The sequence below is a fragment of the Gallibacter sp. Marseille-QA0791 genome, assembly GCF_965119705.1.
Classification (GTDB): domain Bacteria; phylum Bacillota; class Clostridia; order Peptostreptococcales; family Anaerovoracaceae; genus Lentihominibacter; species Lentihominibacter excrementipullorum.
Window position 1 is genome coordinate 56,560 of sequence record NZ_CBCPMH010000001.1, and the last position, 230,686, is coordinate 287,245.

Below are 230,686 nucleotides of genomic sequence, written 5' to 3' on the forward strand. Positions count from 1 at the left end.
GCTGCCTACGGCCACGGCGAATATCTCATCGGTTATGGCGAAGCCCAGGATGGCACGCCATATCCCGCGAAATCTGCCGTCGGTCTTCTGGGAGAGGGATATCCCCATCAGTGCGTAGCGGGAGTTTATCACCAGTTGAGTCACGGCCATCTCGATGTACGAGCCCATGCCCGCTATCACTGTCACGCCGGCGAACTGGCCGGCTGAGGTCAGGTTGGTAAAGGATATGAGGAGCGCTTCGAACCATGTGAGGCCGCACTGGACGGCCATCAGTCCGAAGGCTATAGAGACCGAAAAATATCCCAGTGCTATGGGAATGCCGTCTTTCAGGCCTTTGGTGAAATTCATCGGGAGTTGTCCTTTCTTTCAGGTGAGCGAGGTGCTCCGGGCGGACAGAGCTGGTCTATGGTCGGGCTGACGTGGTAGAAATCGCGGAGGGCTTCGTACTGGCTCTCGGCCTTTTCCATGGCGGCCCGGCTGGTCTTTTCAGACATCACGGCCTTTATCATGATGTTCTTGGAGGTGTGCTCCAGGGACGTGAACTCCAGCATGTTGACGTGATAGCCGGCAGCTTCCAGCTTGAGACCGCGCAGGCCGTCTGTCAGCAGTTCGGTGAACTTGTCCTTTATTATGCCATGCTTCAGCATAGGTTCGTCGACATCGCACCTTATCTGGGAGAACAGCTCGTGCTGGCAGCAGGGTACGGAAAGTATGACCTTGCTGTGCCATCTGACTGCGTTGATAAGAGCAAAGTCGGTAGCCGTATCGCAGGCGTGAAGGGTCACCACCATGTCAGCCCCGTCGCTCTCGTAGTCGGCGATGTCGCCTGTGAGAAAGCTGAGTCTGTCGTAGCCCAGCTTCCTGGCCGTATCGCTGCAGAATCGTATCACGTCTTCCTTAAGATCCAGGCCGACGATCTCCACGTCGCGTCCTTTCATCACTCTGAGATAATAATAGAGGGCGAAGGTGAGGTAGCTCTTGCCGCAGCCAAAGTCGATAATGCGGAGAGTGCCGGTTCCCGGCAGGTTATCGAAGCAGTTGTCGGCTATCTCGAGGAATCTGTTTATCTGCCTGAACTTGGAATAGTGTTTCTTGTACACTTTGCCTTCCGGCGACATGACTCCCAGTTCCACAAGGAAATCACAGGGCACACCGTCTTCGATGATGTACTGCTTCCTCTTGTCGTGGGACAGGTCTCCCGCCTTACGCGATGCGGCGGAACGGGTGATCCTGGGCTTGTCCGGCTTCGCGGCCAGTATCTGGATATCTTCCGTTTCCGTCAGGATGTTCACCTGCTTGAAAGCATCGCGTATCTTTTCAGCAACGAAATCGATGGCTTCGTAGTACGGGATGTTTTCGTGAGTGACTTTTTTGTCGAAGTGGAATTCCGCCTGGTACATGTATTCGCCCTTTATATCCACAGGTCTGACTGTTATCTTTTTATATTGCAGTGACTTTTTCCTCTTTCCGGCGAGTATTATTTTTATCAGGCCGCCGCCGTTGATGGCGTAAGCCAGCGTTTCGATGATCTTTTCCATGGCAGTTTTCATCGTCCTTTCCCATGTGTTGTGACGACGCCCATGGGGTCCGGGCCGCAGAGAGCGCCGTCGTTTTCCATACAATATTAACACATAAAAGGCTCCGTTGGAAGGGCTCAGCCCTGATAGGGATCCACGAAGGGAATGCCGAAATATTCCGTCAGGGAAAGGACCAGGGTGCGGGCGATGAGCTGGATGTTGTCGATTATCCACAGGGCATCCTGGAGATTGTCGTGGTAAGCAAGCTCTATCAGATTGGTCGGGGCTTTCGTCAGGCGAAGCTCTCCCAGGGTAGTGTTGGCCACGGCTTTGACCAGGTCAGGATCCGGGTATATGACCTTCAGGTTTTCCGCGAAAATATCGGCGGCTCGCCGGCCTTCGGCGCTGGTAGAGTAGTAGTAGATGTCGGAGCCGCGGACCTGACCTGACAGATTTTCAGGAGCGGCATTGGAATGAAGTGCCAGATGAAAATCGTAGTTTCCGGCATTGGACAGGGCGATCGCCTGGGAGAGCGGAGCGTCGGGATCGTTGCGGGTGAAACTTATCCCCGACGTGTAAAGGTAGGGCTCCATGGCGTCAGCTATCAGGTTCATATAGTATTCTTCGCTTCCCAGTCCGTTGACGTAAGGATTGAACTGCTGGACGGACGGGCTGAGGAATAAACTGGGCATGATCGGTTCCTCCTTTTCATATGGGTAAAATCAAGTGAGCGGGACTGTCGCCCGCCATATGGTCTATCATATGCGTTCCATTTATTTTTTGACACAGCATAGCAATTGATTTACAATATAATGATGATGCCGTCGAGGAGGGCGGCGGAAACAGAAAACATCAGAAGGTGGTAGCAGAATGTCGGAAAAACAGAAGATAATAAACATCGCGGTTATAGCTCACGTAGACGCGGGAAAGTCTACGCTGGTCGATGCGTTCCTGAACCAGAGCGGAGTCTTCCGGGACAACGAGCAGGTGGTGGACTGCGTAATGGACAGCGATGATATAGAGAGGGAAAGAGGGATAACCATATACTCCAAGAACTGTTCGGTGATGCATGGAGACGTTAAGATAAATATCGTCGATACCCCGGGCCATGCCGATTTTTCATCGGAGGTGGAGCGGATCATAAAGACTGTGGATACGGTGATACTGCTGGTGGATTCCAGCGAAGGCCCAATGCCGCAGACAAGGTTCGTATTGAAGAAATCGCTGGAGCAGGGAATAAATCCTATCCTCCTGATAAACAAGATAGACAAGAAGGATGCCCGTATAGACGAGGTGGTAGATGAAGTCTACGAACTGTTCATGGATCTGGAGGCCAATGATCAGCAATTGGATTTCCCTATCCTCTATGGTATAGCCAGACAGGGGATCGTCGTCTACGATCCGGAGGACATCAGAGATATCCATGTGGAAAACAACGACGTCAAGATAAAGAAGAGCGCCAAGGGTATGAACGGACTGGACATAACGCCGCTCTTCGACACCATAATAAATCATGTGGCGCCTTATCCTGATTACAATGATGAGCCGCTGCAGCTGCAGATATCTGCCCTGGCATATGACGACTATATCGGCAGACTGGGTATCGGACGTGTCACCAAGGGTATCGTGAAGGCCGGAAGTACTGTGGCGGTAGCCAGGGGCGACGGCTCCATAGAACAGCGAAAAATAAATCAGGTATTTGTCTACAGGGGTCTCAAGAGGATGGCGGTAGATCAGGCGGAATCGGGAGATATCGTCGTAGTGTCAGGTATCGCCGATATTTCCATAGGAGAGACCATATGCGATCCGGAAGCTCCGGATCCGCTGGAGATGATACAGATAGAGGAGCCGACTCTTTCAATGTATTTCATGGTCAATAAGTCGCCCTTTGCGGGGAAAGTAGGCAAGTTCGTGACATCCAGACACATAAGGGAAAGGCTCAACAAAGAGCTGGAGGTCAACGTGGGGCTGAAGGTAGAGGAGACTGATTCCACAGACAGCTTCAAGGTGTCGGGAAGAGGTGAGCTGCACCTTTCCATATTGATCGAGAACATGAGACGTGAAGGCTACGAGCTGGCCGTGTCGAAGCCTGAGGTGATAATGCGCAGGGACGAAGCGGGCAAGGTGCTGGAGCCGGTGGAGGAAGTGGTGCTGTCGGTGCCTGACGAATATTCCGGTTCAGTCATTTCCAAGCTGAATGTGAGGAAGGGAATGATGCAGGAGATGAAGAGCGAAAATGGTTTCACACGTCTGGAATATCTGGTGCCTACGAGAGGTCTCCTGGGCTACAGGAGCGAGTTCATCAATGACACGAGAGGGGAAGGGACCATGGTCAGACGGTTCGCCAGATTCGACCATTACATGGGCGATATACCGGGTCGTGTCAATGGCGTGGCCATCGCCCAGGAAGAGGGAGTCGCCACTCCTTATGCCATATTCAACATAAGCGAAAGAGTACAGATGTTCATAGAACCGGGAACTCATGTGTATGAAGGGATGATAATAGGGATGAACGCCAGGAGCGACGATATGGTGGTAAACCCGTGCAAGGCCAAGAAGGCCAGCAATATGAGAGCAGCGGGAAGCGATGAGAACATCAAGCTGGCTCCGGCCAGGGTCTTTACTCTGGAGGAAGCGCTGGAGTTCATCGACGATGACGAACTGGTGGAGATAGTGCCTGACGATATCAGGCTCAGGAAGAAATATCTCAAAGAGCTGGACAGAAGAAGACTGGGAAAGAAGATAAAAACGGAGGAATAAAGGATGGAAGATCTTACGAGAGCCGAAAGGATAATACAGCGGTTCATGGATTCCGACAAATTGTGGGATCTGGGAATGACCGTCCTCAGCCTTGTTGTGATGATAGTCGTAGGACTGCTTATCCTGAAGGTGATCCTCAAGATAACGCGAAAAGCCCTGGACAAGAGCCGGCTGGATGAAGTCCTGTACAGTTTCATAGTCAACGCTATCAAAGCCGTAGGTATCATCGTCCTCATAACCATGTGTCTGGGTATCCTGGGTGTGCAGATGAGCACCATCATCACGGTGATCGGTGCCGCGGGAGCAGCCATCGCATTGGCTCTCAAGGACAGCTTAGCCAACATTGCCGGCGGTATCATGATAATAATCACTCAGCCATTCAGCCGGGATGATTATATAGATGTAGATGACGTGTCGGGAAAGGTGAAGGACATAGACTTGTTTCTCACTACTCTAAGGACTTACGATAACAAAACCATAACAATACCAAACGGCATCATAAACACATCCATACTGGTTAATCACAGTAAGGAGGGCATAAGGCGGGTGGACTGTCAGTTCAGGATAGGCTATGACAGCGATGTTTCTCTGGCAAAGGAACTGATGCATGGTATCTGTGAAGCTAACCCCATGATACTGAGGGATCCGGAGCCCAATATCGGGATCTCGGATCAGGATGAGAATGCCATCATCATGAATATGTTCGCCTGGTGTGCTACGGACGATTACTGGACCGTAAAGGATTATATGGAGGAAGAAGTCAAACGTCTTTTCGACGAGAACGAGATACGGACCCCGGCTCCTTGGGTAAATGTGCGTATAGAGGAAAGGAACGGCGGAAAAAGGTGAAGGAGCCTGCAAGCAGGGGTACACCCTTGTTCTCGCTGCCATATTGCAACCATATGTTGAAAATATCGCAAACAAGTACCGAAAAGGTTGCGTGCGCAGTTGACTTTTTTCGCTATTCCCTGATAAAATGTTATCAGAAGAACAAATGAATAGAGATCCGAGTCCTGGATTCCTTCGCTCTGGCAAAGCATGGAGACTGGACCGATAGGGTTCATGTGGAAACATATGGGCCTCCCGCATTTGGAAAGGATAGATGGCCGGCCTGTGAGAGTTCTGTGTAGACATCGGATATCACAGATATCACAGGAAAAATGTTCGTTCAACAACAATTTGTTCAACGATATGTTTTTTTGTGTCCTTTTCGCTTGGCGGAAAGGATTTTTTATTTGCCATTACGATTATCGCGCGATTCTGAGCTGAGGTCGCCGGATATAGAGACGATTATCGCGGAGCTGGGGAGACGGTGGGAAAAATGATGAAGTATTTAGGAACTGTTATAGACAGTGGGATTTTGGAAGGGATAAGCAGAGCGGAATATCTGCGCGCTTTTGAGGAATTGAATGTCATCGGCCAGAACATGAGGGAAAACGAGGTCATATTCAATGAAGGCGACGAGATAAACAAGATCTGCCTGATCGACAGAGGGAGCGTCAGGAGCGAGAAGGCGTATCCCAACGGAGAGCTTCACATAATACAGGTGTATGACGAAGGCTCAATATTCGGGATAGAGACGGCAGTATCGAAGACGAGGGTAGCGCCTATCGATTACATATGCAACGAGGACAGCACGGTAGTTTTCATCTCTCTGAGCAGTATCAGCAACTCCAAGTTCAGCAAGCAGATATATGAGGTGCTCATGCAGCAGCTGGCTGATGACAACATCAGGAAGATGCATAAGATAGAGATCCTTGCGGAAAAAGGACTTCGCAAGAGAGTGCTGATGTATCTGGAGATCCTCAGGAGAAAGGCCGGCTCAGATATCGTCAGCGTCAGGATGAGCAGGGAGCAGATGGCACAGTATCTGTGCGTCAACAGGAGTGCTCTTTCCAACGAGCTCAACAAGATGAAGCGGGAAAAAATTATAGATTTCGAAAAAGATAAGTTCAGGATTCTGTGAATCTACCACAAAAAAAGTAAAATAAATAGTGGAAAAAAAACGTAAAAAGTGATAAAATAACTTGATAGTCACTCTGTTAGTGTGCGAAAAATCAGTCGATGGAGTGACCTAAGAGCATCACCAGAAGAAAGGAGACTCGGAATATGAAGCGAGGCAGAAAATTCAAGCGAGTATTGGTAGCCAACAGAGGCGAGATCGCCATCAGAATATTCAGAGCCTGTAAAGAATTAGGAATAAGAAGCGTAGCTATTTATTCGGAAGAGGATAAAAACACGTTGTTCAGAACGAAGGCAGATGAGGCTTATCAGGTGGGAAGGGGAAAATCACCGGTGGACGCTTATCTGGCAATAGACGAGATAATCGAACTTGCCAAGGCCAAGGGTGTAGACGCCATCCATCCGGGATATGGATTCCTGGCTGAGAACGTCGAATTTGCGAAAGCGTGTGAAGAAGAAGGAATCGTCTTTATAGGACCTGACCATACGATGATGGACAGACTGGGAGATAAGGTGAAGTCCAAGATCGTTGCCAACGAAGTGGGCGCGCCGACTATCCCGGGCATCACTGAGACCATCCCATCGGAAGAAGTGGCTCTCAGGTTTGCCGAGGAATGCGGCTACCCTGTAATGCTGAAGGCGGCAGCCGGAGGCGGCGGCAGAGGTATGAGGATAGTCAGGAGCAAAGAGGAGATGCCGGATCAGTTCAGGAGCGCTAAGAGCGAAGCTAAAAAGGCCTTCGGCATCGACGATATCTTCATTGAAAAATATCTGGAGAGACCTAAACACATAGAGGTACAGGTACTGGGAGACAGCTATGGCAACGTGGTGCATCTCTACGAGCGTGACTGCTCCATCCAGAGAAGGCATCAGAAGGTCATTGAGTTTACCCCGGCTCTTTCCATAACGGATGAGCAGCGCCAGAAGATATGCGCCGACGCGCTGAAGATCGCCAAGGCGGTGAACTACAGGAGCGCCGGGACAGTGGAATTCCTGGTAGACCATGATGGGAACCACTATTTCATCGAGATGAATCCAAGGATACAGGTGGAGCATACTGTCACTGAGATGACGACCGGTATCGATATCGTCCAGTCGCAGATACTGATAGCGGAAGGATATAGCCTGGATTCCGATGAGATAAACATCAAGAGCCAGGACGATATAAAGCCGAGAGGCTATTCGATACAGTGCAGACTGACTACGGAGGACCCGATAAACGGATTCGCGCCTGATACGGGTGTCATCACCAAGTATACCAGCGCGGGCGGTTACGGCATAAGGCTGGATGCAGGCAACGCTTATGTGAATGCCAATATCTCGCCGTATTACGACAGTCTGTTGGTAAAGGTGACATCCTGGGCGAGAAGCTTTAAAGATGCCACTAATAAGGCCAAGAGAGCGCTCAAGGAAATGAAGGTGACAGGCGTAAAGACCAACAGGACTTTCCTGCTGAATGTATTGAATCATCCTACGTTCAGGGCGGGACAGTGCGATACGGGATTCATCGCCGACAATCCGGAGCTTCTCAATATCATGGTAAGGGAAGACAAGGAGATGAAAGTCCTCACGTTCCTGGGAGAAAAGTATGTAAACGGCAACAGAGGTATCAAGCCGCAGTTTGACGTGCCTGTATTCCCTAGATTGAAACAGGATGAGATAAACAAACTGAGAGGTACGAAGCAGATCCTCGATGAAAAGGGACCTGAGGGTCTGGTGAAATGGATAAAGGAACAGAAGAAGCTGTTGCTGACCGACACGACCATGAGAGACGCTCAGCAGTCGCTGATGGCAACCAGAGTCAGGACTGTCGATATGGAAAAGATAGCTCCGGCGGTAGCTCTGTACGGACAGAATCTGTTCTCGCTGGAGATGTGGGGCGGAGCCACGTTCGATACATCTTACAGGTTCCTCAAGGAATCGCCGTGGGAGAGGCTTGAGACCCTCAGGAAGAAGATCCCTAACATCATGTTCCAGATGCTGCTGAGAGGCGCCAATGGTGTCGGATACAAAAACTATCCGGACAATGTCATCAGGAGGTTCGTCAAGGAGTCGGCCGCATCAGGTATCGATGTATTCAGGATATTCGACTCTCTCAACTGGATAGAGGGAATGGAAATGGCTCTCGACGAGACTCTCAACCAGGGCAAGATCGCCGAGGCATGCATCTGCTATACCGGAGATATTCTGGATGACAGCAGGACCAAGTATAATCTGGATTACTACGTGAGAATGGCAAAGACTCTGGAAAAGAAAGGCACCCATATCCTGGGCATCAAGGATATGTCGGGACTCCTCAAGCCAGTAGCAGCCAAGAAGCTGATAGAGGCGTTGAAAAACGAGATTTCCATACCTATCCACTTACATACTCACGATACCAGTGGCAACGGCGTAGCGACACTGATGATGGCCGCTGCCGCAGGGGTGGATATCGTGGACGCGGCTTTCAACAGTATGTCAGGACTCACCAGCCAGCCTGCCCTCAATTCCATCGTAGCCGCGATGGACAGTACGGAAAGAGAAACAGGAATAGAGGCGGACGGCATACAGGAGATCTCCGACTACTGGGCAGCCGTAAGGCCTGTATATAAACAGTTCGAATCGGATATGATGACCGGTTCGGCAGAGATATACAAGTACGAGATGCCTGGAGGACAGTATTCGAATTTGAAGTCCCAGGTGGAAAGCTTCGGATTGGGGCACAAGTTCAACGATGTCAAGGAGATGTACAAGGCTGTAAACGAGATGCTTGGCGATATCGTCAAGGTAACGCCTTCATCCAAGGCTGTGGGTGATATGGCCATATTCATGGTACAGAACGAGCTGACGCCTGAAAACATCTATGAAAAGGCCAAGGATATAGATTTCCCTGATTCTATCGTATCCTATTTCGAAGGGATGATGGGACAGCCGGAGGGTGGTTTCCCTGAGGAACTGCAGAAGCTGGTGCTCCACGGCAAAAAGCCTATCACATGCAGACCTGGAGAGCTGTTGCCGGATGAGGATTTCGAAGCTATAAAGAAGAAACTGAGAGACGAGTTCGGCCTTAAGGGAACGGAGAAGGAAGCTCTCAGCTATGCGCTTTATCCTAAAGTATTTGAAGACTACCTCAAGAGTCTTGAAAAGGATGGTGACTTCAGGCTGATGGGAAGCGATATATTCTTCCACGGGCTGGCTGAAGGAGAGACCTGCGAGATCAAGATCGCAGAAGGCAAGGAGCTGGTGGTAAGGCTCGACAACGCCAGAGAAGTGGATGAGGAAGGCTTCATAAATGTCATCTTTGAAGTCAATGGCAACAGGAGCGCTGTAAAGATAAAGGACGCGGCGGCCAATATCGCAGCGACGGCATCTCAGATAGTATATGCTGACGCGGAAGACCCAAGTGAGATAGGAGCCAATATACCTGGGAATATCGTCAAGGTACTGGTGAAGGAGGGCGATGAGGTGGATGAAAAGCAGCCTATCGCCGTTATCGAAGCCATGAAGATGGAAACCAATATACTGGCGCCTTCCAAGGGCGTGGTCGACAAGATCTATATCAGTGAAGGACAGCAGGTGAAAGCAGGAGAACTGATAGCCAAGCTGAAGGCCTGATGACTGACTGCCGGACAATGACGACTCAATAAAAATAACCTCGCATATATCGTTAGTTTTGGTGAAAAATAATATCAAAAATATGCGAGGTTTTTTTAATGGATAAATACGAAGAACTGATAAGAGAGATGAAAAGGGAAGTCCCTGTGGGAGAAAGCTTCGATCTGCTGGAACGGAAGCTGAACATCGGCGGCAAGGAGGCAACTATGTTCTTCGCCGACGGTCTGGTAGACGGCGGGATGATGCAGAGAGTCATATTCAGTCTGTTTTCCCTGACTGCGGAAAAGGTGGAGAGAGCCAGGACAGCCAAGGACTTTCTGGAGTCAAACATGCCTTTTCTGGATGCCCTGGTGACGGAGGATCTGCAGCTTGCTATCAGACATATGTATTCGGGTCTGGTACCTCTGTTCATATCGGGATACAGTGGGATAATCATAATAGATTGCAGGAGCTATCCGCTGAGGGGAGTGGAGGAGCCGTCCAAGGAAAAATCTCTGAGAGGTTCCAAGGACGGGTTTGTGGAATCCATGATGACCAATATCGCGCTGATAAGGAGGCGTATCAGAGATAACGACCTGATCTTCAAGATATTTTCCATAGGCGAGATAAGCAAGTCGGATGTAGCTATGGCTTATATGAAAGGAAAGGCTGATATGGGCATGGTGAAAAAGCTGACTGACAGCCTCAATGAGCTGAAGATAGCCGGCCTGACGGTGACAGAGCAGACGCTGGTGGAAAAGCTGCTGGGAAAGAAGCTGGGAAAGCTGAACCCGTTCCCGAGAGTGCGGTATGCTCAGCGTCCCGACGTCATTGCAGCCCATGTGGAGGAAGGAAAGATCGCTATCATCGTTGACAACTCGCCGACGGTGATACTGGTGCCGGCAGGTATTTTCGATTTCGTCCAGGATGTGGATGATTATTATTTCCCGATGCTGACGGGCAATTATTTCCGGCTGCTGCGCATCGCTAACATATTGATAATACTATTCGCGACGCCTGTATATCTGATGTTTGCGGAGGGGACCATACCTGTCCACGATACTCTTCGGTTTTTCATAACCGATGAGGAATTTGCCATCAGCGTGTTCTGGCAGTTCCTGCTGCTGGAGCTGGCCATAGATGGCCTGAAACTGGCGTCTCTTAATACGCCTGAATCCCTCGGCATGTCTCTTTCTGTCATAGGAGCGCTGATACTGGGAGAATTCTCCGTATCATCCGGCTGGTTCATACCGCAGACGATACTTTGCATGGCTGTAGTGGCGCTGGCCAGTTTCACCCAGCCGAGCATCGAACTGGGATACGCTATCAAGGCCGTGAGGGTGTTGATGCTGGTTTGCGCTCATTTCTTTGGATGGATAGGGATGGCTGCGGCTTTTATCGTATCGGTGACGGCGATGGCCATGACGAAAACTCTGGTAGGGACTTCGTATCTGTACCCTGTCATCCCATGGGACGGGAGCAAATTGAAGAAGCTTATTTTTCGAACAAAAGAATGATATCCCGCATATGATATCCTAGCGATAATGGAAAGGTGGAACCAGAGGCAATGGATACGAGGGAACTTTTTGCGCGTCTCGTGCAATGTGAGGCCGGCGGTGAGGGGTATGCCGGGATGCAGGGGGTCGCGACGGTGGTGATGAACAGGGCGACGATCACTTACGGTGAATTCGCCAGGATCAATGATGGCGGCAACATCCGGAACGTGATAGAGCAATATAACCAGTTCACATGCATGAAGACAGCGGTAGGAGGCCAGTATAATCCGCAGAATGTATATAATATGACTCCGCTGCAGGAGCATTATGACATCGTCGACTGGGCAATGCAGGGGGGAAGACTGGCGGGAGTGGATCACTCGCTGTTCTTTCACAATCCTTACGATCCTGTATGCCCGACTTATTTCCCTACTCGAGTCGGCGTGATACACAACAGGATCAACGACCACTGCTTTTACATTCCTACCTCATATTACGCTCAGACTTGAACAGAGAGGTGATCAGATGGCAGTAGAGCAGAGGAGCGCCAGCAGGATAGAGCGCAGCGACATGACCCCGGTGATGGACAATACTGACAGAGCGGAGATGGAAGAGATATCGGAAAGCAACGCAGATGTCGACGAAGATGTGCGCGTCGGCGACATACCGGTGACCGATATAACAGGCAACGTGCTGGGAACAGGTAATCTGGATCAGGTAAGCCAGTTTCCGGTAGTGCTTCCCAACAACCCTATCTTCAAAGTCCCGGCCAATCCGCTTTTGCCCGATGAGTACAGTGAGTTGTTGGATTACAACTCCATCCAGTACATGAACGGCATATTCAGGACGCAGATAGGAAGATACGTGAGGGTACAGCAGCTGGTAGGCTCCAATACGACGGAGGACCAGGAGGGATTCCTCATAGGGGTGGGGATCAATTACATCATATTGCAGGATTATTCGGATGGTAATATAAGGATCATAGATATTTACGGGATAAAAAACATGTATGTCTACTATGTGGAAATCACGAATCCATATGATACGGACAGATAAGCCGATATCCCGGCAGAAGCAGATGGCGCGGCACTTGAGCCTAAAAGGCTCCGGTGCCGCGCTGTTGCTTTTTAGAAAGGGGTAAGTTATAATAATTGCATTGATCGACACAGCTTCGCCGGATGGAGACAGCTTGAGAAAAAACAAACGATCGGAGGAAATGATGAAGGGTAATGACTGGAACAATCTGGGGAACGATTTGAGCCGCATCATAGAAGATGCTGTGTATATGGGGAATTTCGGTCGTCTCAACGAAAATATAAATAACACGATACGCGAGGCGTTCCAGGGGATCGCAGGAGAAGAGTTCCGTGGAAATGACGGATGGGACTTTGACCTGAGCGGGAACGCCGGGACGAAAGGCGCCGCGCGGACTGCGGCGCAGGGGCATGGTGAAGGCCGGGAAGCGGATGGAGGCGGTGCGTCCCGGGAGACTTCGGGCGCGTCCACATCCCATGGACGCGGCGCAGGAACGTATAGCGGACATGGACAGCAGGCGGCAAGCCCCGTAGTGCTTTCCAACAGAGCGTTTTTTGCTGGAAGCAGCAAGCGCAAAGGTGGAGCGGTGGGCTTCCTGATAGGAGGTTGTGCGGCTGCGGCGCTGGGCCTGGTGTTTTTCATATTGTTTGTCATCGGTTCAGCCGTCGGCATAGAGCTGTTTGGAACAGGCTTTCTCGTGCTTTCGCTGATATTTGCGGTCGGAGGCGCAGGGATGATAGGCAGAGGTGTGTCCGGACTGAAGCTTTCAAAGAAGTTCGAACAGCATGTCAGGAATCTCGACGGTGATGCGTATGTGGATATCAGGAAGCTGTCTCTGTACTGTCACAGATCAGAAAAGGATGTCCTGAAAGAGATAAAGAAGATGCTGCAGAAGGGATGGTTCCCGCAGGGACATCTGGATGAGAGCGAAAAGTGCCTGATGATATCAAACGATGCTTATGAACAGTATCTGGAGGCTGTGAAGAACGCCAGGCTGCGAGAGGAAGAGAACAGAAGGCGGAAGGAAGAAGAGGCTGAGAAAAACGGCGGCCTTTCAGAGGAAGTGAGGGAGATACTCCGAAAGGGGAGCGAATACATAAAGAGCATCAGGGAGAGCAACGACGCTATTCCGGGAGAACTGATATCTGCGAAGATATACAGGATGGAGCTGTTGGTGAGGAGGATATTCCAGCAGACGGAGGCTCATCCGGAAAATGCCCAGGATCTGGACAGGTTGATGGAATATTATCTTCCCATGACTATAAAGCTGCTGAAAGCTTACGAGGAACTTGACGGCCAGCCTGTCCAGGGCGAGAATATCGTAAATTCCAAAAAGGAGATCGAAGATACGCTGGACACCCTCAATACGGCTTACGAAAAGATATTGGACAATCTGTTCCAGGATACGGCCTGGGATGTCTCGTCGGACATTTCCGTACTTCAGACGCTGCTGGCCCAGGAGGGCCTTATGGATGATGGATTCATCAAATAAAGAGATTGGAGAGAAAACATGGAAACCAAAGAAAACATGACGCCTACACTTACACTGGATCCTTTCAAGGAAGCGGAGAAGCAGGACATCATAGAACAGCGGCCTGCTGAGCCGGAGCCGATGGATGACAGTATACTGACACCGGAAGAGCAGAAGATGGTCGACGATTTCGCGCAGCAGATAGATCTGGATGATTCGACGACGATATTGCAGTATGGTGCGGGTACGCAGAAGAAAATGGCCGATTTTTCGGAATCGGCGCTTGAGAAGGTCAGGTCCAAGGATCTGGGCGAGGTTGGAGATCTGCTTTCCAGCGTGGTGACCGAATTGAAGGGGTTCGATACGGAAGAAGAAAAAGGGCTGTTCGGATTTTTCAAGAAAGGAAAGAATAAGATAGAGGCTCTTAAGACGCGGTACGCCAAAGTGGAGACCAATATCGAGAGCATCTGCAAGGTGCTGGAAGGCCACCAGATACAGCTTTTGAAGGATATCGCCGTGATGGACAAGATGTACGAGGCGAACCTGACGTATTTCAAAGAGCTGACAATGTACATTCTGGCAGGAAAAAAGAAGCTGGAGCAGACGAGGGACACGGAACTGGCCCGGCTGTTGGAAAAGGCTAAAGCAAGCGGTCTGCCGGAAGACGTGCAGGCGGCCAAGGATCTGGAATCCAAGTGCCAGCGGTTCGAGAAGAAGCTCCATGACCTTGAGCTGACAAGGACTATTTCCATACAGACCGCGCCTCAGATAAGGATGGTCCAGGGAAACAACACACTGATGGTGGAGAAGATACAGTCCACTCTGGTCAATACCATACCACTCTGGAAGAGCCAGATGGTACTGGCATTGGGTGTGGCTCATTCCGGCGAGGCGGTAAGGGCTCAGAGAGAGGTCACCGATATGACCAACGAGCTGTTGAGAAAAAACGCGGAAACACTGAAAATGGCCACCGTGGACACAGCCAGAGAGACAGAGCGAGGGATCGTGGACATCGAGACATTGCAGCATACCAATCAGACACTCATATCCACGCTGGACGAAGTGATGGACATCCAGCAGGAAGGCAGGAGAAAACGGGCTGAAGCGGAGACAGAGCTGAGAAGGATGGAAAATGAGCTGAAGGAAAAGCTGCTCGAAGTGGTCGAAAACAAATAGCTGTTTTTGTGAAAAAACAGCGGCAGTAACATCGCAAACGAGAAGTGAAATATAGTTTTATGGAAGATGATCTATAATTATCGGTGGACAGCCCATATGGACATTTCATGCCGGGATCAAAAATAACCGGTTGACATGGCAAAAAATATGTGGTATTTTACTAATCAAGTTAATACGTTAAACCGATGAGGCGGAGATCAAAGCAATGATGCGCCCACAGCGAGCCCGGGACGGTGGAAGCCGGGTGGAGATGCAAATTGCCAAATGGACCGCTGAGGGCGCAGTCAAAGGCGAAGAGACGCTGCCAAGGCGCGGAAGCTTGCAGGCGATGATGAGGATATGATGACGATGATGACGTCGCGGCAGGACGACCGGTGCGGAGCGGGGAATGCTGAGTATTCTGCGACGAAGGGCATGCGTCAGTTGCCGGGAATATGTTGGTATTCTGCAGAGAGCATGGGTCATACCATGAATTGAGGTGGCACCGCGGGTATTTTCACTCGTCCTTGATAGAAGTATATTCTATCGGGGACGGGTTTTTATTATGTCAGGAAATATCATTTTCGATATTTCCCCGTTCTGAGGCTCCCGTCTCCGATAGCAAGGAGATTCGAAGGCAGGGAGAAAGGAGATCATATGTATCCATCGTTGGAAAAGGTAAGGGAAATAGCAGCGTCGGGAGAATACAGGCGGATACCGGTGTGCATGGAAATGCTTTCCGACAGCTACACGCCGGTAGAGGTGCTGAGGATACTGAGGAAGGTCAGCAATCACTGTTATCTGCTGGAAAGCGCCAGCCGCAGGGATTACTGGGGAAGGTATTCTTTTCTCGGGTATGATCCGGTCATGGAGGTAACATGTACGGACGGTATCATGGCTATCAGAGAAGTGGAGCCCGATGGCACGGAGAAGAAAATGATCTGTGAGACGGATCATCCGGGAAAAGAGCTAAGAAAGATAACAGAAGAATTCAGGACGTTTGCAGTGGAAGGAATGCCTCCTTTCACAGGAGGATTGGTGGGATACTTCTCTTACGACTACATCAAATACAGTGAGCCGAAGCTGGAGCTTACGGGGGAGATGAGCGGTGAGGCACGGGATCAGGATTTCAGAGACGATTTCAGAGACATGGATCTGATGCTCTTTGACAAGGTCATCGTCTTCGACCATTACAGGCAGAAGCTGCTGCTGATAACGGGAGTCATGGCAGATGATGTGGAAGCGTCATATGAGAAGGCGGGAAGGCTGCTGGAAGATATGGCGGAGCTCATAAAGAGAGGCGAAAAAGCAGATTTCGCTCCGCTGGAGTTAAAGTCAGAGATAGGACCGCGATTTTCAAAGACGCAGTACTGCGGCATGGTGGAGAAAGCAAAGAAGTACATCAGAGAAGGGGACATATTCCAGGTGGTACTTTCCAACCCGATGACAGCGGAAGCGGAAGGAAGTCTTCTGGATACTTACAGGGTGCTGAGAGCTGAGAATCCATCGCCGTATATGTTCTATTTCACCAGCGATGACATAGAGCTTTCAGGGGCGTCGCCGGAGACCTTGGTGAAGCTGGAAGAGGGGAAACTGAGCACCTTTCCGCTGGCAGGGACCAGGCTCAGAGGCAGGACAGACGAGGAGGATGAGGCGCTGGAAAAGGAGCTGCTGCGGGATGAGAAGGAGCTGGCGGAGCATAACATGCTGGTAGATCTGGGGCGGAACGATATAGGAAAAATAAGCGAAGCAGGCAGCGTGAAGGTGGAGAAGTATCTTTCTGTAGAGAGGTTTTCCCACGTGATGCACATAGGGTCCACAGTGACGGGAAAACTTCGCCGGGATAAGGACGCCATAGACGGGATAGACGCAGTGCTGCCTGCGGGGACGCTGTCAGGAGCCCCCAAGTTCAGGGCGTGCCAGATAATCGATGAGCTGGAGGGCGACAAACGAGGTGTCTACGGCGGTGCGATCGGATATATAGATCTCACCGGCAATATGGATACATGTATCGCCATAAGGCTGGTCTACAAGAAGAACGGAAAAGTCTGCATCAGGGCGGGAGCCGGTATCGTGGCCGACAGCGTTCCCGAAAAGGAGTTCGGAGAATGCCTCAATAAAGCCAGAGCCGTGCTGGATGCTATGAAAAAAGCCAAGGAGGGACTCAGATGATACTGCTGATAGATAATTACGATAGCTTTTCATATAACCTTTATCAGCTGGCGGCTTCGGTCGAGGCGGATATAAAGGTGATAAGAAATGATGGATATACCGTCGAGGAGATAGAAAAAATGGGACCGGCCGCGCTGATATTGTCGCCGGGACCGGGAAGGCCTTCAGAGGCCGGGATATGCGAGGAAGCCATAAAGAGATTCGCGGGGCGGATCCCTATCCTGGGAGTGTGTCTGGGACACCAGGCCATATGCGAAGCTTTTGGAGGAACGGTCACTTATGCCAGGGAGTTGATGCACGGTAAGCAGAGTAAGGTGTATCAGGGCGGCCGGGGCAGGCTCTTCAAAGGGATGGGGCCTCAGTTCATGGCTGCGAGATATCATTCGCTGGCAGCTGAGGCCGGTTCGCTGCCGGAAGAGCTGGTGGTGACGGCAGAAGCTGACGATGGCGAAGTGATGGCGCTGGAGCACAGAGAGTATTCTGTATTCGGGGTCCAGTTTCATCCTGAATCGGTGATGACGCCTGACGGAATGAAAATGATGGAGAATTTTATGGAGGTGGTGAAAAAATGATAAAGGAAGCGATACTGAAGCTGGCGAAAAAGGAGGATCTGGCCTACGAAACGGCCCAGGAAGTGATGGATGAGATAATGAGCGGAAAAGCCAGCCCTGTGCAGATGGCTTCATATCTGACAGCTCTTTCACTCAAGGGGGAGACTATAGATGAGATAACGGCATCGGCGGCAGGGATGAGAGCTCACTGCATAAAGCTGCTCCACGATATGAATGTGCTTGAAATAGTAGGTACAGGCGGAGACGGCTCCAATTCGTTCAACATTTCCACGACAGCGTCTTTAGTCATCGCGGCAGCAGGGGTCCCGGTGGCCAAGCATGGGAACAGAGCAGCATCGTCAAAGTCGGGAGCCGCTGATGTGCTGGAAGCGCTGGGTGTGAATATCAACATATCGCCGGAGAGAAGCGCGGAGCTTCTCAGGACCATAAATATCTGTTTCCTTTTCGCTCAGAATTATCACGTTGCCATGAAGTATGTGGCTCCCATAAGGAAAGAGCTGGGTATAAGGACAGTGTTCAATATCCTGGGGCCTCTCAGCAACCCGGCAGGAGCCAATATGGAGCTGATGGGAGTCTTCGATGAAACCTTGGTGGAGCCGTTGGCTCAGGTGATGGCGAAGCTGGGGGTAGACAGAGGAATGGTCGTATACGGACAGGACAGCCTGGATGAGATATCCATATGCGCGCCCACCTCGGTGTGTGAGATAAGGGACGGATGGTTTCAGTCATACGAGCTGACTCCTGAGCAATTCGGATATGAACGAGCGGACAAAGATGCACTGAAAGGCGGGACGCCGGAGGAAAACGCTGCCATAACCGTGTCGATACTGAAGGGTGCGGAAAGAGGAGCAAAACGTCAGGCTGTATGCCTCAATGCGGGAGCGGCTCTTTATATAACAGGACAGGCGGAGACTATGGAAGAAGGCGTGAAGCTGGCAGAGCAGCTGATAGACGATGGTTCGGCGCTGAAAAAGCTTGAGCAGTTCGTCGATGAAAGCAACAGGTGAAGGAGGACGTGATGGGAGAGCGGAATATCCTGGACGAGATAGCCGCCAGGACACGACAGCGGGTAGCGGAGGCGAAAATAGGCAAGCCTTTGGCTGTAGTCAGAGCTGAAGCTGAAGAGGTGTGCCGACGCCAGTCCGGAACAGCCGGAGGCGGGGCATCGTTTATCGCGGCATTGAGGGCAAAAGGAATGTCATATATCTGCGAGATCAAGAAAGCGTCTCCTTCCAAGGGAGTCATAGCCTGCGACTTTCCATATATGGATATAGCCCGGGAATATGAGGAGGCGGGAGCAGCGGCTATCTCCTGTCTCACCGAGCCGTTTTATTTCAGAGGTTCCGACAGATATCTGGCGGAAATCGCGGCAGCTGTGGACATCCCGGTACTGCGAAAGGATTTTGTCGTCAGCGACTACATGATATACGAAGCACGAATGTTGGGAGCATCGGCGGTGCTACTGATATGCAGCCTGCTGGATGACGGAGAGCTGAAGGAATACCTGGCGCTGGCCAGGGCTCTCGGGATGGAGGCTCTGGTGGAGGCGCACGACGAGGAAGAGATCGGCCGGGCAGTAAAGGCCGGAGCAGGGATAATAGGTGTCAACAACAGGGATTTGAAGACTTTCCGGGTAGATATGACAAATAGTATAAGGCTGAAGGGCATCGCGCCTGAGGATACCGTATTCGTATCTGAGAGTGGGATACGGACGGCAGATGATATAGCGAGGCTGCGGGCAAGCAGGATAGACGCAGTGCTGATAGGAGAAACGCTGATGAGGAGCGGAGACAGGAAAAAGATGCTGGAGCAGCTCAACGGAGGAGGTCTCAGATGACCGGGGACCGGACCGTTAAGATAAAGATCTGCGGCCTGAAGCGGCCTGAGGATATCGGATATGTCAATGAGGCGCTGCCGGATTACGCCGGTTTCGTAGTGGAGGTTCCCGGCAGCCGCCGGAGCGTAGACAGAGATGCGGTGAGGAGGCTGTCAGCCGGATTGGACGACAGGATAATCCCGATAGGAGTCTTTGTTGACGCGCCGCCGGAGCTTCCGGCAGGACTGTTGAAGGAAGGGATTATCACTGTTGCTCAGCTTCATGGATGTGAAGATGAAAAATATATCGAGCAGCTGCGGGAGATGACGGACGGGACTGCAAAGATAATGAAAGCCTTTTCCGTGACGAGTGATCGGGATATAGAGGCGGCGTGGAAATGCAGCGCCGACATGATACTGCTGGATCAGGGGGCTGGCGGGACAGGCAAAGTCTTCGACTGGTCTCTGGCGCGAGGTATGGGCAGACCGTATTTCCTGGCGGGAGGTCTGGGGATCGGAAACCTGGCGGAAGCCATAAGGATATTGTCGCCATGGGCTGTGGATCTGAGCAGCGGAGTGGAGACTGACGGAAACAAGGACAGAAGGAAGATATCAGAGGCAGTGGCCATAGTGAGGGGAGCTGTCAGGGAAGCTGACGGCGAAAGCGGAGGAAACGATGAAAGGAAGTGATAGTGTGTCGAGAGGAAGATTCGGCATCCATGGAGGACAGTACATACCGGAAACGCTGATGAATGCTGTGAGAGAGTTGGAAGAAGCGTATCTGAGATACAAGGACGATCCGGGATTCAGACAGGAGCTGAAAATACTGCTGGACGAATATGCGGGAAGGCCGTCCAGACTGTATTATGCGGCTCATATGACAGAGGATCTGGGAGGGGCGAAGGTCTACCTCAAGAGGGAAGATCTGAACCATACAGGCGCGCACAAGATAAATAACGTGATAGGTCAGATGCTGCTGGCAAAGAAAATGGGAAAGACCAGGGTCATCGCGGAGACGGGGGCCGGACAGCATGGGGTGGCAACAGCTACTGTAGCGGCACTGATGGGGATGGAGTGTGAAATATTCATGGGGAGGGAAGATACGGAACGTCAGGCGCTCAATGTTTACAAGATGAAGCTGTTGGGAGCCAAAGTGAATGCCGTCGAATCAGGGACGGCTACACTCAAGGACGCGGTATCGGAGACTATGCGGGAATGGACCAGCCGTATAGCTGATACTCATTATGTCATGGGATCGGTGATGGGACCTCATCCGTTCCCTACCATAGTCCGGGATTTTCAGTCGGTGATATCCAGGGAGATAAGAGAACAGATACTGGAAAAGGAAGGCTGTCTCCCTGATATGGTCATAGCTTGTGTAGGCGGCGGCTCCAACGCTATAGGGACTTTTTATGATTTCATAGATGATAAGGATGTGCGCCTGATAGGTTGTGAGGCAGCGGGACGGGGCGTGGACACAATGGAGACAGCAGCCACGGTGGCTACCGGAAAGCTGGGCATATTCCATGGTATGAAATCTTATTTTTGTCAGGACAAGTATGGTCAGATAGCGCCTGTGTACTCTATTTCCGCAGGTCTGGATTACCCGGGCATCGGTCCTGAACACGCATATCTCCACGATATAGGGCGGGCCGAATACGTGCCGGTGACCGATGAAGAAGCCGTGGAGGCATTCGAATATCTGTCACGGATGGAAGGAATAATCCCGGCCATCGAGAGTGCTCACGCTCTGGCATACGCCAGGAAAATCGTGCCGGGAATGGGAAAGGAAAAGATCGTGGTGATAACGTTGTCAGGACGCGGAGATAAGGACTGCGCCGCCATAGCCAGATACAGAGGGGAGGATATACATGAGTAAAAGCATTGCGGGAGCATTTGACCATGGCAAAGCCTTCATACCTTTCATAACATGTGGAGACCCGTCTCTCGATGTGACGGAAAAAATCGTATACGCCATGGAAGAAGCAGGCGCCGATCTGATAGAGCTGGGGATACCTTTTTCTGACCCGACGGCAGAAGGCCCGGTGATACAAGCTGCCAACCTGAGAGCGTTGTCAGGAGGGGTAACTACCGATGAGATATTTGACATGGTGGAGAGGATAAGGCAAAACACAGATATACCACTTGCTTTCATGACTTATGCCAATGTTGTGTTTTCATACGGGATCGAAAGATTCCTGGAGAGGGCAGGAAAGGGCGGGGCAGATGCGCTCATCCTGCCGGATGTGCCGTTTGAGGAAAAGGGAGAGTTCGATGGCCCGTGCAGGAAATATGGAGTGGATCTGATCTCCATGATAGCCCCGACTTCTCAAGACAGGATATCTGCCATCGCAGCCGGAGCGACGGGGTTCGTATATTGCGTTTCATCGCTGGGAGTGACGGGCGTCCGATCTGAGATAAACACTGATATAGGAGAAATGGTGAAGCTGGTGAAAGAAGCAGGGAATATACCGTGCGCCGTAGGCTTTGGTATATCCACGCCTCAGCAGGCCGGGGAAATGGCCTGCAAAAGCGATGGCGTGATCGTAGGTTCGGCCATTGTGAAGCTGTGCGCTGAATATGGAGAAAACTGTGTAGCGCATGTAAAGAGATACGTCAGGGAAATGAAGGAGGCTGTGAGAAAAGCGGGCCGCTGACCGGTCGCCGCTTTACATGATTTCTTGCCGGATTTTAGAAAAATGATCGAAATCCGGCAGCGCTGACGCAAGAGTTTGCCGGATTTTGTTGTAGGGTAAAAAATACGGCAACAAAATCCGCGTAAAAGACGATGAACGAACCAATATGTACAACGAATTGTTTTATATGGAAAATAAGTACGCCGGGAATATTGGAATGAGAAAAAATCCGGCAGGCTGTTGCCGAATCATCTTGTAAAGCTAAAAATTCGGCAATAGCTCGTGTCAGCCTTGCCGAAAAATGTGATTTTTGATGGAATGCGGCAACGCTGCCTGAAAACCTTGCCGGATTTTGATTCAGAGAAGAAAATCCGGCATCGTCATCAGTAATGCATAACTACGGGCATCCCGACTTCTGCGGCGTTGAAGAGAGCAGGCATCTGGGCAGGCGGCATGTTGATACAGCCATGACTGCCGTCGGTTTTCCATATGCCTCCGCCGAAGGTATCTCGCCAATCGGCATCGTGGAGCCCCTGGCCGCCCCAGGTGACACCCAGCCAGTACTTTACGGGGCTGGCATATTCTGAACCGTCCACGTTTTCACCGCGGAGGACTACATCGCGTATCTTGTTGAGAACGTAATAGGTCCCGGTGTCAGTGGTAGTCCCGGTGGCTCTGTTGCCGGTGACGCAGCTGGCGCTGAACACGAGAGCGCCATTTTTATACATCTTCACTACCTGATTAGATATGTCCACGTCGATGTATGTATCGCCTACATCCCTGCTGTATTTACCGTAACCGCTCTCAGAGAAGACAGGTTCACGCGTCACATCCTTGTGAGAGTTTATATCGGCTGTCAGCTGCGCGGTCTCCTTTTCCTGGTCTATGATCCATCCGTAGGTGCCGCCGCTGACACTGATCTGTCTGCCGCTCAATGAGGTGAAATTCCTGTCAGTACCCACGTTGTCGTATTTTTCCGCCATACCGGCCACGAACTTTTTGACGGCAGCTTCGCTGGCTTCTCCGGACATGTCATCCTTCAGAAGATCGTTGAGCTGTTCCGCCGTCAATGTAAAAGTCTCGTCTCCCAGATCGTAGGTTATTTTCTGCTTCAGATATTTTCTGCAGTATTGCTGATATTCCTTCAGTTCTTTATCTTCCGCAGTGACCTTTGGCAGGGTGTAATACCGTTGCTCTTCATACATGAACTTTATCTCACCTGTCTGGATATGCTGAAGCAGGTCGTTGAAGAATTTTTCGGCATTAGGTTTGTCGCCGTAGATCTCCGGTATTATAGGGAAATCAGGGTCGCTGATGTCCACGTAAGCGTCCTGACTGGCACTGGCTTCGTTTTGTTTGAGAAACGGGGATGCGATGACTTGCTCCTTGAATTCCTCGTTGTAAGATTCCACCTTCATAGGGAATTCTATGATGAGAGGTGTCCCGGCAAAATGGTTGGCTGCGGCGAAGACCTTATATTGCTCCTTGGCCTTTTTCAGCTCATCCATGATGTCGTAAGTGCATCCGAAATCGGTGAAAGTAGCGATATCGTCGCTGAGAGGGCCTGTCACCATTATATGCTTGCTGTTCCACTGATCGGTGAGCCGTTCCCTGGCCTGTTCATAGGAAAGACCGGAACAGTCGATACCGTTTATCGTGGTCCCGTCAGGAAATCTGTCGCTCGCATAAGCGTCCGTATTGGAATAGGCAACAGTTGCGCATGTGAATGCGACGATGATTAGTAAGATTATTGTTGAAATGGTTATAGCGAATTTTTTCATAACTTCTCCTTGAATCCTCTATATTCTACTCTATTTATACTAGATTTGGAAGCGGAAAAATACTTTTTGAGCTGAAATCGCAAAAAAATTTTTCCATATGCTTCGATGGAGATTTAAGGTATAATTGATACATCGATATCGATGTGATTTATCGGTATCGCAGAAAGGAAATCATATGGCTTTCACACATTTGCATGTACATACGGAATACAGTCTGCTGGACGGGGCTTCACGGATAGGAGATATCGTTGCAAGAGCCGGGGAGCTGGGAATGGATTCGCTGGCGATAACTGACCATGGAGTCATGTTCGGCGTCATAGATTTTTACAAGGAGTGCCTGAAGCAGGGGATAAAGCCTGTCATTGGATGTGAGATATATACAGCGGCCAGGACGCTGTTCGACAAAGACTCGGAGAAGGACAAGCACATGGGGCACCTGGTGCTGCTGGCAGAGAACAATACGGGGTATAAGAATCTGATGAAAATAGTATCGGAGGCTTATCGCCACGGATTTTACTATAAGCCCAGGGCAGACAAGAATCTGCTGAGGAAATACCATGAAGGGATCATCGCTCTGTCCGCGTGTCTGGCGGGAGAGGTGCAGCACAGGCTCCTCAATGGCGATTACGACGGAGCCAAGCGGGAGGCACTGGAGATGAGAGACATCTTCGGTGAAGACAACTTCTTCCTGGAGCTGCAGGACCAGGGTCTGGAGGAGGAAGCCCGTATCCTGCCGGATATGAAGCGGCTCCATCAGGAGACGGGGATACCCTTCGTCGCCACCAACGACGTCCACTATGTGAGGCAGGAAGATGCGGAGGCTCAGGATGTGCTGATGTGCATCCAGACGGGGGCTACCATAGATGAAGAGGACAGGATGAGGTTTTCCAATGATCAGTTCTATCTCAAGTCGGAGGACGAGATGCGGAAGATCTTTGCCAATATCCCTGAGGCCTGTGACAATACGGCTAAGATAGCGGAGCGGTGTAACGTGATCTTCACTTTCGGGGAGCTGCACTTGCCGGATTTCCGAGCCCCTGATGGTCTGAACAACAGGGAGTATCTGAGGAAGCTGTGTCAGGAGGGTCTGGAACAGCGATACCCCGGAGCTGATGAAGCGGAGCGTGAAGAATTGCAGACGAGGCTGGATTACGAGCTTTCCACCATCGAGAGCATGGGGTACGTGGAGTATTTCCTCATCGTGTGGGATTTCATCAACTATGCCAAGAGCAACGGGATCATGGTAGGCCCGGGGAGGGGCTCTGCTGCCGGCAGCATCGTGGCCTACACTCTGAGGATAACCGATATAGATCCCATAAAGAACGAGCTGATATTCGAGCGGTTCCTCAACCCGGAGAGGGTCAGCATGCCCGATATAGATATCGACTTCTGCTACGAGAGGCGCGGCGAGGTGATAGACTACGTCATAGAGAAGTACGGCGAGGACAGGGTTTCACAGATAATAACCTTTGGTACCATGAAAGCAAAACAGGCCGTCAGGGATGTGGGAAGAGTCCTCAACGTCAGCTACCCGGAGACCGACGCTATCGCCAAGGCCATTCCTTTTTCACTGAAGATGACCATAGACAAGGCGCTGGAGACCAGCCCCGAGCTGAAGGAGAAGTACGATAACGAGGAAACTACGAGAAAAGTCATCGACATGGCAAGAGCCATAGAGGGGATGCCCCGTCACGCGTCGACTCATGCGGCCGGCGTGGTCATTTCCAAGGAAAACATAGACGAGTACGTTCCGCTGTATCTGGCGGACAAAGGACTTTCCACTCAGTTCAACATGACGACGATAGAGGAGCTGGGACTTTTGAAGATGGACTTCCTGGGGCTGAGGAACCTGACCATCATAAGAGACGCCCTGGAGATGATAGAGGAAAATCACGGCGTGAAGATAGATTTTTCGTCGATGGACTACGACGATCCGGCGGTGTACGACATCATCGCCAAAGGCAACACCCAGGGGATATTCCAGCTGGAAAGCGGCGGGATGACTCAGTTCATGAAAAATCTGAAGCCCGACTGCTTCGAGGATATCGTGGCCGGTATATCGCTGTACAGGCCTGGTCCGATGGCTTCCATACCGACGTACATCGAGAACAAGAAGCATCCTGAGTCCATAGAATATATCCATGAAAGCCTGAAGCCCATACTTTCCGTGACTTACGGATGTCTGGTGTATCAGGAACAGGTGATGAGGATAGTGCGCGATCTGGGAGGCTATTCTTACGGAAGGTCCGATCTGGTGAGACGTGCCATGAGCAAGAAGAAGATGGATGTGATGCTGGAGGAAAAGGAGTATTTCATCAACGGCAAGACGGCGGAAGACGGGACGGTGGAAATCGCCGGATGCGTCAGGAACGGCGTGCCGAAGGAGACGGCTGAGGAGATATTCAATCAGATGGTCAGCTTCGCCGAATATGCTTTCAACAAATCCCACGCGGCGGCTTACGCTGTGGTGGCTTACGAGACGGGATATCTGAAAGCTCATTATCCGGTGGAATTCATGGCAGCGCTGTTGACAAGCGTCATGGGAGACGCGGCGTCTACGGCTAAATATATAAGGAACTGCACGGAGATGGGTATAGAGGTCTTGCCGCCTGATGTCAATGAGAGCAGCAAGAAGTTTTCCGTCTCGGACGGAAAGATAAGATTCGGGCTCATGGGTGTGAAGAACGTGGGCGAAGGACCTATAGATGCCATCGTGGCAGCCAGGGAAGAGAAGGGCAAACCAAAGGATATATTCCAGCTGATCGATAACATCGACATTCATCAGATGAATAAGAAAGCGTTGGAAAGTCTGATAAAGGCCGGGGCGCTGGACTGTTTCGATGGGAACCGGGCAGCTCACATGGCAGTGTATGAGAGCCTGATGGAGTCGGCTCAGTCAGATGCCAGGAATACCATAGAAGGGCAGATCTCACTGTTCCAGACAAACGCCGAGACTATGGAGGAAAACCAGTCGGCCAGAAAGCTGCCTGACGTGAAAAATTTCGATAAGGAAGTGTTGATAGCTCAGGAAAAGGAAATGCTGGGAGTTTACATCACGGAGCATCCTCTCACGGAGTACGAGGCTGTCATAGAGCGGTCAGTCACCGTCACGTCTCAGGATCTGGCGGAGGTGCTGGAAAGCGAGGAGAGCGGCGAAAGCCACGATTTCATCACTGACGGCATGCACGTGGTGATGGCGGGAATAATAACGGGAAAGAAGAATCTGATAACAAGGAATAACAAGATGATGGCCTTCGTCGACATGGAAGATCTGTACGGCACGGTAGAAGTGGTGGTGTTCCCCAACGTCTACGAGCGGTATGGCTCACTGGTGGCCGAGGATAAGATCGTGGCCATCGCGGGAACGGTCAACTTCAAGGAAGGCGAGGTGCCGAAGCTGCTGGCCGACAGGATAACTGATATCAGGGAGCTTGCGGGCAGCGGTACAGCTCCGGCCGACCCGTCCACAGCTTCGGATACCCAAAACCGGGAGCCGGCCGGGCTTGTGAAGATAAAATTGCCGGAAGGCGGAGACGCGTCCGCAATGCTGGAAGAGATAAAGCAGGTGATGACGGCTCACAGAGGAATGTACCAGGCGATAGTTTACATGCCGACGGGAGGCTCATTCAGGACCGAGCGTGAGCTGTGGGTGGAGCCGAACATGGATTTTCGCAGAGCCATAGTTGATATAGTGGGAGAGGCCAATTACAAAGGATGACGGTATGAGGCCGGAAAACGAGCGGAAACAAGGAGGAGTGCGATATGAAACGGATAGGGGTGCTTACCAGCGGCGGAGATTCGCCGGGGATGAACGCGGCTGTAAGAGCGGCCGTCAGGACAGGACTTTCCATGGGCATGGAGGTCTTCGGTATAGAGCGGGGCTATGAGGGTCTGCTGGACGGCGAGATAGAAAAGATGGAGTGGCATTCTGTCGGTGATATACTTCAACGTGGCGGGACGATATTGAGAACAGCCAGGAGCGAGCGATTCAGGACCGGGGAAGGCCAGCGTCACGCCGTAGGTATCCTGGAGACTTTTGGTATCGAAGGACTGGTCATCATCGGAGGCGACGGTTCGCTCCACGGCGGGCTGGAGCTGGACAGCCGCGGCATAACGGTGATGGGAGTGCCGGGGACCATCGATAATGATCTGGCATATACCGATTACACCATCGGCTTCGATACGGCAGTCAACACGGTTCTTTCCATGATATCCAACCTGAGGGATACGGCTTCCGCCCATGAGAGGACCACCATCGTGGAGGTGATGGGAAGGCACTGTGGTGATATCGCCCTCTACGCGGGGCTTGCCGGTGGAGCAGATGTGATACTGGTGCCGGAGGTGGAGCCGGACATCAACATGGTGTGCAGGAGAGTGCTGCGGGGGCAGCAGTCGGGAAAGCTTCACAGCATCATCGTCAAGGCTGAAGGTGTAGATATCAGCTCAGCTGAACTGGCCACCATCGTGGAGGAAAGGACCGGCAGGGAAACGCGATCGGTAGTTCCGGGATATATCCAGCGAGGCGGCACTCCGTCGGGACGGGACAGGCTGCTGGCCAGCGTGATGTCGGCCAAGGCGGTGCAGCTGTTGTACGACGACGAGCCAAGCAAGGCTGTAGGGATAAACGGTAGCGAGATAGTCGCATACGATCTGGCGGAGGCGCTGAAGATGAAACGGGAGTTCAGAAAGGATCTGTACGACATAGCTGAGACATTGGCGTAGGAACAACAGTAAGTAGCAGGAGTAGCGCTATACAGAAGGAAGACGGCGCAGTAAGAAATTTATATGATACAGGGGAGCGATAGCATTCCGTTTGAACGGATGCGGTCTGCTCCTCTTTTTTTGTGGGGCAAGAGATCATGGACAAAAGGCGGCTTGGCGTATTGCCAAATCAAGATTTTTTAAGGCTTTATTTGGCATAAAAGGGCGGTTTGGAGTAAGTCTCATATCTGTTATATGCCAAGAATGATTGTTGATATGTTACTTGTTGGCATAAAATCTGCGGGAAGCATTTAAAATATGCCAAAAAACATTGATGCAAATCGGGTTATAGGCATTTAGCATCTGTAGGGCACATGGTTGACCTTCCGTTTGTAATAAAAGACGCTGGATATCTCAGGGAATTGGCATTCCGTACTGATGCGGTGGCGGGATGACGGAGAAGCTGATTTGTTTTTACTTACATTTAATGTAGGCCAGATAAGGATTTAACCGTAGTCGAATATAATTAACAAAGCAAAGGCGGATCTTAATATGAGAAATTGCCGGGAGACATTAAACCAAGGGGATTTTTTCCGGAATAACGACAAAAAGAGTCAGCCGGAAGGCAAGCGGAAAACGGGAGTTTTGTAGGAAAGGTACATCGAGGATATGAGTTCGGATTTTGTTCTTAAAATAAGGAAAGAGTACAGAATGCTGCGGCCGTCGGAGCAGAAGGTGGCGGACAGGATAATAGAAGGGGATTTTGACCCTACGGAACTGACCATAGAAGAGCTGGCGGAAAAGGCAGGGGTCAGTCAGCCGACGGTGATACGGTTCGCCAGGGCTATGGGTCTCAGCGGATTCAGGGAGATGAAGCGGATACTGATGAAGGAGAGCCTGATGGCGGAGGAGGAAGTTGAGATGACTGAGCTGATAACCTTCGACATCTCTCCCGACGAGAAGTCCGTGGACATTCCCATGAAAGTGGTCAACGCCAATATAAGACAGCTGGAGGATACCCTGAAGAACCTGTCGGTGCTGGAGCTGATGCGTGCTGCAAAGACCATATCGGACAGCGGTACAGTGCTGCTTTTGGCTGCCGAGAATTCGTCGACGGTGGCGGAGGACCTGGCCAGCAAGCTGATCTATCTGGGAATAAACGCCGTCTACTACCAGGATATCTACAGGCAGAACATGATGGCGGGAGACCTGACGGAAAAGGATACAGCTATAGGGATATCCTATACGGGGCTTTCGCGGAGCACCGTCAAGGCGCTGCAGAACGCCAAGGCGGCAGGGGCGGGGACCATATCGTTGACCAATTACGAGGATTCGGCCATCAACAGATACGCCGACATCATCCTCTGTACCGGTACGGAGCAGTATATCTACAGCAATGCGTTGTATTCGAGATGCGGACAACTGGCCATAGTGGACATGCTGTACGCCTGTATACTGCTGTCGGACTACGAGAAGTATTCCAGGAAGATAAAGAAGCAGAGCACCATATCGGACGGGTTCGCCATCGACGGCGACAATCCGTTGTAACTGCCGGTATCGAGCCGGCATCCGGCAGCAGTGGCCCAGTCACAGTACAGCAGGAAGCCAAGGCACAGGATGATGGGATGATGCGGACTGATTTGTAGAAAAGTTACAGAAATGAAGAGGTATACCGGGAGTGCCTTTCATGAGATTTTACACATCTGTGCTTGTTCGGCGCCGGGCGGGACGATAGAATGCGGGTGTGAAGCTGAGAGACATGCTGATGGTGAGAGCCTGGTCTACATACTCCGCTTCAGATCATGATTATGTACTTGAATATTTAGGAGGAAATCTGAAAATGAAGAAGAAATTAGTTAGCGCTCTTTTGATGATGACGATGCTTGTTTCGGCAGTGGTCTTTACCGGATGTTCTGGCGGCGACGAAAATGCTGAATCGGGCGATAAGGCCACGGAAGGTGAGATAACTGTCTACACCGCACTGGAAGACGAGCAGGTCAGCACATATCTGGAGGATTTCAATGAACAGTATCCTGATATAACGGTGAACATCGTCCGTGAATCCACTGGAATCATCACAGCCAGGTTATTGGCAGAGAAAGACAATCCGCAGGCTGATGTGGTATGGGGCACAGCGGCTTCATCCATGATGGTGCTGGATGATCAGGGAGGTCTTGAACCATATGCCCCTGAAGGAGTGGACAGGATACTTCCGGAGTTCAAATCGGATAAAGAGGTTCCTACATGGGTAGGCATCGACGCATGGGAGACGGCTATCGTAGTCAATACTGAGGAAGCCGAGAAGCTGGGACTGCCGGAGATAACATCATATCAGGATCTGCTGGATCCGGCTTTCGAAGGTCATATCGTCATGTCCAACCCTAATTCATCGGGAACGGGATTCCTCACGGTATCAGCCATACTGCAGCTGATGGGCGAGGACGAGGGATGGAATTATCTTGACGAACTGGATAAGAATATCGCTATGTACACTCATTCAGGTTCTAAACCTGCCAAGATGGCGGCTTCCGGTGAATGCGCGGTAGGGATCAGCTTTGGATATGCCGGTCTCAGCCAGCAGGAAGACGGAGCGCCTGTAGAAGTTATCTTCCCTGAGGAAGGTTCCGGCTGGGATCTGGAAGCTAACGCTCTTATCAAGAAGGACGAGATAAATCCTGCCGCGTACACGTTCCTCGACTGGGCTATATCCGACAGCGCGATGGCCATGTATAAGGAGAATTACCCGATAATAACGACTAACGATGTAGGTGAATACGAAGGGTATGAAGGAAATCCGCTGGATCAGCTGATCGAGAACGACTTCTCGTGGGCCGCGTCCAACAGAGAAAACATCCTCAACACCTGGATGGAAAAATATGACGCCAAATCAGAGCCGGAAGAGGAATAAGCAATAGACTTACAGACTTCTGTACCTGTATAAATGCAGATGACCGCCGCCTGGCGGTCATCTGGCTGAGTAAAATCAATCAACTGAAAGGAGAGCGATCGATACATGTTTTTATCTGTACAAGGTATAAATAAGAAATTCGATGATCAGACAGTTTTAAAGGATATTTCCATAGATATAGAAAAGGGAGAGATGGTCAGCATCCTGGGTCCTTCCGGGTGCGGCAAAACGACGCTCCTGAAGATCATAGCCGGGCTGGAGCAGCCTACGGAGGGAAAAATCGTCATCAATGGCAAAGACTGTACCAAGCTGCCTCCTTCAAAGCGGAACTTCGGGATCGTGTTCCAGTCATATGCGCTGTTTCCCAATATGACCGTGGAGCAGAACATAATGTTCGGACTGAACGAGCAGAAGGAACTGGACAAAAAGGAAAGAAAAGCCAGATGTGAAGAGGTCCTGAAGATGGTGGATATGTATGAACATAGAAAGAAGTACCCGTCGCAGCTTTCCGGCGGACAGCAGCAGAGGACGGCGCTGGCAAGAGCGGTAGCTCCAAAACCGGAGTATCTGCTGCTTGACGAACCGCTTTCAGCTCTTGATGCCAAAGTACGTGTAAAGCTCAGAGCTGAGATATGCCGTATCCAGAAGAAGCTGGGGATAACCACCATAATGGTGACTCATGACCAGGAAGAGGCCCTGACAATGGCTGATAAGATCGTTGTCATGAGGAACGCCATGATAGAGCAGATCGGCACGCCTCAGGAGATATACAACAATCCTAAGACCGTGTTCGTCGCCAATTTTATAGGGACTATGAATATATACAGGAAAAACAGAAACGAGCTGTATGGTGTAAGGCCGGAGAACATAGGCGTTTCCAGAGAGATGGGCGGCAATGGGACAGAAAACTGGGCAGGCAAAGTTACAGAGGTGGAATTCAGAGGGCCTGTCACCAGGATATACGGACAGCTGGAATCCAATGAGCCTATCTGTGTGGATATATCGTCTGATGCAGTCACAAAGCTGGATCTTCACAGGGAAGACAGGATCTTTTTCCAGATTCCTGAGGCCGGAATACTCAAATATGCTGATGATGAGGTGTGCTGACGATGACAAGGCTTGGCGATACCAGTAAGATAAAGTCTGTAAACATAGTGATGGGGCTGATGACCATATGCTTCGTAATAGTCCTGATCTGCCCTCTCTACAGCCTTTTTTCCAAAGCATTCATTTCTGCTGACGGTACCTTCGTTGGCCTTGGCAATTATGCGGAATATTTTTCCACGCCGGCCCTGTCGGTGTCCATCGGCAATACCATATACATATCGGTGTTCACAGCTATCGTGAGCACTCTGATAGGATTTGTCTATGCCTACGGTGTGACGAGGACCAACATAAAGGGGAAGCAGTTCTTCCGCTATGCGGCCCTCATACCGCTGTTTCTCCCTACCGTGGTCCACGGACTCAGCCTTGTGTATCTGTTCGGTGTGCAGGGAGTAGTTACCAACTTAGGATGGGACATTGGCCTCTACGGTAAGACGGGCATAATACTTTCCGAGATCATATATACATTTCCACAGTCTTTCCTGATGTTTTACATCGCGTTGAACTATGCTGACGGAAGATTATACGAAGCGGCGGAGACCATGGGGTGCGGCAATCTGAAAAAGTTCAGATATATCACTGTACCGTCGGTGAAGTACACACTGATAAATTCGCTTTTCGTATGCTTCACGCTGGCATTCACAGATTTCGGAGCTCCAAAAGTCGTAGGCGGCAGCTACAATGTCCTGGCTACAGATATATATAAGCAGGTGGCAGGTCAGTTCAACATGAACATGGGGGCAGTGGTAGGGACACTGCTCCTGATACCGGCCATCATCAGCTTCGCCGTAGACAGGATAACGTCCAGAAAGGAAAGCGGGGCGATAAGCTCCAAGGCCAGCGCTTTAAGGATAAAAGACTCAACGCCCAGAGACGTGGTGTTTTATGTGATATGCGGCGGTGTGACGCTGTGCCTGTTTATCATGGTGGCAGTGTTGTTCATGGGAGCATTTACGAAATATTATCCATATGAAATGGGGTTCACGCTGGAACATTTCAATTTCAGCGAGTCGACAGGAGGGATCCAGAGCTTTATCAATTCGGTTGTGATGAGTCTCCTGTCAGCTGTAGCAGGTACGGCTTTTGTGTTCATATACGTGTATCTGGTGGAAAGGAGCAAGAGCTCCAGGGTGCTGAAGGTGATAGGAAGACTGCTGTCATCGATCCCACTGGCGCTGCCGGGGATGGTCATAGGCCTCAGCTTCATATTCTTCTTCAACAGCCCTGATAATCCGCTGAATTTCATATATGGCACCGTGGCCATACTGGTGCTGGCCAACGTAGTGCACTTTTATTCGGTACCTTTCGTCACTGCCAGCAGCGCGCTGAAAAAACATGACAAGGATTATGAGAATGTGGCCGACAGCATGCGGATCCCGCTGTGGAAGAGCTTCACCAGAGTGATAGTGCCGCTGTCTCTTCCGGCCATACTGGAGATATTCCTCTATTATTTCATGAACTCCATGGTGACTGTGTCAGCGGTGGTGTTCCTTTACAGCGCTCAGTTCAAGGTGGCATCTATCGCCATAACCCATATGGAAGAAGCGGGGGACATCGCTCAGGCGGCAGCTATGAGCTTGCTGATACTGCTGGTGAACATCGTTGCCCGAGGGATATATGAGCTGCTGGTGTACAGGATAAAGAAGAGAAATGAGAGGAGGAAGACAGATGTGGTCGAAAGTGCCTGATAACCCTTACCTGTTACTGACACCGGGACCATTGTCCACGTCTAAGAAGGTGAGAGCAGCTATGCTTCGCGACTGGTGTACGTGGGACGATGATTACAATATAGATGTAGTTGAAGATATAAGAAGGAGACTGGTGAGATATGCCACATCGTCACCGGATGATTATACGGCAGTGCTGATGCAGGGAAGCGGTTCATTTGGAGTCGAGGCATGTCTGGGAACAGCGGTGCCAGGGAGCGGGAAGCTGCTTCTTATCGCCAATGGAGCCTACGGCATGAGGATGGTCAGATTTATGGAGACCATGGGACGTTCCTTCCGACTGCTCAGCTTTGACGAGACGGAACAGGCTGATCCGGAAGCGGTGAAAGGAGTGTTGAATGAAGACACGGCGATAACTCATGTGGCCGTAGTTTTCTGCGAGACTACCACAGGGATATTGAATCCGGTGGAAAGGATATGCAGTCTTGCCAAGAAAATGGGAAAAGCCACCATTGTGGACGCTATGAGCGCTTTCGGAGGTATCCCCATGGACATGGAAAAGATGGGGATAGACTACATGATAAGCTCATCAAACAAATGCGTCCAGGGAGTGCCGGGGTTCAGCTTTGTCATAGCAAGAAAGAGCGAACTGGAAAAATGCGAAGGTAACGCTCATTCATATAGTCTGGATCTGTATGATCAATGGAAAACCATGGATGGGAAGGGAAAGTGGCGATTCACATCGCCTACCCATACGGTGAGAGCTTTCCAGCAGGCCCTCAACGAGCTGGATGAAGAGGGCGGCATCGAGAAGAGATATGGCAGGTACAGCGAGAATCAGCGCATTCTCAGTGAGGGGATGGATGCGCTGGGGTACAGGCCGCTGTTGCCACAAAGCGTACAGTCCCCTATCATAACAGCATTTATGTATCCCTATGAGGATTTCGATTTCGGAAAATTCTACAGAGCCATGAAATCCAGGGGATTCGTCCTCTATCCCGGAAAGGTGTCGAAGGCGGAGACGTTCAGGATAGGGAATATAGGAGAGATATATCCAGAGGACATAAAGAGATTACTCAAAACTATAGAGGAGGTCAAGATATGAAAGTTTTTTGTCTGGGAGCAGCAGGTCGGATCAGCAGAGAATCTGTTCTGGATCTTGTGGAGCACTCGAATTTTGATAAAATAACCATAGGCGACTACAATGTGGAGGAGGCAGAAAAGGTGGCCCAATGGCTGGACGACGCCAGAGTAGACGTGGTGAAAGCAGATGTCAACGATGTAGCGGGAACGGCGAAGCTGATGGAAGGCTATGACGTGGTGATGGACGGGACGCAGATCACTCTCAACGGCAAGTCCACCGAGTGTATCGCCAAGGCGGGGTGTCACGGAGTCAATCTCAACGGTTTCGGTGACGAGAACCAGTGGGACGACCTGTTCGTAAAGGCGGGGAAGACATGTGTCCCAGGTTTTGGAATGACTCCGGGAACGACTCAGATGATGGCCATGCATCTGGCTAATCAGCTGGATACAGTGGAAGAGGTATATGTGTCGCATGGAGCATTCAGACCTTTCGCCTTTTCCAAATCGATAACGGAGACAACTACCTACGAGTACGATCCTGAGCTGGAGACCAGAGTGGTGTTCGAGGATGGCAAATTCATACAGGTACCGCCTTTTGCCAGGCCGCGAAAGGTGAAGCTGCCGGAACCTTACGGGGAGACAGTACAATACATAATTCCTCATTCGGAGACGGTGACGCTGGCTGAGGCGCTGGCTGATAAGGGCGTGCGTCTCATCGAGGTGAGAGGAACGTGGCCGCAGCAGAATATGACACTGGTGAGAGGCCTTTACGACTATGGGATACTGAAAAACCCTGAGGTGATGGTGGGAGACCGGCCGGCAAAGCTTATGGATATCATCGGCGACTACCTGGTGAACAGCCCGGAGGGAAAAACCACGAAGCTTTACGGATACAGTCTTCATATCGAAGTGATCGGTACAAAGGATGGAAAGAAGAAGCAGGGGATAATATACCATACCCATCCGGCCTCCGATGGTTCTGTAGAGGGCTGGGAGGGACTGAGAGCCTATACGAGGAACGTAGGGATCCCTCTGGCCATCGCCGCTGAACTGCTGGCCAAGGGCTGTGCTCCTCGTCCGGGGATACTGATACCTGAATACGCATTCCAGCCTGAAGTGATATTCCGGGAACTGGAAAAGAGACAGATATACATGCATGAGGAATGGACTGACCTGTAAGGAGACGGACGGAGGAAAACATGAAGAAAATAGAAGCTGTGATATTCGACTGGGCGGGAACGACAGTGGACTTCGGTTCCACTGCCCCCGTGCAGGCCTTCATAGAGGCTTTTGGGAAGTTTGGCATCGTACCTACTCTGGAAGAGGTGAGAGAGCCTATGGGCATGCCTAAATGGGACCATATCCATAAGATGATGCAGATGGACAGGATCGCCGGGGAATGGGAGCAGGTATACGGCTCACCATGGACGAGAGCTGATGTGGATCAGGTCTACAAAGTGAGCGAAGAGGCGATCATGGAGATACTCCCTGATTTTGCCGGGCCTAAACCCTATGTAACTGACACGGTGAAGATGTTGAGAGGACGCGGTATATCCATAGGCTCTACTACAGGATATACGTCTGAGATGATGGGGATCGTCGCTCCTGCGGCAGCAGCAAAGGGCTATGAGCCGGATGTATATATCACTCCGGATGACGTTGGCGGCAAAGGCAGACCATACCCGTATATGATCTTCAGAAATCTGGAAAAGCTGGGAGTTTCATCGGTGGCTGCCGCCATCAAGGTGGGAGATACTGTCGCTGATATAAAAGAAGGGAAAAATGCCGGACTCATATCGGTAGGCATCGTGGAAGGCAGCTCGGTGATGGGGCTGACGGAAGAGGAATATGAAGCGCTGCCGCAGGAAGAGAAGGTAACGCGGCAGAAGAATGCCACCGAGACATATTTCAGATGTGGCGCTGACCACGTAATACTGAATCTGAGCAGACTGGAGGAACTGATAGATCTTATCGAGAGAAGATAGCGTATGGATGAAAGCGCTGCGAAGCTTCGGAGCAGGCAGCAGTTTTACGATCTCAGTCATCTCTGTCCGGAGGAGTCCTGACGTCTGAAAATGCCGGATCTGTGCTCCCTGCGTCCAGTCCGATATCGTTGTTGATGATCGAACCGAAACTGATGGCTCCGGTCCCGAATTTTTTCCTGATATTATCCATGGCACGCTCGACTTTTTCTCCCTTTTCTGCCAGCACGTTCTCGTTGGAGAAGAGAGACAACTGCTGGGCCTGGTTTTCATCGCACAGATTGATGGCGGTGATGGTCAGCATCCTGATGGGATCTCTCATGCGCCACGACTTCTTTATGGTGTCTATGGCGCTGGAGGCGATGACCTCTGATACATTGGTGGGATTGTCCAGCTGCTGCTGCCGTGATATGACCTTGAGGGAAGGATCTTTTATATCGACTTTGACGCCGAAGGCTTTGAGCCCGTGCTTTCTCAGCCGTGTGGCTACTGTGTCGGACAGGCCTGTCACGGCTGTTTTTATATCTTCCATACCGTGAAGGTTACGTCTGAATGTGATGCCATTGCCGACGGATTTTATCTGTTCCGGCTGATCATAGCGGGCAACCGGCGTAGTGTCCAGACCGTTGGCGTAGTCGTGGATGGTGCTGCCCTGTTTTCCGAGCATACCGGATATCATTTTTTTGTCGGCGGCAGCCAGCTCGCCTATGGTCTTTATGCCGAAGTCGTGCAGTTTCTGAGCTGTCGCTTTGCCAACGAAGAACATGGCCCTCACGTCCAGCGGCCACAGTATTTCCTTGAAATTTTCCCTGGAGATGACGGTGGTGGCATCCGGCTTCCTGTAGTCGCTGCCCATCTTGGCGAATATTTTGTTGAAGGAAACACCGGCGGAGAGCGTGAGACCCAGTTCCTTCTTTACCGTTTCTCTTATTTCATCAGCCATATGACTGCCGGTACCGAAAAGATTGGTGCTGGCAGTCACATCCAGCCACGACTCGTCGATGCTGAAAGGCTCGACCATGTCGGTGTACCTCAGATAGATCTCATTTATCAGTCTGCTGTAATGCCTGTATTTGTCATGATGGGGCGGCACGACCTGGAGGCCGGGACATTTCTTCCTGGCCTGCCAGAGAGTCTCGGCTGTTACGACGCCGTATCTTTTAGCTATTTCGTTTTTTGCCAATATGATACCGTGACGGTTCTCAGGGCTGCCGCAGACCGCCATGGGTTTGTCCTTCAGGTGAGGATAGTCTATCAGCTCTACCGATGCGTAGAACCCGTTCATATCACAGTGGAGGATGACTCTGTCCATATATATGTTCCTTTCCTGATCCTTTGCCGGCTTGTCATCATTATTATATCACTGAAAGCTTCGAAGAACAAGCGTTCTTGATGCGTTTTGATACAGATGCGCGGAGAGCTGCCGGCACATGTCATCATGGATGAGATGGGGAGTGGAAGTTATACCTGTTATCAAACTGAATTTAATGTATCCACATGATAGGAAAGTATGGTATAATGACAACAGACTCTCAATGATTACGTTTTTACTGAAAAAAGGCTTACAGTAAGGAGTAACAATGAAAGTTCTGTTGATAAACGGCAGTCCGCACCAATTCGGATGCACCTATACGGCTCTCAGAGAAGTGGCCGGGTCACTGAATAAAAACGATGTGGCCACGGAGATATATCATATAGGCTCAGAGCCTATCAGAGGCTGTGTAGGTTGTGGAAGCTGTTTTACCACGGACAAATGTGTCTTTGACGATGGCGTCAACGAGATCTCATCAAGGCTGGTGGAATTCGACGGCCTGGTAGTGGGCTCTCCGGTCTACTATGCCAGTGCGTCCGGACAGCTGTGTTGTTTTCTCGACAGATTGTTCTACAGCAACATGCACAGTGGGCGCATGACCGGTAAGGTGGCTGCGGCGGTAGTATCCTGCCGAAGAGGCGGGGCCAGCGCTGCCTTTGACAGGCTCAACAAGTATTTCACCATAAGCAAGATGCCTATCGCCACATCCCAGTATTGGAACCAAGTCCACGGAAATAAGCCGGAGGAGGTCCTGGAAGACACGGAGGGGATGCAGACCATGAGGACGCTGGGTGAAAGTATTGCCTATGATCTTCGCAACAGGTATGCCGGGTTGAGACAGCATGTGAAGCAGCCGGAATATGAGAAACCTATCATGACGAATTTCATTCGGAAAGGATAGGTGAGACAGCATGTACGGCGGGATAGACATCAAGGAGTTTTACAACGGACTGGATGCCAGATTCAAGGCCAAGGACGCGGCGGAGACGAGGCGCTATCTGGAAGATTGGCTGAAAGAAGCGCGACACAGAGACGATACCTCCGGGATCGTTGCGGTGAGCAACGAGCTGGGAGGATTTTGTCGTGCTGTCGGCGAGATCGGCAGAGCCGAAGAGCTGTACAGAGATGTATTGGAAAAACTGGAGCGGATGGGGCTGTCAAAAACTGAACATTATGCTACGGCTTTAATAAACACGGGAGATGTATATATCAGCGCGGGTCGACAGCAGGAAGCTCTCAAGTATTTCCTGCAGGCCAGAGAATTGCTGAAGGAATGTGGCCTTTCAGGCGATTACAGGATGGCCGCGTTGTGCAACAATATCAGCATGGTGTATCGTGCCACCGGGGAATCGGACAAGGCAGAGCAGGCGCTGGACGTCGCATTCAATATAATAAAAGGACTGCCGCAATGCAGAGGAGAGCTGGCAACTACATATGTGAATCTTGGTCAGCTGCAGGTGTGTCAGAACAAACTGGAGATGGCCAAGGAAAGCTTTCTCCACGCCTGCCGGATATTTCAGGAGGATGGCGGTGGTGACGTCCATTATGCGGCGGCATGTGCAGGTCTGGGAGAGATATCGTATCTCAGAGGTGAAATGAAGGAAGCTGCGGAGTATTATGAAAAAGCGCTGCGGCTGATCGAGCGTGATTTCGGAAAGACGGAACAGTACAGAATGATGGAGCGGAACCTGGAAAAGGTGAAGGGGATGTGAGCGATGAAAGGGATGGAGCTTTCGAGACGGTATTTTGAAGAGTACGGAAGGACAATGATAGATGAAAAGCTGTCGCGGTACAGGGAATACATCGCGGCAGGGCTGGTGGGAGAAGGCTCGGAGTGTTTTGGATTTGATGATCAGCTGTCTGCTGACCATGATTTCGGCCCCGCTTTCTGCATCTGGATCCCTGAAAGCCTGTATGAGACTGCCGGGGCTGAGATACAGAAAGCGTATGACAGTCTGCCTCAGAGCTACATGGGGTACAGGAGGATAACGTCAGCCCAGGGTGGCGGCAGAGTGGGAGTCCTGACGACAGAGGGGTTTTACCGTAAGTTCACAGGGCTGGATCATGCTCCGGCTGATAATATGGAATGGTTCAGGATACCGGAGAGGTTTCTGGCCACGGCAGTCAACGGCCAGGTCTTTGTGGACAACAACGGACGGTTTTCACAGATAAGGAGCGAGCTGCAGAGATTTTATCCGGAGGACGTAGTAAAGAAAAAACTGGCAGCCAGATGCGCCATGATGGCGCAGACAGGCCAGTACAACTACGGCCGGTCTATGAAACGGAGAGATTTTCAGGCGGCGTATCTGTCCTGTGGTGAATTCGTCAAGACAGCCATGTCAGCTGTATATCTGCTGAACGAAACGTATATGCCGTATTATAAATGGGTGTTCCGTGGAGCGGAAGATTTCAATGTGCTCAGGGAAACGGTGGAACGTTTGAGGAATATAACGATGCTTCCCGATACAGCGGAAAACAGCGCAAAAAAAGAAATGCTCATAGAACAGGTGTGTGTGGACGTAGGGAGAGAGCTGAACCGCAGAGGGTTTACAAGGACCACGGAAGCTTTCCTGCAGGCCCATGGGGATGAATTGATGAGAGCCATAAGAGATGTGAGGCTGAGGAACCTCCACATCATGGCGGATTGTGACTAGATGAAGCTTTTCGGGAATTTTAAGGAGAATTGTCATGAGGGATGAGATAAAGCGGAGAGAGACGCCGAAAGACAGGATGATAGACGATATAATAGATATAGAATGGAATATGTTCGATAAGGTGAACAACGCGGGAGGGCGGGCTGCTTGCCAGGATGACTGGTGGACATTTTATGCCATGCGCTTCAGTCAATTTTCATCATTTCCGGAGAACGTGCTGGCCAGCTACAGGCAGGATCTGGAGGAAGCGAAAAACGCAGGACGGAATCTCCTTACCGAAAAATACGCCTATATGATGGAGTTCACCGAGCCGGATTATTTCGACAGCGTGCTGAAAAAAAATCTGCCCCCTGTATCGCCGATCAAAGAGGAGATGGTGGACAGGATCGCCAACATCCTGATAGGATGTGAGCAGGAATTCGTCAGGCGCTACCCCGGTCTGGGAAGCAAGAGCCGACCTGTCGTGGGGACCGGAGGCGGTGACGTCTCGTTTCATGTATATACCATAGGGGAGTTGAAGACATATTCGGAGAGGACTCTCAGTCTTATGTCCTCTTATCTCAGCGGCCTGGACACGTCGTCTGAACTGGAAAATCCTTCCTTCGTGATACACGCCGCGACGGTCGGTTTTTACGGGTATGAGAGTCTCGACTCCGCCGAGGCTGCGATCGTAAGATCCTGAAAGGCAGAAGGAAAAGGTGAGCGCTGTGAAAGATGAGAAAAAAAAGACGGAAACAGAGGATGAAAAACTGTACTCCATAGGGGAAGTGAGCAGCATATGTAATATATCGAAAAAGGCGCTGCGCTTTTACGATAAGATACATATAATTTCACCGGACTATATCTCTGAAGAAAACAAATACAGATATTACAACAGGCGGACGCTGCTGCTGGTGCCGGTTATCAAGTATTACAAGCAGATGGGCTTCAAGCTGGAGGAAATGAAAGAGGTGCTGGAAAGCGAGACCTATGAAGTGCATCAGGAGAGCTTTCGCAATAAAATAGACGAACTCAAGCGGCTGCGGGAGGATATAAATGTATCCTACATATCGGTAAATGACTGGTATGATCTTATAATGGAAGCTGTCAGCGTGATCGAGAACAAGGTCACAGAAGTTTCGGTCAAGTATATAGAATCCATGCGGGTCTGTTATATGGAGCAGGAATTCACCCACAACTACATGGATTCCATCATCAATATAGAGTGGACCAACTATCTGGAGGAAATAGGACATGCCATAACGGGGGCAGTGTATCTTGAGTTCCTCGACGTAAAGGAAAAGATGGAAGGGAAACCGACGAAAGTCCGCGTTTTCCAGCGGGGAGCGAAGGACATAGAGGACAGCAGGACCATGAACATAGGCGGGAAAATGATGCTGTCGGCGTATCACATAGGATCTCATGATAACATAAATGAAACGTATGAGAAGATATTCAGATGGGCGAAGGCTCACGGGTATAAATACGGGAACACATCTATAGAACGATATGTCACTGATTATTGGACCATACATAAGGTGGACGATTTCGTCACCGAGATACTGGTGGACATAATCAAGTAAGGAAGAGGGAGGCAAGAAGAAATGGTCGATATAAAAGATATACTGCCTCAGGACGCGGAAGGCAGGCTCAGGATAATACAGGAGCTGGTACCCGGCAAACAGATAACGCTGGCACATATCATCGGAGGACCGAGGCCGATAGTTTACAGGAAGCTGGGACTCAATCCCGATGTGGATTACGATAAATCCGCGATAGGCATAATAAATATGAGTCCCGCGGAATCGGCGGTCATAGCTGGCGACATCGCCACAAAGGAGGGAGACGTGTACCTGGGGTTCGTTGACAGGTTCAGCGGTACTCTGATAATAACAGGACTGATCGCCGAAGTGACCAACGCGGTGGAGGAGATCGTAAGATATTTCGGGCAGGATCTGGGTTATGCAGTCTGTGAGATCAGCAGAAGGTAAGCGTTATGAGAAAGATAATTTTCATGGGAAGGAGCGAGGCCGGCAAGACGACACTGACGCAGGCGATGAAGGGAGAAACCATTACATACCATAAGACCCAATACGTCAACAATTATGACGTGATCATCGATACGCCGGGCGAATATGCCGAGACGAAGCATCTGGGAGGCGCTCTGGCAGTGTATTCCTATGAGGCTGATGTGGTGGGCCTGCTGCTGAGCGCTATCGAGCCCTATTCTCTGTATCCTCCTAACGTCACTACCATGTGCAACAGAGAGGTGATCGGTATCGTAACGAAGATAGAGCATCGTCTGGCGGAGCCCGCGCAGGCGGCGGAATGGCTTAGACTGGCGGGATGCGAGAAGATATTCTTTGTCAGCGCTTATACAGGAGAGGGGATACCGGAGCTCCTGGAGTATCTCAAGGAGGATGGAGATGTGCTCCCGTGGGAAGAGGCAAAGGCCAGGGACGATGGATATTCGTGAAACAAGTATTCCCTTAAGGGGAATGTTTTTGAACCTGAAAAGGCATTATTTAACGACAAAATATTGCGGAGCACGGCGGAGAGCTTTCGAACGGATGTTTGAAATCTCTCCGCTTTTTCTTGCGGGCAAGTTGGGAAAACGGCGTGTTAAACAAATAACAAACTGGTGTGACGGTGAAAAACCTGAGTTCTTCCGCACAGAAAAAAGAGGAAAGACAGACTGCGTGCGAGCGCAAAAAAATCTGTCGATTTTGTAATTGACATTCCTCTTAGGTGTATAGCTTAAAATAGCAGTATAGCTTAAAATAGCAGTATAGAGAAGAAGTATACAGTATAAGGAATTTAACACGTTAAAGCAAAGACAGTGAGCAGGGAATTTTTTAAGTTTGTCATCCCATCCATGATCGCGTTTTCCTTTTCGGGGATATATTCGATAGTAGACGGATGGTTTGTAGGGAATTATTTGAATGAAACGGGCCTGGCTGCCATAAATGTGGCATATCCTATCACGGCGTTCATCCTGGCAACAGGAACGGCGTTGGGGATGGGCGGCTCCATATTCATATCTATCTCTCGCGGAAAGGGCGCGAGTGAGGATCAGAGGGTGTATCTGGGAATAACGCTGGCGTTGCTGCTGGTGGCCGGGATCGTGGAAATGCTCCTGATGTACGCTGTATTTCCGACGGTATTGAGGTTTTTCGGAGCATACGGAGAACTGTTCACCTTAGGGGAAGAGTATATCAGATGGATAATCTTCGGAACATTATTCCAGATTATTGGAAGCGGTCTGGTGACTGTGGTGAGAAATTACGACGGAGCACACATCGCCATGATTTCCATGATAACCGGTTTCATGGTGAATGTGGTGCTGGACTGGGTGTTCATAGCCCTTTTCGGATGGGGGATGATGGGAGCTGCGCTGGCTACGGTACTGGGGCAGGGATGCTCCATCGTTCCGAGCCTGGCCTTCCTGATAAAAAAGAAGAAGCTGGTCGGGTATGCGAGATTCAGGGGAGATATAAAAAAGATACGGGAGATACTGGCAGTTGCCGTATCGCCTTTCGGACTGACCTTCGCGGGAAGCGTAGTGATGATCATAATAAACAAGAATGCCATAATACATGGAGGAGAGAGAGCTGCGGCATGTTATGCAGTCATATCTTACGTGACTTATATCGTTCAAATGCTCATACAGGGTATAGGAGACGGTTCTCAGCCGCTGATAAGCCGTTATTTCGGCGCAGATCGCCAGGATATGGTGAAAAGGCTCAGGAACATGGCGTTCATAACGGCTGAGATCACAGCGGCGGTATCGGTGATACTGCTGATAGCCGGGAGTGAGGCGGTATCCGTATTCTTCGGGATGAGCGGCCAGGGAGTCTCTGATGTGGAGGCGACAATGCCGTATTTCGCGGCGGGGATGATATTCATGGCCATCGAGCGGGTCATGACATCGGTCTTCTACGCTATGGACAGGAACGGATATGCTTATACTCTTATATATGGAGAATTGATATTGATGGGGATATTGGCGACAGTCGTGTTGCCTCCATTTATGGGGGTAACAGGCGTATGGCTCTCAGTGCCGGTGGCGCAGGCGGTCCTGGCCGTGTTATCTGTGCTGCTTCTGAGAAAGTCTGTGGGGAACGCGGGCGATCCCGGAAGGGTAACGCTTCGCTGAAGTTATTACTATTTATTATCATTATTCAAAAGAGGAGGATTTATTTATGAGCGAAAGTTCAATGGCTGTGTCCGCAGGGGCGCTGGAAGCGAAACAGGCGCAGGAAAAGGCATATCGCAAAAAAGGATTGTTCATCGCCCTCATGTCAGGATTCCTGTATGGCGGATACACCGCGTTCATGACGCAGGGAATGGCAACAGGCATATGGGAAACTTGGTACGGAGGCGCGATAACAGGCTTCGCGCTGACATACACCCTCAGCGCCATAGGAGCGGCGACTAACGACATCTGCTCAGCTGTCTATACGCTGATACAGGCAGCTGTGCTGGGAAGACTGGGAGATTTCTTCAGGACTCTCAAGACCAAGCCGGGAAGGATACTCATCACAGTAGCCCTTATCGGAGGACCGCTGGCATCGACAGCTTATGCGCTGGCTCTTCAGACGGCTGGCTCGATCATCGTTCCTATCGCATCGCTGAATGCGGCACTGGGAGCTATCATCGGAAGGATAATTTACAAACAGGTACTGTCCAAGGGCATGGTACTGGGTATCGTTATCTGCCTGGCAGCCGCCACACTCATAGGAAGCACGGGAATGTCGCTGGACGGATTCGATCCTGTTATGCTGATAGGATTCATCGCTGCTTTCGTATGTGCTCTCGGATGGGGGATCGAAGGCGCCATGGGAGGATATGCCTGCTCCATGGTAGATACTGAAGTAGCCATCACTATTCGTCAGGTCACTTCCGGGATAGGCAACGGGATCGTCCTCGTTTCCATCCTGTCGCTGATAGGCGGAGACGGGATCGGTACAGGTATCTCGATGGTAGGACAGGCGCTGACCGACATGCCGTCAATCTGGCTGTTCCTTATCGGCGGTATATTCGCGTCATGGTCATTCAAGTACTGGTACAAGGGTGCCGCCATGTGCGGAGCTGCTCTCGGCATGGGATGCAACGGTACATACGCTTTCTGGGGCCCTGTATGGTGCTTCGTGATATGCGGACTGGTATTCGGTGTAGACGGATATGCTATTCCTTGGCAGGGCTGGGTAGGAGCTATTGTCATGGTTATCGGTATCTTCGTTCTCGCGATTTCACAGCAAAGAGCAACTGCAAAGGAGGCGTAAGGATATGAGACCATTATTCTTTTCGGTATTGAAATATTTCACATCAGGCAAGGAAGCCTGCAGGAAAGACGTGCAGGATGCTCTCAGAGACCAGTACGGCAGCTTCAAGGCCTTCAAGGACAAGGCTATGGACGAAGCTCTGATGACGGCCTGCTCCAACGGACTGATAGATGAAAGCAGATACGAGCTGGATGAGAAGGGCAATCTGGTCATCTATTATAAGGCCAATCAGGAGAGCATCGATACCATCAACAGTTACATAAAGTAATTTGTTTTAAATTCCAGTTAATAATATATCCGCATCGAGCCTGTGTCGACAGGCCGGTGTGGATATATCGATTTCAATTTGAAAGGAGAGTTTGGCATGAGATACTATGCAGAGGAAGCGTTGGGAATGCTGGAGACCGTGGGAATGGTCCCTGCTCTCGAAGCTTGTGACAAGATGCTCAAGGCCGCAGATGTAGAGCTGATCTCTTACGAAAATGTGGGCTCGACCCTGGTGACCATCATGATCAAGGGAGATGTGGCCGCCGTGACGGCTTCCATAAAAGCCGGAGCGGAAGCTGCCGAGGCTATCGGGAAGCTGACAGCGACGAAGGTCATTCCGCGGCCGATAAAACCGATAGGAGACATCGTTTCGATCTACGATGTCGATGAGTTATAAAGGAGGAGACTAAAGATGGCAAGAACAGAAGCGTTAGGCTTAGTTGAGACCTTTGGGATCGTGTTCGTTATCGAGGCTGCCGACGCCATGTGTAAGGCGGCGGATGTCGAGCTGGTCGGATTTGAGAACACCGCGTCAGGATATATTTCCGTGCTGGTGGAAGGTGATGTGGGAGCCTGTAAGACAGCGGTAGCGGCAGGAGTCAAGGCGGTCCAGGAAATGGGAACGGAGCCTTACAGCTCCGTAGTCATAGCAAGACCTCATGAGGATCTGCAGAAGATAACCAGACTGTATAAGCTGGAGAACCTGCTTCCATACAGCGATTGACGTGTCGACTGAGTTGACAGAAACAGAAAGGGAGAGAGGCAAATGAAGGTTAACATCATAGATAATGATTTGCTATCGATCCAGGAAGCCCGTATTCTGGCCGAGAACGCCTATGAAGCTCACAGGAAACTGGTCGAGTTCCCGCAGGAAAAGCTGGATGAGATCATGGAGTGTATGGCGAAGGAAGTATCGCGTCACACCAGAGAGCTGGCCATGATGTCGGTGGAAGAGACGGATTACGGCAGGTGGCAGGATAAGTACATAAAGAACAGATTCGCGTGCGAGTATTTGCCGGCGCATATCAGAGACATGAAATGCGTTGGCGTGATAAACATAGATCATGAGAGACAGATCGTGGATGTAGGAGTCCCGATGGGTGTTTTAGTAAGCCTTTGCCCTGCGACAAGTCCTGTGTCTACGACCGTGTATTCGGCGCTCATTGCGATAAAGTCGGGGAATTCCATCGTGTTTTCTCCGCACCCGAGAGCCTACAACACTATCTGCAGGGTACTGGATATCATGATCGAAGCAGCCGAAGGATGCGGCCTGCCTGAAGGCGTGTTGTCGTATCTTCCTACAGTGACTAAGGCCGGGACCAGAGAACTGATGAATCATCAGGCAACAGCCATGATACTCAATACAGGAGTTCCCGGTATGCTGGAGGACGCCTACCGTTCCGGGAAACCGGTGATATACGGAGGGACGGGAAACGGACCGGCATTCATAGAGAGGACGGCCGATATACGCCAGGCAGTGAGGGATATCATAGCCAGCAAGACCTTTGATAACGGAGTAGTTTCAGCGGCAGAGCAGTCGGTGGTAGTGGACAGCTGCATCGACGGCGAAGTGAGAAGGGAATTTGAAGCCAATGGGGCATACTTCATGACGGAGGAAGAAGCTGACAGACTTGGAAAGCTGTTTTACTTCAAGGATGGCAGCGCAAATCCGGAAATGGCGGGCAAAACAGCCAAAGATCTGGCGAAATGGGCTAAGATATCAGTTCCGGAAAATACAAGGCTGCTTATCGCAGAGCAGAAGTATGTATCGGAAAATAATCCTTATTCAAAGGAAAAGCTGTGTCCGGTGCTTTCGTACTTCATAGAAGACGACTGGATGCATGCCTGTGAAAAGTGTATCGAGCTACTGCTTTCCGAAAGACATGGACATACTCTGGTGATACATTCCAACGACAGGGATGTGATACATCAGTTCGCCATAAAGAAGCCTGTAGGCAGGATGCTGGTCAATACGCCGGCTGTCTACGGCAGCATGGGAGCTACCACTAATCTGTTCCCGGCTATGACGCTGGGAAGCGGCTCTGCCGGCAAGGGGATCACGTCCGACAACGTATCTCCGATGAACCTTATCTATATAAGGAAGGTCGGATACGGAGTGAGGAAGATCGAAGATCTGGGGATGGGCGTCCCGGAAAGTGTCGCAGCAGGGGAATGCAAATGCGATGACGATGGACTGCTCAGGCTTCAGAGGCTCCTGGAAGAAGCGTTGGCAAGCATAAAGTAAGTTATACAACTGTGTGATAAATTAAGAAAGTGAGGTAAAGGAGTTGGATATTCGAGAATTTTCAAATAAGATCGCAGAAGCGACGAAGAATATGTCTGATGAAGAACGCAACTCGCTGATGAAGATGTTCGAAACGGTTGCGGACGATATTTCCTCGGTAGTACCTCCTCATCAGCAGGAGCAGTCATCTGCGACAGGATGCGGAGATCGCCCTAAGTATTATTCATCCATCGCCGCGGCGACTACGGAGGTGGATGAGGATGGAGTTCCTCTGGGACCTACCGAGAGACTGGTGAAGCTGAAGGAGAACTTCCTGAAGCAGGTTCCGTCCATCACCACCTACAGAGCAAGGGCGGTAACGAAGATCACAAAGGAAAACCCGGGAATGCCGAAGATCGAGCTGAGAGCCAAGTGCTTCAGATACTGCTGTGAAACGGCGCCTCTCGTAATCCAGGATCACGAGCTGATCGTAGGTGCGCCTAATGGAGCTCCAAGAGCGGGAGCATTTTCTCCTGATATCGCGTGGAGATGGATGGTAGACGAGATCGATACTATCGGCAATCGTCCGCAGGACCCGTTCTACATTTCCGAAGAGGACAAGAGGATCATGCGTGAAGAGCTGTTCCCATTCTGGGAAGGCAAATCCGTTGACGAATACTGCGAGAGCCAGTATCGTGAAGCAGGCGTATGGGAGCTTTCGGGAGAGTCTTTCGTTTCCGACTGTTCATATCATGCTGTCAACGGAGGAGGAGACTCTAACCCTGGATATGACGTTATCCTGATGAAGAAGGGTATGCTGGACATCCAGCAGGAAGCAAGAGACCACCTGGCTCAGCTTGATTATGAAAACCCTGAAGATCTGGATAAGATTTACTTCTACAAGTCGGTTATCGATACGACTGAAGGCGTTATGATCTATGCGAGACGTATGTCGCAGTACGCTGCCGAGCTGGCGGCAAAGGAAACTGATTCGAAGAGAAAGGAAGAACTGCTGAAGATCTCTGAGGTAAACGCCAAGGTTCCTGCTCACAAGCCGGAGACTTTCTGGGAAGCTATACAGGCTGTATGGACTATAGAGTCGCTGCTGCCGGTAGAAGAAAATCAGACAGGAATGTCCATAGGCCGTGTGGACCAGTACATGTATCCGTACTACAAGGCTGACATCGATTCCGGACGTATGGATAATTTCCTGGCTTTCGAGCTGGCCGGATGTATGCTGGTGAAGATGTCCGAGATGATGTGGATCACAAGTGAAGGCGGTTCAAAGTTCTTCGCAGGTTATCAGCCGTTCGTAAACATGTGCGTAGGCGGACTGACCAGAGACGGGAGAGACGCTACCAACGAACTTACTTATCTGTTGATGGATGCAGTAAGACACGTTAAGATCTATCAGCCGTCACTGGCATGCAGGATCAATAACAAGTCGCCTCAGAAGTATATGAAGAAGATCGTTGACGTAGTTCGTTCGGGAATGGGATTCCCTGCGTGTCACTTCGATGATACTCATATAAAGATGATGCTGGCAAAAGGCGTTTCCATCGAGGACGCAAGAGATTACTGTCTGATGGGATGCGTTGAGCCGCAGAAGGCAGGAAGACTGTATCAGTGGACATCCACGTCCTATACTCAGTGGCCGATCTGTATAGAGCTGGTTCTCAACCACGGAGTACCTCTCTGGTACGGTAAGCAGGTAACTCCTGACTTGGGAGACCTGGATCAGTACACGACCTTCGAACAGTTCGATGCGGCTGTGAAGGAGCAGATCAAGTACGTAACCAAGTGGACGGCGGTGGCAACTGTTATTTCGCAGCGAGTTCACAGAGATCTGGCACCGAAGCCGCTGATGTCCATCATGTACGAAGGATGTATGGAACACGGTAAGGACGTATCGGCCGGCGGAGCTATGTACAACTTTGGTCCGGGCGTAGTATGGTCCGGGCTGGCTACATACGCTGACGCTATGGCAGCCATCAAGAAACTGGTATTCGACGATAAGAAATACACACTGAAGCAGCTGAATGAAGGACTGAAGGCTGATTTCGTAGGATATGAGCAGATGCAGGCCGATTGTCTGGCAGCACCTAAGTATGGTAACGATGACGACTATGTAGACCTTATCGCTGCTGATCTTATCAATTTTACGGAGATGGAGCACAGGAAGTACAAGACGCTCTATTCTGTATTGAGTCATGGTACGCTTTCCATTTCCAACAATACTCCGTTTGGTCAGATGACAGGAGCTTCCGCAGGAGGACGAAAAGCGTGGACACCGTTATCAGACGGTATCAGCCCGACTCAGGGTGCGGACGTCAACGGACCTACGGCGATCATCAAGTCGGTAGCCAAGTTGTCCAATGACAATATGAATATAGGTATGGTGCACAACTTCAAGCTGATGGCAGGACTTCTGGATACGCCGGAAGGAGAGAACGGCATAATCACGCTGCTGCGTACAGCCTGTGCTTTTGGAAACGGAGAGATGCAGTTCAACTACATGGACAACAATACGCTTCTTGAAGCTCAGAAGCATCCTGAGCAGTACAAGGATCTGGTAGTCCGAGTAGCTGGCTACAGCGCGTTCTTTACAGAACTGTGCAAGGACGTACAGGATGAGATCATAAGCAGAACGATGCTTACCAAGTTTTAACGGAGACTGATCGATTTTCGGACGGGAGACGAGACGGAATGAACGATAGGAATTTATTGGAAAGAAAAGCGTTCATATTTAACAAGCAGAAATACAACATGTATGACGGGCCAGGTGTCAGGACACTGATATTTTTCAAGGGCTGTCCTCTTCGCTGCAAGTGGTGCTCCAACCCGGAGGGACTTGAGAAGAAGTACCAGATCATGTTAAAGCCGACCATATGTGTCAGCTGCGGATCGTGTGTTCCCGTTTGTCCGCAGAAGATACACAGCATCTCCTCAGATGGCGTTCATCTGATAGACAGAAATGTGAATTGTATCGGATGCGGAGCGTGTGTCGAAGCGTGCATACCTGACGCATTGAAGGTGGCAGGCCAGCAGGAGTCGATTTCCTCACTGATGGAATATATAGAGCAGGACAGAGCTTTTTACGAGCAGTCCGGCGGCGGCGTTACTCTGGGGGGCGGTGAAGTGACCGCCCAGCCGGAGGCGGCCATAAACCTGCTGATGGCGTGCAAACAGGACGGCTTCCATACGGCTATCGAAACGTGCGGCTATGTGAAAAAAGACGTACTGATGCGATTTGCCGAGTTTGTGGATCTGTTCCTTTTCGACCTGAAACATATAGATCCGGATCGCCATTTCCAGCTGACTGGAGTAAGGAACGAGATCATTCTGGAAAACCTGGAGGAGCTGCTGCTTAAGCGACAGCATGTGAAGGTGAGGATGCCGATGCTGAAGGGTATCAACGACAGCAGGGAAGAGATCCGCGGAGTGATCGAATTCCTGGAGCCATTCAAGGAGTTCAAAAACTTTGAAGGTATAGACCTGCTGCCGTATCACAAGCTGGGGGTCAATAAATATTTGCAGTTGGGAATGGAATATCCGATAGAAGGCGATCCGAGCTTGTCGGATGAAGATCTGGACAGGATAGAAGGCTGGTTGAAGGAATACGATTTTCCGGTTTCTGTAATCAAACACTAGGCGCAAGGCAGAGAGGTGATGGATTGATATGGGCATAATGAATGAAAAGACCATGGATAGGATCATACAGGAATCCGTGCCGGGCAAGCAGGTGACCATAGCTCATGTGATCGCGTCTCCGATGTTCGATATATATGAACGTCTGGGTATAGATGACAAGGGCGCCATAGGGATATTGACGCTGTCACCCTATGAAACGGCCATCATAGCGGCCGATATCGCTACTAAGACCGCCGATGTGGAAATAGGTTTTCTCGATAGATTCACCGGTTCGGTAGTCATATCGGGAGATGTGCAGAGCGTGGAAACGGCTCTGAAGGCAGTGACCGATACCCTGTGCAACTTGTTGGACTTTACGACAGTGCCGATCACGAGAACATGAAGAGAAAAAGGATCATGGTCATAGGGCCGAGAGGATGTGGGAAGACGACACTGGTCAATTCCCTCAATGACTACGACGGCCCGTTAAAGAGAACGCAGGATACCATTTACGGTAAAAACACGATAGATGTCCCCAGCGCTTATATAGAGAACGCATGGATGTATAAACACATGATAGCGTTGTCCCAGGATGCGTGGTGCATGCTTTTGATGGTGGACCAATCCAGGACGGACGAAGTGTATTCTCACGGGTTTGCCAAAGCATTCCAATGTCCGGTCATAGGAGTCATAAGCAAAAGTGATATGGCTCCGGAAAACAGACCGGTGTGCGAGAGGCAGCTGGAGACTATAGGTGTAGACAGACCGTATTTCGATGTCTGTGTGCCCGAAGGGAAAGGGATTGGAGAGTTGAAACGTTATTTATTGGAATTGAGAGGAAGGGAAGGGCTCAAATGAAGTTCATAACAGAAGAAGATTTAAGAGACCTTTACAGAAAACAGCCCTTTACGAATTACGATCTGCAGGAGGGGGAGCGGCTCACTCCCGGAGCGAGACAATTTCTGGTGGACAGAGGTATCGATATGTATGATATAGGTGAACCGAAGGCCGGCAGGAACGTCGAAAGCTCCGGCAGAACAGGAAGCGGCGGCGGCTGTGGACGGAACGTCAGGAAGCTGCGCTGTCGGTTGGGCTCTCTGCGGGCGCTTTTCCTTCTTACCGCCAAGGACCTGTTGAAGGATGACGTGTGCGCCTCTCAGCAACTGATGCACCTTTACAGGCAGCTGGAAGGACTGAAGAATGCGCCGGAAGGCATCTGTGAGGCCGGTGATATGAAATGCGAGGCATGTTCCGGTATCAATGAAGAAAATTTCTCTCAGTCATTGGGAGAATGCTTCGAGATCACCGAGTTCCACATGCAGATGGATAACGGCAGAGTCATATTGCTGCTTGACAGGCTGAGAAGCGAGACTGAGATACTGGCCATCGAGGCGGAGGAGCTGACTGGCAGCGAAAGCGGAAGGCAGCTGGAAGCAAAACTGAACCAGATCATCAACATTCTTTCGCAGATGATATGTAAAGCTATGGGAGGTAAGGAATGTCAGAGAAAAGGTTAACGTTCGAGTATTGTGACAACATGGTGGCCGATTTCGAGAAAGTGATAGACAATCCCATACGTGAGAAATCATCAGTGTATTACACGGGAGTGGATCTGGGGACGGCCTGCGTCGTGGTAGCTGTCCTCGATGAGAACAAGAGACCTGTTGCAGGCGCGTACAGATACGCGGATGTGGTGCGTGATGGAATGGTCGTGGATTACATAGGAGCTGTTCAGATAGTGAGAGAGCTGAAGGAAAAAGTCGAAGAGGATCTTGACACAGAGCTCATTTATGCGGCCGGAGCCATACCGCCGGGAACAGACCTTCTCGATTCGGGAGCTGTAAAAAATGTTATCCAGGGAGCGGGCTTTGAATGTACTAATCTGCTGGACGAATCCACGGCAGCTAATCTGGTGCTCAGGATGAAGAACGGCGCCGTAGTCGACATAGGCGGCGGCACGACCGGCATCTCCATATTCAAAGACGGAGAGGTAGTGTATATAGCTGACGAACCTACAGGAGGGACGCATTTCTCTCTCGTAGTGGCGGGAGCTTACGGGAAACCTTTCGACGAAGCGGAGCTTTTCAAGAGAGATGAGACCAATCACAAAGAGCTGAGGCCGGTGCTGCAGCCGGTGATAGACAAGGTGTCATCTATCATAACAAATCACGTTTCCGGATATCCGGTGGAGGAGATCTCTCTGGTAGGAGGGACCTGTTGCTTTACGGGAATAGAGGAGATGATAGAAAAGCGTACCGGGATATACACCCATAAGCCTAAAAATCCGATGTTCGTGACACCGCTTGGGATAGCGCTGAGCTGCAGGCAGGAAGAGATGTAGAGAGAAAGGAGGTACCGATATGGAGATCAGGATAATAAAATCACCGTCCCAGGGGACGATAGACATTCTGATGAGGAGAAAAGGTTCTCCCCATTCGGAAACGCCTCCCGTCATCGACGCCATCGGCCTGGTACAGGGAAGGATGATAGAGATGGTCGTCGCGGCAGACATAGCGGAAAAGGCTGTAGGGGTAACGGTAGAAGATATTAGAGGGAGCTGCCCTCAGAACATGATCCTGCTGGCGATATTCGGCGACACGGCTTCGGTGGAGTCGGCGCTGGCACAGATAAAGCAGGAAGCGGAAGGAGGCAGATACCTGTGATAACAGCAAAACTGATAGACCATATATGGTCCACGAGAAAGGCTGAATCTCTCAACGGTCTCAAGCTGATGCAGGCTGAGATAATAGGGGGAGGGATAGATTCAGGAAAAAAGATCATTGTCGCCGATATCATAAGCGCCGGCATAGGTGACAGAGTTATCGTAACGACAGGATCTTCTGCCAGGCGTATGCTGGGAGACGATATGATACCAGTGGACGCGGTTGTCGTGGGAATCATAGATGAAAACTGTAAATTCGAATAGAGAGAGGTGGGGATAATGAATCTTTTAGATCAGATAAAAGACGCCGGCATTATCGGTATGGGCGGAGCAGGCTTTCCCACTCATGCCAAACTCACATCAGAGGCGGAATACATACTGTTGAACGGAGCTGAGTGCGAACCGCTGCTCAGGGTAGACCAGCAGTTGATGGCTATTTATCCCGACGAGATCATCAAAGGACTGGTGGAAGCAGGGAGGCTTGTAAAGGCAAAAAAAGCTATCATCGGCATAAAGAAGAAGCACGGAGAAGTGATAGAGCTGCTGCAGAGCAGGATAGACGCGCTGGGGCTTTCTCAACAGGCAGAGGTGAAGCTGCTGCCCGATATATATCCGGCGGGAGACGAGCAGGTGCTGGTGTATCAGCTGACGGGAAGGATCGTTCCGGAAACGGGCATCCCTATAATGGTAGGATGTGTCGTGATAAATTCGGAGACGGCTCTCAACATATACCGGGCTTCTCAGGGGCTTCCTGCCACGGAAAAATATATCACGGTGGCGGGAGATGTTCCTAACAGGCTGACGGTCAGAGTCCCGGTGGGGACACCGGTAAAAGACGTCCTCAGGCTGAGCGGTATAGATGATTTCAGCGATTACGCGGTTATCGGCGGAGGACCTATGATGGGGCCTGTACTGGCGGATATCGACGGGTTCGTAACGAAAAAGGATAAAGGCTTCGTCATCCTTAAAAAGGATCATTTCCTGATAAGGAAGAAGACCGTGACAAAGGAACAGGCAAGGCGTGTCAACAGGGCTACCTGCGAACAGTGCAGGATGTGTACCGATATGTGTCCAAGATATCTGTTAGGACATAACATGCAGCCTCACAAGATGATGAGGATAATGAATTATTCCATCGATGATACGGAGGCCATGAAGACAGCGCAGCTGTGCTGTCAGTGCAATATGTGCGAATTGTTCGCATGTCCTGCCGGACTCCATCCTAAGATGGCCAACCTCTACTTCAAGGATATACTGGCGGAGCAGAAGGTGAAATACAAGCCTGAGAAGACGGAATTCACCGCCAGGGCAGTCAGAGAGTATCGACTGGTACCGAGCAAGAGATTGATAGCCAGACTGGGACTGAGAGATTTTGACCTCCCGGCACCTATGACGGATGTGAAGCTGGAGCCTGACATGATACGCGTTTCGACGCGTCAGCATGTGGGAGCACCGGCTCAGCCGACAGTATCGGCGGGTCAGCAAGTACAGGCCGGACAGATGATAGGTACCATACCTGAAGGGAGCCTGGGGGCCTGCATACACTCCAGTATCGACGGTATGGTTTCGGAGGTCACTGAGGATTACATTGAAATAAGGAGGAGCTAGGATGGAAAAAGCGATAGGAATGGTCGAGTTCAACAGTATCGCCAGAGGCATATATGCAGCTGACCAGATGGTAAAGATATCCGAGGTGGAAATCGTTACGGCCTCCAGCACATGTCCGGGCAAGTATATCGCCATTGTTCACGGAGACGTGGCGGCTGTCGAGGATTCCGTCCGAATCGGAGAGCGTGTCGCGGAAGAGTTCTTCGTGGACTCCATCGTGATACCTAACGTAGATCCGGGCGTGTTTCCGGCCATAACCGGGGCGACGATGCCGAGCGAGATACAGGCTGTGGGCATCATGGAGTCCTTTTCACTGGCGACGATGATAATCTGTGCCGACCAGATACTGAAAGCGGCTGAGATAGAGCCTATAGAGCTTAGGCTGGGGAACGGACTGGGCGGTAAGGCATATTTCACATATACGGGAGATGTGGCTTCGGTAAAATCCGGAACGGATGCCGGAGAGGCCATCGCGAAGGAAAAGGGCCTTCTGGTAAATTCAGAGGTGATACCATCACCTTCGGAACTGATAGTACCATCCCTTTTGTAGGGTGTGTATTACCATAGATCATCAATTATTACTCAAGCAGTGCGATAGATGAAAGGATGTGGACACATGAAAAGACTGATTTGTGCAAAGGATGTCGAAGCTTTGGCACAGCAGAGTCAGAAAGTGATGTACATCGATGCGGACACACTGATAACGCCATCTGCACGTGACGCGGCAAGCGCGGCGGGAATAGAATTCCGCACCGGAGATCCTCAGGGTGAGTGCTGCGCCACAGAGACATCACAGGGGACTCACGCCTGCCAGCCTGCGGCAAACGGAGGCATAGACAGCGAAGTGATTTATAACGCGCTCAAGAAACTGATGGATAAGGGGATGCTGGGAAGCGTGATGAGCTCCATAGGCCAGGATGTCCCTTATGTATCGGAAGGCGACGGAAGCGGCATGCTGAAGCTGGTGAGAAGCAGCACCGCCAAGTGGGAGCCTCTCGACACGGGAAATCCTGCTGATAAAGTATTCTATAATGAGCTGATAGGAGCAGACGACGGCTCAGCCATGAACGCAGGGTTCATGACTATCGAAAAATGTAATTTCCCATGGGACGTCGCCTGTCAGGAAATCTACTATGTAGTTGAAGGGACATTGACGGTGGAAAAGGACGGAAGGGTATTTACGGCCAATCCGGGAGATTGCCTGTTCTTCCAGAACGGAGCAAAGCTCACCTTCGGGTCGCCTGACTACGTAAAGGTGTTCTACGCTACTCATTAATAATAAGGAGGTCAGTAAATGGAAGCATTGGGAATGATAGAGACTTATGGTCTCGTGCCTTCGATAGAGGCTGCCGACGCTATGCTGAAGGCTGCTGAGGTAAGGCTTCTGGAGAGAACTTTCGTCAAGGGCGGTCTCGTCACCATCACTGTCACGGGAGACGTGGCAGCCGTAAAGGCTTCGGTAGACGCGGGAGCGGCGGCAGCAGCCAGGCTGGGCGAACATTGTCTCGTGACACAGCACGTGATACCTAGACCGCATGTCGAGGTAGGTCAGACCATCGTCAATCCAATACCTCTTTCGGAACTGAGAGAGAAGGAAGAAGAATCTTCGGATGACGATGAGGAGGAGGGCCCCAAACGAGGCATAACGGAAGAAGCAAAGACAGAAGATATACAGGAAGATGAAGAAGCGCTGAATGCTGTAGCGGAAGCCGATCCGCTTTCAAAGGAAGAAGTGGACGCATTGGTGGAAGCTTACGGTGTGGAGAAGACCATGGACGCGTTGAAAAAATGCAGAGTGGTAAGGCTGAGAAATCTGGCAAGAGGCTATGATGATTTCGGAATAGCCGGAAGAGAGATATCGAAAGCCAATAAGACCATGCTGCTGGAGGGCTTTGAAAAGCACTACAGCGGCAGCGCTCAATAGAGGAGATAGTGATATTCCGCGAATAATTACAGAAAAGGAGGTGCCACAGTATGCAGAATATCGATTATGATTTGCGATCTGTCCAGGAAGCGAGAGATCTGGCCAGGCTGGGTCAAATAGCTACCGAGAAGATAGCAGGATATAATGAAGAGCAGATCGACAAAATCATACGAAACATGGTACGCGTTGCTGAAGAAAACGCCGTTTCACTGGCCCAGATGGCAGTGGAGGAAACGGGCTTCGGCAAAGTGGCAGACAAGACTTACAAGAACCATATGGCTTCGACTATGTTGTACGACGCCATCAAGGACATGAAGACTATCGGGATAATAAGCGAAGACCCGGTGGCCAGGACGATGGACGTAGCAGATCCTGTCGGACTTCTGATGGGTATCGTTCCATCTACTAATCCGACATCGACAGCCATATTCAAGGCTATCGTCGCTGTGAAGGCGAGGAACGCAATCGTATTTTCGCCGCATCCATCGGCAGCGAAATGCACTCTCAGAGCAGCTGAATTGATGCGTGACGCGGCTGTTGCGGCAGGAGCTCCGGAGAACATCATTGGATGCATGTCCATGCCTTCCATGCCGGCTACCGATGAGCTGATGCACTCCAAAGAAGTGAAAATGATCATCGCTACCGGAGGCCCGGGAATGGTCAAGGCTGCTTACAGCGCCGGGAAGCCGGCTTTGGGAGTAGGTGCCGGAAATTCGCCGGCGTATATCGAGAGGACGGCCAATATACAGCAGGCCGTTACCAACATAATAGCGAGCAAGACCTTTGATTATGGAACCATATGCGCGTCTGAGCAGTCGATTATCTGTGAGGAGTGCAACAAGGATGCCGTAATAGCAGAGATGAAGAAGCAGGGCGCTTATTTCATGTCACCTGAAGAAACGGATAAAGTATGCAAGCTGCTTTTCAAGAATGGTCACGCCATGAACGCCAAGTTCGTGGGAAGATCACCGCTGAGGATAGCCAGCGCTGCCGGATTTTCTGTTCCGGAGAACACGACAGTCCTGGTGGGGCCGCAGGGCGGTGTAGGAGAAGGATACCCGCTCTCATATGAAAAGCTTACCAGTGTGCTGGCCTTCTATGTGGTGAAGGATTGGCATGAAGCATGTGAGCTGAGCATAGAGCTCTTGCAGAACGGTATAGGACACACCATGAGTCTCCATACGGAGAACAAGAATATAGTACTGGAGTTCACCAGAAAACCTGCTTCCAGGATACTGGTAAATACGGGAAGCAGCATGGGAGGCACAGGTGCCAGCACAGGACTTCTTCCGTCTTTCACACTGGGATGCGGTACATGGGGAGGAAGCTCCATTTCGGAAAACCTGAGTCCTCTTCATCTGGTAAATGTCAAGAAGGTGGCTTACGGTATCAAGAACTGCTCGACGCTGGCGGCAGATGACGTTACATTCAATCATCCTGAGCTGAATAACATGGCTGCTCAGGTACCGGGGACGACAGCCAATGTCGCTCCTGCTCCATGCGCCGCCGCATCGTGCAATGCTGCGGCACCAACACCTGCTCAGACTGTATCATCGCCAGCCAACAGCGGCTCTATGTCAGCCTATCTGTCACCGGCCGACTATCAGAATCAGAACCAGAACAACAGCGGTATTTCATACGGAGTAGGCTGCAACAGCTGCAGCAGCAATGCGCAGGCTCCTGTTGCCAGCGATCAGCCGATAGATACCAATCAGCTCAACGATATGATAGAAGCGCTGGTAAAGGCGATGAGGGGAGAATAGGATATGGCAAGCAAAGAGTACGAAGCTGTCCTGAGGCTGCTGCTGGAAGCAGTGCAGACTGTAAACGACAGCAGGACCAAATCAACGGATGAAGTCCCGGTGGGTATTTCGAACCGCCATGTACATCTTTCGCAGGCTGATCTGGACACGTTGTTCGGTCAGGGCTATAAGCTGACACCGATAAAGGATTTGTCGCAGCCAGGGCAGTTCGCGTGTAAGGAAACGGTCACCATAGTCGGCCCGAAGGGAGCTATAGAAAAGGTAAGAGTCCTGGGCCCTGTCAGAGGAAAGTCACAGATAGAGATACTGGCAGGCGACGGATTCAAACTGGGAATAAAGGCTCCGGCCAAGCTGTCCGGAGATCTGACCGGGACGCCGGGGATCACTATAGTCGGCCCGAAAGGTGCTGTCCAGACAGCAGAAGGCGTGATCGTGGCTCAGAGGCACATACATATGACACCTCGAGACGCGGAGAACTATGGAGTGCACGATGGTCAGATAGTCAAGATCAGCGTGGAAGGACCAAGAGGCGGAGTCTACGGGAACGTAGTCATAAGAGCGACGGACACGTCAGCTCTCGAGTGTCACATAGACACTGAAGAAGCCAACGCTATGGGCGTTGATTCATCGACGATCGTTAAGATCATAAAATAAAATCAATAAGTTACATTTTTGAGAAATCAATTTTATATCAGGGAGGAAATCAAAATGACTAAGAACGAAGCATTGGGAATGATCGAAACTAAAGGTCTGGTAGGTTCAATCGAGGCTGCGGATGCTATGGTAAAGGCTGCCAACGTATATCTTATCGGTAAGGAATTCGTAGGTGGCGGACTGGTAACAGTAATGGTAAGAGGCGATGTAGGTGCTGTAAAGGCCGCTACTGACGCTGGTGCTGCTGCCGCTCAGAGAGTAGGCGAACTGCTGTCGGTACACGTTATTCCACGTCCTCATGCAGAGGTAGAAGATATACTTCCGCAGAAATAAGCTTATCGCTTACGAGACAGATTACCGGGAGGTGGATATATGGAATATCCACCTCCCGCTATATCATGAGAACAGGATGGTATGAGGGTTTATCGGAGGATTGGTAAAATGAACGGAAAACAGAAGATCTGCAACGATGCGGATATGAGTTTGAAGAATTACATAGAATGTCTTGATTGCAATACGTCGCATCATAGGATGGTAAACCAGGAAAATAAATGCGGCTACGGGCTGGAGGGAGTTTGCTGCAGATTGTGTTCCAATGGACCATGCAGGCTTTCGCCGGCAAGGCCTAAAGGCGTCTGCGGTGCGGATGCGGACACGATAGCGGCGAGAAATTTCTTGCGGCAGGTAGCCGCAGGCTCCGGATGCTATATCCATGTAGTGGAAAACGCGGCTATGGAGCTGGCGGAGATAGCGGCGAAAAGAGCGCCTATCAGGGGTGAAAAAGCGCTGGATCGCCTTGCGCGTGCACTTGGGATCGACGATTACAGCAATTGGGGAAAGGCAGGGAAAATCGCTGAGATGGTGCTGAAAGATCTCAGGAGACCAGTCGGAGAAAAAATGGAGCTTATCGAACGGATAGGATATCCTAAGAGGGTCGAAGTATGGAAGGATCTTGGCATAATTCCGGGCGGAGCGAAGGATGAGGTCTTTAACGCTGTTGTAAAGACGTCGACTAACCTCAATTCAGATCCGGTCAACATGCTTCTCCATTGTCTCAGACTGGGGATATCCACAGGAATTTATGGACTGGTTCTCACCAATATGCTGAATGATATAATTATGGGAGAAGCTGAAATAGGCTTTGATCCGGTAGGACTCAGGATCATAGACCCGGATTATATCAACATCATGACAACAGGGCATCAGCATGCTTTCTTCAGAGATCTGGAGGAGTATCTGGTGAGCCCTGAGGCGATGAAGGCGGCAGAACAGGCAGGCGCTAAAGGCTTCAGGATAGTCGGATGTACATGTGTAGGCCAGGATTTCCAGCTTCGTAAGGCAGCAGGCACAGGAGTCTTCTGCGGTCATGCGGGAAATAACTACACCAGTGAAGCGGTACTGATGACCGGATGCGTAGATCTCGTCGTCAGTGAATTCAACTGTACTCTTCCGGGGATAGAGCCGATCTGCGATGAGTTGAAAATACCACAGATCTGCCTGGACGACGTAGCGAAGAAGGCTAATGCCGAATATGTGAAATACAGCTACAGGGAGAGGAGAAATATCAGTGAAAGAATTGCCGGTGCTGCCGTGAATGCGTACAGCGCGAGAAAATCGGGGCGAAACAATCCGATGAGGGATCACGGGTACCCTGATGCTATAACGGGCGTGACCGAGATGACATTGAAGGATTTCCTGGGAGGCAGTTTCGGTCCATTGATAGAGTTGATAAAGCAGGGGAAAATCAAGGGTATTGCGGGAGTCGTGGGCTGTTCTAACCTGAGAGCCAAGGGACACGATGTATTTACTGTGGAGCTGGCAAAGGAGCTGATAGCCAGGGATATAATAGTACTGTCTGCCGGCTGCACTTGCGGAGGTCTTGAAAACTGTGGCCTCATGAGTCCGTCGGCGTCAGAGCTGGCAGGACCGGGGCTGAAAGAGGTCTGTCAGAGTCTTGGTATACCTCCTGTGCTGAATTTCGGCCCATGTCTGGCCATAGGCCGTATGGAGGCAGTAGCGGGAGAGATCGCTGCTGAGCTGGGGATAGATATACCTCAGCTGCCGGTGGTGATATCAGCACCTCAGTGGCTTGAGGAGCAGGCGTTGGCGGATGGAGCTTTCGCCCTTTCTCTGGGATTCACGCTCCATCTGGGGCTTCCTCCATTCGTTACAGGAAGTCCTGTGATCCTGGACGTCCTTACAGAGCAGATGAAAGGTCTTACTGGCGGACAACTGATAGTGGATACCGATATAAGGTCGACGGCTGACCGACTGGAAGCGGTGATAACGGATAAGCGCGCCGACCTGGGACTGTAGAAAGGCGGGATATCATGAACGGAGAACGATATGACAGATATGTAGCTGTTTCCGGTGATAATCCGGCTATCGTAAAAGACCTGGATCTGTGCGTGGCGTGCGGCCACTGCCTGGCCGTGTGTCAGGAACAAATAGGAGTATCGGGAAACACATGGGATGTACCGGGGGCTGAAGCTGAGGTAAACTGTATAGGCTGCGGTCAATGCAGTGCAGCATGCCCGGAGCAGGCCATAACTCTCAGGTCGGAGATAGACATGGTGAGACAGGCTGTGAATGATCCTTCAAAAATAGTGGTGTTTTCCACATCTCCATCGGTCCGGGTAGGCATAGGCGACGCATTCACCGATGTGGCGGGAACATATTCCGAAGGGAAAATGGTGTCAGCCATAAGAGCTCTGGGAGCCGATTATGTTTTGGACGTGACCTTTGCGGCTGATCTGACTATCATCGAGGAAGGATGCGAGCTGTTGAGCAGGCTGCTTGCGGGAAGCGGTCCGCTGCCGCAGTTTACCAGCTGTTGCCCGGCTTGGGTGAGATATGTGGAGGAATATTATCCTCAGTATATACCTAATCTTTCCTCGGCAAAAAGTCCTATCGGTATGCAGGGGGCTACTATAAAAACGTATTTCGCGGCGAAGATGGGGCTCAGTCCGCTGGATATCGTGACGGTCAACGTAACACCGTGTACGGCGAAAAAGGCGGAGATAAGGCGGCCGGAGCTCAACGACGCAGGTGAGCTGCTGGGGAGGCCTGACATGCGTGATAACGATCATGTCATCACTACCAAGGAACTGGCTCAGTGGATGGAAGAAGAAGGTATAGAATTTGCCAGTCTTCCTGACGGCAGCTTTGATTCCATGCTGGGAAAGGGAAGCGGAGCCGGGGTGATATTCGGTAATACGGGCGGAGTGATGGAAGCTGCGTTGAGGATGGCCTACGGGAGCCTGACGGGACGAAAGCCTCCTGAGGCTTTATTTGACCTGGAGCCGGTGCGTGGTATGAGGGGCGTGAAGGAAGCGACGGTAGATATAGACGGCACGGCTGTCAGGATAGCTGTGATATACGGTACGGCCAATGCGGCGGAGTTTCTTGACGGCGATATCTCCGGCTATCACTTCATTGAAGTGATGACATGTCCGGGCGGGTGCATAAGCGGCGCGGGACAGCCTCAGATGCACAGGATACCTGTCACCGATGATATAAGGCTCAGCAGGATGAAAAGTATGTATGAAGAGGATGAGTCTATGACATTGAGAAATTCCGTCGACAATCCGGAGGTAAACCGCGTGTATACGGAGTTCTACGGAAGGCCACTGAGTGAAATGGCCGAAAAGCTGCTCCACACGGAGTACACAGATAGAAAAGCAGGGAGTACAGAGAGATAGAGGAATCAGGGAGCTGATAGACGATGAAAAATTTCAACATAAGCACCAATGTATATTTTGGAGAGAATTCTCTGGGCGTCCTGGAGGATATAAAGGACAGGAATGTATTCATCGTATGCGATGAATTCATGGAAGCTTCGGGGATCCTGGATAAAGTCAAGGAACACCTCAAGGCGTGTCGTGTCAGTGTGTTTTCCAGGGTCGTACCGGATCCGCCAATCGAAATAGTATCGGAAGGGATAAAACAGTTATCGGAATGCAGTGCCGATGTGATGATAGCCGTCGGCGGAGGGTCGTCCATAGACGCAGCCAAAGCCATAAGGGAACTGGCGGGCCGCCTTGGTATAGCTGCCGTAAATGAGTGCTATGCTATACCGACAACCAGCGGTACAGGCTCGGAGGTGACCAGATTCTCAGTCATTACCGATGCCCGAAAAGGGGTGAAGTATCCACTGGTGGATGATTCACTGCTGCCGATGGTGGCGATATTGGATCCGGAGCTGGTGAGGAGCGTGCCGCCCGGTATCACCGCCGACACGGGTATGGACGCTCTTACTCATGCGTTGGAAGCCTATGTCTCGACGGATTCCAACGATTTTACCGATGCACTGGCTGAGAAAGCTGTGACGCTTTTGATGAAATTTCTTCCCTTCGCCTATGCCCATGGAGATGATCTGGAGGCCCGGGAAAAAGTCCATAACGCCGCGTGTCTGGCGGGAATGGCCTTTAACAAAGTGGGATTGGGTATTTGCCACAGTATCGCTCATACGGTAGGCGGGAAATTCCATGTTCCTCATGGCAGGAGCAACGCTATGATACTTCCGTATGTAGTGGAATTCAACGCTCACTTAGACGGGCCGGAAGAGACCGTGTGCGCCCGGAAATACCAGAGGATGGCAAAGCTGATAGGCTTGCCGTACAGCAACGTCCCACTGGCGGTCAATAATCTGGTAAGACGGATAAGAGAGATGAACAGGCTTTTCGGCATTCCGGAAAACCTGAAGAAGCTAAATATAAGCGGCGATGACGTGTTGAAAGTCCGGGAAGAAATGGTGGAGGCCGCCATGGGCGACGTGTGCACGAAAACCAATCCGAGGATCGTTGCCCCGGAGGATATCAGACAGATAATAAACAAGATCGCTTCTTTATAGAAGAAAAATTCACTGAGGTATCGGCAGCTTTGGCGATCGATACGATAACGGAAATCGACAGCATAAATAAAACACATAATCTCCTTTTTACAAAAAGGAGATTTATGTTATAATAAAAACATTGTTGGACACGGCGTTGCCGAGATGAAGTTTTTATTGAAACACGCTTCGCCAAGCTTGCGTGTTATAATAAAACATTGTTGGACACAGCGTTGCCGAGATGAAGTTTTTATTGAAACACGCTTCGCCAAGCTTGCGTGTTATAATAAAAACATTGTTGGACACGGCGTTGCCGGGATGAAGTTTTTATTGAAACACGCTTCGCCAAGCTTGCGTGTTATAATAAAACATTGTTGGACATGGCGTTGCCGAGATGAAGTTTTTTCGAGAGGTAGTAATTATGCTTAAGGCGCTTAGGAAGATAAACAGGGTCATGAGGGCCGTTATAATCATAGCAGGATCTGCAGCTGTGATCTTCACGCTGATAGAGGGAAGAAAGAAGAGCGGTAAGGACGAAAACGCCCAGTCGGAAGTTTTCGACGACATTTGGTAGATCATAATTGGTAAAGGAGTAGACGGTATATGCGAATATTGACGATAATAAGCGGCATCCTGATGGTCTTGACCGGAGCCTTCTGTCTCATGAATCCGGGGCAGACTTTTTTGTCGCTTGCTTTTGTGGTGGGACTGATAATGGTATTGAACGGGCTGATACATGCTCTGGCGTATTTTATAGGACGAGGCCTCCACAACAGGGGCGATAACAACGGATGGATATTGACTGACGCGTTGCTGACACTTTTACTGGGGATCCTGATCCTCTGTAATCAGCTGGTGGCAGATACCGCTATACCGCTGGTATTTGGCATGTGGATGTTAGTGGCGGGTATACTTCGTATAGAGGCCAGCACTCATATAGACAAAGAACGAAAACGTTCCAATTTCAGAACGACGATGATAACTGGTATCCTGACAGTGCTGGTAGGGCTCTTTGGATTCATAAATCCGCTGGTTCAGTGGATGACGACGGCTGTATTGCTGGGTATATTCCTGGTCATGCAGGGTGTCAATGTCATAGAGCTGGGAATACATATGCCACATGAGAAAAAGTCTTATGTAAAGATATATAAGAGAAAGAGAGAACCTGTAAGGATAACGGATGAAGACGAGACGCCGGAAAAGGTGATGGAACGCCTCAAGATGAAAGAGGCGGAGGAGAAGGGGATCGATCCGTCCGTTGCGGGAGTCCAGAACGATGAAAAAGTATGATGTTTGCATTATCGGAGCGGGAGCGTCAGGTTTGGCCGCTGCCGCTTCGATGAGTGATGGAATAAAGATATGTCTGATGGAAAAGAATGATATTCCGGGGAAAAAGGTCATGGCTACAGGCGGCGGACGTTGTAATATCACCAACGCGGCCTGTATCAACAAGGCTCTTACCCTGGAATTTTTTAAATCATTGGGACTGGAGACATATCAGGATGATGAAGGCCGGTACTTTCCATACTCGAATCATGCGCCTGATGTAGTGGGGATACTGATGAGAGCTGTGGAAGGAAAAGATGTGGATATCATTACGGGAACGGCGGCCAACGATATCAGACAGGTGAATGAGAAGGCGGGAGACGGCGAGCGCTTTCAGATAGAGTATACGGCACGGGGAGGAAAGAAGGGGAGCGTGGCAGCCGATAACGTATTGCTGGCCGCAGGTGGAAAGGCCGCGCCCCAGCTGGGGACCACAGGTGACGGATACGGCATGGCTCGGGCCCTGGGCCATCGGGTGGAGCGGGTATACCCTATCCTGACGGCCATCGAGTGCGGGGATCTCAGCGACATAAAAGGGGTGAGAGCCAAGTGCAGGATATCGCTTTACAGAGACAGAGCGCTTTTGATTTCGGAGCTGGGTGAAGTTCAGTTCACAGCTGATGGGATATCCGGGATATGTGTGTTCGATATCACGCCACATATAAGAGCAGAAGAAGGGGAATCTTTCATACAGGCTCTGAGACATTTTTCCGTAGAATTAGATCTGGCACCTGATTTTGATGAAGAGGAAATATTTCGCAGAGAAAGCACTTTCGGGATACTTTCGGAAAAGCTGGCGCAAAAGGTGGGGATCGATGAGCTGAAGCGATGGAGGCTCCCGGTGAAAGGTGTTAAGGGGTGGAAACAGGCTCAGTGCACCGCAGGCGGTGTGACGCTGGACGAAATAGATATGGAGACCATGGAATCCAGATTGGTAGAAGGACTTTATTTTTCAGGGGAGATAATAAATGTGCAGGGCCCGTGTGGAGGATATAACCTGCAGAACGCATGGGAGACAGGAATAAAAGCGGCTTCCGCGCTGAACCGGCGATATGGGGAAGAGAGACGGAGACAGTACAGATGACGAGATACAGGATAAATCAGGTGAAACTCGATGTCGGTGAAGACCATGAAGCTCTTGCCGACGCTATCAGGCGGAAGCTGAAGAAGCCGAGCCTGGACATAAGTGAACTGGAGATAGTGAAGGAGTCGGTAGATGCCAGACGAAAGCCGGATATAAAGCTGATATATACGGTGGATTTTTCATGCCCTCAGAAACTGAGACTGGACAAGGCGGAAAAGAGGGATTACGACGGACTGGAAAAAGAGATACCGAAGGATGACAGCCGGGAGAGACCTGTGGTAGTCGGTTTCGGACCTTGCGGCATGTTCGCGGCAATCATCCTGGCGGAAGCAGGCCGACGTCCTATCGTCATAGAAAGAGGTCAGCCTGTAGAAGAACGCGTCAGGACAGTGGAGCGGTTCTGGCGGGAGGGAACTCTGGATGAGGAGTCTAACGTCCAGTTTGGTGAAGGCGGTGCGGGGACGTTTTCCGATGGTAAACTGACGACAGGCATAAAGGATGTGAGGATATCGAAAGTCCTGGGGGAATTTGTAAAGGCGGGAGCCAGTCCGGAGATATTATACAGGCAAAAGCCTCACATCGGGACGGATAAGCTGCGAAGTGTGGTCAAAAATATAAGAAAAAAGATAGAGAGCCTTGGCGGCGAAATACTCTTCGATACGAAGATGGAAGCCATCGTTGCGGAAGAATGCGCGGACGGAAGGAAATTGAAGGGCGTGGAAACGGTAGCCCGGAGCGGTGAAAGACGGAGACTGGATACAGAGAGCCTGGTATTGGCTATAGGACATAGCGCGCGAGATACGTTCCATATGCTGCTGGAGGAAGGTATCAGCATGGAGCAGAAGCCTTTTTCCATAGGAGTCAGGATAGAACATCCCCAAAGGATGATAGATAAGGCCCAGTACGGCAGAGCCGATATGGCTCGATTGCTGGGAGCGGCTGATTACAAGCTGAGCCACAAATGCAAAAATGGCAGAGGTGTGTATACCTTCTGTATGTGCCCGGGCGGATTCGTTATAGACGCGTCTTCAGAAGTCCATACAGCGGTTACCAACGGGATGAGCAACAGCGACAGAAAGGGAGAGTATGCCAACAGCGGGCTTCTGGTGGATGTGAGGATCGAGGATTTCATGTCTGTCCATCCGCTGGCAGGTGTCGAGTTCCAGAGACGGTACGAGAGGATGGCCTGGGAAAATGGGAAGGGGCGCCTTCCAAGGACCAGTTATGGAGATTTTCTCAGTGACAGAGATGACAAGGTGAGGCGCAGCATACCGGAGTTTGCGTCGCAAGCGATCATAGAGGCCATGCCTTTCCTGGGAAAGAAGGTGGCCGGGTTCGACCGCGGCGACGCTGTCATGACGGCGGTGGAGACGAGGAGCTCGTCGCCGGTGAGGATACTGAGAGACAGGGAAGGCCAGGCCAGCGTCAGGGGTATATATCCGGCAGGAGAAGGGCCAGGGTATGCTGGCGGGATAGTATCGGCGGCAGTGGATGGGATAAAGGCTGCCGAGAAAATTTTGCATGTGATATTTCGCTGAAAACCGAATATAATTTACCATGCCGCGTCACAGCGGCAAATATCCGATGGAGGCGATATCATGTCCATCAAGGAAGAGCTGCTTTTCGACTTTGCGCTGAACATGCCCAGGATGTTGGTAACAGGGAATACTGCGGTGCTGGACAATGTGAAGAAGGTGATGCTGCTTACTGACAGCAAAATAGTAGTGTACAACGGACAGAAGTATACCTCCGTCGAGGGACAAGGGTTTATTGTGACCGAGCTTAAAGAGGGAAGGATGCTGGTTTCTGGTGAAGTGGAGGAGATTCGGTTTTTTTCGCCATCACATGAAGGTAAAGATAGAGGGGATAAATCTCAGCGATATCATCAACAAGTGCATCAGCAGGGAGATACGGCTGAGAAATCTCAAATGGAAGAACATGCTGGAGTCCACTGCGGAGGTGGAAGAGGATGATTTTGACGGCCTAAAAGCCGCAGCGGGACATTCGTACAAGGTCACGGTCCTGAAGGAAGGGGGAGTCATCCCATTTTTCAGGAGCTTGAGAGCAAATGTCCTGACAGTAGCAGGCGCCTTTTTACTGGGTGCTTTTCTTTTTTATCAGAGCTTGTTCATCGCTGAGGTAAGGATCGACGGATATAAAAGTATCAGCGAGGAACGCATCAGGGATGTTATCGCGGAAACCGGTCTTTATGAAGGGGCCAGGCGGCAGGAAAACTATGAAACGGTGAAGTCCGCGCTTTATGATGAATTTGAAGATATAACGTGGGTGGGGATATCGGAAGAAGGCAGACTGGTCAGAGTTTCCATAGCCGAAGCGTCCGGAAATCAGGAAGCCGAAGAGAACGACGAGACACCTGTGGATATAGTGGCGAAAAGATCGGCTATGGTGGAGCGGATACTTCCGCTCAAAGGCAACGCCGTAGTCCAGAAGGGTGATTATGTCAACGAGGGTGACATCCTCATAAGCGGAGCTTATGAATATCAGAGCAGTGATTACAGCCGGGGAGACGACGTGTTCACCATGTACAGTCACGCGTCGGGCCAGGTATTGGCCAAGACGCCCCGCAGGCTTACATATTATGTGGAAAAAAACATCAGGACTATGGAGGGGACAGGAAGGGCGATCCGCGGAATATACCTCAGGATAGGTGATGTGGAAATTGACACGGCGGCAAGCTTCAACGAATATGTGACCTCGCGCCGCAGTGAGAAAACACTTCTAAATACTGCGAAGCCTGTTCCCATAAGGCTGAACCTGGTGAAGATAGAGGAAGTGACGGTCAGCCAAAGGCATCGTGATATGGAGAAAGTGAAGGCTGTGGTTGAGGCAGCTGTGAGGCAGTACGCCAGAGAAGAGCTGAGCGGGGAGGAAGAGATACTCGGGAAAACTGTGGATTATCGGGAAAGTGCAGGCGTCATCAGAGCGGAAGTGCTTCTGGAAGTGCTGGAGGAAATCGGGATGGAGAGGGAAATAGCCGTTGAGGATGACGGAAAAGGGGAAAAAACCGTCCGGGAGGAAACGGAGCAGCGATAAACGCAATAAATAGTTTGAATTTTTATGCTGAAGAAAATATAATAATAGAAGACAGAAAAAGGCCGACGTGGCGAAGGAGAGAGTATTTGGAAAATCAAAAAAACGGAAAGATGAACATGATCAACGTCGATATAAGTGATACCATAGACAGAGGGGAGTTGTTCGGAGGACTGGACAAGAACCTGAAGCTCATAGAGGATAATTTCAACGTTGATATAATACAGCGGGACAATCAGCTGATACTCAAGGGAGACCGCACGTCCCAGGCAGAGAAGATAATAAAGGAAATGATGGGTGTGCTGGAAAAAGGAGAAAAATTGGACGAACAGAAGATAAGCTACATCGCTGATCTCAGCGATAAGGGAATGTCATACGGAAACGAAAAGGTGGGCAGCGACATAATATGCTTCACCCATGAAGGAAAACCGCTGAGGCCGAAAACTATAGGACAGAAGGTATACGTTGACTGTATCAGGAAGAAGGACGTGGTTTTCGGTATCGGTCCGGCAGGAACGGGAAAGACGTACATCGCGGTGGCTATGGCCGTCAACGCTTTCAAGAACAAGGAAATCCAGAAGATAATCCTGGCCAGACCGGCAGTAGAAGCCGGTGAGCGGCTTGGATTTCTTCCGGGAGATCTGCAGGAGAAGGTGGATCCGTATCTGAGACCGCTTTACGATGCTCTCTATGATGTGCTGGGAAGGGAGAGCGCGCTGCGTCTCAAGGAGAAGGAGATAATAGAGGTCGTACCGCTGGCCTATATGAGAGGCCGTACGTTGGACAACTCCTTCATAATCCTGGATGAAGCTCAGAACACGACTCCGGAGCAGATGAAGATGTTCCTTACCAGGATGGGATTCGGCTCCAAAGTGGTAGTGACCGGCGATGTGACTCAGATAGATCTGCCGAGAGGAAAGAAGTCGGGCCTTATTGAGGCGTCGAAGGCACTTAAAAACGTAAAAGAGATAAGTTTCTGTTATATGAAGGATGTGGATGTAGTCCGTCACAGGTTGGTGAAGAAGATAATCAACGCTTACGACGTGTATTACAAAGCCCATCCTCCGAAGGAGGAAGAGTAGACAGCCTATGAGGATATTGTGCAGCAGCGAGAAAGCTGTCGAAAATCAGCTGATGAAAACCTTTGAAGAGGCCGCGTGTCTGTGTCTGGAGAAGGAGGGATTAGACCCTCAAAGAGCTGAGATAAGCCTTTCCTTTGTTTCAAAGGAAGAGATACACAGACTCAACAGGATGTACAGGAATGTGGACAGACATACGGATGTGTTGTCCTTTCCTCTTATAGAGGACTTTAACGAGGTGAACGATGATGAAGAAATGCTCCTCGGTGATGTGGTGATATGCAGGGAGCAGGCCAGAGAGCAGGCTAAGGAATACGGTCACTCGGAGGAACGGGAAGTGGTATATCTGTTCGTCCACAGCGTGCTTCACTTGCTGGGATACGACCACATGGAGCAGGAGGAAAAGCAGGAGATGCGGGACCGTGAGGAGGAAGTCATGGCTCAGCTGGGCCTGGAAAGGGAATGAAGATGGGCGGAACGGACAGCAAGGCCATGGAAAGTGGCTACGAGGAAATGATGAAGGAACTGTACGATATGGCCGCGGCTGCGACGATCAATGCTTATGCTCCGTTTTCCGGTTTTCGGGTCGGAGCGGCGCTGTTGGCTGACAGCGGCAAGGTGTACACGGGAGTGAACGTGGAAAATTCGTCCTATGGAGCATCCATATGCGCTGAACGGACAGCTTTAGTGAAGGCTGTTTCAGAAGGGGAAAGAAGATTCACCGCCATCGCCATAGCAGCAGTGGCGGACGGACCGGTGGAATCATTGCCCTGTGGTATATGCAGGCAATTCATGTACGAGTTTTCACCGGAAATATACATCATCACCGGTACAGATCGTGAACGGCTCAACGTGCAGAGCCTGAAAGAGCTGCTGCCGCTGGGATTTGCGCTGGACGCGGCAGGAAGGTGATATCGCGTGCCGCGCGGCGGAGCAGGGGAAAGGAGGAAAACCATGAAGACAGGTTTTGTCAGCATCATAGGAAGACCTAACGTAGGGAAATCGACGTTGCTCAACGGGATATTGGGTGAAAAGATCGCCATAACCACCGATAAGCCTCAGACTACGAGGAATACCATCCGGGGCATCTATACCCATTATGCTGACGGTGAGCTGGATGAAGATGTACAGATAGTTTTCATAGATACACCGGGCATCCACAGGCCGCGGACGAAGCTGGGAGAGTATATGACTGACGCGGCTACCGGTACTTTGAGGGAAGTGGATGCTGTTGTGCTGATGGTGGACGAGGAGCTTTCAAAAGGACCGGGGGACAAGTATATCGTTGAGCTGCTGGATGACGTGACGACGCCTAAATTACTGGTGATAAACAAGATAGATAAAATGCCGCCGGACGTATTCGAGAAGATATACAAAGAATACGAAGCAGTGGGGATCTTTGAGGATATCATTGGTGTCTCGGCCAAAGAGGGAAAGAATATCGACGTTTTGATAAAGTCTGTCGTGGGCTTCATGGATGAAGGGCCTATGTATTTCCCTGATGATATGGTGACGGAAAATCCTGAGAGATTCGTCGTCAGTGAGATAATAAGAGAGAAGATATTGATGTATATGCAGGACGAGATCCCTCACGGAGTGGCTGTCAATATCGAGCTGTTCAGAGAAGAAAAGGATATGACCAGGATAAGCGCCGTCATCTATTGCGAGAAGAGATCCCATAAGGGGATGATAATAGGAAAAGGCGGAAGGAAGCTGAAGGGGATAGGAAAGAGCGCCAGGAAAGAGATAGAGGCTTTGCTGGGAACGAAGGTATTCCTGGAGCTGTGGGTGAAAGTGAAGGAAAACTGGAGAGACAGTGATGTGGCTCTCTCCGATTTCGGATATAAGGACTAGGTGGGAGATTTGCTGACCGATACAGAAGGGATCGTGCTGAGACAGGTGAAAACTTCATATGGCAGGCGGATGATACTGCTCTTTTCCAAGAAATACGGAAAGATAAGCGCGGGCACGGGGCTGAACGAAAGGGGAAAGGGAAAGAGTTCCCTGGCTCTCAGACCATTCACCTATGGCAGATACGAACTCTTCAAGAACAGGGATAGCTACAATATCAACGGAGCCGAAGTATTGAAGAGCTACTATGGTATAGGAGAAGATGTGGACAAGTACATGAACGGGGCGTACGTGCTGGAATTCACCGAGCGGGTGCTGGCGGAGGAAGTCCCGTCTCCAGGTATATTCAGCCTGCTGATAGATTTCTTCGATCTGCTGGAAAACAGAGACAAAGGTATCGGCACTCTGGTATTAGCGTACCAGACCAAGGTGTTCAGATACACGGGAGTGATGCCACAGCTGGAACGCTGTGCAATCTGCGGAGAGGAGAAGCCGGCGTTCAAATTCAGCGTCGAGGAGGGGGGAGTCATCTGCCGGGACTGTTTTCAGGCCATGGAAAATTTAGGACCCCATGCGTTGATTTATGACATAAAATTTGGTATATTAGATATATTAAAGTATTTTACAGTGAATCCACTGAAGAAACTGGAAAATATCGCGCTGAAAGAGGATGCCGGGAAGCTGCTGCAGGAGATAATAAGGGAGTATGCGGCTTATTACCTGGACGCTTCTGATCTTAAAAGCGAAAAGCTTATATAAATCTAAAGATTAACAGGAGGTAGAGTATGGAAATCACATTGGAAAAGATCGAACTGGTGAAAGACAGAACAGGTGTTACCTATGCTGAAGCCAAAGCCGCGCTGGAAGAAGCCGACGGCAGCGTAGTTGACGCGATAATAGCAATAGAAGAGACCATAAACGCAGGAGACAGGAAGAGAGGATTCGGTAAGAAAGGAGAAGCCCTTTTCGAGAGCATCAAGGAGCTGGTACAGAAAGGCAACGTGGCCAGGATACAGGTGAAGAAGGATGATGAGATGGTCCTCAATGTGCCTGTCAACGCTGGCATCGTGGGAGTGGTCATAGCGCCTCTCGCTTCTGTAGTCGCGGTAGTAGCGGCTTTCGGATTCAAGTGTACCATAGAAGTGATCAAAAATGACGGAACTATCATCGATGTCAGTGACGCGGTGACGGACGCCATGGGAACGGTGGTGGAAAAGAGCAGCACTGTCATGGATGAGGTCAAGGAAAAAGGCAACCAGATGTATCAGAAGGGGAAGGAAAAGGCAGAAGAAGCTGTCAACAAGATAAGGAAGGACTCTGAAGAAATAGATTTTTCCGAGTGTTTCGACGAGGATGATACAGATGCAGGCATAGAGGCTGAAGACGAGACTTCTATCGAAGTGGACGATATAGCTGAGGCAGCCGATATGGTAGCTGAAGAAGCCGCGGCGGAGGCTGGAGAAGAAAAGGAAGACGCCGCGGAAAAAGAAGAAAAATAAACAGCATAAAGGAAGAAAGAAAACATGAGCAGAGAAGTGACAATGGAAAAGCTGACAGCCCTCGCCAAGAACAGGGGATTCATATATCCCGGTTCGGAGATCTACGGAGGGCTTGCCAACACATGGGATTACGGTCCCCTCGGAGTGGAGTTCAAGAACAACATCAAGAAGGCCTGGTGGAGAAAATTCGTGCAGGAATCCAAGTACAACGTAGGTCTCGACGCGGCGATACTGATGAACCCGCAGACCTGGGTGGCTTCAGGGCACGTGGGAGGCTTTGCAGACCCTTTGATAGACTGTAAGAGCTGTAAGGCCAGATTCAGAGCCGACCAGCTCATCGAAGGCTGGCTCAAGGAAAACGGGATGGACGATGTCACCGTAGACGGCTGGTCCAATGAAAAGCTGCAGTCCTTCATAGAAGAGAAGGGGATAAAATGCCCTGAATGCGGCAAGAGCGATTTCACGGGAATCAGGCAGTTCAATCTGATGTTCAAGACGTTCCAGGGCGTTACCGAGGATTCCAAGGCGGAGATTTTCCTGAGACCGGAAACTGCTCAGGGCATATTCGTGAATTTTAAAAATGTGCAGCGTACTTCCAGGAAAAAGATCCCCTTCGGCATCGCTCAGGTGGGTAAATCCTTCCGAAACGAGATAACGCCGGGCAATTTCATCTTCAGGACGAGGGAGTTCGAGCAGATGGAGCTGGAGTTCTTCTGCGCGCCGGGGACTGATCTGGAGTGGTTCGCCTACTGGAAGGAGTACTGCGTGAATTTCCTCAAGTCGCTGGGAATGAAGGAAGAGAACATAAAGCTGAGAGATCACGATCAGGAGGAGCTTTCCCATTACAGCAACGCTACTACTGATATCGAATACAGATTCCCGTTTGGCTGGGGCGAGCTGTGGGGCATCGCCGACAGGACGGACTTTGACCTGAAGCAGCACATGGAGCATTCAGGACAGGATATGAGATATATGGATCCTGAGACCAACGAAAAGTATATCCCTTACTGCATAGAGCCGTCTCTCGGGGCGGACCGTGTGGCGCTGGCCTTCCTGACGGACGCCTACGACGAGGAAGTGCTGACGGACAGCAAGGGAAAGGAAGATGTCAGGACTGTGCTGAGACTTCATCCGGCGCTGGCTCCGTTCAAGGCGGCCGTGCTGCCGCTGGCGAAGAAGCTGGCACCTGTAGCTGAGCCGATCTACGAGGAACTGGCAAAATATTTTTCTGTGGATTACGATGTGACGGGATCCATAGGGAAGAGATACAGGCGGGAAGACGAGATCGGTACGCCGTTCTCCATCTGCGTGGACTTTGATACGGAAAACGACGGATGCGTGACTATAAGGGACAGAGATACGATGGAACAGATTCGAATACCTGTAGATCAGGTCAGAGAATATATAGAACAAAGGTTAATCTTTTAATGATTAAAGCGAGGAGAGTATAAGGTAATATGAAAAAGTTTGTTTATTCATTTAATGAAGGCTCGAAGGATATGAGAGATCTTCTGGGCGGAAAGGGCGCCAACCTGGCGGAGATGACCAAGATCGGACTGCCGGTGCCTTTCGGATTCACGGTAACTACGGAAGCTTGCAACAGATATTATGAAGAAGGAAAAACTATCGGCGATGATATCGTTGCGGCTATTTTCGAGAAGATGGAAGAACTTGAGAATGTTTCCGGAAAGAAGTTCGGCGATGTGGAAAATCCTCTTCTGGTTTCTGTTCGTTCAGGGGCGAAGATCTCGATGCCGGGAATGATGGACACCATTTTGAATCTGGGATTAAATGATGAAACAGTAGAAGGTCTGTCGGCTCTTACTGAAAATCCTCGATTTGCTTATGACAGCTACAGAAGATTCATCCAGATGTTCGGTGACGTCGTGATGGAGATCGACAAGAGAAAATTCGACGCCATATTTGACGGAAAGAAAGATGAGAAGGGCTGTACATCGGACGTTGATCTCACTACTGACGATCTGAAGGAGATCATCGTAGGATATAAAGCCCTCGTAAAGGAAGAGATGGGGAGAGAATTCCCGCAGGAGCCTAAGGATCAGCTGATGGAAGCGATAATGGCTGTATTCAGATCCTGGAACAACGACAGAGCCATCCTTTACAGAAAGCTCAATGATATCCCTGACAGCATCGGGACCGCGGTAAATGTGCAGTCGATGGTTTTCGGAAACATGGGAAATACTTCAGGTACAGGCGTTGCCTTTACGAGAAACGCCGCTACGGGAGAAAAGGCGCTGTTCGGTGAATTCCTGGTGAATGCTCAGGGCGAAGACGTGGTCGCAGGTATCAGGACGCCTCAGCCTATCGCAGAGATGGCGCAGGCTTTCCCGGATGTATATAAAGAGTTTGTAAGGATAGCCGAGCTTCTGGAAAACCATTACAGAGATATGCAGGATATGGAGTTTACTGTTGAGAGAGAAAAGCTCTATATGCTCCAGACAAGAAACGGAAAAAGAACGGCTCCGGCAGCTGTTAAGATCGCTGTCGACATGGAAGCTGAAGGACTTATAGATAAAGAGACTGCTGTGATGAGGATAGAACCGTCGCAGATAGATCAGCTGCTCCACCCGATGTTCGATGCTGATGAACTGGCTAAGGCGGAAAAGCTGACGAAGGGTCTGCCTGCTTCGCCGGGAGCCGCGACAGGAAAGATCTACTTCAACGCCGCCGACGCGGAAGCCGCCGCGGCAAACGGAGAGAAGGTAGTACTGGTAAGACTGGAAACATCGCCTGAGGACCTGGCGGGAATGGTAGCGGCTGAAGGTATACTTACAGCCAGAGGCGGCATGACGTCTCATGCTGCTGTAGTTGCCAGAGGCATGGGTAAATGCTGCGTATCGGGCTGTGCCGAAATAAAGGTGGACGAAGACAATAAGACTCTCGAAGTCGGTCAGTACAAGATGGTAGAGGGAGACTATATTTCTCTGAACGGAAGTACAGGCGATGTGCTCAACGGTCAGGTGAAGACTGTTCCTCCTGAACTGTCGGGCGACTTCGCTAAGATCATGTCGTGGGCTGACGAGATCAGGACCCTCAAGATCAGGACGAATGCCGACAACCCTAGAGACGCCAAGCAGGCCGTTGAATTCGGCGCTGAGGGAATAGGTCTCTGCAGGACAGAGCACATGTTCTTTGAAGAGGAGAGGATCCCGGCCATCAGAAGGATGATCATGGCTGATACGGAAGAAGAGAGAAGAGAAGCTCTCAAATTCCTGCTGCCTTACCAGAAGGGTGACTTCAAGGGTATCTACGAGGTGATGGGAGACAGACCTGTTACCATCAGACTGCTGGATCCACCTCTCCACGAGTTTATCCCACATACCGATGAGGAGCTTCACGAGCTGTCGGAACAGATAAACGTACCATACGAGAAGCTGGCCAAGAAGGCTGAAGAACTCCACGAGTTCAACCCTATGCTGGGACACAGAGGCTGCAGACTGGCTGTAACTTATCCTGAGATCGCCGAGATGCAGGCGGAAGCCATCATCAGGGCTGCTATCGAAGTCAGGAAGGAAAAAGGTCTCGATATCGTTCCTGAGATCATGATCCCATTGGTTGGGATAGAAAAGGAGCTGGCAGACGTAAAGGCTACCGTTGTGAAGACGGTGGAATCCGTAATGGAAGCTGAGGGTGTCAAGTTCGACTACATGGTAGGAACGATGATAGAGATCCCTAGAGCTGCACTTACGGCTGATGAGATCGCCAAGGAAGCCGAGTTCTTCTCCTTCGGAACGAACGACCTCACTCAGATGACATTTGGCTTTTCCAGAGACGATACCGGAAAGATCATCAAGGAATACCTCGATAAGGGTATCTTCGACGACGATCCGTTCCAGAGTATAGATCAGGTAGGCGTAGGAAAGCTGGTCAAGATGGCTGTAGAGCTCGGAAAACAGACAAGGCCTAACATCAAGCTGGGTATCTGCGGAGAACACGGCGGAGATCCGAAGTCTATCGCTTTCTGCAATGAGATCGGACTCCACTATGTATCCTGCTCGCCGTTCAGAGTGCCTATCGCAAGGCTCGCGGCAGCGCAGGCAGCTATAACTCAGAAGAACGCATAGGCGTGTGACACGCTGTTAATTAAAAGCATAGAGGGGGCTCTCGCATTAACGAAAAACGACCGTTAGTGCGGGGCTCCTTTTTTGGAGGCAAAGATAGCACTGTATAAAAACAGTTCTTTGCATGAAGGCATACAGGGGCTGCGATAAATGATCGTATGGCGCTTTTGTCAATATTCGGGCAGATGTTACCTACATTATTGAGTTTTGACGAAATGTAGGTATTTTTTTTAACGTTTGCGGGCCTTTACGACCATGATGAGTCCATTAAAGCTGAAAAAGCACTTTCTCAGCCCTTTACAAAAAAAGTCCAGATTACTCAAACCCATTGGATTTTACCTACATTTATTTGGAAATCAAAAATGTAGGTAAAAAGCAGGCGAGAAGGGCGACGGCGCGAGGGAGTAGACTGTTGGGGATTGTCTTCGGGCAACGGCTCCTGTATAATTAAGAAGATAAATACAGATATAGATGCAGGATTGTGAGGATTTATGGAAAAGGGAAAGGATATGATGAATGAACAGCGCGAGGGTTCGGCGCTGTTTTCGATTGCGATCATGGTGCTGACAGCGGTGGTATGGATGTCGTTGGACATATATCTGCCGGCGCTGCCTGTATTGCAGGAAGAGTTCAGTGTGTCAGCAAGTTATCTGAATCTGACTCTTACGGTGGGGATCGTGACGACGGCTGTGGGAACGCTGGTAGGAGGGCCTTTCAGCGACAAGTACGGAAGAAAGCCGGTATTTATGCTGGGAGCGCTGCTGAGTGTCCTGTTTACTTTTTTGTGTACTTTTGCGGGAGGTGTCGAATTCCTCATTGTGGTGAGGGGTGTTGCCGGATTGGGGAACGGGATAATACTGACGGTGACGACAGCCATGATAAAGGATTCGTTTTCGGGGATAAAGTTCAAGAATATCATGACGGTGTTGCAGTCGGCTGCTATAGCGGGACCGATGATAGCTCCATCTCTGGGATCTTTTATCATCAGCCATTTCAGCTGGCACTGGCTGTTCATTTTTATCGCGGGCCTGTCGGTGATCCCGTCGCTGTTCATCGCGGCGGCCAGGGAGACATGGCCGAAGGAAGGCAGGACGTCTGAAAGCACAACCATGGCCATAAAGGATACTCTGAATACTGCAAAGGACAAGCCTTTCGCTGTATTTGCAGGGATGATGGCTGTGCTTACGATACCGATGTGGGCGTACATCTCCGTGTGCTCTTATATATATTTTAACGATTTCGGTGTGTCCAACCTTGAGTACAGTGTATTTTACGCATTGGGAGCAGCCGTTTCCTGTGTGGCTCCGTTCCTGTACATGGTGATAACGAAGATATCGTCCACCGGCAGGGCATGTGAAGTGTGCTTCGGACTCATCCTGTTGTCGGGTATCATGCTGCCGACTGTAGGAGGGATGGCACCGGTGATGTTCCTGCTGTCGACGATACCTTTTATAATTGCGGAGGGCATGATAAGAGCACTGGGAATGGTAGTGCTTTTAGAGCAGTATTCACGTGTGGCGGGAGCCGCCAGTGCAATGGTGAATTTCATACTGAATATAGTGGGGACTGTCGGCGCGTCATTGGCTACACTGAGCTGGAACAGTTATCTGACAGGACTTTCTGTCATATGTGTCGGATGTGTCGTCGTCGCAGTGGTTCTGTGGATAGTCATCGTCAAACAGGGCATCATGGCAAGGAGGCTGTTCGGAAAGGCTGGAAGGTAGGACGTAAAAGTTCATAAAAACCTCTTGACTTTGATCTGAAAGAGTGTATAATTAAAAATAGAATAATTCTAAATCAAAAGAAGGCGATTTCATGACGAAAAACGGAAAAATGATAATGGAGATCATTTACGCGTCTGAAGAACATTTGACCGCCGAGCAGATTTTCTTAAGAGCGAAGGAACAGGCGCCAAGGATAGTTTTGGCTACCATTTACAATAATCTGAACGCTCTGGTGGCGGAAGGGATGGTGCGGCGTGTAAAGCTGGATGGAAGTCCTGATCGCTACGACAGGAACACTCGACATGACCATCTGGTATGTGACAGGTGTGGCAGGCTGACCGATGTACATCTTGAGGATCTGTCGGAAAAGCTGGAAAGGGAGACGGGACTCGCTATCGAGTCGTATGATCTCAACATCCATTATCTGTGCGACAAGTGCAGGAAGGAAATGTCATCGTAGACGTCTTCGAAAAGTGATCAATATCACGACGCGCGCAAAATCAGTGCTGCGATACGCGCGCCGTGTGGGGTAACAGCTGCAGCGCAGAAAAGAGGTTTGAAATGAGCAAGTATGCAGGAACACAGACGGAAAAGAATTTGATGGAAGCGTTTGCCGGAGAATCACAGGCAAGAAACAAGTACACGTATTTCGCGTCTGTCGCGAAAAAGGAAGGTTATGAGCAGATCGCCGCGTTATTCCAGAAGACGGCCGATAATGAGAAGGAACACGCAAAGATGTGGTTCAAGGAAATGGAAGGAATCGGTGATACGGCTGCTAACCTGAAGGCTGCTGCGGAAGGTGAGAACTATGAGTGGACAGATATGTATGACGGGTTTGCAAAGACCGCTGACGAAGAAGGATTCCCGGAACTGGCAGCTAAGTTCAGACTTGTAGCGGCTATCGAAAAACATCACGAAGAGAGATACAGAGCGCTCCTCAACAATGTTGAGACTGCGGCTGTATTCGAAAAGAGCGATGTGAAGGTTTGGGAATGCAGGAATTGCGGACATATCATCGTAGGAACGAAGGCTCCGGAAGTATGCCCTACATGTAAGCATCCTCAGAGCTATTTTGAGATCCACGCAGAGAACTATTAAAGCTAATCCGGGCGGGGAATGCCCCGGCCTGTAGTGAAGGATGAATAATTGCCCGCCGTGAATGAGATCCGTTCGCGGCGGGCAATTTTGCAATGTGCAGAGGTATGCCATTTTTGTTGAAATGGATCGTTACAGGCCCTCTTCCATTTCGGCTACCTTCAGCATTATAGCGCACTCTATACGCTTTTTGTGAAGCTGGCATCCCAGATCGTATACGCCGGTGATGGAGCCGGTAGTGTGATAGGCGTTGGCGGCACAGCCTCCGCTGCAGTACAATTTGGCAAAGCAGTCGGAGCATTCTTCGTGGGAATAGACGTTACAGCTCTTAAACTCGTCGCACACCTGACTGTTGGTGATGCCGTCGTAGATATTGCCCAGCAGGAATTTCTCGTCACCTACGAACTGGTGACAAGGATAGAGGTCACCTGCAGGCGTAACAGCCACATATTCAGTGCCTACGCCGCAGCCGGATACTCGCTTGACGATACAGGGACCGCCTGTCAGGTCTATCATGTAGTGATAGAATGTGAAATCACGTCCTTTACCCTCCCGTTTCCTTTCCAGCATCTCGCAGGCCAGGCGCTCATATTCCGACAGCAGCTTGGGGATGTCCGATTCCCGGAGCGCGTATGGAGCATCTGCGGGAGCAACGACCGGTTCGATGGAAAGCTCTTTGAATCCCAGATCTGCCATATGGAGGACGTCGCTGGCAAAATCGGTGTTGTAGTGAGTATAAGTGCCGCGGACATAGTAATCGCGCTGCCCCCTGGACTGAGCCAGTTTTTTGAACGCGGGGAGTATGATGTCATAAGTGCCTTCACCGCTGTGGGTCCTGCGCATATTGTCGTTGACGTCTTTACGTCCGTCCAGACTGATGACCACGTTGCTCATTTCCTCATTGAGGAAGTCGATGACCTCGTCACTCAGAAGCATACCGTTGGTAGTCAGGGTAAAGCGAAAGTTCTTGCCGCTTTCCTTCTCGCGGCTCCGGCCGTAGGCTACCAGCTTCTTGACCACGTCGAAGTCCAGCAGCGGTTCGCCCCCGAAGAAGTCCACTTCCAGATTCTTTCTTGTGCCGGAATTCTCGATGAGCCAATCAAGGGCCCGTTTGCCGGTCTCGTAGCTCATGATAGCGCGCTGGCCGCTGTATTCGCCATCGCCGGCGAAGCAGTATTCGCATGTCATGTTGCAAGCGTGAGCTACGTGGAGACAGATGGCTTTCACCACAGACTGCCTTTCCTTGAACAGCTCCGCGCTGCCTGAGAACAGATCCTCGGTGAACAGCTTGCGCTCTTTCTTCAGGGCCTCGATATCATCCAGTATCTCCTCCACCTCAGCTGTGCTGATGCTGTAACGGGAGGAGATCGTGGAGATTATCTCATCTGCAGGTTTCTTCTTCCCGTACAGCTCTATCGCGTCGTACGCCGCGTCATCCACAGTATGTATGCACCCGCTCTCGGAATCGAGAACGATGTTGTATCCATTCATCTTATATTGGTGTACCATTTATTCCTCCGAAAAATGTCATATACATGAAAACAGCTGCATCTCTCAGAAAGATGCAGCAGTCGTTATCTTGGTCGTGTCAGATATCGTTTGAAACGATTCCGCTAGTTCTTGCACTTCTCGCACTGCTGATTTGCAACGCTGCAGGAAGTCTTGCTGGCCGACTGACATGAAGTCTGGCATTCACCGCAACCGCCTGTCTTAGCGGATTTTTCCAGATCGCGCGATACTAAAGTTTTTATCCTCTTCACTTGTGGTCCCACCTTTCTGTTCTTGATTGTAATATTACCGCATTAAATGATACCATATTTCTTATAGATTGTAAAGCGCGGGAAAGTTTGATAATATATGGATATGAAAAGCAAAAAGGAAATGCGAAAGGAAATGCTGAAGGCAAGAGACTGCCTTACGCAGGAGGAAGTGCGGCGCTGCTCGGAAAGGATATGCGCCGTCATCGCCGAAACGGAAGCCTATGAGAAGGCGGGAAATATATGTCTTTATATGCCTGTAAGAAATGAGGTGGAGGTGACTCTCATGGAGAAACAGGCGAGGAAGGACGGAAAGACGCTTTGGATACCGAAGGTGGAAGGAGAGATCCTCACCTTTTATCGATGGGATGAGGATATGGAGATGACGACGGGGTCCTTTGGCATAAGAGAACCGGGCGGATCGGCGGCGCAGCCGTTGACAGCGTTGACGGAGCAAACGCCGGTCTTGGTGATAATGCCGGGGACGGTATTCTCTGAAAGACGCGACAGGATAGGTTATGGCGGGGGATATTACGATAGGTTCCTCACCGGACGTAAAAATGACAGGACTATAGCGGTGTGTTATGATTTTCAGATCATGAAGGAGCTGCCTGCGGAGGTACACGATGTCAGACCTGATATGATCGTGAGCGAGAAGCGGATGATAAAATAAAAAGGAAAGGTTAGAGATATGGATGATAAGCATTTGAGAAAACTGCTGGAGCAGGTGAAGAGCGGAGAAGTAGATGTGGAGGAAGCCTGTGAGGAGTTGAAGGATTTGCCGTTCAAGGATATGGGATTTGCCAGCGTCGACAATCACAGAGCGCTGAGAACAGGCTTTCCCGAAGTAGTCTTTTGTCAGGGGAAGACGTCGGAGCAGATCCGTGACATCATGGCTCAGCTGGCTGGAGGCGGTGGTAGCATCATGGGGACGAGAGCCAGCCGCAGGGATTTCGATGTGGTCAGGGAAATCCTGCCGGATGCTGTGTATTTTGAGACGGCACGGATAATAGCTGCGTTAGGGGATGATGACGGCAATGATAACAGAGAACGGAAAAAAGTCGCCGTAGTGACGGCGGGTACCGCCGACATACCGGTGGCCGAAGAGGCGGCTGTCACAGCGGATATCCTGGGCAACGATGTGGACAGGATATACGATGTGGGAGTAGCAGGGATTCATAGACTCTTCGCCAAACTGGACAGGATAAGAGCCGCCGACGTGGTGATCGTGGTCGCGGGAATGGAAGGTGCTCTGGCCAGTGTAGTTGGAGGATTGGTGGATACTCCGGTGATAGCTGTTCCCACCAGCATAGGTTATGGATCTAATCTGGGAGGTCTGTCAGCGCTCCTTTCCATGCTCAACAGCTGCGCCAACGGTGTGGGGATAGTCAATATCGACAATGGATTCGGAGCGGCGTATCTGGCATCAGTCATAAACAGGAAACGGTGAAGGATCAAGGCTCCGGAAAAGACGGAGCCTTTTTAGTTTTTTGTGCTTACAGGGCTGGACAAAGGTGATACGCTGGTGTATACTATACAACAGTAACGAAGTAATGCTTTAATGCAATAAAGCGTTGGCTGTGAAACAAAGCTTAAATGCGAATGAGGCAGAAGCCGGAAGGAGAATAGATATGAAGTACAATCTGAAGCCGGACGAGAGGGCTACTCTGGAGCTGAGAGGCCTTTATGAGAAGTACGGCTATAAGAAATACAAGATAAGCAAATTCGAGGAGTATTCCCTCTATGCCACTAACAGGGACTTTTTTACAGGCGATAAAGTACTGACTTTCACCGACCTGGACGGCAGGCTGCTGGCAATGAAGCCGGACGTTACGCTGAGCGTCATCAACAATACCGGCGCCACAAGGGATAAGAGCGAAAAGCTCTATTACATAGAGAACGTATACAGGGAGAACAGGGAAAGCCACTGCTTCAAGGAGATAAACCAGATGGGGCTGGAGTACATGGGCAGGATAGATAAGTACAGCATCCTGGAAGTCATGACGCTGGCCGCCAAATCTCTCAAGACCATAGACCCTGATTATCTGTTGGAGATCTCTCACATGCATTATACCGTCGACTTCCTGGATCAGCTGGGGCTGGAGGAAGGTCTGTACGGGGAGCTTCTCAATAACATAAGGCAGAAAAACATGACAGGGATAGAGCAGATAGCTGCCGCAGCCGGGCTGGATGAGGAAAGAGCCTCGGTGCTGAGGCAGATACCATTCTTGTATGGACCGATGAAGGAGACTATCAAAAAAGCAAGGGCCATGGCCGTCAACGATAAGATGCTGGCTGATCTGAAAGAGCTGGGAGAGTATTGTGACGCTCTCAGAAGCCTGGGGTATTCCAGGAACATCCAGCTCGATCTGTCCATGGTCAACGATATCGATTACTACAACGGCATAATTTTCCGCGGATATATAAGGAATCTGCCGGGATGTGTGCTTGCGGGCGGTCAGTACGACAAAGCGATGGGCCTCTTTGGCAAAGACGCCGGAGCTGTAGGCTTTGCCATATATCTGGATGAGCTGACAAAAGGAGAGACGGAAGTATCCCGATACGATGTGGACTCTCTGTTGCTGTATGATGAAGGAGAGCCGATAGCGGCGGTGCTCAAGGCTGTCCAGGGGCTGCAGAAGGAAGGTATGTCGGTAAGGGCTGAGACTGAAGCGCCCGCGTGTCTCAGGTACAGGTATAAGTACAGGCTCAGAGATGGGATGACGGTAAAGGAGGACGAATAAATGTTGAATATAGCGCTGCCTAAAGGAAGGCTGGGCGACCAGGTCTACGATATGCTGGCGTCAATAGGATATGATTGTCCTGGATATTATGAGCAGAACAGAAAGCTGGTGTTTGAAAGTCCGGAGAAAAATGTTAGATATTTGCTGGTAAAGCCCAGCGATGTGGCGATATATGTGGAGCACCGGGCAGCTGATGTGGGTATAGTCGGAAAAGACATATTGCTGGAAAATAAATCCGATGTATATGAATTGCTGGATCTGAAGATAGGAAAGTGCAGGATGGCTGTCGCCGCTCCGGAAGGATATGTGGAGGATCCGGACAGGACATTGCGGGTAGCTACCAAATATGTAAATATAGCTAAAGACTTCTATGGAAGCAGGAACAGAGACATAGAAATAATAAAACTCAACGGGAGCATAGAATTGGCGCCTATATTGGGTCTTTCGGATGTGATAGTTGATATAGTGGAGACGGGGAATACGCTGAAGGAGAATCATCTGAAAGTGATAGAGGAGTTCCGGGATATCAGCGCCAGATTCATTGCCAACAAGACCAGTTTTAAATTCGAAAACGAGATGATAAGCGATATGCTTAGGAAACTGGGGGAGAAGGTAAAATGAGCAGATTTTTGAGAGACAGATTTCAGACATTGGAGCCATATACTCCGGGGGAACAGCCGAAGACGCTGGGAAGATTGATAAAACTCAATACCAACGAGAACCCTTATGAGCCGGCACCGGGAGCAGTGGATGTCATAAACAGCGATGAGGCAAAGAAACTCAGGCTGTATTCGGAGCCGGCGGCATCGCTGCTGACAGAAGCCATCGCTGATTTTTACGGGATAAGACAGGAGCAGGTCATCTCCGGGAACGGTTCGGATGAGATCCTGGCTTTTATTTTCATGGCTTTTCGAGGCAAGACAGGCAAAGTGTGGTATCCGGAGATAAGCTACAGCTTTTACCCTGTCTATTGCGATATCTTCGGCGCGGAAGGTGTGAAGGTCCCGTTAGGCGATGATTTTTCCGTGAGACCGGAAGATTACTATGGTGCCGATGGTACGATAGTCATAACCAACCCTAACGCGCCGACGGGAATGGCTCTGGAGCTTTCTCAGATAGAGGATATACTGGAGAACAACAGAGACAACCTGGTCGTAATAGATGAGGCTTATGTGGATTTCGGAGCCGACAGCGCCGTGGGACTGATAGACAGATACGATAACCTGCTGGTGGTACAGACCCTTTCAAAATCAAGGAGCCTGGCAGGAGCCAGAGTAGGATTCGCTATGGGAAGCGAGGAGCTCATCGAGGATCTGAACAGGATAAAGTTCAGCTTCAATCCGTACAATCTGAACCGTTTGTCCATCCTGGCCGGAGCTGAGGCCATGAAGGACAGGGGATACTTTGAGACGACCAGAAAAAAGATCATCGATACAAGAGAACACTTCGTGGAGGAATTGAAAGGATTGGGGTTCAGGGTCCTCCCGTCAAAAGCCAATTTCGTGTTCGCTGCCAGCGACAGGATGAGAGGCGAAAGGTTTTTCAACGAGCTGAGGAAATATGATATAATCGTGAGACATTTTAAGGATGAAAAGATAGCCGATTATGTTAGAATAACCATAGGCACTCCGGAAGAAATGGAACTGCTGATATCAGCGACCCGGAAGATACTGGAAAGTATATAGGGAGACAGAAAGGGGTCGCTGGGCATGAAGGCCGGGGAGTGCGTAAAAACACGTAAAGGAGATTACCGATGAGAAGGAAAAAGATAGTCAGAGACACAAAGGAGACTAAAATAGCTCTGGCCCTCGAAATAGACGGGACAGGCGCTTATGAGATAGATTCGGGATGTGGTTTCCTCGATCACATGCTGGAACTGTTTACCCGTCACGGAAGATTCGACATAGCCGTGGAGTGCGAAGGCGATACAAAGGTGGATTACCATCATACGGTTGAAGATATAGGGATAGCAATGGGGAGCGCTTTCCGGGAAGCGCTCGGGGACAAAAGAGGGATATACAGGTACGGCAGTATGCTGCTGCCGATGGACGAGGCGCTGGTGTTGTGTTCTCTGGATATAAGCGGACGAAGCTGCGTGATCTTCGATGTGGATATACCGACCCAGAAAGTGGGTGATTTCGATACTGAGCTGGTGAAGGAATTTGTGGAGGCCATGGCCAGGGAGATGGGATTGACGATACATCTCAGGATGCTGGCAGGCGAGAATTCCCATCATATCATAGAAGCTGTTTTCAAGGGAATGGGCCGGGCGCTGAGACAGGCCTGTGCAATCGAGAAGGAATACGCCGACGAGATACCGTCGACAAAAGGAGTTTTGTGATGATAGCTATAATAGATTACGGTGTGGGAAACTTGTTCTCACTGACAGCCTCGCTGCGGTACCTGGGGGCTGAGACCAGGGTCACTGGTAAAAAGGAAGATATAGAGGCTGCTGACAGGATAATATTGCCGGGGGTAGGCGCCTTTGAGGACGCCATCGCCAAGCTCAGGGCCACAGGTCTGGTAGATACGATAATGGATGAGACGGCCCGGGGAAAACCATTGCTCGGGATATGTCTTGGCATGCAGCTGTTGTTCAGAGAAAGCCATGAGTACGGTATCCATCAGGGCCTGGGACTTATAGACGGAGTCATCGCGTCCATAGATGAAGATCTGAAGAAAGAAAGGATAGAGGGTCTCAAGGTACCTCACATAGGATGGAACGCGCTGAGATTCGCGCAGGAGGAGCCTCTGTTCAAGTACATAAAGCAGGGAGACTGTGTATATTACGTCCACAGCTACTATGGGAAGGACTGCGCCGACAGTGTTATCGCTGACTCCATGTATGGAATAAAGATAACAGGCGCCGTGAGGAACGGCAGGATCTACGGGACCCAGTTCCATCCGGAAAAGAGCGGAGATGTGGGACTGAATATATTGAGAGCATTTATGGAGGTATAATGTACTTATGAAGATTTTTCCCGCGATAGATTTGAGAGATGGAAAGGCCGTAAGACTTTTTCAGGGAGACTACGATAAGATGACAGTCTACAGCGATGATCCGGCGGATGTGGCGAGGGCTTTCAAAGCGAAAGGCGCTGACTGCCTCCATGTGGTCGACCTGGACGGAGCCAAGGACGGGAAGCTGGTCAATTACGAGACGATAAAAGAGATCGTTCAGGGTGTCGATATGTTCGTGGAAGTAGGCGGAGGAATAAGAGACGAGGAGCGAATCAGACAGTACCTTGACATAGGCGTGGGCCGGGTGATACTGGGGACTGTAGCCGTCAGGGATCCGGGATTCCTGGAAGAGATGGTGAAAAAATACGGAGAGAAGATCGCCGTGGGTGTCGATGCCAGGGATGGCTATGTGGCAGTCAATGGATGGAAGGAGATCACCGACAGGAAAAGCTTCGATTTCTGCCGTCATCTTTCGAGTATCGGTGTGAAGACGGTAATATATACTGATATTTCGAAAGATGGAGGTCTTGAAGGCACTAACATGGACGCGTATAGAAAATTGAAAGATATAGAAGGTCTGGAAGTGGTAGCGTCGGGAGGGATCAGTTTTGAAGAGGAGATAACAGAGCTTAAGGATATCGTATCGGCGGCTATCCTGGGGAAGGCCATATACAGCGGAAAGCTTGACCTGGAGAAGGCTGTGGAGCTGGCCCGGCAGAAGGAGGAAAGAGCGTGATTACCAAGAGGATAATACCGTGTCTGGATGTGAGGAACGGAAGAGTCGTAAAAGGCAAAAACTTTGAAGGGATAAGAGATGTTTCGGATCCTGTTGAGATGGCGAGGTTTTATAACGAGGAAGGCGCCGACGAGCTGGTTTTCTACGATATCACCGCCAGTGTCGAGGAAAGAAGTCTCTTTACGGATATATTGAAGAAAGTCGCTTCGGAGATATTCATCCCGCTGACCGTAGGAGGCGGGATAAATACACTGGACGATTTCGACAGGGTGCTCAAGTGCGGCGCCGATAAGGTCAGTGTCAACAGCGGAGCCATAAGGAACCCGGATATCATCGAAAAGGCGGCCAAGAAGTACGGAGATCAGTGCGTCGTTCTCAGCATGGACATCAAGAGGGTAGAGGGCAGCTTCCGGTTGTTTTCAAAGGGCGGCCGGGAAGATACGGGCATCGACGCTCTTCAGTGGGCGGTAGACGGAGTCAACAGCGGCGCCGGAGAGCTGGTAGTCAACAGTATCGATACCGATGGAGTCAAGGGCGGCTTCGACCTGGAGATGCTGGACGAGATAGCAGCCAGGGTCAATGTCCCGATAATAGCCTCGGGTGGTGCCGGAAAGATGGAGGATTTTTCGGAGCTTTTCAAACATGAGGGCATCGACGCGGGACTGGCTGCCAGTATTTTTCACTATAAGGAGATAAGGATAGCTGATCTCAAGGAATATCTGAGAAAACAGGGAGTGGAGGTAAGACTGTAAATGGATATGGATAAGCTTAAGTTCGACGAAAAGGGACTGATACCGGCGATAGTGCAGGATTACTACAGCAAGCAGGTGCTGACGGTAGCGTACATGAACAGGGAAGCTCTGGAGACAACGATCAGGGAAGGGAAGACGTGTTTTTACAGCAGAAGCAGACAGCAGCTGTGGAGAAAGGGAGAGACCAGCGGCAATACCCAGAAGGTGGTCTCCATAACTTCCGACTGCGACAGGGACGCTCTGGTAGTGGAAGTGATAAAGAAGGGGCCAGCTTGCCATACAGGAGCAGAGAGCTGTTTCTTCAATACGGAGTATGTGGCGGAGGATGAGACACCGTTTTCCTACAAAGGCCTCTATGAGATGATAGAAGGAAGGAAGACGGAGCCTAAGGAAGGCAGCTATACTACATATCTCTTCGATAAAGGGATGGATAAGATATTGAAAAAGGTCGGAGAAGAATCGACGGAGGTCATCATAGCCGGAGCCAAGGGCGATAAAGAAGAGACTATATATGAGATAGCCGATTTGGCATATCACATCATGGTGATGATGGTAGAACAAGGTATCGAGCTTTCGGACGTGACGGCGGAATTGGCAAAACGCCATGTGATAGATCACAAGGTGAAACAGGAGCGGATGAAGTAGCGTCAATTGAATAATTTGTCGAAAAATGTCTGAATAGAGTATAATATATAATAATATGATATAGTATGTCGATTAAATACCCTGTAGAAATTTTAGCACACCAGATAAAATATGTGTTGTAAATATCTGCGGCTCTTGTCGATCATGTCGAAGGAGCCGCCACAGGGAGAACGAAATGAAGAGTGAAGCAGAAAGGGCCAACAGAGCCAAGACGGAGTTTTTGTCCAATATGTCCCATGAGATAAGGACTCCGTTGAATGTGATAATCGGTATGTGCGATATCGCCAGAAATCACATCGACGACAGGGAAAAGGTGGAAGCATGTCTTTGCAAGATAAGCAAAGCGGGAGACCATATAACGCAGCTTGTCAACAGCGTTCTCGACATCACCAGGATAGAGCAGGGGAAAACGCTGATAAAGGAGCAGGATTTCGGTATAGCTGAGTTCATGGGCGAGCTGAAGAATATGCTCGAACCGCTGGCGTCGCAGAGGAGCACCGTACTTCGCATTTCTGACAGGGATGTCACCAACGGTCATGTCACCGGAGATTACAGTCATGTCATGCAGGTGATGATAAATCTCGGGACAAACGCTATAAAGTATACTCCTCAGGGTGGGTTCGTCGAAATAAAGGTCACGGAGCTGGAAAATCCGGACAACGATATGGTTACATACAGATTCACATGTCAGGATAACGGGATCGGGATGCCGGAGAATTTTCTGGACAGGATATTCGAGCCCTTTGTCAGGAATGATGACGCCAGGGTAAGCGAAGTGAGCGGTTCGGGTTTGGGAATGTCCATCGTCAGGAAGATCGTGGACGCCCTCCAGGGTGAGATATCCATAGAGAGCGCCGAAGGCAGAGGAACCAGAGTTACTGTGGATCTGGATTTCAGAATAGCCGACGGGGTGACAAAGATAAGTGATATCGAGGATTTCAAACGGCAGGAGCAGATCAGGCTGAAGGAAAGGAAGATAGTACTGGTGGCGGAGGATATCGTCGACAATAAAGAGGTGCTGGTCACATATCTGGAAGATCTGGGCTATGAATCCGAAACAGCGGCTAATGGCGAGATAGCGGTGGACCTGTTCATGGAATCGGAGGAAGGGTTCTATAAAGCGGTGTTGATGGATATAGAGATGCCAGTCATGAATGGGTATCAGGCGACACTGATGATAAGAGGGCTCAACCGATCAGACAAGGATATCCCTATAATTGCCATGACGGCCAACGCCTTCAAGGACGACAGGGCGAGGGCGGAGAAAGTTGGGATGGACGGATATCTGACGAAGCCTCTCAAGATGGAAGAACTCAGAAACATGTTGAAAGTGTGGATAGATTAAAAGCGTGGTAGCGTATGGAACTGATTTATGATATAATAATCCCACCAATGATAAAATCCACGTTAAGGAGTCAGTTATGGAGGCAAAATACAAGCGAGTACTGCTGAAGATCAGCGGAGAAGCACTTGCGGGAGAGGATCACTTTGGCATCAGCGAGGAAATGCTGAAGAAAGTGGCGCTCCAGATAAAGGAAATCACCCAGATGGGTGTCGAAGTGGCCGTGGTAGTAGGCGGCGGAAACTTCTGGAGAGGGCGTACCGGCAAGAGCATGGACAGGGCGACAGCGGACTATATGGGGATGCTGGCGACAGTGATAAACGCCATGGCTCTTCAGGATTCGTTCGAAGCGGAAGGTATCCCTACGAGAGTCCAGTCAGCTATTGAGATGCGGGAGGTCGCGGAGCCTTATGTAAGGCGAAAAGCCATGAGCCATCTGGAACACGGGAAAGTAGTCATATTCGGTGCCGGAACGGGGAACCCTTTCTTCTCTACCGATACGACAGCTGCGCTGAGAGCTGCGGAGATAGACGCGGAAGTGATTCTGCTGGCCAAGAAGGTCGACGCTGTGTATTCGGACGATCCGGAGAAGAATCCGGACGCTATCAGGTACGAGTCTCTTACCCACAGAGAGGTACTGGAGAAGGATTTGAAAGTAATGGATTCGACGGCAGCGTCCTTATGCAGGGACAACAATATCGCTATACATGTATTCGCTCTGGCGGAAGAAGGCAATGTGATGAAAGCCGTCTGCGGAGAGAAGATCGGAACCATCATTAAATGATAAATGATATTTGGAGGAAACAAGATGAGTGATTTTGATATCAAAACCATGGAAGAAAAGGTGGAAAAAAGTCTGCACGTATTGAAGGAAGAACTGGGAACGGTGAGAGCGGGACGAGCCAACGCGGCCCTCGTCGACAAGGTTACAGTGGAGTATTACGGTACGCCGACGCCGCTGAAGGCGCTGGCTAACATATCGGTGCCGGAACCCAGGACATTGATGATATCTCCATTCGATCCCAAGAGTATCCCTGAGATAGAGAAAGCTATCAATGCGGCCAACATCGGCATCAATCCTGTCAACGACGGAAAGGTGATCAGGCTCCAGATACCTCAGGTGACAGAAGAGCGAAGAAAAGAGCTGAACAAGACAGTAAAGAAAATGGGCGAGGACACGAAGGTGGCTATCAGGAACCTGAGAAGAGACGCCAACGACAAGGTCAAGAAGATGGAAAAGAACGGTGATTTCACCGAAGATGACGCGAAGGACACCATGGACGATATCCAGAAGGCTGTGGATAAAGCTATCAAGGATATCGACAAGATCGTGGCCGACAAGGAAAAGGAGATAATGGAAGTTTAATCAGTTGATAAATATGTGAGATGACAGATAGATGTGGCCCGGTGGTCACATCTATTTGCGAGATACAGGTTTTAATATGATCGATAAAGAGAGGATGCCCGTCCACGTAGCTGTCATAATGGATGGCAATGGGAGATGGGCCAAAAGCAAGGGCCTGCCGCGGCTGGCAGGTCATAACGCCGGGATGAAGGCCATGAAAAAGATCGTGGATCATTCCGATAAGCTGGGGATAAAATATCTTACGGTGTACGCCTTTTCTACCGAAAACTGGAAGCGCTCCATTACTGAGGTCACCGGTATATTCAAGCTGCTGGTGACGTATGTCAACAGCGATCTTCAGGAGCTGGTGGAAAATAATGTGAAGGTGAAGGTGCTGGGTAATTACAGCGAGCTGCCTAAGGATGCGGTGAAAAGCCTGGAAAAGACGCTGGCGGATACTGCTGACAATACAGGTCTGCAGTTCAATATAGCCCTCAATTACGGAGGACGCGGCGAGATAAAAGAGGCTGTCAGAGCGCTGGGCGAAAAGGTGGCGGCGGGCCAGCTGCAGCCGGGAGACATCACTGAGGAGATGATATCGGATGAATTGTCAACAGGACGGCTCCATGCCGATGTACCTGATCCGGAATTGATAATAAGGACCAGCGGAGAGCTGCGCCTTTCCAATTTCCTCCTGTGGCAGAGTGCCTACAGCGAACTGGTCTTTTCCGATGTGCTGTGGCCTGATTTCACTCCCGAGGAATACGAAAAAGCCATCGCTGAGTATCAGAGCAGAGACAGAAGATTCGGAGGTAGATGACAGATGAAGACAAGAGTTCTTTCGGGACTTATCATGCTCCCGCTATTGGTGATCCTGCTGCTGGGAGGATATGTACTTTTTGCCGCCTGCCTTCTCATAGGAATAATGGGCGTGAGGGAATTTTACAATGGATTCAGAGCGATGGGAGTGAAGCCCAGCTTCACCATTGCCGTAGCGGCGGCTGTAGTGTTGTATGCGGTGGAGCTTTTTGGCGATGGACGCGTTGAGTGGTATATGCTGTGGTCCTTCGCGGTAGTAGTGGCCAGTCTTCTGTATCTGTTCGACATAGAACATAGAAAGCTGGAGGACGCCATGGCGACCATTACCGGCATATTCTATGTGGTGTTTTTTTCATTCCATGTGACACTGGTGGAGCAGACTCAGTATGGCTTGATGGTATGGCTCATCGTCATCACAGCATTCGGGACTGATATAATGGCGTATTTCAGCGGGTACTTGCTGGGAAAACACAAGTTGTGTCCTCATATAAGCCCTAAGAAGACCATAGAGGGATCTGTCGGAGGTGTTATCGGAAGCGTGGTGCTCAGCGGACTGTTCGGATATTTCTTCATGGATGACGTTCTCGTCCACTGCATGATAATAGGCGTCCTTGGAGGGATCATTTCCCAGTTCGGGGACCTGACTGCGTCGGTATTCAAGAGGAAGATGGGAATAAAGGATTACGGCAACCTGATACCGGGTCACGGGGGTATACTGGACAGGTTCGACAGCGTATTGTTTACGGGGCCGATGGTATACTATTATATAGTTTTGGTGATGGGATATTTGGCATAGCTGTATTGATTCAAGAGGCTTATATTTATGAAAAGGATTTCGATTTTGGGGAGTACGGGATCGATAGGGACTCAGGCTCTCGATGTGATATCGAGAAACAGAGCCGCATTTTCTGTGGCGGCTCTTTCCTGTGAAAAGAACGTAGGGCTGCTGAGGCAGCAGATAGCTGATTTCAGACCGGAAGCAGTGTGCGTGGCCTGCGAGAGAGACGCGTCAGAACTGGCGGGAGAATTCCCGAAGGTGGAGGTCTTCTGTGGCGACGAGGGCCTGAAAGCCATCGCATCTATGGAAGGGTGCGATATGGTCATCAATTCTCTGATGGGCATGAAGGGGCTGGAGCCTACCATGGCAGCGATAGAAGCCGGTAAGGATATAGCTTTCGCCAATAAGGAGACGCTGGTGGTAGGCGGTCAGCTGGTGATGGAAGCCGTGAAGCGCAGAGGTGTGGCTTTTTTGCCGGTGGACAGCGAGCATAGCGCTATTTTTCAATGCCTGCAGGGCAATGATGTCAGGAAAGTGAAGAGAGTGATATTGACAGCATCAGGCGGGCCTTTCAGAGGCTGCAGCCGCAGTCAGCTGGAACATGTCACGCTGGAGCAGGCGCTGGCTCACCCTAACTGGTCCATGGGAAAAAAGATAACGATAGATTCGGCGACGATGATGAATAAGGGGCTGGAAGTGATAGAGGCCAGATGGCTTTTTGACATCCCTGTGGAGAAGATAGAAGTAGTGGTCCATCCTCAGAGCATCCTTCATTCGGCGGTAGAGTACAGAGATGGCAGCGTCATAGGACAGATGGGAGACCCGGACATGAGGGTGCCTATCGCATATGCGCTTTCATATCCTGACAGACTGGAAGCCCCGAAGGAAGAGCCGGGGCTGGATCTGACAGCGTTAGGTGAAGGGATGACGTTCTATAAGCTTGACAGGGACGTGTTCAGGACGGTGGATCTGGCTTATGAGGCATGCCGCAGAGGTGGAAGCTGTCCTGTGGCGCTCAATGGAGCCAACGAGATCCTTGTGGAAATGTTTCTGTCGGGAAAGATAAGGTTCGTAGACATACAAGATATGCTGGTGAGGGTCATGGAGGAGCATGTGCCTAAATACCATATGGATATAGAGGGGATATTGGAAGAAGATATGAAGATAAGAGATAAAATGAGGAAAATGATCTGAGTGGAGGAGACTGATGACGATAATATACGCCATTTTGATATTCTGTGTGCTGATATTCGTTCACGAGTTCGGACATTTCATCGCAGCTAAAGCCTGCGGTGTCAAGGTCAACGAATTTTCAATAGGGATGGGGCCGGCCTTTTTCAAACGGCAGAGAGGTGAGACGCTCTATTCACTGAGGATACTTCCTATAGGTGGATTCTGTGCCATGGAAGGAGAAGACGAGGATTCGGAGGACGAGCGGGCATTCAATAATAAGCCGGCATGGCAGAGGGCTATCGTGCTGGCGGCAGGGGCTTTCATGAACCTGCTGACGGCAGTGATACTGATGATAATCATCGCTTTCTGGTCAGGCCAGGCTACTACAGTGATAGATGAAGTCCAGACCGATTCTCCGGCATATGAAGCAGGACTTCAGGCAGGAGATGAGATCGTAGCTGTCAATGGAGAGAAGATCGACGACTGGGAAGAGATATTATCGCTGATAGGAGCCGGAGAAGGCGCGGAAACCGATATAACAGTCATGCGGGATGGACGGGAAGCGACGTTTTCGACTCAGCCTGAATACAATGAAGAGGCAGGCAGAGCTATGGTCGGGATAAGCGCCAGAGTGAGTCACAATCTGTTCACGGCCATAGGCGATGGCGTGAAGAACACCGGTGAGATGACGGTGATGATGTATGACATCATCAAGCAGCTCATCACCGGGCAGGTGTCTACCCAGGAATTGAGCGGCCCTGTAGGTATAGTATACATGGTCAACGACACGGCGAGAGCCGGAGTGATATATGTCGTATATCTGTCGGCGCTGCTGAGCCTTAACCTGGCGGTGATGAACATGTTGCCGTTCCCGGCCCTCGACGGAGGAAGGCTGTTGTTCCTGCTGATAAGGAAGATAACGGGAAAGAAGGTCACTGATGAGATGGAGGGAAAGATACACTTCATCGGCATCGTGTTGCTGATGGCGCTGATGGTCTACGTCACGTGGAACGATATCGTGAGATTCATCGTCCCGTTGTTCTCATAGGAGTGCAGGGCGCCGATCATCGGGGAAAGGAAGACGTGATATTATCATGAAAAAGAGCGTTTTATGCGGTGATGTGGAAATAGGCGGAGAAAGCCCTGTTTCCATACAGTCCATGACAAATACGAAAACATCCGATATCGTGGCCACCGTAGAGCAGATAAGATCGCTGGAGGAAGTGGGTTGTCAGATAGTCCGGGTGGCTGTGCCGGATATGGACGCGGCGGAGGCGTTGAAGGAGATAAAGAACAAGGCGCGTATACCGGTGGTGGCAGATATACATTTCGATTACAGTCTGGCTCTGGCGGCCATGGAGTCGGGTGCCGACAAGATAAGGATAAATCCCGGCAACATTGGCTCGGAAGAAGGTGTACGCCAGATTGTGAAGATGGCCAGGAGGTGCGGTGTTCCTATAAGGGTCGGCGTCAATTCAGGCTCTCTGGAAAAGGATATCCTGGAAAAGTACGGGCGTGTGACAGCCGAAGGACTGGCGGAAAGCGCATTGAGGAATGTGGCGCTGCTGGAAAAGTATGACTTCGATGACATAGTCATCTCCCTGAAATCATCTGACGTGAAGATGAACTTCGATGCTTACAGGCTGGTAGACGAAAGATCCGATTATCCTCTCCATATAGGAGTGACAGAGGCAGGAACACTGGAAATGGGCAAGGTAAAATCGGCAGCGGGTATCGGGGCGCTGCTGCTTTCAGGGATAGGGAACACTATGAGAGTATCCTTGACGGCAGATCCGGTGGAAGAGGTGCTGCTGGCCAAGAAGATACTGGCGGCTGTGGGGATGCGGCGGGAAAAAATAGAGATCATATCCTGCCCTACCTGCGGAAGGACCGAGGTGGATCTGCAGGCCATAGCCGATGAGATAGAGCGGCGGACCGAGGTGCTGAGAGACAGGATAAGCAGGCATCTGAGGATCGCTGTGATGGGCTGCGTGGTCAATGGTCCCGGAGAGGCCAAAGGTTCAGATATAGGGGTGGCCTGCGGCAAGGGAAAAGGAGTCCTCTTTACAGGAGGACAGATAGTGAAGACGGTGAAGGAAGAAGACATCGCGGATGAGATAGTGAAGATGGCGGAGGCATATGAGAGAGATACTGGAAAATTCCATTGATTTTTCGAAACTGGAAGGGTATTCGAAGGATGATATAAAGTTTGAGATGAAGAGAGCTGTGCTGTCCAGGGAAACGGGAGTATTGGAGCTGGAGGCAGAGCTCAATTTCGTGTTGCCATATGAGACCATAGACAGATTCAAGCGGACTCTTCAAGGACGGCTTCCGGAAATAAAGGATATATCGATCAGGCTGTCCTATGACGGATTGATACAGAGCAGGGACGAAGCCATCGGCGCTTACATAGAGCATATGATAGCGCTGGTCAACGGGCGGTACGCTCATGTGACCAAGACCATATACAGAGACAAGTGGCGTCTGGAGGAAAATCAGCTGGTGATATACGCTCTGGGTGAGCTGTCGGTGGAGATCCTCAACAGGGATGTCGCCGGGAAATTCCAGATGCTGTTGAAGCGGGATCTGAAGGAGGATATCAGCGTAAGGTTCGAGAACGACAGCCAGGAGTACAGGGATTTGGGAAGAAAGATGGAAGAGAAAGAACGTTCAGTGTTCGAGGAGCATCAGGAACGTGCGGCTGTGATGCGGAGCGACAGACAGGATCACGCTGCCACTCCGGGAGCATCTCCATCAGTCGAGAATTCCAGGTCGTTTCCGTCGCAGTCCGCTGGAGGCAGTGGAGGCAAAGGGTTCAAAGGCAGACGAAAGAAAGCGTACACACCTGTTAAGGGAAATCTTATAATGGGAAACCCGATCTCGGGGGTACTTACGTCTATCGGAGAGGTGACTTCGGAGAGCGGTATCGTGAGAATAGAGGGAGAGCTGTTCAGAAAGGATAGCAGGACGACCAGAAGCGACAGCAAGCTGGTAAGTCTTTATATTACCGATAAGCTGACAAGTATATGTGTCAAGGCATTCGTACTCAATGAGAAGTGGGAGGATATAGACACACATCTGTCAAAAGGAGACGGGATCCGGATACAGGGAATGGCTCAGTGGGACAGGTACGATAACTGCGTTACAATAATGGCCGATAGTATAGAGAAAACTGAGAAAAATGAACGGGTGGACACATATCCTGAGAAACGTGTGGAACTTCATGCCCATACGAAAATGAGCGCTATGGATGGTCTCAACGATATAAAGCATATGATAAAGACTGCTGAAAAGTGGGGCCACAGGGCTGTTGCCATCACGGATCACGGTGTCGTCCAGGCATTTCCTGATGCCTCACACGCGGCAAAGGATATCAAGATACTGTACGGCTGCGAGGGTTATCTGCTTGAAGACAAGGATCTGATAAGGGAAGATGGCACGATAGATTACAAGGGGAGGGGGACCAATCATGTGATAATATTCGCCAGGAACAGGGAAGGACTGAAGAACCTGTACAAGCTGGTTTCCATATCACATCTGGAATATTTCTATAAAAAGCCGAGGATACCAAAGTCGGTCCTGCAGCAGCACAGGGAAGGTCTTATCATAGGCTCCGCCTGCGAGGCCGGTGAGATATACAGAGCCATACTCAACGGGGAAAGCGAGGATGAGCTGAAGCGCCTTGTCGATTTCTATGATTATCTGGAGATACAGCCGCTCATCAATAACAAGTTCCTCATCGAAAATGGCCTTGTAAAAAATGAAGAGGAGCTGAAGGAGAACAATAGGAAGATAATAGCGTTGGGTGAGCGTTACGGCAAACCGGTAGTGGCCACCTGTGACGCCCATTACTTCGACGAAGAGGAGGCTTTGTACAGAAGGATACTGATGGCAGGTCAGGGATTTAAGGACGTGGAAGGTGACAAAGGCCTCTATTTCAGGACGACTCAGGAGATGATGGAGGAATTCATGTACCTGGGCGAGGAAAAGGCATACGAGGTGGTCGTTGAGAACACCAACAGGATAGCCGACATGATAGAGCCTATGATGCCTGTACCCGAAGGAAAGTTCCCGCCGAAGATAGCGGGCGCGGAGGAAGATCTGAGAAAGGCATGCGAAGAGAGGGCCGCCGCCATGTATGGCTCGCCGCTGCCGGAGGAGATAAGGGCGCGGCTGGACAAGGAACTTAACTCTATCATAGATAATGGCTACGCGGTGATGTACAGATCGGCTGAGATGCTGGTGAAAAAATCGCTGGCTGACGGATATCTGGTAGGTTCGCGAGGTTCAGTAGGGTCTTCTTTCGCAGCCACAATGTCGGGGATCACCGAGGTGAACCCGCTGCCGCCTCATTATCTCTGTCCTAACTGCAAACATCTGGAGTGGGGAGACAACGAGAAGTACGATTGCGGTGTGGATATGCCGGATAAGGTGTGCCCGGAGTGCGGCACTCCTTATAACAAGGAAGGCTTCACCATACCATTCGAGACTTTTCTGGGCTTCGAGGCCAACAAGGAACCGGACATAGACCTTAACTTTGCCGGAGAATATCAGGGGACTGCGCAGAAATACGTGGAGGAGATATTCGGAGAGAGGAACGTCTTTAAAGCCGGGACCATCGGTACCATCAAGGACAAGACGGCCTTTGGATATGTGGCTAAGTACTTCGAAGAAAGAGGGATCAATGTCAACAGATTCGAAATGGATCGGCTCACATCCTGCTGCGAAGGAGTCAGGAAAACGTCAGGGCAGCATCCCGGCGGCATCATCATCGTACCGGAGGGCCACGAGATATATGAGTTTTGTCCTGTCCAGCATCCGGCTAATGATGTAAAGTCAGATATAATAACCACTCATTTCGACTATCACTCCATAGACCAGAACCTGCTGAAACTGGATATACTGGGTCATGATGCCCCGTCAATGATAAGGCAGCTGCAGGACATGACCGGAGTGGATCCGACCAAGGTGCCTATAAAGGACGATAAAGTGATGACCATCTTCAACGGCATAGAAGGTCTGGACATAAAGAACCCTGATTACAGATTCACGCATGGAAGCTACGGCATACCGGAATTCGGCACAAAGTTTGTCCGCCAGATGCTGGACGATACGAAACCGGAAGCCTTTGCCGATCTGGTCAGGATATCCGGGTTTTCCCATGGCACCGACGTGTGGCTGGGTAACGCTCAGGAACTGATAACCAACGGGACAGCTACCATGAAGGACGCCATTTCTACCAGAGACGATATCATGAATTACTTGCGGCTCAAAGGGGTTCCAAACAAGGATGCGTTCACTATAATGGAGAAGGTACGTAAGGGCAAGGGCCTTACGCCGGAGCAGGAGGAACTGATGCGGGCCAACGATGTCCCTGACTGGTACATAGAGTCCTGCAAGAAGATTAAATACATGTTCCCGAGGGCTCATGCCGTCGCCTATGTGATGATGTCCAACAGGATCGCTTATTACAAAGTATATCATCCTGTGGAATTCTACGCCGTGTATTTCACGGCTAAGGTGGCTTATTTCGACGAAAAAGTAATATTGCGGGGAATAGAAGCTATAGAATCCAGGATGGACGAGATAATCAGGAAGGGGCAGGATGCTTCCAAGAAGGAAGAGGACGAATTGCCTGTCCTGGAAGTAGCCTATGAGATGTGTTCCAGAGGTTATGAGTTCGCTCCGGCCAGGCTGGGGATATCCGACAGCCTCAGGTTCCTGTCATATGAGGGGAAGGTGCTGCTGCCATTCGTCGCTATCACAGGCGTTGGCGAGGGGGCGGCGACTTACTTCGAAGAAGAGTACAGGAAACGGCCTTATGAGACTGTGGAAGATGTCAGTGAGCGTGGCAAGATAAACAGGACCGCGCTGGATGAGATGAGGCAGCACGGAGTTTTGGATGGATTGCCGGAGACGGCGCAGATAAGCCTGTTTGGATAAGATGAGAAGCATGAATGGTCATGAGGCTTTCGTCTGTTTATACGATCACAGCCGCGTCAGGAGTCTGACGCGGCTGCTGCTTTATATATGGAAAGCGGAAGTTACACGTAGTAAACGTAGTTTTCCTTTCTGGGTGCGGCCTCAGGCTGTGGACAGTCGACATATCCCAGCACGCAGTGACCGATACCTTCGTAGTCGCCTTCTATACCCAGGGATTTCAGTATCTCTTTTCCTTCCTCCGACTGGAATTCTTCCTTGGCCCGGTGTATCCAGCAGCTGCCGATGCCCTCGCTGTGAGCAGCCAGCATCAGATTGCCGATGACCAGACTGCCATCGTAGATGTATGTCGGGAATTTTCTGTCAGCCAGTACTACCAGCACTACCGGCGCGCCGTAGAATGGGTCGATATCGGTCCCCATTATTTTCGCGTTCATTCTGGAAAGTTTGTCCCGGAGCGCCTTGTCGGTTACGGCGATGATTATGGGAGATTGGTTGCCCTTTCCCGACGCCGCGTAAGTCCCTGCTTCGCATATTTTCCTTATGGTTTCTTCAGGTATCATGTCAGGTTTGTAGTTTCTGACACTTCGCCTTGTCTCCATTGCGTTTATGATATCGTTCATTTTTCTACCTCCTTCTATATATTTATTATAGTTGAGCCGCCGGGAAAGTACAAGGCGGCCATATTCTTTCTTCGGGCGGAGCGACAGGAAGGACAGCGGTTGTGAAAGTTTCAGCAAGCCATAAGTGTTCACATCAGTACCATGCCAAAATGCCGAAAAAATAATTGCCAAATCACCGAAAAAGGAATTTCTATTCTAAGAAATAAATTTGATATGATAAAATGAAGCCGCCCTCTTTTTTAATGGCTCTTATCGTGTGGGTGACTATGCATACAGGAGGCAGGATGGAACATATGTAGTTTGTACAATAGACAATCACCTTCTCTTGCGATTTACAGCTAAATTTGCCGCATTTTAAGAAAAAGTCATAAATTCGGCAGCGCTGACGCAACTTCGTGCCGGATATACGCTATAAAGAAGAAATCCGGCAGCCGAAACAGTAACGAACTGCAGTTGCAGCAGAGATGGAATGTTATATATGGAATATATTTATAAATAGTTGCCGGATAATCAACTTATACAAAAAATTCGGCAAGAGGCCGTGTCAAGCGTGCCGGATTCCGGGTCAGATTTAAAAATCCGGCAAGCCATCATGTCGGGCGTGCCGGATTTTCAAGAGGATAACGATATTCGGCAACCATCATTTGATTCACCACGGATTTTGCAAGGCTGGTCATGAGAGAATGCCGAAAAAGCGTTCTCGCGACGCCACTTTCGGCACATCCACCCCTGAAATTCGATTGCGGTAAGGGCGGGAAACGCTGTCAGAGGAGGCCCTGGAAGGTTCACTGCCTTTTCCCGTTTATTTCTGCCGGAGCAGATGGTATAATAGGAGCAGGCCGAAGGGAAGCGGGATGAAAGTGAGGTAAGGGAAATGTCGTGGGATACAGTGCTCATGATGGTGTCGGACATGCTGATACCGGTGATAATGGTTGGTATCGGGCTGCTTTTCGTCAAGCGACCGCCGAGGATCATAAACGGCGCTTTCGGATACAGGACCAGGATGTCCATGAAGAACGAGAAAACGTGGCGTTTCGCTCATCAGTATTTTGGAAGACTGTGGCTACTGATCGGGATACCTGTACTGATCCTGACCGGTGTGGTATTGAGCTGGATGGCAGTATCGGGTCTGGATGGCGACAGGATGGAAAACATAGGGCTGACAGTCCTGTTCTTGCAGATGATACCGTTATTGGCACCTATCGTACCGACGGAGAAGGCTCTTAGAAAGAAATTTGACACAAATGGAAACGGGAAGGAGAACTGATATGTCATTGGAAAAGGCAAAAGAATATCTGAAAGGCTTCGGTCTTGACGACAGGATAATGGAATTCGATGTTTCGTCAGCTACGGTGGCGGAGGCAGCAAAAGCGCTGGATTGTCAGGAGTGTGAAATAGCGAAGACGCTGTCTTTCATGGTGGGGGAGACCCCTGCGCTCATAGTGGCGGCAGGCGACTGCAAAGTGGATAACAGGAAGTACAAGGCGGAATTCGCTACAAAGGCCAAGATGCTTCCTTTCGATAAAGTGGAAGGGCTTATAGGACATGCCGTAGGCGGTGTATGTCCATTTGGAATAAATGATGGAGTTATCGTATATCTGGACGAGTCGCTTAAACGGCTGGAAAAAGTATATCCCGCATGTGGAAGCTCCAACAGCGCTATCGGAATGAGTCTTGAGGAGCTGGAAAAGACGACAGGGTATGAGAAATGGGTGGATGTCTGTAAAATAATATGATAAAAACCCTTGAAATTTCAATGATAGTATGATAATATAACAATGATATGACTAATGGCTTTAGTAAGAGTGGGTGTTCACCCACTCTTTACTTTTGTGAACGGGCAGGAAAGCGATTGCCCGATGGAGAGCGAAAGAGAGATTTTTATGTCGAAGAAAAAGATAACCGATGCGGTGGAGGAACTGCTGGCGGAATTCATGGATCAGGAAGGCTACGAGCTCTATAACTGTGAATTCATCAAGGAAGGCAGGGACTGGTTCCTGAGGGTGTACGTTGACAGACCTGCGAAGGACGAATATATAGGAACAGAGGATTGCGAAAAGGTCAGCAGATTTCTGAGCGACAGGCTGGATGAGGAGGACTTGATACAGCAGAATTACTATTTGGAAGTGTCCTCACCGGGGATGGACAGAAAGCTGCTCAGACCGGAGCATTATGAAAGGTATGCGGGAAGCGAAGTTGAGATCAGGCTCTACAAGGGTAAAGACGGAAAGAAGAGGATACAGGGCGTGCTGGGAGGCATAGACGACAACGGCATCGTATCGGTCACAGACCACGATGGCAGGGAATGGAAGCTGCCGCTGGATGAGATCGCAAAAGCCAACTTGGTTGTTTTGATATAGATTTAGGAGGATGTGAGAAAAATGAACAAGGAGTTTATAAACGCTATCGACGATCTGGTAAGAGAAAAGGGGATATCCAAGGATGTCCTCATAGAGGCCATAGAATCGGCGCTCGTTTCAGCATATAAGAAGAACTACGGCACGGCGCAGAACGTCAGGGTGAACATCGACAGAGAGGAAGGCGACGTGGATGTGCTGATGAGGAGAGACGTGGTGGAAGAGGTGGAGGACGAATTCACTCAGATCTCCATCGACGAGGCTCTGGAAATAGATCCAAGATATCAGGTGGGAGATGTGGTCGAGTATCGTGTCACACCGAAAGATTTTGGACGGATAGCGGCGCAGACTGCCAAACAGGTGGTGGTGCAGCGGATAAGAGAAGCGGAGAGAGGGATCGTATTCGACAATTATATCGACAGGCAGGGTGAGTTGATCACAGGCGTGGTACAGCGGATAAGCAACGAGACCATCTTTGTAAATATGGGCAATACGGAAGGCATCCTGGTGGCCGGCGAGAGGGCGTCAGGGGAAAGATACAAGGTCAACGACAGGATAAAGGCATATATCATGGATGTGCGAAAAAGTACTAAAGGACCGCAGATATTCCTTTCGAGGACCCACCCGGGTTTCGTAGAGAAGCTTTTTGAGCTGGAGGTGCCGGAGATAGAGGATGGGACTGTGGTGATAAAGAGCATAGCCAGAGAGGCCGGATCCAGGACGAAGATAGCTGTTTATACGGAGGATGAGAATGTGGATCCTGTAGGAGCGTGTGTCGGGACGGGAGGATCCCGTGTAAAGAATATCGTCGACGAGCTTTTCGGGGAAAAGATAGATATAACCACGTGGGACGATGATCCGAAAGTCCTCATAAAGAACGTCCTCAGTCCTGCCAAGGTGGAAGAAGTCATGGTAGATGAGGAGGAAAAGGCGGCTACGGTTGTGGTGCCGGACTATCAGCTTTCGTTGGCCATTGGAAAGTCCGGACAGAATGTAAGGCTGGCAGCCAGGCTGTGCGGCTGGAAGATAGATATAAAAAGTCACAGTCAGTACTTCGATGCTCCGGAGGATGAGGAGGAATATATCGAAGACGGTATAGAATATGTAGATGATGATGCAGACGAATATGGCATAGAATATGTTGATGATGAGTATGCTGATGACGCCGGTGAAGAGGGCGAAGAGGAGGCAGCAGAGGACGTCGATGCCGAGACTGACGAAGAAGTATCAGAAGATGAAGATATGAGTGAAGACAGGGGCGATGAACTTGAAGAATAAGAAGATCCCCATGAGAAGATGCGTAGGCTGTATGGAGTCCAAGCCGAAGAACAGCATGATAAGGATAGCTTGCTACGAAGGGGAGATATCCATCGATCCCGCAGGCAAGGCGAAAGGACGGGGCGTTTATATGTGTCCTGATAGAGAATGTATGGAGAAGGCCAGGAAGAAGAGAGCTCTTCAGAGAAATTTCGGCATTGCCATAAGCGAAGAAAGACTGGATGCGCTGTTCGGAGAACTGGAGGGCTATGAAAAAGAAAATAGATAGTTATCTTGGTTTCGCCAAGAAGTCGGGGAATCTGATGTCGGGGATAAATACCTGCTCATTTGGGCTCAGCAGAGGAAAGGTGAAACTGGTCATCCTGGCGGAGGACATCTCCGAAAACAGCGAAAAGAAGATGATGAAGGAAATCAGGAAACACGGTGTAAAACATGTGAAATACGGTAGAGGCGAAGAGCTTTCACATATCGTGGGAGAGTCGGGCAGAAGCGTATTTGCCATATGTGACGATAATTTTGCGAAAGTTATTTTGGATGAGATAAAGGGAGAGACAGAATAAAAGGAGGAAGTGCTTATGAAGATAAAGGAATTGGCGACCGAGTTGAGTCTTACCGGCGGGGAAGTTCTTGAAAAAGCCAAATCTATGGGTATCGCAGTGACCAATGAGAACGACGAGCTGTCGGACATCGATGCGACAGCAGTGAAGAATACGATCACGAAAAGCGGCGCCCACGCGGAAACCAAGGTAGTGAGAGTGAGGAATAAGAAATCCGAGAGCGATAAGAAGGACGGAGAACCGAAAGTGACTGTAAAGGCCGCCAATATCAAGCTTCCCGAGGTGAAGAAATCAGCCAAGGCAGCAGCAAAATCCTCCACGAAGAAATCGACGGCAAAACCGCCTGTAGGCAAGCCGATCGTATCAAAGGAAGTAGAGAGCAGGATGAAACCGCCTGAAGGAAAGCCGGTCGTATCGAAAGCGATGCTGGAGGAGCGCCTTGCTAAGGAGCAGGCTGAAAAGAAGCAAGCTGAAAAGAAGGCCGCCGTCAAACCGGAAGAGAAAAAGCCGGTCGGCGAAAGGAAACCGGCACCGGCGCAGGAGAAACCTGTGGAGAAAAAAGCGGCGGAGACAAAAGTCGCGGAGGCCGGATCGGCAGCAAAACCGACCGCTAAACCGGCTGCGGAAAAAGCAGAGCCGAAGAGGACGGAAGCGCCGAGAAGACAGAGCAGGCTCAAGGTCATCAAGAAGGCGGAAGATGTGAAGCGCGAGGAAGAGGAAGCCGCCGCCAGACGAGAGGCAGCCAGACGGGAAGCTGAAAAGAAGAAGGAAGAACAGAGGGCTTCCCAGAAAGGTGATGACGGAAAGAGACGCGGTGACAGGAGAAACAGTGACAGAAAGCATGGCGGAAGGCCGCAGGACAGAAGAAACGACAGAGGTGACAGGAACGAGCGCCAGGAGAGATCGCAGCGTCCGGCAGCAAGGAAGGACAGCGGAGCATCTGAAGTCATGGCTCAGAAACCTGGTTCCCACAGATCTGATAAGAAGAACAGGGACAGGGATAAGGAGCATGATAAATTCTCCAAGCTGGAAAGAGGCGGCGGAAAGAAGATGAAACCGGCCAGGTCTTTGGAAAAGCAAGTGCGAAACAAGAAACACAACAAGCCGAAACCGGCTCCGGAACCTGAGATCGAAGCTGCTCCACTGCCGGTAGGAACGGTCCTCATCAACGTCCCTATTACAGTAGCGGGATTCGCTGAACAGACAAAGACGACGGTATCGCAGATCATCATGACACTGATGAAGATGGGCGTCATGGCCAATATAAATCAGAATCTGGACGAGGATACGGTAGTACTGCTGGCTGATGAGATGGGGATACAGGTCGCCATAGGAAACGTGAAAGAAGAGGTCGAGGAAGAAGGCATAGAAAACTTCGAGGATAAGGAGGAAGATCTCAGACCTAGAGCACCTATCATCACAGTAATGGGTCACGTCGATCACGGAAAGACGTCGTTGCTGGACGCCATCAGGAAGACCAATGTCACGGCACAAGAGTCAGGCGGCATCACTCAGCATATAGGTGCGTCGGAAGTAGAGATAAACGGACAGAAGATAGTTTTCCTCGATACACCGGGACATGAGGCGTTCACTGCCATGAGAGCCAGAGGAGCTCATGCGACGGATATCGCTGTACTGGTCGTAGCTGCCGATGACAGTGTGAAGCCGCAGACTCTGGAGTCCATCAGCCATGCCAAGGCGGCCGGAGTCCCTATGATAGTGGCTATAAACAAGATCGATAAACCGGGAGCTAATCCGGATGTGGTAAAATCCGATCTGGCAAATAATGGCGTACTGGTAGAAGACTGGGGAGGAGACGTGATAAGCGTTCCCGTATCGGCCAAGACAGGCGAAGGTATCGTAAACCTTTTGGAAATGATACTGCTGCAGGCAGAAGTGCTTGAACTGAAGGCAAATCCTAACAGACTGGCTCTGGGAACAGTACTGGAGGCTCGTCTCGACAAGGCCAAAGGCCCTATCGCCAGCCTGCTGGTGCTCAACGGGACTTTGAAGGCAGGGATGAGTATCGTCGCGGGAACGTGCTCCGGTAAAATAAGGAGGATGACCAATTCCAAGGGCGAGACATTGAAACAGGCCGGCCCCGCGACGGCTGTCGAGGTGCTGGGACTTACAGAGGTGCCTCACGCAGGCGACGTGTTCAATGCTGTCAAGGATGACAGGCTGGCCAGAGAGATCGCTGAGAACAGGCAACTGAAACTCAGAGAAGAAGTACTGGCCAGAAATTCCAGCACTACACTTGAAGAGCTGTTCAGTCAGATTCAGGAAGGCGAAGTAAAAGAACTGAACCTCATCGTCAAGGGAGACGTGCAGGGTTCGGTAGGCGCTATCGTTTCGTCGCTGGAGAAGCTTTCCAATGATCAGGTGAGGGTGAACATAGTCCATACGGGAGTAGGTGCAGTCAACGAATCGGATATAATGCTGGCTGGGACATCTGATTCGATAATAATCGGATTCAACGTGAGACCAAGCTCCGCCGTCAGCACTATAGCGGAGCGTGAAGGCGTACAGATAAGGACATACAGAGTCATCTACGATATAATCGATGATGTGGAAAACGCCATGAAGGGTATGCTTGATCCTGAATTCAAAGAAGTGATACTGGGAACAGTAGAGATAAGAGATACCTTCAAGGTACCGGGCGTAGGCATAGTAGGCGGTGGATATGTCACCGATGGAAAGATAGTGAGAAACGAACAGATACGTCTCGTGAGGGATGGTATAGTGATCCATGAAGGAAAGATATCGTCTCTCAAGAGATTCAAAGATGATGTCAGAGAAGTGGCTCAGGGCTACGAGTGCGGTATCGGGATAGAGAATTACAATGATATCAAGGAAGGCGATGTGATCGAATGCTTCACTATGGAAGAGGTGGAGAGAAGCTGAGCACATCAGACAGGAGATTTAAATGGCGAGAGGATATAGACAAGGCAGACTGGGAGAGGAGATAAGAAGGATAATAAGCGAGATGCTTATCAGGGACATCAAGGATCCGCGTTTGTCAGCGATGATAAGCATAACGGCAGTGGAGGTGACCAGCGACGGAAGCTATGCTACCGTATATCTGTCTGTCTTGGGCGCTGATCCCGGTCAGGAGACGGCTGAAGAACAGCAGAAGGAGACTATTGCGGCTCTCAACAGGGCCAAAGGCTTCATAAGGAGTGAGATAAGTCATCAGATAAAGATGAGACATGTGCCGGAGCTGATTTTCAAGATAGATAAATCCATGGAGTATGGGCGGCACATATCGAATATAATAGATCAGCTGGAGATAGACCACAGTAACGATGATGAGGGAGAAGACAGATGATAAGCAATTCTTCTCTGAAGGATATAGGCAGGATGCTTATGGAGGCTGAAAATATCCTGCTTTTCCCACATACCAGCCCTGACGGAGATGCTATAGGCTCATGCGCGGCTTTGTGCCGGGCTCTGAGGGAAGCGGGGAAGACTGTGTGGATATTGCTGGATGAGCCGGTCACCGGCTATCTGGCTTTCATGGATACGGAATTCTGCACGGAAGATAAGGACATCATAGGAAAGCCTGACGTATGTGTATGCATAGACTGCAGCGAAGAGAGCCGGTTTCCGGACAGAGCTGCAAAATACAGGGAAGGCAGGATAAAGCTGTGTCTGGATCACCATGTGACATCGGGAAGCTTCGGAGACTATTACTATGTAGATGGTGATGAAGCGGCTACGGCTCAGATAGTATACAGACTTCTTGTAGAAATGGGCCTGGAGATAGGGAAGACGACAGCAGAATCTCTCTATATAGGGATAAGCACTGATACCGGCAGCTTCCGTCACTCCAACACAACTGCCGAATCCCATCTCATAGCGGCTCAGCTGTTCAAAAAAGGTATAGACCATACGCGCATCATCGTAAATCTGTATAACAGCGTCAGTTACAAACGCGTAAGAATGGAGAGCGAGATATTGAGCCGGATGGAGCTGCTGGCAGAGGGCAAGGCAGCTATTTCCTGTGTAACGGAGGAAATGCTGGCAGCGGAAAACGCTGCTCTGGAAGACTGTGAAGGCGTCGTGGATGCGCTGAGAGATATACGCGGTGTGGAACTGGCAGCCTTCCTAAAGGAAAAGAGCGGCGCGGTGAAAGTCAGTCTCAGAGCCAAGTCTTACGGCAATGTAGATGAGATAGCTGTGAAGTTCGGAGGAGGAGGTCATGTGAAGGCGGCCGGGTGTACGCTGTATATGTCCATGGATGAGGCCATGGAGGTCATGAAGAAGGAGCTTTGCGATTACTGGGAGAGATAGATGAAGGATGGCATACTTATAATAGATAAACCGCAGAACTGGACTTCTCATGACTGTGTCGCGGTGTGCAGGAGGGCTTCCGGTGTAAAAAAGACAGGGCACGGAGGCACGCTGGATCCTATGGCGGAGGGACTGCTGCCTGTCTTCATAGGCCGGGCGACAAAGATCATGGAATATCTGGATCTGGACTATAAGACGTATAGATGCAGGGCGAAGCTGGGCATCACGACTGATACCATGGATGTGTGGGGGACGGTCGTGGAGCAGAGGAGCACGGAAGGAATCACCGAGGAGGATATACGCGAGAAGATGGAGCTGTTTCGTGGAGAGATATCACAGTTGCCCCCCAAATATTCTGCTGTGCGAGTTAAGGGGAAGCGTCTCTACGAATATGCCCGCGATGGTCAGGATGTGGAGATAAAACCACGCAGGGTTCGGGTCAGCAGGCTGGAAATAAAGGACATCGATATGGAGGCATATACTGTGACTTTTGATGTCACATGCTCTAAAGGGACATATGTGAGAAGCATATGCCATGATCTGGGAGAAGCGCTGGGATGCGGGGGCTCCATGGAGGCGCTCAGACGAACGGCCAGTGGAGTTTTCACTCTGGAGAACGCAGTATCACCGCAAGAGCTGAAGACCATGGGACCTGATGAGATCGAAAAGAGACTTTTGGATATGGATCTGCCTTTGAGACATTTGGGGAAGGCGGAGATGAGTAGGGACAGAGCGAAATATTTCTGCAGCGGCAACGGTATAAGGTGGCATCAGATAAAGGTGCGCCGGGAACCTGATGAGAAGAACTGCGATAAGTACAATAGCAGAGGGAGACGTTACAGCGACATATATACGGTGTATGAGTCGGAAAGCGGAAGGTTCCTCGGCATAGGATACCGGGATCAGGAGAAAAATGTATTGAAGGCAGATAAGATACTGACCGCTGTGTGATTTGACTGGAAAAGACTTTGAAAGGCATAGAGGATGGAAATTTTCAATTCACTGGAAGAGATAAGAGATATAGAGCCGACTGTAGTAGCCCTGGGGAATTTTGACGGGGTGCACAGAGGACATCAGCAGATAATAGAGAGGACTGTCAGGAGTGCCGACGCCATGAGGCTGAGGAGCGCAGTTTTTACGTTTTCCAATCACACCAGTACCCTCATCAAGAAGCTTCCGGATGTGAAAAACATATTGTATCCGGAGGAAAAGGCAAGGATAATAGAAGACATGGGGATAGATTACCTTTTCAACATACCATTCACAGAGGAGATCCTGACCATGCCGCCGGCGCGGTTCGTCAAAGATATCCTGGTCGATAAGTTTATGATAAGGGAAGCTTACTGCGGCTTCAACTACAGCTTCGGATACAAGGCTGAGGGAACGCCGGAGGTGTTGATGCATGAAGGTATCAAACACGGTTTCGGTATCCATGTCCAGGAGCCGTACGAGATAGATGGCGTAGTAGTGAGCAGCACATATATAAGGAAGTTGATAGCTGAAGGAGATATGGAAAAGTGCACTCGATTTATGGGGCGTATGTATTCCATAGGAGGCGAGGTGGTGGTCGGTAATAAGCTGGGACGAACTATTGGGTTCCCCACTTCAAATATCATGATAGACGAGTCTATGGCCACACCGCCTAATGGGGTGTATATCACATACTGTACCTACAACGGTGTGAAATACCCGAGCGTTACCAATGTGGGAGTGAAGCCTACAGTAGGGACATATGCCAAAAATATCGAGACTCATATCTTCAATTTCGACAGAGAACTCTACGGAAAGAAGATAAAAGTAGAGTTCATAAAAAGGACGCGTGAGGAAAAAAAGTTCGACAGTATCGAAGCTCTCAGCAGACAGATAGAGAGCGATTGCATAATGGCAAAAGCATATCACAGGGAAAAGGGTTCGCTTTAAGCGAGCCCTCGGCAGATAACAACAGAAACAGGTACACCAATGACCATGATATATTGCAGTTCATTGGTGTTTTTTTATAGAAAAGCAGAAAAACCATAAATTGGCATGACTCCTTATATACTTTTGATCAATTTTGCCCATTTCCCGTATAATGAAGAGCTGGTTTTTTCGTGATTTCTATACTTGTTTAATCTGATGATGAAGAAACCCGTATAAAAACAACAGTGTTTTGAGAGAATGGAAGATAAATTATTATACTGAAAAATGTCGGGAAAGCTGGATTCAGTACAAATTGCAGAACATTGATTCATCTGCTGTATCTGTTGAGCAGATGGCGCACGTACAAAAAGAACACGCCGAACAGGTTTTTTATTTGATCAGGTGGGAATGTAGTACAGTCCCCGGCGGAATGCCGTTTTTTTAATTATATATGGTTGTAAAAAAGTTGTAAGATCGAGAAAATAAAAAACCTTTCCACGCTGGAAAGGTTGATTTGGTCGGGATGACAGGATTCGAACCTGCGGCCTTTGCGTCCCGAACGCAACGCTCTACCAAACTGAGCCACATCCCGAAACCGACTGATTTATATAATACATCACTTCGCCGAAAAATTCCACTGTTTTTATGAAAAAAGTGATAAGGAAAAGATTTATTGAGCGGAAAATGATAAATAATGACGACAGAGAGGATCGTACGGAAGGAGCTGACACCGATAGTGCCAGGCGCTCAGTATATTATTTGCTGCAGGAGTTGCTGCCGCCTTATTGTCGCCTGTCACGGATCTTATCTTCGGGGCCCAGTTCACCGCAGAGCAGCGGTGAAGAAGCATCGTAGATGCGGCGCTTTGCGGCGACTTTTCCGGCGGTGCCGCTGGCATAGCAGTAGACACAGCCGCAGGGGCATGTGTCGTAAGTACCGATGTCGATGCTTTCCATGCAGCCGCAGTAAGCCCTCTGTCGCGTATCTTTTTTAAAATCCAGAGGATGACCGATGATGGCTTCCGTCAGATGGCGGTCTATGCAGCTGCCGTGTTCTATGCCGCATGATGACAGGTCTATCGCTTCTGCGCAGCTGGTGACTGTTATACCGGATTTTTCAGCCGCAGAGCTTATCTTTTTCGCAAACTCCATCAGCTGTGATTGGCCGGGAAGATAAGACGATATTGCTTTCAGGGCTTTTTTGTTTTTCGCGTATTCATCGACGAAGCTGATGACGCACCGCTTTGTATAGCCGGACAGCCCGGCTGCCAGGCGGCTGAATGCGTGCAGATGATACTCCGGGGTATAGCGCTCCGTGAACATGATGGGATCGTATCGCCATATCACCCTGTGGGGTCCTGTCCGCGTCGACAATTTTTTGAAAGTGGTAAGAGCTTCATTCACAGGAGGTGCCCCGGGTTCCACATCTTTCCCGTAACCTGTCATCGTGAACTGGAAATAGTAGGAGTAGGATGAGAGCTCGTCCAGTCTTTCCAGCATGGGGCCGGGGTCTCTGCTCCAGAATACCAGGCAGTCCACCGCATCCGGCGAAAGATCTATCCTGCTTATCTGGCGGGGGTTCATGGGGTTCTTTACGAAGCAGAATCCTTTTTTTATCCTGTTGTAGAACCATTCCGAGTAATAACGGGGAATGTCCGTCCTGCGGCTCACGCTCAGTATCATCGTCATCACTTCCTGTATCAGTATGATCACAGTATACACCATTTCGATCAGTTCAGGAAACAGCGATGACGCTGGTTTTACAGACATTTTTCGTTTTTGAAGAAAAATATCTGTATTTTCCCGCCGGTCAAAAGCTCTGCAACAACTTGATGCTGACTGACGCGAGGAGAAGATTGAACCGGAGCAGGCGTCATGATATAATTAATCTACTTCAGAGCAAAGGAACATCGGACATGCAATACAGCGAAACTGTCAATTTTTTAATGATGCTCTCCAACGTGTTCATTGCGGCCTACGCCACGCTGTTGGTGGAGTTTCGCTCGCCCGAGAAGGTGTGGATGAGAAGGTGCGTGGTGATAACCGGGGGACTGATAATCGTCAATGCTTTTTTTCGGGCGGCTTTCGGAGGGGATAATTATCAATATGTAGCGGTGTTTCTGCTGACTCTTCCCTATACCCTTCTTATCTTATGGTGCTCCAGATACAGGGGATTCAAGATCGTTTTCAATGTGTGTACATGTCTGTGGATGGGCTGTACCGCAGATACCGCAGGTATATTGGCGCAGTCGCTTTTTCCGGGGCACGAGTGGGTGCGTCTCGTTGTCCGTGTGATAGGGTTCACGCTTCTTTACTTTCTCCTGAGGACTTTCAGACCGTATTACCGCCGCATGCTGCGTATACTGGAGCACGGATGGGGGATATTGTGCATACCTCCGATGGTGACATCCTTCACAATACTCTACCTCAACAACGAGCTGCTGCCGAAAGATCCGTTGCCTGTGGCGATCGCCCTCATATGTGTGACGGCCATATGCGCCGGTGCTTATGTGCTGATATTCCAGCTGTTTACGAAAGAGCTCCATGAGCATGAGCTGAAGAACAGCCGACAACTGATGGACGTGCAGATACACTTGCTGGAGAGGCAGATGAAGGCTATGAGCAATGCAGAGGAAGCCATGAAAGTCCAGCGCCACGATATGCGTCATCAATGGGCAGCGATTTCGGAGCTGGTGGAAAGTGGAAATAAAGAGGCGGCGCTGGGACTCATCGGGACGGCCAGGGAGCACCTGGAGGACAGCCGGACTCATCGATGGTGTGAAAATGATGTGCTGAACGCCATGTTTGCATATTATTTCGAACAGGCTGAAAGGGGCGGCATAGACATGAAGATTGAGATAGACTTTCCGGAGAAATTACCTGTCGGAGCCGTAGAGCTTTCCATGGTCTTTGCCAACGCTCTGGAAAACGCCATACGGGCATGTAAGGATGTGCCGGAAGGGAAGAGGAAGATCATGTGTCGCAGTATCCGCTACCCTAATCTTATGATAAAGATAGAGAACACATGCTCCGGGTACATAGAGGTTGATAGCGAAGGGCTGCCGGTGTCCTCCGGGGAGGGGCATGGCATAGGCTCGCGTTCCATCGCTGCTTTTTGCAAGAAGTACGGGGCGATGTACGATTATCAGGTAGAAGACGGTTGGTTCCGCCTCAGGATATCCATGCCAAAGGTGTCCTCGCAGAAGGATTTTCCACCGAAGAATTCATCCTGAGGGCAAATCAAATCGTCACAGAGAATCCCTATTTGTCACAGAAACATATGGCCGACGGCCTGTGTGATATAATCCTAAAGTTATCGTCGTATGTGCTGTGCGGAAAAGAGCGCGGCACCTCAATCGTGGAGAGGAAAAATGGAAAAGTTGTTTAAACTCAAGGAGAACGGTACTACGGTACGAACTGAAGCTGCCGCAGGTCTCACTACATTCCTGTCGGTAGTGTACATCCTGGCTGTTAATCCCGGGATGCTGGCTGCAGCGGGGATGGATGCCGGGGCCGTATTCACCGCTACGGCCATTTCGGCAGCGCTGGCCACGCTGTGTATGGCGTTTTTCGCCAATTATCCTGTGGCGTTGGCCTCCGGGATGGGGCTGAACGCCTACTTCGCTTATTCGGTCTGCGTGCCGATGGCGGAGGCAGGGATAGAGGATCCGTGGACTATAGCGCTGACGGCGGTGCTGGTAGAAGGCATCATTTTCATCATACTGTCCCTGTTCAAATTCCGTGAGACGCTGGTCAATAAGGTGCCGATGAACCTGAAGCTGGGTATCACGGTGGGGATAGGACTTTTCATCACCCTTGTCGGGCTGAAAAGCGCAGGTGCCGTCATTGGAGACGCTTCCACTCTCGTCGCCCTGGGTGATGTGGCCACGCCGCAGTTTGCGCTGGCCATGCTGGGCCTGATATTTATAGGGATCCTTCACCATTACAATGTCCCGGGCTTTCTCCTGTGGGGCATAATTTTCACCTGGGGGCTGGGGATCGTTGCTCAGCTGATCGGATGGTATCATGTGGATCCGGCGGCAGGTTCGCCTTCGCTGTTTCCTGATTTTTCCGGCTATCATTTCCTGCCGGATGCTCCGGCTTTGTTCAGCTTTGATTTTTCCTATGTGGCCAGTCATGTGACGGAATTCGCAGTCATCGTGTTCTCGTTCCTTTTCATGGATCTGTTCGATACGGTGGGGACGCTGATAGGCGTGGCGAAAAAAGGAAATCTGCTGGATGAAAACGGGAACCTGCCGCGTGCAGGCCGGGCTTTGATGGCTGATGCGGTAGGAACGGTGGCAGGAGCGTGCCTGGGTACCTCGACAGTCACCAGTTATGTGGAAAGCAGCGCCGGTGTGGCACAGGGAGGAAGGACAGGCCTTACGGCCGTATTTGCTGCGGCGTTGTTTTTGCTGGCCTTGTTCTTTTCGCCGATATTCCTGGCAATTCCGGGGTTTGCCACGACGCCGGCCCTCATTTTCGTAGGATGGCTGATGATGGGTTCTGTGAAAGAGATGACCTTTGAAGGAGACATTGCCGATGTGACAGGCGGGTTCATGGCCATAGTCATGATGCCTTTCACCTATTCCATCGCCAATGGCATCATGTTCGGCATCATCACGTGGGTGATACTGAAGGTGCTGACAGGGAAAGCCAGAGAGATACACCCTGTGATGTGGGTATCATTCGGGGTGTTCGCGTTGCGGATAATCACGCTGGTGATATGAAAAAGGCAGTGGATCGATATCGGAACGAATGATAAGTGAAAGGAAAGATGACATGAAAAAATTTTATGAAATGCAGGTGGCGGGGCTGACCAGGCGGTTGCCTCTCTGCCGGGTCAACAAAGATCTGAATATAGCCGCTTTTGTCATGTTCGGTGATGTGGAATTGACAGAGCGGTGCGCTGCCGCACTTCTGGAAAAGGCGCCGCAGTTCGATGTGCTGGTCACAGCAGAATCGAAGGGGATAATGCTGCTTTATGAAATGGCTAAGCAGTCAGGACATAATTATTACGTGGTAATGCGCAAAGAGGCCAAACTTTACATGAACGACGTGCTGACGACGGAGGTGGATTCTATCACGACAGATCACAGGCAGACCCTGTGCATGGGAGGAGACGATGTCGAGGCCGTGAGAGGTAAGAGAGTCTTGCTGGTAGACGATGTGATCTCCACCGGAGAGACGCTGGCGGCTATGGAAAAGCTCATACGCACTGCGGGAGGAGAGATCGCGGGAAGGATGGCGGTGCTGGCTGAAGGCGATGCTATCGGCCGTGAGGATATAATCTGTCTCGAAACGCTGCCGGTATTCGACGGGCAGGGAGAGCCTGTCCGGGAATAGGGCGAGATCTGCAGCATTAGATCAAGATGGAAGTGAGGCGAACGCATGAGTTTCAGAAAAACTGTTTCTGTCATCGCTGTTCTGGTGGTCATGGCATGTATATCGGGATGCGGAGCGGAAGAGAAAATGTCCGACGCGGAGTTGTGGCAGACCGCGGTGGAAGACGCTGTCATCAGTGATGACGATGAAGTGATGGAGCTGGTCACGTTGACAGCAGATGATGACCGTGTGATATGGGATGATGAGGGAGAACGGGTGCTGCTGCTGACGTGGCATGATTACGATGATGAATGCGTTCCGGGAAACGATATAGATACTGAAGCCTTCGGCGATATATGGGCGACTTCTTTTGGTGAGATGAAAGAATGGTATGAAGAAAACGGCGATGGTGTAGAGGATTGGGATCTCAGGTTCGCTCAGTTATTGGGGGTCCATAAGGACGAAGGATACACACGGTTCACGGCATTCTGGATATCGCCGGAAGACGCGATACGTCCCGCTTATGTGACTGATGTGACGGCTCAGATGAAAAACGATTACGGAAGGGTTGGAGATGGACAGTATAAGGAGTGGTTTGACGACAATATCATATGGTCGTATTTCGAGAGCGATTATCCGTGGACCAGGCTAGGCTATACTTACGATTGGAGCGGCGGTGAATCGGAGTATGGTCTTACGGAATTTCTCGTATCCGACGGAAGTAAGGCGGAGATAGCCTTCACATGTACGACTGAGGAGCTTGTAAATCGATTAGAGGGACGGACTGGATCCGGAGCCTCTGATGGAGCGGTCGGCCGGTCGGAATGATGATGCATGTGGATATGGAAAGGTGAAGATATGAAAAAGATAGTGATACTGTTTTTGGCGTTAGCGACAGTATTGTCGTTGACGGGCTGCGGCAATGAGGTGGAAGATAAGAAGAATGCGGATACGGAGACCTCTCCGCTGTACGGGAAAAAGGTGGCCTATGTCATGCAGATGGCGCCGTCGGAGATATTCCAGATGTGGTCGGCCTCCGCGGAGGAAACGGCCAACAGGCTGGGAATGGAGTACGAAGCCTTTTTCTGCAATGGTTCCGATGAGCAGTGGATGGAGACGGTGGAGCAGTGTGCCGGGGAGGGCTATGATGGGCTGCTTCTGAGCCACGGCGGCGAGGAATATTCGTATGGATTCCTCACGGGACTCATGGAACAGTATCCGAATTTGAAGATAGCTACCTTCGACACTTTTTTCGAGGATGACGAGGGGAACAGCGTGAAGATAGACGGCGTGACCCAGTTTTTCCAGCAGGATTCCCGGATGGCGGAAGATTTGTTGGATTACATCTGCAATGATCTTTATGGAGAGAAAGTGGAAGCCGGAGAGCCTGTGAACATCCTGAAAGTATGGGTGGGGCCGGACTACCTGGCTGCATTCGACAGGCGTGAAGCCGGTTACGCACGATACGAGGAAGAAGGCCTTATCGATACGGTGGAAACCATAGGGCCTTCCGATTTCGGGGATGCGGAGAGATCCATGAAGGAAGTGATGGCCGGGACTCTCGAAAACTATCAGGATGATGAGATAGACGCCATCTGGTGCTGCTACGACTTGTATGCACAAGGAGTATACGAGGCTCTGACGGAAGCGGGCCGCGATATTCCTATGGTCAGTGTAGATATCAGTGGCCGCGATATGGAAATGATGACAGCAGAAAATTCATCATGGAAGGCGTGTGCTACTACAAATTGGCATAATAACGGAGAATTCGGCATGCGGGTGCTGGCTCTGGAAATGACCGGAGACTATGGAGATATCGTTGACCCGTCTACAGGCGAAGCGAGCGACTGGCTGGAGATACCCGTAAGCGTCATCACTCAGGAGATGATATCGGAAAAGGATATCGATATCGACAGTCTGGAGAGGGTGGCGGGAGATGAGTACAGTGACCGCTCGTGGATGCCGGCGGCCGACTGGATGAAAGAATTTTTAGGAGATTAAAACATGAAGCTGAAGAAAGTAAAAGTATTGACCCTGTCGCTGCTGCTGGCGCTCCTTATCGGACTTATGGGAGGCTGCGGAAGCGACGATGGACAGCAGGACATCGTCGTTCTTTACACAGGTGACGTGTACTGTGCTGTAGATGAGAATATCGGCTATGCCGGACTGGCGGCCTATAAGAAGCAGGTGGAGGAGGAGACTCCTTACGTTGCGCTGGTGGACTGCGGAGATGCGCTGCAGGGTGACGCCATAGGAACGATTTCCCAGGGAGAGTATCTCGTGGATATCATGAACAAGGTGGGCTATGATTTTGCCGTACTGGGAAATCACGAGTTCGATTATGGGATGGAACGGTTGGCGGAGCTGATGGAAATGTCGGATGCTGCCTATCTGGGCTGTAACGTGGACTATACAGGCAGCGGCGAGAACGCGCTGTCGGCGCTGCAGCAGTATGAAATAGTCGACTACGGAGATACGAAGGTGGCCTTCATCGGGATATCGGCTCCCGAGAGTATAAGCTAATCGACACCGGCCTACTTCATGGATGAGAACGGAGACATCGTCTACAGCTTCTGCTCGGACAGCGGAGAAGCGTTGTATTCCAGAGTCCAGGAAACGGTGGACAGTTGCAGGGAGGAAGGTGCCGATTATGTCATCGCCCTTACCCATCTGGGAGATGACGAATCCTCGGCGCCGTTCCGTTCGACAGATCTGATAGCGGGGACCAGAGACATAGATGCTGTGCTGGACAGCGATTCTCACAGCGCGATAGACAGCGATATGGTGGAAAATGAAGAGGGAAGGGAGATCCCTCTTTCCTCCTCAGGGACAGGTCTGGAGAACATAGGGCAGCTTACCATAACGCCGGAGGGCGATATCACTACCCGGCTGATATCTGATTTCGAGGAAAAGGACAGCGATATGGAGAGCTTCATGGCTGACATACAGAGCGAATACGAGGAAGAGCTCCAGCAGGTCATAGCAGGCAGCGATGTGGAGCTTACGGCGGAGTCGGAGGACGGCGTGCGTCTCATAAGGAACAGGCAGACGAATCTGGGAGATTTCTGCGCCGACGCCTACCGTCAGATAGCGGGAGCTGACATCGCCTTCGTCAACGGCGGAGGCATCAGGGCGGATCTGCCCGAAGGTGATATAACGTATGAAGATATACTGGCGGTACATCTATACGGCAATCATCTCTGTGTAGTGGAAGCTACGGGACAGGAGATACTGGACGCGCTGGAGATGGGAAGCCGTTCGACCATGGCGGAAACGGGAGACGGTGAGAAGGCAGCGGGGGAGAGCGGAGGCTTCCTTCAGGTGTCGGGGCTCAGATATACGATAGATACATCGGTGGATTCTACAGTGAAAGTCGATAAAGACGGGATGTTTGTGTCGTGCGGACAGCAGCGCAGAGTCAAGAACGTGGAAGTGCTGCAGGATGACGGCAGCTATGAGCCTATCGATGTGGATGAGACATATACGCTGGCTTCCCATGATTACATGCTTCGTCAGAGCGGCGACGGCTTTACCATGTTCGCGGACAACGAGATGGTGGTAGAAGAGGGTATGGTGGATTATCAGATACTGATCACTTATATCAGCGACTATCTGGGCGGGAGTATAGGAGAACAGTATTCCTCTCCGGACGGAAGGATAACAGTAGAATAAAAGCGGAAGATATGCTTAGTATGAAAAAAGGGCTGCCCATTGACGTTTTTATGTCAATGAGGCAGCCCTTCGTTGTTGTCCGTCTGACGGTGCGCGTTCCTCTCCATCCAGTAGTCCATCCAGGCGCGCAGGATGTCGTTTTTAGCGCCTTTTGGGATGGGCAGGGTCGCTCCGTTGACGAAGATCAGCTCCTTCTTTTGGATCTCCTTTATATGATGCAGGTTGACCGCGAAGCTGGAGCCCAGCATCTTAAAGCTGATTGAAGACAGAAGCTGCGCCACCGCGTTTCTGAAAGATGTGTGGAGCTTCAGGCTGTCGATGATAGTCCCATCGAAAAGCCGATATCTGGCTGCGCGGGAGTACAGTTCAGCGTACAGGATATCCGAGACGCTGATGATGACAGTCCCGCTGGCGGTATTTACGGTGATCGTATCGGCCTTGTTTTTTTCTATGATCTTTTCAGCGCGGGCAAGAACAGTGAAGAGCTGTTCTCTGTCTACAGGCTTGACGAGATAGTGAAAAGCCTGGACGCTGTAAGAATCCACTGCGAAGTCTTTCGATGTGGTGATGTAGACTATGGGAGCCGAGACTCCACGGTCCCTCAGAGCGTTTCCCAGCTGGATGCCGGACATCTCCGGCATGATGATATCCAGAATATACAGGTCGAAAACATCGGGGCCGTTCCAGTCCACTATATCCAACAGCTTTCGGCCGTCGGAGTACATTTTCAGGTTTGCGTTGCCGTTGAAATATTCCGCTGTAAGCAGCGCCATCATATTTTGTTGTTCCATTTCGTCATCGCACAGCGCGATCTTCAGCATAATGTCACGTCCTGTTCTCCGCCGTCAGGACATCACCATGCAGTCCTGTCTTTTATATAAGGCAGCTTCGAAATGATGCGATTCCATACCAGCGGTATCAGCAGCAGGTGTATCGGGAGCATCACAACGCATTTCAGTATCCTGGTAGGCAGCAGCGCGATAAAACCGTCGCCCATAAGTATGGAAAGCCATACCGTATCGAGGACCAGGTTCAGACCGAGAACGATGATAAGGCTGGCGGGCAGCACTCGTTTCCAGGTGATATCCTTACCATGAAGGAAAAACCCGAAGACGAAACCGGTGATGAACGCGGTCAGTGTGAAGCCCGGGAAATACGCCCCTGTAGGGAAGATCATCATCCCCAGAAGGTCTCCTATGGTGTAGCCGACAGCAGCCCACCACGGTCCGAACATTATCCCAGCCATCGCTACAGGAAGAAATCCAAAGCCTATCCTCAAGATAGGCGTATTGATGGAACAAAATCTGGTCAGGATTATTTCCAGCGCGATGAGAAATGCCATGATGACAAGTCTGGTAGTGTTAGATTTGTTAGCCATTAAAAAAAACTCCTTTCCTCAAATAGTCGTAGATTAACTACACTAAAGAGTTACAGAAGTTTTCACTTGATTCCTTGGTGTAGTAGCGGACGCGATATTGCACCGCAGCATAGCTTTCGTTCATAAGCAACATCCCATCTTATGACACTTTACGCACAATATCTACTCTACGCGATTTTATTATATCATATAGGCGCGAGGTGTACAACGCTGCGGCCTAAAAATTTTGAAAATACCGGTACGTATGCCGGATCGAAAACATCGGCTCACAGCTGCTCAGAACAGGTTCCCCATATCGGGCAGTTCGTTTTCGTGAAGAAAGTTGAAACGATACAGAAGAAAAGCTGATTCGGCGGCTGAATTGGCCGGATCCTGCAGCTTTATATAGTAGTATGCTTTGGAAACATAACTGTCCACTTCATTGACAGACTGAGTATCGATGAAGAAGGCTGATACCTTTTTATAGTCATCCCAGTCTCTGGCGATGAAACCGAAGCTTTCTTCAGCAGTCTTCCAATCGCCGCTTTCCACTGCCGGGATCACCTGCTTTTCCAGGATATCTCTGTAGTTATCGACTGTTCTGGTCGAGTAAATATCGTAGAGGCTCCAGGGCACTATCAGCACCAGCATACAGGCTATGGAAATGATAAGATCTCTCATTGTCCCACCTCCGAAGCTGTTCTTCTCTTTGAGTCCGGCATATAGACGTGGAGCTTTCCTTTCCCATCACAGAAGACGAGAAAGACACTGCTCGTATCATCTATTCCCAGGCTGGCCAGCTTCATCAACATGCGTTCCGCCGTCCATCCGGAATTCCGTATGTTTTCATAATATATGATACCGTCCGAAATGAAGACAGAGGGCATCACCTCGCTGTCAGCAGCTATCGATGCATCTTCAGCGGTCAGAGGCCTTTTCTCAGCTTTTTGTATTATGGAAAGCTCCCCGTTGGATTCCATTACGGCGAAATCCACGTCATTTATGGAAGGAGCGCCGCCTATGCGGAGCTGTTCCATCAGATCGTTGATAGTTATCCTCAAAGCCCGCATTTCCTTTACATTGATTTCTCCCTTATCTATGAGCACGCTGGGTCTGCCGCTGAAGATTTTCTTGAATTTTTCGCTTCTGAGTGAAATGAAGGATATGAGTACTTGCAGGAACATCAATGTGAAAATAGCCGCCACTCCTGTTATCATGGATACGTCCGGCGATTCTATGGGGATAGATGCCAGTTCAGCTATCATGAAGACTACGATAAGCTGGAACGGCGACATTTTGGAAAGCTCTGCTTTCCCCATGATGCGGATGACGAACAGGACGATAAGATACAAGATGACTGTTCTGATAAGTACGATAGTCAATGTGCACACCTCCCTATGATCCTATGTTTATTATGGACATGTCCTCCTTCAGATATGCGTGAAAGGCTGTATTTGCAAGCGTTAAAATTAAATACAAAGAAAAACATGTAAAAGTTCGGTAAAATCATTGACAAGGCAAGTTAAATTTGGTAATATAAACGAGCTGTCGCGGCAGAGCGTTCTGAGAAAGGACGAAAAAAAGTCGAAAAAAGATGTTGACAAAAGCTGTGACATGCGATATACTAAAAAAGCTCGCCAAGAGCGGGCGAGGCCGGGAAGCCTGAGGGCGAAAGCGGCCGAGAACATTGAAAACTTCATAGTGTAGAAATTTGAGTCAATAAAAAGGATCTTAAAGATCCGGTCTTGAAAGAGACGATTGATTTGAAGGAAAACTGTACACAAACCTGAAAGGTGAATGTAAAGTTTCCGACAATTTCTTAAAAGAGATAATTCGGATAAAGAATTAGCGAGTAAGACGCTAAGCGTAGACGAGTTAGACTTCAAACTTGATTTAAGCTCGAGAGAGTTTAGATACCATTAATAAAGAGTTTGATCCTGGCTCAGGATGAACGCTGGCGGCGTGCCTAACACATGCAAGTCGAGCGAGAAGCTTTGAACTGACGCTTCGGTTGATGATCAAAGTGGGAAGCGGCGGACGGGTGAGTAACGCGTAGGCAACCTGCCCTTTGCAGAGGGATAGCCTCGGGAAACCGGGATTAAAACCTCATAACGCACAACTGAGACATCTTGGATGTGCCAAAGATTTATCGGCAGAGGATGGGCCTGCGTCTGATTAGTTAGTTGGTGGGGTAACGGCCTACCAAGGCGACGATCAGTAGCCGACCTGAGAGGGTGATCGGCCACATTGGAACTGAGACACGGTCCAAACTCCTACGGGAGGCAGCAGTGGGGAATATTGCACAATGGGGGAAACCCTGATGCAGCAACGCCGCGTGAAGGATGAAGGCCCTTGGGTCGTAAACTTCTGTTCTAGGGGAAGATAGTGACGGTACCTTAGGAGCAAGTCCCGGCTAACTACGTGCCAGCAGCCGCGGTAATACGTAGGGGGCAAGCGTTATCCGGAATTATTGGGCGTAAAGAGTACGTAGGTGGTTACCTAAGCAAGGGGTTTAAGGCAATGGCTTAACTATTGTTCGCCCCTTGAACTGGGCTACTTGAGTGCAGGAGAGGAAAGCGGAATTCCTAGTGTAGCGGTGAAATGCGTAGATATTAGGAGGAACACCAGTGGCGAAGGCGGCTTTCTGGACTGTAACTGACACTGAGGTACGAAAGCGTGGGGAGCAAACAGGATTAGATACCCTGGTAGTCCACGCCGTAAACGATGAGCACTAGGTGTCGGGGTCGCAAGACTTCGGTGCCGCAGTTAACGCAATAAGTGCTCCGCCTGGGGAGTACGTTCGCAAGAATGAAACTCAAAGGAATTGACGGGGACCCGCACAAGCAGCGGAGCATGTGGTTTAATTCGAAGCAACGCGAAGAACCTTACCAGGGCTTGACATCTTCCTGACAGACCCTTAAACGGGTCCTTCTTCGGACAGGAAAGACAGGTGGTGCATGGTTGTCGTCAGCTCGTGTCGTGAGATGTTGGGTTAAGTCCCGCAACGAGCGCAACCCTTGCTGTTAGTTGCCATCATTAAGTTGGGCACTCTAACGGGACTGCCGGGGATAACTCGGAGGAAGGTGGGGATGACGTCAAATCATCATGCCCCTTATGTTCTGGGCTACACACGTGCTACAATGGCCGGTACAAAGAGGAGGCGAGACCGCGAGGTGGAGCGAATCTCAAAAGCCGGTCCCAGTTCGGATTGCAGGCTGCAACTCGCCTGCATGAAGTCGGAGTTGCTAGTAATCGCGAATCAGAATGTCGCGGTGAATGCGTTCCCGGGTCTTGTACACACCGCCCGTCACACCATGGAAGTTGGGGGCGCCCGAAGTTGGCAGGCAAATATGTTACCTAAGGCGAAACCAATGACTGGGGTGAAGTCGTAACAAGGTAGCCGTATCGGAAGGTGCGGCTGGATCACCTCCTTTCTAAGGAGACGAAAGTTTCTGCACTATGAGTTTTATATTTATCTGTGACAGGGGCTTGTAGCTCAGGTGGTTAGAGCGCACGCCTGATAAGCGTGAGGTCGGAGGTTCGAGTCCTCCCAAGCCCACCATCATCATCACAGATGAGTAGCGCACATTGAAAACTGAATAAAAACTGTGAAAGAAGCAAGAAAAGAATCGAAGACGAAATCGAGAGAGGCACGAAAGTGTCATAAGAATAAGGTAATAGCAACCCGAGAGGGTAAGAATTACTACGATTTCAGAGAACCGAGAAAAGAAGCCGAAAGAGCCTGATAACGCTACATCAGGCGACTTGAGAGGTCAAGTGAATAAGAGCATAAGGCGGATGCCTTGGCACTGGGAGCCGAAGAAGGACGTGACAAGCTGCGAAAAGCTGCGGGGAGGAGCAAATATCCGCTGATCCGCAGATATCCGAATGGGGGAACCCGGCGGCGGTAATGCGTCGTCATCCACAGATGAAAAAGATAGTCTGTGAGAAGGGAACGGGGTGAACTGAAACATCTAAGTAGCTCCAGGAAGAGAAAGAAAGATCGATTTCCTAAGTAGCGGCGAGCGAACGGGAAAGAGGCCAAACCGAAGGACTTGTTCTTCGGGGTTGCGGACCACCGTGTGGAATTCAGGGAAGATAGTCGAATGGTTTTGGAACAGCCAAGCGAAGAGGGTGAAACTCCCGTAGACGAAATCGGAGATGATCCAGGTGGCACCAGAGTAGTACCGGACACGTGAAACCCGGTATGAAGCCGGAGGGCCCACCCTCCAAGCCTAAATACTACCCAGTGACCGATAGCGAATAGTACCGTGAGGGAAAGGTGAAAAGGACCCCGGGAGGGGAGTGAAATAGAACCTGAAACCTTATGCTTACAAGCAATGGGAGCGCAAGTGACCATGTACTTTTTGTAGAACGGGCCAACGAGTTATGGTATGCAGCGAGGTTAAGATGCTGGAGCATCGGAGCCGAAGCGAAAGCGAGTCTTAATAGGGCGAATAGTTGTATGCTGTAGACCCGAAACCGGGTGACCTATCCATGTGCAGGTTGAAGCGAGAGTAAAATCTCGTGGAGGACCGAACCCGTATACGTTGAAAAGTGTTGGGATGACGTGTGGATAGCGGTGAAATTCCAATCGAACTCGGATATAGCTGGTTCTCCTCGAAATAGCTTTAGGGCTAGCCTCAAGTTAAGATACACGGAGGTAGAGCACTGAATGTTCTAGGGGCCTTCACCGGTTACCGAAAACTATCAAACTCCGAATGCCGTGCAATCATACTTGGGAGTCAGACTATGAGAGATAAGTTCCATAGTCGAAAGGGAAAGAGCCCAGACCCACAGCTAAGGTCCCAAAATGTAAGTTAAGTGGAAAAGGATGTGGAGCTGCACAAACAGCTAGGATGTTGGCTTAGAAGCAGCCATTCATTTAAAGAGTGCGTAACAGCTCACTAGTCGAGTGACTCTGCGCCGAAGATAAACGGGGCTAAAACTTACTACCGAAGCTTGGGATACCGAAAGGTATGGTAGAGGAGCATCCTGCATTGGCAGAAGGAGAGCTGGAAGGCGATCTGGACGATGCAGGAGAGAGAATGTTGGCATGAGTAGCGAAAGGCAGGTGAGAATCCTGCCCACCGAAAATCTAAGGTTTCCTGAGGAAGGTTCGTCCACTCAGGGTTAGTCGGGACCTAAGCCGAGGACGAGAGTCGTAGGCGATGGACAACTGGTTGAGATTCCAGTACCACCGAAAGTTGTATGAGCGAAGTGGGGACACAGAAGGATAATCAGAGCGCGCCGCTGGTAGAGCGCGTCCAAATAGTGAGGCTGATGCGTAGGCAAATCCGCGCATCTTAAGGCCAGGCTATGATGGGGAGGGAAAAATAGTACCGGAAGCTGATGATTTCACGCTGTCAAGAAAAGCCGCTAGTGAGACTGTAGGTGCCCGTACCGCAAACCGACACAGGTAGATGAGGAGAGAATCCTAAGGTGAGCGAGAGAACTATTGTTAAGGAACTCGGCAAAATGACCCCGTAACTTCGGGAGAAGGGGTGCCATCGAAAGATGGCCGCAGTGAAAAGGCCCAGGCGACTGTTTACCAAAAACACAGGTCTCTGCTAAAGCGAAAGCTGAAGTATAGGGGCTGACGCCTGCCCGGTGCTGGAAGGTTAAGGGGACTGCTTAGCGAAAGCGAAGGCATGAACTTAAGCCCCAGTAAACGGCGGCCGTAACTATAACGGTCCTAAGGTAGCGAAATTCCTTGTCGGGTAAGTTCCGACCCGCACGAAAGGCGTAACGATCTGGGCGCTGTCTCAACAATAGACTCGGTGAAATTGTAGTACCGGTAAAGATGCCGGTTACCCGCAGCAGGACGGAAAGACCCCGTGGAGCTTTACTGCAGCTTGATATTGGATTTCGGCATTGCATGTACAGGATAGGTGGGAGACGAAGAAGCTAGGACGCCAGTTTTAGTGGAGTCACCGTTGGGATACCACCCTTGTAATGTTGAGGTTCTAACCATATACCGTGAACCGGTATTGGGACAGTGTCTGGCGGGCAGTTTGACTGGGGCGGTCGCCTCCTAAAGAGTAACGGAGGCGCCCAAAGGTTCCCTCAGTGCGGACGGAAATCGCACGAAGAGTGTAAAGGCAGAAGGGAGCTTGACTGCGAGACAAACAGGTCGAGCAGGGACGAAAGTCGGGCTTAGTGATCCGGTGGTACCGAGTGGAAGGGCCATCGCTCAACGGATAAAAGCTACCCCGGGGATAACAGGCTGATACCCCCCAAGAGTCCACATCGACGGGGGTGTTTGGCACCTCGATGTCGGCTCGTCTCATCCTGGGGCTGAAGTAGGTCCCAAGGGTTGGGCTGTTCGCCCATTAAAGAGGTACGCGAGCTGGGTTCAGAACGTCGTGAGACAGTTCGGTCCCTATCCGCTGTGGGCGTTGGAGATTTGAGTGGAGCTGTTCTTAGTACGAGAGGACCGGGATGGACATACCTCTGGTGCATCAGTTGTACTGCCAAGTGCATAGCTGAGTAGCCACGTATGGAAGGGATAAGTGCTGAAAGCATCTAAGTACGAAGCCCCCCACAAGAAAAGATCTCCTTGCCGCAAGGCGTAAGACCCGTGAGAGACTATCACGTTGATAGGTCGGAGGTGTAAGTGCAGTAATGTATTGAGCTGACCGATACTAATAGGTCGAACACTTGACCAAGGCAGAGCTTTGGAAGCAGGATTTATTCAGTTTTGAGTGTGCGGAGCACACTTAAAAAGAGAGGTTCAGGCTGTAGATACGGTTTGAACGGAGAATATGCGGTGACAATAGCAAGGAGGATACACCTGTTCCCATACCGAACACAGAAGTTAAGCTCCTTAGCGCTGATGATACTTGGTGGGAGACCGCCTGGGAAAGTAGGACGTTGCCGCTTATTTTAGTTCAGGAGCTGTTATGCTGAGAAGGCGTAGCAGCTCTTTTCTTTTTTGATGAGATTTTGATAAGATAAAGAAAACATGCCTGAGATATCGGTAAAACCGCAGCTTCAGGCATGTTTTTGATTTGGTCATAAAGGCATAGCTTAAAGGCATATCTTATCGGAGGAGGCATGTGTTTGGCGTTTTGGTTCCATCCTCATGATAGATGTAGAAACCAACGCCCGTTTTCTTGCCGAGAAAACCGGAATCCACCATGCGCCTCAGGGAGACCGCAGGTCTGTACTTGGGATCGCCGATCTCCTCGTGGAGGACTTCCATTACGGCCAGCTCTACGTCGATCCCTATCATGTCCATCAGCTCCAGCGGACCCATAGGGTGATGGAGCCCCAGCTTCACACCGCGGTCGATTTCTTCTATGGTACCTATTTTTCTCTCAACCAGTATGCAGGCCTCGTTGAGCATAGGGATAAGCATTCGGTTGACGATGAAACCCGGTTCGTCGTGGGCAAGGATGCAGGATTTTCCCATGAACTCTCCCAGCTCCTTGGCTTTGGCCAGGGCATCGTCGCCTGTTTGATATCCTCTTACGATTTCCATCAACGGCATCTTTGGAACAGGGCTGAAGAAATGCATCCCGACGAAGCGCGCCGGATTTTTGAAGATATTCCCCAAGGCCGTAATGGATATGGAGGAAGTGTTGCTGGCTATGATGGCATCGTCCTTGGCATATTTTTCAAGATCTTTCATTATGCTGACCTTTATATCTTTGTTTTCAGCTACAGCTTCGATGATGGCGTCTGCTTCAGCGCACTGGGATATATCGGTAGTGCAGCTGATACGTCCTATAGCTGCTTCCTTTTCATCTTCACTGAGTTTTCCTTTGGAAACAGATTTTTCCAGGTTTTTTCTTATGCCGGCTATGCTTTTGTCCAGCTGGTTCTGTGAGATGTCGTAAGCTGTGACAGCAAGTCCTTTTACTGCGACGTTTTCGACGATACCGGAACCCATGAAACCGGCTCCCACTACAAATACTTTTTTTATGTCCATAATATCTTTTTCCTTTCTCTTGTGATCTTATTGTTCACTGAATGATAAACACTTATGACACATCCTTGCGGTCATAGCAATTGTACATCGTCACAGTGAAAAAATCAATACTGTTTTAGTCCAGTAGCGGAGATATATTGCCGTGTGATTTCAGGGAGAATAAAGACGTATTTTTTGTCCGCGAGGCGGCTTATGTCGCTCTTGTGGCCAGTTGATGGAGTAATTAAGGAATTCTTAATGGTTTTACGTGTTTTTTCTCAATGGATTTCATGGCATAATATCATTGGAGGTTGAGATAATGTATAACATATTGATATGTGATGACGAAAAAGACATAGTTGCCGCTCTGAAGATTTATCTTTCCGGAAATGATTATAATCTTTATGAGGCTTATAATGGCAGGGAGGCTCTGGAAATCATAGAGAAGAATGAGATCCATCTCGTACTTCTGGATATAATGATGCCAGAGGTAGATGGGATAGAAGTGTTGACTACGATGCGAAGCATGTCCAATATCCCGGTCATTTTCCTGACGGCAAAGGGTGAAGACACTGATAAGATATTGGGCCTCAACATAGGGGCGGACGATTATGTGACAAAACCTTTCAACCCGGTGGAGCTGCTGGCCAGAGTAAAATCACAGCTCAGGCGATATATGGAGCTGGGAGCTGCTCCGACGAGAAAGAGCGCGCTCAAGATAGGAGATATCGAGTTGGATGACGATTCCAAAGAAGTAACGTTCATGGGAAACGCCGTGCGGCTCACGCCAAAGGAGTATGGCATCCTCAAGCTTCTCATGGAGAATATGGGCAAGGTCTTTTCTCCTAAAGAAATATACAGGCTCGTGTGGGAAGAGGATTCATTTGGAGCCGAGGGGACAGTTGCTGTACATATACGCCATATCCGGGAGAAGCTGGAGATAAATCCGGATCAGCCTAGGCATATAAAAGTGGTATGGGGACAGGGATACAAGATAGAATGAGGTGAAGAAGATGAACAAGATCGGAGAGAGCTTCGCCGCGAAATTCGTACTGTATATGCTGATGCTGGTGAGCATCATGACGATGGCTGCGGCTGGGACAGTGGTCGCCTGTAATCTCAATTATAACTGGTATTCCACGGATGAAGACGAGGTAGAACAGGAGATATATTCTGAAACGGCCGAACACATCGGGATGATATTAGCCAACTATGTATATTACAATGAGGAGAATGGATTTGAAGACCAGTCGACAGTGATATACGGAGAGGAAAGAGCGACTCAGTTCGGATATGGCATATATACCAACACGCTGGCTGGCGAAATATCGGATGACGCGGAATGGGAAGCTATAAGAGAAATAAATCCGCAGCTTAGAGATCAGGAAGACGTCTTTGTGATGACTGTGGAGCACAGCGACACTTACAGGATAGATGTGTTCCTGGGAGATATAGAAGGTGGAGGTGCTCCTAATGAAGTGGGTTATGTATATAATCTATATGACTTTTTATACCAATATAGAAATGTGGCGGCAGTCACGACAGCTGTGACTGTATTCGCTTCCTTCGTGCTTCTGGTCATACTGATATGCGCAGTAGGGAGAAGACGGGACAGGAAGTCATTTGCCGCCAGGATCCCGATGGATCTGATGGCAGCGGCAGCAGCCGTATTGCTGTTCGTATGCACGTCGGTTTCCATCGATTCAGGACTGTCGATAATGAATTATGTAGAGCTGCTTCTGGTAGTATGTCTGGTAGCATTGGTGTTCGCTCTGATAATCACCGGAACGATACTTGTTTTCGCGATCCAGGTGAAGGCAGGCGGATGGTGGAGAAACACGGTGATATTCAGGGTATGCGCCCTGGTGAAAAAGGGGATAAAGATACTCTTTAAGATATTCGGAAACGTAAATCTTGTCTGGAAGACGGGACTTGCGATCTTAGCGGCCGTGCTGATAAATCTGATCATTGTGATCATAGCTATAAACAGCTATGGTTCCGGGGCAGTCATCATCCCATGGGTGATAGGAGCCGTGATCACAGCGGCGTCAGTCTTGTACGTGGCTCTTTGCATGAAAAGGCTGCAGGAAGGGGGAGAACGATTGGCAGAAGGCGATATGGGATATAAGATAGATACCAAAGGGATGTTTCTCGATTTGAAAAAGCACGCAGAGAATCTGAACGATATAGGCAACGGGATGGCGAAGGCGGTGGATGAAAGACTGAGGAGCGAGAGATTCAAAACAGAACTTATCACCAATGTTTCTCACGACATAAAAACGCCTATCACATCCATAATAAATTACGTGGATTTCCTCAAAAAGGAAGATATAGAAAACGAAAAGGCGAGGGAATATATAGAAGTGCTGGATCGTCAGTCGCAGAGGCTCAAAAAGCTGACGGAAGATCTGGTGGAAGCGTCTAAGGCGGCTACGGGGAACGTCACTCTCAATCTCATGCCGTGCGACGCGGCAGTGATGATGACCCAGGCTATGGGCGAGTATAAGGAAAAGGCAGAAAGTCAGGATCTGGAAATGATAATGAATTTGCCGGAAGAAAATATAAGTATCATGGCCGATGGCAGGAGCATGTGGCGGGTGTTGGACAATCTGATGAACAACATATGCAAATACTCTCAGCCGGGAACGAGGGTGTACCAGACTCTCGAGGAAAAAGATGGAAAGGCTCTGATAACGTATAGAAACACTTCCAGATATGAGCTGAATATCACTGGTGAGGAGCTCACAGAGCGATTCGTCCGGGGGGACAGCTCCAGACACACGGAAGGAAGCGGCCTGGGACTTTCGATAGCTAAGAATCTTGTAGAGCTGCAAGGCGGAAGATTCGATATATATATAGATGGCGATTTATTCAAAACTATAATAGAATTCGATTTGATATGATGAAGAGACAGAGTGAGAGCGCGGAGCTTCCGGAGAGAAGAGCCGCGCTTTTGCTGTATCAAATTTTAAGTGAGACGCAGGTGATTTTATGGTATAATGGATGCATTGGTTGGAGGCGGACGAAGGAGTATACACGAGTTATAGACAAGAGGACAGTAATATATGGAAGTCATAAATTTTATATTCGTATTGGCTATCGTCGTTCCTCTGGCGGTGCTGATGATATATTTACTAAGCAACCTGAGCAATGATTTCAAGGAATCCTGTAAAAACGCAGAGGCTGAGCGGCAGGCGGAAAAAGAGGCGGGGATGCGGCCGGACAGGACTTACGGTGCTGATCGTGATAGAAGGGAGCGAACAGACGGGAGGCAGTATCCGCGTTGGGAAAGGGCTTCCGAAAGAGAGGATGAACGACGTCCGGAAAGAGGACAGGCTCTTTATCGACAGAAAAAAACGCGGGACGATGAAGAAAAGGCAGGAGGCTCGGGAAACAGGACGGAGAGGCGAAGGAAAGAGCACGGAACTGCGGAGAAGCCCGCTATGCAGCCCAGCAAGCGAAAACGCAGAAAGGAAAGAAAAAACAGGAGGAAGGTCGGAAGAGATCAAAAATGAAACGAGGCTATTTTATATCTTTTGAAGGCGTTGACGGCTCAGGAAAATCCACTCAGATAGAGCTGCTCAAGGATTTACTGGAAAGTCGGGGGTATGAGGTCGTACTGACAAGGGAACCGGGAGGTACGGAGATAGGTGAGAAGATACGAGATATCATATTGGATCCATCCAACAGCGGAATGGATCATATGACGGAAGCGTTGCTGTATGCCGCGTCTCGGGCCCAGCATGTGCGTCAGGTGATCGCGCCGGCTGTGGAAAGCGGAAAGGTCGTCATATGTGACAGATTCGTTGACTCCAGTATCGCTTACCAGGGATACGGCAGGGAGCTGGGAAAATGTGTGGAGGACATAAACAGATATGCTGTTTCAGGATATATGCCGGACATGACCTTCCTCATGAAGGTCAATCTCAATGTAGGCAGCGACAGGATAAAGGGAAGACGGCGAGACAGGATAGAGATGGAAGACAAGGATTTTTACAGCCGTGTATATGAGGGATATGAAATGATCCAGCGTGATTTTCCCGACAGGATTATTGGGATAGATGCCAGTGGCGAGATAGATGTTATCGGCAGCACCATCACAGATCATGTCCAGCGGTTGATGGAGGGCAAACGATAGATATGCGTTTCAAATATCAGAGTGACAATGAAAACCTGACGGAACGGCTGGAGCGCATGGTGAAAACAGGAACCGTTTCCCACGCGTATATCTTTGAAGGTTCGGGATATGTAGATAAGAAAGCTTTTGCCGAAAGCTTCGCCAAGGGTATCCTGTGCCCTATCGCTCGCGGTGATGGCTGCGGCTCTTGCGGGATATGCAATAAGGTGGATCACGGTAATCACGAGGATATCATGTATATATCGGCTTCGGGAGGATCTATAAAAGACGCGGATATCATCAGGATGCAGGAGGCTTTGAAGAGCAAGCCTTTTGGAGACAGACACATCGTTATCATCGAAAACAGCGATACGATGACGTTACGGGCACAGAACCGGCTTTTGAAGACGCTGGAGGAACCGCCAGGAGCCTCTGTCATCATGCTGCTGTCGGAGAACATGGAGAATCTCACTCAGACTATCCGTTCCAGATGTGTCAAATACAGGATAAATTGTTTCGGTAGTGAAGGATATGATTTTATGATGGAAAAGGCTGAAAAAGTAGCCGCCATGGTTCTGGAGCGGAAGCCTTTTTATCAGCTGAAAAAGGAAATCGACGATGTGACGGCAGGCAGCGAAGAGACGGCAGGATTTCTGGACAGCATGGAGATAGTGTTCAGAAACATGTTGCTGGAGAGCGGAAAAGGCATATCGCGATACAGTAAAGACGAGTTGACGGGAAATATATATGCGATCGAGGAAGCAAGGAGAAAGATCAAGAGCGGGATATCACGGCCTTACGCAATGAAGGATCTGCTCGTGAAAATCGGAGGATAGATAATGACAAAGGTAGTAGGGATAAAATTCAAGGATGTGGGCAAGCTGTATTATTTCAGCCCCGGTGATCTGCACGTGGAGGAAGGCGATAATGTTATCGTTGAGACAGCCAGGGGACTGGAGTTCGGTAAAGTGGTGATGGGTGAGACTGAGGTCAGGGAAAAGGATCTGGTCGCCCCGCTGAAAAACATCATCAGGGTGGCTGACGAAAAGGACAGAAAAAGACACGAGGATAATCTGGCGAAAAAGGGAGAGGCTCTCAGGCTGTGTCAGGAAAAGATAGACGCACATAAGCTGGAGATGAAGCTGATAGATGTGGAATATACCTTTGATAACAGCAAGGTGATATTTTACTTTACCGCCGACGGCCGGGTAGACTTCAGAGAACTGGTGAAAGATCTGGCTGCCGTATTCAGGATGAGGATAGAACTGAGGCAGATAGGAGTGCGGGATGAAGCCAAGATGTTGGGCGGCGTAGGGAATTGCGGCAGAGGACTGTGCTGCAGTACATGGCTTTCCGATTTTGAACCGGTTTCCATAAAAATGGCAAAGGTCCAGAATTTGTCCCTCAATCCTACTAAGATATCGGGAATATGCGGAAGGCTGATGTGTTGTCTCAAGTTCGAAAATGAAGTGTATACTCAGTTGAAAAAGGGGATGCCTACGGTGGGAGAGCGGGTGAAGACTCCCGACGGCATGGCCATCGTGACCGATATCAATATACTTGAGAATATAGTCAAGACCAGGCTGATCCTGGAAGAGGGATCTAAGGAAAAAGGTGTCGAGGAGAAGCTCAGTACGGAGCTTTACATCTACGGCAAGAATGATGTGAGACGGATGGGTAAAAAGGGAAGCAAGAGGAAGGATGACGATCTGGAAGATCTCGGAGAAGACGTACTGAAGGAGATAAAGGAGCTGATGAAGGACTGAGGCTGCCCATGGAACGAATAGAAGAAACGGGTTTTGGGAACATAAGGCTGATACAGGATACCGATGGGTTCTGTTATGGGATCGATGCTGTCATATTGGCCGATTTCACCTGCAGGATACGTCCCGATTTTAAAATGGCGGTGGATCTGGGGACCGGAAACGGTATCATACCTTTTATCCTCAGCCATAAAAACAAGGACGCCCGATTCATAGGTGTGGAAGTGCAGGAGGCTGCTGTGAGACTGGCGGAGAAAAGCTGTGCTCTCAATTGCCTGCAATCACGTATAAGCTTTGTCAACGGCGACGTATCGTCGCTGAATAGAATGGTGTATGAGAAGGAGGATGTAGATGTGGTAACATGCAACCCTCCTTATTTTGCCAGAGGCGGCGGGATACCGCCTGAAAATAAAGGCCGCTTCATCGCCAGGCATGAGACGACTGCGGAAGTGGGAGATTTTATAAAGACAGCAGCGGACATCCTCGATGGCAGCGGGGATCTTTTCATGGTCCATCGTCCTTCCAGATTGGTCGACATATTCTGCAGCTGCAGGGAATATGGTCTTGAACCGAAGACCATCCGATACGTGATACCGAGAGCAGGAGAGATACCAAACATCGTGTTGATACATTGTGTGGCCGGAGGCGGCAGAGAACTGAGGATGATGAGGGAGCTGCCGGTATACGGATCAAATGGGCAGTACAGTGATGAGATAATGGATATATACGAAAGAAAGACTTCGGAGACAGGAGGACCGGAAACCTGTTTGCGGTGAGGACTTCTGGTGATGACCTCTTATGTTACATGATCATACATATGTATACGGAGGCGAAGATGCCGACAATGTACCCTACCAGGCCGGCGATGAAGGAATGCCTCATTTTTTTTACGGAGGTGACACCGAAGTAGAGAGCAAGGACATAGAATATGGTCTCGCAGCTGCCGACCATTACTGAAGCCGCGCGGCCCACCAGTGAGTCGGGGCCGGAAGCATCCATTATCTGCTCTGCCACCACCAGAGAACCGCTGCCTGATACAGGCCTGAGGAATATGAGGGAGATCAGTTCTTCAGGTATAGAGAAAAAGTCGAATATGGGAGCGACGGCTTTTTCTATGAAATCCATGGCTCCAGATGATGTGAGAGCCTCTATGGCTATGAATATACCGATGATAAATGGGAGAATCTCGACGCATGTTCCAAGCCCGTCTTTGGCGCCTTCGATAAAAACATCGTAGATATCGGTCTTTTTCCTCAAACCGTATACCAGGATGACCGTTATCAGAACGGGGAGGAACATTGTGGAAAAAATGCTCAGTACGCTAGAGATCATCGCCTCTCCTTTCGAAAAATCTGCACACCAGCACGGAAACTATCATGGAAATCAGGCCGGCGATGATGGAAGGGACAATGATATCCTCGGGAGATGCCGAGCCCAGATCGCTGCGTATTTTTATCACAGCGACCGGGACCAGCTGTATCATCGACATATTGAGAGCCATGAACATGCACATAGTATCGCTGGCATACTGAGGTCTTGGATTTTCTCTGTCCAGCAGCTCCATGGCTCTGAGAGAAAATACGGTAGCACTGTTTCCGGCGCCGAATATGTTGGCCATGAAACTCATTATCATCACCGCCAGGGTCTTGTCATTCTTCTCTCCGGGAAAGAGGAACTTCATCAGCGGTTTCATAGTTTCGGATATCTTCTCTATGAGCCCCGACGCTTCGGCGATCTTCATCAGGCCACTCCAGACGGCCATGATACCTGCCAGAGAAAGCATAAACTGGACGGCCTCTCCGCAGCTGTTCATCAGGCCATCGGTGAACTGAGAGATCCTGCCGTTTACCACTGAAAAAACGATACCGATGATGAGCATGAAGCCCCATATGCGATTCATCATAAATTAACACCTCTAGTGTAAAAATATTCATTTAAGTGAAAAATATGTTGAAGCTGTTTCGATTTTATGTGATAATATAATAAGTATGTATGGGAGGACTTACCTATGAGCATAACCATTGATTTGAAAATGCTGTTGCTGATTATTATATGTATTGCCGTCGTACTGCTGGTGATATATCTGATCCGCTGCTTGAAGAGTCTGATGGTGACGTTGGAGCATACGAATGAGATCCTCAAAGACGTAGAAGTCATGACAGACCTGGCGGCCAAGAGAAGCAAAGATGTCGACAACATTATAACCAATGTGTCGGAAACGGTTTCGGATATAAGTGAAACGATAAGCGGAAAGCAGAATGCGATATCTATAATAACAGCCATAGCCAGGGCTATACTGGCAGTCAAGAACGCTGCTGACAAGGAAAAATAGAGACGATTCGATGTGAATGGGTAAGATAATGATGGACTTAGGGGATTGAAAGGAGTTAGTCATGAAAGCAACAGGTATAGTAAGAAAAGTTGACGAACTGGGCAGGATCGTGTTACCGATAGAGCTGAGAAGAACATTGAATATAGACATAAAAGATCCACTGGAAATATATGTGGACGGTGAATCGATAATGCTCAAGAAGTACCAGCCGGCTTGCGTATTCTGTGGAAGCTCTGACGGGATCAAGCAGATCAAGGGAAAGAATGTATGCAGCAAATGTATAAAGGAGCTGCAGAGTCTATAGTATCTTAAAAGCGATGCGGAAAAAGGGCTGATTTCATTGTCCTTTTTTTGCGTTAAAATCATATCTTTGGCAACAATAATAAGTAAGGAAGAGGTCTTGTCAATACGTTTTGCTCCCCTTATGTGTGAAACATGCAAGCCTCTTCCTTATCCTATGTATTCCTTGAAACTGTGGTAGAAAAACAGTATAATATACTGACTGAGAATTAAAGTGTACGGAGGAATAAAGTGGCAAAATTTCTGGTCCAAAAGAGTGAGCCGCTGACTGGTGAAGTGACCATAAGCGGTGCCAAGAACGCCGTGCTTCCTATCATGGCGGCGACACTTTTAACGGAGGAAAAATGTGAGATAAAGGATGTTCCGGCTCTCAGAGATGTGGACGTCATGTGTCAGCTTCTCGAGAGCCTTGGTGCGTCTGTGGACAAAAGGCTGGATGAAAATGTAGTTGAGATCAAAGCAGAAGGCGATATAGCGTTCGAAGCTCCTTTTGACCTGGTGAAGATGATGAGAGCGTCTATCCTCGTGCTGGGCGCGCTGTTGTTGAGAACCGGCAGGGCTGTGATACACCTTCCGGGCGGATGCGCCATAGGAAAGCGTCCTGTGGAGCTTCATCTGAAAGGATTGAAGGCGCTGGGCGTCAATGTGGACGAAGAACAGCTGAAGCGTGGTATCATTGATGCCAGAGCCGACAGCCTCAGAGGAACGACCATATACCTGGATTTTCCCAGTGTAGGCGCGACAGAAGTGATCATAATGGCCGCAGCGCTGGCTGACGGAACGACGATCCTGGAAAATGCGGCCCAGGAGCCTGAAATAGTGGATCTGGCCAATTTTCTCAACAAAATGGGAGCCAGGATAAAAGGCGCAGGGACTGACACTATCAAGGTGGATGGAGTGACATCGCTGAAAGGTGTGTCCCACAACGTGATACCTGACAGGATAGAAGCGGGGACATTCATGGTGGGAGCTGCGATGACGAGAGGAAACGTATTGATAAAGAATGTAGTTCCTGATCATCTGAAAGCTGTCATCGCTAAATTGAAAGAATGCGGAGCCAGCGTGGAAATGGGAGAAGACGGCATAAGAGTCAGGGGCGACGAGGCGGAGATAACATCGACTGATATCAAGACCCTTCCGTATCCGGGATTCCCTACCGATATGCAGTCGCCGTTCATGGCGCTGCTCACGGTGGCAAAGGGACCCAGCGTCGTGATAGAGACCGTATTCGAGAACAGATTCATGCATGTGGGCGAGTTCAATCGTATGGGCGCTAATATCAAGGTGAATGGAAACTGTTCCATCATACCGGGAGGAAAGAGTCTGAAAGGAGCGCAGGTGGTGGCTACGGATCTCAGAGCCGGAGCTGCGGTGGTGCTTACCGGTCTGGTGGCGGAAGGGACTACGGAAGTCTCTCAGATATATCATGTGGACAGAGGATATGAGAAATTCGTTGAAAAGCTCCGGGCATTGGGAGCCAACATAATGCGGGTGGAGGAGTGACAGGACGAGAGATCCGGAAAACGAAATAAATGTGTGCGGCAGGCATATCGCGGAGGGATAACGACGCGATATGCTTTTTTGTAAGTGAAACTTCCGTGCTTCGCACAGGAGTTTTTTTCGGAGAATATATTCCTGGTATGTGGCAATAATAAATATGACCATTAATGGATATGACTATCGATCGCATCAAGGAGGAAAACGGAATGACGGATCTTAAGGGAAGCAAGACTTATGAGAACCTGTTGATAGCTTTTGCAGGGGAGTCACAGGCAAGGAACAAATATACTTTTTTTGCGTCCAAGGCCAGGGAAGAAGGGTATATGCAGATTGCCAGCATATTTGAGGACACGGCAGCCAACGAAAAGGAACATGCTGAGCTGTGGTTCAAGCACCTCGGAGGGATAGGAACGACGGAGGAAAACCTTCTTTCGGCAGCGGAAGGAGAGCATTATGAATGGAGCGAGATGTATGCTGACATGGCAAAGGTCGCCAGAGAGGAAGGCTTTTCGGAAATAGCCAGACAGATGGAAGGTGTGGCGGCCATAGAAAAGAGCCATGAAGATCGATACCTGAAGCTGAGAGGTAACGTGATAGACGGAAAGGTGTTCCAAAGGAATGAGGAAGTCACCTGGATATGCGGCAATTGCGGACATAAGCTGACGGGCAGGGAAGCGCCGGAAATATGCCCGGTATGCTTCCATCAGAAAGGATATTTTCAGCTGGAGGCGAAAAACTACTAAAATTGTAAAGTTCTCCGTAAAAACATATTGACAAATGGGCGACCAGGTGGTAAGTTATACCTAACAAGGTTAGCAAGTGTTAACTAACTGATGGCTGACCTTGCCCTATCAAAGTAACTGAAGGAGAACGGCATGAACGTAAACGATGCTAACATCGGAGAAACATATATCGTGGAAGATATCCAGACGGATGACGAGGATCTCAAGGCATTTCTCTTTTCGCTGGGATGCTACAGCGGTGAGCCGATAACGGTCATCGCGTGTCGCAAAGGAGGCTGCACGGTATCGATAAAGGATGGGCGGTACAATATCGACAAGGGGATAGCGGCCGCTGTTCAGATAAGAAAATAGTGATATCCATCACTATTTTTTTGGGCGAGGGTTAGCGTAGATTAACCATATCGACTTCTCAATGATTTACTAATATACAGAGAGGAAATAGGAGGACTTTTTATGAGAATTGCTTTTGCCGGCAATCCCAACAGCGGAAAGACTACCATGTACAATGCGCTGACGGGTGAGAATGAAAGGGTCGGTAACTGGGCCGGGGTTACCATAGGCAAAAAGGAAAGCCCGATCAAGAAGGAGTTTTACGATTTCACGGAAGACCTGATCGCGGTGGACCTGCCGGGAGCTTACTCCATGTCTCCGTTTACACCGGAGGAGAGTATAACCAGCGGGTATGTACGGGATGAGAACCCGGACGTCATAGTCAACATTGTAGATGCCACGAATCTGAGTCGAAGCCTGTTCTTCACCACTCAGCTCCTGGAGCTGGGCGTCCCAGTCGTTGTAGCGCTCAATAAGAGCGATATAAACGAGAAGATGAACACCAGGATAGATACGGAGATGCTGTCAAAGAAGCTCAATTGCCCTATCATCAAGACGGTGTCCACGTCGTCCAGCAAGACAGGACTCAAGGAAGTGGTAAATGCAGCTGTGGAGCTTGCCGGGAACGGCCAGAAGGCACCATATCTGCAGGCGGACATCAATCTGCACGATAAAAATGCGGTAGAAGCTGAGGACAGAAAGCGATTCGATTTCGTGAACAAGATCGTCAGGGAGGTTGAGACACGTCAGGTACTGACTAAGGAAAGGAACAGTCAGGATACGATAGATGCTATCCTCACTAACAAGGTATCGGGCATTATCATATTCGCCGCGGTGATGATAGCGGTGTTCTGGATATCCCAGTCATGGCTGGGGCCGTTGATCGCCGACTGGCTGGTAGGCTGGATAGAGATGTTCCAGGGCTGGGTAGCAGCACAGCTTGAAAACGCAGCTCCTATACTCCAGGCCATACTGGCGGACGGTATAGTAGGCGGTGTTGGCGCCGTAGTAGGATTCCTGCCATTGGTAATGGTGATGTATTTCCTGATAGCTATACTGGAAGACTGCGGATACATGGCTCGTGTCAGCGTCGTGATGGATCCTATATTCAAGAGAGTTGGTCTTTCCGGCAAAGCTATAATACCTATCATAATAGGGACCGGCTGCGGCATACCGGGAATCATGGCGTGCCGTACGATACGCGACGAAAGGGAGAGAAGAGCCAGCACGATGCTGACCACTTTCATTCCTTGCGGAGCGAAGATACCGGTAATAGCTCTCTTCGCGGGAGCATTCTTCAGCGGCTCCACATGGGTGAGCGTCAGCATGTATTTCTCGGGTATCGTGCTGATATTCCTGGGAGCGCTGGTAATAAAGTGGATAACGGGATACAAGTACAGAAAATCCTTCTTCATCATGGAGCTTCCTACATATAAGGCTCCAAGCATAAAGAGAGCTGCCTACTCGATGATGGAAAGAGCGAAGGCATACATAAAGAAGGCTGCCACCATCATTCTGGTGTGCAACTGCGTGGTACAGCTGATGCAGACTTTCAACTGGCAATTCCAGCCTGTTGCCGAGAATGCAGCTGACACATCGATACTGGCGTCCATATCGTCGCCTTTCGCTGTGCTGCTGATACCTCTCGGATTCGGGACATGGCAGCTGGCTGCGGCGGCTATCACAGGATTCATAGCCAAGGAGAACGTAGTAGGTACGCTGGCGGTAGTTTACTCTATCACCAACTTCATCGATACAGATGAACTGGCACTGACGGGAGGAGCCAACGAGGTGGCGCTGGCCATGGGACTTACCACCGTATCGGCGCTGGCTTACCTGATGTTCAACCTGTTCACACCGCCTTGCTTCGCAGCTCTGGGAGCTATGAACTCGGAGATGAAGAGCGCCAGGTGGCTGTGGGGAGCTATAGGATTCCAGTTCTGCACAGGATATACGGTAGCGTTCCTGGTATATCAGGTTGGTACTCTGGTTACCGCGGGTCACCTGGGAACGGGCTTCATACCTGGCCTGATAGCTGTCCTGGTAATGGTAGCCGCAGTGATCGCGATAGGGCGAAGAGCAAACAGGAACTTTGAGAGAGAATATTCGCTTCATGGAAAAGGAGGCGTATCCGCATGATGGTCAATATCATTGTCGGAGCTATAATAGTAGCTATACTGGCAGCGGCTGTCACTCACATAGTGAGAGCCAAGAAAAGAGGTGTGAAGTGTATCGGATGCCCGGACTCGGGTTGCTGCTCAGCCAACGCGTCGGGTAAGGATAAGGATACAGGGTGCGGCTGCGGCTGCCATGGAGAGTGATGTGTGATATACGGATGGAGCCGGCCTCGTCGGGAAAACCGACGGGCCGGCTTGCTTTTTCGTTGCAGCATATGAACGCCGGGCCTGTAACCTTTGAGCGAGGCAGGTCACTCCTTTTCTACGGATCGTACAGTCTGATATGCCAAAAAGCAGATATTCAGAAGGCGTTATAGGCATAAATGGACGATTTTTTTTTGCACCGAGGATGATATGCTCATAAGTGTTCTATCATGGTTGTAAATTGGCATATTTTTATGGAAAGAAGGCGTTGGAATGCCAAAAGACCTGTGAATGTTGCGGGGATTTATTATATCGACTGGTGTAATGAGTGATGGGAGGCGGGTAATATGCCAAAGATGCGTTATGACAGCAGTGCTTTAGGCATATTTCAAATTTGCCGGGAGGCGGCCGGGGCAAGCCTTCAGTAGACCTCGGTTCCGCTGTAGTAGTGGGACAGTATCTCTTTATAGTCGTATCCTTTTTCCGCCATCCCGTCGGCTCCGTACTGGCTCATGCCGACACCGTGGCCGGAGCCGTTGGATGTGAATGTTACGGTATCGCCGGAGATGTTCACGGTGAAATTGGCGGAGGGCAGATCCAGTGCTTCACGTATCTGTCTTCCTGTCAGAGTCGCATTACCTATTTGTATCTCTTTTACCCTGTCGCCGGAGCTGCGGTCGAGTATCTTTATTGAGGATGGGGCGATGGCGCCGAAGCTCACGTCTGGATAAGCGGACATGAGGGCGGAAGCCAGCTGGTCTGTGGTGAAGGAGTGGGATTCGTTCTGGTGGGTAGCATCCTTTTCGTAAGGGCTGTCTACACTGACGAGATATGGAACGGCTGATGCGAATACGTCTTCAGAGTTTTCTGTTTTGCCTCCGCTGGAGGAATGGAACAGAGCCTGTTCCACCAACTGGCCTCTGTAGTAGAGCAGCTGTCCTTCAGTGTCGTTTACAGCCCGACATATCTTTTTCCATCCGTCATTCATCCATTGGTCTCCTTTCAGCTGAGCCAGCTCTGTCTCGCTTCGATAGACCTGACAGTGAGTAGAGTCGCATAAGGGTGCTCCCGGATGAGCCTGAGGATTTCCGCTCTCCTGGGCCCTGAGGACTCGTGCCAGCGAATAGGTGCGCGCCGCTACCGCCTGTGCTTTGAGTGCTTCCAGGTGAAATTCGGATGGCATTTCTCCGGAAACAACCCCTTTTATGTAATCTTCGAAATCTATTTGTTCTGTTTTGCCAGAATCCGTCCTGTAGACATCTATAGTCTCCGGCACCTCTGCCAGCTGGAAGTCGGCCTGAGGTATCAGAGTCTTTTTTGGCATATCCTCGTGGTGTGGAAGCTTCGTCAGGAAATATGGAGTGATGATGAGAAGAATGCATGCGGATATTATAGTCAGCAGGACAGGTACCAGAAAAGGAACGGCAAGTACATGCCTTATGGAACCCGACAGCTTCTTCAGGTGTTTTTTGAGCTTTCTGTTGTTTCTGTTTATGAACTTCATGTTGCAGTCTCCTAAAATATATTTGTACAAGTTTATGTCAAAAATTTCATGACTATGACTCAATATAGTGTATAATAGTAAGGCAACGGGAGAACAGTTATGAGAGTGATAAGTAAACAGAGAAACAGCAGGATGTGCATAATGTGCGGGCTCGACAATGAGTATGGTGTCAGGGCTCCCTTTTACAATATGGAGGATGGGAGTGTAGCTACACTGTTCTCATACAGATGCCAGCATCAGAGCTATCCCGGACGCGTACATGGAGGCCTTATCACTGCCATGCTCGATGAGATGGGGCTTCGGGCGCTGTGGGCGAAGGAGCTGTCGGAAGAATCATTTGGCGTGACGTTTTCCATAGACACCAAGTACAGGAAGCCTGTACCTTACGGTTGCAGGCTGGCGGGCAGGGGCAGAATCGTCAGAGATACAAGGAGGTATTTCATTACCGAAGCCTGTATCATGGACATGGCCGGAGATGTTCTCGCCAGCGGAACGGTGAAGTACCTCAGGCTGGATGTGGATCAGATAGCGGAAGGCGCCGAGACCCATGAGGAGCTGTGTTATCTGGATGAGGATGGCGTGAGGGAAATATCTTTTGACGGACGTATATACATAACGAGGTGAAGAAAATGGAAAAGATATTGTTTGTGAATGCTTGTGTGAGACCTGAATCGCGGACGGCGGGACTGGCCAGATATTTGCTTGAAAAGATGGAGGGGCAGGTAACAGAACTGAAGCTGGGGGATGAGGATATCAGAACTCTGGATCTGGAAAGCCTCAACAGGAGGAATGATCTGATAGAGAAGAAGGAGTTCTCAGACGATATGTTCAGATACGCGAGACAATTCGGGACTGCCGATACAGTGGTGATAGCGGCTCCTTATTGGGATATGTCTTTTCCCGCGATGGTCAAAGCATACGTGGAGGCAATAATGGTACAGGGCTTGACTTTCCATTATACGGAGGAAGGGATCCCTCAAGGTTTGACTAATATAAAGAAGGTGATATATGTCACTACTGCCGGAGGACCTATAGGCGATTACAATATGGGATTTGATTATATAAAAGCGTTGTTCGGCACTTTCTATAACGTTACTGATGTGACCTGCCATAAGGCGGAGATGCTGGACGTGATAGGGATGGACGTGGAATCCATACTGCAGGAGACCAGAGACGAGATCGATGAGGTCTATGGAGAAAAACGATGAGAAACGTGGATGTCAGTCTGATAAGGGACAAGATAGCCCAGCTTTGTATCGAGGCCAATCACTATTTGGATGGAGATCTCAAGACGTGCCTGTCGAAGAAACTTGAAGAGGAAACGTGGCCTGTGGCCAAAGATGTGCTGACAAGTATAGAGAAGAACATAGCCATAGCGGAGGAGGGCGTTTTTCCGCTGTGTCAGGATACGGGGATGGCGTGTGTGTTCCTTGAGATAGGGCAGGACGTCCATCTTACGGGAGGTTCGCTGAGGGAGGCTGTCGATGAAGGTGTGCGCCGGGGATACGGTGACGGATTCCTGAGGAAATCCATAGTGGCCGATCCGTTGAGGCGAGTGAACACCGGGGACAATACCCCTGCATATATCAACACGGAGATCGTCGACGGAGACAGGATAAAGATCATCGTTGCCCCGAAGGGATTCGGGTCGGAGAATATGAGCAGGATAAAGATGCTGCCTCCGTCGGCAGGAGAGGAAGGCGTGAAGGATTTTGTCGTGGAGACATGCGAGATGGCAGGCGCTAATCCATGTCCGCCCATAGTCGTTGGAGTTGGCATAGGCGGAACCTTCGACAAGGCGGCGCTGATGGCGAAGAAAGCGCTGTTGATACCAGTCGGCAGGGAAAACAGCGACGAATATTATGGACGGATGGAGCAGGAGCTGCTGAAGCGGATAAATGGGCTGGGAATAGGTCCTCAGGGATTCGGAGGCAGGACAACGGCACTTTCGGTTAAGATAATATCGGCTCCGACACATATAGCAGGACTGCCTGTGGCCGTCAACATAAACTGCCATGTCAGCCGCCACATGGAAGCGGTACTGTAGCAGAGAGGAGAGTCTATGGAATACAGACTGACAGAGCCTTTTACAAAGGATAAGCTGAAGGATTACAGAGCCGGGGACAGAGTGCTGATAACGGGAACGGTATACACGGCAAGAGACGCGGCGCATAAAAGGATAACGGAGATGCTGATGAGGGGAGAAAATCCCCCGTTTGAAATAGAAAATTCCATCGTGTATTATGTGGGGCCGACACCTGCGAAACCGGGAATGGCCATAGGCTCAGCAGGTCCAACTACCAGTTACAGGATGGATGCTTATGCGCCGAAACTTTTGGACCTGGGGCAGCTGGCAATGATAGGGAAGGGACAGCGATCGGATGAGGTACGCGATGCTGTGGTCAGGAACGGAGCTGTATACTTTGCGGCCATAGGAGGCGCGGCGGCACTGATGGCAAAGCAGATAAAGAGCGCGGAGGTGATAGCCTTTGACGATCTGGGAGCAGAAGCCGTGAGAAAGCTGTTTGTGGAAGAGTTTCCTGTCACGGTGGTGCTGGACAGCAGGGGAGGAGACCTCTATGCGGAAGGCAGAGCAGAATATTTGAAATCCGTCGCCAAATAGTGTATTATTAATGGAGCTGCGCAGCGGGACGGCAGTAAGCTGCCTTCAGCGCGGTGAAACGATATTCGAAAGGAAATGTGTGAGATGGGAATAGGAACAAAATGCGTACAGGATGGATATCGCCCGGGAAACGGGGAACCCAGACAGGTACCGATAGTACAGAGTACGACTTTTAAATACGATACGAGCGAATACATGGGCAGGCTGTTCGACCTGGAGGAAGCAGGGTATTTTTATACGAGACTCCAGAATCCGACCAATGACCACGTGGCGGCAAAGATAGCTTCTCTGGAGGGAGGAAGCGCGGCAATGCTGACATCGTCGGGACAGGCGGCCAATTTTTACGCCGTATTCAATATAGCGTCATGCGGCGATCATGTAGTGGCTTCGTCGGCTCTCTACGGCGGTACATATAATCTGTTCGCTGTGACTATGAAGCGGATGGGGATAGAATTCACATTTGTTTCTCCTCATGCCAGTGAAGACGAGTTGGAAGCGGCATTCAGGCCAAATACCAAGGCGGTGTTCGGGGAGACGGTAGCCAATCCGGCTCTGGTGGTGCTTGATATCGAAAAGTTCGCTGATGTGGCTCACAGACACGGAGTCCCGCTCATCATCGACAATACATTTGCGACACCTGTCCACTGCAGGCCTTTTGAGTTTGGCGCCGACATCGTGACCCATTCCACGACTAAGTATATGGATGGTCACGGAGCCGGGGTAGGAGGATGTATCGTGGATTCGGGAAAGTTCGACTGGACAAAGTATCCTGAAAGGTTTCCTGGATTGTGCGAGCCTGACGAGAGTTATCACGGCATCACATATACGGAGAAATTCGGTCTGGGTGGAGCGTTTATTACCAAGGCGACGGCACAGTTGATGAGGGATTTTGGATCCATACAGTCGCCGCAGAACGCGTTTTATCTCAACCTGGGATTGGAAAGTCTCCATGTCAGGATGAAAAGACACGCCGAGAATGGTCTGGCGGTAGCAAGATATCTTAGAGATCACGAAAAGATAGCCTGGGTCAAATACTGTGGCCTGGAGGGGGATGAAGACTATCAGTTGGCACAGAAGTATCTGCCTGACGGTTCGTGCGGTGTCGTCAGCTTCGGAGTCAAAGGCGGGCGAAAAGCGGCCGAGGCATTTATGTGCAGATTGAAGATAGCGGCTATCGAGACTCATGTGGCTGATGCCAGATCATGTTGTCTTCATCCGGCCAGCTCTACTCATCGCCAGATGAACGATCAGGAACTGGCAGCTGCAGGAGTTGCTCCTGATCTGGTGCGATTCTCATGCGGACTGGAAGATGCTGAGGATCTGATAGCTGACATAGCTCAGGCATTGAAATAGATAAACATGAAAGAAGGATACAGAATTATGCCCTTGATAATACCAAATGAGCTGCCGGCGGCGGAAGCCCTGCAGAGCGAGAATATATTCACCATGAACAGAGGCCGGGCTGTCACACAGGATATAAGGCCTCTTAAGATAGTTATCGTCAACCTGATGCCGACGAAGATCGCGACGGAGACTCAGCTGGCCAGAGCCCTTTCCAATACGTCGCTGCAGGTGGAAATGACACTGGTCACTATGGATTCCCACGAGTCCACACACATATCTCAGGAACACCTGGATTCTTTTTACAAGACCATAGACGAGATAAAGGACGAATACTTCGACGGGATGATCCTTACAGGCGCTCCGGTAGAGCAGATGCCTTACGAGGAAGTAGACTATTGGAACGAGCTGTGCGAGATATTTGAGTTCGCCAAGACTCACGTGTACAGCAACATGTTCATATGTTGGGGAGCCCAGGCCAGTCTCTATTACCATTACGGGATAGATAAACATTTGTTGGAAAAAAAGGTCTTCGGTGTTTTTGAACACAAGGTGGTAAGACCTCATAATCCGCTGGTGAGGGGGTTTGACGAGACGTTCTACGCTCCTCATTCCAGGCATACGGAGGTGCTCAGATCCGATATAGAAGCCTGCGACAAGCTGCGGATACTGGCTGATTCTCCTGAAGTAGGACCACACATCATATCTACGGAAAACGGACGGCAGATATTCGTCCTGGGACATCAGGAGTATGACAAAGGTACCCTGGCGGGAGAATATTTCAGAGACGTGAAGAAGGGACTGGATATACAGGTTCCGAAGAACTACTTCAAGGACGATGACCCGGAGGGGGAGATCATGTTCAGATGGCGCGCCCACGCCAGCCTGCTGTTCTCCAACTGGCTCAATTATTATGTCTATCAGAATACTCCTTACGACTTGGAAGAACTGAAGAAGCATCATCAGGACTGAATACGGGAGTTAGGATATTTATATGTATGAGAATCGAGGAGGAGATATCATGATCGATCAACGCCTGCTGAGACATCTTTCCAAGAAGTATCCCAATATAAAGGCTGCGACGGAAGAAATAGTCAACCTGAGCGCTATATTGGCCCTTCCGAAAGGAACGGAATACTTTCTCAGCGATCTTCACGGAGAGCACGAAGCTTTCATACACATGCTCAAGAGCGCGTCGGGCGTCATAAGGTCGAAGATCGAGGAATTCTTCGGCCCGGAACTCACCAGAGATGAACGGGATGAGCTGGCTGCCCTCATTTACAACGCTGAAGCGGAGATAAAAAGGCGTAAGAGGAGTGGGGAAGATTTTGAAAAATGGTGTAAGGTGTCCATATTCAGGCTGGTGGTGATATGCAAGTCGGTGACCAACAAGTACACCAGGTCAAAGGTCAGAAAGCGCCTTCCTAAGGAGTACGCCTATATCATAGACGAGCTGCTCCACAACTCCGATGATGAGAACAAGGGAAATTACTACGGACAGATAATAGCCACCATCGTGGAGTGCGGCATAGCCGAGGATTTTATCATTGCCTTCACAGATGTCATAAGCTCCCTGGCTGTAGACAAGCTCCACATCATAGGCGATATATGGGATAGAGGAGCGCATCCTGACGCCATCATGGACTTTCTCATGGGTCATCACGACGTGGATTTCCAGTGGGGAAACCATGACATCGTATGGATGGGCGCCGCTACCGGAAACTGGGCGTGCATCACCAATGTGCTGAGAATGAACATAAGTTACAATAATTTCGACATGCTGGAAATAGGCTATGGTATCAACCTCAGGCCGTTGGCTGTCATGGCGGAAAAGGTATACGGAGATGACCCTTGTCAGTATTTCATGCCTAAGAGGCTGGACGAGAATAAGTTCGACCCTATCGACGACAGACTGGCGGCTAAGATGAACAAAGCCATATCGATATGTCAGTTCAAGGTGGAAGGACAGCGGATAATGGCTCATCCGGAATATGGTCTGGAAAACAGGCTGCTGCTGGACAAGATAGACTTCGAGAAGGGGACGGTCCGACTCAGAGACGGAGAATTCCCGCTGAGAGACACTAATTTCCCTACGATAGATCCGGAAAACCCTTACGAGCTCACAGAAGATGAAAGAAACATGCTCAACGCCCTTGAAGCATCGTTTTTGCAGAGTGAAAAGCTGCAGGCACATATAAGATTCATATACAGCCACGGAGCTCTTTATACTATATGCAACGGCAATCTCATGTATCACGGGTGTATCCCGATGGATGAGGAAGGCAATTTCGAAAAGTGTACGGTCAACGGCATTACCGCGTCGGGGAAGGAATATATGGATTATTTGGATTCTCAGGTAAGAAAAGCTTATTTCGAGCCTGACGAATCAGAAGAGACGGGCAGGTCGGGAGATCTGATGTGGTATCTGTGGCTCAGCAGCAAGTCGCCTCTTTTCGGAAAGGATCAGATGACCACTTTCGAGCGATGTTTCGTGGCTGATAAGGCAACTCACAAAGAGCATACAGTTCCTTATTATAAATTGATAAACCGCAAGGAGATATGCGAGAAAATATTGCTCGAGTTCGGTCTGGACCCCAAGGATTCCATAATACTCAACGGGCACGTTCCTGTTAAGATAAAGGACGGAGAGAGCCCTGTCAAAGGAGAAGGGAAGCTCATCGTCATCGACGGAGGCATGTCAAAAGCTTATCAAAAACAGACGGGTATCGCAGGATACACGTTCATATTCAACTCCAGGTTCATGGCGCTGGCGGAGCACAAGCCTTACAGCCCGCTGAAAAAGGACGGTACACAGGAATTCCACACTCCTGTCATCAGAACGGTGAAGACGCTGGAAAAGAGGATGCTGATAAAGGATACCGACATCGGCGAGGAGCTGCAAAAGGAGGCGGATGAGCTTAAAGCACTGGTCAGAGCTTACAGAACGGGGCGTCTGAAAGAAATGTAAATATTCACGCATTTTTAACAAAGGAATAAAGTTGTTGTAGCTGAAGTACAAATAAAGGGAATGCTTGTAAATGGCGTAAATGTGGGGATTTAGCTAAAAAACAACTTGAAATACCCATGAAAAAATGGTTTAATGGGTATGTAGATTGTTACAAACATAACGACTTGCTGAGGCGCCAAACCACGGCAAGGTTATATTAAAAACGTTATTAGTAATTAAGGAGGCATGTACATGAACTTTCAACTGACGAAGGAGCAAGAATTCGTAAGAAAAATGGTAAGAGAGTTTGCCGAAACCGAAGTTGAACCTTTGGCAGCAGATATCGACAAGGAACACAGATTCCCTGTTGAGACTGTGGAAAAAATGGCAAAATACGGTCTTTTAGGAGTACCATTCCCGACCGAGTACGGCGGGGCAGGTGGAGACCATATCTCATATGCCATCACCGTTGAGGAACTTTCAAGAGTCTGTGCGTCGACAGGCGTTATCTGCTCGGCACATACTTCCCTCTGCTGCTGGCCTATTTTCAACTGGGGTAATGAAGAGCAGAAGAGAAAGTATCTCCCTGATCTGCTTTCAGGAAAGAAGCTGGGAGCGTTCGGTCTGACCGAGCCAAATGCAGGAACCGACGCGTCGGGACAGCAGACGAGAGCTGAGGATATGGGCGATCACTGGCTCATCAACGGATCGAAGGTGTTCATCACCAACGGCGGATATGCCGATGTATTCGTAGTAATGGCCATGACTGACAAATCAAAAGGAAATCACGGAATAAGCGCTTTCATCGTTGAAAAGGGAGATGAAGGCTTCTCCATAGGTAAGACTGAAGATAAGATGGGTATCTGCGCATCTTCAACTACAGAGCTGGTATTCCAGAACTGCAAGATTCCTAAGGACAGACTTCTGGCGGATATAGGACAGGGATTCAAGGTTGCCATGTCCACGCTGGACGGAGGACGTATCGGTATCGCGTCTCAGGCTCTCGGTATCGCTCAGGGCGCTCTCGATGTAACGGTTGAATACATGAAGGCCAGAAAGCAGTTCGGCATGAAGCTTTCCCAGATGGAAGCTCTGAGATTCACTGTAGCTGAGCTCGCTACACAGATCGAGGCCGCAAGACTTCTTGTTTACAAGGCTGCCAACATGAAGGATAAGCACCTTGCATACGGCCCTAACGCTGCTATGGCTAAGCTGTTTGCGGCAGAGACTGCAATGCACGTTACTACCAAGTGCGTACAGCTCCACGGCGGATACGGCTACACTAAGGATTATCCGGTAGAGAGAATGATGAGAGATGCCAAGATCACTGAGATCTACGAAGGTACTTCGGAAGTTCAGAAGATGGTTATCGCTGCATCGGTTCTCGGTAAATAGGAATTAAGGAGGAGAATATAACATGGCATTTAATATTATCGTATGTGCAAAACAGGTTCCTGATACGAATGTTATAAAGATCAACCCTAAGACTGGAACTCTGATCAGAGACGGAGTACCAAGTATCCTGAACCACGATGACGCTAACGCTTTGGAAGAAGCATTGATGATAAAGGATAAGTTCGATGATGTTCACATAACGGTCATCACGATGGGACCTCCACAGGCCAGCGATCTGCTGTTTGAGTGTATCGCCAAGGGCGCTGATGAAGGTATCCTGGTTTCCGACAGAGCAGTAGGCGGATCCGACACATGGGCCACTTCCAACACGCTGGAAGCAGCGGTAAGAAAGTGGGTAAAGGAAAACGGAGATTACGACCTTATCTTCACCGGAAGACAGGCTATCGACGGAGACACCGCTCAGGTAGGACCGCAGCTGGCTGAGAAGCTGGGACTCCCTCAGGTTTCTTATGTAGAAGAGTTTGAGATCTCCGATGACAGAAAGTCCGTAACAGTGAAGAGACAGCTGGAGGACGGATATGAGCTGATCGAAGTGCAGCTGCCTTGCCTCCTCACGACCATCAAGGAGCTCAATACTCCTAGATACATGAAGATCGCGGGAATCTACGGCGACAAGGATATCAAGACCTGGAACGCTAGAGATATCGAAGTAGACCTCACTAAGGTAGGTCTTGAAGCTTCTCCTACTAACGTATTCAGATCATTTACGCCTGCTCCGAAAGAACCAGGAATCAAGATCAAGGGAGATTCGGAGAAAGAACTTGCTAAGAATTTACTTATCAACCTTAAGGGTAAGCACGTGATCTAAGTTAAGGAGGAGGAAATATAAATGGCTATTAATATCATAAAAGAAAAATGTATCGGTTGCGGACAATGCTTCAGCGTATGTCCGGCAGATGCGTTTGAGTTCGAACCGTATGACGGTAATAAACTTGGAAAAGTCGCTAAGATCAATGCCAAGTGTACATTCTGTAATCAGTGCCTGACAGCTTGTAAGTTCGGCGCTATCGAAGAAAAGAAGATCGAAGTCCAGGCTGACCTGGGAGATTACAAGCACGTATGGGTATATGCAGAGCAGAGAAACGGCAAGCTGATGAACGTTGCTCTGGAGCTGATCGGTGAAGGCTACAGACTGGCAAAGGAAATCAGCGATGATACTGAAGTTTGCGCAGTTCTCATCGGTGCTGAAGAAGACATCGCGCCTCTGGCCAACGAGTGCTTCGAATACGGTGCTGAGAAGGTTTACAAGATCGCCAGCCCGCTGCTGAAGAACTATACTACGGACGGCTATACTTTCGCAATGAAAGAGGCTATCGATCAGTATAAGCCGGAAATCATCCTGTACGGCGCTACTCACATCGGAAGAGACTTCGCCCCAAGGATCGCAGCAAGATGCAACACTGGTCTGACTGCTGACTGTACGAGACTGGACGTAAGAGTATCAAGCTACATAGATTACGCAAAGAAGAATACTACTCTCGATACTTCTACGCTGGACCCTAACGATACATCCACAGGGATCAAGCAGACTCGACCTGCTTTCGGCGGAAACCTGATGGCTACCATCATCTGCCCAAGAACGAGACCGCAGATGTCCACAGTAAGACCTGGCGTTATGCAGAAGAGAGAGCCTGTTAAGGGCGCTACCGGCGAGATCGTGGAAGTGAAGACTGCTGTAAGCGCAGATGATATCCATATCACGCTGAAGGACGTCGTTAAGTCCGCTAAGGAACTGGTATCCCTTACTGACGCCGACATCATCTGCTCCGGCGGAAGAGGACTGGGAGACGCTTCCGGTTTCGAACTGATCAAGAAGTTCGCTGACAAGGTAGGCGGAGTCGTAGGTTCATCCAGAGCGGCTGTAGACGCTGGCTGGATCGATCATTCCCACCAGGTTGGACAGACAGGTACTACCGTTAAGCCTAAGATCTACTTCGCTTGCGGTATCTCCGGTGCTATCCAGCATCTGGCAGGAATGCAGACATCCGACATCATCGTTGCCATCAACAAGGATCCGGATGCCCCTATCTTCGAAGTTGCTGACTATGGTATCGTAGGAGACCTCTACAAGGTAATTCCTGAGATCATCGATGAGTGGGACAACGCTGAAGAGCTTTACGACGCATCGACTAAATAAGATAAGATCATGCAGATCAAAAGGGTTGGCTGAATACGGCCGACCCTTTTTTATATGATGAACATGCTGTCAGTCTGTGGTGAAAGTCCACAAAGGACGTAGTTGCCGACGAACCGGAAAGCGATTCTCAAGGTTCATATCGCGAGGTATGGGCGAGAAGAAAGGATAATAAAATCGTAGCCTGACGATGAAGGCCTGACGAACTTATACCCTAAAAGGCACAGGTCCCGAGAGATCTCATGAGCGACGATAGGGGAATGCATACAGTGACGAAATGGATTGAGAGAAAGCTGGGGTTAAAAGTAAACGCCGAAAAGACTAAGGTCACGAAGCCAAGCAGGCTCAAATACCTTGGATTCGGATTTTGGAAAGATAAGGACGAGTGAAAGGCAAGACCTCTGAGAACGCGCATGAGAATCGTCATCTGGAAGCAATGGAAGAAAGGCAGCAAGAGGTACTGGGGACTCCGAAAGCTTGGATGCCTGAATGGATGGTGAAACAGTCGGTAGGCTTTGGAGACCACTATCAGGCGGTCGTTAAAACAACAGGACTGCATTACATAAGCAAAGAAATCGTCGTAAGGCGAGGACTTCTCATATGTCTGTGGAACGGCCCAGATGCCAAAAATGACTAATATAAACGGATAATAGGCATAAATCGAGGGTTCGCGGCTTCTTGCCAAGGACTGATATGCCAATAAGTGATTGAAACAGATATGGAATTGGCATAGAAGCAGTTGTTATCTGCTTGAAAGTTGCCAAGAAAGCCGGAAAAATATAGAGGATATGGCATATTGACACGGCCTGAAGCTGCGGTATGGTATGTTTTATGCCTATTGCCGGGGAAAAATGCCGATATTAGGCATTTCGTTTTGCGATGGAACGAAGAGCTATTACTGCGTTGACAGCGATGCCGGAGCTATGAAGGATCTGGTGGAAATGCTGACTCACGCCAAGGAAATCATGGAATGCCTTCCGGAAAGAAGCGTTGAAGACTGGGAGCAGGATGGTCGGAATGGAAAAGACCGGGACAGAGATGAGAAAAAGGAGAATTTTCACTGGGCCTGAGGCTCGGGAAGGTAAGGCTCGATCTTTTTCCACGGCAGACCTACCACGTTGTCGTAGTCGCCGTCGATGTGATCGATATATTTGGAGAAAGTCCCCTGGATGGCATAGCCGCCGGCTTTGTCGTAGGGTTCGTCAGTTTTGACGTATGAGCGGAGCTCGCTGTCGCTGTAATCTTTAAAATAGACGGAAGTCACTTCGTGCAGACATTTCTTTGAGATGATGATATCGCCGGATTTTTCCAGCAGGCAGACGCCGGTGATGACGCGGTGACTTCTGTTCTTCATTTTCTTCAGGGTCTCGAAGGCTTCTTTCTGGCTCGAAGGCTTTCCCGTTATGCGGCCGTCGAAGACTACTACCGTGTCAGCGGCGATGATGAGACAGTCCGCGGGCTGTCCGCAGATCGCGGGATCCATGCTCATAGCTGTGTGAAAGGCTTTTTTTAACGCAAGATACATCGTAGATGATTCAGGTTTCATGGCGAAGGGGAGTGCTTCGTCGATATGGGCCGGGACGACACGAGGCTGGAATCCGTGGTTTATGAACATTTCTATGCGGCGCGGTGATGATGACGCCAATATTATCTCTTTCATGGTCTTTACCTCCGAAATAGATGATAGATCCATTATAGCATATCCGATAGAAGGAGTTACTGCGTATTTCATCCAAAACCATACTGTCGTTTTCTCAAGCTCCGATCCTGCGTACAGATCTTTATGATGGCGCAGACGGTTTCTAAAAATATTTTCTATCTATTTCCTTAAACATGGCAAAATGGTATAATTATCGTAACTTAAATGTTACAGTGTAGCTTTAAAGATACACATGTAAGAACCGTTGAAATCTAAGGGATTTCAAGGAAATTGGGTGAATGTAGCCTCAAGAATACACTTTAGCGATATAAAAATATACTGAAATTACAGGTAAATGGCTAATTTTCAAGCTTTTTTGAAAATTTTCGAAATGGCACACAATTTGCATTAGAATAGTGTATCAATCGTTATTGTCATTGTATCGAAAGGAGTGTGTTATGGAAGGAACATATGGAATGCTAAGTTTACTTCCGGTAATCGTGGTCATCGTAACGGCGATAATCACGAAGAGGGCGGTAGAACCGCTCATCCTGGGAACTCTGGTAGGCTATTTTATAATAGCGAAGGAAGGCTTCGTAGTCGCCTATCTGGATTCCCTGTATACTGAGCTTGGAGAATCGGCGTACTACGTGGTTATCTTCGGACTGTTCGGTATATTCATCAGAATGCTGGATGACTCCAACGCTGTATCAGGTTTCACGAAATTGGGATTGAAATTCGCCAAGACGAAGAAACGGGCAGGATTTCTCTCCTGGGTAATGGGACTCGTATTCTTTCTTGATAATTACTTCAGTGAACTGGCAGCGGGCGTATCTAACAGGGACATTGCCGACAAGAACAGGATGTCCAGAGAAATGTACGCTTTTTCAGTTAACAGTGTAGCATGTGCTATACCGGTACTGGTTCCGCTTTCTCTGTGGGGCGTATTCATGAGTGGACAGGTGGAGATGACTCTCGGACTCAATGCCGGAGAAGGTCTCGGTGAGATCGTAAGGGCTCTGCCGTTCGTATTGTTCGCATGGGTATTGCTGATATTCGTACTGCTGTATCAGTTCAGGATCATAAAGCCGTTCGGTAAGATGAAGGCTGCAGAGCTGAGAGCGGAACAGACGGGACAGGTGCTTCCTCCTGATCTGGCTGTGGAGCATGAAGAAGAAAGCGCTGAAGAGAAGCCTCCTACGAGCATCTGGAACTTCCTGATCCCGATGGTTGCTATCATCGCCGTGACTTTCGTCACTCAGGAACTGATGTACGGACTGCTGGTCGGGATCGCTCTTTGCTACATCCTCTACATACCGCAGAAGCTGGTGAAAGCTACTCAGGCCTTCGATAATATCTTCAGAGGATTTGAGGATATGTTCGTGGTAACGGCTATCGTTATCAGTGCTTTTGTTCTTCAGAACTGCAACGACGAGCTGGGACTGGCACCTTACGTTGTAAACAGCGTAGTTGATATTATCAATGGAGCTACTCTCCCTGTTATCGCATTCGTGATCATGCTGATACTGGGATTCGTAACAGGAAGCTTCTGGGGAATGGCAGCAGTATGCTTCCCTATCATGCTTCCGTTGGCAGAAGCTCTCGATGCTAACATGTACCTGACCATAGGCGCGGTAATAGCCGGTGCGGCTGCCGGAAGCGCTACATGCTTCTTCGGTGATTCCGTTACACTGGCATGCAAGATATCACAGATCAGGAACAATGACTTCCTCAAGACTGGCTTACCGATGGTAGTGCCGCCTATCATAGCCACGATGATACTGTATATCATATTCGGATTGGTATTATAGAAGCAGATCTGCTAAGAAGCTGGCGAGGGGGAAGATATGGATAAGATGGATTGCGAAAAGCTTGAACGGTATTTCAATCAGATCCCGGGGCTGATGATGATAGACATGGAAGGAACTGTGTTCTATATCAACGATCAGTGCCTGAAGTATTTCCAGGCAAAGAAAGAGGAGTTTCTGGGAAAACATGTAAAAGATGTTTTCCCGGAGACCAAGATGATGGAAGGCCTCGAGAAAGACGAACCATCCATTGTATTCTACAATTCATTCCTGGGGATAGGGATATCCATGCACGTCCCTCTGTATGAAGACGGGAAGAAAGTGGGGCTGGCTGAATACGACATGGTCCAGCATTCGGAACGGTTGTACGATTTTTCCGACAGCTACAAGGAATTCCTCGATCAGGAGCTGAAGCAGCTGGCTGGCGAGCTGATGACATCGGAAGGGACCAAGTACACTATAAACAGCCTCGTGGGAACGTCTGACAAAATGAAGGAGCTGAAGGAAAAGATAATCTCGACCGCTAAGACTTCTTCAACGGTGATAATAACCGGCGAGACGGGTACCGGAAAGGAGCTGGTAGCCCATGCTATACATAATCTCAGCAGTCGGAGAAAGGAGAGATTCATCAAGGTAAACGCCTCTTCGTTCCCGGAAAGTCTCATAGAATCGGAGCTGTTCGGATACGAAGGCGGGTCGTTCACAGGAGCCAACAGGGAAGGAAAGAAAGGCAAATTCGAGCTGGCGGATAAGGGGACGCTCTTCATAGACGAGATAAACCAGATGCCGCTGTCAGTGCAGCCTAAGCTCCTGAGAGTGCTCCAGGAAAAAGAAATCGACAGGATCGGCGGAGATGAGCCGATCCCTGTCGATGTCAGGATAATCGTCGCGTCCAACGAGAATCTGGAAAAGCTGGTGGAGGAAGGAAAATTCAGACAGGATCTGTATTACAGGCTCAATGTGATAGGATTGTACATACCTCCGCTCAGAGACAGGATAGAAGACCTGGAAGGGATAGCAGGTTCCATAATAGATGAACTGAATGCTCAGCTGGGCAAATCCGTCAACGGGATAGATAAGGGCGCGCTGGAAATGCTGAAGCAGAAGAGATGGCAGGGGAATGTGCGGGAGCTGAGAAACAGCATAGAACGGGCGATGAATTTCGCGACCGGAAACATAATTCACAGCGAAGATTTTCAATGGGGCTGGAATGGAAGGCCTCTGAATATAAAAATGCCTGATCTGTCAGAAACGAAGGGCGACAGGCTCATAGACAGGGCCAGGGATGAAGCTGAGCGGGAAGTTATCGTCAAAGTGCTGGAGCACTTTGACAACAACAAGAGCAAAGCTGCCGAATATCTCAATATAGCCCGGCCGTCCCTGTATAAGAAGATGAAAAGATTGGGCATCGATTAGAACACCGGAGGTGAATTTATGAAGCTAACATTAAAGGAGCAGGAACGCTTGATCATGTTCAACGTGGCAGAAGTGTCCAGAAGAAGATGGAAACGAGGGATCAAGCTTAATTATATCGAAGCCATGTCCATCATATGCGATGAGGTGCTGGAGAGAGCCAGGGAAGGAAAGAGTACGATATCAGACCTCATTGAAGTGGGTTCGAAGATAATTACCGAGGAAGACGTCATGGAGGGAACTCCGGCACTTGTACCTATAATACAGCTGGAGGTAATGCTCCCGGACGGAAACAAGCTGGTATCGATACAGGATCCTATAAGACTTGAAACACGGGAAGAAGCGGTTCCGATGTCAGAGCTGATAACGATGAATTATTAAGGAGGGCGTCATGAAATATCAAATTGGAGAGATAATATTCGCCGATGACCCCATCGTGGTAAATGAGGGCCTGCCGACCATAGACCTGATCGTCAGCAATTCGGGAGACAGGACCATACAGGTATGCTCTCATTATCACTTTTTTGAAGCCAATACGGCGTTGAGATTCGACAGGGAAAAGGCCTTTGGCTACAGGCTGGATATTCCGGCTGGCACGGCTATAAGGTTCGAGCCGGGCGAGGAGAGGAAGGTAACGCTGGTGCCGTATAAGGGAAAGGAAAATCTTTACGGGTTCATGGGGGCGACGATGGGCAATGTCCACGACCCTGAAGTGAAAAAAGCAGCCATTGAAAAGATGAACGCGATATTAAAGGAGTGTGAATGATATGGCAGTAAAGTTATCCAGACAGGAATATTGTGATATGTTCGGACCTACGGTCGGCGATAAGATACATCTCGCAGATACCGGCCTTATTGCGGAGATAGAAAAGGATTACGCGGCAGACTGCTACGGGGATGAAGTGCTTTTCGGCGGAGGAAAGACAGACAGAGACGGAATGGGAAATATGTCGGGCAAGACTACAGAGGACGGCGTGCTTGATGTCTGCGTGACCAACGCTATAATCATAGACCCTATGGTAGGAGTGGTGAAAGGCGATATCGGCATCAAGGATGGTGTCATCGTAGGAATAGGAAAGGCGGGGAACCCCGATACCATGAACATAACGCCGGGGCTCATCATCGGATGCGCTACGGAAGTAGTATCGGCAGAAGGTCTGATGGTAACGCCAGGAGGAATAGATGTGCACGTTCACTTCGAATCCCCCGCACAGGCATGGGAAGCTATGAGCAACGGCCTGACCACCATGCTGGGCGGCGGCTCGGGAGCCAAGACGACCAGTGTCGAGACACCGGGGCCGGAGCACCTGCTGATGATGATAGAAGCTCACGAAGAGCTGCCCGTTAACGCGGGCTTCCTGGGAAGAGGGAACTCAAGCCTTCCGGAAGCCATAGAAGAACAGGCGCTCAACGGGGCCATAGGAATGAAGATACATGAGGATTTCGGAGCGACACCTGCAGTCATCAAGTGTTGCCTCGATGTAGCCGACAAGTACGATTTCCAGGTGCAGATACATACGGATACTCTCAATGAAGGAGGGTTCGTAGAGACGACTATAGACTCCTTCGGCGGCAGGACCATACACACTTACCATTCGGAAGGAGCCGGTGGCGGTCATGCTCCGGATATCATGAGAGTAGTGGGAGAGCCTAACGTAATACCGTCGTCAACCAATTGCACCAACCCATATACGGTGAATACCGTGGCGGAGCATCTGGACATGATAATGGCGGTGCATCATCTCAACCCTAAGGTACCTGAAGATGTGGCTTTTGCCGATTCCAGAGTAAGAGGAGAAACAATAGCTGCCGAGGACGTGCTTCATGATATGGGCGCTATTTCCATTCATGGTTCCGACTCCCAGGGAATGGGAAGAGTTGGAGAGACCATACTGAGGACGTGGCAGATGGCTGCTAAGATGAAGAAGCAGAGAGGCCCACTTCCGGAGGAAACGGGCGATAATGACAACGAGAGGATACTTCGCTATATGGCCAAGTATACTATCAACGCGGCAAAAGTGTTTGGTATAGACGAATATGTAGGTTCGCTGCTTCCGGGCAGACTGGCTGATTTCTGCGTTTGGGATCCGGCCTTCTTCGGAGCCAAGCCTTGGCTGGTATTCAAATGTGGACAGGTGGCCTACTCATCATCAGGTGATGTGAACGCGGCTATAGAAGTAGCGCAGCCTATGATCTACAGGAAACAGTATGCGTCATGCGGGAGCGCTCTCAACAGGTACAGCAAGATATTCGTGACACAGGCAGCTATAGACGCAGGTCTGGGCGACAAGGTGCCTAATTCCAAACATAAACTGCTGCCTGTGAAGAATACGAGAAACCTGAGAAAATCGGACATGGTAAGAAACAGCTATTGTCCTGATGTGAGAATAGATCCGGAGACTTACAAAGTATATATCGACGGCGAGTATATAACTTGCGATCCGGAAGAGGTAGTATGCCTCAACCACAAGTATTTCTTCAGATAGATGACCGGGAGGGAACATGATCATTGAGAAAATCATCGGCAGTATAGCTGATTTCCAACACGAGGGACTCGAGACAGATAAAGTGTTGCTGGATCATCACGACATGGAAAGATCCCATCAGAAGATGATCAGCGAAGGCGGAGAAAAATTAGCCGTATCCCTGGATCACGGAGAAAAGCTGTTCCGCGGCGCGGTGCTTTACAAAGACGAGAAGAAGATGATAGTTGTCGATATGATACCGGAGGATGCCTTGGAAATACGGCCGGAGGGAAACCGGCAATGGGCGAAGGCAGCCTTCAATATAGGGAATATGCATCAGCCGGCATACATATACGATGATTGCATAGTGATCCCCTATGACGCGATCATGGAGAATCTCCTTAATTCCATAGGTGTGGCCTTTACACGATGTGAGCGGAAGCTGGACGGAGAGAAAGCGACTCACGTCGTGGGAGGTCAACATCACCATCACCACCATCATCACCACGATGACTGAGACCAGGAGTGTGCCATGATGAATGATAAGCAGTTGTTTTATCTGATGCAGATAGCCGGAGGGACATTTCCCTCCGGCGGTTTCAGCCAGTCCTGGGGCCTTGAGACTTATGTAGCCAATGGGAAAGTTTCCGATGAGGCGAGTTTCAAAAGGTTCATGGAAACGTATCTGGAGAGCACTGTAGCTAAATGTGAAGGGCCTGTGATGTGTCAGGCATACAGGCTGGCGACAGATGGAGACAACAGGAAAATAGAAGAACTGGAAGATCTGAGTCGTGCCGTCAAGGTGACCAAGGAAGGCAGAGAGTCCAGCCTGAGGATGGGCAAGGCATTCATGAGGATAATGGCGGATATAACGGACGATGAGAAACTGACAGAGATAAAGGACATGTGCGGACCGGAGGGGATAACATATCCTGTGATATATGGTCTGGTATGCGGAAGGCTGGGTCTGGACATAGGTGAATCTATGAAGGCGTTCGTGTTCAGCACGGTCAATGCTTTGGTTCAGAGCGCGGTCAAGCTGGTCCCGCTGGGGAACAAGCAGGCGCAGCGGATATTGCTGGAGCTTCATCCATTGATGGAAGCGACAGTGGAAGCCGGGATGGAGACACCTCTGGAAGATATCTCAAACTTCTGTCCCGGGCTGGATATCGCCGGGATACTGCATGAGTATCTGACTACGAGGCTGTACATGTCGTAAACAGTGGAGGATATAGTATGAGAAGGCCTGTAAAGATAGGCGTCGGAGGACCGGTGGGCTCCGGAAAGACGGCGCTGATAGAGAAGCTATGCAAAAATTTGAGAGACGAATATCAGATAGCAGTCGTGACCAATGACATATTTACAAAGGAGGACGCTCGCATCCTGACAGCGGCGGAAGCACTGCCGGAAGAGAGGATAATAGGTGTGGAGACGGGAGGCTGTCCTCATACTGCCGTCAGAGAAGACATTTCCATGAACCTGGACGCCATAGATGTGCTTCTGGACAGATTCGATGATCTGGATATAATATTCGTGGAGAGCGGAGGAGACAACCTGGCAGCCACATTCAGTCCCGAGCTGGTGGATGGCCTCATCTTCGTCATAGACGTGGGGGAAGGGGAAAAGATCCCGAGGAAAGGCGGCCCCGGTATAACTAAGTCCGATCTGCTGGTGATAAACAAAATAGACATAGCACCGTATGTCCATAGTGATCTGGGGGTCATGGACAGAGACACTAAGGTCCAGAGAGGAGATAAGCCTTATGTGTTCACTAATCTTTTCGACGGCACCGGCCTGGATGAAGTGATAAGATGGGTGAAGGAAGACATGTTGTTTGAGGAATAGGAAGTTGGATATGAAGAAGACGACCGGAGAATTATCTCTCCTGTTCAGAAAGAAAAAGAACGGGCAGACTTATCTTGCGGAGCAGTACTATAAGTTGCCGCTGCAGGTCATGAGAGCTCATTACCAGGACAGTGACGGGACGGCATTCATATATCTTCTGAATCCCAGCGGAGGAGTCCTGCAGCACGACAGACTTCTGACGGAAATAACCCTGGAGGAAGGAAGCAGGGTATATGTGACGACGCCGTCCAATACGAAATTCTACAAAATGGATGAAGGCTACGCAAGGGTGGAGAACGTGATCACTGTCGGCAGAGATGCGGTGCTGGAGTATTTGCCGGAGCATAATGCGCCTTTCGCCATGTCAGAGGCTTATCAGGAAAACGAATTCCATCTTTCGGGAAGTTCAGTGCTGATAGCATCCGATATGGTAAGCGCCGGAAGAGCTACGTGCGGAGAGAAGTTCGACTACAGGCTGTACGCTTCCAGAACGAGGATATATGTGGACGGAAAGCTGAAAATATACGATTGCAGTCATATAAAGCCTGACGAAACGGACATGGAAAGGCTGGGATATATGGAAGGCCATTTGACAAACGGGACCATATATGTGTACGCCGAGAGGATAGAAGACGCCTTGCCGGAGCGGCTGAACGCCATGGAGGCTCACGGCGATGTCGTTTTCGCGGCAGGTAAGATAGATGACAGCATGATGATCGTCAGGTTCGTGGGAGGTGACATGGTGTCCCTCAAGGAGACTCTCAATGACATATGGGGGCAGATAAGACGCGATGTGCTCGGAAAGGAACCTGTGAGGATAAGGAAGTACTGATTGGAGGGGATATGATGTTCAGAGAAGTCAGGAGAAACAAAAAACAGATACTAACGGCAGAGCAGTGTGAAGATATCCTGAGGCAGACTACGTCAGGAGTCCTGTCTGTCCTGGGTGACGACGATTACCCTTACGGCGTTCCCATGAGCTATGCTTATGATGACGGCAAACTGTATTTTCACGGAATGCCGGCGGGGCATAAGATGGATGCGTTGAAAAAGCACGACAAGGTGTCCTTCACGGTGATAGAGACGGATCATATCGTGCCGGATGAGTACACTACTTATTACAGGAGCGTGATCGTATTTGGCAGGGCGAAGATCATCGAAGACCCTGAGGAAAAAGTGGATGCGCTGCTGAAACTGGTGGACAAATATTCAGCCGATTATCGGGAAGGGAGTATGGAAGAGATAAATGGCAAACTGAAAGCTGTGTGTATATTCGTGGTAGACGCTGAACATATTTCAGGGAAGGAAGCGATAGAATTCGCAGAGGCACGGTAGCGGTGATCCCTCAATCCATGGAGACGAGGCCGTCGCGTCGGATCGGAAGTCTGATGTGACAGGCCTTTTTTTGATGCTACGGTCAGCGGGAAGGTAAAATGCGGACGGCAGCGCATTTTTTTCCATAAGCCGCGCATAATAATCGAAAGAAGAGTTTTAACTGGAAAAGAGGGATAGTTCATGGCTGATAACAGGAAAATAGAGAGTAAGGCCGACGAAGGGGAGAGGAGCGGACGCGGCAGTACAGATGATCTGCATGGTCGGGTAGCGAAAAAAGATGTGGCGAAGGCATACGAGAAGTATGCGGAACGATTCACGCCGAAACCTCGATATTTTTTCAATTCACTGAAGGCTTTCGCGACAGGCGGGATGATATGCACAGCGTCGCTGTGGCTGGAGCGGAAGTTCATGGCGGCAGGAGTACCGGAGCAGGATGCCGGTATCTGCGTAGTCATCATCCTCATCATGGCAGCTCAGCTCCTGACCGGACTGGGATGGTTCGATACTGTCGGCAAGCATGTGGGAGCTGGTGTCATCGTACCCATTACCGGTTTTGCCAATTCCATGGTGGCGCCTGCGCTGGAATATAAAAAGGAAGGTATCGTTCTGGGGGTAGGAGCAAAACTCTTCTCTCTGTCAGGGCCTGTGCTTGTTTCCAGTATAGCGTTGTCTACAGCCATTGGTCTCATTTATTGGGCTGTGGGCGTGATATGGTAGGGGGCGGCGATGACAGAGAGAAAAAGGAAGAAGCGGACACAAACGCTGATATTCAGGAACAGACCGTATGTGGTAAGCTCCTATTCCCTGGGCGGGAAGAAGGAAGGGGAAGGGCCGCTGGCGGGGTGGTTCGACTGCTGCCTTTCTGACGATACCTTCGGAGAGAAGACATGGGAAAAGGCGGAAAGCAAAATGTTGAAAACGGCCATGACTGAGGTGATGGCCAGGGCAGGCAGGGAGAGGGAGGAGGTAGGAGCCATGCTCAGCGGCGATCTTCTCAATCAGCTGATGTCATCGTCCTTTATGGCCAGGGACATGCATATCCCGTTCCTTGGCATGTACGGAGCCTGCTCCACCATGACGGAGTCGCTGATGTTGGGCTCTGTGCTGGTGGATGGAGGATACAGCGATAACGTCATCATAGGTGCTTCCAGTCATTACTGTACAGCGGAAAGACAGTTCAGGATGCCGCTGGAGCATGGCAACCAGAGACCTCCGTCAGCCCAGTGGACAGCCACGGCAGCGGGAGCCATGCTGCTTTCCATGGAGGATGAAGGAGAGAAGATGGAGGTCGATGAGAACGGCGATGTGAAGCAGCTCAGGAAGGTGAGAGTGGAGAGTGGGACAATAGGCAAGGTGATAGATGCCGGAGTCAAGGATGCGAACCAGATGGGGAGCGCCATGGCGCCCGCTGCCGTGGATACCCTTCTCAATCATTTGCAGGATACGGAAAGGACACCGGACTATTATGACGCTATACTTACCGGAGATCTGGGGTTCATAGGAAGAGATATCGTCACTGATCTTCTGACAGACGCAGGTATATCGGCGGAGGTATTGGAGAGAGTGTACGATGATTGTGGCGCCATGATATATGGGAAGCGGCAGGATGTCCACAGTGGAGGGAGCGGCTGTGGATGCTCAGCATCAGTCTTTGCCGGATACGTGTTCAAGAGAATGGCCAGAGGCGAGCTGAAGCGGGTGCTTCTGATATCTACAGGGGCTATGTTGTCTACCATAAGTCCGTTCCAGGGCGAATCCATACCGGGGATAGCGCATGCTATTTCCATGGAAGCGGAATGATTTGCGGAGGTAAATGATGGAGTATCTATATGCATTTTTGACAGGCGGTGCCATATGTGTCGTAGGACAGATATTGATGGATGCCACTAAGCTGACAGCTCCCCGGGTGCTGGTGCTTCTGGTGAGCGCCGGAGCTGTACTGCAGGCATTAGGCCTGTATGAGCACCTGGTGGAGTTCGCCGCCACAGGAGCGAGAGTGCCGCTTCCCGGATTCGGTTACAATCTGGCAAGAGGCGCTATGGAAGGCGCGGAGCAGGGACTTCTGGAGGCTCTGACAGGGGGAGTGAAGGCCGCTGCGGGAGGGATATCAGTAGCCATAGGATGGGGATATCTGATGGCTGTCATATTCAATCCGAAGTCTGTAAGATAAATGATCTGATAAAGCCGATAAAAATAAAAGGCCCACGGCACCGGGATATCCCAGCGCCGCGGGCTCTTTCGCATTATCGTCATATCTTCTTCCATCAATTCTCCGTGGATGGCACCGTAGGATCCGTGCCGGAGTCGGAAGAAGATCCTGTTGTAGGTACTGTCGGAGCTTCGGTAGGCGGAGCTTCGGTAGTCGGAGCCGCCGTCGTCGATTCCGGCGCTGTCGTCGAAGGTGTCAGACTGACTCTCGAATAAGTACCTTCGGTGTAGTATTCTCCTCCTGTGCTTATTACATTGTCCGGCCTGTCGCGGAAGGATTCGGTAGGGAGTCCTTCGCAGACTCTGCTCATGATGGCCGACCAGAATCTGGCCGACATGGCACTGCCGGAGGTGAGCTCTATATTGACGTCATTACCCATCCACAGAGCCATAGTGTACTGCGGCGTGAAGCCGGAGAACCAGGCGTCGTAGTTGTTGTCGGTAGTACCTGTTTTACCGCCGACAGGCTGTGAGCCGATGGCGGCACTGCTACCGATACCCTGCGTAACTACGGTGCGGAGTATGTCGGTCATTATCCATGCCACGCCTTCATCGTATACCTGTTCGCTTTCGGAAGTCTTTTCGAACAGGACTTCATCTTCCGAATTGAGGACTCTGGTGTAGCATATCGGTTCTTTGTATTCACCGCCGTTAGGGAAAACAGCGTATGCTGCTGTCAGCTCCAGCGGAGAGATACCGTTGGTCATACCTCCCAGAGCCAGAGCAGCAGGATTGAGATCGTTTACTTCACCTTCTTCATCAACGGAGGTGATACCTACCTTTTTCAGCATCGAGACTGAGTAATCGGCACCTACTTGCTGGAATGTCTTAACGGCGCAGGTATTTACCGACTGCTGGACCGCTCTGCGGAGAGTCATTTGGCCTCGATATCCCGAGTAGGCATTCTTAGGCCACGAACTGCCGTTGAGGTTTATCGGTGAATCGTTTATTATGCTGCCGGCTGTGATGTAGTCGCCCCAGTTACTTCCGTCGCTGTTGTCCAAGGTCATGGTCCTGCCGTCCCGTTCGTACTCGTAGCTCATCTGCAGCCCCGGGCCGTACACGGCGATAGGCTTGATCGAGGAACCAGGCTGCCTGGTGCTGGTCGCTCTGTTGAAGAGCTGTTCGCCGGTCGTGCCCCGGCCTCCCATCATGGCTTTTATCTCTCCCGTAGAGTTCTCCATGATGACCGTAGCGGCCTGCGGCTGGCGGGTTCGCTGTTTGAGACTGTAGTTGTTGCTGGAGACTACATAGCTGTCTCCGCTGGCGACGAAGAAATCAGGATAGTCCTCGAAGAACTGAGCCGATATCACGGCGTTCCCGTCACCGTCGACAGTTTTGTAGCCCTGAGGGATAGAGAGGGCGCCGCTTTCTATGAAGTAGAAAATGCCGTCTTCATTGACATACATGCCCTTGAACTCTATGCTGACATCAGGTTCGCCGTTGACTTCGGTTTCGTATATGTTCAGTCTGTTACCGGCAAGTATTTTCATACTTCCGTCGCTTTCCATGGTGTACTCGTCGCTGGAGAGAACGAACTGATCTTCATCGTTGAAGTAGTGGGAATAATCGTACAGCAGCACTTCACCGCTGTCGCTGAGCAGTGCTCCGTCGCTGTTGGTCCTCACGTAAGCGACTCCGGCGAAGTTGTCAGGGTCGTCGAATTCCTCCTCGACTATGGACTGGATCCTGGAGTCGAGAGTAGTGTATATCTGAAGCCCTCCCGTATATATCATGTCCTGAGCGGTAGCCTGATCCACCCCATACTCAGAGACGATGTCGTCCGTAAGCTGTTCGACGACGTAGTCGGTGAAATAGGAGGACATGCTGTCACTGGATGAGACTCCTACCTTTATGTAATTGCGAAGGTCATCGCTCAGCCATTGGTTCATCTCATCTTCTGTTATATAGCCTTCGCGCTCCATGTTCCGAAGGACCATATCACGCCTGTCCTTGGATATATCCCCATTGTACAGGTATGTGGCCGAATCGGTACTGGCCACAGTAGGCAGGGAGGAGGTCGTGCTGCCTTCGTAATCGGCTACAATGATGGAGTAGGTGTCAGGCGACTGCGGAAGAGCAGCGAGCGCCGCGCATTCCAGTGTGTTGAGATCCTGGACATTCTTGGAAAAATATGCCTGGGATGCTGCCTGGACACCGTATGAATTGAACCCCAGATAGATGGTGTTCAGGTATGCTTCCATTATCTCTTCTTTTGTGAGGTTCTTTTCCAGCACGATGGTACAATAAGCCTCTGATATCTTTCGGTTGAGGCTCCTCTGGCTCTTTATCTCCGACAGATATACGTTTCGTGCCAGCTGCTGGGTTATGGTGCTTGTACCGCTTATCTGTCCTCCGCCGAAGATGCTGTCTCTCACGGCCCCTATCATCCTGACGAAGTTGAATCCGTTGTGAGACCAGAAATTATTGTCTTCTATAGACACGACGGCGTTTACCAGATCTTCCGGCATATCCTCATAATCGACGATAGTCCTGTTGCCGTCGGAAAAATACAGATTATCGATCTCATTGCCGTCGGCATCGTACATTACGGAACGCTGGTTCAGCATGGAATAGATGTTGTTGGTGTCTACCTCAGGCGCTGTCATGAATATGACCCCTACATAGATACCTACGCCCAGGATGAGTCCCAGGCAGATGAGGCCGGCAGCTTTGAGCCATGTGTATTTACCGCCGGATGCTTTTGCTTTCTTACTGCCGCCCTGCTTCTTTCGCGATGCGGCGGCTGTAAGACCGCCCTTTCTGCGGGTTTTGCCTGATGATTCTGACGCGGCACCGGCGTTTCTGCGGCTTCGTGTCCCGGGGCGGGAGCCGCTTCGAGACGCGTTGCCCCTGCCGGACCTTCCCGCAGCGTCCGCAGATGAGCTGCCACTTTGCTTGCGCCTGTTCTGATCGACCGTAGCCTGATCGAACTGAGCGAAAAACTCATTTATATCGTCATGTTTGTTGTTATCGTTGCGTTTATCTGACAAGATCCCTTCCTCCTAGCAATTTGAATTAATCGAAATAATTATATCATTAAAAAAATGAAAAGTAAAAGAAAATAGAAGAACTTTCACAGTACCTTGACAAAAATGATTTAATGGAATAAAATTACATAAAAGGGATTTAAAGGTTTGAAAAGAGGCGGTGATCATGGTCAGAAGGCCACTTTTTTACATAGCGGCGGCTGTTTCAGCGTCAACAGCAGTCGCATATCATATGGGGACAGGCATAGCACTGGCCTTGTCGTTGATTTTCGGGGCTTTCATCCTTATATGGCGGGATAGAGCCGGGAAGAGGAGTTCCGCAGTCGTGCTGCTGGCTGTGGCATACGTCGCGGGAACCGCTAATTTCTGTATCTACAGTGCTGTGAATGGGGGATCGGAGGTTCCGGAAGGAAGGTCTGTGCAGGTCCTGGGAAGGGTGCTGCAGGCAGAAGAGAAGCGGCAGGACGATGATACGGTGAAGATCGCTGTGACGTTGTTGGTGAAAGATGTGAACGGGAAGGCCGTCAAAGCTCGTGAGAAGATCCTGGTGAATCTGTACATAGACGATGAACGGACGAAGGCCGGCGCAAAGGTCAATGCGGCAGGACTCGTCGCGGGGGACGAGATCAGGGTGTTTGGGACGGCGGAAGAGCCGCAGGGAAGACGCAACCCGGGATGTTTTGATTACAGACTCTATCTGAAGACTGTAGGAATAGAACGCGTGATGCAAGCCGACAGCATGGAGGTGGCGAAAGCGTCGGGTTACGGGACGCTGACAGGGAAGCTGCATGTGTTGAGAGAGGAGTTCATCTTTGGCCTTGAGCGGGAGATAGGCACAGAGACGGCGGCCATGATCGCAGGGGTGCTGTTCGGGCAGACGGAGGGGATGGATGAGGACACGCTGGAGGAGTTCCGCCGGAACGGGACTGCTCATATATTGTCGGTCAGCGGACTTCATATAGGGTTGATATACGGCATCATCTCCAGGATATGGATATGGAGGAAGGGATATCTTTACTTTGCGCTCACCATGTCGTTCTTCGGCTGTTATATGGTAATGGCTTCTTTTTCGCCTCCTGTGGTGAGAGCTGTATTTATGGTGGGCCTCCACCTGCTGGCAAAGGTGAAGAACAAACGATATGATCTGGAATCGTCGGCATATCTGGCCGGACTGTCGATGATGGCCTCCAACCCTATGACTTTGTTCAACACAGGATTCCAGATGTCTTTTATGGCTATTCTCTCCATAGCGGTAGTGATGCCTGTCGTGAAGCGGTTTTACAGTGGCGTCTTCCTGTCGGGGGCAGCGGTCCAGGCAGGGCTGCTTCCTTATACGGCCTATATGTTCAATTATGTATCGCTGGGAGCTGTCGTGGTCAATGTGCCCATCGTGTTCATCTCAGGACTGGTGGTCCCTCTGGGGCTGATCTCGATGGCAGTCTCTGGAGTTTCCGGGACGCTGTTTTCTCTTATGGCGGAGATGACAGGAGGGCTGTGCCGGATGATGGCGGCACTCAACAGTGTCACGACGGTGGACGGAGTGACCGTGTTCACGGTCACCAGTCCGGATATCAGTTTCCTGATGATCTATTACCTGTTGCTGGCGGTGTTTCTCAGGGAAGATGGCCGACTGCTTTTCATGAGGCGAAAGAGAAAAACGATAATTTTTCTGGCGGCGGTCGTGACGGCGGGTGCCATAGCTCTGGGAGGAGCCTGCGGCGATGACTTCGGAAGGGCGCGGGCGGTCTTCGTGGATGTAGGGCAGGGCGACTGCCTGCATATAAGGACTGAGGACGGGAGCAATTACATGATCGACGGAGGCGGGAGCATGGGATACAGTGTCGGGAAGCAGGTGCTGAAGCCTTATCTGCTGAAGAATGGCGTAAGGAAACTGGATGGGATCTTTGTCACTCATCTTCACACCGACCATTACCGGGGAGCGGCGGAGCTGTGTGGTGAAGGGATGGCCGACAGACTGTTCCTGTACGAAGGGAATAGAATAAAAGAAGAACAGGTGTTGGAGGAGACAGGGCTGGATGCCGGTCAGCTGACATATCTTTATGGCGGGCAGACGGTGAAGCTTTCGGAGAATGTGGGGGTAGAGGTCTTGTGGCCTGACAGGAGGACAGAGCCGGAATACCGGAAACTGGCGGAGGATGAGGAAGACGAAAACGGCTCCAGTCTGGTTCTGCGAGTGCTGGTGGAGGAGAAGACCTTGCTGATGACGGGGGATATAGATGAGGAATGTCAGGAGGAACTGGCGGCAGTTCATGGCAGCAGGCTTGAAAGCGATATATTCAAGGTACCTCATCACGGCAGCAAATACAACTATTGTCAGAAGCTGATAGATGAGGTGTCGCCTCGGTATGCCGTGTTCCAGGTAGGAAAGAACAATTTCGGTCATCCCGACAAAGGTGTTGTTGAAAATTACCTGGGACAAGGTATAATTGTATATAGGAACGATAAGGACGGAGCTGTGGCTTTTGAGTTTACGAAAGACGGCGGGACTCGCGTCATGACAGTGAGGCAACGACAGCAAAAACGATAAAAGGAAGGTAGGACGATGGCAGCGGATCATTACAGAGAGAAGGAACACGCTTTCGTGACCATAGGCAGGGATATGAAGGAGGGAAGAATCCCTCCTCTCGTTTTGCTCTGCGGAAGTGAGGAATATCTGATAGAGTGGTATGCTGACGCGTTGATAAGAAAATACGTGTCCGAGGCGTGCAGAGCTATAGATCTGGTGACTTTGGAAGGAGAACAGGCAACCATCGACAACATCATCGAGGGACTGGAGACATTGAGTCTGATGTCGGAGCGTAAAGTGGTCTTGCTGCCGGATTTCGCTCCTGCGGCAGGGAAGGAAATGAAGGGCTTTTCTCAGGCAGACATAAAAACTTTGACGGAGTATCTGGCAGACATCCCGGAAGGGAGCATGTTGATCATGACGGCCGCAGATCCGAAAGAAGGAAAGGTAAAGAAAGGAAAAGTGCGGACGGCCGTAGAAAAATACGGGAAGGTTTACGATTTTCAGCCGCTGAGGGACGGTCAGCTGAGAAGCTTCATAGAAAAGCGGTTCAGATCGGCGGGAAAAAGCTTTTCGAATTCCGTCGTGGCGCTGATAATGTCGGAGAGCGGCTATGGGAACAAGGCAGTGGATTACGGTCTGTACAATCTGGAAAACGATCTGAGAAAGATCATCGCTCACAGCGGAAAGGCCGTAGAGATCACTGTCGACGACGTACGGGGGATCATTTCTGTGAGCCCTGAGAACAATGTATTCGCCATGCTGGACGCTATAGGACGCAACAGAAAGGACGAAGCTTTCAGACTGCTTCATAATCTCCTGGATTCAGGGACTCCCGTATACAATCTGCTGAGACTGATAACGGGCCAGCTGGAACTGATTCTGTCGGTGAAGGAGATGAAGGATGAAGGAAAGACGCTGGTCCATATGCAGAAGACGTTGGGAGTCCATCAGTTCAGGGTAAAAAAGGCGATGGCGGTGACAGGGCTTTATTCGATGGAGGATCTGAGGAAGGCGCTGTCGGCGGCTTATGAGGTGGACGAGAACATCAAGACCGGACTGATGGATGACGATCTTGCGCTGGAATATTTCATAGCGAGACTTTAAGGTTGTAATATATTTACTATATTGCTTTTCATCCTCAGGTTTGATAATATTAAAATGTTAGGTTATGCGCGATCAGGCGCATTCTGAATCTAGCTAGTAGATTTACAGGAGGAACTGAAATGAGTGAAAAAAGTTGTAATTGCGATTGCTCAAAAAACAGGGAAGCACAGTTTAAGGATCTGGCTCCCGTATTGGAGCAGTACGCAAAGGTACCGGGTAGTTTGATCACTATTTTGCAAAAGACTCAGGACATATATGGCTACCTTTCCATGGACGCCATAAACTACATATCCGAAGTCACTGGTATTAAGCCTGCAAAAATCTATGGAGTAGCTACGTTTTACGCGCAGTTCAGACTCAAACCAATCGGTAAGTACCTGATAATGCTGTGTCAGGGGACCGCATGTCATGTAAACGGTTCGGAGATGATAGAAGAAGCCGTATGCGAGCATCTCGACATCAAGGATGGGGAGACGACGGAAGACGGACTTTTCACCTTGAACAATGTGGCATGTCTCGGCTGCTGTTCACTGGCGCCGGTCATGATGGTAAAGAGCGAGGAAGGCGACGAAACATACGGTAACCTTACAAAGGATTCCGTTAAGCAGATCCTTTCCGAGATCAGGGAAAGAGCGTAGGAGGTAACGAAATGAAAGTAGTAATTGGACAGGGAAGCTGTGGTGTCGCTACAGGCGCCAAGAAGACGGCTACCGAATTCGAAAAACAGATAGCTGACAGGAACCTGGACGTGAAGGTGGATATCACCGGATGCGTGGGGACATGCTATCTGGAGCCTATCGTCGATATTTACGATGATGACGGAGGCATGACGAGATATGTCAAGGTACAGCCTGACAAGGTCGAGAAGATTGTCGAGGATCACCTCGTTGAAAAGAAGGTCTCGGAGGAATACGCCATATCCGACGAAGACAAGCAGTTCGTGGAAAAGCAGCAGAGAGTAGTGCTGAGGAACTGCGGCGTGATAAATCCTGAGAACATCGATGAATATATCGCGGCTGACGGATACAAGGCCATAGAGAAGGTCCTGACTTCCATGACGCCTGAGGAAGTAATCGAGGAGATAAAGATATCGGGCCTCAGGGGCAGAGGCGGCGCAGGGTTCCCTACATGGTTCAAGTGGAATGCGGCAAAGCAGAGCCCGGGAAATGAGAAATATCTGGTATGTAATGCCGACGAGGGAGACCCGGGCGCGTTCATGGACAGGTCGGTCCTGGAGGGCGACCCTCATTCCCTGCTGGAAGGTATGATAATAGGCGGATACGCCATGGGCGCCAGCCAGGGTGTCATATACTGTCGTGCCGAGTATCCTCTGGCCATCAAGAGGCTGGAGATAGCTATGGCGCAGGCCAGGGAAAAAGGATTCCTCGGAAAGAACATATTCGATTCGGGTTTCGATTTCGATATATATATCAAAGCGGGAGCAGGAGCATTCGTATGCGGAGAGGAAACGGCGCTGATAGCGTCCCTGGAAGGCGAGAGAGGTATGCCTAGACTGAAGCCTCCTTTCCCTGCGGCGAAGGGCTTCTGGCAGAAGCCTACCGATATAAATAACGTTGAGACGCTGGCCAACGTACCGTGGATCATCTACAACGGCGGAGCAGCCTTCGGAGCCATGGGAACCGAGAAGAGCAAGGGAACCAAGGTATTCGCGCTGGCCGGAAAGATAAAGAAGGGCGGCCTTGTGGAAGTTCCTATGGGACTTACGCTGAGAGACGTCATCTACGGTATCGGCGGCGGCATCAAGAACGACAGGAAGTTCAAGGCCGTACAGATGGGAGGACCTTCCGGCGGATGTATCCCTGCGGAGCTGATAGACACTCCTGTAACGTATGAGGATATCAACAAGACAGGCGCCATCGTAGGCTCCGGCGGTATGATAGTAATGGACGAGGATACCTGCATGGTGGATATGGCCAGATACTTCCTCAACTTTACGCGGGATGAGTCCTGCGGCAAGTGCAACTATTGCAGGATAGGGACCAAGAGAATGCTGGAGATCCTGGAGAGGATAACCAATGGCGAAGGCAAGGACGGAGATATAGAACTGCTGGAAGAGCTGGCCATGAAGATAAAGGATGGCTCCATGTGCGGCCTGGGTCAGACTGCCCCTAACCCTGTCCTGACGACGCTGAAATATTTCAGAAACGAATATGAAGACCATATTTACAACAAGAAGTGTACTGCGGGATCATGCAAAGCCCTTATCACTTACACTATCACCGATGATTGTAAAGGCTGCACCCTGTGCGCAAAGAAATGTCCGGTGGACGCTATTTCCGGCAGCGTGAAGGAAAAGCACGTCATAGACCAGACCAAGTGCATCAAGTGCGGCAAATGTCTTGAGACATGCAACTTTGGCGCGATAGAGAAGAAATAAGGGAGGTGGAAGAAAGATGAACAAGTTCAGACTTAATATAAACGGAAAAGAAGTCACCGGTGTTCCGGGACAGACTATTCTTGAAGTCGCCAGAGAAAACGACATTTTCATTCCTACTCTCTGTTACGACGAAAGAACGAAGATATACGGCTCCTGCGGCATATGCATGTGCGAGGTGGAGGGAAACCCTAAGCTTTGCAAGGCATGCGCCACGGAGATAGCCCCTGGTATGGTCATCAGGACCAATACGGAGAGGGTAATTGAATCGAGGAAGACCAATCTGGAGCTGCTGCTTTCCAATCACGTGGGAGACTGCAGACCGCCTTGTGTGCTGGCATGTCCCGCTCAGACAGATTGCCAGGGCTATGTGGGGCTCATCGCCAACGGCGAGTATGAAGCGGCGCTGGAGCTGGTGAAGGACAAGATCCCTCTCCCTGCATCGCTGGGAAGAGTATGTCCGCATCCTTGTGAAGACGAATGCAGGAGAGGCCTCATCGACGAGCCGATCTCCATACAGTGGCTCAAGAGATTCGCGGCCGATCAGGATCTGATGAGCGAGGACGCTTTCATACCTGAGTGTGAGCCTGATACGGGCAAGAGCGTTGCCATCATCGGCGGCGGTCCGCTGGGACTTTCCGCCGCATATTTCCTGAGGCAGAAGGGCCACGCGGTTACCATCTTCGAAGCCATGCCTAAGGCAGGCGGTATGCTGAGATACGGTATCCCTGAGTACAGACTTCCTAAGGAAGTGCTGGATGACGAGATATTGACGATACAGAAGATGGGCGCTGAGATAATCACCGACACCAAGATAGGCAAGGATATCCCGTTCGAGACTATAAGGGAAGATTTCGATGCCGTGCTGATAGGTATCGGAGCATGGATATCCACCGGTGTGGGATGCAAAGGTGAGGATGCTGAAGGCGTCATCGGCGGTATAGACCTGCTGAGGAAGGTCGTAAGGAACGAAGAGATAGAGCTTGGCGAGAAGGTGGCCATCGTCGGCGGCGGAAACACCGCCATGGATGCCTGCAGGACGGCTGTAAGGCTGGGAGCCAAGGAAGTATACAACATCTACAGAAGGACCAAGGACGAGATGCCTGCCGACATGGTGGAGATCGAAGAGGCCGAGGAAGAAGGCGTTATCTTCAAGAACCTGAGGAACCCTCTGGAAGTCATCAAGGACGAGAACGGCCACGTCAAGGAAGTCGTACTCCAGGTGATGGAGCTGGGCGAGCCTGATGAGTCGGGAAGAAGGAGACCTGTTCCGGTGGAAGGAAAGACCGAGACTGTCGCCATCGACACCATGATACTGGCCATCGGTCAGGCTGTAGACGCTGAGATCTTCGACTGTGACAAGACCAGAAAGAACGCCATCGCCTACGACAAGGATACATTCATGACCAGCATCCCTGGCGTATTTGCCGGCGGAGACTGCGGTAACGACAAGATCTCTATCGCTGTTGAAGCCATCGCCGACGCCAAGAAGGCTTCCGAGATAATAGACGCTTATCTCTACGGAGAAAAGGTGAAGTATGAAAAGCCTTACTTCGTCCAGAGAGACGATATAACGGAGAAGACATTCGAAGACAGAGAGAGGATGTGCAGACCTGAGATGCCTCAGCTGAGTCCTGAGGAGAGAAGGGACAACTTCAGCGAGGTGATCCCTGACGGATATACTGCCGAGCAGGCCGAAGCGGAGGCCTCCAGATGTCTCGAGTGCGGATGCCACGATTACTTCGAGTGCAAGCTGATAGATCTGGCTCATCAGTACGACGTACATCCTGAGAGGTTCGACGGCGACAAGCATACTACAGAATACGAGGACGATCATCCGTTCATCGTGAGAGACCCTAACAAGTGTATACTCTGCGGCCTCTGCGTGAGAGTGTGCGACGAGGTGATGGGCGTTGGAGCTCTTGGTCTCGTAAACAGAGGATTCGATACTGTCGTAATGCCTAACATGGAGAAGCCGCTGATCGAATCGGGATGCATTTCCTGTGGTCAGTGTGTCAGCGTATGCCCTACGGGAGCTCTCCAGGAGAGGACTACCATGATAAAGGAGACTCCTGTGGATACTGTAGAGACAGACACCACATGCTCCTTCTGTTCGGTAGGATGCAGCCTGAAGCTGGAAAGCTGCGGCGATATGCTGATAAAGGCCAATCCTGATAAGGAAGGGACTGTCAACGCCGGACTGGCTTGCGGCAAAGGCAAGTGGGGATTCGACTGCGCTATGCTGGAAGACAAGCTGGAAGAGCCTCTCATCAAAGATGTGGAAGGTTTCAGAGAAGCGGATTATCACGAGGCTCTGGTGATGATAGCCAAGAAGTGTCAGTCAGTCGGAGCCAGATATGGTAAGGACACTATCGGTGTTTCTGTTTCTGACCGATACACCAATGAAGAAGCATATGCCATAAAGAAGATGGCTGAAGCCATGGGCGCCAGGATATTCTGCATGAACAACAGGAAGAGCGGTATAGCTCAGGTCATCGGACACGACGCTTCGCCTAATACGATAGACGAACTGCTTTCGACGGAGCTGATACTGGCTGTAGGCTTCAACGCCACAAACAATCCTGTTATACAGCTGAAGATGAAGCAGGCGGCAGAAAGGGGAGCACAGGTAGTTCTCGTGAACCCTGAAGGCTTCGAACAGATGAATATGCCTTACCTGGCTAAGGAAATCTACACGCCGAACGATCTGGGATTCGTGAAAGCCATCGCAAAGGCCATCGTCGACAGCGGCAAGGGCAAGGATATCGCCGGATACGATGAGTTCGCAGCCAGCCTCAAGGATGTGACTGTAAGCGAGGAAGCCAAGGAGATAGCTGACATGTACATGGGCGCCAGGAAGGCTATGATCGTGTTCACACAGAATGTGATAACTACTGACGCAGCTGCTTTGCTGGCTGATATCGCTATGGTCAGCGGCCATATCGGAAGCCCTAGAGACGGTATCCTTCAGGTGAAGGCAAAGAACAACTCTCAGGGTCTCATCGATATGGGTATCACGGATGGAGCCGAGGCGCTGGAAGGCGTGAAGGCACTGGTGGTATTCGGCGAGGAAGCTGACATCGATACAGATGCCCTCGAATTCCTGGCAGTATGTGACACTCACATGACTGCTCTGGCTGCAAAGGCCGACGTGGTGATACCGGGAACTGGTTTCGCGTCCACGGATGGTACCTTTACAAACACTGAGAGAAGGATGCAGCTGGTACTGGCCGCTATAGATGAAGGAGTTGCCCTCAGCAACTGGGAAGTTGCAGCGGAGATCGCTCACGTATTCGAGGTGGATCACGACTGGGAGGACACTGAGGATATTTCTGAGGAAATGAACGATACTGTGCCTGCTTATAGATATGCTCAATTGGATGAAGTATATGGAGGTGTTCTCACACCTGCGGAAGACGCCGGGCTGGTAGCCGTAGGAGATGGCAAGTTCGCTGATCCTGTGGCATGCACTGACAGCCTGATGAACGTCATCGTGGAGAGACTGCCGAAAGCGGCAAATCCGACTGCGTAGGATAATATCCGCTGGTGGTAAAAGAGAATAATAACAGTCAAGGGGCTGTTCCTCGGTCGACCTGACGGTCGGCTGAGGGGCAGCCCCTTGTTTCTTTAGGCTCAATTGCCAGCACGTCTTTATAAAAAAGTGGTGGTAGCGAGTGGTAGTTGCCGGATTTTTTCTTTTTAGCGGAAATTCGGCACAAGGCCGTGTCAGCGCTGCCGAATTCTGTTCGTTGTCTCGGAATTCGGCAGCGTCGTGTGTAAAGGACTGGAGAACCTTCGGTGAAGGTCGAGGCTCTGTAGATATCGGTTATGGATCCATCCTCTCTATGGGAAGGCCCAGCTTCACAGCATATCCATCGAGGCTGGAGCGTGATACGCTGTCCAGAAGTACGTCCTCGAAGAAATGATCGCCGGGCATCAGGTGGTTTTCGCGGGCGAATTCCATCAGACTAGTGAACATGGAAAGGATCGGGAGGAAGCCTTCGGTGCTGTAGATGACGGCGTAGGTCCTGGGCGGGATGACAGTTATATTGGCGTCAGAGTAGGCCACATCGTCGGGATCCAGTTTTGTGTACAGGTGGGAGTAATAGTAATCCTTGTCGTCATAGCCTCCGTCTACGTCGATAAGGCCGCCTGTCACATATGGGCTGTATATCTGGTTCTGGTGACAATGGGCTATATGGGCGGCAAAAGCCGCGTATTCATCGACGCCTTCGGTACCGCCGCTGTATTTGGTAAATATATAGTACTCTTCAGGACGTTGTTCCAGCTTTATTTCCCCATGCCGGGCGGATATGCCTTCTTCTGTTATGGCTATCTTGCCGTTGACGAATGATTTGAGCCATTGAAGCTCGGCTATCTTTTCGTCGATCAGTGTGTCATGTTCTTTCAGGAGAGTGAGGAATGAGACGGGAGAGCGGTTTTCCAGAAAGTCCTTGATATAGGAAAGGGGGATATCCAGTTCTTTCAGCATGGAGATGGTGTTGTAGGTATCGAATTGGAATATGGAATAATAACGGTATCCGTTGTCGCCGATCAGTTCGGGCTTCAGTATACCGATCTGATCGTAGTGAAAGAGAGTCTGCTTTTTTACTCCGCAGAGTCTGGCGAATTCGCCGGTGGTGAAGTACCCTTTAGGCTTTTTTCTGATTTTTCTCATTATATTACCTCGAAGTGGAAAAAGGTTATTGACTATACGGTTACAGTATACTTTATTATATAGCCGGAGGTCAATGATATGGATGGTATTTTTTCGGGAGAGGTAACAGCCAGGAGATTCATACATTTCGTATGGCCGTCTGTGCTGATGATGGTCATAATAGGACTGTATTACAATATGGATTCGGTATTCGTGGTGAATCTGGTGGGAGAAGAGGCTTTGGCCGGACTTTCCATAGCTTATCCGGTACAGGGCATAATGTGGGGCTTTGCCGTGATGCTGGCATCAGGATCCAGCGCTATCGTCGCCATAAAGATGGGCGAGGGAGATCAGCAGGGGGCCAATGAAAAGTACACCCTCATATGTATCGTTTCCATCATAACAGGTATCATATTTTCGATAGTCTGTATCATCTTTATGGATCCGCTGGTGGAATTCCTCGGAGCAACGGAGACGCTGAAGCATTACTGCCATGATTTTCTTGGTATCATGGTGTGGAGCTTTCCGGCGGCATTCCTGGGGCAGCTGTTCGAATATTTCATAAGGGTGGACGGCAGGCCTGTATTCACCCTGTGCCTGTATCTTTCGGGCGGATTTGTCCATCTGGCTCTCGATTACATATTGATGGGGCCTATGGGAATGGGAATAGAAGGCGCGGCATATGCCAACCTGGGAGGCATAGTTGTCATCATGATAGTAGGCGGAGCATATTTCATATTCGCTGATACGAAGCTGAAATTCGTCAAATTCAAGAATGACTGGAAATATATAGGACACTGTTTCCTCAACGGTTCGTCGGAAATGGTCAGCGAAGCGTCGTCGGGGATAACGACTTTTTTCTTCAACATAGTCGTGATAAAGCTTGCCGGTGATATAGGGGTAGCGGCTATGAGCATCATACTCAATGTCCATTATCTGCTTATATCAGTACACCTGGGATATATAATGGGCGTAGCGCCACTCATAAGCTATTTCTATGGAGCTAAGGATTATGACAAGGTGAATATCTTCATAAAGTATTCCAAGCGGTTCATAATCGTCACATGTCTGGTCAGTGCCGTATGCTGTCTGCTGTTCGGTCAGTATATCGTGATGATATTCGAACGTCCGGGAAGCGAGCTGTTTGAGATAGCTCTGACAGGCGTGAGGTTCCTGTCTGTAGCGCTTCTCTTGTGCGGTATCAACATATTTGCGTCCGGCTTTTTCACCGCTTACGGGAACGGTCCGGTATCGGCGCTCATCTCCATGTCGAGAGCGCTGATAATGAATATCATAGGAGTGATGATACTCAGCTGGCTCTTCGGGATGACAGGTGTTTACCTGACTCTGGCTTTTGCGGAGCTGACGACTATGGGATTGTCCTTCTTCATGTTCAACAGGTACAAGGACAGGTATCATTACAGTCTAAGGTAACGCCGCGGACAGGAAAGCGTCCCGCCGGAGAGAGTTGCCAAAGAGAACAATATAGTACGCGGCATAAAGCCCGGAATGTAATGTGATAAGACATATGTGACAAAAGAAATAAGAAAAGAGAGGAATACTCTGATATAATTAATTCACCACAAAAAAACATATCAAAAGGAGTATCCTCTCATGGCTATTGTAACAGAAGAAATGAAATATCGCCAGCGTTTATGTGAATATGCGATAAAGTATGGAGTAACAAAGGCAGCAAAAAGATATCACACATATAGACAGTTTGTTTACAGACAGCTTGAAAAATATGATGGAAGCGCTCGGAGTCTTGCGCTGAGGTCAAGGAAGCCTCAGCGCAGCCCGAACGCGCATACAGAAGATGAACTGAAACTGATAAAAAATATGCTGCGAAGAAACGGGAAATATGGGCTTGCGGAAGTATATGTAAGATGTCAAAGCAAAGGGTATACCCGAAGTTTTGGCAGCATGTGCAGACAGATAAGAAAAAAAGGATACAAAAAAGTAAAGAGTAAGAAGAAAAGCTATACGAGATATGAGAACATGCAAGGGATATATCCGGGAGAGAAGGTACAGGTAGATATCAAGTATGTACCGCAGGAATGCATCAGATTTCCGTGCTATGGAGATAAGTATTACCAGATAACGGCGATAGATGAATACAGCAGGAAAAGAGTACTGAAGATAGTGAAAGAGAAGAGCACCCATGAGACGAAGAAATTCATAAAAGAGCTGGAAAAGAGGATGGGATTCAAGATAAAGATTATCCAAGTGGATAACGGAACAGAATTTGTAAACGATGGCGATAAGACAGACAAAGACAGCGCATTTGAGAAAGCAGTAAAAGAAGAGGAAATGGAAATAAGGAGGACGAGACCGTATTCACCGTGGCAGAATGGCAAGGTAGAGAGAAGCCATAGAGAAGACGGAAAGATCCTATATAGCAAAGAAGTGTTTAGAAGCGAAAAGGAACTTAAGGCAAAAGTAGCGAAACACGAGAAGAGATATAACAGGACAGCGAAGACAGTATTAGATTTCAAAAGTCCCGATCAGGTAGTAGCAGAGTATTTCTCAAAGTGTAACATATGTCTTGACAACTAAGAATAGTACGCGGCATAAAGCCCGGAAGCTGTTGGCTGGTCCGGGCTTTTCTGATATAATCATATACAATATGAATCCAGGAGGAGAGAGATGAAATATATAGAATTCAAAGTACACGCCAGCAGGCAGGGCGTGGAGCAGCTGACGGCCATGTTCATGTCCAAAGGGATATATGAGCTTTCCATAAAGGATCCGGCCGACATGGAGGACATCCTCGACAAGAAGGTATCCTATGAGTGGGACTATGTCGATGACAGTCTCAGGGAGACCGTGGACAAAGAACCTGTCGTATCGGTATATTTTGAGGATACGCCGGAAAACAGGGAGCGGATACAGGACTTGAAATTATCGGTCATGATGCTGAAAAGCAAGGAGCTGGAGGGCCTGTACGGCTGGGATGTGGACTTTGGCAGATTATACGCGGAGACTGTGGATGTAGATGATGTGGACTGGAAGGATAAGTGGAAGGAGAATTTCAAGCCTCTGAAGGTCACGGACAGGTTGGTGATCAAGCCTACGTGGGAAGAATATACTGCGGCCGGAGATGAGCTCGTGCTGGAGCTGGATCCGGGTATGGCTTTCGGGACGGGGAGCCATGAGACTACATCACTTTGTCTGAAACTGCTGGAGGAATATCTGGGAGAAGAGCCGGCGGACAAGAAGATCCTGGACGTGGGCTGCGGTTCAGGCATCCTTTCCATAGCGGCAGCGCTGCTGGGCTGCGGCCCCGTCCTGGGTATCGATATAGACGAGGATGCGGTAAGGGTCGCCAATGAGAACGTTCGACTTAATGGCGTCGATGATGTCGTTGAAATAACACATGGAGATTTGCTGCAAGGAGTGGATTTCAAGGCGGATATCGTGGTGGCCAATCTGATGGCAGACCTGGTAGCCATGCTTTCGGAAAGCGTAGCTGATCACATGGAAAAGGGCGGCGTTTTCATTTCCTCGGGTATCCTGACGGAGAAGAAGGAAATGGTGGAAAATGCTCTTGAGAAAGCCGGCTTTGAGATAAAGGAAATAAGAGAGGATGACGAATGGTGCGCAATAGTCGCAGAGGTCGGTAAATGAGAAGGTTTTTCGTTTCGCCTGAGGATGTTGGCGAGGAGACGATAGTCATAGATGACAGAGAAGACATACGCCACATGAAAAAGGTGTTGAGGTTGTCAAAGGGTGATGAGATAGATATTTCCGATTCTACGGAGTGGGAGTACAGGACGAAGATCATTCTGTTGGATGATGAGAAAGCGGAGGCTCGGATACTGGATAAGCAGCGGTTTACAGCGGAGCCGAAAGTCAGAGTGACATTGTTCCAGGGGATCCCGAAGCAGGGAAAGATGGAGACTATCGTCCAGAAATCAGTGGAACTGGGTGTTGCTGCCATAGTTCCAGTCTTCATGGCAAGGACTGTAGTGACCGATAAAGGGAATTTTGAAAAGAAGATACAGCGGTGGCAGAAGGTGGCTGATGAAGCTGTCAAACAGTGCAGGCGCGGAGTGATACCGCAGGTCTCCCGGCCGATGAAGCTGCGGGAGATGATCGATAAGCTGGAGGATTTCGATATGGTACTCTTCCCTTATGAGAACGAAAGAGGGATCACCATAAAAGATGTGCTGCGGGGAGACCGCGCAGAGGAGTGCGGCAATTGTGAAGCTGCGAAGAACAGTGATGCCGCTGAGAATATCGCTGTCATCATCGGGCCGGAAGGCGGGTTCTCTGATCAGGAAGCGAAGGAGATCGTCGCCGCGGGAGGTATCTCTCTTTCTCTGGGGAAAACGGTCCTCAGGACCGAGACCGCGGGGATGGCCGCTATAGCTATGATAATGTATGAAAAGGAGCTTTGAGTCATGAAAAGTGTATTTCTCGATTGCGCCATAGTCAATCCCGGAGATATTTCCTGGGAAAAGATACAGGAGCTGAGCGACTTCACCTGGTATGAGAGGACGGCCAGGGAGCAAGTGACCGGGAGGATCAGGGGAGCCGAGGCTGTTTTCATAGATGCGGTGGCGATGGATCGAAAGACGATGGAGGATTGCCCGGAGCTTAAATTTATAGGCATTGCCGCCACAGGGTTCAACCATGTGGATCTGGATGCGGCAAGGGAGCTGGGCATCGCTGTGGCAAATGTGCCGTCCTATGCGGGAGACGCTGTGGCTCAACATGCCATAGCGTTGTTGTTGGCGGTGACCAATAAAGTCCAGGTATATAATGACGCCATAATCGATGGGCAGTGGCAGGGAAGTCAGGATTATACTTTCGTGAAGGCGCCTCTGACTTTGTTGGCGGGAAAATCCATTGGCATCATGGGATATGGCGCTATTGGCAGACGAGTGGGAGAAATAGCGGAAGCGCTGGGAATGACGGTCAACGTCTACAGCCGTGATCCGGAAGCGGCGGTGACTTCTGATGTCCTGTCCCTCAATTGTCCGTTGACGAGGGAGAACACCGGGATAGTGGACGCCGACTTCATCAGTAGGATGAAGGACGGCGCTGTCCTGATAAATACCGCCAGAGGAGGGCTGGTGGACGAGAAGGCTCTGGCCGATGCGCTGAGATCCGGAAAGCTGGCCGGAGCAGGTCTGGATGTGATGGCTCAGGAGCCGCCTGAGGAAGACAATCCTCTCATTGGCCTGGAAAATTGTTATATCACACCTCATATAGCCTTCATACCTATAGAGGCAAGAAGGACGGTCGTCGACACATGTGCTGACAATCTCAGGAGCTTCATAAACGGTGGGATGCTCAACAGGCTGGTGTAGCGGTATCGGAGGAAAGCTGTGTTTATGAGCCGCATCAGCGGGAAGCGTCGGGCCGCGTCCATTCAGTTGAGAAAAGTGAAAAATTCCTGTGGCGAAGAGCCGGGAGGTCTCAGATGTCTCTTCAGCTTGTAGAGACAGCCGGGGTCTCCCTTTTTTATGGTGCTGACGCCTTCAGTGCAGCTGAGGGTGGCTTTGAAACCGATCTCCTTCAGTATCGTATCGGTGTTCTCGTTGAAAGCTCCGAAAGGGTACGTGAAGGTAGTGGGAGCCACTCCCGTCACGTAGGCTATCTTGTCCTGGAGGCGACAGATATCGGAAGTCAGAAAGGTACGGTAATCTTCGTCGCTTTCGTTGGATACCTGGGAGACGCCGTTTCTCGCATCGTAAGTGTGGCAGTCGTAGGAATGATTCTGTATCTCCCAGTATCCTGATAAGTGCATGTCGAGGATGTCGTCCCACGTCAGATGTGAATAGTTGAGATTCCTGTCGCCGCTGCCGGTGAATTCGTCGGACATCTTACCGACTACCGAGATGACTGCCTTCATGTTGTACTTTTGAAGAAGAGGATAGACATAGTAGTAATTGTTATAGTAGCCGTCGTCAAAGGTGATGACGATGGGCCTTTCCGGCAGCTTTCCCTTGCCTTCGGCGAAGGCGATGACTTCCTTCATGAAGACGGGAGTATATCCCTTTTTCCTGATATAGGCCAGATCTTTTTCCAGGAGGTCAGGTGATACTATGTATTTGCTGGACAGCTTGTTGTCCTCCAGTATGGCATGATACATGATGATGGGGAGCTGGATCTCGTCAGCGTCGGACATTTCAGCAGAAGCCCGCATCTCTTTCAGATAGTGGTTTTCCTCGATAAACGGATATTCGCGGCTGTATTGACCTGTGTTATCGTCTTTTACCACTGTGGATCGGTGGGAAGACAGGAGCCTGGTGATGGCGTACAGGTCTATCCATATCTGATCGGGACTGTCCTTTTCATCCTCGTTGAATATCAGCTGCATGCCGAAGTGGAGATGGGGTGTATTTATGTTGTTTGTGTTTTCCTTCAGACTGTAGCCCGTCTGTCCTGTGTATCCGATCACATCACCGGCTGTCACGCTGGCTCCTATGTACAGGTTTTCGGCGTAAGGGGTATCTTTTCGCAGATGAGCGTAGTAATAATATCGCTGTTTGTCATAGCTTCGTATGCCGAGGCGCCAGCCACCATACTGGTTCCATCCCATGGCTTCTACCGTGCCGCTCTCTATTGCCGTCACAGGGGTGCCTGTGGCAGTTATCATGTCATGACCCAGATGCGTCCTGCTGTAGCCATAGCTGCGCGATTGGCCGAAGTCGTCGAAATGGGAGTAGTCGAATCCTTCTGCGATGGGAGAAAATGCCTTGAGACCGTAGGCTTTTTTCCAGACAGACTGGCCGGTCGCTTTATCAGGGATCTTTATCTGATATTCACCGAGGAAGCCATTCAGAACAGCTCCGTAAGCTTCACGGTAATAGCTGAAGCTTTCCATGTCTTTCGTCAAAGTGGCGACAGATTTTCCGCTTTTGACGCCGGAGACGAAGCTGTCCATGTGATGCCGGTCGTAATTATCGAAGTTGCCGCCGTATCTGGATCCAAGGTATGCCAGTATATCTATCCAGTCAACATGTATTTTCTCATCGTAAGTATCTATGTCTGTATCCATGGCCGCTTTCAATACATGGTATGGCACATCGAAATCGACCCATTCTATGGTTCCACCGGCACCGCCTGTTTTCCTGTCCGTAAGGATCGCCGGATCGTGGATCAGCGATGACAGCATCAGAGACAATATCGTACAGGCGACCATGGCACAGGTCGCTGTTTTGCTTGCTTTTTTCCTTTCCGTTTTTCTTTTCATGAAAACCTCCGCGATGATTTAGTTAAAGATATGAAAGTTTCTCTTATTTTATGTAGAGGGCTGCTGTGCTATAATTATCAAATACCGATAAAGAGGAGGTAGACGATGAAAGTCGCGTTTCATACGCTGGGCTGCAAGGTCAATCAGTATGAGACTGAAGCCATGGCGGAGAAGTTCAGAAAAGAAGGGTATCAGGTAGTGGGCGAGAGGGAGTTGGCCGATGTCTACGTCATAAATACGTGTACGGTCACGGCTGTAGCCGACAAGAAATCCAGGCAGTATATAAGGAAAATGAAAAAGATCAATCCTGAAAGTGTGGTAGTCGTCACCGGATGCTACGCTCAGATAAAGCCGGATGAGGTGTCGTCAGTAGAAGGGGTAGATATCGTTACCGGTACCAACGAAAAGGGGCGGCTGCCGGAATACGTCAGCAGATATATGGACGATGGAGTGAAGCAATTACACATAAAGGGATATGATGAGCTGGACGTCTACGATGAGATGGGTGCTGTCGCCAGTGCGGAAGGCAGGACCAGAGCATATATCAAGATACAGGAGGGATGTAACAGGTTTTGCTCATATTGTGTCATACCGTATGCCAGAGGGAAGGTCAGGAGCAGGGCTCTCCGGGAAATAATCGCCGAGGCAGAGGGGCTGGTGGCGGCCGGGTATAAGGAGCTGGTGCTGACGGGTATAAATACGGCGCTGTATGGGATGGAAAATCGGAGCGGAGCCGGCGGAGCGGACGAAGACGGGGAGGGCGGGATTTACGGTGTGGAGGCTATTATCGCCAGAATGAATGAGATCCCGGGCGATTTCAGGATAAGGCTCAGTTCTCTGGAGCCGGCTGTAGTCAACGCCGATTACGTGAAACGATTATTGAAATATGATAAGCTCTGTCACCATCTCCATTTGTCCGCTCAGAGCGGCAGCGACAATGTCCTTTCAGCCATGAACAGGCCCTATGGAAGGAAGGAATACATGGATATCGTCGAAGTGCTGAAGGCTTTTAATCCGCTTTACGGAATATCAACTGATATCATAGTGGGATTTCCGGGAGAACGGGAGGCTGATTTTCAGGAAAGTGTCAGTCTGGTGGAAAAGTGTGGATTTTGCAGGACTCATGTTTTCAAATATTCCAAGAGGCCATTCACCAGAGCAGCCGGGATGAAAGGCCATATAGCTCCCCAGGTGAAAAACCGCCGCGGCGACGAATTGAGCAGGGCCGGGAAGGAGGCGGCGCGTAGATTTTTCCAGATGAATCTGGGGACATCAGAGAAAGTTTTGCTGGAGGAGATACATCAGGAAAAGATGATGATCACCGGCTATACGGGAAATTACATACGCGTTTATATACCATTTGATGATGAGGCAGCGGCGGAGAGGCTGTTGGGAAAAGTGGTCAGCGTCAGACTCACGGGCCTTTTTGCCGACGGTATGACAGGGGAGATCCTCTGAAAGAGGTGTGACATAAACGTGTTCGAGGCCTGCTTCGGGTCACGGGCGTTGGACTGAGAAAAGTGATCTGCATACATTTTCGTAAAATACGGAAATGTATGCTTTTTTGTTGACAAAATATGGATATTACCATATAATGGATATATGGTAATAAATTACAAAAAAGAAAGGGGCGTGAAACAATGAAGGAATGGTATGAAAAGAGCGAAAGGAGAGCTTTTCTCAGAAATGGTGTGGTCGTATCGGCTGCTGTGGCCATCATAGCCGTCGGGACGGCGACGGCGTTTTTTACAGACAGAGATGGTGTATCAAATATCTTCACTGTAGGCAATATCGATATTTCTCTTGAGGAGCCGGGATGGGATCCGGAAAAGGGCAAGGATATGACTCCTATGGAAGAGGTGGACAAGGATCCGACGGTGGTCAACGAGGGCGCCAATGAAGCCTATGTATTCGTGAGAGTGTCGGTGCCAAGGGCATTGGCAGCTACGGCAGGACAGAACGGAGAATATGTGAAAGCCGAGGTACAGGATCTGTTCCGGTATGATCTGAATCAAGGATGGACTCAGGTAAAAAGTGAGACAGAAGATGGAAAGAGCATATATACATATGGATATACAGGGGATGACGGAAAGATGAGATCGCTGGCCAAAGCCTCCAGGACCGAGCCGGTATTCGACAGTGTGTCGCTGATAAACCTGATAGAAGGACAACTGGATGGGAGCCAGCTGACCATAGAAGTAGAGGCGCTTGCCATACAGACCCGGGATGTAGGGGAAGGAAGGCCTGAAGAGGTGTTGAAGCTGTTGGAAGCCGGATCATAACAGACAGGAGTGGTGATGAGAATGAAGAAGATGGGAAGAAGAGCCACATGGCTGACTGTGTCTTGTCTGGCAGCTGTGACCATGGCTGTTCCTGCGGCGGCTGCGTTTTTCATATCCGCGGAGGAAGGAGTAAACCGCTTTTCCGTCGGAGCAAACGCCAGTCGCATAGAGGAGGAGTTTGGCAGCTACGAGGCATTTGAGAAGGGCAAAAGCTACGGCAAGGAAGTAGCCGTGAGAAACGAAGGAAGCGTCAGTTGTTATGTCAGGGTCTTCGCGGAGATAGAAGATCCGGATGCAGCATCGGTATTGTCTGTAGACTTTAACGAAACGCAGTGGACGGACAGGCAGGAGGACGGGTTTTATTATTACAGAGAGCTGCTGAGGCCTGGGGAGAAGACTGCTCCGCTGTTCACTGAGCTGAGGGCCGGGGCGGATATAGAGAGATTCAGGATGATAGTCATGAGCGAAACCGTGCAGGCAGATGGAGAGGAGGATCCTATCACGGCTTTCGATCCGGTCGGACAAGGAGGAGAACATGAATAGGCGGTGTTCGGGAAAGCTGGCGGCAGTCGCCGGGACGCTGACAGCCATTATTCTCTATCTGTCCATCGGAGCATGGGAGGCCGGCGCCATATCGACAGGAAGAGTGCCGTCCAACAGCACTATCGTTCCTGCCGGCTATGTATTCTCGACAGGCTACAGCAATGCCACATGGATTATAAACAGCGCTTATAAGGACTCGATAAGGGTGATGGACAAGAGATCCGGAGAGGGCTGTATAAGTTTCGTAGTGACGAGAAACAGAGGCGGCACCAGGACTTATACTGATCCGCTGACGGTGATCTACAGCAACGCAGGACAGATCAACGGCAGGAGCGTGGATGTCAGGCTCAAGGTGGAGAAGCTGGTGCAGACGGGGAGCAGCGACAGCAATATCGCCAACTGCGACGGTGAATTTCTCTGCCTCTGGTATTCCGTCAGCGATGTGTCCTCCATGAAGACTACGGGGACACGATACAAGCTGACGCACACGACGGACATATCGTATGAGATAACATACGCAGACAACGGAGCTGTGGTGGAGCTGCCGTGTTTTCAGGCGGTAGCAGATCTGGACACGTTCCAGAACGTAGCATCCGTAGCAGAGGGATTCGTACCTGTATCAGGATACGATACGGCTTATCTTTACCCGGGCAGCGTGTTGGTGCAGAAGAGCGGGGGATTTTTCTCCCCGTCTCAGCTGGAAACCGATGGCAACGATTCGTATATCAAGACCGGGCTTTACATCACGACCGACAACGGCCGGTTCAAAGGGAGATATTACGCGACAAACTGTCGGACGAGACTTCTGGTATACAGTCAGTACAGGGCGGGGATGCTGCCTGAGCCGTCGCTGGAGATAGACGGGACGAAGCCATACGAGCCGGGAGATACAGTGACGATAGATGTGAAGCAGAAGATCGGGACATTTTTCGTGGATACGGTCACAAGATATCCGGAAATGGTCATTGCTGATGACATCCCTGAAGGTCTTTCATACAGATCGGCGAAGGTGCGGGACGCATCCGGGAGAGATGTAACGGCAAAGGGGGATCTGACCTATGATGACGCGTCGAAGAAAGTAACATTCCGGTTTGACGACAGCTTCCTGAAGGATCAGGGAAACTACGACGGCAGCCTTTATACACTGAGGATAATTACGGTGGCGGAGCCTTTAGACGAACCGGTCAGGACTATCGACGACACGGCCTTTTCTGTCATATCGGGGATAGAACAGACCACCAACAGGCAGGAGATAAGTGTAAGGAAACCTTTCAGAGTTGAATACACGTATGTGAGCGGTACAGATGGCAGGAGGCTGCCGGAGGAGATAAGTGCTGAGAGAGGAGCATACGCCGTTTCTGATGAGTCGGTCTACTATCACGGAGATGTCGTTGTAAGAAAAGCCGCACCGGCGGAAGGGACAGCGCTGGAAGTGAAAAACAGAGACGGGACAAGGAAGGGCAGATGGGTGTTGTCATGGGACGCTTCACGGCAGACAGTGGAGAACGGCGATGTGACGTTTACCGGAACGTGGCGGTATGTACCGGAACCGAAGCTGGTGATAGTGAAGCGGCTCAAGGCAGATGCGGAGCAGTTTACGGCATCACACGGAGAACCGACATTCCTGTTCAGGGTGAGCGGAGAAAAATCGGGGAAGACCTGGTATAAGTCGGTGACGTTCAGTGAGGAAGTGATGGAGGCTGTCAAGGAGAACGCAAGATTCGTGGACGAAGATGGTACGTGTTTCACCTTCGGAGACGGATATGTAAAGGCGGAATGCGTCGCCATGCGTTTGCCGGAAGATGACTATACCGTGGAGGAAATTGAAACATTGAGATTTGAAAGCAGAAGCGTTTCAGCCAGGTATCACAGCGATGACAGCAGTGGCGGGGAGATCGCCGCCGCGGCTGACGGCGCCTGTCTGACGATATCGCTCGAACCAAGCGCCTGTGAGCCTGAAGATCCAGGATTCGATGCGGCATATGTCAGCGTATTGTTCGATAATATCAAGACGAGATGGGACAGGTTCTCCCATTGTGATGTGGTGATAAACAAGCTGGAAGGAGGCAGGAGATGAATGGCAGGATGAGGAGAACGTTCGTACCGTTGGTGTTGGGCGCAGTCCTGGCGGCCGGAAGCGCTGCCTCGGCATGGGGTGTGTTGACGCCTTTCTGGGAATCAGGCCGGCGCATCTCTACAGGAGGCATCGATATATCGGTGAAAGCCTGGACAGAGGATGATGGTCATAGGAAGGACGCCGCCGCAGCGACAGTCATCGACGCGGAAAAGATGGTGTCATATGTACCTCAGGTGGAGAACAAAGCAGACAAAGCGTATGTAAGGGTGTCGCTGTCGGCCGACGCGGGAGCGGAGGGAGTGGATCTGACTGAGCACATCTGTGGCGTGAAAGAAGATTGGAAGAAAATCGGCGGATATATGTATTGTACGAAGGTGATGAGTGCCGGGGATATGCTGGATGTGTGCGACGGGTTTACGGTCCCTGAAGAATGGGATTATATGAAAAGCAGAGAAATGGCGGTGAGGATCAGCGCGGATGCCATACAGGCTGAGGGCTTCAGCCCTGATTTCGATTCAGAGGAGCCGTGGGGTGAAGTATCCATAACGGATTCTAAAAAGACTGGCGGTCATCTTGTCAGTGAAGCCGTCTCCGGGAAAAGGCAGGGCGTGCGGGTCATCTGTGATGAAGCGGCGGGCATATGCGTAGGAACAGATGACTTTTCGGATCTGACCTGTCTCATGCCGGGAGATACGAAGACAGGGGTCATCACTGTGAGAAATGACAACCGCGAGGATGTGAAGCTGTTTTTTAAAACCGAGTGGGAGGGTGACGATCTCTCGAAGGTGATGAGGATGAGGGTGGACAACGGGGCGACGGTATACAGCGGAACAGTGGCAGGCGGCAGCTTTTCCAGTTACAGACCGGTGGCAGATCTGAAAGCGGGAGAGGAGAAGGATATCGCGGTGATGATGAGTCTCCCGCCGGAAGCAGATAACAGGTACAGTTTCCAGGAAAGCTGCCAGACCTGGTATTTTGCCGTAGAGGATGAGGCTGTCGGGACGGGAGATGGCAGTACAGTGCTGTGGGCGGCTGCGGTGTGTCTGGTAAGCGGTATATCAGTGATATGCGCAGTGAAGATGAAGAGGAAAAGAGATGAGGAGCTTTAACAGCAGGCGTTTTCCGGCTGCAGCGCCGGTCCGCGTCCTGGCCGCGGTCGTGATATTGACTGCGATGGCGGTAATGGCAGGGATAAGACCTGTAGTCATCGTTTCAGGCTCCATGGAGCCTGAGATACCGACGGGCAGTCTGTGTTTCGTGGATACCCGGGACAGGGCTGCGGCGGAAGGGGATATCGTGATGTATGAGATGGCAGGAGTCTCTGTAGTCCATCGGGTAGAGGACATCGATTTTGACGGAAGATATGTAATGAAGGGAGACAACAACGATACGGCTGATCCGGCTCCTGTGAAAAAGGGAAATATCAAGGGGACAGTGATATCAAGGGTGCCGGGATTGGGGTACGCGGTCTGCATTCTGAGAGAGCCGATGGTTTTAGCGGCGATGTCAGCGGTGCTGTCGATCATTCTTTCACTGGGCTTTGGCAGGAGGCTTCCTGTGGCATCAAAATCATCGAGAAAGTTGTCCGTGAGGATAGCAAAAAAATCAAAGAGGCATTATAATATAGCTGTCGATAATTTTATGAGAGGAGTGAGAAAATGAGCGACTGCGTATTCTGCAAGATAGTATCGGGAGAGATCCCGTCCAACAAGGTATACGAGGACGATGATATCCTCTGCTTCAGGGATCTGGATCCGCAGGCTCCGGTGCATGTGCTGATAATCCCCAAGAAGCACATCGCGTCTCTTGACGATGTGACGGAAGAGGACAAGGAGCTTTTGGGTCATATCATGATAAAGGTCAGGGAGATAGCTGAGACGCTGGGACTTGAAAACGGGTACAGACTGGTCAACAACTGCGGTGAGGATGGCTTTCAGACTGTAAAGCATCTTCATTTCCATCTTTTGGGCAAGAGAAAGATGACATGGCCGCCGGGCTGATGGAAGGGATATCTCTATCATGAAGGTGGTTCATTGGGTCATAGGTATGATATTCTCATTTTCTCTGATAGCCGCGCTGTTGTTTACCAGCTGCGAAATAGCTATATACTCGGATTTTGACGTATATGAGAGAGAATATGAGAAATACGATGTGCTTTCGGAACTGGATATGACCATGGATGATGCCATGTATGTCACTCATGAGATGATGGATTACCTCAGGGGTGACAGAGAGACGTTGTCGGTGGTCACAGACGTGGACGGCAAACGGCAGGATTTCTTCAATCAGCAGGACAGATTCCACATGTCTGAGGTGAGAGGACTCTTTCTGGGAGGCATGGCCATCAGGGCAGGAGCCTGCGTGTCGATGGTCGTATGCATCATCCTGCTCCTGTTGATGAAAGCAGATGTCAGGAGGATATTACCGTCCTCATATCTGATCGCGCTGGCAGCGGTGGGACTGTCCCTGGCAGTGGCAGGGGTCATGGCTCTGGTGGATTTCAACGCGGTATTCGTGATGTTCCACCATCTGTTCTTCGATAATGACCTCTGGATATTCGATCCGGCGGAAGATTACATGATAAGGATGCTGCCGGAAGGACTGTTTGCGGACATGGCCGCGAGGATAGGCGTGATATTCGCGGCAGGGCTGGTGATATCGCTGATTTTGAGCATAGCAGCAAGGAGATCCTCGAAGCGGGATAGGAGAAGGGCGTTGCGAGAGCCGGAGGACGCGCATTGAAAAAGCGCCGGCACATCAATGATGGACAGGCGCGTTAAAAGTCCGGATATATCAAAGTAGTTTGAGATTTTTAAGGGAAAGGTCGAGGATGGGAGCTGAATGAGTAAGCGCGCCGCTGGAGATGTAGTCTACACCGATGTCGGCCAGCTGTTTGATATTCTCTCTTGTCACGTTGCCGGAGCATTCCGTCACGGCTTTTCCTTTTGCCATTTCTACGGCTTTTCGCATGTCGTCGACAGACATGTTGTCCAGCATTATTATCTCCGCTCCGGCATCGATGGCCTCCCGGACCATCTGCAGGTTTTCCGTTTCAACTTCTATCTTTATTACGAAGGGAGCATATCGGCGGGCCATTTGTATGGCCTGAGTGATACCGCCAGCGGCGTTTATATGGTTGTCCTTAAGCATGACGCCGTCTGACAGATTGTATCGGTGGTTATATCCTCCGCCTACCTTGACAGCGTATTTTTCAAAGATCCTCATATTAGGAGTGGTTTTGCGGGTGTCCAGCAGTTTTGTGCCGCTTCCCTCCAGGATATCAGCCAAGGATCTTGTGTAGGTGGCGATGCCGCTCATGCGCTGGAGGAAGTTGAGGGCGGTCCTTTCACCTGACAGGATGGCTCGCGCGTCTCCCGTAACTGTGGCTATGAGCTGACCTTTTGCGATGCGGTCTCCATCTTTGACGCAGGCGTCTGCAGTAGTGTCGGCATCCAGCAGCTGAAAGACGCGTCTGAATACATCGAGTCCTGCTATAATCCCATCCTCCTTGCAGAGGAGTTGAGCGGAAGCGCGGCGCGGTTCTTTTATTACTGAATTTGTGGAGATATCCTCGGAGGATATGTCTTCCCTAAGAGCCGCCTGTATGAGGTGATCCATATTGTTTTTCATAGTTATATCGTTTATCATGCTGACTCCTTTTTATCGTTTTCTATAGCTGTGAGTATTTTTTCCTTATTGTCCTTCATATATTTTTCTTTATCGCTGTATCTGTCAAGCTCCAGGTCGTATATATCGGAAAGCTGCTCTGTGGTCATGTCCAGGAATTGAGTGTAGCGGTCTGTCCCGTCCGCGCCATCCGTGCGGCTTTTCGTGATGTGGATCGCGGCGCTTCTGGCGAAGACGAGGCTTTCCAGAAGTGAATTGCTGGCAAGTCTGTTGGCTCCATGGACTCCGTTGCAGCACGTTTCGCCGGATGCGTAAAGATGATCCATGGATGTGTGACTGTTGAGATCGACATCTACACCGCCCATGAAGTAGTGCTGGGCGGGAACGACAGGGATCCATTCCTGGGTGATATCGTAGCCATGCTCCAGACATTTGCTGTAGATGTTAGGAAAGCGTTTCTTTACATCTACATCCTTTATGGTGAGAAAGGACAGCCAGACGTGATCCGTACCGTCCTTTTCCATCTGACGGAATATGGCATTGGATACCACGTCTCTTGGCAGCAGTTCGTCGATGAAACGATCTCCGTCTTTGCCGTAGAGCTGCGCACCCTCTCCACGTACTGATTCCGATATGAGAAAGCGCCTGTCTTCATCTTTTGAAAAGAGCGTGGTGGGATGTATCTGGATGTAGCTGATGTTTTTGAGCTTTATATTCCTCCTGAGAGAAATGGCCAGCGCATCTCCCGTCAGGTGGGCGAAATTTGTCGAGTTGTCGTATATCCCGCCTATCCCTCCGCAGGCCCACATGACGTTGTCGGCGAAGACAGCTTCCAGCTGTCCCTCCTGAGAAGCCATGAGGATGCCGTCGCAGCATCCATTCCGGCAGAGTATGTCCAGCATGGTCGTATGGGTGAGGATCGTTATGTTATTTTTTTCTTTTACCCGGTTCAGAAGCTTGCTGGTGATCTCCTGTCCGGTTATATCCTCGTGGTACAGTATCCTGTTGGTGGAATGAGCGCCTTCCCTGGTGAAGGCCAGGTGACCGGAATCCTTTTGAAATTCCACGCCGTATCCTATCAGTTCCCCGATGACGTCCCGGGAGCTTCGTATCATGAAGTCGACGGATTCGGCTCTGTTTTCATAATGGCCGGCCCTCATGGTATCTTCGAAGAAGCTGTCATAATCGTCTTCGTCCTTCAGGACGCATATGCCGCCCTGAGCCAGGAAGGAATCGCTTTCTTCCAGGTCTCCTTTTGTTATCATCAGGATATCCATGTCATCGGGAAGGTGGAGGGCGGTGAAACATCCGGCTACACCGGTGCCGACGATGATGATATCGTATTTGTTTTTCATGACAGTTAACGCCTTCTTTCTATCTGATATATATGATCATATGGACAGCTCGAGCATTCTTTCCATAGGCTTGCGGGCAGCTTCCTCCAGGGCTTTATCCATGGAAATGCCCTCATTGTCGTTTTCCAGGACTGAGATGATATTATCCAGGGTTATCTTTTTCATACCGGAGCATATCTGGGGAGGTTCGGTGGTGAAGAATTCTTTGTCGGGATTGTTTTTCCTCAGTTCATAGAGGACGCCCGCTTCGGTCAATACTATGAATTGACTGCTGCCGCTCTTCGCCGCGTGATTTATGATACCGGAGGTGCTTCCGACATAGTCTGCCAGAGCCAGGACTTCCGGCCGTGATTCGGGGTGAGCCATGACGATGGCCGCCGGATATCTTTTCTTCAACGCGGATACCTCTTCCTTCGTCACGTTATGGTGGACATGGCAGAATCCGTCGTTGAATATGAAGTCCTTTTCGGGAAGCTGCTCCGCGATGAAATGAGCCAGGTTTGTATCGGGGATAAAATAGATGTTCCTGTTGGGCAGAGAGCTTACTATTTTGAGGGCGTTGGATGATGTGACGCATACGTCGCTGCAGGCCTTAAGCTCCGCAGTCGAGTTCACATAACAGACGACAGCCACATCGTCATACTTTTGCCTGATGGTCTGTATCTTATCAGCATCGGCCATGTGAGCCATAGGGCAGTCGGCGGTCATGTCCGGAAGGAGGACTCTCTTTTCCGGATTGAGGATCTTTGCGCTTTCTCCCATGAACGAGACACCGCAAAGCACTATGGTGTCGGCGGTCACTTTTGTGGCTGTTTCACTGAGATAGTAGGAATCGCCTACATAGTCCGCCAGCTGCTGTATTTCGTCGGCCACATAGTAGTGAGCCATGATGACCGCGTTTTTTTCTTTTTTGAGCGCTTCTATCTTATTGATTTTTTCATTCATTTTCAAACTCCTTTGCTGTGCCGTACCGGTCGTGTGCCGGTCGGTGAGCTGTATGTCAAATTGTATTGAGTATAACATTTTTGACGGAATTTAACAAGACAAATGTCTTTTATAGTGTCATGACATATCGAGGGGGCGAGGAGAAGAGATATGATCTGCTTCATACAGTCAGACTTGTGGAAAACCGAAGGTCTTGTTGTAATCCGGCGCTTACAGTGGTATCATGTATACATAAGGATAAAAGTTGAACGGGAGGAGGATCGAGATGGATCTCAGAAGCTCTAAAGAATTCCCTTTTTCTGCGGAAACGGCATGGAAGGCGCTTCATCAGACGAGTCGGCTCGATGTCGAGCCGGGAACGGTCATAAAGGATATCTCCGAGACTGAGTGGGAAACTTACAATAGTGAGACGGGTTCTCAAACGAAATATGTCGCTGAGTTTGATGACGAAAACAGACGAGTTACCATCGAGGGCGCCAGCAATAAGAAGAGCAACCATGACTTCATATACCTGACACTGAAGGAAATCGCGGAAGAACGTGTGGAACTGATCCTTGAGATAGAGATAAATACAGGAACACATTTCCTCGCGAAAGCTTTGGGAGCGATGATCGCGAAACCGGCTCAGGAGATAATTTCCCGTCACATCTATCAGAATTTCGAGGCGTTATGTACCGGAGCGGGGACGAGGACTATGTCATCTGATGATTTGAAAGCAGAGGCAGCAAAAGTGTATAAGAAGTGAGTAGAAAGGGAAGACGGCTGAGATAAAAAAATCTTGCATAAATCCCCATAAAATAGTATAATAGCAACGTTATAGGCGAGCCGTTTTTAGGTTTACAAAGATTTCTGTAAAGTCAGGAGGTGAAATGGGAAATGGCACAGGTAATAGTCAGAGAAAATGAAAGCCTGGAAAGCGCTTTGAAGAGATTCAAGAGATCTTGCGCGAGAGATGGAGTTATGTCTGAACTGAGAAAGAGAGAACATTACGAAAAACCTAGCGTAAAGAGAAAGAAGAAGTCTGAAGCTGCTAGAAAGAAGGCTAAAAAGTATTAATGGGAACAGACTTAAAAGATCAGAGGTGTTTTGATTGACCTTAAAAGAAAGATTGAACGCTGACTTTAAGGAAGCGATGAAGAACAAGGAAAAGGTGCGTAAGGACACCATAAGCTTCGTAAGAGCTGCCATCAAGCAGTTCGAAGTGGATAACAGGGAAGAAATCGACGATGCCGGGATTGCCTCCATCTTAGCCAAACAGGTGAAGATGAGAAAAGATGCCCTCGCTGATTTTGAATCGGCCGGAAGAACGGATCTCATAGAAGCCTATAACGCGGAAATCGAAGTCCTTACGGAATACATGCCTAAACAGCTTACCGATGAAGAGATAATGGATGTGATCCAGAAAACCGCGGCGGATCTGGGTATAGAGAAAGGCAGCGGAAAGGCATCCATGGGCAAGCTCATGGGAGCGACGATGCCTAAGGTAAAAGGCGTTGCGGACGGTAACAATGTAAAGGCAGCGGTAGAGCGATTCCTTGGATAGCGATGACATATGGACAGGATCAAAGAGCGATGCTGATTGAAAGATATCGGCACCGCTTTTTTGTATAAAGAAAACCCGGTTTTTATCGGCTCTGTGAGGATCGAAAATACTGCGGCAACCGGGTCTTATCGGTTTTTTACCTATATTTTACTTTTTTTATTGAATGTAGATAAAATTTTCAACGTTCGTGGTCTCTCATGACCATGACGAGTCCATTAAAGCCGGCAAAAGGCCACCCCGGCCCTTTACATAAAAAGTCCGGATTGCTCAACCCCATTGGATTTTAGCTACATTTTTCTTTTTTCGTGAAATGTAGGTACTTTTGCTGTTGGCTGTGGGATCAGCGTGAGAAGCTTTGGAGCTGCCTGCGTAAAAACGCCAGTTGACATTGCCTGATGGAAGTGACACAATTATCCTATATATGTAGCGAGGGCAGGAAAGTCAGGTGATGGATTTGTTTTTACCGATAGATAAAAGAGATATGGAAGCGAGGGGATGGGAGCAGGCTGATTTCGTCCTGGTGACGGGAGACGCTTATGTGGATCATCCGTCTTTCGGTACGGCCATCATAAGCAGATTGTTGGAGTCTCATGGCTTCAAGGTGGCGATACTGGCTCAGCCGGGATGGAAGGACTTTTCGGATTTTAAACGGTTCGGCAAGCCCAGGCTTGGCTTCCTTATCAATAGCGGCAATGTGGATTCCATGGTAAACCACTATTCTGTCTTCAGACACAGGAGAAAGCGGGATGTTTATTCACCGGGCGGCAAGGCGGGCAGGCGGCCCGACAGGGCAGTCATCGTTTACTGCAACAGGGCCAGGGAGGCATACAAGGATGTGCCTGTGATAATAGGTGGTCTGGAGGCCAGCCTCAGGAGGCTGGGCCATTATGATTACTGGGACGATAAGGTAAGGCGTTCCATAATGATGGACTCCCGGGCCGATATACTGATTTATGGGATGGGTGAACGGGCCATGGTGGAGATCGCTGAAGCGCTGGATGCCGGGATAGATGTCAGGGATATTACGTGGATAAATGGGACTTGTGTACGGATGAAAGACCCGGGCATCCAGGAGGACGATGTGATCCTGCCGGATTTCCGGGATATCGTCTCGTCCAAAGAGGAATATTGCCGCAGTTTTGCGATGCAGTACAGAAGCAACGACGCTGTGACAGGAACCCGGCTCATAGAGAAGTATGACGGAAGCAATTTCGTAGTGCAGAATCCGCCTCAGCCGCCGTTGGAAAGGGATGAATTGGACGAGCTGTACAGTCTGGACTATATGAGGGATTATCATCCATGCTATGAGAAGGACGGCGGCATCCCGGCCATAGAAGAGGTGAAGTTCAGCATAACGGCCAACAGAGGTTGCTTTGGCGGCTGCGCGTTCTGCGCTATAACATATCATCAGGGCAGGGAGGTCAGGAGCCGCAGTCAGGAGTCCATAGTGGAGGAAGTGAGAAAGCTGACGAAGATGAAGGGGTTCAAAGGATATATCCACGACGTGGGAGGCCCTACAGCCAATTTCCGCCATCCATCCTGTGCCAGGCAGCGGAAGCATGGTATGTGCCGCAACAGAGATTGTCTCTATCCTGAACCGTGCAGGCAGTTGGATACAGATCATGAAGAGTATCTGCGGGTCTTGAAAGCTGTTCGTAACGCAGAGGGCGTCAAAAAGGTATTCATAAGATCAGGGATAAGGTACGACTACCTGTTAGCTGATGGGAACGAACGATTCATGGAGGAGCTATGCAGCCATCACGTCAGCGGGATACTTAAGGTGGCGCCGGAGCACGTATCACAGCGGGTGCTGAAAAACATGAGAAAACCTCCTATAGAGGTGTTCGAGCGGTTCGGGAAGATATATCGGGAAACAAACAGGAGACTCGGGAAGAAGCAGTATATGCTCCCTTATTTCATATCATCCCATCCGGGGAGCAGTCTGGAGGATGCCATAGAGCTGGCGCTGTACATGAAGAAGACGGGATTCGTCCCCGATCAGGTACAGGACTTCTATCCGACACCAGGGACGCTGGCCACATGCATGTATTATACGGAGAGAGATCCATTTACCATGGAAAAGGTGTATGTAGCTAAGGACGTCGAGGAAAAGCGGATGCAGAGGGCATTGATGCATTTCAATAAGAAGGAGAACAGGGAAACGGTGAAGAAGGCGCTGAAAAAAGCAGGGCGCCAGGATCTTATGGGGGTGCTGCTCAAATGATAGGTACTGCTAGATTCGATGAGATCGGAGAAGCTTTCAGGGAAGGCTACAGACAATATGAAGAAGCCTTGTCTTCTGTCGATGGAGGGAAATTCCAGGTCTCGGAAGAATATGGAGGAGCAGCTGAAAACAGGATAGCTGTCGGAGACAATCTGCGATACATGGCGTATCTTCTGAGAGAGGGAGCCATGGAAGGGAAAATACAGCTCATTTATGTGGATCCGCCGTTTTTTTCCAACAGCAAATACGAGGCGTCCCTCAGGCTGTGCTCCGAAAAGCTGGGGACATCAAAGGTGCTGAAGGTGGGAGCATATGACGACAGGAAGAAATCCGGGTTGGCTGGATATCTTGCCATGCTCACCGCCAGGTTTTTCATGATGAGAGACCTGCTTTCAAAATCGGGATGTTTGTGGGTCCATCTGGATTGGCATGTAGTCCACTATGTGAAAGTGATATTGGACGGTATCTTCGGGGAAGAGAATTTTATAAACGAGATAATATGGACGTATAAATCAGGCGGATCCAGCAAAAAAAGCTTCGCCAGGAAACACGATAATTTGCTGGTCTACGCCGGAGGGGAGAAATACAAGTTCAGGCCGTTGAAGGAAAAATCCTATAACCGGGAGATGAAGCCTTACAGATTCAAAGGGGTGGAGGAATTCAGGGATGAAAACGGATGGTATACCATGGTCAATATGAAGGATGTGTGGAGCATCGACATGGTGGGGAGGACTTCCTCCGAGCGGAACGGCTATGCTACTCAGAAGCCGGAAAAGCTGCTGTATCGCATAATAGAGGCCTGCAGCGACGAAGGTGACATATGCGCTGACTTTTTTGCGGGATCGGGGACCTTGGGAACAGTGTGTCAAAAGACCGGCAGGAACTGGATCATGTGTGACCAGAGCAGTCTGGCGGCTGCATCTCAGATAGAGCGTGTAGGCGCTTTGAAAGGCGGGAGTTTTGTCGTGGAAAGGGAGCATCGCGAAGGGTGCGAAGAAGCGATGGGAAAACCGGAGGTCTCTGTGAAGTTAAAGGGCGGCGAAGGCCCGGTCGCGGTAACGCTGGACAGGTACAGACTGCCCGTCGGCGGCTTGGTGACAGCGGAGGGCAGAGGCTACGGGGGCGGTGAGGTCCAGGCGGAAGTAGAGCGGTATCTGGCCGACGATCCTCTGTGTCTGGTGAAGTGCTGGAGCGTGGACTGGGATCATGACGGGCAGATCCACAGAGCGTCAGCTCTGCTGCCGGGGATGGAGCGGAGCTGTCAGATGGCTTGCGAGGAGGCTGCATCGAAGGCTGCGTCCGATGGAAATGGCGCCGGCAGGATCGTCAGCGTTGTCGGATACGATGTGTTCGGAGGCCGGTTCGAGACGGTGGCGCGGAGATAAGACACAGGTGCGGGTCGTTCACGCCAAAGCGGGCCCGGAGCTTATCAAAACATGAAAAGACGAAAAAATGTCCTGGAGATGTGTCAAATGACATTTCCGGGATTTTTTTATAACCAGGAAAAATATTGGGCTTTGATTCTAAAACTATTGTTTTTACAAGATATATATATTGACAAAATAAAACAGGGGGGGGGTATAATATACGGGATAAAAGCCAATGTCGAGTTTAAATTGATCTAGGAGGAAAAACATTATGAAAAAGGCTTTAGTGATCGCATTGACCCTGCTGATGACGGTCGCGTTCTCTTCTACTGCCTTCGCGGCGACTGTGACGGAAGGATGGACGACACGAGATAACAACACGCCTATAGAGCCTGTAGGAAAAACGATAACGATTCCGGATACAGCAATAGGCGGAGCAAGTACCTACGCAATCAGAGGTGATGCTATCGATGGCACGAAAACGTATGAGGCGATAGTAGATCTGAGCAAAGAGTATCAGCATGGCGAACTTTTCTGTATCAGTTTGGGGTTCGGTACTGATGCGGATACATATAATACTGAATTTTCAGTATGTACTCAGAAGAGCGGTGATGATTTCATTGTGTCGGCAGGCGTTGCCGGAGCAGATAGTATCACGGTAACAGAACCAGGAATCTATACGTATCAGTGGACCGTTTCCAAATCAGCGGATGAAATCAGTGCAAGCTTTGAAATCGCCGAGCTTGGACAGACTTTGGAATTCGCTGATGAGGGGGAACTCGCGAAACTTCAAGATTCGACAGTTGTAAGATATCTGTGGGCATTTGGAGGCGGCGCTGATCCTTCATCGTATCAGTTGGATAGAGATCTGGTGCTCTATACTGCAAAGCCTGAAATCCAGGGTGTCAGCGTAGTTGACGGGACTGACGGATATACTCCGGTTGAGATACCTCAGGTGGGACAAAAGCTTACTGCCAATGTGACTGTTGACGAAGGTACGGTAGGTTCGTATCCTGTGGATGAGAATATTTCTTATGTATGGTCCTATGAAGATTCGGATACTGTTCTTGGGACAGAGCCCGTTTATACTGTAACAGAAGATAACCTGGGCAAGAAGATCGTCCTTACGGTCAGCGGCGGTAACCACGGATATGCCGGAATAGCAAGCTGGTCTGCAACTGACGTTGTAGGCGCTGAACCTGGTGAAGAGCCTACTGAGCCGGGCACGGATGATCCGACGACCGGAGACAGCCAGGATGGTACTGCTGTGGGGAACACTGACAAGGGCAACGGACAGCCGAAGACAGGAGACAGCAGCAATGTGCTGCCGTTTGTGGCTCTCTTGACGCTGGCCGCGGCAGCAGGAACGGCTGTAGCTGTTAAGAGAAGAACAAATCAGTAGGATCCAGGGAAAAACTGAGATAAAAGAGGTACAGGACTCGGCGCGATAGGGGCTGAGAACTGGAATCTGGATGTTGAAGAGGCTTCGGAGCATAGCAGCAGGGATGATCCGGGCCTCTTTGATTTTTCCATTCGGCTGTGCGGCGTGACTAACGGTCTTGACAGAGATGGGCCAGCCAGTTCGCGGCTCTTGTGCCGGATCTTTACTTTTTCTCTGAGATCCGGCACCTTTGACACAAATTGTTGCCGCCTTTTCGATTATTGAAAGAGATACGGCAAGCCTATTGCCGTATCCTCTTTGCGAAGCAAAAATTCGGCAAGTTTATTCAAAAAATTTCCGGGGCAATGCGGTTTGATGTCGTTAAATCAACAGATATATTCATTTGCGTGCCGGATGATCTTTGATCAAAAGGTATTCGGCAAATACTCGTGTCAACACTGCCGGATCATTGTCTGTTTCATGAAATTCGGCAAATGCTTGTGTCGGTACTGCCGGATTTTCTAAAGCTGGTAAAAATCCGGCACGAAAGCCTGCCACGAAAGCTTGTCGGGAAAGTCTGCCAGGTATCTCAACAAGGCTCGCGGACTCGCGCACAGGAGTCGCATGCCAATTTACCACAAAAAACATCTTGCATGGCATATTCATTTGGTGCTATAATATCAGAGTAATTTTTGTGCGCAAAAGATATGAGAATAAGGAAGACGGCAATGAGTTGGGGTCTGGTTTATCCTTCTCACCCAAAACGCCCGAGACCTTATCTTTTTTCTTTTTTGCGCATTTTTAAATGATTTTCGGTGGGCTTGGTGTGCGATGATAAGAGGTGGAGTCATGAAGAAGTACATATTTGTTACAGGTGGAGTAGTTTCAGGACTGGGAAAAGGGATAACGGCAGCGTCGCTGGGAAGGCTGCTGAAGGCCAGAGGGCTTAGGGTCTCTGCTCAGAAGCTGGATCCGTATATCAACGTAGATCCGGGGACCATGAGTCCGTATCAGCACGGAGAAGTGTTCGTGACAGAGGATGGCGCAGAGACAGATCTGGATCTGGGCCATTATGAGAGATTCATCGACGAGGATCTCAACAAGTATTCGAATCTGACGACGGGGAAGGTATACTGGAATGTGCTCAACAAGGAGAGGAAGGGGGAGTATCTTGGCAGCACGGTGCAGGTGATACCACATATAACTAATGAGATAAAAGATTTCATATACAATGTGGGAAAGACCAGCAATGCTGATGTGATAATAACGGAGATAGGCGGGACCGTGGGAGATATAGAAAGCCAGCCGTTCCTCGAGGCCATAAGGCAGGTCTCGCTGGAGCAGGGAAAGGAAAACTGTCTGTTCATCCACGTCACGCTGGTACCGTACCTGAAGAGTTCAGGGGAACATAAATCGAAGCCGACTCAGCATTCGGTAAAAGAATTGAGGACAATGGGCATATCTCCTGATATAATAGTGATGAGATCAGACGAGCCTATCGATGAGGGCATTGCGGAAAAGATATCTCTGTTTTGCAATGTCAAGCCGGACTGTGTCATAGAGAACAAGACTTTGCCGGTCCTGTATGAGGCGCCACTGATGCTGGAAAAATCCAGATTTTCATGGATCGTGTGCAGGGAACTGGGGATAAACGCAGGGCCTTGCGAGATGACTGAGTGGGAAGCTATGGTAGACAGGATAAAGGCCAGAAAAGAGTGCGTACGCATCGCTATCGTAGGTAAGTATGTCAAGCTTCACGACGCCTATCTTTCCGTAGCGGAGGCCCTTAAGCACGGCGGATATGAGAACGGTTGCCATATCGACATCAAGTGGGTGGAAGCGGAAGATGTGAACGGGGATTCCGTTTCACAGCTATTGGGTGATGTGGACGGTATACTGGTCCCGGGCGGCTTTGGCGACAGAGGTATAGAAGGAAAGATAACGGCGGCCAGGTATGCCAGGGAAGAAAGGATACCGTATTTTGGCATATGTCTGGGGATGCAGATCGCAGCCATAGAGTTCGCACGCGGTGTGCTGGGCCTGGATGATGCCGATTCGGGAGAGTTCAGCGAAACTTGCGATCATAAGATAATAGATTTCATGCCTGACCAGTACGGTGATATCCCCAAGGGCGGGACTATGCGCCTGGGTGCTTATCCGTGTGTCGTGACAGCGGGGACCATAATGGAAAGAGCCTATGGTACCAGAGAGATATCAGAACGTCACAGACACAGATACGAGTTCAACAATGAGTACAGGGAAGCCTTCGAAGGGAACGGCATGAGGATAGCAGGGACATCGCCTGACGGCAGGCTGGTGGAAGCCATCGAGCTGGAGGATCATCCGCATTACGTGGGTGTACAGTACCATCCGGAGTTCAAAAGCCGGCCTAACAAAGCCCATCCGCTGTTCAGAGAATTCATAAAGTCCGCCTTCGAGAACAGAAAAAGATAAGACGACAGGAGGAAATCAAAGGGACATGTACATAAGGAACAATACGCTGGCGGTCATATTCAGAGTGATATTCATCATAGTATGCGGAGCCGGGATAGTGATGAGACTGATGGGAACCGGTTCGATCATAGGAACGGTCCTGGGCGAGTTCGCGCTGGTAGCCAATGCCGCGGCACTGATATATTTCGCATATCTGATAATAGCCAGACCGGGATACGAGAGAGGCGCGCTGAGGGGAGCAGTGACCATTTACATGGTGATAACGTTCATCGTCTACTATTTCATGTATTTCGGGACGGCGCTGTCGCGTCCGGAACAGCTGTCGGTGGCGGGTTACCTGTTATACTTTGTGGCGCCCCTGATGGCGTTGGCTGATTATCTGTTGTTTTGCAGGAAAGGAGAATTTACGGCATACAGCCCGGTCGTATGGGCTATAATACCAGTGCTTTTCAACATTGCCGTCTTTATTGTCAACAGGTTGGGATTTGCTATGGATACCATCCCGTATTTCAATCTGATGGGAATGAATCTGATCGCTACGTTGTTCATCTTTCTGGGTATAAGCTACCTGCTTTTCGTCATAGACAATATGATGGCCGGGAGGAGACGTTAATGCTCGCGTCATGTATTCCAAGGAGGCAGTCTCATGGGAACGAGGCAGCCTCCTGCTTTTTATCTCTTTTTATGTAAATACTTTTCTCTGGTAGCAAGACCACCTCTGATGTGGCGTTCAGCCTTGTTGTTGTCCAACACCTCTTTTACCTCAGCGGCAAGTCCGGGATTGATCTCATGGAGCCGCTCGGTGATATCCTTGTGCACCGTGGATTTGGAGACTCTGAATTTGGCCGCAGTGCTCCTGACCGTCGCGCCGGTCTCCACGATGTAGCGGGCCAGTTCCAGTACCCGCTCCTCGATGTAATCTTTCATAGTATTGACAGTTCACCACCCCTTGATTTATTAACTTTTCAGTCAAAACAATATATGTCGGAATTTAAAAAATATACTTGCTTTGGATTTTCGGTGTAAATTTCTTTTGTGTGGTAAAACTAAGCGATAACTGATAAAATGAAAGGAGCAGGCGATGTTTCCCATATCGCGTTTTAATGATATGATGTTCAATGAAGAAGTGGGGATAGACCTGGGTACGGCCAATGTGCTCATATATGTAGACGGAAAAGGAATAGTACTGGAAGAGCCGTCGGTGGTGGCTATAAACAGGGACACCAAGGAAATACTGGCAGTTGGCAGCGAGGCCAAGCGGATGATAGGCAGGACGCCGGGCAATATTTCCGCCGTAAGACCGCTGCGGGACGGTGTGATCTCAGATTATGACGTTACGGAAAAGATGCTGCAGTATTTCATAAAGAAGACATGCGGCGGCAATCGTTTCTTCAAGCCGAGGCTGGTGGTATGTGTGCCCAGCGGAGTCACCGAGGTTGAAAAACGGGCGGTGAAGGAGGCGGCGCTCCAGGCCGGCGGCGGAGCGGTATATCTGATAGAGGAGCCGGTGGCTGCAGCCATAGGTGCGGGGATAGATATCACCGCGCCGGAAGGTATCATGATAATAGATATAGGTGGAGGCACTACCGATATTGCCGTCATTTCCATGGGCGGCATAGTGACAAGCACTTCGGTCAAGATGGCCGGTGACAAGTTCGACGACCACATCGTCAAGTACATGAGAAAAAAGTACAGACTGTTCATAGGGGACAGGATGGCGGAGAAGTTGAAACGGGAAGCCGGAATGGCATCTTCGGAGGAGGAATCGCTCATTACGCTGTGCAAGGGAAGAGACCTTGTGACGGGCCTCCCAAGGACAGTAGAGGTAAGGTCAGAGGAGATCCTGGAGGCTCTGGAGGAGCCTCTGGACATCATATGCGAGGCGACTCATGGAGTGTTGGAGAAGACGCCTCCCGAGCTGGCGGCTGATGTGGGTGAGCGAGGTATCGTCATAACAGGCGGAGGCGCTCACCTGAGAGGGCTGAACAGGAGGATAGAGGAGCGGACAGGGATCAGGACGGTAATAGCTGACGACGCGGATCTGTGTGTAGTGAGAGGTACCGGTGAAGCGCTTAAATTCATAGATGTGATAAGCAGGAACAGTTTGAACAGGAGAGAGACGTATATATGAGACTGGAACTTATAGCGACGGCCACATTCGGGCTGGAGGCCGTAGTGAAGCGTGAGATAGAGCAGCTGGGGTACAGGATACTGAAGACAGAGGATGGCAAGGTGACCTATATGGGGGATGAAAGAGCCATAGTCAGATCCAATCTGTGGCTGCGGAGTGCCGACAGGGTACTGCTGAAAATGGCAGAATTTGAGGCCAGAGAGTTTGAAGAACTGTTCCAGCGAACCAAGGCTCTGGACTGGGAACAGCTCGTCCCGCTGGACGGAAAGTTCACCGTCACGGGAACATCGGTGAAATCCAGGCTTCACAGCGTGCCGGCATGTCAGAAGATCGTCAAGAAGGCTATTGTGGAAAAGCTGAAGGAATTTTACGATGTGGAGACTTTCCCCGAGACTGGAGCCCAGTACACGGTCAAGGCCACTATATTGAAAGACAGAGTCACACTGACCATAGATACCAGTGGGGCGGGTCTTCACAAGAGGGGATACAGGCAGGCTGATGTGGCGGCGCCTATAAAGGAAACGCTGGCGGCAGCGCTGGTACAGCTCTCCTTCTGGAAAGCCGGGCGTATACTGGTGGATCCATGCTGCGGCTCAGGTACTATACCAATAGAGGCCGCCATGATAGGCAGGAACATCGCGCCGGGGCTCAACAGGAGCTTTGCCTGCGAAGAATGGGAGCTGATAGAAAAGGATATCTGGAGGGAGGAGAAGAAGGCGGCGTTTCAGGCTATCGACTATAACGCAGAGCTGGAGATATACGGATACGATATAAATGGCAGAGCGGTCAGAGCCGCTATGGAAAATGCTCAGGAGGCGGGCGTCGATGACTGCATAGTATTCAGGCGGCAGGATGTGGCGAAGCTGGAACCCACAGGAGAAAACGGTATCATCATCGTCAATCCTCCTTATGGTGAGAGGATAGGCGAGGAGGCACAGATCAAGGAGATATACAAGGCTCTTGGCGGATTTTTAAAAGATTATCCCGACTGGTCACTCTTCATGATAACGACGGATAAGGAGGCGGAAGAAAGGGTGGCGGGCCGGAAGGCCGACAGGCGCAGGAAGCTGTATAACGGCAGGCTGGAAACGTGTTACTACCAGTTCCATGGTCAGAGAAGGACATTAGAGGGAAGATAAGGCATCTCACATAAAAAAGCTCCTCCGGGAGATAATATATATCATATTTACATAGCACTTATAATCAAGTAAAGGAGAACATAAAATGGCGGTTAATTTGAAAGGAAGAAGTTTTTTGACGCTGATGGATTTTACCCCTGAGGAGATCAGGTATATGCTGGATCTGGCCAGAGATCTTAAAGCAAAGAAGAGAGCCGGCATCAGGACGGAAGCTCTCAGAGGAAAAAACATCGTGCTTCTGTTCGAGAAGACGTCCACCAGGACAAGATGCTCATTCGAGGTGGCATGCCACGATGAAGGCGGGCATGTGACGTTCCTGGACGCGAAGAGTTCACAGATGGGGAAGAAGGAGAGTCTGGAGGATACGGCCAAAGTACTGGGAAGGTTTTTCGACGGGATAGAGTACAGGGGCTACGAGCAGTCGGTAGTGGAAGATCTGGCCAAGTATTCCGGAGTACCTGTCTGGAACGGACTCACCGACGTGGATCATCCAACTCAGATACTGGCGGATATGCTGACTATAGAAGAGCACATCGCCAAGCCTCTCAGCAAGGTAAAGGTGATCTTCTGCGGTGATATAAGGAACAATATGAGCTATGCCTGGATGTATGGCTGTGCCAAGATGGGGATGCACTACGTGGCTTACGGGCCTGATGTGCTGGCTCAGCAACTGGATCAGGATATAATGAAGAAGGTGAGGACGGTAGCTGACGAGACGGGAGCCGTCATCGAAGTGTCTTCTGATCCGGCATGCCTCAAAGGAGCGGACGTGATATACACCGACATATGGGCTTCGATGGGAGAAGAAGATCAGATAGAGGAAAGGGTGAAGCTTCTGTCGCCTTACAAGGTGACCATGGAAATGCTGGAAAAGACAGAAAATCCGGACGTTATTTTCCTCCACTGCCTGCCGTCCTTCCATGATTTTGAAACGGATATGGCCAGGGAGCAGAAGGAAAAGGGCCTTGATATAAGGGAAGTCACCGATGAAGTATTCAGGAGCAGGCATTCCAAGGTGTTCGACGAAGCGGAGAACAGGATGCATACAATCAAGGCCGTTATCGTGGCGACGATGGGATGACGATGAGGCGATGACTATATGACTCGGAGGGATTTATGAAAAAAGGGGTAAACAACTATTCGGAAATAGGCAGGCTGAATAAAGTCCTGCTCCATCGCATAGGCGATGAGATAGAAGGACTGGTGCCAGACAATTTCGAGCGGCTGTTGTTTGACGATATACCGTATCTTGCGGTAGCGCAGCAGGAGCATGACAGGTTCGCTGATCTGCTGAGGGAGAATGGCGTGGAAGTCATCTATTATGTGGACGAGTCAGCGAAAGCTCTGAAGGACAGGAACGTAAGACAGATGTTCGTGAAGCGGTTCATAGACGAAAGCGACGTGCATTCCGACGCGGTCAGGGAAGCTCTGGAAGATTACCTGCTGAGGATGGAGCCGAGGAAACTGGTGGAGAAGGTCATCTCCGGCGTCAGGAAAAGCGAGCTGGATGTCAAGTCAAATTCGCTGGCCGACTACATTTCCGCCGGTTATCCTTACTATACGGATCCGATGCCTAACCTGTATTTTACCAGAGACCAGGGCGCGTGTATCGGCAGCGGTGTCAGCGTCCATCATATGAGCACCTCGGCCAGGAGGCGGGAAGCGTTGCTGCTCCAGTATATGTTCAGGTATGACGAAGATTTCGCCCCTGAGGGAACGGAGCTGTGGTACGATTACGATCAGGCTTATTCCATAGAAGGCGGAGATGTGCTGGTGCTGTCGGATGAGATCGTCGCTATAGGTCTGTCTCAGCGGACTACGGTGGCAGGGATAGAGCAGCTGGCCAGAAACATTCTGGATAATTCAACGTTCAGGAAGATACTGGTGTTCGACATACCAAAGAGAAGAGCGTTCATGCACCTGGATACGGTGTTTACCATGGTTGATTTCGACAAGTTCACCATCCATCCGGAGATAGAGGGGCCGCTGCAGATCTATGAGATAACCCTTGACAGGAGCGGGGAAACTCATTTCAGCAGCGTACAGGATCAGCTGGCCAGCATACTGAAGACAGAGCTGGGACTTCCGGCGGTAGAGCTGATAAGATGCGGCGGCGACGATCCTCAGGCAGCGCAGAGGGAGCAATGGAACGATGGTTCCAATACGCTGGCCATAGCGCCGGGAGTGGTGGTGACTTATGAAAGGAACTACGTGACCAATGAGCTGCTGGACAGGAAGGGGATAAAGGTGCTGACTATACCCAGCTCCGAGCTTTCAAGAGGCAGAGGCGGCCCAAGGTGCATGAGCTGCCCTGTAAACAGGGACGACATATAGGAGGGTCAAGGTATGAGCGCGGAGAGAATAGTAGTGGCGTTGGGCGGCAATGCTCTCCAGTCGGGAGGCGGGCCGGCGACGGCCCAGGCGCAGCTGGAAGTAGTGAGGAAGACGTGCGAGCATATCGCTGCCATAAGTGGCAGGGGGTATGAGATTGCTGTAGTTCACGGCAACGGGCCGCAGGTGGGACGGATAGTGATGGCATCGGAGGCGGCTGAAGATGTGACGCCTGCCATGCCTTTTGATGTGTGTGGAGCCATGTCTCAGGGATATATAGGTTACCACATACAGCAATGTCTCAAATATGCTCTCAACAGAAGCAACAGGAATATCCCGGTGGTGACGGTGGCTACTCAGGTCATAGTCGATGCCAACGATCCTGCTTTCCAGGATCCCGCCAAGCCGATAGGGCCATTTTATACCGAAGAGGAAGCCAGAAAGCTGGAGCGGGAGAAGGGCTACACTATGAAAGAGGACGCGGGAAGAGGGTACAGACGAGTGGTGGCATCGCCGTTGCCGCGGAGGATAGTGGAGATAGAGGCAGTCAGACAGTTATGGGATCATTCCATCGTGATAACGTGCGGCGGCGGAGGGATCCCGGTAGTGGAAAATCCCGATGGGACGCTGGAAGGAGTGGCAGCTGTCATCGATAAGGATTTCGCAGCGGAGCTTCTGGCGGAAGAGGTGAAGGCCGATATGCTGATGATCCTGACTGAAGTAGAGAAGGTGGCCGTCAACTTCAATGAGCCTGACCAGCGGGATCTGTCCTCCATGACATTGGCGGAAGCGGCAAAATATGTGGATGATGGTCAATTTCCGGCAGGAAGCATGCTGCCAAAGGTGGAAGCAGCCATGAAATTCGTGAGAAGATTTCCCGATAAGAAAGCTGTCATAACGTCGCTGGATAAGGCTGTAGATGCGCTGGAGGGCAAGACAGGAACGGTTATCACCTTCAACTAGTTCCCCGGCATGTCCCGGCGATGGATTTGTTAAAAAATTAATTACTTGACTTGCTGTATATTAAGCGGTATCATCTATAAAGTCGATTTTCATAGATTTGACAGACCAGAACAAATAATATAAACGGGAAGGTTTAATGTATGGAGATAGAGTTGAAATACAGGATACCGACGCCTGAAGTGGCGGACGATATTTGGAATGACAAGCTGTTTTTCAGCTACGAGGAGGACGGATCCCGAGAGGAGCTGTGCTTCATGGCTAAATATTTCGATACGTCCGACTGCGATCTGGCAAAGCATAGCATAGCCTACAGAGTCAGAAAGGAAGGGTGCCGCTGGGTGGCGGCTCTCAAGTGGAGCGGTCAGAGTGACGGCGCACTGCACACGAGGGAAGAGATCAACGTACCGGTACAGGATGACAGACCGGATCCTTCGGTGTTCCGTGAAAGCGAGATGGGAGCAGTCCTGGAGGAGATCATAGGAGACAAAGCTCTCATAGGTTTGCTGGAGACCAGGTTCATGAGGAGACGGTTCAGGATCGACACAGGAAAAGGCATATTCGAGCTTTCCATCGACCAGGGAAAGATAGTGACTCCTTACGGTGACGAGCCTATATCGGAGGTGGAGATAGAGCTGTTTTCCGGTGAGTCAGAAGAGCTGGAATGCCTGGGGAGAAAGCTTTGCGGCCAGTACCATCTTGAGAAGGAATCCAGAAGCAAATATTCGAGAGGCATAAGGATAATAAAGGACAACAGATGACAAGGCCGTTCAGAGATCGCGGCGAAGAAAAGGAACACGGAGCTGTTCCTTTTTTGTTGCCTTGGGTATACATTATACAGCCGGCGCTTTGATGTGAGCTCTCCAGGGTATGGACACGGTCATCTGCCGCCGGTCTTTTTCGTTATGAGCAGCAGCTCAGGAGGCTCGTTCCTCTGATTGAGCATATTGACGTATGCTGAATGGTATGTGCGAGGGTCGAGAGCGGAGGCCATTCCCAGCAGTGCTTCCTTTTCGCGTTGGCCTTCAGGGTGACCGCTGTACATTGTGATACAGAGAAGGCCATCTTTAGCCAACAGCGTCAGTGATGTTTCTGCTGCTTTGCGGGTAGATATTTCTCCGGTGGTGATATGCTTATCGCCGCCCGGCAGATAACCAAGATTGAAGATGATGACATCGACAGGCGCGGCGGTATGAGCCGATTTGCCAATATGGTCCCGCATGTTCTCGTGAGAATCTCGTATCAGCTCTATGGTGCCGTCCTTCAGTTGGGGTCCGAATCCTTCTGAGATGAGAAGGCGTCTGGTATTCTCTATGGCGTCTGACTGGATGTCGAAGGCGTAAAGCTTCGAAGGCCCCATTTTGGCCAGCCGCAGGGTATCGTGGCCATTCCCGCATGTAGCGTCTGTAAAAACCCCGCCCTTCTTCGCGTATCCTGATACCATATGGATGGCCAGCTCTGTTGTGGTCTGTATTATGTTTGACATGATGCTTTTCTCCTTGGTTGGAAGTATACAGGGATACTATAGATCAAGGAAAGAGTAAAATCAAGAGTTTTGGAGCTGCTGGGATCCGGTGGTCAACGGGAGTGGCGCGGAAGGTACTGCTCAAGCCCCAGCCGGATGAGTTCCGCTCCGCGTTCAAGGTCATGCGCGTTGAGAACGCAAGCGATACGGATCTCATCTTCACCCAGGCCGGGCGTCATATAGAAGCCCTTTGCGGGAGAGAACATCACCGTTTCGCCTCGATCCTCGAAATCGCGCAGGAGGAACATGAGAAAATCTTCGACATCGTGAACAGGAAGCTTTGCCATGATATAAAACGAACCGTTCGGCTTGGAACATACGATTCCGGGTATCCGGCTCAGTTCTCTGTATCCCGCGTCACGCCGTTTTTCGTATTCCTGACGCATTGTATCGAAGTAGGAAGCAGGCAGCCTGTATAGGGCGGCCGAGCCTGCCTGTTCCAGAGTAGGGCAGGAAAGCCTTCCCTGGGCGAGTTTCATGGCGCAGTTCATGAATCCCGGGTTTTTGCTTATGAGAGCGCCTATCCTTGCGCCGCAGGCTGAGAAGCGCTTCGATACGGAGTCGGTTATTATCAGCCTGTCCTGTATCCTTTCCAGAGATCCGAAGGAGATGGCTTCGCTGCCGTCGTACGTGAATTCTCTGTAAACTTCATCGGCAAGCAACCACAGATCGTGTTTTATCGCGATGTCGCCGATAAGCTCCATATCGGCGAGCGAGAGCGTTTTGCCTGTAGGATTGCCGGGATTAGTGCAAACGATAGCTCTTGTCATTTCGTTTATAGCGGATTCGATGAGGCTGACATCGGCGTAGGAATAACCTGTTTCGGCAGTCGTCGTTATGGGAGAGATCTCGCCGCCTGCCGCAGCTATGAATGTGCGGTAGTTGGTATAGAAAGGCTCGGCTATGACAACGTTATCTCCCGTATCCAGTATACACGAAAAGGCCATACTCAAGGCTTCGGAGCCGCCGGCCGTGATGATGATGTCGTCCCGCGTGAGGCTGACGTCATATCTTCGGAAATAATCTATCATGGCATCCTGGAGAAGTGTGTCGCCGCCTGATTCGGAATAGGCGATGATATCGCTGCTGCAGGATCTGATGGCTTCCATAAAGCAGCCGGGCGTTTTCACGTCCGGCTGTCCTATGTTGAGCCTGTATACTTTTACGCCTCTGCGTTCAGCTTCCAGGGCGTATCTGTTGAATTTCCTTATGGGAGAATGTTCGATTTCAGATATTTTTTTTGATATATACATGGCTTTCTCCTTACCGTTTAAACGGTCGCGTTTTCGTCAGACTTCAGGGCTTTTTCGGTCGATGCTAAGTTTTTCTTCAGCTGTACCTGAGGTTCCTTCGGAATCGCAAATTTAGGTATGAACCTGTCCAGACCTGTAAGGGTCAGTATCAGCAGGGAGCCTATGGATATCCAGGCGAAGAAGTTGAGGGTGATCAGATCTACCGCGGTAAAGGACGCGAGTGGATAGACGGCAGCGCAAAGTCCTACGTAATACACGTTGCACACGTGCCATGGTATCAGTTCGCCTGTCAGTACGCCGATGGCGTCGCCGTACATGGCGTTCCTGCACCTGAGATCGTACATGTCTTCTTCGCTTCCTTCCACGTTTTCGTCGACGATGTCCCTTATGATAGGTCCCATCGTGGCCATCTGGGCCTGGTCATCCGACAGCAGCATGTTGCCGATGATGCATAGGATGGAGTTCCAGAACATCAGGTGGCGCACTTTTTTGGATGCTCTCAGGCAGAAGAGAGCCAGCGGACGGAATGCGTCCATTTCTCTCATAACGCCTCCGAAGGCGATCACCCACATGACGAATATCACGATCCAGCTTCCGGCATCGGCGAAGGAGTCGTAAAGCTGCTGCATGAAGTCACCGAAGGATGTCAGCGTGCCTATGAAGGCGCCCATGATGGCTGCGCTGACTATGCCGACTGCGAGGCATACGAAAGTAGATACGCGGAGCACCGCCAGGATGACGATGAGCGCTACAGGTATCATCATCCACAGAGGGATATTGCCGGCTTCCACCTGATGAAGCAGGTCTATGGCGTCAGGACGTTCGACCTCCAAAGCTGCCCAGGCGTTCTCAGGTATGTTCTGTATGGCATGAGCAGCACTGGATGAGGTTGTCGGAAGATCCATTACAAGTCCTGCCACGAAGAAGCATATGGATGCCAGGGCGACGCAGCTCAGCGACCATACAAGCTGTTTCCTGAATCTGTCTACAGCCTGTACTCCCTGGATACCGCATGTCATGATGGTGGTGTCGGATATCAGGGCAACGTTGTCACCGAAGCCTGCTCCGCCGGCGCAGGCACACATGGTAAGGACCGGATCGCCGCCCACGATATGGCTCATCCAAATGAAAATAGGGATGGTGGCTGCATATGTTCCCCAGGAGGTACCTGTACCGAGAGACAAAAGACAGCTGACGAGGAAGGCGATGAGGGCAACATTCTGGCCGTTGATACCCAGCTTGAGAGCGGCCATGATGACGGCGGCTCCGACTCCCGTAGTCATGAAGAAGGCAGCGACGCCGTATGCCATCATGAATATGAAGAATATCATTATTGCATCTTTTACGCTGCCGAGCCCTCCTTCGATAACGTCCATGACCTTGCGTTTCGTTACGATCCAGCATACGAATACTGCGTAGCAAAAGGCAAGAGGCGCAGCCATCAGCATATCGAATCCCGACATGACAAGGCCGCAGAGGACGAAAATAGGTGAGATTTTGAAAATCATGATCAGTGCTTTCATTTTCATTTCTCCTCTCTTTTAAAAACACCTTGCTTTTTAATTTCTATATTTACATATCTGCTTCCGGTGAGATACATAAGTGACGGATAGCTCAGGTCGAATTCCAGTATATCTCCGACGAGGATATCCTGACGGCAGTCTTCGATATCGAGAATGCAGTGGTCGCTGCTGCTTCCGATGACCTCGACTCCGTCGATCCGGGGGAATATCTTGTCGTTCAGCGCGAAATCCAGCTTTCCCATGGCCAGTATGGCGCGTTTTCGTATGCCCCGGTCTTCGTATTCCGGCTTGCGGCCGAAGCAGTCTATGAAAATCTCGCCTACCGGATGGGACGGCTTTTCTCTGACCTCGACTACCTCCGCCTTCAGCGTGAATACATCCTGTCTCATACCGCTCATGTCCAGGCCCCATATCTCCTTGAGATCATAGGCCAGCAGGATTCCCTCGCCGATCCTCAGGTGATTGATCCGCGGCGGCATCGCGCCCTCCAGGACGAGCGGGTAGGAGCTGGTAGCTCCGCCGGAAATGATCTCAAGCTTTCGTCCGATGGCGGACTCCACGGCCTCGGCAATACTGACCAGTTCGTTCATTTTCTCTACATTTGGCTTTATGGAGCCGTAGCAGCCGAGATTCGTTCCCACACCTCGAAGATCGATGTTATCAAGCGAGTTTTCGATACAGAGAGCTGCTTCGACCAGTTCGCTCTTGTCCCAGAAGCCTTCGCGAAGGTCTCCGAGATCAGCCATCAGTATCACATCGTGATGCGTACCGAATTTTCCGCAGGCGTCGTTTACAGCTCTTATGACCGAAAGCTCGCTCTGAAGACTGATATCGGCGTAGGCTGCCACCTCTTCAGCCTCGGAGAGCATCGGTATCCTGACGAGAAGATATTCCACATCGTCCATACCTCGGCTTTTCATATCGATGATCTGATCCATTCTCGATGTGCCCAGCTGAGTGCAGCCTGCCCGCAGCATGGTTTCGCCGACTTCAGGTATCCCGTTGCAGCCTTTGACGATACCGGCGACGGTTATTCCGTCTTTGCGGCATGCGTCCGTCACCAGCTTCGTATTGTCGTAGAGCTTATTGAGATCGACTGTAACGGAAGGATAACATGTTTTGCGTATATCGTTGATATTTGTATTCATCGTCTACTCCTCAAATGAATCGTATTCGCCGGCAGCGATGGAAACTACTGTACTCAGGACTCTGTCGATATCGCCTTCGGTGCAGTATGGAGCCAGACCCAGTCTGATGACTCCGCCGCTTTCGGAAAGGCCTATGGCCTTGATGGCTTTTATAGCATAGAAATCTCCGTTCCAGGAGTTGATGGCTTTGGAGCCGAACACCTTTGTCACGAATTCGGGACTGTAGTTATCCATGGTGAATACCACGGTAGGGGTCCGCGGCTGTCCTTCTGCCGGACCGTATACGTTGACACCCTCGATCCTGCGCAGACCTTTTCGCAGCTTCTCGGCCAGCGGAGCCTCATAGGCGTCGATGGCCAGCATGCCGGCAACGACGTTTCGTCGGCGCCCCTCAAGTCCCTCCAGCTCGTCAGCAAAATCGGATACGTATTTCTCACCGATGGAGGCGATGAAGTCGATGGCGGCGCGGATCCCGCAGAGATGCTCGTACTGCGGAGTACCCATGTGGAATTTTCTGGCGCCCTCGCTGATGTCATCGGCTCCCGCGTTGTTGAAGTCCAGGCTGTCGATGAGTTCTTTTCTCAGATAGATGACGCCCATGTGAGGACCGAACCACTTGTATGAAGAACAGAGAAGGGCATCGGTGCCGATAGCTTTTACATCTATAGGCAGATGAGCTGCGTAGTGGACCGCATCGATAACTGTCAGTGCGCCGTATTTGTGGGCTTCATCGATGAATTTCTTGACATCGGTAATAGTGCCGAGGCCATTGGACGCCCAGTTGACAGCAACAACCTTTGTCTTGTCCGACAGCTTTGATTTGAAGTCTTCGAAGTCCAGCTGCTGAGTCTTCGTATCGAGCTTGACGGTCTTTACGACGCAACCCATCCTCTGGAGAGATTCCCACGGAGCGATATTGCATTGATGGTCGATCTCCGTGATGATAAGCTCGTCTCCCGGTTTGAATGTCTTTGAAAGGTTGATGGCCAGATTGTAGCAGTTCTGGGTAGAAGCGCAGTTGAAGCCTATTTCTTCGGGATCGCATCCGAGAAAATCGGCGGCAGCTTCTCTGGCTGCATCCTCGACCTGCCTTGCCTTATAGCTGGCCGTGAAGTTCCCGTCTTCGTTGGCGTTATCGTTTACCAGGTAGCCTGTTATGGCATCCAGCACCTGCTGAGGGACTTGTGTTCCTCCCGGGCCGTCCAGATAGGCGATGGGAGTTCCGTCTATTTCAATGCTACATGCAGGGAACTGCTTTCGCACCGCTTCAACATCAAATTTAAAACTCATTGTGATACCTCCTTGCTGTTAAAACAGATATGCATATAAATAATGATTTATGGATATTATAGAAAATTATCAAAATATTGCAATTATTTAAAGTACCAAAATGGAGGATACAAATTTGGATAAAATACAAATCCTGTTTGCCATTTGATGAAAAAAGGGGTAGAAATAGTGTATAATGATTAACAGGCAGATAACAGATGATAACGGATTTAGAGGAGGCCGGATATGCTCACTGTTTCAGATCTGATGTTGTCTCCGCTTTTCGCCACGGTAAGGCTGGTGGCCGGGAAAAGCGGTCTCAGCAACAATGTTCTGTATATCGGATTTTTGGACTGGGAAAGCGCGGAACAGATACCGCAGTATTTCAATGCGGGCGAGATCGTCATCACGACGCTGATGGGAGCGAAAGATGACAGCAGAAAAGCTGACAAGTATCTTAAAGCGCTGATAATGAATAACAGCTCCGCGATAATGATAAAGGAGATATATTACAGCGAAATATCAGACGAAATAAAGGTGTTCGCTGAGGAACGGCACGTCCCGATTTTTTTCTTCAGTGAGGTTTACGTCGATGAGATAATTCATGAAGTCAAGAAGCAGCTGGAGATCGACAGCGAGGAGGCCGGTTATGAAAGCATATTGGACGGGATCTTCAACGAGACAGATATGACGGCCGACGAGTTCCGTTTCTCCATCACTCAAATTAATCCGTATTTTTACGATAACGCTTTTATGGCTGTATACATATCCGACAATGAACCGATCCGCTCGGACAGCATCAGCCGGCTTTACGAATACATACATAATAACAGGAACCTTCTGGAAAACATAAAGCGTGAGGAACTCAATATCGTATATTCACGTCTTATGTATAAGAGGGGGATCCTGTTCATAATATCTTTTGATACCGAGGGAGAAGACCGGGTAAAAGAATATGGGATGGCGCTGATAGATCGTATGCTGGCTGATGACAGCTTCAGAGGGATGCGGATAGGCGCAGGATACAGTTGCCGAAGTGAAGAGGCTCCGTTCGTCATAAGAAGGTCGATATTGGCTAATGTGAAATGTATCTTAGACGGAGAAGCATTTGTGTTCTTCGACAGTCACGAATGTGACTATGCCGTGTTTTCATCAATGGATGAGAGGAGCGTCAGAGAATGGAGCCGGGTGACTGAGGCGGCGTTGCTGCGGCCGGCAGCCAAGCATATGCCGCTCCTGGAGACGGCACTGGCCTTCGCGGAATGGGGCGGTAACGTGGAAAGGACGGCGGAGGTCCTGTGTCAGCATAAGAATACGGTAAGGTACAGGGTGGAAAGGATCAGAGAGATCTTTGGCGCCGGCAACAATATGGAGCTGTATGGCAGACTATACATGTTCGTGAAGATCTATAAGGCGTGGCCTTATTTAAAAATGTTTTTCAGAAGTCCTGTTTCGTAGTGGCGCGGACGGGAAAAGGCCCGGAGCCGCAGTGTTTTAGGGAGGACGGTCATGATCAGAGGAGTTGACAGGGAAGTGGTGAAGGCGGAAGCAAAGAAATATGCTATCGTTTGCGTAAGCGCGTTTCTTTTCGCGGTCAGCGTGAATATGTTCATAGTACCTCTGGGGCTTTACAGCTCCGGAGTGCTGGGGATATCCCAGGTGACAAGAAGCGTGCTCATATCGCTCTTTGGAAGCTCGCTGCCGCACCATATAGATATAGCGGGAATGATAAATTTCATCGTGAATATACCTCTTTTCATCATGGCATTCAGGACCATATCGAAGAATTTTTTCTTCAAGACCCTGCTTTCGGTGGCGGCTCAGACAGTGTTCATGACGTTGATATATATCCCCGCAAAGCCGATATTGGACGATGTGCTGGCTAATTGTCTCATAGGCGGCCTTCTGGGCGGGGTGTCCATGGGTATGACGCTCAGAGCTTCGGGCTGTGGAGGGGGACTCGACATACTTGGAGTGTATTTTACAAAGAAATTTGAAAACTTTTCAGTCGGCAAATTGAGTCTCATGGTAAATGCGGGACTTTATTTCATATGCGCCATACTCTTCGATATCCCTACGGCCATATATTCCATCATCTATACAGCCTGTCTTACGCTGGCTATAGACAGGACTCACGCTCAGAACATAAATGTGACGTGTCTGATTTTTTCCAAGAAGCACAATCTGCGCATACAGGATGAGATAATGGAAAAGCTGCACCGGGGAATAACCCACTGGCACGGATACGGGGGATATACGGACGAGGCTACCGACGTCATGGCGGTGGTGGTGAGCAAGTACGAGATAAACCGGGTGAAACAGATAGTCAGAAAAAACGATCCGAACGCTTTCGTCATCTTCTTCCAGGGGACTCATGTGAGCGGACATTTCGTGAAAAGGCTGTGACGCGGCGGAAAAAGTCATTTATACCCAATGTTTAGAGAGTAATATACTTTACTTTTATAGGCAAAGGAGGTATAATAATATGAACTATGTGTTTATAATCGAGGAGGATATATATTCATGAAATCAACATTAATCTCAAAAGAAAACAACGATGCGAAGTTCACAATGGAGTTTACGCCGGAGGAATTCGAAAACGCGATAATAAATGTTTACAAAGCACAGAAGGACAGGTTCAGCGTAGATGGTTTCAGGAAGGGCAAGGCGCCTAGGAGCATCATAGAGAAGAAGTACGGAGAAGGAGTGTTCTTCGAGGACGCCATCAACAATCTTTTCTCTGCAAATTATCCGTCGGCTCTCGATGAACTGGAGCTCAACGTGATAGACAGCCCTAGGGCGGAATTCAGCCAGATAAAGAAGGGCGAAGGCTTTACGGTGACCATAACCGTGGAATGCTATCCTGAGATCGAGGTAAAGGATTACAAGGGAGTGGAGATCGAAGCGGTAAGCTCTGAAGTGACCGACGAGGACGTGGAAAACGAGCTGAAGGCCAGAGCCAGGAGAAATTCCAGGATGGTGACAGTGGACAGACCGGCGAAAGAAGGCGATACAGTCCTCATCGATTACGAGGGTTGGGTAGGCGACCAGCAGTTCGAAGGCGGTACGGCTGAAAGACAGCCTCTTAAGCTGGGATCAGGCACTTTTATCCCGGGATTCGAGGAGCAGCTGATAGGCGTAAGCACAGGCGAGGATAAGGACGTGAAGGTAACGTTCCCTGAGGATTATCATGCCGAGGATCTGGCAGGCAAGGAAGCCGTGTTCAAGTGCAAGGTACATGAAGTTAAGGAGGAAGAGGTCCCTGAGATCAACGACGAGTTCGTGAAAGATGTCAGCGAGTTCGACACCCTCGACGAGTATAAGGCGGACATAAGGAAAGAACTGGAAAAGTCCAAGGCGTCCAGAGCAGAGAACGCCATGAAGAACAAAGTCATCGAGAAGGTTTTCGAAGCTAACGACATAGACGTCCCTGACGTGATGGTGGAAAGCGAGATCGACAATATGATCTCCGAATTCGACCAGCAGCTGCGTTCCCAGGGTCTGGATCTGAACACTTATATGCAGTATCTCGGGAAAGACCCTAAGGAGATGCGAGACGAACTGAAGGATGAGGCGTTCAAGAAGACCAAGACCAGGATGATCGTCAGCGCCGTGGCGGAGCAGGAGGATTTCCAGGTGACGGAAGAAGAGGTCAATGCAGAGCTGGAGAGAATGGCTAAGCAGTACGGTCTTGAGGTCGATAAGCTGAGGGAGATTATAGGAGAAGCTAACCTCAGCATGATCGAAGGCGACATCAAAGTGAGAAAGGCTGTCGACATGATGTACGACAGCGCTGTGAAGAAATAGACTTGAAACAAGGAGGTCCGGATTATGGCATTAGTACCATATGTTATTGAGCAGACGAGCAGGGGAGAGCGATCCTACGATATATATTCCAGGCTTTTGAAAGACAGGATAATCTTTCTGGGAGAGGCGATAGATGATCACATCGCCAGTCTGGTGGTGGCTCAGCTGCTGTTTCTGGAAGCGGAAGATCCGGATAAGGATATAAACATATATATCAACAGTCCCGGCGGTTCTGTGACCGCCGGAATGGCTATATACGACACTATGCAGTATGTCAAGCCCCAGATTTCCACCATATGCGTGGGGATGGCGGCCAGTATGGGAGCCTTTCTGCTTTCGTCAGGCGCTAAGGGAAAGCGTTTCGCGCTGCCTAACGCCGAGATAATGATCCATCAGCCGCTGGGAGGAGTCCAGGGACAGGCTGAGGACATAAAGATACATGCGGAGTGGATCCTGAAGACAAGAGAAAAGCTCAACAGGATACTCAGTGAAAATACCGGCCAGCCTCTCGGCATCATAGCCAGGGATACCGACAGAGATAATTTCATGTCGGCAGATGAGGCGATGAGATATGGTCTCATCGATAAGGTAATAAAAGACAGATAGACAGGGGTGGATAATCAATGAGCAAATACGACGAGAACAATGAATTGAGGTGTTCTTTCTGCGGAAAGCCTCAAAGTCAGGTGAAGAGATTAATCAGCGGATCAGGGGTTTACATCTGCAACGAATGTATAGAGCTTTGCCAGGAAATACTGGCTGCGGAAGACAAGCGGTATGCAGGCGAAGGCGGTCAGCTGGCGGAAAGTCCTGAAAGGCTGCCTAAGCCGAAGGAAATATACGACATATTGTCGGAATATGTGATAGGTCAGGAGGACGCCAAAAAGGCCCTTTCAGTGGCTGTCTACAATCACTACAAGAGGATAAACTATGTAGCGGCGGCCGACGATGACGTAGAGATACAGAAGAGCAATATCATAATGGTGGGGCCTACAGGCTCGGGGAAGACGCTGCTGGCTCAGACACTGGCAAAGATACTCAATGTGCCTTTTGCTATCGCTGACGCGACAGCCCTCACGGAAGCCGGGTATGTGGGAGAAGATGTGGAAAACATACTTCTCAAGCTTATTCAGGCTGCTGATTATGATATAGATAAGGCCCAGAGAGGCATAATATATGTGGACGAGATAGATAAGATATCGAGAAAATCGGAAAATCCGTCCATCACCAGAGATGTCAGTGGAGAAGGCGTACAGCAGGCTTTACTGAAGATACTGGAGGGTACGGTGGCCAATGTTCCTCCGCAGGGCGGCAGGAAGCATCCTCATCAGGATTTTCTCCAGTTCGATACCACCAATGTGCTGTTCATCTGTGGAGGCGCTTTCGATGGCCTGGATAAGGTGATACAGAACAGGATAGGAGAGAAGACCATAGGCTTCAATTCCAATATCGAGGCGGATAAAGTAAAGCAGGCGGATCTGCTGAAGCACATACAGCCGGAGGATCTTCTCAAATATGGGCTCATTCCTGAATTCATAGGAAGGCTGCCGGTGCTGGTGACTCTCGAAGAGCTTTCCAAGGAAGCGCTGGTGGAGATAAT

Annotated in this window: 219 protein-coding genes, 2 tRNA genes, 3 rRNA genes and 2 riboswitches (2 of these 226 running past the window's edge); of the genes, 192 read left to right on the forward strand and 32 right to left on the reverse strand. The window is 50.1% G+C overall.

Annotated elements, in window-relative coordinates; translation table 11 throughout:
- From ACQY69_RS00295 to ACQY69_RS00305, 3 genes are all read right to left on the reverse strand, one after another.
- A protein-coding gene (locus ACQY69_RS00295) for an AzlC family ABC transporter permease (RefSeq protein ID WP_428257632.1) crosses the window boundary here: on the reverse strand, positions 1 to 348 show its 5' end (the start). 351 nt of this gene lie to the left of the window's left edge; the window shows 348 of its 699 coding nt (coding positions 1-348); the start codon lies at positions 346 to 348; its stop codon lies beyond the left edge, outside the window.
- On the reverse strand, positions 345 to 1,550 hold the full coding sequence (locus tag ACQY69_RS00300) for a class I SAM-dependent methyltransferase (protein WP_428257634.1): 1,206 nt from the start codon (positions 1,548 to 1,550) through the stop codon (positions 345 to 347). The genes ACQY69_RS00295 and ACQY69_RS00300 overlap by 4 nt, the downstream gene beginning before the upstream one ends.
- Positions 1,551 to 1,654: 104 nt before the next feature.
- A complete protein-coding gene (locus ACQY69_RS00305; RefSeq protein ID WP_428257636.1) occupies positions 1,655 to 2,209 on the reverse strand; it encodes an N-acetylmuramoyl-L-alanine amidase family protein in 555 nt (184 codons plus the stop codon).
- Positions 2,210 to 2,387: 178 nt separating this feature from the next.
- Between ACQY69_RS00305 and typA the strand changes: the two genes are divergently transcribed.
- The 18 genes from typA (at position 2,388) to trpA (ending at position 22,185) form a co-directional block, all read left to right on the forward strand.
- On the forward strand, positions 2,388 to 4,277 hold the full coding sequence (gene typA, locus ACQY69_RS00310; RefSeq protein ID WP_428257637.1) for a translational GTPase TypA: 1,890 nt from the start codon (positions 2,388 to 2,390) through the stop codon (positions 4,275 to 4,277).
- 3 nt (positions 4,278 to 4,280) lie between these two features.
- Positions 4,281 to 5,126 carry a mechanosensitive ion channel family protein gene (locus tag ACQY69_RS00315; RefSeq protein ID WP_428257639.1) on the forward strand — a complete coding sequence of 282 codons (846 nt, stop codon included), beginning with the start codon at positions 4,281 to 4,283 and terminating at the stop codon, positions 5,124 to 5,126.
- Positions 5,127 to 5,269: 143 nt separating this feature from the next.
- Positions 5,270 to 5,393, forward strand: a riboswitch (molybdenum cofactor riboswitch).
- A gap of 205 nt (positions 5,394 to 5,598) precedes the next feature.
- Positions 5,599 to 6,243, forward strand: coding sequence for a Crp/Fnr family transcriptional regulator (locus ACQY69_RS00320; RefSeq protein WP_428257640.1), 645 nt, complete (start codon positions 5,599 to 5,601; stop codon positions 6,241 to 6,243).
- Positions 6,244 to 6,386: 143 nt separating this feature from the next.
- Positions 6,387 to 9,833, forward strand: coding sequence for a pyruvate carboxylase (locus ACQY69_RS00325; RefSeq protein ID WP_428257641.1), 3,447 nt, complete (start codon positions 6,387 to 6,389; stop codon positions 9,831 to 9,833).
- 98 nt (positions 9,834 to 9,931) lie between these two features.
- Complete coding sequence (locus tag ACQY69_RS00330; RefSeq protein ID WP_428257643.1) at positions 9,932 to 11,329, forward strand: spore germination protein; 1,398 nt, start codon at positions 9,932 to 9,934, stop codon at positions 11,327 to 11,329.
- Between the two features lie 50 nt (positions 11,330 to 11,379).
- Positions 11,380 to 11,817 (forward strand): cell wall hydrolase, encoded by a 438-nt coding sequence (locus ACQY69_RS00335; protein WP_428257645.1) that lies wholly within the window; start codon positions 11,380 to 11,382, stop codon positions 11,815 to 11,817.
- 16 nt (positions 11,818 to 11,833) lie between these two features.
- Positions 11,834 to 12,364 (forward strand): hypothetical protein, encoded by a 531-nt coding sequence (locus ACQY69_RS00340; RefSeq protein ID WP_428257647.1) that lies wholly within the window; start codon positions 11,834 to 11,836, stop codon positions 12,362 to 12,364.
- A gap of 163 nt (positions 12,365 to 12,527) precedes the next feature.
- A complete protein-coding gene (locus ACQY69_RS00345; RefSeq protein ID WP_428257649.1) occupies positions 12,528 to 13,835 on the forward strand; it encodes a 5-bromo-4-chloroindolyl phosphate hydrolysis family protein in 1,308 nt (435 codons plus the stop codon).
- Between the two features lie 18 nt (positions 13,836 to 13,853).
- Positions 13,854 to 14,990, forward strand: a complete 1,137-nt coding sequence (locus ACQY69_RS00350; RefSeq protein WP_428257651.1) for a toxic anion resistance protein — start codon at positions 13,854 to 13,856, stop codon at positions 14,988 to 14,990.
- Between the two features lie 205 nt (positions 14,991 to 15,195).
- A complete protein-coding gene (locus tag ACQY69_RS00355; RefSeq protein WP_428257652.1) occupies positions 15,196 to 15,333 on the forward strand; it encodes a hypothetical protein in 138 nt (45 codons plus the stop codon).
- Positions 15,330 to 15,467, forward strand: a complete 138-nt coding sequence (locus ACQY69_RS00360; protein WP_428257654.1) for a hypothetical protein — start codon at positions 15,330 to 15,332, stop codon at positions 15,465 to 15,467. The genes ACQY69_RS00355 and ACQY69_RS00360 overlap by 4 nt, the downstream gene beginning before the upstream one ends.
- A gap of 159 nt (positions 15,468 to 15,626) precedes the next feature.
- A complete protein-coding gene (locus tag ACQY69_RS00365; RefSeq protein ID WP_428257656.1) occupies positions 15,627 to 17,141 on the forward strand; it encodes an anthranilate synthase component I family protein in 1,515 nt (504 codons plus the stop codon).
- Entirely contained in the window at positions 17,138 to 17,713 is a 576-nt protein-coding gene (locus ACQY69_RS00370) for an anthranilate synthase component II (protein WP_428257658.1), read from the forward strand. The genes ACQY69_RS00365 and ACQY69_RS00370 overlap by 4 nt, the downstream gene beginning before the upstream one ends.
- Positions 17,710 to 18,720 (forward strand): anthranilate phosphoribosyltransferase, encoded by a 1,011-nt coding sequence (gene trpD / locus ACQY69_RS00375; RefSeq protein ID WP_428257660.1) that lies wholly within the window; start codon positions 17,710 to 17,712, stop codon positions 18,718 to 18,720. Before ACQY69_RS00370 ends, trpD begins: the two co-directional genes overlap by 4 nt.
- 11 nt (positions 18,721 to 18,731) lie before the next feature.
- A complete protein-coding gene (trpC, locus tag ACQY69_RS00380) occupies positions 18,732 to 19,550 on the forward strand; it encodes an indole-3-glycerol phosphate synthase TrpC (RefSeq protein WP_428257661.1) in 819 nt (272 codons plus the stop codon).
- Positions 19,547 to 20,218, forward strand: coding sequence for a phosphoribosylanthranilate isomerase (locus ACQY69_RS00385; protein ID WP_428257663.1), 672 nt, complete (start codon positions 19,547 to 19,549; stop codon positions 20,216 to 20,218). Before trpC ends, ACQY69_RS00385 begins: the two co-directional genes overlap by 4 nt.
- A 4-nt stretch (positions 20,219 to 20,222) precedes the next feature.
- Positions 20,223 to 21,407, forward strand: coding sequence for a tryptophan synthase subunit beta (trpB, locus tag ACQY69_RS00390; protein WP_428260975.1), 1,185 nt, complete (start codon positions 20,223 to 20,225; stop codon positions 21,405 to 21,407).
- Positions 21,400 to 22,185 carry a tryptophan synthase subunit alpha gene (gene trpA / locus ACQY69_RS00395; protein WP_428257665.1) on the forward strand — a complete coding sequence of 262 codons (786 nt, stop codon included), beginning with the start codon at positions 21,400 to 21,402 and terminating at the stop codon, positions 22,183 to 22,185. Before trpB ends, trpA begins: the two co-directional genes overlap by 8 nt.
- A 362-nt stretch (positions 22,186 to 22,547) precedes the next feature.
- Here trpA and ACQY69_RS00400 read toward each other — a convergent pair whose 3' ends face one another.
- On the reverse strand, positions 22,548 to 23,945 hold the full coding sequence (locus ACQY69_RS00400) for a L,D-transpeptidase family protein (RefSeq protein ID WP_428257667.1): 1,398 nt from the start codon (positions 23,943 to 23,945) through the stop codon (positions 22,548 to 22,550).
- 175 nt (positions 23,946 to 24,120) lie between these two features.
- Here ACQY69_RS00400 and ACQY69_RS00405 point away from each other — a divergent pair, with 175 nt between their 5' ends.
- The 9 genes from ACQY69_RS00405 (at position 24,121) to phnX (ending at position 37,393) form a co-directional block, all read left to right on the forward strand.
- A complete protein-coding gene (locus ACQY69_RS00405) occupies positions 24,121 to 27,663 on the forward strand; it encodes a DNA polymerase III subunit alpha (protein WP_428257669.1) in 3,543 nt (1,180 codons plus the stop codon).
- Between the two features lie 44 nt (positions 27,664 to 27,707).
- A complete protein-coding gene (pfkA, locus tag ACQY69_RS00410) occupies positions 27,708 to 28,667 on the forward strand; it encodes a 6-phosphofructokinase (protein WP_428257671.1) in 960 nt (319 codons plus the stop codon).
- A gap of 648 nt (positions 28,668 to 29,315) precedes the next feature.
- Positions 29,316 to 30,194, forward strand: a complete 879-nt coding sequence (locus ACQY69_RS00415; protein WP_428257673.1) for a MurR/RpiR family transcriptional regulator — start codon at positions 29,316 to 29,318, stop codon at positions 30,192 to 30,194.
- Positions 30,195 to 30,486: 292 nt separating this feature from the next.
- A complete protein-coding gene (locus tag ACQY69_RS00420) occupies positions 30,487 to 31,554 on the forward strand; it encodes a putative 2-aminoethylphosphonate ABC transporter substrate-binding protein (protein ID WP_428257675.1) in 1,068 nt (355 codons plus the stop codon).
- Between the two features lie 105 nt (positions 31,555 to 31,659).
- Positions 31,660 to 32,661, forward strand: coding sequence for an ABC transporter ATP-binding protein (locus ACQY69_RS00425; protein ID WP_428257677.1), 1,002 nt, complete (start codon positions 31,660 to 31,662; stop codon positions 32,659 to 32,661).
- Positions 32,662 to 32,663: 2 nt separating this feature from the next.
- Positions 32,664 to 34,346, forward strand: a complete 1,683-nt coding sequence (locus tag ACQY69_RS00430) for a putative 2-aminoethylphosphonate ABC transporter permease subunit (RefSeq protein ID WP_428257679.1) — start codon at positions 32,664 to 32,666, stop codon at positions 34,344 to 34,346.
- Positions 34,327 to 35,430 (forward strand): 2-aminoethylphosphonate--pyruvate transaminase, encoded by a 1,104-nt coding sequence (gene phnW, locus ACQY69_RS00435; protein ID WP_428257680.1) that lies wholly within the window; start codon positions 34,327 to 34,329, stop codon positions 35,428 to 35,430. Before ACQY69_RS00430 ends, phnW begins: the two co-directional genes overlap by 20 nt.
- Positions 35,427 to 36,587 carry a saccharopine dehydrogenase family protein gene (locus ACQY69_RS00440; RefSeq protein WP_428257682.1) on the forward strand — a complete coding sequence of 387 codons (1,161 nt, stop codon included), beginning with the start codon at positions 35,427 to 35,429 and terminating at the stop codon, positions 36,585 to 36,587. Before phnW ends, ACQY69_RS00440 begins: the two co-directional genes overlap by 4 nt.
- Before the next feature lie 20 nt (positions 36,588 to 36,607).
- Entirely contained in the window at positions 36,608 to 37,393 is a 786-nt protein-coding gene (gene phnX, locus ACQY69_RS00445; protein ID WP_428257684.1) for a phosphonoacetaldehyde hydrolase, read from the forward strand.
- Between the two features lie 52 nt (positions 37,394 to 37,445).
- Here phnX and dinB read toward each other — a convergent pair whose 3' ends face one another.
- The gene (dinB, locus tag ACQY69_RS00450; protein ID WP_428257685.1) at positions 37,446 to 38,702 is read right to left on the reverse strand and encodes a DNA polymerase IV; all 1,257 of its coding nucleotides are present in this window, start codon (positions 38,700 to 38,702) and stop codon (positions 37,446 to 37,448) included.
- Positions 38,703 to 38,970: 268 nt separating this feature from the next.
- On the opposite strand from dinB, the gene ACQY69_RS00455 reads away from it, so the two are divergent.
- From ACQY69_RS00455 to rbr (ACQY69_RS00690), 48 genes are all read left to right on the forward strand, one after another.
- Positions 38,971 to 39,603, forward strand: coding sequence for a flavodoxin family protein (locus tag ACQY69_RS00455; RefSeq protein WP_428257687.1), 633 nt, complete (start codon positions 38,971 to 38,973; stop codon positions 39,601 to 39,603).
- Positions 39,604 to 39,613: 10 nt separating this feature from the next.
- A complete protein-coding gene (locus ACQY69_RS00460; RefSeq protein ID WP_428257689.1) occupies positions 39,614 to 40,414 on the forward strand; it encodes a tetratricopeptide repeat protein in 801 nt (266 codons plus the stop codon).
- Between the two features lie 3 nt (positions 40,415 to 40,417).
- The gene (locus ACQY69_RS00465; protein ID WP_428257690.1) at positions 40,418 to 41,356 is read left to right on the forward strand and encodes a DUF4037 domain-containing protein; all 939 of its coding nucleotides are present in this window, start codon (positions 40,418 to 40,420) and stop codon (positions 41,354 to 41,356) included.
- Positions 41,357 to 41,390: 34 nt separating this feature from the next.
- Positions 41,391 to 42,038 carry a DUF4125 family protein gene (locus tag ACQY69_RS00470; RefSeq protein ID WP_428257692.1) on the forward strand — a complete coding sequence of 216 codons (648 nt, stop codon included), beginning with the start codon at positions 41,391 to 41,393 and terminating at the stop codon, positions 42,036 to 42,038.
- A gap of 25 nt (positions 42,039 to 42,063) precedes the next feature.
- Complete coding sequence (locus ACQY69_RS00475) at positions 42,064 to 42,918, forward strand: MerR family transcriptional regulator (protein ID WP_428257694.1); 855 nt, start codon at positions 42,064 to 42,066, stop codon at positions 42,916 to 42,918.
- A gap of 21 nt (positions 42,919 to 42,939) precedes the next feature.
- Positions 42,940 to 43,326 (forward strand): BMC domain-containing protein, encoded by a 387-nt coding sequence (locus tag ACQY69_RS00480; protein ID WP_428257695.1) that lies wholly within the window; start codon positions 42,940 to 42,942, stop codon positions 43,324 to 43,326.
- Positions 43,327 to 43,331: 5 nt separating this feature from the next.
- A complete protein-coding gene (locus ACQY69_RS00485; RefSeq protein ID WP_428257697.1) occupies positions 43,332 to 43,811 on the forward strand; it encodes a EutP/PduV family microcompartment system protein in 480 nt (159 codons plus the stop codon).
- 363 nt (positions 43,812 to 44,174) lie between these two features.
- A complete protein-coding gene (locus ACQY69_RS00490) occupies positions 44,175 to 45,491 on the forward strand; it encodes an MATE family efflux transporter (protein ID WP_428257699.1) in 1,317 nt (438 codons plus the stop codon).
- Positions 45,492 to 45,537: 46 nt separating this feature from the next.
- Entirely contained in the window at positions 45,538 to 46,620 is a 1,083-nt protein-coding gene (locus ACQY69_RS00495; protein ID WP_428257701.1) for a hypothetical protein, read from the forward strand.
- Between the two features lie 4 nt (positions 46,621 to 46,624).
- Entirely contained in the window at positions 46,625 to 46,888 is a 264-nt protein-coding gene (locus tag ACQY69_RS00500) for a hypothetical protein (protein ID WP_428257703.1), read from the forward strand.
- 96 nt (positions 46,889 to 46,984) lie between these two features.
- Positions 46,985 to 47,284, forward strand: coding sequence for a BMC domain-containing protein (locus ACQY69_RS00505; protein ID WP_428257705.1), 300 nt, complete (start codon positions 46,985 to 46,987; stop codon positions 47,282 to 47,284).
- A 15-nt stretch (positions 47,285 to 47,299) separates the two neighbouring features.
- Positions 47,300 to 47,611 carry a BMC domain-containing protein gene (locus ACQY69_RS00510; protein ID WP_428257707.1) on the forward strand — a complete coding sequence of 104 codons (312 nt, stop codon included), beginning with the start codon at positions 47,300 to 47,302 and terminating at the stop codon, positions 47,609 to 47,611.
- A 42-nt stretch (positions 47,612 to 47,653) separates the two neighbouring features.
- Positions 47,654 to 49,132, forward strand: a complete 1,479-nt coding sequence (locus ACQY69_RS00515; protein WP_428257709.1) for an aldehyde dehydrogenase family protein — start codon at positions 47,654 to 47,656, stop codon at positions 49,130 to 49,132.
- A 43-nt stretch (positions 49,133 to 49,175) separates the two neighbouring features.
- A complete protein-coding gene (gene cutC / locus ACQY69_RS00520) occupies positions 49,176 to 51,779 on the forward strand; it encodes a choline trimethylamine-lyase (RefSeq protein WP_428257711.1) in 2,604 nt (867 codons plus the stop codon).
- 38 nt (positions 51,780 to 51,817) lie between these two features.
- Entirely contained in the window at positions 51,818 to 52,762 is a 945-nt protein-coding gene (cutD, locus tag ACQY69_RS00525) for a choline TMA-lyase-activating enzyme (RefSeq protein WP_428257713.1), read from the forward strand.
- A 28-nt stretch (positions 52,763 to 52,790) separates the two neighbouring features.
- Positions 52,791 to 53,144 (forward strand): ethanolamine utilization microcompartment protein EutS, encoded by a 354-nt coding sequence (eutS, locus tag ACQY69_RS00530; RefSeq protein ID WP_428257715.1) that lies wholly within the window; start codon positions 52,791 to 52,793, stop codon positions 53,142 to 53,144.
- Positions 53,141 to 53,599 (forward strand): EutP/PduV family microcompartment system protein, encoded by a 459-nt coding sequence (locus ACQY69_RS00535; RefSeq protein ID WP_428257717.1) that lies wholly within the window; start codon positions 53,141 to 53,143, stop codon positions 53,597 to 53,599. The genes eutS and ACQY69_RS00535 overlap by 4 nt, the downstream gene beginning before the upstream one ends.
- Positions 53,596 to 54,258 carry a cobalamin adenosyltransferase gene (locus tag ACQY69_RS00540; protein WP_428257718.1) on the forward strand — a complete coding sequence of 221 codons (663 nt, stop codon included), beginning with the start codon at positions 53,596 to 53,598 and terminating at the stop codon, positions 54,256 to 54,258. Before ACQY69_RS00535 ends, ACQY69_RS00540 begins: the two co-directional genes overlap by 4 nt.
- Entirely contained in the window at positions 54,240 to 55,082 is an 843-nt protein-coding gene (gene eutJ, locus ACQY69_RS00545; protein ID WP_428257720.1) for an ethanolamine utilization protein EutJ, read from the forward strand. Before ACQY69_RS00540 ends, eutJ begins: the two co-directional genes overlap by 19 nt.
- Positions 55,083 to 55,101: 19 nt before the next feature.
- Positions 55,102 to 55,404 carry a BMC domain-containing protein gene (locus ACQY69_RS00550; RefSeq protein ID WP_428257722.1) on the forward strand — a complete coding sequence of 101 codons (303 nt, stop codon included), beginning with the start codon at positions 55,102 to 55,104 and terminating at the stop codon, positions 55,402 to 55,404.
- The gene (locus ACQY69_RS00555) at positions 55,401 to 55,667 is read left to right on the forward strand and encodes a EutN/CcmL family microcompartment protein (RefSeq protein WP_428257724.1); all 267 of its coding nucleotides are present in this window, start codon (positions 55,401 to 55,403) and stop codon (positions 55,665 to 55,667) included. Before ACQY69_RS00550 ends, ACQY69_RS00555 begins: the two co-directional genes overlap by 4 nt.
- A gap of 15 nt (positions 55,668 to 55,682) precedes the next feature.
- Positions 55,683 to 57,011, forward strand: a complete 1,329-nt coding sequence (locus ACQY69_RS00560) for a 4Fe-4S dicluster domain-containing protein (protein ID WP_428257726.1) — start codon at positions 55,683 to 55,685, stop codon at positions 57,009 to 57,011.
- Between the two features lies 1 nt (position 57,012).
- Positions 57,013 to 57,561, forward strand: a complete 549-nt coding sequence (locus tag ACQY69_RS00565) for a BMC domain-containing protein (RefSeq protein ID WP_428257728.1) — start codon at positions 57,013 to 57,015, stop codon at positions 57,559 to 57,561.
- A gap of 66 nt (positions 57,562 to 57,627) precedes the next feature.
- Complete coding sequence (locus tag ACQY69_RS00570) at positions 57,628 to 58,287, forward strand: cupin domain-containing protein (protein ID WP_428257730.1); 660 nt, start codon at positions 57,628 to 57,630, stop codon at positions 58,285 to 58,287.
- 18 nt (positions 58,288 to 58,305) lie between these two features.
- Complete coding sequence (locus tag ACQY69_RS00575; protein WP_428257732.1) at positions 58,306 to 58,935, forward strand: BMC domain-containing protein; 630 nt, start codon at positions 58,306 to 58,308, stop codon at positions 58,933 to 58,935.
- A 50-nt stretch (positions 58,936 to 58,985) separates the two neighbouring features.
- On the forward strand, positions 58,986 to 60,698 hold the full coding sequence (locus tag ACQY69_RS00580; RefSeq protein ID WP_428257733.1) for an acetaldehyde dehydrogenase (acetylating): 1,713 nt from the start codon (positions 58,986 to 58,988) through the stop codon (positions 60,696 to 60,698).
- Between the two features lie 3 nt (positions 60,699 to 60,701).
- Entirely contained in the window at positions 60,702 to 61,352 is a 651-nt protein-coding gene (locus ACQY69_RS00585) for a phosphate propanoyltransferase (RefSeq protein WP_428257735.1), read from the forward strand.
- A 54-nt stretch (positions 61,353 to 61,406) separates the two neighbouring features.
- Positions 61,407 to 61,685: an ethanolamine utilization microcompartment protein EutM gene (gene eutM, locus ACQY69_RS00590; protein ID WP_428257737.1), complete on the forward strand. Its 279-nt coding sequence runs from the start codon at positions 61,407 to 61,409 to the stop codon at positions 61,683 to 61,685.
- Between the two features lie 108 nt (positions 61,686 to 61,793).
- Positions 61,794 to 63,668: an anaerobic carbon-monoxide dehydrogenase catalytic subunit gene (gene cooS, locus ACQY69_RS00595; RefSeq protein ID WP_428257738.1), complete on the forward strand. Its 1,875-nt coding sequence runs from the start codon at positions 61,794 to 61,796 to the stop codon at positions 63,666 to 63,668.
- 14 nt (positions 63,669 to 63,682) lie between these two features.
- Entirely contained in the window at positions 63,683 to 65,053 is a 1,371-nt protein-coding gene (locus ACQY69_RS00600; RefSeq protein WP_428257740.1) for a [FeFe] hydrogenase, group A, read from the forward strand.
- A 23-nt stretch (positions 65,054 to 65,076) separates the two neighbouring features.
- Positions 65,077 to 66,204 (forward strand): 1-propanol dehydrogenase PduQ, encoded by a 1,128-nt coding sequence (locus ACQY69_RS00605; protein ID WP_428257742.1) that lies wholly within the window; start codon positions 65,077 to 65,079, stop codon positions 66,202 to 66,204.
- A 400-nt stretch (positions 66,205 to 66,604) separates the two neighbouring features.
- On the forward strand, positions 66,605 to 66,757 hold the full coding sequence (locus ACQY69_RS00610) for a hypothetical protein (RefSeq protein ID WP_428257744.1): 153 nt from the start codon (positions 66,605 to 66,607) through the stop codon (positions 66,755 to 66,757).
- A gap of 29 nt (positions 66,758 to 66,786) precedes the next feature.
- Entirely contained in the window at positions 66,787 to 67,473 is a 687-nt protein-coding gene (locus ACQY69_RS00615; RefSeq protein WP_428257745.1) for an HdeD family acid-resistance protein, read from the forward strand.
- Positions 67,460 to 68,593 carry an NAD(P)/FAD-dependent oxidoreductase gene (locus ACQY69_RS00620; RefSeq protein WP_428257747.1) on the forward strand — a complete coding sequence of 378 codons (1,134 nt, stop codon included), beginning with the start codon at positions 67,460 to 67,462 and terminating at the stop codon, positions 68,591 to 68,593. Before ACQY69_RS00615 ends, ACQY69_RS00620 begins: the two co-directional genes overlap by 14 nt.
- On the forward strand, positions 68,518 to 70,131 hold the full coding sequence (locus tag ACQY69_RS00625) for an NAD(P)/FAD-dependent oxidoreductase (protein ID WP_428257748.1): 1,614 nt from the start codon (positions 68,518 to 68,520) through the stop codon (positions 70,129 to 70,131). The genes ACQY69_RS00620 and ACQY69_RS00625 overlap by 76 nt, the downstream gene beginning before the upstream one ends.
- A 60-nt stretch (positions 70,132 to 70,191) precedes the next feature.
- Positions 70,192 to 70,566 (forward strand): YabP/YqfC family sporulation protein, encoded by a 375-nt coding sequence (locus ACQY69_RS00630; protein WP_428257750.1) that lies wholly within the window; start codon positions 70,192 to 70,194, stop codon positions 70,564 to 70,566.
- Complete coding sequence (locus ACQY69_RS00635) at positions 70,478 to 71,647, forward strand: sporulation protein YqfD (RefSeq protein ID WP_428260977.1); 1,170 nt, start codon at positions 70,478 to 70,480, stop codon at positions 71,645 to 71,647. Before ACQY69_RS00630 ends, ACQY69_RS00635 begins: the two co-directional genes overlap by 89 nt.
- A 116-nt stretch (positions 71,648 to 71,763) precedes the next feature.
- Positions 71,764 to 72,726: a PhoH family protein gene (locus tag ACQY69_RS00640; protein ID WP_428260979.1), complete on the forward strand. Its 963-nt coding sequence runs from the start codon at positions 71,764 to 71,766 to the stop codon at positions 72,724 to 72,726.
- Between the two features lie 52 nt (positions 72,727 to 72,778).
- A complete protein-coding gene (ybeY, locus tag ACQY69_RS00645; protein WP_428260981.1) occupies positions 72,779 to 73,189 on the forward strand; it encodes an rRNA maturation RNase YbeY in 411 nt (136 codons plus the stop codon).
- Positions 73,186 to 73,635, forward strand: a complete 450-nt coding sequence (gene cdd, locus ACQY69_RS00650) for a cytidine deaminase (protein ID WP_428257751.1) — start codon at positions 73,186 to 73,188, stop codon at positions 73,633 to 73,635. Before ybeY ends, cdd begins: the two co-directional genes overlap by 4 nt.
- A gap of 42 nt (positions 73,636 to 73,677) precedes the next feature.
- Positions 73,678 to 74,577: a GTPase Era gene (gene era / locus ACQY69_RS00655; protein ID WP_428257753.1), complete on the forward strand. Its 900-nt coding sequence runs from the start codon at positions 73,678 to 73,680 to the stop codon at positions 74,575 to 74,577.
- Positions 74,578 to 74,586: 9 nt separating this feature from the next.
- Positions 74,587 to 75,333, forward strand: coding sequence for a DNA repair protein RecO (gene recO, locus ACQY69_RS00660; RefSeq protein ID WP_428257755.1), 747 nt, complete (start codon positions 74,587 to 74,589; stop codon positions 75,331 to 75,333).
- Positions 75,334 to 75,359: 26 nt separating this feature from the next.
- On the forward strand, positions 75,360 to 76,073 hold the full coding sequence (locus ACQY69_RS00665) for a DUF4342 domain-containing protein (RefSeq protein ID WP_428257757.1): 714 nt from the start codon (positions 75,360 to 75,362) through the stop codon (positions 76,071 to 76,073).
- A 24-nt stretch (positions 76,074 to 76,097) separates the two neighbouring features.
- Positions 76,098 to 77,501: a glycine--tRNA ligase gene (locus ACQY69_RS00670; protein WP_428257759.1), complete on the forward strand. Its 1,404-nt coding sequence runs from the start codon at positions 76,098 to 76,100 to the stop codon at positions 77,499 to 77,501.
- 29 nt (positions 77,502 to 77,530) lie between these two features.
- Positions 77,531 to 80,158 (forward strand): pyruvate, phosphate dikinase, encoded by a 2,628-nt coding sequence (ppdK, locus tag ACQY69_RS00675; RefSeq protein ID WP_428257760.1) that lies wholly within the window; start codon positions 77,531 to 77,533, stop codon positions 80,156 to 80,158.
- A 488-nt stretch (positions 80,159 to 80,646) separates the two neighbouring features.
- Positions 80,647 to 81,879, forward strand: coding sequence for an MFS transporter (locus tag ACQY69_RS00680; RefSeq protein ID WP_428257762.1), 1,233 nt, complete (start codon positions 80,647 to 80,649; stop codon positions 81,877 to 81,879).
- A gap of 91 nt (positions 81,880 to 81,970) precedes the next feature.
- Positions 81,971 to 82,339, forward strand: coding sequence for a Fur family transcriptional regulator (locus ACQY69_RS00685; RefSeq protein WP_428257764.1), 369 nt, complete (start codon positions 81,971 to 81,973; stop codon positions 82,337 to 82,339).
- 101 nt (positions 82,340 to 82,440) lie between these two features.
- The gene (gene rbr, locus ACQY69_RS00690) at positions 82,441 to 82,977 is read left to right on the forward strand and encodes a rubrerythrin (protein WP_428257766.1); all 537 of its coding nucleotides are present in this window, start codon (positions 82,441 to 82,443) and stop codon (positions 82,975 to 82,977) included.
- Between the two features lie 129 nt (positions 82,978 to 83,106).
- Here the strand turns inward: rbr (ACQY69_RS00690) and scfB are convergent, their stop codons facing one another.
- Together scfB and scfA are read right to left on the reverse strand one after the other, a co-directional pair.
- Positions 83,107 to 84,483 carry a thioether cross-link-forming SCIFF peptide maturase gene (gene scfB / locus ACQY69_RS00695; RefSeq protein WP_428257768.1) on the reverse strand — a complete coding sequence of 459 codons (1,377 nt, stop codon included), beginning with the start codon at positions 84,481 to 84,483 and terminating at the stop codon, positions 83,107 to 83,109.
- Between the two features lie 104 nt (positions 84,484 to 84,587).
- Positions 84,588 to 84,734: a six-cysteine ranthipeptide SCIFF gene (scfA, locus tag ACQY69_RS00700; RefSeq protein WP_147594111.1), complete on the reverse strand. Its 147-nt coding sequence runs from the start codon at positions 84,732 to 84,734 to the stop codon at positions 84,588 to 84,590.
- Positions 84,735 to 84,831: 97 nt separating this feature from the next.
- On the opposite strand from scfA, the gene ACQY69_RS00705 reads away from it, so the two are divergent.
- The 19 genes from ACQY69_RS00705 to ACQY69_RS00795 all read left to right on the forward strand — a co-directional run bounded on the left by ACQY69_RS00705 (position 84,832) and on the right by ACQY69_RS00795 (position 103,969).
- On the forward strand, positions 84,832 to 85,404 hold the full coding sequence (locus ACQY69_RS00705) for a 5-formyltetrahydrofolate cyclo-ligase (RefSeq protein ID WP_428257770.1): 573 nt from the start codon (positions 84,832 to 84,834) through the stop codon (positions 85,402 to 85,404).
- Between the two features lie 18 nt (positions 85,405 to 85,422).
- Positions 85,423 to 86,181, forward strand: a complete 759-nt coding sequence (gene larB, locus ACQY69_RS00710; RefSeq protein WP_428257772.1) for a nickel pincer cofactor biosynthesis protein LarB — start codon at positions 85,423 to 85,425, stop codon at positions 86,179 to 86,181.
- 181 nt (positions 86,182 to 86,362) lie between these two features.
- On the forward strand, positions 86,363 to 87,475 hold the full coding sequence (locus ACQY69_RS00715) for an ATP phosphoribosyltransferase regulatory subunit (RefSeq protein WP_428257774.1): 1,113 nt from the start codon (positions 86,363 to 86,365) through the stop codon (positions 87,473 to 87,475).
- On the forward strand, positions 87,476 to 88,096 hold the full coding sequence (gene hisG, locus ACQY69_RS00720; protein WP_428257776.1) for an ATP phosphoribosyltransferase: 621 nt from the start codon (positions 87,476 to 87,478) through the stop codon (positions 88,094 to 88,096). It begins immediately after the preceding gene.
- Complete coding sequence (gene hisC / locus ACQY69_RS00725) at positions 88,093 to 89,160, forward strand: histidinol-phosphate transaminase (RefSeq protein ID WP_428257777.1); 1,068 nt, start codon at positions 88,093 to 88,095, stop codon at positions 89,158 to 89,160. The genes hisG and hisC overlap by 4 nt, the downstream gene beginning before the upstream one ends.
- Before the next feature lie 68 nt (positions 89,161 to 89,228).
- Positions 89,229 to 89,816 (forward strand): imidazoleglycerol-phosphate dehydratase HisB, encoded by a 588-nt coding sequence (hisB, locus tag ACQY69_RS00730; protein WP_428257779.1) that lies wholly within the window; start codon positions 89,229 to 89,231, stop codon positions 89,814 to 89,816.
- The gene (hisH, locus tag ACQY69_RS00735) at positions 89,816 to 90,436 is read left to right on the forward strand and encodes an imidazole glycerol phosphate synthase subunit HisH (protein WP_428257780.1); all 621 of its coding nucleotides are present in this window, start codon (positions 89,816 to 89,818) and stop codon (positions 90,434 to 90,436) included. Before hisB ends, hisH begins: the two co-directional genes overlap by 1 nt.
- A gap of 7 nt (positions 90,437 to 90,443) precedes the next feature.
- A complete protein-coding gene (gene hisA / locus ACQY69_RS00740) occupies positions 90,444 to 91,172 on the forward strand; it encodes a 1-(5-phosphoribosyl)-5-[(5-phosphoribosylamino)methylideneamino]imidazole-4-carboxamide isomerase (RefSeq protein ID WP_428257781.1) in 729 nt (242 codons plus the stop codon).
- Entirely contained in the window at positions 91,169 to 91,924 is a 756-nt protein-coding gene (hisF, locus tag ACQY69_RS00745; RefSeq protein ID WP_428257782.1) for an imidazole glycerol phosphate synthase subunit HisF, read from the forward strand. The genes hisA and hisF overlap by 4 nt, the downstream gene beginning before the upstream one ends.
- Positions 91,925 to 92,569, forward strand: a complete 645-nt coding sequence (gene hisIE / locus ACQY69_RS00750; RefSeq protein ID WP_428257784.1) for a bifunctional phosphoribosyl-AMP cyclohydrolase/phosphoribosyl-ATP diphosphatase HisIE — start codon at positions 91,925 to 91,927, stop codon at positions 92,567 to 92,569.
- 175 nt (positions 92,570 to 92,744) lie between these two features.
- Positions 92,745 to 93,914 carry a hybrid sensor histidine kinase/response regulator gene (locus ACQY69_RS00755; protein WP_428257786.1) on the forward strand — a complete coding sequence of 390 codons (1,170 nt, stop codon included), beginning with the start codon at positions 92,745 to 92,747 and terminating at the stop codon, positions 93,912 to 93,914.
- A 76-nt stretch (positions 93,915 to 93,990) separates the two neighbouring features.
- On the forward strand, positions 93,991 to 94,695 hold the full coding sequence (gene pyrH / locus ACQY69_RS00760; RefSeq protein WP_428257788.1) for a UMP kinase: 705 nt from the start codon (positions 93,991 to 93,993) through the stop codon (positions 94,693 to 94,695).
- A 24-nt stretch (positions 94,696 to 94,719) separates the two neighbouring features.
- Positions 94,720 to 95,277 (forward strand): ribosome recycling factor, encoded by a 558-nt coding sequence (gene frr, locus ACQY69_RS00765; RefSeq protein WP_428257790.1) that lies wholly within the window; start codon positions 94,720 to 94,722, stop codon positions 95,275 to 95,277.
- 76 nt (positions 95,278 to 95,353) lie between these two features.
- A complete protein-coding gene (locus ACQY69_RS00770; RefSeq protein ID WP_428257791.1) occupies positions 95,354 to 96,076 on the forward strand; it encodes an isoprenyl transferase in 723 nt (240 codons plus the stop codon).
- A 3-nt stretch (positions 96,077 to 96,079) separates the two neighbouring features.
- Positions 96,080 to 96,871, forward strand: coding sequence for a phosphatidate cytidylyltransferase (locus tag ACQY69_RS00775; RefSeq protein WP_428257792.1), 792 nt, complete (start codon positions 96,080 to 96,082; stop codon positions 96,869 to 96,871).
- Positions 96,872 to 96,898: 27 nt separating this feature from the next.
- Positions 96,899 to 98,047 (forward strand): 1-deoxy-D-xylulose-5-phosphate reductoisomerase, encoded by a 1,149-nt coding sequence (dxr, locus tag ACQY69_RS00780; RefSeq protein ID WP_428257794.1) that lies wholly within the window; start codon positions 96,899 to 96,901, stop codon positions 98,045 to 98,047.
- 13 nt (positions 98,048 to 98,060) lie between these two features.
- Complete coding sequence (gene rseP, locus ACQY69_RS00785) at positions 98,061 to 99,074, forward strand: RIP metalloprotease RseP (protein ID WP_428257795.1); 1,014 nt, start codon at positions 98,061 to 98,063, stop codon at positions 99,072 to 99,074.
- A 43-nt stretch (positions 99,075 to 99,117) separates the two neighbouring features.
- On the forward strand, positions 99,118 to 100,194 hold the full coding sequence (ispG, locus tag ACQY69_RS00790) for a flavodoxin-dependent (E)-4-hydroxy-3-methylbut-2-enyl-diphosphate synthase (RefSeq protein WP_428260983.1): 1,077 nt from the start codon (positions 99,118 to 99,120) through the stop codon (positions 100,192 to 100,194).
- Positions 100,166 to 103,969: a PolC-type DNA polymerase III gene (locus tag ACQY69_RS00795; RefSeq protein ID WP_428257797.1), complete on the forward strand. Its 3,804-nt coding sequence runs from the start codon at positions 100,166 to 100,168 to the stop codon at positions 103,967 to 103,969. Before ispG ends, ACQY69_RS00795 begins: the two co-directional genes overlap by 29 nt.
- A gap of 101 nt (positions 103,970 to 104,070) precedes the next feature.
- Here ACQY69_RS00795 and ACQY69_RS00800 read toward each other — a convergent pair whose 3' ends face one another.
- Positions 104,071 to 104,589 carry a nitroreductase gene (locus tag ACQY69_RS00800; RefSeq protein WP_428257798.1) on the reverse strand — a complete coding sequence of 173 codons (519 nt, stop codon included), beginning with the start codon at positions 104,587 to 104,589 and terminating at the stop codon, positions 104,071 to 104,073.
- An 874-nt stretch (positions 104,590 to 105,463) separates the two neighbouring features.
- Here ACQY69_RS00800 and ACQY69_RS00805 point away from each other — a divergent pair.
- The 11 genes from ACQY69_RS00805 to ACQY69_RS00855 all read left to right on the forward strand — a co-directional run bounded on the left by ACQY69_RS00805 (position 105,464) and on the right by ACQY69_RS00855 (position 114,994).
- Positions 105,464 to 105,856 (forward strand): SdpI family protein, encoded by a 393-nt coding sequence (locus ACQY69_RS00805; protein ID WP_428257800.1) that lies wholly within the window; start codon positions 105,464 to 105,466, stop codon positions 105,854 to 105,856.
- A gap of 1 nt (position 105,857) precedes the next feature.
- On the forward strand, positions 105,858 to 106,325 hold the full coding sequence (locus tag ACQY69_RS00810; protein WP_428257802.1) for a YbaK/EbsC family protein: 468 nt from the start codon (positions 105,858 to 105,860) through the stop codon (positions 106,323 to 106,325).
- Between the two features lie 147 nt (positions 106,326 to 106,472).
- Positions 106,473 to 106,949 (forward strand): ribosome maturation factor RimP, encoded by a 477-nt coding sequence (rimP, locus tag ACQY69_RS00815; RefSeq protein ID WP_428257804.1) that lies wholly within the window; start codon positions 106,473 to 106,475, stop codon positions 106,947 to 106,949.
- 21 nt (positions 106,950 to 106,970) lie between these two features.
- On the forward strand, positions 106,971 to 108,224 hold the full coding sequence (nusA, locus tag ACQY69_RS00820) for a transcription termination factor NusA (RefSeq protein WP_428257806.1): 1,254 nt from the start codon (positions 106,971 to 106,973) through the stop codon (positions 108,222 to 108,224).
- Positions 108,208 to 108,492: an RNase P modulator RnpM gene (gene rnpM / locus ACQY69_RS00825; RefSeq protein WP_428257808.1), complete on the forward strand. Its 285-nt coding sequence runs from the start codon at positions 108,208 to 108,210 to the stop codon at positions 108,490 to 108,492. The genes nusA and rnpM overlap by 17 nt, the downstream gene beginning before the upstream one ends.
- Positions 108,473 to 108,784, forward strand: a complete 312-nt coding sequence (locus ACQY69_RS00830; RefSeq protein WP_428257810.1) for a L7Ae/L30e/S12e/Gadd45 family ribosomal protein — start codon at positions 108,473 to 108,475, stop codon at positions 108,782 to 108,784. The genes rnpM and ACQY69_RS00830 overlap by 20 nt, the downstream gene beginning before the upstream one ends.
- A 15-nt stretch (positions 108,785 to 108,799) precedes the next feature.
- Complete coding sequence (infB, locus tag ACQY69_RS00835; RefSeq protein ID WP_428257812.1) at positions 108,800 to 111,685, forward strand: translation initiation factor IF-2; 2,886 nt, start codon at positions 108,800 to 108,802, stop codon at positions 111,683 to 111,685.
- Positions 111,686 to 111,707: 22 nt separating this feature from the next.
- The gene (gene rbfA / locus ACQY69_RS00840; protein WP_428257814.1) at positions 111,708 to 112,109 is read left to right on the forward strand and encodes a 30S ribosome-binding factor RbfA; all 402 of its coding nucleotides are present in this window, start codon (positions 111,708 to 111,710) and stop codon (positions 112,107 to 112,109) included.
- Positions 112,106 to 113,074: a DHH family phosphoesterase gene (locus ACQY69_RS00845; protein WP_428257816.1), complete on the forward strand. Its 969-nt coding sequence runs from the start codon at positions 112,106 to 112,108 to the stop codon at positions 113,072 to 113,074. Before rbfA ends, ACQY69_RS00845 begins: the two co-directional genes overlap by 4 nt.
- Positions 113,075 to 114,025, forward strand: a complete 951-nt coding sequence (truB, locus tag ACQY69_RS00850) for a tRNA pseudouridine(55) synthase TruB (protein WP_428257818.1) — start codon at positions 113,075 to 113,077, stop codon at positions 114,023 to 114,025.
- Positions 114,026 to 114,058: 33 nt separating this feature from the next.
- Positions 114,059 to 114,994: a bifunctional riboflavin kinase/FAD synthetase gene (locus tag ACQY69_RS00855; protein WP_428257820.1), complete on the forward strand. Its 936-nt coding sequence runs from the start codon at positions 114,059 to 114,061 to the stop codon at positions 114,992 to 114,994.
- 494 nt (positions 114,995 to 115,488) lie between these two features.
- Here ACQY69_RS00855 and ACQY69_RS00860 read toward each other — a convergent pair.
- Both ACQY69_RS00860 and ACQY69_RS00865 read right to left on the reverse strand, forming a co-directional pair.
- A tRNA-Pro gene (locus ACQY69_RS00860) sits at positions 115,489 to 115,565 on the reverse strand.
- A 190-nt stretch (positions 115,566 to 115,755) separates the two neighbouring features.
- A complete protein-coding gene (locus tag ACQY69_RS00865) occupies positions 115,756 to 116,742 on the reverse strand; it encodes a DUF1848 domain-containing protein (protein WP_428257822.1) in 987 nt (328 codons plus the stop codon).
- A gap of 146 nt (positions 116,743 to 116,888) precedes the next feature.
- Between ACQY69_RS00865 and ACQY69_RS00870 the strand changes: the two genes are divergently transcribed.
- From ACQY69_RS00870 to ACQY69_RS00900, 7 genes are all read left to right on the forward strand, one after another.
- Positions 116,889 to 118,205 carry a sensor histidine kinase gene (locus tag ACQY69_RS00870; RefSeq protein WP_428257824.1) on the forward strand — a complete coding sequence of 439 codons (1,317 nt, stop codon included), beginning with the start codon at positions 116,889 to 116,891 and terminating at the stop codon, positions 118,203 to 118,205.
- A 138-nt stretch (positions 118,206 to 118,343) separates the two neighbouring features.
- Entirely contained in the window at positions 118,344 to 119,702 is a 1,359-nt protein-coding gene (locus ACQY69_RS00875) for an NCS2 family permease (protein WP_428257826.1), read from the forward strand.
- Positions 119,703 to 119,754: 52 nt separating this feature from the next.
- The gene (locus tag ACQY69_RS00880; RefSeq protein WP_428257828.1) at positions 119,755 to 120,318 is read left to right on the forward strand and encodes a phosphoribosyltransferase family protein; all 564 of its coding nucleotides are present in this window, start codon (positions 119,755 to 119,757) and stop codon (positions 120,316 to 120,318) included.
- Between the two features lie 45 nt (positions 120,319 to 120,363).
- The gene (locus ACQY69_RS00885; RefSeq protein ID WP_428257830.1) at positions 120,364 to 121,125 is read left to right on the forward strand and encodes a hypothetical protein; all 762 of its coding nucleotides are present in this window, start codon (positions 120,364 to 120,366) and stop codon (positions 121,123 to 121,125) included.
- A 30-nt stretch (positions 121,126 to 121,155) separates the two neighbouring features.
- Complete coding sequence (locus ACQY69_RS00890; RefSeq protein WP_428257832.1) at positions 121,156 to 122,298, forward strand: substrate-binding domain-containing protein; 1,143 nt, start codon at positions 121,156 to 121,158, stop codon at positions 122,296 to 122,298.
- 3 nt (positions 122,299 to 122,301) lie between these two features.
- Positions 122,302 to 122,820, forward strand: coding sequence for a metallophosphoesterase (locus ACQY69_RS00895; protein WP_428257834.1), 519 nt, complete (start codon positions 122,302 to 122,304; stop codon positions 122,818 to 122,820).
- A gap of 18 nt (positions 122,821 to 122,838) precedes the next feature.
- Positions 122,839 to 123,969 carry a bifunctional metallophosphatase/5'-nucleotidase gene (locus ACQY69_RS00900; RefSeq protein WP_428257836.1) on the forward strand — a complete coding sequence of 377 codons (1,131 nt, stop codon included), beginning with the start codon at positions 122,839 to 122,841 and terminating at the stop codon, positions 123,967 to 123,969.
- Positions 123,970 to 124,022: 53 nt separating this feature from the next.
- On the opposite strand, the gene ACQY69_RS00905 is transcribed toward ACQY69_RS00900, so the two are convergent.
- From ACQY69_RS00905 to ACQY69_RS00920, 4 genes are all read right to left on the reverse strand, one after another.
- Positions 124,023 to 124,790: a LytR/AlgR family response regulator transcription factor gene (locus ACQY69_RS00905; protein ID WP_428257838.1), complete on the reverse strand. Its 768-nt coding sequence runs from the start codon at positions 124,788 to 124,790 to the stop codon at positions 124,023 to 124,025.
- 32 nt (positions 124,791 to 124,822) lie between these two features.
- The gene (locus tag ACQY69_RS00910; protein ID WP_428257840.1) at positions 124,823 to 125,347 is read right to left on the reverse strand and encodes a folate family ECF transporter S component; all 525 of its coding nucleotides are present in this window, start codon (positions 125,345 to 125,347) and stop codon (positions 124,823 to 124,825) included.
- An 81-nt stretch (positions 125,348 to 125,428) separates the two neighbouring features.
- Positions 125,429 to 125,519, reverse strand: a riboswitch (THF riboswitch).
- Positions 125,520 to 125,623: 104 nt separating this feature from the next.
- The gene (locus ACQY69_RS00915; protein ID WP_428257842.1) at positions 125,624 to 126,007 is read right to left on the reverse strand and encodes a DUF4363 family protein; all 384 of its coding nucleotides are present in this window, start codon (positions 126,005 to 126,007) and stop codon (positions 125,624 to 125,626) included.
- Entirely contained in the window at positions 126,004 to 126,708 is a 705-nt protein-coding gene (locus ACQY69_RS00920; RefSeq protein ID WP_428257844.1) for a DUF421 domain-containing protein, read from the reverse strand. Before ACQY69_RS00920 ends, ACQY69_RS00915 begins: the two co-directional genes overlap by 4 nt.
- Positions 126,709 to 127,245: 537 nt before the next feature.
- Between ACQY69_RS00920 and ACQY69_RS00925 the strand changes: the two genes are divergently transcribed.
- From ACQY69_RS00925 to rrf, 4 genes are all read left to right on the forward strand, one after another.
- Positions 127,246 to 128,760: ribosomal RNA gene (locus ACQY69_RS00925) — 16S ribosomal RNA — on the forward strand.
- Between the two features lie 51 nt (positions 128,761 to 128,811).
- Positions 128,812 to 128,888: transfer RNA gene (locus ACQY69_RS00930), tRNA-Ile, on the forward strand.
- 209 nt (positions 128,889 to 129,097) lie between these two features.
- A 23S ribosomal RNA gene (locus ACQY69_RS00935) occupies positions 129,098 to 131,994 on the forward strand.
- A gap of 97 nt (positions 131,995 to 132,091) precedes the next feature.
- A 5S ribosomal RNA gene (rrf, locus tag ACQY69_RS00940) occupies positions 132,092 to 132,208 on the forward strand.
- Together the 16S, 23S and 5S rRNA genes with 1 tRNA gene alongside form the textbook arrangement of a ribosomal RNA operon.
- A gap of 160 nt (positions 132,209 to 132,368) precedes the next feature.
- Here the strand turns inward: rrf and ACQY69_RS00945 are convergent.
- On the reverse strand, positions 132,369 to 133,259 hold the full coding sequence (locus ACQY69_RS00945) for a 3-hydroxyacyl-CoA dehydrogenase family protein (protein WP_428257846.1): 891 nt from the start codon (positions 133,257 to 133,259) through the stop codon (positions 132,369 to 132,371).
- Positions 133,260 to 133,557: 298 nt separating this feature from the next.
- Between ACQY69_RS00945 and ACQY69_RS00950 the strand changes: the two genes are divergently transcribed.
- The 7 genes from ACQY69_RS00950 to ACQY69_RS00980 all read left to right on the forward strand — a co-directional run bounded on the left by ACQY69_RS00950 (position 133,558) and on the right by ACQY69_RS00980 (position 139,894).
- Positions 133,558 to 134,241 (forward strand): response regulator transcription factor, encoded by a 684-nt coding sequence (locus ACQY69_RS00950; protein ID WP_428257848.1) that lies wholly within the window; start codon positions 133,558 to 133,560, stop codon positions 134,239 to 134,241.
- 10 nt (positions 134,242 to 134,251) lie between these two features.
- A complete protein-coding gene (locus tag ACQY69_RS00955; protein ID WP_428257850.1) occupies positions 134,252 to 136,141 on the forward strand; it encodes a sensor histidine kinase in 1,890 nt (629 codons plus the stop codon).
- Positions 136,142 to 136,303: 162 nt separating this feature from the next.
- Complete coding sequence (locus ACQY69_RS00960) at positions 136,304 to 136,753, forward strand: hypothetical protein (RefSeq protein ID WP_428257851.1); 450 nt, start codon at positions 136,304 to 136,306, stop codon at positions 136,751 to 136,753.
- Complete coding sequence (gene tmk, locus ACQY69_RS00965; RefSeq protein WP_428257853.1) at positions 136,750 to 137,376, forward strand: dTMP kinase; 627 nt, start codon at positions 136,750 to 136,752, stop codon at positions 137,374 to 137,376. Before ACQY69_RS00960 ends, tmk begins: the two co-directional genes overlap by 4 nt.
- A gap of 2 nt (positions 137,377 to 137,378) precedes the next feature.
- Positions 137,379 to 138,191 carry a hypothetical protein gene (locus tag ACQY69_RS00970; RefSeq protein WP_428257855.1) on the forward strand — a complete coding sequence of 271 codons (813 nt, stop codon included), beginning with the start codon at positions 137,379 to 137,381 and terminating at the stop codon, positions 138,189 to 138,191.
- Between the two features lie 3 nt (positions 138,192 to 138,194).
- Positions 138,195 to 139,121 carry a PSP1 domain-containing protein gene (locus tag ACQY69_RS00975; protein WP_428257856.1) on the forward strand — a complete coding sequence of 309 codons (927 nt, stop codon included), beginning with the start codon at positions 138,195 to 138,197 and terminating at the stop codon, positions 139,119 to 139,121.
- Between the two features lie 8 nt (positions 139,122 to 139,129).
- Positions 139,130 to 139,894, forward strand: a complete 765-nt coding sequence (locus ACQY69_RS00980; RefSeq protein WP_428257858.1) for a tRNA1(Val) (adenine(37)-N6)-methyltransferase — start codon at positions 139,130 to 139,132, stop codon at positions 139,892 to 139,894.
- A gap of 25 nt (positions 139,895 to 139,919) precedes the next feature.
- Here ACQY69_RS00980 and ACQY69_RS00985 read toward each other — a convergent pair whose 3' ends face one another.
- Entirely contained in the window at positions 139,920 to 140,450 is a 531-nt protein-coding gene (locus tag ACQY69_RS00985; RefSeq protein ID WP_428257860.1) for a spore maturation protein, read from the reverse strand.
- On the reverse strand, positions 140,440 to 141,021 hold the full coding sequence (locus tag ACQY69_RS00990) for a nucleoside recognition domain-containing protein (protein ID WP_428257862.1): 582 nt from the start codon (positions 141,019 to 141,021) through the stop codon (positions 140,440 to 140,442). The genes ACQY69_RS00985 and ACQY69_RS00990 overlap by 11 nt, the downstream gene beginning before the upstream one ends.
- A gap of 105 nt (positions 141,022 to 141,126) precedes the next feature.
- Here ACQY69_RS00990 and ACQY69_RS00995 point away from each other — a divergent pair, with 105 nt between their 5' ends.
- The 7 genes from ACQY69_RS00995 to ACQY69_RS01025 all read left to right on the forward strand — a co-directional run bounded on the left by ACQY69_RS00995 (position 141,127) and on the right by ACQY69_RS01025 (position 146,644).
- On the forward strand, positions 141,127 to 141,450 hold the full coding sequence (locus ACQY69_RS00995; RefSeq protein ID WP_428257863.1) for a DUF948 domain-containing protein: 324 nt from the start codon (positions 141,127 to 141,129) through the stop codon (positions 141,448 to 141,450).
- 61 nt (positions 141,451 to 141,511) lie between these two features.
- Positions 141,512 to 141,754 (forward strand): AbrB/MazE/SpoVT family DNA-binding domain-containing protein, encoded by a 243-nt coding sequence (locus ACQY69_RS01000; protein WP_428257865.1) that lies wholly within the window; start codon positions 141,512 to 141,514, stop codon positions 141,752 to 141,754.
- Positions 141,755 to 141,981: 227 nt separating this feature from the next.
- Positions 141,982 to 143,253 (forward strand): UDP-N-acetylglucosamine 1-carboxyvinyltransferase, encoded by a 1,272-nt coding sequence (murA, locus tag ACQY69_RS01005; protein ID WP_428257867.1) that lies wholly within the window; start codon positions 141,982 to 141,984, stop codon positions 143,251 to 143,253.
- A 203-nt stretch (positions 143,254 to 143,456) separates the two neighbouring features.
- Positions 143,457 to 143,993: a rubrerythrin gene (gene rbr / locus ACQY69_RS01010; RefSeq protein WP_428257869.1), complete on the forward strand. Its 537-nt coding sequence runs from the start codon at positions 143,457 to 143,459 to the stop codon at positions 143,991 to 143,993.
- A 132-nt stretch (positions 143,994 to 144,125) separates the two neighbouring features.
- Positions 144,126 to 144,344 (forward strand): FeoA family protein, encoded by a 219-nt coding sequence (locus tag ACQY69_RS01015; RefSeq protein WP_428257870.1) that lies wholly within the window; start codon positions 144,126 to 144,128, stop codon positions 144,342 to 144,344.
- Between the two features lie 102 nt (positions 144,345 to 144,446).
- On the forward strand, positions 144,447 to 146,462 hold the full coding sequence (gene feoB, locus ACQY69_RS01020; RefSeq protein WP_428257872.1) for a ferrous iron transport protein B: 2,016 nt from the start codon (positions 144,447 to 144,449) through the stop codon (positions 146,460 to 146,462).
- On the forward strand, positions 146,459 to 146,644 hold the full coding sequence (locus tag ACQY69_RS01025) for a FeoB-associated Cys-rich membrane protein (RefSeq protein WP_428257874.1): 186 nt from the start codon (positions 146,459 to 146,461) through the stop codon (positions 146,642 to 146,644). The genes feoB and ACQY69_RS01025 overlap by 4 nt, the downstream gene beginning before the upstream one ends.
- Before the next feature lie 421 nt (positions 146,645 to 147,065).
- Here the strand turns inward: ACQY69_RS01025 and spoIID are convergent, their stop codons facing one another.
- Positions 147,066 to 148,148, reverse strand: coding sequence for a stage II sporulation protein D (gene spoIID, locus ACQY69_RS01030; RefSeq protein WP_428257876.1), 1,083 nt, complete (start codon positions 148,146 to 148,148; stop codon positions 147,066 to 147,068).
- Between the two features lie 99 nt (positions 148,149 to 148,247).
- On the opposite strand from spoIID, the gene ACQY69_RS01035 reads away from it, so the two are divergent.
- The 12 genes from ACQY69_RS01035 to ACQY69_RS01090 all read left to right on the forward strand — a co-directional run bounded on the left by ACQY69_RS01035 (position 148,248) and on the right by ACQY69_RS01090 (position 159,679).
- On the forward strand, positions 148,248 to 148,772 hold the full coding sequence (locus ACQY69_RS01035) for a PaaI family thioesterase (protein ID WP_428257878.1): 525 nt from the start codon (positions 148,248 to 148,250) through the stop codon (positions 148,770 to 148,772).
- Between the two features lie 5 nt (positions 148,773 to 148,777).
- Positions 148,778 to 149,356 carry an NAD(P)H-dependent oxidoreductase gene (locus ACQY69_RS01040; RefSeq protein WP_428257880.1) on the forward strand — a complete coding sequence of 193 codons (579 nt, stop codon included), beginning with the start codon at positions 148,778 to 148,780 and terminating at the stop codon, positions 149,354 to 149,356.
- Positions 149,353 to 150,195, forward strand: coding sequence for a fumarate hydratase (locus tag ACQY69_RS01045; RefSeq protein ID WP_428257882.1), 843 nt, complete (start codon positions 149,353 to 149,355; stop codon positions 150,193 to 150,195). The genes ACQY69_RS01040 and ACQY69_RS01045 overlap by 4 nt, the downstream gene beginning before the upstream one ends.
- A gap of 15 nt (positions 150,196 to 150,210) precedes the next feature.
- On the forward strand, positions 150,211 to 150,771 hold the full coding sequence (locus ACQY69_RS01050; protein ID WP_428257883.1) for a Fe-S-containing hydro-lyase: 561 nt from the start codon (positions 150,211 to 150,213) through the stop codon (positions 150,769 to 150,771).
- 75 nt (positions 150,772 to 150,846) lie between these two features.
- Complete coding sequence (locus tag ACQY69_RS01055) at positions 150,847 to 152,124, forward strand: O-acetylhomoserine aminocarboxypropyltransferase/cysteine synthase family protein (protein WP_428257885.1); 1,278 nt, start codon at positions 150,847 to 150,849, stop codon at positions 152,122 to 152,124.
- Between the two features lie 27 nt (positions 152,125 to 152,151).
- Positions 152,152 to 153,084 (forward strand): homoserine O-acetyltransferase MetA, encoded by a 933-nt coding sequence (gene metA / locus ACQY69_RS01060; protein ID WP_428257887.1) that lies wholly within the window; start codon positions 152,152 to 152,154, stop codon positions 153,082 to 153,084.
- Positions 153,085 to 153,133: 49 nt separating this feature from the next.
- Positions 153,134 to 155,080 (forward strand): fructose-1,6-bisphosphatase, encoded by a 1,947-nt coding sequence (locus ACQY69_RS01065; RefSeq protein WP_428257889.1) that lies wholly within the window; start codon positions 153,134 to 153,136, stop codon positions 155,078 to 155,080.
- Between the two features lie 231 nt (positions 155,081 to 155,311).
- Entirely contained in the window at positions 155,312 to 156,454 is a 1,143-nt protein-coding gene (locus tag ACQY69_RS01070) for an acyl-CoA dehydrogenase (protein WP_428257891.1), read from the forward strand.
- Positions 156,455 to 156,476: 22 nt separating this feature from the next.
- The gene (locus tag ACQY69_RS01075; RefSeq protein ID WP_428257892.1) at positions 156,477 to 157,283 is read left to right on the forward strand and encodes an electron transfer flavoprotein subunit beta; all 807 of its coding nucleotides are present in this window, start codon (positions 156,477 to 156,479) and stop codon (positions 157,281 to 157,283) included.
- 21 nt (positions 157,284 to 157,304) lie between these two features.
- A complete protein-coding gene (locus tag ACQY69_RS01080) occupies positions 157,305 to 158,612 on the forward strand; it encodes an FAD-binding protein (protein ID WP_428257894.1) in 1,308 nt (435 codons plus the stop codon).
- A 382-nt stretch (positions 158,613 to 158,994) separates the two neighbouring features.
- Positions 158,995 to 159,246, forward strand: coding sequence for a hypothetical protein (locus ACQY69_RS01085; protein WP_428257895.1), 252 nt, complete (start codon positions 158,995 to 158,997; stop codon positions 159,244 to 159,246).
- A 214-nt stretch (positions 159,247 to 159,460) separates the two neighbouring features.
- Positions 159,461 to 159,679 carry a hypothetical protein gene (locus ACQY69_RS01090; RefSeq protein WP_428257897.1) on the forward strand — a complete coding sequence of 73 codons (219 nt, stop codon included), beginning with the start codon at positions 159,461 to 159,463 and terminating at the stop codon, positions 159,677 to 159,679.
- Here ACQY69_RS01090 and ACQY69_RS01095 read toward each other — a convergent pair.
- Positions 159,667 to 160,269 carry a Maf family protein gene (locus ACQY69_RS01095; protein WP_428257899.1) on the reverse strand — a complete coding sequence of 201 codons (603 nt, stop codon included), beginning with the start codon at positions 160,267 to 160,269 and terminating at the stop codon, positions 159,667 to 159,669. The genes ACQY69_RS01090 and ACQY69_RS01095 overlap by 13 nt on opposite strands.
- A 437-nt stretch (positions 160,270 to 160,706) precedes the next feature.
- Between ACQY69_RS01095 and ACQY69_RS01100 the strand changes: the two genes are divergently transcribed.
- From ACQY69_RS01100 to spoVAE, 13 genes are all read left to right on the forward strand, one after another.
- On the forward strand, positions 160,707 to 162,059 hold the full coding sequence (locus ACQY69_RS01100; RefSeq protein ID WP_428257900.1) for an SLC13 family permease: 1,353 nt from the start codon (positions 160,707 to 160,709) through the stop codon (positions 162,057 to 162,059).
- Between the two features lie 36 nt (positions 162,060 to 162,095).
- Positions 162,096 to 163,472 carry a sigma-54 interaction domain-containing protein gene (locus ACQY69_RS01105; RefSeq protein ID WP_428257902.1) on the forward strand — a complete coding sequence of 459 codons (1,377 nt, stop codon included), beginning with the start codon at positions 162,096 to 162,098 and terminating at the stop codon, positions 163,470 to 163,472.
- An 18-nt stretch (positions 163,473 to 163,490) separates the two neighbouring features.
- On the forward strand, positions 163,491 to 163,850 hold the full coding sequence (gene ureA / locus ACQY69_RS01110; protein ID WP_428257903.1) for an urease subunit gamma: 360 nt from the start codon (positions 163,491 to 163,493) through the stop codon (positions 163,848 to 163,850).
- Positions 163,851 to 163,860: 10 nt separating this feature from the next.
- Complete coding sequence (locus ACQY69_RS01115; protein WP_428257904.1) at positions 163,861 to 164,235, forward strand: urease subunit beta; 375 nt, start codon at positions 163,861 to 163,863, stop codon at positions 164,233 to 164,235.
- Between the two features lies 1 nt (position 164,236).
- A complete protein-coding gene (gene ureC / locus ACQY69_RS01120; protein ID WP_428257906.1) occupies positions 164,237 to 165,955 on the forward strand; it encodes an urease subunit alpha in 1,719 nt (572 codons plus the stop codon).
- A 16-nt stretch (positions 165,956 to 165,971) separates the two neighbouring features.
- Positions 165,972 to 166,451 (forward strand): urease accessory protein UreE, encoded by a 480-nt coding sequence (locus ACQY69_RS01125; protein ID WP_428257908.1) that lies wholly within the window; start codon positions 165,972 to 165,974, stop codon positions 166,449 to 166,451.
- Positions 166,452 to 166,466: 15 nt separating this feature from the next.
- Complete coding sequence (locus ACQY69_RS01130) at positions 166,467 to 167,153, forward strand: urease accessory protein UreF (protein ID WP_428257910.1); 687 nt, start codon at positions 166,467 to 166,469, stop codon at positions 167,151 to 167,153.
- Between the two features lie 17 nt (positions 167,154 to 167,170).
- A complete protein-coding gene (ureG, locus tag ACQY69_RS01135; RefSeq protein WP_428257912.1) occupies positions 167,171 to 167,779 on the forward strand; it encodes an urease accessory protein UreG in 609 nt (202 codons plus the stop codon).
- Positions 167,780 to 167,789: 10 nt separating this feature from the next.
- On the forward strand, positions 167,790 to 168,611 hold the full coding sequence (locus ACQY69_RS01140) for an urease accessory protein UreD (RefSeq protein ID WP_428257914.1): 822 nt from the start codon (positions 167,790 to 167,792) through the stop codon (positions 168,609 to 168,611).
- A 14-nt stretch (positions 168,612 to 168,625) separates the two neighbouring features.
- The gene (locus ACQY69_RS01145) at positions 168,626 to 169,114 is read left to right on the forward strand and encodes a pyridoxamine 5'-phosphate oxidase family protein (protein WP_428260985.1); all 489 of its coding nucleotides are present in this window, start codon (positions 168,626 to 168,628) and stop codon (positions 169,112 to 169,114) included.
- 180 nt (positions 169,115 to 169,294) lie between these two features.
- Complete coding sequence (locus ACQY69_RS01150) at positions 169,295 to 169,831, forward strand: SpoVA/SpoVAEb family sporulation membrane protein (RefSeq protein ID WP_428257915.1); 537 nt, start codon at positions 169,295 to 169,297, stop codon at positions 169,829 to 169,831.
- A 9-nt stretch (positions 169,832 to 169,840) separates the two neighbouring features.
- Positions 169,841 to 170,914 carry a stage V sporulation protein AD gene (gene spoVAD, locus ACQY69_RS01155; RefSeq protein WP_428257917.1) on the forward strand — a complete coding sequence of 358 codons (1,074 nt, stop codon included), beginning with the start codon at positions 169,841 to 169,843 and terminating at the stop codon, positions 170,912 to 170,914.
- A gap of 13 nt (positions 170,915 to 170,927) precedes the next feature.
- Complete coding sequence (spoVAE, locus tag ACQY69_RS01160) at positions 170,928 to 171,284, forward strand: stage V sporulation protein AE (RefSeq protein ID WP_428257919.1); 357 nt, start codon at positions 170,928 to 170,930, stop codon at positions 171,282 to 171,284.
- 94 nt (positions 171,285 to 171,378) lie between these two features.
- Here the strand turns inward: spoVAE and ACQY69_RS01165 are convergent, their stop codons facing one another.
- On the reverse strand, positions 171,379 to 174,315 hold the full coding sequence (locus tag ACQY69_RS01165; RefSeq protein WP_428257921.1) for a transglycosylase domain-containing protein: 2,937 nt from the start codon (positions 174,313 to 174,315) through the stop codon (positions 171,379 to 171,381).
- Positions 174,316 to 174,478: 163 nt separating this feature from the next.
- On the opposite strand from ACQY69_RS01165, the gene ACQY69_RS01170 reads away from it, so the two are divergent.
- The 5 genes from ACQY69_RS01170 to ACQY69_RS01190 all read left to right on the forward strand — a co-directional run bounded on the left by ACQY69_RS01170 (position 174,479) and on the right by ACQY69_RS01190 (position 183,873).
- Complete coding sequence (locus ACQY69_RS01170) at positions 174,479 to 176,860, forward strand: ComEC/Rec2 family competence protein (protein ID WP_428257922.1); 2,382 nt, start codon at positions 174,479 to 174,481, stop codon at positions 176,858 to 176,860.
- 15 nt (positions 176,861 to 176,875) lie between these two features.
- On the forward strand, positions 176,876 to 177,946 hold the full coding sequence (gene holA, locus ACQY69_RS01175) for a DNA polymerase III subunit delta (RefSeq protein ID WP_428257924.1): 1,071 nt from the start codon (positions 176,876 to 176,878) through the stop codon (positions 177,944 to 177,946).
- 119 nt (positions 177,947 to 178,065) lie between these two features.
- On the forward strand, positions 178,066 to 178,584 hold the full coding sequence (gene nuoE, locus ACQY69_RS01180; protein WP_428257926.1) for an NADH-quinone oxidoreductase subunit NuoE: 519 nt from the start codon (positions 178,066 to 178,068) through the stop codon (positions 178,582 to 178,584).
- 11 nt (positions 178,585 to 178,595) lie between these two features.
- Positions 178,596 to 180,344: an NADH-ubiquinone oxidoreductase-F iron-sulfur binding region domain-containing protein gene (locus tag ACQY69_RS01185; protein WP_428257928.1), complete on the forward strand. Its 1,749-nt coding sequence runs from the start codon at positions 178,596 to 178,598 to the stop codon at positions 180,342 to 180,344.
- 16 nt (positions 180,345 to 180,360) lie between these two features.
- The gene (locus tag ACQY69_RS01190; protein ID WP_428257929.1) at positions 180,361 to 183,873 is read left to right on the forward strand and encodes an FAD-dependent oxidoreductase; all 3,513 of its coding nucleotides are present in this window, start codon (positions 180,361 to 180,363) and stop codon (positions 183,871 to 183,873) included.
- 294 nt (positions 183,874 to 184,167) lie between these two features.
- Here the strand turns inward: ACQY69_RS01190 and ACQY69_RS01195 are convergent, their stop codons facing one another.
- On the reverse strand, positions 184,168 to 185,019 hold the full coding sequence (locus ACQY69_RS01195) for a MerR family transcriptional regulator (RefSeq protein WP_428257931.1): 852 nt from the start codon (positions 185,017 to 185,019) through the stop codon (positions 184,168 to 184,170).
- Positions 185,020 to 185,097: 78 nt separating this feature from the next.
- Here ACQY69_RS01195 and ACQY69_RS01200 point away from each other — a divergent pair, with 78 nt between their 5' ends.
- The 5 genes from ACQY69_RS01200 to ACQY69_RS01220 all read left to right on the forward strand — a co-directional run bounded on the left by ACQY69_RS01200 (position 185,098) and on the right by ACQY69_RS01220 (position 190,313).
- Positions 185,098 to 186,432, forward strand: coding sequence for an MATE family efflux transporter (locus ACQY69_RS01200; protein ID WP_428257933.1), 1,335 nt, complete (start codon positions 185,098 to 185,100; stop codon positions 186,430 to 186,432).
- 180 nt (positions 186,433 to 186,612) lie between these two features.
- Positions 186,613 to 187,554: a DDE-type integrase/transposase/recombinase gene (locus tag ACQY69_RS01205; RefSeq protein WP_428257935.1), complete on the forward strand. Its 942-nt coding sequence runs from the start codon at positions 186,613 to 186,615 to the stop codon at positions 187,552 to 187,554.
- Between the two features lie 90 nt (positions 187,555 to 187,644).
- Positions 187,645 to 188,625 carry a 50S ribosomal protein L11 methyltransferase gene (prmA, locus tag ACQY69_RS01210; RefSeq protein WP_428257936.1) on the forward strand — a complete coding sequence of 327 codons (981 nt, stop codon included), beginning with the start codon at positions 187,645 to 187,647 and terminating at the stop codon, positions 188,623 to 188,625.
- A complete protein-coding gene (locus ACQY69_RS01215; protein ID WP_428257938.1) occupies positions 188,622 to 189,398 on the forward strand; it encodes a 16S rRNA (uracil(1498)-N(3))-methyltransferase in 777 nt (258 codons plus the stop codon). The genes prmA and ACQY69_RS01215 overlap by 4 nt, the downstream gene beginning before the upstream one ends.
- A 3-nt stretch (positions 189,399 to 189,401) precedes the next feature.
- Positions 189,402 to 190,313, forward strand: coding sequence for a D-2-hydroxyacid dehydrogenase (locus ACQY69_RS01220; protein ID WP_428257939.1), 912 nt, complete (start codon positions 189,402 to 189,404; stop codon positions 190,311 to 190,313).
- 62 nt (positions 190,314 to 190,375) lie between these two features.
- On the opposite strand, the gene ACQY69_RS01225 is transcribed toward ACQY69_RS01220, so the two are convergent.
- Positions 190,376 to 192,202 (reverse strand): polysaccharide deacetylase family protein, encoded by a 1,827-nt coding sequence (locus ACQY69_RS01225; protein WP_428257941.1) that lies wholly within the window; start codon positions 192,200 to 192,202, stop codon positions 190,376 to 190,378.
- 105 nt (positions 192,203 to 192,307) lie between these two features.
- Here ACQY69_RS01225 and mtaB point away from each other — a divergent pair, with 105 nt between their 5' ends.
- The 8 genes from mtaB to ACQY69_RS01265 all read left to right on the forward strand — a co-directional run bounded on the left by mtaB (position 192,308) and on the right by ACQY69_RS01265 (position 199,846).
- Positions 192,308 to 193,660: a tRNA (N(6)-L-threonylcarbamoyladenosine(37)-C(2))-methylthiotransferase MtaB gene (mtaB, locus tag ACQY69_RS01230; RefSeq protein WP_428257942.1), complete on the forward strand. Its 1,353-nt coding sequence runs from the start codon at positions 192,308 to 192,310 to the stop codon at positions 193,658 to 193,660.
- 182 nt (positions 193,661 to 193,842) lie between these two features.
- Positions 193,843 to 194,484: a SipW-dependent-type signal peptide-containing protein gene (locus ACQY69_RS01235; protein ID WP_428257943.1), complete on the forward strand. Its 642-nt coding sequence runs from the start codon at positions 193,843 to 193,845 to the stop codon at positions 194,482 to 194,484.
- Positions 194,485 to 194,499: 15 nt separating this feature from the next.
- Entirely contained in the window at positions 194,500 to 195,027 is a 528-nt protein-coding gene (locus ACQY69_RS01240; protein WP_428257945.1) for a hypothetical protein, read from the forward strand.
- Positions 195,020 to 197,104 carry an SHIRT domain-containing protein gene (locus ACQY69_RS01245; protein WP_428257946.1) on the forward strand — a complete coding sequence of 695 codons (2,085 nt, stop codon included), beginning with the start codon at positions 195,020 to 195,022 and terminating at the stop codon, positions 197,102 to 197,104. The genes ACQY69_RS01240 and ACQY69_RS01245 overlap by 8 nt, the downstream gene beginning before the upstream one ends.
- A complete protein-coding gene (locus tag ACQY69_RS01250; RefSeq protein WP_428257947.1) occupies positions 197,101 to 198,213 on the forward strand; it encodes a hypothetical protein in 1,113 nt (370 codons plus the stop codon). Before ACQY69_RS01245 ends, ACQY69_RS01250 begins: the two co-directional genes overlap by 4 nt.
- On the forward strand, positions 198,200 to 198,766 hold the full coding sequence (locus ACQY69_RS01255; RefSeq protein WP_428257949.1) for a signal peptidase I: 567 nt from the start codon (positions 198,200 to 198,202) through the stop codon (positions 198,764 to 198,766). Before ACQY69_RS01250 ends, ACQY69_RS01255 begins: the two co-directional genes overlap by 14 nt.
- Positions 198,763 to 199,104, forward strand: a complete 342-nt coding sequence (locus tag ACQY69_RS01260) for a histidine triad nucleotide-binding protein (RefSeq protein WP_428257951.1) — start codon at positions 198,763 to 198,765, stop codon at positions 199,102 to 199,104. The genes ACQY69_RS01255 and ACQY69_RS01260 overlap by 4 nt, the downstream gene beginning before the upstream one ends.
- Positions 199,105 to 199,123: 19 nt before the next feature.
- Positions 199,124 to 199,846 carry a TIGR01906 family membrane protein gene (locus tag ACQY69_RS01265; protein WP_428257953.1) on the forward strand — a complete coding sequence of 241 codons (723 nt, stop codon included), beginning with the start codon at positions 199,124 to 199,126 and terminating at the stop codon, positions 199,844 to 199,846.
- A gap of 51 nt (positions 199,847 to 199,897) precedes the next feature.
- Here ACQY69_RS01265 and nadC read toward each other — a convergent pair whose 3' ends face one another.
- Genes nadC through nadA form a run of 3 tightly spaced genes read right to left on the reverse strand, consistent with a single transcriptional unit; the run spans position 199,898 to position 203,031 of the window.
- Positions 199,898 to 200,752, reverse strand: a complete 855-nt coding sequence (nadC, locus tag ACQY69_RS01270; protein WP_428257954.1) for a carboxylating nicotinate-nucleotide diphosphorylase — start codon at positions 200,750 to 200,752, stop codon at positions 199,898 to 199,900.
- Complete coding sequence (locus tag ACQY69_RS01275) at positions 200,749 to 202,086, reverse strand: L-aspartate oxidase (RefSeq protein ID WP_428257956.1); 1,338 nt, start codon at positions 202,084 to 202,086, stop codon at positions 200,749 to 200,751. Before ACQY69_RS01275 ends, nadC begins: the two co-directional genes overlap by 4 nt.
- A 36-nt stretch (positions 202,087 to 202,122) precedes the next feature.
- Positions 202,123 to 203,031 (reverse strand): quinolinate synthase NadA, encoded by a 909-nt coding sequence (gene nadA / locus ACQY69_RS01280; RefSeq protein WP_428257957.1) that lies wholly within the window; start codon positions 203,029 to 203,031, stop codon positions 202,123 to 202,125.
- A gap of 265 nt (positions 203,032 to 203,296) precedes the next feature.
- On the opposite strand from nadA, the gene ACQY69_RS01285 reads away from it, so the two are divergent.
- The 6 genes from ACQY69_RS01285 to ACQY69_RS01310 all read left to right on the forward strand — a co-directional run bounded on the left by ACQY69_RS01285 (position 203,297) and on the right by ACQY69_RS01310 (position 209,567).
- Positions 203,297 to 203,776: a hypothetical protein gene (locus ACQY69_RS01285; protein WP_428257959.1), complete on the forward strand. Its 480-nt coding sequence runs from the start codon at positions 203,297 to 203,299 to the stop codon at positions 203,774 to 203,776.
- Between the two features lie 131 nt (positions 203,777 to 203,907).
- Positions 203,908 to 204,087: a 30S ribosomal protein S21 gene (rpsU, locus tag ACQY69_RS01290; protein ID WP_022146591.1), complete on the forward strand. Its 180-nt coding sequence runs from the start codon at positions 203,908 to 203,910 to the stop codon at positions 204,085 to 204,087.
- A 34-nt stretch (positions 204,088 to 204,121) separates the two neighbouring features.
- Positions 204,122 to 204,574, forward strand: coding sequence for a GatB/YqeY domain-containing protein (locus ACQY69_RS01295; protein WP_428257961.1), 453 nt, complete (start codon positions 204,122 to 204,124; stop codon positions 204,572 to 204,574).
- A gap of 448 nt (positions 204,575 to 205,022) precedes the next feature.
- Positions 205,023 to 206,798, forward strand: coding sequence for a YgiQ family radical SAM protein (locus tag ACQY69_RS01300; protein ID WP_428257963.1), 1,776 nt, complete (start codon positions 205,023 to 205,025; stop codon positions 206,796 to 206,798).
- Entirely contained in the window at positions 206,795 to 208,183 is a 1,389-nt protein-coding gene (locus ACQY69_RS01305; RefSeq protein WP_428257965.1) for a DNA-methyltransferase, read from the forward strand. The genes ACQY69_RS01300 and ACQY69_RS01305 overlap by 4 nt, the downstream gene beginning before the upstream one ends.
- 253 nt (positions 208,184 to 208,436) lie before the next feature.
- Positions 208,437 to 209,567: an LPXTG cell wall anchor domain-containing protein gene (locus ACQY69_RS01310; protein ID WP_428257967.1), complete on the forward strand. Its 1,131-nt coding sequence runs from the start codon at positions 208,437 to 208,439 to the stop codon at positions 209,565 to 209,567.
- A 378-nt stretch (positions 209,568 to 209,945) separates the two neighbouring features.
- Here the strand turns inward: ACQY69_RS01310 and ACQY69_RS01315 are convergent, their stop codons facing one another.
- On the reverse strand, positions 209,946 to 210,194 hold the full coding sequence (locus ACQY69_RS01315; protein WP_428257968.1) for a hypothetical protein: 249 nt from the start codon (positions 210,192 to 210,194) through the stop codon (positions 209,946 to 209,948).
- Positions 210,195 to 210,395: 201 nt separating this feature from the next.
- On the opposite strand from ACQY69_RS01315, the gene ACQY69_RS01320 reads away from it, so the two are divergent.
- Both ACQY69_RS01320 and ACQY69_RS01325 read left to right on the forward strand, forming a co-directional pair.
- Positions 210,396 to 212,000, forward strand: coding sequence for a CTP synthase (locus ACQY69_RS01320; RefSeq protein WP_428257970.1), 1,605 nt, complete (start codon positions 210,396 to 210,398; stop codon positions 211,998 to 212,000).
- A 25-nt stretch (positions 212,001 to 212,025) separates the two neighbouring features.
- Positions 212,026 to 212,613 (forward strand): hypothetical protein, encoded by a 588-nt coding sequence (locus ACQY69_RS01325; protein ID WP_428257971.1) that lies wholly within the window; start codon positions 212,026 to 212,028, stop codon positions 212,611 to 212,613.
- A 59-nt stretch (positions 212,614 to 212,672) separates the two neighbouring features.
- On the opposite strand, the gene spoIIID is transcribed toward ACQY69_RS01325, so the two are convergent.
- Positions 212,673 to 212,927, reverse strand: a complete 255-nt coding sequence (spoIIID, locus tag ACQY69_RS01330; RefSeq protein WP_428257973.1) for a sporulation transcriptional regulator SpoIIID — start codon at positions 212,925 to 212,927, stop codon at positions 212,673 to 212,675.
- A gap of 181 nt (positions 212,928 to 213,108) precedes the next feature.
- Here spoIIID and ACQY69_RS01335 point away from each other — a divergent pair, with 181 nt between their 5' ends.
- The 6 genes from ACQY69_RS01335 to ACQY69_RS01360 all read left to right on the forward strand — a co-directional run bounded on the left by ACQY69_RS01335 (position 213,109) and on the right by ACQY69_RS01360 (position 219,322).
- Positions 213,109 to 214,131, forward strand: coding sequence for a rod shape-determining protein (locus tag ACQY69_RS01335; protein ID WP_428260987.1), 1,023 nt, complete (start codon positions 213,109 to 213,111; stop codon positions 214,129 to 214,131).
- Positions 214,128 to 215,270 (forward strand): THUMP domain-containing class I SAM-dependent RNA methyltransferase, encoded by a 1,143-nt coding sequence (locus tag ACQY69_RS01340; protein ID WP_428257974.1) that lies wholly within the window; start codon positions 214,128 to 214,130, stop codon positions 215,268 to 215,270. Before ACQY69_RS01335 ends, ACQY69_RS01340 begins: the two co-directional genes overlap by 4 nt.
- An 85-nt stretch (positions 215,271 to 215,355) precedes the next feature.
- Positions 215,356 to 216,351, forward strand: coding sequence for an ornithine carbamoyltransferase (gene argF / locus ACQY69_RS01345; RefSeq protein ID WP_428257975.1), 996 nt, complete (start codon positions 215,356 to 215,358; stop codon positions 216,349 to 216,351).
- 35 nt (positions 216,352 to 216,386) lie between these two features.
- Positions 216,387 to 217,604: an arginine deiminase gene (arcA, locus tag ACQY69_RS01350; RefSeq protein WP_428257976.1), complete on the forward strand. Its 1,218-nt coding sequence runs from the start codon at positions 216,387 to 216,389 to the stop codon at positions 217,602 to 217,604.
- A gap of 12 nt (positions 217,605 to 217,616) precedes the next feature.
- A complete protein-coding gene (gene arcC, locus ACQY69_RS01355) occupies positions 217,617 to 218,564 on the forward strand; it encodes a carbamate kinase (RefSeq protein WP_428257977.1) in 948 nt (315 codons plus the stop codon).
- Between the two features lie 140 nt (positions 218,565 to 218,704).
- Positions 218,705 to 219,322, forward strand: coding sequence for a CYTH domain-containing protein (locus ACQY69_RS01360; RefSeq protein ID WP_428257979.1), 618 nt, complete (start codon positions 218,705 to 218,707; stop codon positions 219,320 to 219,322).
- A gap of 119 nt (positions 219,323 to 219,441) precedes the next feature.
- Here the strand turns inward: ACQY69_RS01360 and ACQY69_RS01365 are convergent, their stop codons facing one another.
- From ACQY69_RS01365 to ACQY69_RS01385, 5 genes are all read right to left on the reverse strand, one after another.
- On the reverse strand, positions 219,442 to 220,047 hold the full coding sequence (locus tag ACQY69_RS01365) for a tRNA (mnm(5)s(2)U34)-methyltransferase (protein ID WP_428257980.1): 606 nt from the start codon (positions 220,045 to 220,047) through the stop codon (positions 219,442 to 219,444).
- Positions 220,048 to 220,139: 92 nt separating this feature from the next.
- Complete coding sequence (locus tag ACQY69_RS01370; protein ID WP_428257982.1) at positions 220,140 to 221,339, reverse strand: pyridoxal phosphate-dependent aminotransferase; 1,200 nt, start codon at positions 221,337 to 221,339, stop codon at positions 220,140 to 220,142.
- Between the two features lie 17 nt (positions 221,340 to 221,356).
- Entirely contained in the window at positions 221,357 to 222,862 is a 1,506-nt protein-coding gene (locus ACQY69_RS01375; RefSeq protein WP_428257984.1) for a Na+/H+ antiporter NhaC family protein, read from the reverse strand.
- A gap of 2 nt (positions 222,863 to 222,864) precedes the next feature.
- Positions 222,865 to 224,010 carry an alanine racemase gene (locus ACQY69_RS01380; protein ID WP_428257986.1) on the reverse strand — a complete coding sequence of 382 codons (1,146 nt, stop codon included), beginning with the start codon at positions 224,008 to 224,010 and terminating at the stop codon, positions 222,865 to 222,867.
- Between the two features lie 3 nt (positions 224,011 to 224,013).
- Positions 224,014 to 225,300 (reverse strand): cysteine desulfurase-like protein, encoded by a 1,287-nt coding sequence (locus tag ACQY69_RS01385; RefSeq protein WP_428257988.1) that lies wholly within the window; start codon positions 225,298 to 225,300, stop codon positions 224,014 to 224,016.
- Positions 225,301 to 225,525: 225 nt separating this feature from the next.
- Between ACQY69_RS01385 and ACQY69_RS01390 the strand changes: the two genes are divergently transcribed.
- The 5 genes from ACQY69_RS01390 to clpX form a co-directional block, all read left to right on the forward strand.
- Positions 225,526 to 226,737 (forward strand): PucR family transcriptional regulator, encoded by a 1,212-nt coding sequence (locus ACQY69_RS01390; RefSeq protein ID WP_428257989.1) that lies wholly within the window; start codon positions 225,526 to 225,528, stop codon positions 226,735 to 226,737.
- Positions 226,738 to 226,788: 51 nt separating this feature from the next.
- Positions 226,789 to 227,685, forward strand: a complete 897-nt coding sequence (locus ACQY69_RS01395; RefSeq protein ID WP_428257991.1) for a YitT family protein — start codon at positions 226,789 to 226,791, stop codon at positions 227,683 to 227,685.
- Positions 227,686 to 227,802: 117 nt separating this feature from the next.
- Positions 227,803 to 229,086 (forward strand): trigger factor, encoded by a 1,284-nt coding sequence (gene tig / locus ACQY69_RS01400; RefSeq protein ID WP_428257993.1) that lies wholly within the window; start codon positions 227,803 to 227,805, stop codon positions 229,084 to 229,086.
- 24 nt (positions 229,087 to 229,110) lie between these two features.
- The gene (clpP, locus tag ACQY69_RS01405) at positions 229,111 to 229,692 is read left to right on the forward strand and encodes an ATP-dependent Clp endopeptidase proteolytic subunit ClpP (RefSeq protein WP_428257995.1); all 582 of its coding nucleotides are present in this window, start codon (positions 229,111 to 229,113) and stop codon (positions 229,690 to 229,692) included.
- A gap of 17 nt (positions 229,693 to 229,709) precedes the next feature.
- On the forward strand, positions 229,710 to 230,686 hold the 5' portion of the coding sequence (gene clpX, locus ACQY69_RS01410) for an ATP-dependent Clp protease ATP-binding subunit ClpX (RefSeq protein ID WP_428257996.1). 313 nt of this gene lie beyond the right edge of the window; the window shows 977 of its 1,290 coding nt (coding positions 1-977); the start codon lies at positions 229,710 to 229,712; the stop codon falls past the right edge of the window.

Coding starts and splice junctions, on each gene's coding strand:
- ACQY69_RS01335 (WP_428260987.1), top strand. CDS start 213,109: ATGATGTTCAATGAAGAAGTGGGGATAGACCTGGGTACGGCCAATGTG.
- mtaB (WP_428257942.1), top strand. CDS start 192,308: ATGAAAGTCGCGTTTCATACGCTGGGCTGCAAGGTCAATCAGTATGAG.
- ACQY69_RS01185 (WP_428257928.1), top strand. CDS start 178,596: ATGAAAGTAGTAATTGGACAGGGAAGCTGTGGTGTCGCTACAGGCGCC.
- ACQY69_RS00955 (WP_428257850.1), top strand. CDS start 134,252: ATGAACAAGATCGGAGAGAGCTTCGCCGCGAAATTCGTACTGTATATG.
- arcC (WP_428257977.1), top strand. CDS start 217,617: ATGAGCGCGGAGAGAATAGTAGTGGCGTTGGGCGGCAATGCTCTCCAG.
- argF (WP_428257975.1), top strand. CDS start 215,356: ATGGCGGTTAATTTGAAAGGAAGAAGTTTTTTGACGCTGATGGATTTT.
- ACQY69_RS00455 (WP_428257687.1), top strand. CDS start 38,971: ATGAAAGTTCTGTTGATAAACGGCAGTCCGCACCAATTCGGATGCACC.
- hisIE (WP_428257784.1), top strand. CDS start 91,925: ATGGATATGGATAAGCTTAAGTTCGACGAAAAGGGACTGATACCGGCG.
- ACQY69_RS01390 (WP_428257989.1), top strand. CDS start 225,526: ATGCTCACTGTTTCAGATCTGATGTTGTCTCCGCTTTTCGCCACGGTA.
- ACQY69_RS00810 (WP_428257802.1), top strand. CDS start 105,858: ATGTCATTGGAAAAGGCAAAAGAATATCTGAAAGGCTTCGGTCTTGAC.
- ACQY69_RS00350 (WP_428257651.1), top strand. CDS start 13,854: ATGGAAACCAAAGAAAACATGACGCCTACACTTACACTGGATCCTTTC.
- ACQY69_RS00705 (WP_428257770.1), top strand. CDS start 84,832: ATGGATATGAAAAGCAAAAAGGAAATGCGAAAGGAAATGCTGAAGGCA.
- rbr (WP_428257869.1), top strand. CDS start 143,457: ATGACGGATCTTAAGGGAAGCAAGACTTATGAGAACCTGTTGATAGCT.
- frr (WP_428257790.1), top strand. CDS start 94,720: ATGAGTGATTTTGATATCAAAACCATGGAAGAAAAGGTGGAAAAAAGT.
- ACQY69_RS00890 (WP_428257832.1), top strand. CDS start 121,156: ATGAAAAAGATAGTGATACTGTTTTTGGCGTTAGCGACAGTATTGTCG.
- ACQY69_RS01285 (WP_428257959.1), top strand. CDS start 203,297: ATGGATCTCAGAAGCTCTAAAGAATTCCCTTTTTCTGCGGAAACGGCA.
- ACQY69_RS00900 (WP_428257836.1), top strand. CDS start 122,839: ATGGATGAGAACGGAGACATCGTCTACAGCTTCTGCTCGGACAGCGGA.
- hisA (WP_428257781.1), top strand. CDS start 90,444: ATGAAGATTTTTCCCGCGATAGATTTGAGAGATGGAAAGGCCGTAAGA.
- ACQY69_RS01025 (WP_428257874.1), top strand. CDS start 146,459: ATGATGGTCAATATCATTGTCGGAGCTATAATAGTAGCTATACTGGCA.
- ACQY69_RS00990 (WP_428257862.1), bottom strand. CDS start 141,021: ATGATGAATCGCATATGGGGCTTCATGCTCATCATCGGTATCGTTTTT.
- ACQY69_RS00415 (WP_428257673.1), top strand. CDS start 29,316: ATGAGTTCGGATTTTGTTCTTAAAATAAGGAAAGAGTACAGAATGCTG.
- ACQY69_RS00515 (WP_428257709.1), top strand. CDS start 47,654: ATGAAGGTTAACATCATAGATAATGATTTGCTATCGATCCAGGAAGCC.
- ACQY69_RS00610 (WP_428257744.1), top strand. CDS start 66,605: ATGCTTAAGGCGCTTAGGAAGATAAACAGGGTCATGAGGGCCGTTATA.
- ACQY69_RS00950 (WP_428257848.1), top strand. CDS start 133,558: ATGTATAACATATTGATATGTGATGACGAAAAAGACATAGTTGCCGCT.
- ACQY69_RS01095 (WP_428257899.1), bottom strand. CDS start 160,269: ATGAAAGAGATAATATTGGCGTCATCATCACCGCGCCGCATAGAAATG.
- ACQY69_RS00615 (WP_428257745.1), top strand. CDS start 66,787: ATGCGAATATTGACGATAATAAGCGGCATCCTGATGGTCTTGACCGGA.
- ACQY69_RS01195 (WP_428257931.1), bottom strand. CDS start 185,019: ATGAGAAAAATCAGAAAAAAGCCTAAAGGGTACTTCACCACCGGCGAA.
- ACQY69_RS00510 (WP_428257707.1), top strand. CDS start 47,300: ATGGCAAGAACAGAAGCGTTAGGCTTAGTTGAGACCTTTGGGATCGTG.
- ureC (WP_428257906.1), top strand. CDS start 164,237: ATGGCAGTAAAGTTATCCAGACAGGAATATTGTGATATGTTCGGACCT.
- ACQY69_RS00800 (WP_428257798.1), bottom strand. CDS start 104,589: ATGAACGATATCATAAACGCAATGGAGACAAGGCGAAGTGTCAGAAAC.
- ACQY69_RS00465 (WP_428257690.1), top strand. CDS start 40,418: ATGAAAGGGATGGAGCTTTCGAGACGGTATTTTGAAGAGTACGGAAGG.
- ACQY69_RS01035 (WP_428257878.1), top strand. CDS start 148,248: ATGAGAGTGATAAGTAAACAGAGAAACAGCAGGATGTGCATAATGTGC.
- ACQY69_RS00620 (WP_428257747.1), top strand. CDS start 67,460: ATGAAAAAGTATGATGTTTGCATTATCGGAGCGGGAGCGTCAGGTTTG.
- ACQY69_RS00875 (WP_428257826.1), top strand. CDS start 118,344: ATGGAAAAGTTGTTTAAACTCAAGGAGAACGGTACTACGGTACGAACT.
- ACQY69_RS00565 (WP_428257728.1), top strand. CDS start 57,013: ATGGAAAAAGCGATAGGAATGGTCGAGTTCAACAGTATCGCCAGAGGC.
- ACQY69_RS00505 (WP_428257705.1), top strand. CDS start 46,985: ATGAGATACTATGCAGAGGAAGCGTTGGGAATGCTGGAGACCGTGGGA.
- ACQY69_RS01240 (WP_428257945.1), top strand. CDS start 194,500: ATGAGAATGAAGAAGATGGGAAGAAGAGCCACATGGCTGACTGTGTCT.
- nadC (WP_428257954.1), bottom strand. CDS start 200,752: ATGATAAACGATATAACTATGAAAAACAATATGGATCACCTCATACAG.
- ACQY69_RS01150 (WP_428257915.1), top strand. CDS start 169,295: ATGGCTGATAACAGGAAAATAGAGAGTAAGGCCGACGAAGGGGAGAGG.
- ACQY69_RS00640 (WP_428260979.1), top strand. CDS start 71,764: ATGATCAACGTCGATATAAGTGATACCATAGACAGAGGGGAGTTGTTC.
- ACQY69_RS01320 (WP_428257970.1), top strand. CDS start 210,396: ATGAAGAAGTACATATTTGTTACAGGTGGAGTAGTTTCAGGACTGGGA.
- ACQY69_RS01220 (WP_428257939.1), top strand. CDS start 189,402: ATGAAAAGTGTATTTCTCGATTGCGCCATAGTCAATCCCGGAGATATT.
- ACQY69_RS01260 (WP_428257951.1), top strand. CDS start 198,763: ATGAGCGACTGCGTATTCTGCAAGATAGTATCGGGAGAGATCCCGTCC.
- ACQY69_RS00880 (WP_428257828.1), top strand. CDS start 119,755: ATGAAAAAATTTTATGAAATGCAGGTGGCGGGGCTGACCAGGCGGTTG.
- ACQY69_RS00895 (WP_428257834.1), top strand. CDS start 122,302: ATGAAGCTGAAGAAAGTAAAAGTATTGACCCTGTCGCTGCTGCTGGCG.
- spoVAE (WP_428257919.1), top strand. CDS start 170,928: ATGATGGAGTATCTATATGCATTTTTGACAGGCGGTGCCATATGTGTC.
- ACQY69_RS01395 (WP_428257991.1), top strand. CDS start 226,789: ATGATCAGAGGAGTTGACAGGGAAGTGGTGAAGGCGGAAGCAAAGAAA.
- ACQY69_RS01365 (WP_428257980.1), bottom strand. CDS start 220,047: ATGTCAAACATAATACAGACCACAACAGAGCTGGCCATCCATATGGTA.
- ACQY69_RS00830 (WP_428257810.1), top strand. CDS start 108,473: ATGAAAAAGAAAATAGATAGTTATCTTGGTTTCGCCAAGAAGTCGGGG.
- feoB (WP_428257872.1), top strand. CDS start 144,447: ATGAGAATTGCTTTTGCCGGCAATCCCAACAGCGGAAAGACTACCATG.
- ACQY69_RS00680 (WP_428257762.1), top strand. CDS start 80,647: ATGGAAAAGGGAAAGGATATGATGAATGAACAGCGCGAGGGTTCGGCG.
- larB (WP_428257772.1), top strand. CDS start 85,423: ATGGATGATAAGCATTTGAGAAAACTGCTGGAGCAGGTGAAGAGCGGA.
- ACQY69_RS00315 (WP_428257639.1), top strand. CDS start 4,281: ATGGAAGATCTTACGAGAGCCGAAAGGATAATACAGCGGTTCATGGAT.
- ACQY69_RS00910 (WP_428257840.1), bottom strand. CDS start 125,347: ATGGCTAACAAATCTAACACTACCAGACTTGTCATCATGGCATTTCTC.
- ACQY69_RS01170 (WP_428257922.1), top strand. CDS start 174,479: ATGGTCAGAAGGCCACTTTTTTACATAGCGGCGGCTGTTTCAGCGTCA.
- cooS (WP_428257738.1), top strand. CDS start 61,794: ATGAACGGAAAACAGAAGATCTGCAACGATGCGGATATGAGTTTGAAG.
- ACQY69_RS00495 (WP_428257701.1), top strand. CDS start 45,538: ATGAGCGAAAGTTCAATGGCTGTGTCCGCAGGGGCGCTGGAAGCGAAA.
- ACQY69_RS01380 (WP_428257986.1), bottom strand. CDS start 224,010: ATGAATACAAATATCAACGATATACGCAAAACATGTTATCCTTCCGTT.
- eutM (WP_428257737.1), top strand. CDS start 61,407: ATGACTAAGAACGAAGCATTGGGAATGATCGAAACTAAAGGTCTGGTA.
- ACQY69_RS01340 (WP_428257974.1), top strand. CDS start 214,128: ATGAGACTGGAACTTATAGCGACGGCCACATTCGGGCTGGAGGCCGTA.
- ureA (WP_428257903.1), top strand. CDS start 163,491: ATGAAGCTAACATTAAAGGAGCAGGAACGCTTGATCATGTTCAACGTG.
- tmk (WP_428257853.1), top strand. CDS start 136,750: ATGAAACGAGGCTATTTTATATCTTTTGAAGGCGTTGACGGCTCAGGA.
- ACQY69_RS00775 (WP_428257792.1), top strand. CDS start 96,080: ATGAAGACAAGAGTTCTTTCGGGACTTATCATGCTCCCGCTATTGGTG.
- typA (WP_428257637.1), top strand. CDS start 2,388: ATGTCGGAAAAACAGAAGATAATAAACATCGCGGTTATAGCTCACGTA.
- ACQY69_RS00960 (WP_428257851.1), top strand. CDS start 136,304: ATGGAAGTCATAAATTTTATATTCGTATTGGCTATCGTCGTTCCTCTG.
- trpD (WP_428257660.1), top strand. CDS start 17,710: ATGATAAAGGAAGCGATACTGAAGCTGGCGAAAAAGGAGGATCTGGCC.
- ACQY69_RS00500 (WP_428257703.1), top strand. CDS start 46,625: ATGAGACCATTATTCTTTTCGGTATTGAAATATTTCACATCAGGCAAG.
- ACQY69_RS01310 (WP_428257967.1), top strand. CDS start 208,437: ATGAAAAAGGCTTTAGTGATCGCATTGACCCTGCTGATGACGGTCGCG.
- ACQY69_RS00335 (WP_428257645.1), top strand. CDS start 11,380: ATGGATACGAGGGAACTTTTTGCGCGTCTCGTGCAATGTGAGGCCGGC.
- ACQY69_RS01265 (WP_428257953.1), top strand. CDS start 199,124: ATGAAGGTGGTTCATTGGGTCATAGGTATGATATTCTCATTTTCTCTG.
- ACQY69_RS00370 (WP_428257658.1), top strand. CDS start 17,138: ATGATACTGCTGATAGATAATTACGATAGCTTTTCATATAACCTTTAT.
- ACQY69_RS00580 (WP_428257733.1), top strand. CDS start 58,986: ATGCAGAATATCGATTATGATTTGCGATCTGTCCAGGAAGCGAGAGAT.
- ACQY69_RS01360 (WP_428257979.1), top strand. CDS start 218,705: ATGGAGATAGAGTTGAAATACAGGATACCGACGCCTGAAGTGGCGGAC.
- ACQY69_RS00560 (WP_428257726.1), top strand. CDS start 55,683: ATGAATCTTTTAGATCAGATAAAAGACGCCGGCATTATCGGTATGGGC.
- ACQY69_RS00905 (WP_428257838.1), bottom strand. CDS start 124,790: ATGCTGAAGATCGCGCTGTGCGATGACGAAATGGAACAACAAAATATG.
- ACQY69_RS01090 (WP_428257897.1), top strand. CDS start 159,461: ATGCCGATATTAGGCATTTCGTTTTGCGATGGAACGAAGAGCTATTAC.
- ACQY69_RS00535 (WP_428257717.1), top strand. CDS start 53,141: ATGAAGAGAAAAAGGATCATGGTCATAGGGCCGAGAGGATGTGGGAAG.
- ACQY69_RS00605 (WP_428257742.1), top strand. CDS start 65,077: ATGAAAAATTTCAACATAAGCACCAATGTATATTTTGGAGAGAATTCT.
- ACQY69_RS00305 (WP_428257636.1), bottom strand. CDS start 2,209: ATGCCCAGTTTATTCCTCAGCCCGTCCGTCCAGCAGTTCAATCCTTAC.
- holA (WP_428257924.1), top strand. CDS start 176,876: ATGGCAGCGGATCATTACAGAGAGAAGGAACACGCTTTCGTGACCATA.
- trpA (WP_428257665.1), top strand. CDS start 21,400: ATGAGTAAAAGCATTGCGGGAGCATTTGACCATGGCAAAGCCTTCATA.
- ACQY69_RS01190 (WP_428257929.1), top strand. CDS start 180,361: ATGAACAAGTTCAGACTTAATATAAACGGAAAAGAAGTCACCGGTGTT.
- ACQY69_RS01300 (WP_428257963.1), top strand. CDS start 205,023: ATGGATTTGTTTTTACCGATAGATAAAAGAGATATGGAAGCGAGGGGA.
- ACQY69_RS00575 (WP_428257732.1), top strand. CDS start 58,306: ATGGAAGCATTGGGAATGATAGAGACTTATGGTCTCGTGCCTTCGATA.
- ACQY69_RS00975 (WP_428257856.1), top strand. CDS start 138,195: ATGACAAAGGTAGTAGGGATAAAATTCAAGGATGTGGGCAAGCTGTAT.
- ACQY69_RS00540 (WP_428257718.1), top strand. CDS start 53,596: ATGAAGTTCATAACAGAAGAAGATTTAAGAGACCTTTACAGAAAACAG.
- ACQY69_RS00425 (WP_428257677.1), top strand. CDS start 31,660: ATGTTTTTATCTGTACAAGGTATAAATAAGAAATTCGATGATCAGACA.
- ACQY69_RS01100 (WP_428257900.1), top strand. CDS start 160,707: ATGGAAGGAACATATGGAATGCTAAGTTTACTTCCGGTAATCGTGGTC.
- pfkA (WP_428257671.1), top strand. CDS start 27,708: ATGAAACGGATAGGGGTGCTTACCAGCGGCGGAGATTCGCCGGGGATG.
- ACQY69_RS01235 (WP_428257943.1), top strand. CDS start 193,843: ATGAAGGAATGGTATGAAAAGAGCGAAAGGAGAGCTTTTCTCAGAAAT.
- pyrH (WP_428257788.1), top strand. CDS start 93,991: ATGGAGGCAAAATACAAGCGAGTACTGCTGAAGATCAGCGGAGAAGCA.
- ACQY69_RS00770 (WP_428257791.1), top strand. CDS start 95,354: ATGATCGATAAAGAGAGGATGCCCGTCCACGTAGCTGTCATAATGGAT.
- ACQY69_RS01105 (WP_428257902.1), top strand. CDS start 162,096: ATGGATAAGATGGATTGCGAAAAGCTTGAACGGTATTTCAATCAGATC.
- tig (WP_428257993.1), top strand. CDS start 227,803: ATGAAATCAACATTAATCTCAAAAGAAAACAACGATGCGAAGTTCACA.
- ACQY69_RS00845 (WP_428257816.1), top strand. CDS start 112,106: ATGATAAGCAATTCTTCTCTGAAGGATATAGGCAGGATGCTTATGGAG.
- ACQY69_RS00485 (WP_428257697.1), top strand. CDS start 43,332: ATGAGAAAGATAATTTTCATGGGAAGGAGCGAGGCCGGCAAGACGACA.
- rseP (WP_428257795.1), top strand. CDS start 98,061: ATGACGATAATATACGCCATTTTGATATTCTGTGTGCTGATATTCGTT.
- ACQY69_RS00325 (WP_428257641.1), top strand. CDS start 6,387: ATGAAGCGAGGCAGAAAATTCAAGCGAGTATTGGTAGCCAACAGAGGC.
- ACQY69_RS00970 (WP_428257855.1), top strand. CDS start 137,379: ATGCGTTTCAAATATCAGAGTGACAATGAAAACCTGACGGAACGGCTG.
- ACQY69_RS00365 (WP_428257656.1), top strand. CDS start 15,627: ATGTATCCATCGTTGGAAAAGGTAAGGGAAATAGCAGCGTCGGGAGAA.
- nusA (WP_428257806.1), top strand. CDS start 106,971: ATGAACAAGGAGTTTATAAACGCTATCGACGATCTGGTAAGAGAAAAG.
- ACQY69_RS00385 (WP_428257663.1), top strand. CDS start 19,547: ATGACCGGGGACCGGACCGTTAAGATAAAGATCTGCGGCCTGAAGCGG.
- hisG (WP_428257776.1), top strand. CDS start 87,476: ATGTTGAATATAGCGCTGCCTAAAGGAAGGCTGGGCGACCAGGTCTAC.
- nadA (WP_428257957.1), bottom strand. CDS start 203,031: ATGAATGAAAAAATCAATAAGATAGAAGCGCTCAAAAAAGAAAAAAAC.
- ACQY69_RS00405 (WP_428257669.1), top strand. CDS start 24,121: ATGGCTTTCACACATTTGCATGTACATACGGAATACAGTCTGCTGGAC.
- spoVAD (WP_428257917.1), top strand. CDS start 169,841: ATGACAGAGAGAAAAAGGAAGAAGCGGACACAAACGCTGATATTCAGG.
- ACQY69_RS00685 (WP_428257764.1), top strand. CDS start 81,971: ATGACGAAAAACGGAAAAATGATAATGGAGATCATTTACGCGTCTGAA.
- ACQY69_RS00625 (WP_428257748.1), top strand. CDS start 68,518: ATGGGAGACAGGAATAAAAGCGGCTTCCGCGCTGAACCGGCGATATGG.
- ACQY69_RS01045 (WP_428257882.1), top strand. CDS start 149,353: ATGAGAAACGTGGATGTCAGTCTGATAAGGGACAAGATAGCCCAGCTT.
- eutS (WP_428257715.1), top strand. CDS start 52,791: ATGGGCATAATGAATGAAAAGACCATGGATAGGATCATACAGGAATCC.
- ACQY69_RS00570 (WP_428257730.1), top strand. CDS start 57,628: ATGAAAAGACTGATTTGTGCAAAGGATGTCGAAGCTTTGGCACAGCAG.
- ACQY69_RS01325 (WP_428257971.1), top strand. CDS start 212,026: ATGTACATAAGGAACAATACGCTGGCGGTCATATTCAGAGTGATATTC.
- ACQY69_RS00355 (WP_428257652.1), top strand. CDS start 15,196: ATGATGCGCCCACAGCGAGCCCGGGACGGTGGAAGCCGGGTGGAGATG.
- ACQY69_RS01145 (WP_428260985.1), top strand. CDS start 168,626: ATGTTCAGAGAAGTCAGGAGAAACAAAAAACAGATACTAACGGCAGAG.
- ACQY69_RS00550 (WP_428257722.1), top strand. CDS start 55,102: ATGGAGATCAGGATAATAAAATCACCGTCCCAGGGGACGATAGACATT.
- ACQY69_RS01065 (WP_428257889.1), top strand. CDS start 153,134: ATGATCGATCAACGCCTGCTGAGACATCTTTCCAAGAAGTATCCCAAT.
- ACQY69_RS00470 (WP_428257692.1), top strand. CDS start 41,391: ATGAGGGATGAGATAAAGCGGAGAGAGACGCCGAAAGACAGGATGATA.
- hisH (WP_428257780.1), top strand. CDS start 89,816: ATGATAGCTATAATAGATTACGGTGTGGGAAACTTGTTCTCACTGACA.
- ACQY69_RS01075 (WP_428257892.1), top strand. CDS start 156,477: ATGGCATTTAATATTATCGTATGTGCAAAACAGGTTCCTGATACGAAT.
- ACQY69_RS01225 (WP_428257941.1), bottom strand. CDS start 192,202: ATGAAAAGAAAAACGGAAAGGAAAAAAGCAAGCAAAACAGCGACCTGT.
- ACQY69_RS00715 (WP_428257774.1), top strand. CDS start 86,363: ATGAAGTACAATCTGAAGCCGGACGAGAGGGCTACTCTGGAGCTGAGA.
- ACQY69_RS00755 (WP_428257786.1), top strand. CDS start 92,745: ATGAAGAGTGAAGCAGAAAGGGCCAACAGAGCCAAGACGGAGTTTTTG.
- ACQY69_RS01140 (WP_428257914.1), top strand. CDS start 167,790: ATGAAGAAGACGACCGGAGAATTATCTCTCCTGTTCAGAAAGAAAAAG.
- prmA (WP_428257936.1), top strand. CDS start 187,645: ATGAAATATATAGAATTCAAAGTACACGCCAGCAGGCAGGGCGTGGAG.
- ureG (WP_428257912.1), top strand. CDS start 167,171: ATGAGAAGGCCTGTAAAGATAGGCGTCGGAGGACCGGTGGGCTCCGGA.
- ACQY69_RS01040 (WP_428257880.1), top strand. CDS start 148,778: ATGGAAAAGATATTGTTTGTGAATGCTTGTGTGAGACCTGAATCGCGG.
- ACQY69_RS00630 (WP_428257750.1), top strand. CDS start 70,192: ATGTCCATCAAGGAAGAGCTGCTTTTCGACTTTGCGCTGAACATGCCC.
- ACQY69_RS01130 (WP_428257910.1), top strand. CDS start 166,467: ATGATGAATGATAAGCAGTTGTTTTATCTGATGCAGATAGCCGGAGGG.
- ACQY69_RS00995 (WP_428257863.1), top strand. CDS start 141,127: ATGAGCATAACCATTGATTTGAAAATGCTGTTGCTGATTATTATATGT.
- ACQY69_RS00805 (WP_428257800.1), top strand. CDS start 105,464: ATGTCGTGGGATACAGTGCTCATGATGGTGTCGGACATGCTGATACCG.
- ACQY69_RS01015 (WP_428257870.1), top strand. CDS start 144,126: ATGAACGTAAACGATGCTAACATCGGAGAAACATATATCGTGGAAGAT.
- ACQY69_RS00420 (WP_428257675.1), top strand. CDS start 30,487: ATGAAGAAGAAATTAGTTAGCGCTCTTTTGATGATGACGATGCTTGTT.
- ACQY69_RS00980 (WP_428257858.1), top strand. CDS start 139,130: ATGGAACGAATAGAAGAAACGGGTTTTGGGAACATAAGGCTGATACAG.
- rbfA (WP_428257814.1), top strand. CDS start 111,708: ATGGCGAGAGGATATAGACAAGGCAGACTGGGAGAGGAGATAAGAAGG.
- cutD (WP_428257713.1), top strand. CDS start 51,818: ATGAACGATAGGAATTTATTGGAAAGAAAAGCGTTCATATTTAACAAG.
- ACQY69_RS01250 (WP_428257947.1), top strand. CDS start 197,101: ATGAATGGCAGGATGAGGAGAACGTTCGTACCGTTGGTGTTGGGCGCA.
- truB (WP_428257818.1), top strand. CDS start 113,075: ATGAAGGATGGCATACTTATAATAGATAAACCGCAGAACTGGACTTCT.
- trpC (WP_428257661.1), top strand. CDS start 18,732: ATGGGAGAGCGGAATATCCTGGACGAGATAGCCGCCAGGACACGACAG.
- ACQY69_RS01375 (WP_428257984.1), bottom strand. CDS start 222,862: ATGAAAGCACTGATCATGATTTTCAAAATCTCACCTATTTTCGTCCTC.
- ACQY69_RS00360 (WP_428257654.1), top strand. CDS start 15,330: ATGATGACGATGATGACGTCGCGGCAGGACGACCGGTGCGGAGCGGGG.
- rimP (WP_428257804.1), top strand. CDS start 106,473: ATGTCGAAGAAAAAGATAACCGATGCGGTGGAGGAACTGCTGGCGGAA.
- ACQY69_RS00795 (WP_428257797.1), top strand. CDS start 100,166: ATGAGAGAGATACTGGAAAATTCCATTGATTTTTCGAAACTGGAAGGG.
- ACQY69_RS01370 (WP_428257982.1), bottom strand. CDS start 221,339: ATGTATATATCAAAAAAAATATCTGAAATCGAACATTCTCCCATAAGG.
- ACQY69_RS00340 (WP_428257647.1), top strand. CDS start 11,834: ATGGCAGTAGAGCAGAGGAGCGCCAGCAGGATAGAGCGCAGCGACATG.
- nuoE (WP_428257926.1), top strand. CDS start 178,066: ATGAGTGAAAAAAGTTGTAATTGCGATTGCTCAAAAAACAGGGAAGCA.
- ACQY69_RS00585 (WP_428257735.1), top strand. CDS start 60,702: ATGGCAAGCAAAGAGTACGAAGCTGTCCTGAGGCTGCTGCTGGAAGCA.
- ACQY69_RS01245 (WP_428257946.1), top strand. CDS start 195,020: ATGAATAGGCGGTGTTCGGGAAAGCTGGCGGCAGTCGCCGGGACGCTG.
- ACQY69_RS00670 (WP_428257759.1), top strand. CDS start 76,098: ATGAGCAGAGAAGTGACAATGGAAAAGCTGACAGCCCTCGCCAAGAAC.
- ACQY69_RS00480 (WP_428257695.1), top strand. CDS start 42,940: ATGGTCGATATAAAAGATATACTGCCTCAGGACGCGGAAGGCAGGCTC.
- ACQY69_RS01205 (WP_428257935.1), top strand. CDS start 186,613: ATGGCTATTGTAACAGAAGAAATGAAATATCGCCAGCGTTTATGTGAA.
- ACQY69_RS00885 (WP_428257830.1), top strand. CDS start 120,364: ATGAGTTTCAGAAAAACTGTTTCTGTCATCGCTGTTCTGGTGGTCATG.
- ACQY69_RS01050 (WP_428257883.1), top strand. CDS start 150,211: ATGGAATACAGACTGACAGAGCCTTTTACAAAGGATAAGCTGAAGGAT.
- ACQY69_RS00600 (WP_428257740.1), top strand. CDS start 63,683: ATGAACGGAGAACGATATGACAGATATGTAGCTGTTTCCGGTGATAAT.
- metA (WP_428257887.1), top strand. CDS start 152,152: ATGCCCTTGATAATACCAAATGAGCTGCCGGCGGCGGAAGCCCTGCAG.
- phnX (WP_428257684.1), top strand. CDS start 36,608: ATGAAGAAAATAGAAGCTGTGATATTCGACTGGGCGGGAACGACAGTG.
- dxr (WP_428257794.1), top strand. CDS start 96,899: ATGAAAAGGATTTCGATTTTGGGGAGTACGGGATCGATAGGGACTCAG.
- ACQY69_RS01115 (WP_428257904.1), top strand. CDS start 163,861: ATGAAATATCAAATTGGAGAGATAATATTCGCCGATGACCCCATCGTG.
- ACQY69_RS00300 (WP_428257634.1), bottom strand. CDS start 1,550: ATGAAAACTGCCATGGAAAAGATCATCGAAACGCTGGCTTACGCCATC.
- ACQY69_RS00330 (WP_428257643.1), top strand. CDS start 9,932: ATGGATAAATACGAAGAACTGATAAGAGAGATGAAAAGGGAAGTCCCT.
- ACQY69_RS00320 (WP_428257640.1), top strand. CDS start 5,599: ATGATGAAGTATTTAGGAACTGTTATAGACAGTGGGATTTTGGAAGGG.
- rpsU (WP_022146591.1), top strand. CDS start 203,908: ATGGCACAGGTAATAGTCAGAGAAAATGAAAGCCTGGAAAGCGCTTTG.
- phnW (WP_428257680.1), top strand. CDS start 34,327: ATGTGGTCGAAAGTGCCTGATAACCCTTACCTGTTACTGACACCGGGA.
- ACQY69_RS00400 (WP_428257667.1), bottom strand. CDS start 23,945: ATGAAAAAATTCGCTATAACCATTTCAACAATAATCTTACTAATCATC.
- ACQY69_RS00985 (WP_428257860.1), bottom strand. CDS start 140,450: ATGATCTCTAGCGTACTGAGCATTTTTTCCACAATGTTCCTCCCCGTT.
- ACQY69_RS01255 (WP_428257949.1), top strand. CDS start 198,200: ATGAGGAGCTTTAACAGCAGGCGTTTTCCGGCTGCAGCGCCGGTCCGC.
- hisC (WP_428257777.1), top strand. CDS start 88,093: ATGAGCAGATTTTTGAGAGACAGATTTCAGACATTGGAGCCATATACT.
- ACQY69_RS00865 (WP_428257822.1), bottom strand. CDS start 116,742: ATGTCTGTAAAACCAGCGTCATCGCTGTTTCCTGAACTGATCGAAATG.
- ACQY69_RS01055 (WP_428257885.1), top strand. CDS start 150,847: ATGTGTGAGATGGGAATAGGAACAAAATGCGTACAGGATGGATATCGC.
- hisB (WP_428257779.1), top strand. CDS start 89,229: ATGAGAAGGAAAAAGATAGTCAGAGACACAAAGGAGACTAAAATAGCT.
- ACQY69_RS01125 (WP_428257908.1), top strand. CDS start 165,972: ATGATCATTGAGAAAATCATCGGCAGTATAGCTGATTTCCAACACGAG.
- rnpM (WP_428257808.1), top strand. CDS start 108,208: ATGAACTTGAAGAATAAGAAGATCCCCATGAGAAGATGCGTAGGCTGT.
- dinB (WP_428257685.1), bottom strand. CDS start 38,702: ATGGACAGAGTCATCCTCCACTGTGATATGAACGGGTTCTACGCATCG.
- clpP (WP_428257995.1), top strand. CDS start 229,111: ATGGCATTAGTACCATATGTTATTGAGCAGACGAGCAGGGGAGAGCGA.
- ACQY69_RS01385 (WP_428257988.1), bottom strand. CDS start 225,300: ATGAGTTTTAAATTTGATGTTGAAGCGGTGCGAAAGCAGTTCCCTGCA.
- ACQY69_RS01315 (WP_428257968.1), bottom strand. CDS start 210,194: ATGTTTTTTGTGGTAAATTGGCATGCGACTCCTGTGCGCGAGTCCGCG.
- rbr (WP_428257766.1), top strand. CDS start 82,441: ATGAGCAAGTATGCAGGAACACAGACGGAAAAGAATTTGATGGAAGCG.
- ACQY69_RS01305 (WP_428257965.1), top strand. CDS start 206,795: ATGATAGGTACTGCTAGATTCGATGAGATCGGAGAAGCTTTCAGGGAA.
- scfB (WP_428257768.1), bottom strand. CDS start 84,483: ATGGTACACCAATATAAGATGAATGGATACAACATCGTTCTCGATTCC.
- ACQY69_RS01000 (WP_428257865.1), top strand. CDS start 141,512: ATGAAAGCAACAGGTATAGTAAGAAAAGTTGACGAACTGGGCAGGATC.
- ACQY69_RS00430 (WP_428257679.1), top strand. CDS start 32,664: ATGACAAGGCTTGGCGATACCAGTAAGATAAAGTCTGTAAACATAGTG.
- ACQY69_RS00665 (WP_428257757.1), top strand. CDS start 75,360: ATGGAAATCACATTGGAAAAGATCGAACTGGTGAAAGACAGAACAGGT.
- cdd (WP_428257751.1), top strand. CDS start 73,186: ATGAAGATGGGCGGAACGGACAGCAAGGCCATGGAAAGTGGCTACGAG.
- eutJ (WP_428257720.1), top strand. CDS start 54,240: ATGTCAGAGAAAAGGTTAACGTTCGAGTATTGTGACAACATGGTGGCC.
- spoIID (WP_428257876.1), bottom strand. CDS start 148,148: ATGAAGTTCATAAACAGAAACAACAGAAAGCTCAAAAAACACCTGAAG.
- ACQY69_RS00440 (WP_428257682.1), top strand. CDS start 35,427: ATGAAAGTTTTTTGTCTGGGAGCAGCAGGTCGGATCAGCAGAGAATCT.
- era (WP_428257753.1), top strand. CDS start 73,678: ATGAAGACAGGTTTTGTCAGCATCATAGGAAGACCTAACGTAGGGAAA.
- ACQY69_RS00945 (WP_428257846.1), bottom strand. CDS start 133,259: ATGGACATAAAAAAAGTATTTGTAGTGGGAGCCGGTTTCATGGGTTCC.
- ACQY69_RS00855 (WP_428257820.1), top strand. CDS start 114,059: ATGGAAATTTTCAATTCACTGGAAGAGATAAGAGATATAGAGCCGACT.
- ybeY (WP_428260981.1), top strand. CDS start 72,779: ATGAAAACCTTTGAAGAGGCCGCGTGTCTGTGTCTGGAGAAGGAGGGA.
- ACQY69_RS01080 (WP_428257894.1), top strand. CDS start 157,305: ATGGCTATTAATATCATAAAAGAAAAATGTATCGGTTGCGGACAATGC.
- arcA (WP_428257976.1), top strand. CDS start 216,387: ATGAAAAAAGGGGTAAACAACTATTCGGAAATAGGCAGGCTGAATAAA.
- ACQY69_RS00345 (WP_428257649.1), top strand. CDS start 12,528: ATGAAGGGTAATGACTGGAACAATCTGGGGAACGATTTGAGCCGCATC.
- ACQY69_RS00460 (WP_428257689.1), top strand. CDS start 39,614: ATGTACGGCGGGATAGACATCAAGGAGTTTTACAACGGACTGGATGCC.
- ACQY69_RS01070 (WP_428257891.1), top strand. CDS start 155,312: ATGAACTTTCAACTGACGAAGGAGCAAGAATTCGTAAGAAAAATGGTA.
- ppdK (WP_428257760.1), top strand. CDS start 77,531: ATGAAAAAGTTTGTTTATTCATTTAATGAAGGCTCGAAGGATATGAGA.
- ACQY69_RS01215 (WP_428257938.1), top strand. CDS start 188,622: ATGAGAAGGTTTTTCGTTTCGCCTGAGGATGTTGGCGAGGAGACGATA.
- infB (WP_428257812.1), top strand. CDS start 108,800: ATGAAGATAAAGGAATTGGCGACCGAGTTGAGTCTTACCGGCGGGGAA.
- ACQY69_RS00870 (WP_428257824.1), top strand. CDS start 116,889: ATGCAATACAGCGAAACTGTCAATTTTTTAATGATGCTCTCCAACGTG.
- ACQY69_RS01275 (WP_428257956.1), bottom strand. CDS start 202,086: ATGAAAAACAAATACGATATCATCATCGTCGGCACCGGTGTAGCCGGA.
- ACQY69_RS00915 (WP_428257842.1), bottom strand. CDS start 126,007: ATGAGAGATCTTATCATTTCCATAGCCTGTATGCTGGTGCTGATAGTG.
- spoIIID (WP_428257973.1), bottom strand. CDS start 212,927: ATGAAAGATTACATCGAGGAGCGGGTACTGGAACTGGCCCGCTACATC.
- ACQY69_RS01200 (WP_428257933.1), top strand. CDS start 185,098: ATGGATGGTATTTTTTCGGGAGAGGTAACAGCCAGGAGATTCATACAT.